Origin of the sequence: Streptomyces fractus, assembly GCF_049844455.1 — a bacterium.
GTDB lineage: Bacteria > Actinomycetota > Actinomycetes > Streptomycetales > Streptomycetaceae > Streptomyces > Streptomyces fractus.
In genome coordinates this window covers 3,595,470-3,819,449 of the sequence record NZ_JBMYHI010000002.1, presented here as the reverse complement: position 1 = coordinate 3,819,449, position 223,980 = coordinate 3,595,470, and the positions used below count along the sequence as shown (strand labels likewise).

Genomic DNA, 223,980 nt, shown 5'->3' with positions numbered 1-223,980 from the left:
TGGCAGGCGCTGGCCCGGCTGCCCGAACTCCAGCGCACCATGCTGGTCCTGCGGTACTACGAGGGCCGCACGGACCCGGAGATCGCGGAGATCCTCGACATCAGCGTGGGAACGGTGAAGTCCAGCATCTGGCGCTCGCTGCGGCGACTGCGCGAGGACGAGGTGCTGAGCTTCGGCCGTGACCAGGAGGAGTCCTTCGGCGAGCTCGTCGCCTGAAGGCCGAGGGGGGAACGGGGCCTGTTCGGGGGAGCGGGTCTCGGCACGGGGGAGCAGTAGGGGGGTACGGGGGAAGCGAGCGGGACCGGAAGGCCGGGGGGTCTTTCTGGTCCCGTTCCGCGTATCAAGCCCCTGCGGCGTTTGAGCAGCGGGGTCCGGGGCGGAGCCCCGAGACGTCGACACCGTTGCGGGCCGAAGCTACGCGGCGCGTGCCTTTACGCAACGCCCCGCCGCGGCAGCGGCCACGCGGCCAAGCGCCTGCTCCTTGCCGCACGCGTGCGCGCCGAGGGCCACCTGCCGGGCCACGATGGACCGCTCCGTCCGCATCAGCCGCCAGCCGCGCCGCAGCAGGAACGGCACCGACTTGCGGCCCTCCTTGAGGTCGCGAAGGAGCCGGCGGCGGAACGTCGTCGAGGGGCGGCCGCGCAGGCACAGCGCGTCGGCGAGCACCCCCACCTCCCGGCAGCGCTCCACGATGTCCGCCGCGAAGATGCCCTCCGCGATGAACAGCGGCGTGCGCTCGATGTCCAGCGTCTCCTCGCCCACCCGCGAGCTGGAGGAGATGTCGTAGACGGGAACGCTCGTGCGGCCCTTCGCGCACAGCGCCACGATCGCGGCGACCGCGACGTCGGCGTCCCAGGACAGCGGTGAGTCCCAGTCGATGTCCGAAGTGCCCTGCACCAGCGGCAGCGTGGGGTCCCCGGCCTCTTTGTAGAAGTCGTCGAGGCACAGGACGGGCAGCCCGGAGCGGGCCGCGAAGGACGACTTGCCGGAGCCCGAGGGGCCGCAGAGCAGGACGACCCGCGTCGGTATCGGAGGATGCGAACTCACGAGACACCAGTGTGAGGCATGGCGACCGCGCCGCCTCCCCGCGTGGTGCCGTTGTGGCACGCACCACGCCAACTACCCTGTGTACCCACATGATTACGCAGACGAAAGGTTTCGGGCGGAACACCATGGCACGACACGCAGACCACAAGTCCTCCGTGCGGCGCACCCTGATGCGCGTCGGACTCACCGTGACCGCGGCAGGCGCGGTCGTCGTCGCGGGTGGTGCCGCCGCGAGCGCGGCGCCGATCCCGCTGCCGCAGACGGCGACCGGCGACTCCAACGTCGACGCGGCGGCCGGTGGCGTCTCGACGGCGCTCGACTCGGCCACGTCGCACGGCCTCGGCACGCTGAAGAAGCTGCCCCTGGACCCGCTGGCCGGGACCGGCGTCGACCCGCTGGACAACTCGATCGGTACGCAGGTCGCCGACTTCATGCCGGTCAGCACGGCCGCGGTCACCGGTCCGGTGACGTCGGGGGCGTCGCTGGAGGAACTGCCCGTGGTGGGGCCCGCGACGAGCGTGCTGCCGGGCTGACCGCCACGGCCGCCCGGGACGCTCCCTCCCGGAGCGTGACAGCGGCCCCGGCTCCTCCTGGACGGCGGAGGAGCCGGGGCCGCTGCCTGCCCGGGCGGTGACGTTCCTAGTACGAGGACCCGGACGCGCCCAGCGAACCCGTCGGGTGCCAGACCGTCTTGGTCTCCAGGAAGTACGTCAGGCGGTCCGTGCCCGGGTCCGCCGTGAAGTCCTCCACAGGCTGTGGACGACGTACGCGCTTCAGGTTGTCGGCGGCGGCGATCTCGAGCTGCTTCGCCAACTCGGCGTCGGCGCCCGTCAGATCGATGCCGTTCACGTCCTGGTGCGCGGCGAGCGACGGCGCGATCTCCGCCGCCTTGCCGGACAGGACGTTCACGACGCCGCCGGGCACGTCCGAGGTCGCGAGCACCTCGCCCAGCGAGAGCGCCGGGAGCGGCGACTTCTCGCCGGCGATCACGACGACCGTGTTGCCGCTCGCGATGACCGGGGCGATCACCGAGACCAGGCCGAGGAACGACGAGTCCTGCGGCGCGACGACCGCGACGACGCCGGTCGGCTCGGGCGTGGAGAGATTGAAGAACGGCCCGGCCACGGGGTTCGCGCCGCCGACGACCTGGCCGATCTTGTCGGTCCAGCCCGCGTACCAGACCCAGCGGTCGATCGCGGCGTCCACCACGGCGGCCGCCTTCGACTTGCCGATGCCCTCCGCCTCGGAGACCTCGCGCACGAACTGCTCGCGCCGGCCCTCCAGCATCTCGGCGACGCGGTACAGAACCTGGCCGCGGTTGTACGCCGTCGCGCTCTGCCAGCCGCCGAAGGCCTTGCGGGCGGCGACCACGGCGTCACGGGCGTCCTTGCGGGAGGACAGCGGTGCGTTGGCCAGCCACTCGCCGCTCTTGCCATCGGTCACTTCGTACACCCGGCCGCTCTCGGAACGCGGGAACTTCCCGCCCACGTACAGCTTGTAGGTCTTGAAGACGGTCAGTCGCTCAGACATCGAGATAGGCCTCCAGACCGTGACGGCCACCCTCGCGGCCGAAGCCCGACTCCTTGTAGCCGCCGAAGGGCGAGGTCGGGTCGAACTTGTTGAACGTGTTGGCCCAGACGACCCCGGCGCGGAGCTTGTTCGCGACCGCCAGGATGCGCGAGCCCTTCTCCGTCCAGATGCCCGCCGACAGGCCGTACTGCGAGTTGTTGGCCTTGGCGACGGCCTCGTCCGGCGTACGGAAGGTGAGCACGGACAGGACCGGGCCGAAGATCTCGTCGCGGGCGACGGTGTGCGCCTGCGTGACGTTCGTGAAGAGCGTCGGCGCGAACCAGTAGCCGGAGGACGGGAGTTCACAGGGAGCCGACCAGCGCTCGGCGCCCTCGGCCTCGCCCCGCTCGGTGAGCGCGGTGATCCGGGCCAGCTGTTCGGCGGAGTTGATGGCGCCGATGTCGGTGTTCTTGTCCAGCGGGTCGCCGAGGCGGAGGGTCGTCAGGCGCCGCTTCAGAGAGTCGAGCAACTCGTCCTGGATCGACTCCTGGACGAGGAGGCGGCTGCCCGCGCAGCAGACCTGGCCCTGGTTGAAGAAGATGCCGGTGACGACGCCCTCGACGGCCTGGTCGATCGGGGCGTCGTCGAAGACGATGTTCGCGCCCTTGCCGCCGAGTTCGAGCGTCAGCTTCTTGTCCGTGCCGGCGACGGTGCGGGCGATCTCCTTGCCGACGGCCGTCGAGCCGGTGAAGGCGACCTTGTTCACGTCGGGGTGGGCGACGAGCGCCGCGCCCGAATCGCCGTACCCGGGAAGGATGTTGACGACGCCCTTCGGCAGGCCCGCCTGGCGGCAGATGTCCGCGAAGAAGAGCGCGGACAGCGGGGTGGTCTCGGCGGGCTTCAGCACGACGGTGTTGCCCGTCGCGAGCGCCGGGGCGATCTTCCACGCCAGCATCAGGAGCGGGAAGTTCCAGGGGATGACCTGGCCGGCGACGCCCAGCGGCTTCGGCGCGGGACCGAATCCGGCATGGTCGAGCTTGTCCGCCCAGCCCGCGTAGTAGAAGAAGTGCGCGGCCACGAGGGGGAGGTCGGCGTCCCTCGTCTCCTTGATCGGCTTGCCGTTGTCGAGCGTCTCCAGGACCGCGAGTTCGCGGCTGCGCTCCTGGATGATGCGGGCGATACGGAAGAGGTACTTGCCGCGCTCGGCGCCCGGCAGCGCGGACCACTTCTCGAACGCCTTGCGGGCGGCCTTCACGGCGCGCTCGACATCGGCCTCACCGGCCTGCGCGACCTCGGAGAGGACCTCCTCGGTCGACGGCGAGACGGTCTTGAAGACCTTGCCGTCGGCGGCCTCGGTGAACTCGCCGTCGATGAACAGCCCGTAGGAGGGCGCGATGTCGACGACGGACCGCGACTCGGGCGCGGGCGCGTACTCGAACACAGATGTCTGCTTTTCCGTAGTCATGGTGTCTCAGTCCACCGTCACGTAGTCGGGACCGGAGTAGCGGCCTGTCGCCAGCTTCTGACGCTGCATCAGCAGGTCGTTCAGGAGGCTGGAGGCGCCGAAGCGGAACCAGTGGTTGTCGAGCCAGTCCTCGCCCGCGGTCTCGTTCACGATGACCAGGAACTTGACGGCGTCCTTGGAGGTGCGGATGCCGCCCGCGGGCTTCACGCCGACCTGTACCCCGGTGGCGGCGCGGAAGTCGCGTACGGCTTCGAGCATGAGGAGGGTGTTGGCCGGCGTCGCGTTGACCCCCACCTTGCCCGTGGAGGTCTTGATGAAGTCGGCCCCGGCCAGCATGCCGATCCAGCTCGCGCGCCGGATGTTGTCGTACGTCGAGAGCTCACCGGTCTCGAAGATGACCTTGAGCCGGGCGGCGCCGGAGGCCTCCTTCACCGCGCGGATCTCGTCGTGGACCTTCATGTAGTCGCCCGCGAGGAAGGCGCCGCGATCGATGACCATGTCGATCTCGTCGGCCCCCGCGGCCACGGCCTCCCGTACGTCCCCGAGCTTGACCTCGAGGGCGGCGCGGCCCGCCGGGAAGGCGGTCGCGACGGACGCGACCTTGACGTCCGTGCCGGCGACGGCGGCCTTCGCGGTGGCCACCATGTCGGGATAGACGCAGAGCGCCGCCGTGCGCGGGGTGCCGCGGTCGGTCGGGTCCGGGTTGATCGCCTTCGCGCCGAGGGCCCGGACCTTGCCCGGGGTGTCGGCGCCTTCCAGGGTCGTCAGGTCGATCATCGAGATGGCCAGGTCGATGGCGTACGCCTTCGCCGTGGTCTTGATGGAACGGGTCCCGAGCGAAGCGGCGCGCGCCTCCAGGCCGACCGCGTCGACGCCGGGCAACCCGTGCAGGAAGCGGCGCAGCGTGCTGTCGGACGCGGTGACGTCGCTGAGAGCGGGTGCGGGTGCAGAACTGGGCATGGTCACGAGGGGAGCATATCTACGCGCGTAGCGGCTTGTACAGGTCGGGGTTTACGGTTCGGGGCGACGTGGTTGCGGTCGCGGGGCTCTGCCCCGGGCCCCGCTGCTCAATCGCCGCAGGGGCTTATATGGCCCAGCTGCTTGATACGGGTCTTGACGGGTCGGGCACAATCGAGCCATGACGAGCAGCCAGACCACGCCTCCGCAGGTACGGGACCGCATCTATCGGTCACCCGCCGGTATCGCCGGCGGTGTCGTGCTGATTCTGATCGGGGCCTGGCTGGGGATCGACGCGGTGGTCAACGGGATCGGGGGCACGCCCTGGACGGCGCTCGCCGCGCTCCTGTTCGTGGTGCCGCTCGTCGTCGCGTTCACCATCAGGCCGGCCGTCTTCGCGAACGCGGAGCAGCTGCGCGTGCGCAACCCGTTCCGTGACATCACGCTGCCGTGGGCCGCGGTCGCGGGCCTCAAGTCCGGGTACTCGAACGAGATCGTCGACCAGGCCGGCACCAAGTACCAGCTCTGGTCCATCCCGGTGTCGCTGCGCGGCCGGCGCAAGGCGCAGCGCCAGCAGATGCGCGCCACCACCAAGGGCGGTCGCACGGCCACCGGGGCCAGCGGTCTGCCGGTGACGGAGCAGCGGGCGACCGGCGACCAGGCGATGGACGAACTGCGCGAACTGCACGAGGCACACGCCGCGGCCGAGACCACTCAGGGCACGGTCAAGGTCCGCTGGGCGTACGAGATCATCGCCCCGGCGCTGGCGGGCGCGGTACTCCTCGCGGTCCTCATGACGCTGGGCTAGCGCGGCAGGTATATATCGAGCCCCTGCAGGGGGTCCCCCCGGACGGAGTCTGGGGGAGATTGAGCAGCGGGATCCGGGGCGGAGCCCCGAGTCCGCAACGCCGGGGCGGCGTCAGATACCCGCCGCAACCGCCAGATCCCGCTTGATCGCCGCGAGGCGCTCCGCCGCGGTGACCCGGGCCGCGGGCAGGGCGAACCGCTCCGCCACCGGCACCACGACCTCCAGGTAACACTTCAACTTCGGCTCCGTCCCCGACGGCCGCACCACGACCCGCGCCCCATCGAGGACGTACCGCAGCCCGTCCGTGGGCGGCAGCCCGCCCGCCCCCTCGGAGAGGTCGTCGGCGCGGCTGACCGCGAGCCCCGCCAGCTCGACCGGCGGAGCCTCCCGCAGCCGGCGCATCGCGTCCGCGATGACCGACAGGTCCTCGACCCGCACGCTCAACTGGTCCGTGGCGTGCAGCCCGTGCGCGAGCGCCAGGTCGTCGAGCGCGTCGAGGAGCGTGCGGCCCTGCTCCTTCAGCTCGCTCGCCAGCTCGGTCACGAGCAGCGCGGCCGTGATGCCGTCCTTGTCGCGTACGCCCTCGGGGTCGACGCAGTAGCCGAGCGCCTCCTCGTAGCCGTAACGCAGGCCCTCGACGCGGGCGATCCACTTGAAGCCGGTCAGCGTCTCCTCGTAGGGGAGCCCCGCAGCCTCGGCGATCCGGCCGAGCAGCGAGGACGACACGATCGACTCGGCGAGGACCGTGGCGTCGCCGCTCACGCCCCGCTTCACCAGGTGCGCCGCGAGGAGCGCGCCCACCTCGTCGCCGCGCAGCATCCGCCACTCGCCGCCCTCGGGCACGGCGACGGCGCAGCGGTCCGCGTCCGGGTCGTTGGCGATGATCAGGTCGGGGGTCGCGGACTGCGCGCGGGCCGTCGCGAAGGACAGGTCCATCGCCCCCGGCTCCTCCGGGTTCGGGAACGTGACCGTGGGGAAGTCCGGGTCGGGCTCGGCCTGTTCGGGCACGAGCACCGGCTCGGGGAAGCCCGCGCGGGCGAAGGCGGCGAGGAGCGTGTCCTTGCCGACGCCGTGCATCGCCGTGTAGACGGCGCGGGCGCCGCGGGGCGACCCGGGCGCGAGGACCGCGTCCGTACGCGCCAGGTACGCCTCCAGGACGTCCTCACCGAGCGTCTCCCAGCCCGACTCCGCACGCGGCACGTCGTCCAGCGACGCCACCGCGTCGATCTCGGCCGCGATCTCCGCGTCGGCCGGCGGCACGATCTGCGAGCCGTCGCCGAGATACACCTTGTAGCCGTTGTCCCGCGGCGGGTTGTGCGAGGCCGTGACCTCGACGCCCGCGACCGCGCCCAGGTGCCGTATGGCGAAGGCGAGCACGGGGGTGGGCAGCGGGCGGGGGAGTACCGCGGCGCGCAGCCCGGCGCCCACCATGACCGCCGCCGTGTCGCGCGCGAAGTCCGCCGACTTGTGCCGCGCGTCGTAGCCGATGACGACCACTCCGTCCGTCTGCCCCTTGGCCTTCAGGTACGCCGCCAGGCCCGCGGCCGCGCGGATGACCACCGCGCGGTTCATCCGCATCGGGCCCGCGCCCAGCTCACCGCGCAGCCCGGCCGTGCCGAACTGGAGCCTCCCGGCGAAACGCTCGCCGATCGACTCCAGATCCCCGGCCTCGATGAGCTTGGCCAGCTCCTCGCGGGTCTCCGCGTCGGGGTCCTCCGCCAGCCAGGTCTTCGCCCGGTCGAGCAGTTCGCTGCCAGATACGGTCACGGTTCGCATTCCTTACGGGGAGTTCTTGGCCTACCGCAACCCCGTTGCGGACCCGCGCCTGGAAGGGCGGGGCCCAGGGGCTTGCATGGATCAGATCTTCGCGAGGACCTTGGTCAGCAGGTCGCCCATGGCGGAGGCCGAGTCGCGGCCCGCCTGGAGGACCTCTTCGTGGTTGAGCGGCTCGCCGGACAGGCCCGCCGCCAGGTTCGTCACCAGGGAGATGCCGAGCACCTCGGCGCCCGCCTCACGGGCCGCGATGGCCTCCAGGGTGGTGGACATGCCGACCAGGTCGGCGCCGAGGACGCCGGCCATCCGGACCTCGGCGGGGGTCTCGTAGTGCGGGCCCGTGAACTGGGCGTACACGCCCTCTTCCAGGCTCGGGTCGATCTCCTTGCACAGCGCGCGCAGGCGCGGCGAGTACAGGTCGGTGAGGTCGACGAAGTTCGCGCCGACGATCGGCGAGGCCGCCGTCAGGTTGATGTGGTCGGAGATGAGCACCGGCTGGCCGGGGCGCATGCCCTGGCGCAGACCGCCACAGCCGTTGGTGAGCACGACGGTCTTGCAGCCCGCCGCGGCGGCCGTGCGCACACCGTGCGCGACGGCGGCGACGCCGCGGCCCTCGTAGAAGTGCGTGCGGCCCAGGTAGACCAGGGCGCGCTTCCCGCCGACCTGGTACGAGCGGACCGTGCCGCCGTGGCCCGCCACCGCGGCGCCGGTGAAGCCGGGCAGCTCGGTGAAGGGGAACTCGGCGGCGGGCTCGCCCAGCGCCTCGGCGGCGGGCGCCCAGCCGGAGCCCATCACGAGGGCGACGTCGTGGGTCTCGGCGCCCGTCAGCTCGCGCAGGCGCGCGGCGGCGGCGTCGGCGGCGGCGTAGGGATCGCCCTTGAGGTTGTCCGGAGTAAGAGAAGCGTTCACGCCGACGAGGGTAGCCTGTCGCTGCCTACGCGCGTAGATGTCGGAGGTCACGTCCTTGTGATCGTTGCTTTGTCGTTTCCGACGAACGGGGCGGACGCGAAGCGTTTCGGCGCGCCGTCCTCAGCAGGGCCGCTTGCGCAGCTCCATCGCGTAGTCGTGCGGCGCGCCCGCCGACTCGGCCGCGTCGGCGATCTCGCCCAGGTACCGCGCCGAGGGGAGGCCGCCCTCGTAACCGTTCAGTACATAGAGCCACGCGGGCTCCTCGCCCTCCAGGGTGTCCACGCGCACCCGCATCCGCCGGTAGATGTCGAGGCCGACACCCTCCCAGCGGTCCATCGACTCCTCGTCCATCGGGGCGATGTCGTACAGCGCGACGAAGACCTGTGAACGCGGCGCCTCGACGATGGTGGCGAGTGCGCCCTCCCAGCCCATGTGCTCGCCCCCGAACGTGAGCCGCCAGCCGTTCAGCCAGCCGGTCGCGCGCAACGGCGAGTGCGGAGCGCGGCGCGTCATGAGCCGCGCGTCGAGATTGCCGGCGTACGCGGCGTAGAGCGACATGGGACCGAGCGTACGTCAGACGGACCACGTGTCCCGCGAGTAACCGCAGCACCCCTCTTAAGAGGGGATACGCGTTCTTCAGGGCCGGACGGGGGCCCCGGCTCGGTGCGGGCTTGAAGGGTGCGGGACAATGGGGCATGTGACTCGGATCGTGATCATCGGTGGCGGACCTGGCGGATACGAGGCGGCGTTGGTGGCCGCGTCTCTCGGCGCGGAGGTGACCGTCGTCGATTGCGACGGCCTCGGCGGGGCGTCGGTGCTGACCGACTGCGTGCCGTCGAAGACCTTGATCGCCACGGCCGAGGTGATGACCACCTTCGACTCTTCTTATGAAGAGCTCGGCATCATCGTCGAGGACGACACCCCCGATCCGGACAGCCCGGCCCGCGTCGTCGGCGTGGACCTCGGCAAGGTCAACCGCCGTGTGAAGCGCCTCGCGCTCGCCCAGTCCCACGACATCACCGCTTCCGTCACGCGTGCGGGCGCGCGCGTGCTGCGCGGCAAGGGCCGCCTCGACGGCCAGCAGGCGCTCGACGGCTCCCGCAAGGTGATCGTCACCGCGGCCGACGGCAGCGAGGAGACCCTCGTCGCCGACGCCGTGCTCCTGTGCACCGGCGGCCACCCGCGCGAGCTGGCCGACGCCCAGCCCGACGGCGAGCGGATTCTCAACTGGACGCAGGTGTACGACCTGGACGAGCTCCCCGAGGAGCTCATCGTGGTCGGTTCCGGTGTCACCGGCGCCGAGTTCGCGGGTGCCTACAAGGCGCTCGGCTCCAAGGTCACCCTCGTCTCCTCCCGCGACCGCGTGCTGCCCGGCGAGGACCCGGACGCCGCCGCCGTCCTGGAGGACGTGTTCCGGCGCCGCGGCATGAACGTCATGGCGCGCTCCCGCGCCGCCTCCGCCAAGCGCGTCGGCGACCGCGTCGAGGTCACGCTCTCCGACGGCCGGGTCATCTCCGGTACGCACTGCCTGATGGCGGTCGGCGCCGTCCCCAACAGCGAGGGGCTCGGCCTGGAGGAAGCGGGCGTCAGGGTCAAGGAGTCGGGCCACATCTGGACCGACAAGGTCAGCCGCACCACCGCTCCCGGCGTCTACGCGGCCGGTGACGTGACCGGGGTCTTCGCCCTCGCGTCGGTCGCCGCCATGCAGGGCCGCATCGCGATGTACCACTTCCTGGGCGACGCGGTCACTCCGCTGAACCTCAAGACGGTCTCGTCGAACGTCTTCACCGACCCTGAGATCGCGACCGTCGGCTACACGCAGGCCGATGTCGACTCGGGCAAGATCGACGCCCGCGCCGTCAAGCTGCCGCTGCTGCGCAACCCGCGCGCGAAGATGCAGGGCATCCGGGACGGCTTCGTCAAGATCTTCTGTCGTCCGGGCACGGGCATCGTGGTCGGCGGAGTGGTCGTCGCGCCGCGCGCTTCGGAACTGATCCACCCCATCTCGATCGCGGTCGACAACAATCTGACGGTCGAGCAGATCGCGAACACGTTCACCGTGTACCCCTCGCTGTCGGGTTCGATCGCCGAAGTGGCGCGGCAGCTGCACACGCGGAAGACCGCAGAAGAGGGCTGACGGTGGTCAACGGGCCGCAGGTCACGGTGAGTTGCGGCCCATGCGGGGGGCATAGGCGCGATGTATAGGCACCCCGTCACGCCTATACCACTTCCACCCTTCTTGTGCGAACAGAATCTGTAAATCGGCGCAAACTGCTGAAAGCAGACGGTCGTTGGGGTTACTGTCAGTTTCGTGTTCGCTGCAGAACGTCGTCAATTGATCCTCGAAATGGTGCGAGCCAACGGAGCGGTTTCGCTCCGTGAGCTCGCCCGCGTCGTCCAGACCTCTGAAGTGACCGTACGGCGGGACGTGCGCGCACTGGAGGCAGAAGGACTCCTCGACCGCCGGCACGGCGGTGCGGTATTGCCGGGCGGATTCACGCGGGAATCCGGCTTTCCGCAGAAATCACATCTCGCGACCGCAGAGAAGACGGCCATCGCCGATCTCGCCGCGGGTCTCGTCGAAGAGGGCGAGGCCATCGTGGTGGGCGCGGGGACGACCACGCAGGAGCTGGCCCGCCGGCTCGCGCGTGTGCCGGGCCTGACCGTGGTCACCAACTCCCTCCTGGTGGCACAGGCACTCGCCCATGCCAACAGGGTCGAGGTCGTCATGACCGGTGGCACGCTGCGGGGTTCCAACTACGCGCTGGTGGGCAGCGGGGCGGAGCAGTCCCTCCAGGGGCTGAGAGTGTCGCGCGCCTTCCTGTCCGGCAGTGGTCTGACCGCCGAGCGCGGGCTCTCCACGTCCAACATGCTGTCGGCGTCCGTGGACCGGGCGCTCGTGCAGGCCGCGTCCGAGGTCGTCGTGCTCGCGGATCACTCCAAGCTCGGTACGGACACCATGTTCCAGACCGTGCCGACCGATGTGATCACGCGTCTCGTGACCGACGAGCCGCCGGCGCACGACGACCGGGCGGCGACGGAGCTTCAGGCGCTGGCCGATCAGGGCGTGCAGGTCGCTGTCGCGGGGGCCGGGGCGGAGGACCCTACCGGGGGCGGTGAGGCCGTCCCGGCGCGTCAGCAGCGTCGGGATGTGCCCTTGCCGGGGCAGCGGCGTGGTCAACTCCCGGGCGGCCATTCGCTGCGTGCCGCTTCCCTGGATGCCCCGCCCGAGCGGTCGGCCCGGGTGGCCGATTTGCGGCGCCGGTGACGTTTCGCCCATCCGGCGTCGCGCTTCTGGCGCGCTGCCCCAGACCCCGCTGCTCAATCGCCGCAGGGGCTTGATCGTTAAGCCCCTGCGGCGATTGAGCAGCGGGGTCCGGGGCGGAGCCCCGAGGCCGCAACGCCGGTACCGGTCAACAGGCGATCCCGCGCAACGTCAACCGCAGCAGGCGGTCCGCCAACCCCGGGTCCGACGGAGTCTCCTCCGCCGCGAGGGCGATCGCGTTCGTGAGCTGCAGGAGGTCCGCGATGGAGACGTCCTCCCGCACCGCCCCCGCCCGCTGCGCCCGCGAGAGCAACGCCTGGCCCGCCTCCCGCATCGGATCACTGCACCGGGCCAGCGCCGAACTCGCGTCCTGCGACGCCGACATGAGGGCGCGGGACAGCCCCCGGTACTCGCTCGCGTGCGTGATGATCTCGCGCAGCCAGGTCACGAGCGCCGTACACGGCTGCGGAGCGTCGAGCAGCGCCCGGGAGCGGGCGAGCAGATCGCTCACGGCCTCCTCGAAGACCGCGCTCATCAGCGCGTGCCGGTTGGGGAAGTGCCGGTACAGCGTGCCGATGCCGACCCCGGCCGCGCGGGCCACCTCCTCGAGGGACGCGCCCGTGCCGTGCTCGGCGAACGCGAGCCGGGCCTGCGCGAGCAGCCGCTCGTAATTGCGGCGTGCGTCCGCGCGCATACGGCGCGAGCGGTCGTGCTCGGCTGTCGTCATCGGGTCTCCCTGGGCGTGCGCGTGTCTGGTGCGCAGGACTTCAAGGATGCCCGATCGCGGGACCGCGCCGGTGCGGAGGGATCGCTACCGCAGTAGCGTCGACGCGGAGGGCGCATACGCGGGAAGCCCTGGAGCGCGGCATGGACATCAGTGACGCGGGCCGGCGAGGAGTGCGGCAGCTCGTCGGGGAACTCGAAGAGGCCGTGGACGTCGACGAGTTGCGCTCCCGCGCGGTCAGCGGCCTCGCCCGGCTCATCCCGGCCGACGGCGCGCAGTGGTACCACTTCGGCGCGCACGACGGCAGCGTGCGGGCGCTCGCGCTGCCCGCAGAGTCCTTCCACAGCGACCCCGCCGTCATCTACGACCATCCCGTGGACCACCCGCTGACCGGCGCCATGCTGGTGTCCGGGACGGGCGGCGCCTGGCGGGTCAGCGACGCCGCGGCGGACCGCGACTGGCGGCGCACCCACTGCTACAACCTCGACTTCCGCCCCTTCGGGATGCACCGCCACCTCGTCGCCAGCGACCGGGACGAGGCGGGCGTCACGGGGTACGCGCTGCTGCGCGGCGGCAGCGACTTCACCGAGGAGCAGCGGGACCTGCTCGGCTACGCCCAGCCCCACCTCGCGGCAGCCGAACGCCTGTTGGCCGAGCGGCAGCGGATGTACGCGCTGCTCGCCGCCGCGCTCGCGTCCGCCGGGCAGCCGGGGCGTGGCGTCGCCGCCGTGGCCGTGGACGGGGTGGTGCGGGCGCTCGACGCCGTCGCGGCGGAGCTGCTGCCGCGCCTGGACGGCGATCCGCGGATCGGCCTCGGGGCGCCGCCCGGCGCCGGCCGCGCCTTCCGGGCGCACGACATCGACGTACGAGCGGTGGAGTGCGCCGTGCCGGACGTGCCGCGGCTCCTGCTGCTGCGGGACGTCGCGCCGGGCCGCGCCGCCGCCCGCGCCCTCGGCCTGACCGAGCGCGAGCACCGCACCCTGGAGCACATCGACGCCGGCCGTACCCCGGTCGAGGCGGCGCGCGCGATGGGCATCTCGCTGACGACCGTACGAGGTTATGTGGCGTCCCTGCACCGCAAGTTGAACGCCGGCCACACGGCGGCGCTGCTGCGCGCGGGACGCGATGCGGGGCTGTTGGGGGAGTGAGGGGCGCCCCTCAGAATTGACGGATGGCCCGCCCGGGGGGATCCCGCTTGACTGGTGGAGTCCAGTGGCATCCACGGGCATCAGGGGGAACGCCATGACCGCCACACCGTCGTCCGCGCACATACCGGCAGCCGCTCCCGGGGTCGCCGTCGAACGGATCCGCCCGCTGCGGGCCGTCATGGCCGCGGTGCTCGTCCTCGGGCCGCTGTGCTTCATCGTCGCCTCACTCCTGGCTCCGTACGACATGACCGAGGACAAGGTGGCGAACATCGTCGCCGACATCGCCGCCAACGAGGGCCGGGAGAAGGCCGCCGCCTGGGTGTGGCTGGCCCTGGGGATCGGGATGGTCGCCGCGAGCCTGCTGGCCGCCGTGTACGTCATGGCGCGCTCCCCGAAGCTGGGGCTCGCCGGGCTGCTGCTGTTCGGCGGCGGAGCCGTGGCCGCCAACATAGCGCCGTCGTACGACTTCGTGACGCTGGCGGGCCTGGACAAGGGCGTCGGCCAGGTGGACATCGTGAAGATTCTCAAGGGCGGCGACAGCCTGGCCATGCCGGCGGTCGCCGGGGTCTGGTTCATCGCCGGCATCGTCTTCGGCGCGATCGTCCTCGGCATCGGCCTGCTGCGCAGCCACGCGGTGCCGGCCTGGGTGGCATGGGCGCTCATGGCCTCGATGCCGTTGAACGTCGTCGGCTGGATGACGGGCGTCTCGGCCCTCGCGTTCGCGGGGTTCGCGCTGCTGGCCATCGCCTTCGGAATGGTGGGCCTGGACATCGCCCGGCACGGTACGGGCTGGGTGCGCGCCAATCCGTGACCGCGCCGATCCGTGACCGTGACGGCCGACCACGAACGGCCGAGGGCCCGCCGACCAATGGTCGGCGGGCCCTCGGCGTATGACGAGTACTGCGTCAGTCCTTGATCTCGCAGATCGCGGCGCCCGAGGTGAGGGAGGCGCCGATCTCGGCGGACAGGCCCTTGATGGTGCCCGACTTGTGGGCGTTCAGGGGCTGTTCCATCTTCATGGCCTCCAGGACGACGATCAGGTCGCCCTCCTTGACCTCCTGGCCCTCCTCGACCGCGACCTTGACGATCGTGCCCTGCATCGGGGAGGCGAGGGTGTCGCCGGAAGCGGCGGAGCCGGACTTCTTGGCGGCGCGCCGCTTGGGCTTGGCGCCGGCGTTGAGTCCGGTGCGGGCCAGGGACATGCCCATGCCCGCGGGCAGGGAGACCTCCAGGCGCTTGCCGCCGACCTCGACGACGACCGTCTCGCGGCCCGCCTCGTCCTCGTCCTCACCGGCCGCCGGGGCGGCGAACGGCGGGATGTCGTTGACGAACTCGGTCTCGATCCACCGGGTGAAGACGGTGAACGGGTCCTCGCTGCCGGTCAGTTCGGGGGCGAACGCCGGGTCGGTGACCACCTTGCGGTGGAAGGGGATGGCGGTGGCCATGCCCTCGACCTCGAACTCGGCGAGCGCGCGCGAGGCCCGCTGGAGGGCCTCCTTGCGGGTGCGCCCCGTGACGATCAGCTTGGCGAGCAGGGAGTCCCAGGCCGGGCCGATCACGCTGCCGGACTCGACGCCCGCGTCCAGGCGGACACCCGGGCCCGCGGGGCCATCGAACTTGGTGACGGTGCCCGGGGCGGGCAGGAAGCCGCGGCCCGGGTCCTCGCCGTTGATGCGGAACTCGAAGGAGTGGCCGCGCAGTTCGGGGTCGCCGTAGCCGAGCTCCTCGCCGTCGGCGATGCGGAACATCTCGCGGACGAGGTCGATGCCGGCGACCTCCTCGGTGACCGGGTGCTCGACCTGGAGACGGGTGTTGACCTCCAGGAAGGAGATCGTGCCGTCGGCGCCGACGAGGAACTCGACGGTGCCCGCGCCGACGTAGCCGGCCTCCTTGAGGATCGCCTTCGACGACGCGTACAGCTGCTCCAGCTGGGCCTCGGAGAGGAACGGCGCGGGGGCCTCCTCGACGAGCTTCTGGTGGCGGCGCTGCAGCGAGCAGTCACGGGTGGACACGACCACGACGTTGCCGTGCTGGTCGGCCAGGCACTGGGTCTCCACGTGCCGCGGCTTGTCCAGGTAGCGCTCCACGAAGCACTCGCCGCGGCCGAAGGCGGCCACCGCCTCGCGCACCGCGGAGTCGTACAGCTCGGGGACCTCGTCGAGGGTGCGGGCGACCTTCAGGCCGCGACCGCCGCCGCCGAAGGCGGCCTTGATCGCGATCGGCAGGCCGTGCTCCTCGGCGAACGCGACGACCTCGTCGGCGCCCTCCACCGGGTCCGGCGTGCCCGCGACCAGCGGGGCGCCCGCGCGCTGCGCGATGTGCCGGGCCGCGACCTTGTCTCCGAGGTCGCGGATGGCGTGCGGGGGCGGGCCGATCCAGATCAGCCCGGCGTCGAGGACGGCCTGGGCGAACTCGGCGTTCTCCGACAGGAATCCGTAGCCGGGGTGGATGGCGTCCGCGCCGGAGTCCTTCGCGGCCTGGAGCACCTTGGCGATGTCCAGGTAGCTGGTGGCCGGGGTGTCCCCGCCAAGGGCGAAGGCCTCGTCGGCCGCACGGACGTGCAGAGCGTCCCGGTCCGGCTCGGCGTAGACGGCGACGCTCGCGATCCCCGTGTCCCGGCATGCCCGGGCCACGCGGACAGCGATTTCGCCACGGTTGGCGATGAGCACCTTGCGCACGATGGCTCCCTCCTTGCTGTGTCTTCCCGGGGGCATCCCCCGGACCCCCGGCCGTGGTCGCCCGAGCCGGGGCGGTCGGCGGGTCACCGTGAAGCTTGACTCACTGAAACAAGCTGAGTTTAGGGACTGCCGACACGGACCCACGAGCCGTCCCCGGGCGTGAGCTTGCCCACACGGAGTGTCACCCGGGGGTCGGCCGGACCATGAAATCCCTTGTCGCGCCTGGATACGCGCGATTCCTCACCGCAACCCTAGCCCGCCTCTGTGGCCAAGGTCTCTGTGAGACCGTGCTGCGGCCCGTCGGCATTCTTTGTGGAGTCCCTACGAATGGCCCAACGATTCTTTGCCTTCTGCAGAACCCTTGTACCGGGGTTTACCCGTTAGTAGCGTTCGGGATGTCTTGACCGTACTAGCGGTAACAGTCAGCGGAAGTGGGTGGGACCGGTGGCACGCAGGCCGGTGGCGTGGGTGGCCGCGATCGTGATGGTCGCGGAGGCGTTGGGGATTGCCTTTCTGAACTGGTTCCTCGGCCTGATGGTCGACAACCAGGAGATGTCCCTGGCCGGTCTGGCCCCGCGGGCGATGTCGGTGGGCGCGTGGGTCGCGGGTGGCCTGTTCGGGCTGTATCTGGTGCTGTGCGGGATCGTGCTCGCGCGCACCGCGATCGCCGATCGGGCGCCGGGCACGGTCGGGCGGATCCTGCTGATCAGCGCGGCCGTGGTGCACGGCCTGCTGGGCGCGTTCTCGATCAGCCTGGTGGGCTGGTTCAGCTTCGTGTTCATGATGATCGTGCTCGCCCTGCTCGTGCTGACGCTGGTGGCGTACGACCGGCACGAGCAGGGGGAGCGGGGGACGCAGGGGGACACCCCCGCGCAGAACGGTCCCGCTACTCCGCCGGCGCCCACAACTCCGTGATGCCGACGCCCAGTTCGGCCAGCAGGCGGCGGACCAGGGGCAGCGACAGGCCGATCACGTTGCCGTGGTCGCCTTCGATGCCGTCGATGAACGGCGCCGAGCGGCCGTCCAGGGTGAACGCGCCCGCCACGTAGAGGGGTTCGCCCGTCGCGACGTACGCGGCGATCTCCGCGTCGCTCGGCTCGCCGAACCGGACGACGGTGGAGGCGGTCGCCGAGACGTACCGGCCGGACTCCGTGTCGTACACGCAGTGGCCGGTCTGCAGTGTGCCCGCGCGGCCGCGCATCGACTTCCAGCGGGCGGTGGCCTCCTCGGCGTCGGCCGGCTTGCCGAGCGCCTCGCCGTCGAGGTCGAGCACGGAGTCGCAGCCGATGACGACGGCGCCGTGCGCCTCGGGCCGCGCCGCGACCACCGACGCCTTGGCCTCGGCGAGGGCGAGGGCGAGTTCAGCGGGTGTCGGGGCCGTCACGGCGTCCTCGTCGACCCCGCTGACGATCACCTCGGGAGCGAACCCGGCCTGCCGCAGCAGGCCGAGGCGGGCGGGGGACTGGGAGGCCAGGATCAGCCGGCGTGGAGCAGTCATGCGGCTCAGGTTATCGACGTGGAGCCACAGGGCACTTACGACCTGGGGAGCAACATGGCTCGGCGTCGCGACGCCCGGCACGGCCGCTCGCGGCGTTGCCGACATGTCCGAGTAGCTCCTCCCCCAAGCTCTTAAGGAGCAGGGGGACCCCCTCGAGGACATCCCGGCGCCTTGCGATCGACCGCACCGGACGCCGCTCCTTGTCCCGAGCCCTGTTGCTCCCCAGGTCGTTACGCGATCCCCAGCATCAGGAACGCGACGACCATGGCCAGTGCCACCACGAAGCCCGCGCGCCGCAGCATCGCCTGCGTTTCGCGGAGCTCCTCGGGGGGCTCGTCATCGGGGTCGGACCACAGCACATACAGCATGGTGCTGCTCGCGCGAGCGGGGCGCCTGAGTACGCGTACTCAACCGCCCCGCCGCGAACGACTCATTCCCGGCTCTCTACGTCAACTACGCGGGCCAGTAGGTACGGGACCAGCTCGACGCACCCGGGGCCGGCAGCCGGTGCCGGGCGATGCGGGACGGGTCGGACCACGCGCCCGCCGCGCCCCGGTCCGCCGCCGGGGCGTCCGGGACCGCCGCGGCGCGCGCCTGGACCACCGCCAGTGCGGCGGCCAGCTCCTCGGGGGTCGGATTGCCCCGTACGACCTTGATCATCACAGCGGCGCTCCTTACAGCGGGATGTTGCCGTGCTTCTTCGGGGGCAGTGATTCCCGCTTCGTACGCAGCTGACGCAGGCCGCGCACGACGTGCGAGCGGGTGTCGGAGGGCATGACCACCGCGTCGATGTAACCGCGCTCGGCAGCCGTGTAGGGGTTGAGGAGGGTGTCCTCGTAGTCCTGGATGAGCTGGGCGCGGGTCTCCTCGACGTTCCCCGCTGCCTCGGCCGCGGCGATCGTCTTGCGGTGCAGGATGTTGACCGCGCCCTGCGCGCCCATGACGGCGATCTGCGCGGTCGGCCAGGCCAGGTTGAGGTCGGCGCCCAGGTGCTTGGAGCCCATGACGTCGTAGGCGCCGCCGAAGGCCTTGCGCGTGATGATCGTGATGAGCGGGACGGTCGCCTCGGCGTACGCGTAGATCAGCTTGGCGCCGCGCCGGATGATGCCCTCGTGCTCCTGCTCGACGCCCGGCAGGAAGCCCGGCACGTCGACGAAGGTCAGGACGGGGACGTTGAAGGCGTCACAGGTCCTGACGAACCGCGCGGCCTTTTCGCTCGCGTGGATGTCGAGACAGCCGGCGAACTGCATCGGCTGGTTGGCGACGATGCCGACCGGGCTGCCCTCGACGCGGCCGAAGCCGGTGATGATGTTCGGCGCGAACAGCGACTGAGTCTCGAAGAAGTCGGCGTCGTCCACGACGTGTTCGACCACCGTGCGCATGTCGTACGGCTGGTTCGCGCTGTCCGGGATGAGGGTGTCGAGCTCGCGGTCCTCGTCGGTGAGCGCGAGGTCGGCCTCCTCGGGGAAGGACGGCGGCTCGCTCAGGTTGTTCGACGGCAGGTACGACAGCAGCGACTTGACGTACTCGATCGCGTCCTTCTCGTCGCCCGCCATGTGATGCGCGACACCGGAGCGCGAGTTGTGGGCGCGGGCGCCGCCCAGCTCCTCGAAGCCGACGTCCTCACCGGTGACCGTCTTGATGACGTCGGGTCCCGTGATGAACATGTGCGAGGTCTGGTCGACCATGACCGTGAAGTCGGTGATGGCGGGGGAGTACACGGCGCCACCGGCGCACGGTCCGACGACCAGGCTGATCTGGGGGATGACACCCGACGCGTGCGTGTTGCGGCGGAAGATCTCGCCGTACATGCCGAGGGCCATGACGCCCTCCTGGATGCGGGCGCCACCGGAGTCGTTGATGCCGACGACCGGGCAGCCGGTCTTCAGCGCGAAGTCCATCACCTTCATGATCTTCTGGCCGAAGACCTCGCCGAGGGCTCCGCCGAAGACCGTGAAGTCCTGCGAGAACACCGCGACCGGGCGGCCGTCCACGGTGCCGTATCCGGTCACGACGCCGTCGCCGTACGGCTTGTTGGCATCGAGTCCGAAGTCCGTGGAGCGGTGCCGGGCGAACTCGTCCAGCTCCACGAAGGAGTCCTCGTCGAGCAGCAGCTCGATCCGCTCACGTGCGGTCAACTTGCCTTTGGCGTGCTGCTTTTCGACCGCGCGGGCGGAACCCGCGTGGGTCGCCTCGCCGATCCGGCGCCGCAGATCCTCGATCTTGCCTGCGGTCGTGTGGATGTCGGTCTGCGCTGTCGGCTGTTCCAACTCGGACATCGGGATGCGGCTCCCTGCCTGCTTCGACGCTGCTCACGGGGACGGTTCGGGGAAGTTCAAAAAAGGGGAGTGGGGCTACTGATTCGTAGCGTAGTGGCCTGAATACCGTTCAGCAGTGCGGTCTTTGCCACACCTAGGCTGGGTTGCATGACGCCGCGAGATGGTTCAGACGTACCCGCCAACCCCTGGTCCGACCTGGACAGGCCGCCCCTGGCCGAGTCCGGCCTGCGCCGGTCCCTCGTGCGGGAAGGGGGGCTGTGGTCGTCCGTGGAGGTGGTGCCCCGCACGGGGTCCACCAACACGGACCTGGTGACCCGGGCCTCGGCGGGGCCCGTGGCCGAGGGCACCGTGCTCGTCGCCGAGGAGCAGAGCGCGGCGCGCGGGCGGCTCGACCGGAGCTGGTCGGCGCCGCCGCGCTCGGGCCTGTTCTTCTCCGTGCTGCTCAAGCCGGGCGAGCACGAGGTGCCGGTGGCACGCTGGGGGTGGCTGCCGCTGCTCACCGGGGTCGCGGTGGCCACGGCGCTCTCCTCGGCGGCCGGCGTCGACACCGCCCTGAAGTGGCCGAACGACGTGCTCCTCACGGTCGACGGCGACGAGCGCAAGGCCGGCGGCATCCTCCTGGAGCGGGCCGGCGCGGACGGCGTCGTGATCGGCGTCGGCCTGAACGTGTCGCTGCGCGCCGACGAGTTGCCCGTCCCCACGGCGGGTTCGCTCACGCTCGCCGGGGCGAAGGTCTCCGACCGGGAGTCGGTGCTGCGGTCCGTGCTGCGTTCCCTGGAGCGGTGGTACGTCGAGTGGTGCGCGGCCGAGGGCGACCCCGGCCTCTCCCGGCTCCAGGAGGCGTACGCGGCCGGCTGCGCCACGCTCGGCCGCCAGGTCCGGGCGATCCTGCCGGGTGACCGGGAACTGGTGGGCGAAGCGGTCGCCGTGGACGGCGACGGCCGCCTCGTGATCGCCACGGAGGCCGGAACCCGGGAGGCGGTCGGCGCGGGCGACATCGTTCACCTGCGGCCCGCCTGAGACAGGTCCTGGATCACGACACCACCCGGAAGCGAACGGAGTGACGTGGGGCACAGGGGCTGCCGTAGAGTTGAGGCCGGTCGATACCTGACCGCGGCAGATCGGAAGGGCAGCAGGCGTGACCGTCGACGACTCGGGCTCCGGCACGGGCTCTCCCACCGACCCCGAGAAGCCGGAAGGTGCGGAACCGGAAGACGCAGAGACCGAGGATCCCCTCGCTCTGCGGCTCGAAGGGCTCATCCTCGGGGCCGAGCGCAGATACACCCCTTTCCAGGCGGCGCGCAGCGCGGGCGTCTCCATGGAGCTGGCCTCCCGGTTCTGGCGGGCCATGGGCTTCGCCGACATCGGGCAGGCGAAAGCACTGACCGAGGCGGACGTGCTGGCACTGCGGCGCCTCGCCGGCCTCGTGGAGGCGGGGCTGCTCAGTGAGGCCATGGCCGTACAGGTCGCCCGGTCCACCGGACAGACCACCGCGCGCCTCGCCGAATGGCAGATCGACTCGTTCCTGGAGGGCCTCACCGAGCCCCCGGAACCCGGCATGACCCGCACCGAGGTCACGTACCCGCTGATGGAGCTGCTCCTGCCCGAGCTGGAGGAGTTCCTGGTCTACGTGTGGCGCAGGCAGCTCGCCGCGGCGACCGGGCGCGTCGTGCAGGCCGGTGACGACGAGGAGATGGTCGACCGGCGGCTCGCCGTCGGCTTCGCGGACCTCGTCGGGTTCACGCGGCTCACCCGGCGCATGGAGGAGGAGGAACTCGGCGAGCTCGTCGAGGCCTTCGAGACCACCGCTGCGGATCTCGTCGCGGCGCACGGCGGCCGGCTCATCAAGACCCTCGGCGACGAGGTCCTGTACGCGGCCGACGACGCGGGCATCGCCTCCGAGATCGCGCTGCGCCTCATCGAGACGATGAGCAACGACGAGACGATGCCGGAACTGCGCGTCGGCCTCGCCTTCGGCACGGTCACCACGCGGATGGGCGATGTCTTCGGCTCGACCGTGAACCTCGCGAGCCGCCTCACGTCGATAGCGCCACGGGACAACGTGCTGGTGGACGGCGCCTTCGCCCAGGAACTGATCAGGATCGGGGAGACGCCCACCTCCGAGGCGGAGGCCGCGGCCGAGGCGCAGAAGGCGAAGGAGGACGGCGAGGAGCCGCCCACCTACCGGTTCGCGCTCCAGCCGATGTGGCAGCGGCCCGTGCGCGGCCTCGGCGTCGTGGAGCCCTGGACGCTGACCAGGCGCACCTGACAACCTTGGCGGTTAACTGGCGTTAACCGAAGGGGTCTGTCATGGGTGACGAGCGGCGGTTCGGGGAGTTCGTGGCGGTGCGGCGCCATGAGGGCGGGACGGTCGCCGAGCTGGTGCTCGACCGGCCGAAGGCCATGAACGCCGTGTCGAGCGACATGGCCCGCTCGATCACCGGCGCCTGCGAGGCCCTCGCGGGCGACCGGGACGTCCGGGTCGTCGTCCTGACCTCCAGCGCCGAGCGCGCCTTCTGCGTCGGCGCCGACCTCAAGGAACGGGGCTCCTTCTCCGACGCGGACCTGCTGCGCCAGCGGCCCGTGACCCGCGCCGCGTACACGGGCGTCCTGGAACTGCCGATGCCGACGATCGCGGCCGTGCACGGCTTCGCGCTCGGCGGCGGCTTCGAGCTGGCGCTCGCCTGCGACCTGATCGTGGCCGACGGGACGGCCGTCGTGGGTCTTCCCGAGGTGTCCGTCGGCGTGCTCCCGGGCGGCGGCGGTACGCAGCTGCTGCCGCGCCGCGTCGGCGCCGCGCGGGCCGCCGAGCTGATCTTCACCGCGCGCCGGGTGCGGGCGGCCGAGGCCGGGGAGCTCGGGCTCGTGGACCAGGTCGTGGAGGCGGGCGCGGACCGCGAGGAGGCGCTCGCGCTCGCCGCGCGGATCGCCGCGAACTCGCCGGTCGGCCTGCGCGCCGCGAAGAAGGCGCTGCGCCTCGGGCACGGCCTCGACATGCGGGCGGGCCTCGAGGTGGAGGACGCGGCATGGCGGTCCGTGGCGTTCTCCGGGGACCGGGCCGAGGGGGTGGCCGCCTTCAACGAGAAGCGCGCCCCGCAGTGGCCGGGCGAGTGAGCCGATTGAGCCCCGCCGGCGATCCGGCGCATCACGTTCCGTGACCGCGACGCGCCGCAAAGCCCCTAATGGGCCGCACTGAATTCACCGAAATGCCGGAATCATCCCTACTCTGGAGTGATGGGTGACGACGTTCGGCTACGCGCCGTGGTGACGCTCGCGCAGGGCATGGCCGCTGCGCGGAGCCCGCGCGGCTCCTGGCGCGCGGCCGCGCTCGGCGCCTGCCGCGCGCTGTCCGGGAGCTTCGCCGCGCTCTCCGTGTGGGAGCGCGAGCGCGGCCGGCTGCGCGTGCTCGTCAACGTGGGGGAGCTGGCCGAGGGCGAGGAGGAGTTCCCCGACGGCGAGGGTTACCCGGTGCACCGGTTCCCCGAGATCACCGAGTTCCTGCACGAACGGTGGGCGAAGGGCGGTGAGCCGGACGCGTGGGTCGAGACGGCCGAGGGCCCCGTGGATCGCGCCGGCTACTGCCACCAGCGGGTCGCCGCGCTGCGCCGCCGGGGCCGCGGCTGCTGCGTCGTCGCGCCGATCGTGCTGCACGGGCGGGCGTGGGGCGAGCTGTACGTGGCGCGGCCGACCGGGGCCGAGGTGTTCGACCGCTCCGACGCCGACTTCGCCACGGTCCTCGCGGCGGTCGTCGCGGCCGGCATCGCGCAGACCGAACGCCTGGAGGAGGCGCGCCGGCTCGCCTTCACCGACGCCCTGACCGGCCTCGCCAACCGGCGCGCGGTCGACATACGCCTCGACGAGGCCGTGGAGCGCCACCGGGCCGACGGCTCCGTGGTCAGCCTCGTCGTCTGCGACCTCAACGGTCTGAAGCGGGTCAACGACACCTTCGGGCATGCGGCGGGCGACCGGCTCCTCGAACGGTTCGGCTCGGTGCTCTCGCTGTGCGGGGCGATGCTGCCGGGGGCGCTCTCGGCGCGGCTCGGCGGCGACGAGTTCTCGCTCGTGGCCGTGGGGCCCTCGGCCGACGAGGTGGTCCGGGTGGGCGACGAGATCTGCTCCCGGGCCGCCGAGTTGGACCACGGCGACGGTGTCGCGTGCGGCATCGCGTCGACCGGGGACCCGATCGGCGAGGTGGACAACGCGCGGCGCCTCTTCCGCCTCGCGGACGCCGCGCAGTACAAGGCGAAGGCCCTGCGTGCGGCGAAACCCGTGGTGGCCGGCCGCGACGGCGGCCTCGCCGACCCGGTGGTCCGCCTCGCGGACTCCCCGCCACCTGCCGCGGGCGAGGGGGAGCGGCGCCGGATCAGGGGCCTGGAGCCCGACAAGAGGACCGAACGCAAGTAGCGCCCGGGCCGCGGCAGTTGCGGTGGCGGCTACGCCTCGTACGCCCTGCCCCTGCGCACCGAGTACGTCACGAAGCCGACGCCCAGGCCGAGGAAGGCCGAGCCGCCGATCACGTACGGCGTCGTGTCCACCTGTCCCGTATCGGCCAGCCGGAGTTGACGGTCGGACTGCTCGGTGACCGTCGTGGCGGTGCGCTGCTGGTCGGCACGGGCGATGTGCTCCGGGTTCGCCGTCGCTGTGGGAACGAACCACAGCGCGCCGAGGAGCGCCGCGGCGGCGGTGGCGGTGAACAGTGATCGACGTGCGGCAGACACGGAAGCGATCCCCCTTGTGGCGCTGGCGAATTGGCCGTGTGGGCTCATGTTAGTGACAGAGGTGGGTCACAGGAAAGTCACGGGGCGGATGGGTCGTACGCTCCGGCCATGAGTACTGATGACACGTCACGCTTTGTTCGGCTCAAGGTGGAATTGGTCCTGGAGGTCGCCGACGCGGAGGCGCTGACCGGGGCCGCGCTGCAGCGCGTCGCGGAGGACGAGGAGACCGGGCCCGAGGAGCGCGCGCAGGCGGTGAGCGCCGTCGAGGAGGACGAGGCGGAGGCGGTCGCGTATCTCGTGGATCCGTTCGATCTGGTCGCCGATGTCCCGGGGGCCGAACTCGTGCAGGCCTCCTGGTCCAGCGAGCAGGTCGACTACGACCCCGACTCGCCGGATTGGGACCTCGGCGAGGATGATGATGAGGAGGGGGACGCGGAAGACGGCGTGTAGCGGTCCTTGAAACGGGAACCCTGGGCGGCAACCGCTGCCCGGGGTTTTGTCGTCCCTGGTGAGGGGCCCGACGTGGCCTTGACCACACCGGCGGTTCTTCGGGAACGGGACGAACCGGTCAAGGCGTTCACTGGGTACGAGGGGACTGTTGTGTCCTCTTGGGTCCCCTGTCGGCCGGGCTCGGGGCGGCCGACAGCGGGGGAATGCGGCGAAGTCGGGAAATTCGGCGACTATGGAGATGCGTGTGATAACGGACGGTAAGCGGCGCAAGGGTCTGATGGCCGCGTCCGCTCTGCTCGGCGGTGTGCTCGTGCTGACGGCCTGTGGCGGCGGCGACGAGGGCGGCGGCTCGGGCAAGAAGGAGTCGCAGGCGCAGGCCGACGAGGCCGCGGCGAAGAAGACCTCCGAGGCCGACATCAAGATCGCGCCGAAGGACGGCTCCGACAACGCGAGCATCAACAGCGCCGCGAAGGTCACCGTGAGCAAGGGCACGCTCACCGACGTCACCATGACCACGGCCGACGGCACGAAGGTCGACGGCCAGATCTCCGCCGACAAGAAGAGCTGGAAGCCCACGAACCAGCTGGAGCGGGCGACGAAGTACAAGATCGCCGCCGAGGCGAAGGACTCCGACGGCCGCGCGGCCCACGAGAACTCGCAGTTCACGACGGTGTCCCCGGCCAACAGCTTCATCGGCAACTTCACGCCGGAGGACGGCTCGACCGTCGGCGTCGGCATGCCCGTGTCGATCAACTTCGACAAGGCCATCAGCAACAAGGCCGACGTCCAGGACCACATCACCGTGACGTCCAGCAGCGGGCAGGAGGTCGTCGGGCACTGGTTCAACGACACCCGGCTCGACTTCCGCCCCCAGGACTACTGGAAGGGCGGCTCCACGGTCACCATGAAGCTCGACCTGGACGGGGTCGAGGGTGCGAACGGCGTGACCGGTGTGCAGCAGAAGACCGTTTCGTTCAAGATCGGGCGCAATCAGGTCTCGACGGTCGACGCGAAGACCAAGATGATGACGGTCACGCGGGACGGGAAGACGATCAAGACGATCCCGATCTCCGCCGGTTCGCCCGAGCACAAGACGTACCAGGGCCAGATGGTGATCTCCGAGAAGTTCAAGGAGACCCGGATGAACGGCTCGACGGTCGGCTTCACCAACGACGACGGCAAGGGCGAGTACGACATCAAGGACGTGCCGCACGCGATGCGTCTGTCGAACTCCGGCACGTTCATCCACGGCAACTACTGGGGCGCCAAGTCGATCTTCGGTGGGGCGAACACCAGCCACGGCTGTGTCGGGCTTCAGGACGCCAAGGGCGCCAATGACAGCAGCACGCCGGGCGCCTGGTTCTACAACAACTCGATGGTCGGCGACGTCGTCGTCGTGAAGAACACCGGCGACAAGACGGTCCAGCCGGACAACGGGCTCAACGGCTGGAACCTGAGCTGGTCGCAGTGGAAGGCCGGCTCCGCCGGGTGACGACGGGCCGGGTCATACCCGGCAGGGGTCTCATGTCCTTCTCATGACGGCCTCACGCAACACTTACAACGCCGCCATAGTTTCGCCGCAGCGGGAGCCGGAGCGTCATCGGACGCCCTGGCTCCCGCTGATTCCTTATCAAGCGCCCCCTTCGCGGTGGGCCGTCATCGGCGAGGCTTCGATGTTCTTCACCTATCTCCGGCGTGAGCTGCGCCGTCGCAGAAAGGCGGCGCTCGTCGTCGCCTCCGGGCTCGCGCTCGGGATCGCGCTCGTCATCGTCGTCGGCTCGGTGTCCTCCGGGATGAACACGGCGCAGGACAAGGTCCTCCAGTCGCTGTACGGCCTGGGCACGGACATGACCGTCACCAAGGCCGCGAGCGCGCCGAAGGAGGGTGACAGCACGGGCCGGCCGAGGTTCAACTTCGACGCCAAGGACGGTGACTCCGGTGACAAGGAGCAGTCCAGCGACCGTGTGATGGTGCAGGGCTTCCAGACCCTCGCCGACTCCACGGTCTCGAAGGTCGCAGGCCAGAAGGGTGTCGCCGACACGGTCGGCGGGCTCAGCCTGCGGGTGATGAAGGTCAGCGGCCAGTTCACGCGCGGTCAGTTCAAGCAGGACCAGAGCAACGGCGGTACGCGGGGCGGTCCCGGCGGCCGTGAGGGCGGTCAGCCGCAGGGCCGCGTGCAGGGCGGCGGCGCCAACTTCGACGTCAACTCCTTCTCCGTCTACGGCACCGACGTCACGCGGCAGAAGCTCGGCCCGCTGACCTCCTCGAAGATCACCAAGGGGCGGAGCTTCAAGACCTCCGAGACGAACGCGAAGGTCGCCGTCGTCGACTCCTCGTACGCGAAGGAGAAGCAGCTCGCCGTCGGCGACAAGGTCACGGTCAAGGGCGTCAAGTACCAGGTCATCGGCGTCGCGACCGCCGACAGCGGGGACGCGGCCGCCAACCTCTACCTGCCGCTGAAGCAGGCCCAGACGCTCGCGGACGCCAAGGCCGAGGTGACGACGGTCTACGTCAAGGCGACGGACTCGCAGCAGATCGACGCGGTGAAGTCGACGATCCAGAAGAACATCGCCGGCACCACCGTCACCACCTCCGCCGACCTCGCCGACACCGTCTCGGGCTCCCTGTCGACCGCCTCGAACCTGGCCTCCAACGTCGGCAAGTGGCTGTCGATCGCGGTGCTCGTCGCCGCCTTCCTGGTCGCGGGGCTGCTCACGTCCTCGGCCGTGTCCCGGCGGGTACGGGAGTTCGGCACGCTCAAGGCGCTCGGCTGGACGTCGGGCCGGGTGACGCGGCAGGTCGTCGGTGAGGCGGTCGTCAACGGGCTGATCGGCGGCGTCCTCGGCATCGCCGTCGGACTCGCGGGCGCCTACGCCGTGACCGCGATCAGCCCCACCCTGTCCGCGCAGCTCGGCGGCGCGACCCGGGCGGGCGGCGGCCCCGGGGGCGGAATGGGCGGCGGCATGGGCGGCGGAATGGGCGGCGGAATGATGCGCCAGGCGGCCGGTGGCGGCGGAAAGACCCTCGACGTCGCGCTCAGCGCGCCCGTCTCCGCCACCACCATCGCCCTCGCGGTCGGCCTCGCCGTCGCGGGCGGGCTGATCGCCGGCGCGTTCGGCGGCTGGCGGGCCTCGCGGCTGCGCCCGGCCGACGCGCTGCGTCGCGTCGAGTAGTACCCGCGGTCACGCCAATCACCTTACGTAGTACAGGAGTTGCACCATGTATCAGCTCACCGGCGTCACCAAGAGGTACCGGCGCGGCAAGGACACCGTCGACGCGCTCGCGGGCGTCGACCTGGACATCGGCGACGGCGACCGGCTCGTCATCCAGGGCCCCACGGGCGGCGGCAAGTCGACCCTGCTCCAGATGCTCGGCGGGCTCGACCGGCCCACGGCGGGCAGCGTCGTGCTCGACGGGGTCGACCTGGCGACGCTGCCGGAGGCCCGGCTCACCAAGGTCCGCGCCGAGTCCATCGGCTTCGTCTTCCAGTCCTTCAACCTCGTCCCGACGCTCAGCGCGCTGGAGAACGTCGAGACGGCCCTCGTGCCGCTGCGCCTCAAGAGCGCCGAGCGGCGGGAGCGGGCCGCGGAATCGCTGCGGTCCGTCGGGCTCGGGGAGCGGCTGCGGCATCTGCCGGCGGAGCTGTCCGGCGGCCAGCAGCAGCGCGTCGCCATCGCGCGGGCCCTGGTGAAGAACCCGAAGGTGCTGCTCGCCGACGAGCCCACGGGCAACCTCGACGAGTCGATGCGCGACGAGATCATGGACGTACTGGAGGAGCGCTGGAAGGAGCACGGGCTGACCTTCGTCATGGTCACCCACGACTCGGCGATCGCCCGGAAGGCGCCGCGCCTCGCGACGATCGACAAGGGACGGATCACGATCACGGAGAACGCCTCGGCGGCGTGACCGGGCGCCCACAGGTGTCGTCGAGGTGAACACGTTCCGGGCAAAGGGTTGTGCTCGAAACGGAAGGTGTGCCGTTTGTCACGTGCCACACCGGTCCCAGATGTTTGTCAATGCCCCAATTCCCCTACGGTCACATCAATACACTCGCCTCCCATGTGTGAGTGGAACGTGGAGAACGGGCACCGAATGTGGTCGCTTCGCCGGGGCCGGGCCCGCGACCGGGGCCGGTCGGGCGGCGACGCCGGCGCCGACGCCTGATGGGGGCACGGCACAAACAGGCGCGGGACCCGCGGGCGCACTGGCTGCTGCTCGCCCTCACCCTGCCGGTGCTGCTCGGCGCCCTCCTCTTCCAGGGCTGGACCCAGAACGAGGTGGACGGCGCCAGGACGAAGCCTGCCTGCACGCAGCCCGTGCCGGCGGCGGCCTCCGGCGCGGGCCCGGTCCTGTCCATCGACGGCGGCCGGGTGCACAGCGCCTCGATGCGGCCCGGCACCGTCGCGCTCACCTATGACGGCGGCCCCTACCCGAAGGCGACGCCGAAGCTGCTCGCGCTGCTCAAGAAGCACCACGCGCACGCCACGTTCTTCCTCAACGGCGCCAAGGCCGCGCAGTACCCGAAGCTGGTCGAGCGGATCAGGGCCGAGGGGCACGACATCGGCTCCAACACCTACACGGGCGCCGACCTCGGCAGCTCGTCCACGGTGCGCAAGAAGCTCGAACTCGGGCTCACCCAGAGCGCGTTCGCGGGCAGCGGCGGCTTCCGCACCACGCTCCTGCGGATGCCGATGACCACCACCGTCGCCACGATGTGCGGCGGCGAGTGGCCCGCCGCGCAGGCCGCGTCCGCCGAGGGCTACACCCTGGTCGCGGCCGACGACTCCGGGCAGCGGGCGCGGGACGGCCTGGTGCGCCAGCTCAGCCAGACCTCGCTCGGCTACCGCGAGACGCAGAAGCTCCTCGCGAACCCGCAGGCCGAGAACTTCGCCACCATCACGGAGGGCGCACAGACGAACCGGCAGGCGACGACCGAGGTGGCCGCGCCCGTGCGCTGGCTCGGGCAGGGCCTGATCTGGTTCCAGACCCTCGGCCGCAGCTTCGTCTCGGCCATCTCGTGGGTGCTCATCGCGGCAGCCGCCCTCGGTGTGCTGCGCCTGTTCGTGCTCGTCCTGTTCGCACGCGCGCACGTCAGGCGCCTGGAGCGGTTCCGCCCCGGCTCGCCCTGGCTGCGCGAGATCCGCGATCCGGTGACCGTGCTCGTACCCGCGTACAACGAGGAGGCGGGCATCGGCGCGACGCTGCGCTCGCTGCTCGCGTCCACCCACCAGCCGATGCAGATCATCGTCATCGACGACGGGTCGAGCGACCGCACGGTGCGGATCGCGGCCGAGTACGCGGCCCGCGACGCGCGCGTGCAGGTGCTGTGCCAGCCCAACTCGGGCAAGGCGGCGGCCCTCAACCACGGTCTGAGGTACACCCGTTGCCCGTACGTCGTGATGATCGACTCGGACACCGTCTTCGAGGCCGACGCGATCCAGCGCCTGATCCAACCGCTGGCGCACCCGGCCGTCGGCGCGGTCAGCGGCAACACCAAGGTCGGCAACCGCAAGCGCCTCCTTGGCCGTTGGCAGCACCTGGAGTACGTCTTCGGGTTCAACCTGGACCGCCGGATGTTCGAGGTCCTGGAGTGCATGACGACCGTGCCCGGCGCGATCGGCGCCTTCCGGCTCGACGCGCTGATGGGCGTCGGCGGCCTGAGCGAGGACACCCTCGCCGAGGACACCGACCTCACCATGGCGCTGTGGCGGGCCGGCTGGCGGGTCGTGTACGAGGAGACGGCCGTCGCCTGGACCGAAGTGCCCACCTCCCTGCGGCAGTTGTGGCGCCAGCGCTACCGCTGGTGCTACGGCACCCTTCAGGCGATGTGGAAGCACCGGGGCGCCGTCCTGGAGGTCGGGCCCGCGGGCCGCTTCGGGCGGCGCGGCCTCTCCTACCTGTTCCTCTTCCAGGTCGTGCTGCCGCTCCTGGCCCCGATGATCGACGTCTTCATGTTCTACAGCGCCGTGTTCGCCGGTGACACGGTCACGTCCGTGGTGGCCTGGGTGGGCTTCCTCGCCCTCCAGATGGCCGTCGCCGCGTACGCCCTGAAGCTCGACGGAGAGCGCAGGCGCACGCTCTGGTCGTTGCCGCTCCAGCTGTTCGTGTACCGGCAGTTGATGTATCTCGTGGTCATCCAGTCCGTGGTGGCCTTCGTGGGCGGCAGCCGGTTGAAGTGGCAGCGCATGCACCGTTCCGGAACGGCCGCCGCGGCGGCCCAGCACATCGTCAGGACGGCCGACGAGCCGGACCTGCCGGTCGCGAGGTGACGATCCTGAACCCCAGCGCGTACGACACGTACGAATACGACACGTACGAAGTCGATCACCATCCGTTCGACCCGGTGCCGGCCAACAGGCCAGGCGGGCGGGCCGGCGGCGGGTACAAGCGCAGTGAGCGCGAGCCCAAACGCAAGCGGAAGCGCGGCAAGTTCGGGCTCGCGGTGCGCGGCCTGTGCCTGCTCGTGCTGCTCGCGGTGCTGGCGGGCGCGGGGACGTACGTGTGGGCGGGCACCCGGCTCGACGGGGAGGTCGACCTGGCCTCGCTGCCGACGCGGGCCGCGCCGGGCAAGGGCACCAACTACCTGATCGTGGGCTCCGACAGCCGCGAGGGCCTCAGCGAGAAGCAGGCGAAGAACCTGCACACCGGCTCCGAGCTCGGCTCCGAGGGGCGCCGCACCGACTCGATGATGGTGCTGCACACGGGCGCGCACGGCACCACGCTCACCAGCCTGCCGCGCGACTCCTGGGTCACCATCCCGCCGTACGTGGACCCGAAGACCGGTATCCACCACAAGCCGGCGAAGAACAAGCTCAACGCGGCGTTCTCGCTCGGCGGCCCCGAACTCCTGGTCCGCGCGGTCGAGTCGAACACCGGGCTGCGGATCAACCACTACACGGAGATCGGATTCGCCGGGTTCGTCGGCATCGTCGACGCGGTCGGGGGCGTGCCGATGTGCGTCGACCGGCACATCGTCGACGACAAGTCGGGACTCGACCTGACCAAGGGCTGCCACAACCTGACCGGCCGCGAGGCGCTCGGCTTCGTCCGCCAGCGCCACCAGGAGAAGGAGGGCGACCTCGGCCGCTCCCGCAACCAGCAGAAGTTCCTCTCGGCGCTCGCCAAGAAGGCCTCGTCGCCCCGGGTGCTGATGAACCCGTCCACCGTGTACGGCACGGCGGGAGCGGGCCTGGACACGCTCATCGTCGACAAGTCGACCGGGGTCCCGCAGCTGACCCGCCTGTTCAAGGCGATGCAGGGCGTGTCGTCGGGCCAGGGCAGGCAACTGGGCGTCCCCGTGGGCACGTTGGGCTTCGCCACCTCCAAGGGCAGCGCGGTCCTCTGGGACAAGCAGAAGGCGAACCTGCTCTTCTCCGAGCTGCGTGAGGACCGGCCGGTCACCCTCCCGGGCTGAGCCGGCCGCTCCGGTTGCGCTCGTCGCTGACAGCGTGGCCGGGGCGGCCCGCCGGTGCTTGTGTGGAGGCATGACGACTCAGACGGTCGAGTACATCCGGTACCACATCCCCGAGGACCGATCGGCGGAGTTCCTGGCGGCCTACACGCGCGCGGCCCGACAGCTCGCCGCGTCACCGCACTGCGTCTCGTACGAACTCACCCGCTGCGAAGAGGACTTCGAGCACTACGTCCTGCGCATCGTGTGGACGTCGACCGAGGACCACCTGAAGGGCTTCCGCGCCTCCGAGCTCTTCCCGGAGTTCCTGACCGAGATCCGCCCCTACGTCGGGTACATCGACGAGATGCGCCACTACACGCCGACCACGGTGCGCGGCACGGGCTCGTCGGACCCCACGCTCTACGCCTGGGCGGGCGGCGCCGAGGCGTTCGGCCGTCTGACGTCGGTGTTCTACGAGAAGGTGCTGAAGGACGACCTCCTCGGCCCGCTCTTCGCCGACCTGCCGGCGGAGCACGCGGAACACGTCGCCCTGTGGCTCGGCGAGGTCTTCGGCGGTCCCTCGGCCTACTCCGAACAGTACGGCGGCCACAGCCACATGGTCGCGATGCACGTCGGCAAGGGCGTCACCGAGCCGCAGCGCCGCCGCTGGGTCAACCTCATCCAGGACGCGGCCGACGAGGCCGGCCTGCCGACGGACGCGGAGTTCCGCTCCGCGTTCCTCGCGTACATCGAGTGGGGCACCCGCCTCGCCGTCCACTTCTCGGGCCCGGACGCGCAGCGCCCGGCGGAACAGCAGGTCCCGCACTGGACGTGGGGCGCGGCCCCGCCGTACCGATCAGACTCCGCCGGCGTTTGAGGCGTGGGTCCGGGGCGGAGCCCCGAGATGTCTACAGCTTCGCCCGCAACGAGTCGTCCACACCCCAACTCGCCAGCAACCGCAGCCCTTCCGCCGACGCGGTCCCAGGCTCCGCGTGGTACACGGACAAGAACTGACCGTCGTCGTCCGGCAGGTGCAGCGTCTCGTACGCGAGCGTCAGCTCACCCACGAGCGGGTGCCGCATCCGCTTCACGCCGTGGCCCTTCTCCTTCACGTCGTGCGTGGCCCACAGGCGCCTGAACTCCTCGCTCTTGACGGAGAGTTCACCGACCAGGGCCGAAAGTTCCGGGTCCTCCGGGTTGCGGCCCGCGTACAGCCGCAGGTAGCTGACCATGTCGGTCGCCTTGGAGTCCCAGTCGACGAACAGCTCCCGGTAGTCCGGGTTCAGGAACGTGAGCCGCGCCCAGTTCCGCTCCGCGCGCGGCAGCCGCCCCCAGTCGCCGAACAGGGCCGCCGCCATCCGGTTCCAGGCGAGGATGTCGGAGCGCGCCCCGCCGATGTAGGCGGGCACGCCCTCCAGCGAGTCGAGGAGGTGCCGCAGCGCGGGCCGCACGTGCTGCTGCCGCTTCGGCGCGGGAGCCTTGCGGCGCTGCCGCGTCGGCCTGGCGAGGTGGACGAGGTGCGCGTGCTCCGTGTCGCTGAGCCGCAGGGCGCGCGCGATCGCGTCGAGCACCTCCGCCGACACATTGCGCCCGTTGCCCTGCTCCAGGCGCGTGTAGTAGGCGACCGAGACCCCGGCGAGCTGCGCCAGCTCCTCGCGCCGCAGCCCCGGCACCCGCCGGCGCCGCCCCATCGAGGCGAGCCCCACGTCCTCGGGCTTGAGCCGGGCCCGCCGGGTGCGCAGGAACTCGCTCAGCTCGGCGCGCCGGTCCAGGTGCTCCGGCTCCGGCCGGTCCGCCGCCGCTTCCCCGGTCGCATCGTTCTCGTCCATGCTCTCCAGTATTCCCGGTCGTACGACCGGGAGCCTGACCCCGCCAGTAGTAGGACCACTGAACGTACGCAAAGCGGTGACCTGCGTATTCTTTGGTGATCCGGGCGGGCCGGTAGCAGGCTTGGGGCCATGACCACGACTGTTGCCGCATACGCCGCGCCCAGCGCCAAGGCTCCGCTGGAGCGCACCACCATCGAACGCCGCACCGTCGGCGAGCACGACGTGCTGATCGACATCAAGTTCGCCGGGATCTGTCACTCCGACATCCACCAGGCCCGTGAGGGCTGGGGCGAGGCCATCTTCCCGATGGTTCCGGGCCACGAGATCGCCGGTGTCGTGGAGGCCGTCGGCGCGGGCGTCACCAAGTTCAAGGTCGGCGACCGCGTCGGCGTCGGCTGCATGGTCGACTCCTGCGGCGAGTGCGAGCCCTGCAAGTCCGGGTTCGAGCAGCACTGCGTCAAGGGGAACGTCCAGACGTACAACGCCGTCGGCAAGGACGGCGAGCCCACCTACGGCGGTTACTCGCAGAAGGTCGTCGTCACCGAGGGCTTCGTCGTCACCATCCCCGAGGGCCTCGCGCTCGACGTGGCCGCGCCGCTGCTCTGCGCCGGCATCACCACGTACTCCCCGCTGAAGCACTGGGGCGCGGGCCCCGGCAAGAAGGTCGCGGTCGTCGGCCTCGGCGGCCTCGGTCACATGGGCGTCAAGATCGCGCACGCGCTCGGCGCGGAGGTCACGGTCCTCTCGCAGTCGCTGCGCAAGAAGGACGACGGCCTGAAGCTGGGCGCCGACCACTACTACGCCACCAGCGACCCGGCCACCTTCCAGGAGCTGGCCGGCACCTTCGACGTGATCCTCTCCACGGTGTCGGCGCAGGTGGACTTCGGCGCGTACCTGAGCCTGCTCAAGACGGGCGGCGCGCTGGTCAACGTCGGCGCCCCCGAGGAGCCGATCTCCCTCAACCTGTTCTCGCTCATCGGCGGCAACAAGGTGCTCGCCGGCTCCATGATCGGCGGCATCGCCGAGACCCAGGAGATGCTCGACTTCTGCGCCGAGCACAACCTGGGCGCCGAGATCGAACTGATCGAGGCCAGCCAGGTCAACGAGGCCTACGAGCGCGTCCTGGGCTCCGACGTGCGCTACCGCTTCGTGATCGACGCGGCGACGATCTGAGCGTCGCCCGCACCCCTTCCATGACTTGATGAGAGGTCATGGCCGCCCTCCCCGGGCCCCGGCAGGATCGCCCCCGTACCCACCAGATCCTGCCGGACCCGAGGGAGGGCTCTTCCATGAACGCCTACGGCCGAGGTGCTCAGGGAATCCGTCGCGCCCGCACTCCCTCAAGTGTCGGCGTGACCTTCCGGAGCAGGCCGTCCGGACCGAACACGGCCCGGTCGATGGTGGTCTCGCGGTGCGTGCCGTCGCCGCCGGGGATCGCGAAGCGGTGGTAGCAGATGTACCAGTCGTCGGTGCCGGGGACCTGGAGCAGCGAGTTGTGCCCGGTGCCGAGGATGCCCTGGGCCGGGTCCTTCTCCAGGATCACGCCGCGGTAGGTGAACGGCCCGTACGGGGAGTCGGACGTGGCGTATCCGACGCGGTAGTTCTCGCTGCCGGTGTCGTCGATCGAGTACGTCAGGTGGTAGATGTCCCCGCGCCGGGCCATGAAGAGACCTTCGCGGAAGTCCTGAAGTCCCGTGATCCGACGCACCTTTGAGGCGTCGTACGACGTCATGTCCTCGCCCAGTGGTACCACCCACGCCGAGCCGTTGCCCCAGTACAGATACGCCTGGCCGTCGCGGTCCGTGAACACGGCCGGGTCGATGGCCTGACCGCTGCCGTCCGGGTTGGCGGGGATCAGGGCCTTGCCGCTGTCGGTGAACGGCCCGGTGGGGGAGTCGGCCGTCGCCACGCCGATCTTCGCCTCGGCGCAGTAGTAGAAGAAGTACCGGCCGTCCCGCTCGGCGATGGTGGGCGCCCAGGCGCGGGCGTCCGCCCAGCTCACGTCCTTGCCGAGGTCGAGGATCCGGCCGCGGTCGGTCCAGTCGACGAGGTTCTTCGACGACCACACGTTGAACGTGGTGCCGCCCCAGCCGGGGAACCCGTCGGTCGTGCCGTAGATGTAATAAGTGCCGCCGAACGCGACGATGTTGGGGTCGGCGTGCAGCCCCGGCAGGACCGGCGTGCGCATCTCGACCGCCGACACCTTCCACCGGCGACGCTCGCCCCGCGCCGAGGTCACGGTGTACGTCACCGGCTCGCGCAGATCCGTCCGCCTGCCGCTCGCGGGGCTGATCCGGGCGCCGGGCGCGAGGGCGAACTCGGGCCGCAGCCGCCGCAGGTCGGTGCCGGGCTTCACGGGCAGCACGACGGTCGAGCCGTCCGCCTCGATGACGGCGGGCACCTTCAGCTCGTCGAGGTCCACGCCGCGCACCAGGGTCGCGTTGGCGGGCAGCGCGGCGATCTCGTCGGCCGACAGCGCCCGGTTGTACAGCCGGACGTCCCGCAGCCGCCCCTTCAGGGTGTGGTCCGAGGTGTACTGGGATCTGCCGAGGTAGTTCGCGGTGGTGCGGCCGCCGCCGATGTCCGAGGGCAGGAGCGTGAGCGCCGTATCGCGCGCGACGACCTCTCCGTCGACGTACAGCAGCGCGGTGTTCCCTTCGATGGTGTACGTCACCTGCTCCCAACGCCCGCGCGCAAGGCCCCTGTTGGCCTTGGCCTCCTGCTCCTTGCTCCAGTTGCCGTCGGACAGGGCGGCCCGCAGCCCGCTGTCGGCGGAGCCACCGGTCGCGAAGAGATAGCCGTCGCCCTTGCCGTCCGCGCCGGTGTTCCCGAACCCGTACAGGAAGTACGGCGTCTGCTGGTCGTCGTCCACCCACACATCTGCGGCGACGGTCACTGCGTCCACCCCGGCCAGCAGATCGTCCGGGAGCTTCACGTGCCCGCTCGCGCCGCCGAGCACCAGCGCGCCGTCCGCCCAGCTCGCGTCGCCCGCGACGGTGCCGTGGTAGCCGTGCCCGGAGGCGTCCCGCGCGTCACGGGCGAGCGGCCAGCGGGCCACGAGCCCGTCCTTGTCCGCGAGCACGGGCGCGACACCCCACTTGGCCTGGATCCGGTCGTACTCGGCCTTCGTGACCGGGAGTACGGTGCCGTGCCGGGGCGCGGACGGCAGCCGGTACTCGGCGGCCTTGGTCCACTTGCCGCCCGCGAGGTCGGCCGACTCGAAGGGCATGTAGCCGGTGGCGGTGTAGTCGTCGATGAACAGGTACCACTTGTCCTCGGTGTTGGACCTGAAGACCAGCGGCCCCTCGCCCTGCGCCATGGAGCCCATGCCGATGCCCTCGGCGACGGTCGCCCACGACGGGGAGAGCAGGTCCCGCGACTTCTCCTGGAGGATGAACTTCCCGTACGGCGACTGCGACGCGCTCCGCTCGTCCTTCGTGAACCGGTAGTACGTCCCGTCGTGGGCGATGACGGTCGAGTCGATGACCGAATACCCAGGGTCGTTCCACACCTTGGCCTCGCTGAACGTCACGAAGTCCTCGGTCGTCGCGTACAGCATCCGGTTGTACGTGTCCGCGGTGTGGCCGGGATCGTCCTCGGCGTACAGCTTCGACGCCCAGAACACGACGTACGCGCCGAGCTCGGTGCTCCAGTACGCCTCGGGCGCCCAGGTGTTGCCCGCGGTCTCCGGGGACACCTGGACCGACCTCGGCCCGCTCCACTCCACCAGGTCCGCCGACTCCCACACGATGATCGACCGGCTGCCGTGCCGCTGGACCTCGTCCCAGCCCTTGCCCTGGTAGATCCGCAGGTCGGTGGCGATGAGGAAGAACCTGTCGCCCTCGGGGGAGCGGATGACGAAGGGGTCGCGCACGCCCTTGTCGCCGACGGCGGAGGTGAGCACGGGCTTGCCGCCGTTCAACTCCCGCCAGTGCAAGGGGTCGTTGCCCCGGCTGAGCGCGAGGTGGATCTGCTCACCGTCCGCGGTGCCCTCACCGGTGAAGTAGACGAACAGATAGCCCTCGTACGCCGGGGCGGCGGCGCCCTGGGCCCGGGCGGGTGCGGCGAGCGCGCCGGCCGCGAGCGTGAGCGCCCCGGCGGTGAGCAGGCCCCGCCGCGACAGGTGGGCGGCGGGCAGGCGGGATATGTCGTTACGCGGCATGCGGTCCTGTCCTCGGGGTGACGGGGGCGTGCTGGCCGGTGCGCACAGGGGTGTCGGCGGTGGCCAGTGAAGAAGCCCCCGCCCGCCCGGTCAAGATCCCGGACGAGGATTGGTCCGAGAAACCGAAGGACGGTCGGCATGCCGAACGAGGAAGCGGGTGGAAGGGGTGAAAGCGGACTAGGGGTGGAGGGCGGTCACAGGCCGGACGGTTGGCCGGACAGCCAGTCCGCGTGACGCTCGCGGAAGCGGTCCCGCTCGGCGGGCGAGTCGAGGATGACGTCGGCGCCGCCGTCGTACGGGTGGTGAATGCGGCGAAGTCCCGTATCGGTGAGGAACACGTCGACGAGCACCTCGTCCGCGACGGCGCGCAGCAACTCGTCCACGCAGCCGGTCCGCCATGGGCGCCGGTCGGCGTAGAGGTGCGTGTAGGTGTGGAACTCCGGGTCGGGATCGTCCTCGTCCGCCTCGGTCCACCACAGGACGCCGTCCGGGTGCAGGGCCTCGCGCGGTGATCGCCATCCCGGCGGGCCGGTGCGCGTGGGGGACCAGTCCTGGGTGACGACGAAGACCTCCTCGCCGCGGAACAGTTCGTCGAGCACGGTGTTGCAGCGGCCCAGCGCGACCGCGTACTCGCCCTCGTTCCCGGGGTACCGCTTCGATGCGGGCAGGCTGTGAAAGCGCACCCACCGGTCCGCGTACGCCGTGCGGAACCGGTGGGCGATCGGCGGGCACGGGCCGCGTCGCTCGCGCCACAGCGCGGCCAGGGACGGGTCAGTGTCCGGCACGGGACGCCACCAGATGTTCCACCAGCCGCTCCTGCCCGGGATACACCCGCTCCGCCGGAACCAGCCGGGCCGCGGACTCCTCGTCGCCGGCCGCCACCAGCGCCCGCACCTCACGCGCCAGCGGCGTCACGTCCTTGATCGACACCGTCCACTCGTCCGCGTACTGCCGCACCGCCTCCCCGGACAGGCCGAGCTGCAACGACCGGTGCGGCAGCGGTCGCATCCGCAGATCGCGCTCGGGGTCCCACTGCACGCGGGCGGGCGACCGCCTCAACTCCCGCTTCCAGGAGGCCTGATCGGTGTGCACGCCCCGCGTGTAGCTCGACAGGCACGCGTGCCGCACCGCCCACTCGAAGCCGCCCCGGTCGATCTCGACGGCGAGCACGACGTCCTGCCCGGGCTTCGTGGCCCAGCCGCAGCGGTACATCATCCACAGGAACGAGGGCTTGATCCACGTCATGCGATCCCGCTTCCACAGCGACGGGAAGCGTCCCTCGCGCGCGGCGGGCAGGCCGATCTCCGCCGGGTACGCCTGGTACACGGTGACGGTGGACTCGGTGTGGCTCGCTCGGATCTCGTGCTGCGCGGGCGGCGTGGTCATGGAGGCAGAGTGGCCGAGAAGGAGGGGAGGGAGCCACCGGTTTTACCGCCCCATCGGGGGAGGATGCACCGCTTCCACGCCCAGTCGCCTGGTCGCCCGGTCGCCCGGTCGCCCAGGCGCCCAGGCGCTCAGTGCCGCAACGTCGCCGGGCTTCCGCCGTTCGCCTCGTAACCGGCGACGGCGAGCGCCCGGTACACCGCGTACGAGGCCGCCGGGTCGTGCTCGGCGGTCCACGGGATCGCGCCCACGTGCCCGTCGACATGCACCAGCTGCTGCATCGCCTCGGACCAGCGCTCGCTGCGCACCAGGAAGAACACCAGCAGGTGCCGTACGTGCGCGAGCATCGGGTCGTCGGGACGCGCTGCGTGCACCGCGAACAGCGCCCCGTGCAGCGCCTTCGTGACGACCTCGCTCTCGTAGAAGCCACGCACCAGGTTCACGTCGGGCACGTGCTCGTACAGCGCGAACAGCGGCAGCGCCGCCAGCAGCGAACCGCGCGGCGCACGCGCGGCGGCGGCCTCCGCGAACGAGAACGCCTGCTCGCGCGAGCCGTGCCACTTCTCCGTCCAGTAGCGAAGACCGGCCAGATGCGCGCCCATGTGCCCCGGCGCGGTGTCGAGGATCTTCAGCCACAGTTGCTCGAACTCGGCCTGGGAGTAGCCCAGTCCGCGCGCGACCGCGAGATGCGTGATGTGCGGGACGGGGTCGCCGGGGGCCAGCAGCGCCGCCTGCTCGCAGGCATCGCGCGCCTCTTCGAGGACGATCCGCTGCTCATCGGGGGTGCCGCCGCCGCGCCACGCCTGCTGCACCAGGAACTCGGCGAAGACTTGCGCCCCGCCCGCGTCCTTCGGCGCCTGCGACCGCCACGCGTGCAGCCACCCGGCACCGAGCCGCGGCGTCTGCTGGGCCTCGAGGGCGGCGGCCCCGGCGATCGCCTGCACGCGCTCCCACCGGGTCTCGGTCTCCTTGCCGGTCCCGGCGAGCAGCTGGGAGGCCGCCGTGAAGTCCTGGTTCCGCTGCACGACCGCCATCACGTCGAGCAGGTCCTCGTCGGGACCCGGCAGCCGCACGTCCAGGTCCTCCTGCATCATGAACCCGTAGTCCGCCGGGTCCGCGGCGTCCGGTGAGCCCGGTGCGACCTGCCGAATCCCGCCGCGGCGGCGCAGCAACTGCGACACCACGAGCCCGATCATGACCGCGGCCATCAGACCCCAGAGAATTCCCATATCAACAACGCTAACGTGCCGGTCCGACACGTGGTTCCCGACCGCGTTCCGACCGCGATGGCGACAAGCGGCGGCGACAGGCGATGGCGACAAAAGGGCGCTGCGCCCCACCTCCACGCGCCCGAGCGCCTACGCTCGGCCCCCATGAGCGACACGCACAGCCACAGCGGCCACGCCCCGCGCGGCTTCGAGACCACCGCCATCCACGCCGGCAACACGGCAGACCCCGTGACCGGCGCCGTCGTCCCGCCGATCTACCAGGTCTCCACGTACAAGCAGGACGGCGTGGGCGGCCTGCGCGGCGGCTACGAGTACAGCCGCAGCGCCAACCCGACCCGTACCGCCCTGGAGGAGAACCTCGCCGCGCTGGAAGGCGGCCGGCGCGGGCTCGCATTCGCCTCCGGGCTCGCCGCCGAGGACTGCCTGCTGCGTACGCTGCTCAGCCCCGGCGACCACGTGGTCATCCCGAACGACGCCTACGGCGGCACGTTCCGGCTGTTCGCGAAGGTCGTCTCGCGTTGGGGCGTCGAGTGGTCGGTGGCGGACACCAGCGACGTCGAGTCGGTGCGCGCCGCGATCACCCCGTTGACGAAGGCCGTGTGGGTGGAGACGCCGTCCAACCCGCTCCTCGGCATCACCGACATCGCCGCCGTCGCCCAGGTCGCCCGCGAGGCCGGGGCCCGGCTCGTCGTCGACAACACCTTCGCGAGCCCCTACCTCCAGCAGCCGCTCGCGCTCGGCGCCGACGTCGTCGTGCACTCGATGACCAAGTACATGGGCGGCCACTCCGACGTCGTGGGCGGCGCCCTCGTCGTGGGCGACGACGCCCTCGCCGACGAGCTCACGTTCCACCAGAACGCCATGGGCGCCATCGCCGGCCCGTTCGACTCCTGGCTGGTGCTGCGCGGCATCAAGACGCTGCCCGTCCGCATGGACCGGCACAGCGAGAACGCGACCCGCGTCGCCGACATGCTGTCCCGCCACCCGCGCGTGACGAAGGTGCTCTACCCGGGCCTGCCCGAGCACCCCGGCCACGAGATCGCCGCGAAGCAGATGAAGGCGTTCGGCGGCATGGTGTCCTTCCAGGTCGAGGGCGGCGAGGAGGCGGCCGTCGAGGTCTGCGACCGGGCGCGCCTGTTCACGCTGGGCGAGTCCCTCGGCGGCGTCGAGTCCCTCGTCGAGCACCCCGGCCGGATGACGCACGCCTCCGTCGCGGGCTCCGCCCTTGAGGTCCCCGCCGACCTCGTACGCCTCTCCGTGGGCATCGAGTCGGTCGACGACCTGCTCGCGGACCTCCAGCAGGCGCTCGACGAGAAGTAACGCTCCCTGTACGGGAGTTCACCAGCCGGTCAGTTGTGGAGTCGTCGTCGAGGGCGGCTCCACCCACGGCCGCTCGACCATCGCCCACACGACGAACGTGACGACGGCGACGACCAGCACGAACCACAGGAACCGCGACACCGCCCGGCGCCGCTTGCGCGCGCGTCCGCCCTTGCGCATCGCGTCCGCACACAGCTCCGCCGGCACCACCGGCGCGGGCCCGCCGTCGAGCACGGCACGCACGGCCGCCTCATTGCGCTCCTGGAGACTCATGCCGGCGCCGCTCCCCGCAGCTCGGCGGGCGCGGGGCCGCGCGGCGGGTGCAGGACGAGGGCCATCGCCCGCGCGTGCACGGCACGGACGCGCTCCACCGGCAGCCCGAGCAGCGACGCGGTCTGCTCCTCGCCGACCCCTTCGAAGAGCCGCAGCACGAGGACGAGCCGCTCCTGGGGGCTGAGCCATCCCAACGCGCCGCCACGCGCGCGATGTTGCCGCCACGTGCCGCGCGCGAACCGGGTGGCCAGCTCCTTGCGCGTGCAGTCGTAGGGATCCTCGCCCCGAAGACGGTCCCAGGAGGCGTACGTCCGGCCGAGGGCGGCCGTGAGCAGCTTCCGCGCGCGCGGGTTGTCGTCCGCCGGTTCCCCCGTCAGCAGCGTCGCGGCACGCAACAGCCGCCCGGCCGCGCCCGCGACGAACGCCTCGAACTCACGGGCTCGGCGGGCGTCTCGCAACGCCTGCCGTTCGCGCACCCTTCATATGAGGCCGACCACGGCTCCCTGGTCAAGAGGCGGGAGCCGCTCACGCCGTACCGGTGTGCCCGGGAACCGTCAGGAGTCGGCCGGCGGCGTCGGCTGCCCGTGGCGCGCGGACAGCGCGGTATTGAAGCGCGCGAGGAGCGCGCAGAACTGCTCGCGCTCCTGCGGCTCCCACTCCTGCGTCAACTGCGCCATCAATTCCTGCCTGGATGTGCGTACCTCGTCGAGCCGCGCCGCACCGCGCGGCGACAACTGCAACACCACCGCACGTCCGTCCTCCGGGTGAGAGGTGCGCTTGACGAGACCCGTGTCGACGAGCGGGGCGACCTGCCGGGTCACCGTCGAGGAGTCGATCCCCATGCTCGACGCGAGGGCCTTGACGCCCATCGGGCCTTCCTTGTCGAGGCGGTTGAGCAGCAGGTAGGCCGCTCGGTCCATCGAGTTGCGCACCTGCCCGACCCCGCCGAGCCGGGTCTGTTCGGCGCGGCGGGCGAAGACCGCCACCTCGTGCTGGAGCGTTTCGAGGAGGCCGGGGTCACCAGCGGTCGTCATGTCCATCGTTTCCTGTGGTGTGGGCATGGCCGGGGGCTCACTTCATGCGTGGGTGTGGATTGCACTGGATTGGCCCACAGGGTACGCGGCGAAAGCGCTGGCCGTACCGGCCGTGCGCAATCCGGTCTCGCAGCGTGAGCATCCCGAGAGGCGTGCGCCGTGAGCTGCAAGACTTTCGTCATGAGCAACAGCGCGTCTGACTACTTGCCGACCTCGCCCTCCTCGACGGCCGCGGTGACCCTCGACGACGTCCGCGGCGCACAGAAGATGCTCTCCGGGGTGGCGCGGGTGACGTCGATGGCGCACAGCCACCACCTCTCCCAGCTGGCCGGGACCCCGGTCCACCTCAAGTGCGAGAACCTCCAGCGCACCGGATCCTTCAAGCTGCGCGGCGCCTACGTGCGGATCGCGGGCCTGCTGCCCGAGGAGCGGGCCGCCGGGGTCGTGGCCGCGAGCGCAGGCAACCACGCGCAGGGAGTGGCCCTCGCCTCCTCGCTCCTCGGCGTGCGCTCCACGGTGTTCATGCCGGTCGGCGCGCCCCTGCCGAAGGTCGCCGCGACCCGCGAGTACGGCGCCGAGGTCCGCCTGCACGGCCAGGTCGTCGACGAGACCCTCGCGGCGGCGCAGGAGTACGCCGAGAAGACGGGGGCGGTGTTCATCCACCCCTTCGACCACCCGGACGTCGTCGCGGGCCAGGGCACGCTCGGCCTGGAGATCCTGGAGCAGTGCCCGGAGGTGCGGACCATCCTGGTCGGCGTGGGCGGCGGAGGACTCGCGGCCGGCATCGCGGTCGCGGTGAAGGCGCTGCGGCCCGACGTGAAGGTCATCGGCGTCCAGGCGGCGGGCGCGGCCGCGTACCCGCCCTCGCTCGCCGCAGGGCACCCGATCGCGATCCAGGCGCCGTCCACGATGGCCGACGGCATCAAGGTGGGCCGACCCGGCGACGTCCCGTTCGCGCTCGTCTCCGACCTCGTCGACGACGTCCGTACGGTCTCGGAGGACGCGCTCTCCAGCGCCCTGCTGCTCTGCCTGGAGCGCGCCAAGCTGGTCGTCGAGCCCGCGGGGGCGAGCCCCGTCGCGGCGCTCCTGAGCGAGCCCGGAGCCTTCGAGGGCCCGGTCGTCGCGCTGCTGTCCGGCGGCAACATCGACCCGCTCCTCATGCAGCGCGTCCTCACCCACGGGCTGGCCGCGGCGGGCCGCTACCTGTCGCTGCGGCTGCGCCTGACCGACCGCCCCGGCGCCCTGGCCACGCTCCTCCAGGTGTTGTCGGTGGCCGACGCCAACGTCACCGATGTGAGCCACGTACGGACCGATCCGCGGCTCGGGCTCACGGAGGCGGAGGTGGAGCTGCACCTGGAGACGAAGGGGCCCGCGCACTGCACCGAGGTCGGCGCGGCGCTGCGGGAGGCGGGCTACACCGTCATCGAGTAATACCGTCGCGGTACGCGATGTATCGCGTTAGTGTTTCCCGTGCGGCGCGCTTCACTCGTTCGGCAGGCAACCTGAACCCGGCAAATTTACACTTTCCTCACATAGTCGGTCAGCGGTAGCCACCACACACTGGGGGGACCACATGCCAGGCGCCATCTACGCCGAAGGTCTGGTGAAGACCTTCGGCGACGTAAGGGCCTTGGACGGCGTCGATCTGGACGTACCCGAGGGCTCGGTCCTCGGCCTGCTCGGGCCGAACGGGGCGGGGAAGACGACAGCCGTGCGCTGCCTGACCACCCTGCTCACGCCGGACAGCGGCAAGGCGGTCGTCGCGGGCATCGACGTCGCGAAGCACCCGAACGAAGTGCGCCGCTCCATCGGCCTGTCCGGCCAGTTCGCGGCGGTCGACGAGTACCTGACCGGGCGCGAGAACCTCCAAATGGTCGGGCAGCTCTACCAGTTGTCGAAGAGGGACGCCAAGAAGCGGGCCGTCGAGCTCCTCGAGCGCTTCAACCTCGCGGACGCGGCGGACCGCCCCTCCAAGACGTACTCGGGAGGCATGCGCCGCCGCCTCGACCTGGCGGCCGCCCTCGTCGTGTCCCCGCCCGTCATGTTCATGGACGAACCGACGACCGGCCTCGACCCGCACAACCGGCAGCAGCTGTGGGAGGTGATCCAGGAACTGGTCGCCGGCGGTACGACGCTGCTGCTCACCACCCAGTACCTCGAAGAGGCCGACCACCTGGCGCACGACATCTGCGTCGTGGACCACGGCCGCGTCATCGCCCGCGGCACCGCCGACCAGCTCAAGGCGCAGACCGGCGGCGAGCGCGTCGAGGTCGTCGTGCACGAGCGCGAGCACATCGAGACCGCGCGCGAGATCCTCGCGGGGTTCGGCAAGGGCGAGGCCAAGGTCGACCAGCACACCCGCAGGCTGACCGTCCCCGTCACCGGCGGCGCGAAGCTCCTCGCGGAGGTCATCCGCGACCTGGACGCCCGCGGCATCGAGATCGACGACATCGGCCTGCGCCGCCCGACCCTGGACGACGTGTTCATCTCACTGACCGGGCATGTCGCCGAGGAACCCGCGCCCGACGCGGACGAGCCGGTCGAGGGCCCGAAGGGGGCGAGGAAATGAGCGCCTGGAGCGACTCCCTGGTCGTCGGCAAGCGGAACCTCATTCGCATGACCAGGATTCCCGAGATGATCCTTTTCGGGATCATCCAGCCAGTGATGTTCGTGGTCCTGTTCACGTACGTCTTCGGCGGCTCGATCGCCATCCCCGGCGCCGGGGTCAGCGCCGACGCCTACAAGGAATTCCTGATGGCCGGCATCTTCGCCCAGACCGTCACCTTCGCCACGGCGGGCGCCGGCGCGGGCATCGCGGACGACATGCACAAGGGCCTCATCGACCGGTTCCGTTCGCTGCCCATGGCGCGCGGCGCCGTGCTCACCGGCCGCACCCTCGCCGACCTGGTGCAGACGGCGGTGACGCTGGCCGTGCTCGCGGTGGTGGCGCTGCTCGTCGGCTGGCGGACGCACGAGAACCTCGGCAAGGTCCTGGCGGGCTTCGCCCTGCTCCTGCTGCTCGGGTACGCGTTCACCTGGATCGGCGCGCTGATCGGCCTGTCGGTGCGCACCCCGGAGGCGGCGACCTCGGGCGGCCTGATCTGGCTCTTCCCGCTGACGTTCATCTCGAACGCGTTCGTTCCGGTCAACGGCATGCCGAAGGTCCTCCAGTACATCGCGGAGTGGAACCCCTTCAGTGCCACGGTGGCGGCGGCCCGCGACCTGTTCGGGAACACGATCGACGGCGTGCCGAAATCGGTGACCGGCGCCTGGCCGATGGAGCACCCGGTCTGGGCCTCCGTGATCTGGTCCGTCCTGATCATCCTGGTCTTCCGCACCCTCGCGGTCCGCAAGTACCGCAAGGCGGCCTGACGCGTGAGTGGGGCCCCGCGGCGTGCACGCCGCGGGGCCCCACTCATGTACAGCTGTGGCGCGTCAGCCGTTGAAGGGCTCCGCCTTGAGGATCTTGACCGAGGCCTTCTTGCCGTTCGGCAGTTCGTACTCGGCGTCCTCGCCCACCTTGTGGCCGTTGACCCCCGTACCGAGCGGGGACTGGGGCGAGTACGTCTCGAAGTCGCTGCTCGCGTACTCGCGCGAGGCGAGCAGGAACTCCAGGGTGTCGTCCTCATCGCCGTCGAAGGCGATCGTGACGACCATGCCGGGCGCGACCACGCCGGTCGCGGCCGGGGCCTCGCCGACCTTGGCCTTCTCCAGGAGCTGCGTCAGCTGGCGGATGCGGAGCTCCTGCTTGCCCTGCTCCTCCTTGGCCGCGTGGTAGCCGCCGTTCTCCCGCAGGTCGCCCTCTTCGCGCGCCGCAGCAATCTTCTGCGTGATCTCCTCGCGCGCGGGACCAGACAGGTACGCCAGCTCGTCCTTGAGCTTGGTGTACGCCTCCTGCGTCAGCCAGGTGACGTCTTCGCTGGTCTGGGTCACAGGTCGCTCCTCGTAGGTACTGGGTATACAAAGCATCGCCCTACTCAGAAGGATGTTCCCTACTGAGTGGGCGAAACCACGAGCCTAACAATTCAGGCGTGAAAGGGGGAGGACAAAAGGCATCAGTGTTGCGTCGGCGCAGGTCAGAGCCCGCCGTTTCACCGTCCCGTATCGACAATCAGGCGGCGATCAGTCGGCGTGGCAGCCCAGGAGCTCCGCGGTCGTGCCGTGGCCCGCCGTCTTCAGCGTGACGACCTTGTCGATCCGATCGGTCTTCTGGTCGAAGCGGAAGTCGGCGCGTCCCACCTCGGCGCCCGCGGCGTCCTGCGAGCGGATCGTGCAGTAGCCGGTGGCGTCGGTGTCCTTGCGGATCTCCATGTGGACCTGGACGTCGTGCTTGCTCGTGTCGAAGGCGATGACCTCGCCGCTGAACTTGCTGCCGCCGACGACGTAGTACCAGCCGAACCAGATCATCAGGGCCGCGAACAGGGCGCCGAGGACGATCCCGGCGATCTTCAGCTTGCGGTCGGCGCGGCCGTCGGCGGAGCGCGAGGATCCGTATCGGCCCTCGGGCAGCTGTTGCACGGCGCTCATCCGCCAGTTCCTCTCGCGTCGCCCGACATGTTCGCCATGTTCCAGGGCACCGGAATTTTCCGCCCCCCGGTTCCGTCACTATAGAAGCCGCCCACGACGCACCAGGAACCCGGGCGCCCCATATCTCACCGAGGAACTTCTCTTGACTGAGCAGCTGCGACTCATGGCCGTTCACGCCCACCCCGACGACGAGTCGTCGAAGGGCGCGGCCACGATGGCCAAGTACGTGTCCGAGGGGGTGGACGTGCACGTCGTGACCTGCACGGGCGGCGAACGCGGCTCCATCCTCAACCCGAAGCTCCAGGGCGACAAGTACGTCGAGGAGAACATCCGGGAGGTCCGCCGCAAGGAGATGGACGAGGCGCGCGAGATCCTCGGCGTCAAGCAGGACTGGCTGGGATTCGTCGATTCGGGGCTGCCCGAGGGCGACCCGCTGCCGCCGCTCCCGGAGGGCTGCTTCGCCCTGGAGGACGTCGACCACGCGGCCGGCGCCCTGGTCAAGCAGATCCGCGCCTTCCGCCCGCAGGTCATCACGACGTACGACGAGAACGGCGGCTACCCGCACCCCGACCACATCATGACCCACAAGATCACGATGGTGGCGTTCGACGGTGCGGCCGACGCCGAGAAGTACCCCGAGGACGAGTTCGGCCCCGTCTACCAGCCGAAGAAGCTCTACTACAACCAGGGCTTCAACCGGCCGCGCACCGAGGCGCTGCACAACGCGCTCCTGGAGCGCGGCATGGAGTCCCCGTACGGGGACTGGCTCAAGCGCTGGGACGACATGGCGCGCGCCGAGCGCACGCTGACCACGCACATTCCGTGCGCCGACTTCTTCGGGATCCGCGACAAGGCGCTGATCGCGCACGCCACGCAGATCGACCCCGACGGCGGCTGGTTCCGCGTGCCGATGGACATCCAGCAGGAGGTCTGGCCGACCGAGGAGTACGAGCTCGCGAAGTCGCTCGTCGATACCTCCCTCCCCGAGGACGACCTCTTCGCGGGCATCCGACACAATGCCTGATGTGAACGCGAATCTGGCATTGACCCATCTCGTCCCCCTCGCCGCCAAGGAGGTCGACGAGAACAAGGTGACTCCGGGTGTGCTCGGCTTCATCGTCTTCGCCGTGATGGCCGTCGCGGTCTGGGGCCTGATGAAGTCGATGAACAAGCACATGGGCAAGGTCGACTTCAAGGAGAAGTCCGACGAGCCCGCCGGTGCGACGAGCGGCAAGGACGCCGGGCGGACGTCCGCCTGAACCCGCCGTCGGCCCCGCGCACGCGAGCGCGCGGGGCCGTTGCGCTGCCCACCGCGCGCCCCCGCCTGTCATGTTCAGGGCGGACTGCCGGACGGGCGCCCGGCCAGGCCTAGGTCCTGTCTTCAAACTCCCGTCTGCGTCGCGGCGCCTGGCACGCACCCTCGCGGCGTTGCCGAAGAGCCCGAGTAGCTCCGCTACTAGGACTCTCCGGCGCCTTGCGATCGCACGCACCAGGCGCCGCGACACCGCCCTGCGGGCGACGACGGGAGTTTGAAGACACTCCCTAGGTCCGCTGGGCCTCCTTGGCCACGCCCATCACGTCCCGCGCGTGCCGGTTCGGCACCATGCCGAGGCGCCAGGCCTGCCAGCCGGCGTCCAGATCCACGCCCCGCTCCAGGAGCAGCTGGTACGCCTCCACGTAGTCGTCGAGCTTGCCGTCGCGGGCCGGATGCGTGGCGCGGGCGAGCTGGGACAGCTCCTCCTGGGCCACCGCCGTGCCCACCTCCGAGCCGCCGGGGGAGGCGTACGGGAGCAGGGTGCAGCGCAGGAACGTCGCCCAGTCCTCGCCCCTCTGGTCCTCGTACCCGGCGAAGATGGCCGCCGCCTCCTCGCACAGCTCCATCGCCTGCGCCAGCCGCGCGTTGCCCGCGTCGACCACCGCGAGCTCCAGGCACGTCCACCCCTCGCCGTGCGGCACGCCGATGCGCTGGAAGTCGGCGCGGGCGTCGACCAGGAGCTGCCGGGCGAAGCCGGAGTTGCGCAGCGAACCCGTCTGCGCGGCCCGCTCGTCGCGGGTGACGCGCGCCGAGTGGTGGCGGGCGCAGGCCAGCCCGTACACGTCGCGCATCCGGGAGAACATCGTGCGCGAGCGCTCCAGCTCCCGCACCGCCTTGTCGAGGTCGCCGGTCTCCTCCAGGGCCTGACCCAGGTAGTAGTACGTCCACGCCTCGCCGCGCGCGTCCTCGTTCTCACGGTGCCGGGACGCCGCCTGGCGCAGCCCGTCGACCGCCGCGGACGCCTCGCCGTCCATGAGCCGGGCGCGGGCCAGCTCGGTCAGCGCCCAGGCCTGGCCGCGGCCGTCGCGGGTCTGCCCGTACAGGTCGAGCGCGGCCCGCAGCTCCTCCTCCGCGCGCGGCACGTTGCCCATCCGCAGGCACAGCTGGCCGAGCTGGAAGTGCGCCCATGCCTCGCCGTGCAGCGACTCGTTCTCGCGGTGCAGGGCGAACGCGTCGGTGAGCAGGGCCAGCGACATGCGTACGTTCGCGCGGTCGCGCTCGACCGCCGCGAGCGCGTGCAGCGTCCAGCCGCGGTCGCCCTTCGTCTCCGGCGTCGTCTGAAGGTCGAGCGCCTCCCGCAACTTGGCCGCCGCCTCGGTGAGTTGGCCCTGGTGGTGCAGGGTGATGCCGAGCGAGCACAGCGCGCGGCCCTCGCCCGCCCTGTGGTGCGCCTCGCGGTAGAGGTCGACCACCGAGGACAGCGTCGTACGCGCCTTGTCGAGCTCGCCGAGCTGACGGGCCGCGATACCCGTGCGCCACTGGACCGAGCGCATGAGCAGGCCCTGGTCGATGGACTGCGTCAGCTCCTGGATCTCACCGAGCCGGTAGAGGTCGCCGCGCAGCAGGCAGTAGTCGCACAGCGCGCCGAGCAGGCCGAGCACGGCGTCCTGGTTGACGCCCTCCGCGTGCCGCAGCGCCGCCGTGATGAAGCTCGACTCGTCGTCCAGCCAGCGCAGCGCCGCGTCCAGGGACGTGAAGCCGTGCGGCCCGGTCTGGCCCGCGCGCGTCGACATGTTGCCGTCGACCAGGCGGATCACCGAGTCGGCCAGGTCCGCGTAGTTCTGGATCAGGCGCTCCTGCGCGGCCGTGCGCTCCGCGGGCTCCTCCTCGTCGGCGAGGCGGGCCTGGGCGAAGGCGCGGACGACGTCGTGCAACCGGTAGCGGCTGCCGCGCACGTGGTCGACGAGCCCGGCCCCGGCGAGCGCCGTCAGATACCGCTTCGCCTCCGCCGTGTTGGTGGCGAGCAGCGCCGCCGCGGCGGCCGACCCGAGCGAGGCCCGCCCGGCCAGCGCGAGCCGCCGCAGCAGCCGCCTGCCCTGTTCGGACTGGTCGGTGTAACGCAGCCACAGCACCCGCTCGACCGGGTCCACGGGACCGTACGCGGCGAGGTCGGCGGCGAGCTGACGCGTCGTACGCGGGCCGATCGCGGACCCCGCGACACGCAGCGCGAGCGGCAGGTCACCGCACAACTCCCTTACGGCATCCGTGGATTCGGCGTCGTAGGGGCCGCTCGGATCCTCCGCGGCCTCCCGCAACAGCTCCTCCGCGCCCGCCGCGTCCAGCGCCCGCACCGGCAGGTGGTGCACCCAGGCGGGCGTGTCGTCGCCGAGCTCCAGGGGCTCGCGCGAGGTGACGATCACGAGGCTGTCGGAGCGCTCCGGGACGAGCGTACGGACCTGCTCGGCGCCCGCCGCGTCGTCGAGCACGATCGTCACGGGCAGCCCGGTCAGATGCTGGTGGTACAGCTCGCTGAGCCGCTTGACCTGCTGCTCCTGCGACGACCGCTCACGGAAGAGCAACTGCTCGCGCGGCGCCCCGAGCCGGTTCAGCAGGTGCAGCAGGGCGTCCCGCGTGGGCAGCGGCGGCGCGTCCGGGCGGTCGCCGCGCAGATCCACCACGCACGCCCCGCGGAACTGGTCCCGCAGCTCGTGCGCCGCGCGCACCGCGAGCGTCGTGCGCCCCGCGCCCGGATCCCCGTGCAGCACCACCACGGTCGGCCGGGTCTCGGTGCTGGCCCGCGCCGCGTGCACCCACTGCGCGATCTGCGACATGGCGGCCCGCCGCCCCGCGAACGGCCCCTCGGGCTCCGGCAGTTGACCGAACGACTGCTCAAGCACGCTCCTGCGCCGCGCCGCCGCACTCTTGTCGGTCCGCCGCAACTGCGGCGTCGGTTTGTTCGAACCCCCCGCCCCCGTCGACGCCGCGAGCACCCGCTGCTGATCGAGGAACGGCCTTATACCCCGCACTTCCAGCGCCGTCAGCCACTGCAACCGCAGCTGCTCGGGCCCGCCCGGCTGATTGCGCGCCCCGGCGCTCCGGCTCGCGGCCGGCACGTGCAAAGCGGTCACCTTCGCGACGGTCGCCGCGGACCCCAGCACGGCGACGGCGACACCCGCCCCCACGGCCGTCCCGGCCCCCGACCCCAGCACCAGATCCGCCACACACGCGGTGACGGCCCCAACCCCCGCCACCATCAACGGCGTTGACCCACCCTCCTTGGCGAACCGCTGCCCGAACGACATCCGCCCCGCGTCCGCCTCGTCGAGGGCCCGGGTGAACGCGTCGTACTCCTCGGCCGCGCTGCGCCCCATCGCGTCGAGCGCGCCCTTCGCCCGCGACAGCAGCACGCCCCCGTCCGCACGTCCGCCCGACCGCCTGACCTCTTCCTCCACGGCCCGAGCCAACAGCCGTTCGGCTTCCGCCCGATGGCTGTCCCGCATCTTCGGTCCCCCTCCGGTGGCGACAGTACGGGTCAAGTGTGCTGCGTATGGGGTGTCGGCGCGAGGGTCCAGGCGATCAGAGACGCGACGTGGATCGCCATGAGCGAGGATGGGAGACATGCCGAACCGACTGGCCCATGAGACGTCCCCCTACCTCCTCCAGCACGCCGACAACCCGGTGGACTGGTGGCCCTGGTCGACCGAGGCCTTCGCGGAGGCGCGGCGGCGCGGGGTGCCGGTGCTGCTCAGCGTCGGGTATTCGAGCTGTCACTGGTGTCATGTGATGGCCCACGAGTCCTTCGAGGACGAGGCCACCGCCGCCGTCCTGAACGACAACTTCGTCAACATCAAGGTCGACCGCGAAGAACGCCCCGACGTCGATGCCGTCTACATGGAGGCCGTGCAGGCCGCCACCGGCCAGGGTGGCTGGCCCATGACCGTGTTTCTGACGCCGGACGCCGAGCCGTTCTACTTCGGTACGTACTTCCCGCCGGAGCCGCGGCACGGGATGCCCTCGTTCACCCAGGTCCTGCACGGCGTACGGGACGCCTGGACCGAGCGGAACGGCGAGGTCACCGAGGTCGCCGGGAAGATCACCGCCGATCTGGCCGGGCGCGAACTGCCGTACGGGAACGCGGAGTTGCCGGGCGAGAACGAGTTGTCGCAGGCGCTGCTCGGGCTCACGCGCGAGTACGACGCGACGTACGGCGGTTTCGGCGGCGCGCCCAAGTTCCCGCCGTCCATGGTGATCGAGTTCCTGCTGCGGCACCACGCGCGCACCGGCGCCGAGGGTGCGTTGCAGATGGCTACGGACACCTGCGAGCGGATGGCGCGCGGCGGGATCTACGACCAGCTCGGGGGCGGGTTCGCGCGGTACTCCGTGGACCGGGAGTTCACTGTTCCGCACTTCGAGAAGATGTTGTACGACAACGCGCTGCTCTGCCGCGCCTACGCCCACCTGTGGCGCTCCACGGGCAGTGAGCTGGCCAAGCGCGTCGCCCTGGAGACCGCCGACTTCATGGTGCGGGAGCTGCGGACGAACGAGGGCGGGTTCGCGTCCGCGCTCGACGCCGACAGTGAGGACCCGGTGATCGGGAAGCACGTCGAGGGCGCGTACTACGTGTGGACGCCGGGGCAGCTCGCCGAGGTGCTCGGGGAGGCGGACGCGGAGGCCGCCGCCCGCTACTTCGGCGTCACGGACGAGGGCACCTTCGAGGAGGGCGCCTCCGTGCTCCAGCTCCCGCAGGAGGACGGGGTGTTCGACGCAGGGCAGGTCGAGCGGATCCGGGAGCGGCTGCGCGAGGCCAGGTCCCGGCGGCCCGCTCCCGGGCGGGACGACAAGGTCGTCGCCGCGTGGAACGGGCTCGCGATCGCCGCGCTGGCGGAGACCGGCGCGTACTTCGGCCGGCAGGACCTCGTGGACGCCGCCGTGTGCGCGGGCGACCTGCTCGTACGCCTGCACATGGATCCGCTGGCCCGGCTCGCGCGGACCAGCAAGGACGGGCGCGTCGGGGCGAACGCGGGCGTCCTTGAGGACTACGCCGATGTCGCGGAGGGCTTCCTCGCGCTCGCGTCCGTGACCGGTGAGGGCGTGTGGCTGGAGTTCGCCGGGTTCCTGCTCGACCACGTCCTCGACCGGTTCACGGATCCGGAGAGCGGCGCGCTGTACGACACCGCCGCCGACGCGGAGAAGCTCATCCGCCGGCCCCAGGACCCGACCGACAACGCGACGCCCTCGGGGTGGACCGCCGCGGCGGGCGCCCTCCTCTCGTACGCGGCGCACACCGGCTCGGAGCCGCACCGCACCGCCGCCGAGCGCGCCCTCGGCGTCGTCAGGGCGCTGGGCCCGCGGGCGCCGCGGTTCATCGGGAACGGGCTCGCGGTCGCCGAGGCGCTGCTCGACGGGCCGCGCGAGATCGCCGTGGTGGGGGAGGTCGGCGGGCGGATGCATCATGCGGCGCTGACCGGGGCCGCTCCCGGGGCCGTCGTCGCCGCGGGACCCGAGGGCAGTGACGAGCTTCCGCTGCTGGCCGACCGGCCGCTCGTCGACGGGAGCGAGACGGCCTACGTGTGCCGGCACTTCGTGTGCGACGCGCCGGTGACCGATGTCGACGGGCTGCTGCGGATGCTGGGGTAGCGCGGGCCCCTCAGAGGCCGTGCTGCACCGTGTCGAGGGCGCGCAGCACCGGCTCGGTCATGTCGCCCTCGTAGCCGTGCTCGGCCCAGTGCCTGACCGCCTCCAGCAGCGCGGCGATCAGGGACATCGCGTACACCCGGACCTCCAGCTCGCCCGCGTCGCGGCCGGTTCGCTCCGCCAGCACCCGGCACAGCAGCCGGCCCGTCTCCGACATCGACTCCATGAGACGGGAGCGCACCGCGGGCACCTCCGTCTGAAGGCGCAGGCGCAACATGGTCACTTCGGGGTCCTCGGACTCCGCCGCGAGACGCAGGCTTTTGGTGATGACGTAGCGCAGCGAGTCCACGAGGGACTCGTCGGCGGGGCGGGCGAGCAGCTCCCGTTCGAGGATCGGGTCGAACTCGTCCGTGAGGACGATGTCCTCCTTGGTCGGGAAGTACCGGAAGACCGTGGACGGAGACACCTCGGCGGCCTCGGCGATCTGCTCGACCGTCGTCGCGTCGTATCCCTGTTCCTTGATCAGACGGTAGGTCGCCTGCCGGATCGCCTGCCGGGTCTTGATCTTCTTCCGTTCGCGGAGCCCGGTCCTGGGCTCCGCGAACGGGGTCTGCGCTGAGGCGGTCATGCCCGTCATTGTCGTCCAGCGGCGCCCGGCACGGCCACTTCCCCGTCCGCGGGCCGCGGCTCGCCGGGGGGCAGGAAGAACGCGGCGAGCGCCGCGGCCGCGAGGGCGACGGCGCCGGTGACCACGAGGGCGAGGTTCATGCCGTGTACGTACGCGGCGTTGGCCGAGGCCGCGAGGGCCGGGTCTCCGACGGCGCCCGCGACCACGTGGGCGCCCATGACGGAGTCGCGGGCGGTGCCGGCCGCCGCGTCCGGCAGACCTGTCGTCGCGAGGCGTGCCGTGTACGCGCCCGCGACGAGCGCACCCAGCAGGGCGACGCCGAGCGCGCTGCCGGTCTGCCGCACCGTGCTCAGGAGCCCGGAGCCGCGGCCCGCCTCGTGCGGAGGCAGGGCGGAGATCGCGCCGGTCATCGCGGGGATCATGGAGAAGGCGAGGCCGACGCCCGCGATGGACAGCCACAGGGCCGTGAAGCCGTAGCCGGACGTGGGCGTCGTTCGTGCGCCGAGGAACGCGGCGAAGGCGAGCACCGCCAGGGCGCCCCCGACCGTCAGGCGTGCCCCGGCCCGTGCGATCAGCGGCCCCGCGAGCCGTGCGGCGAGCAGCATGCCGCCGATCACCGGCAGGATGCGCAGGCCGGTGCCGAGCGAGTCGGTGCCGAGCACGGCCTGCAGATACGGCGGCAGCAGGAACAGCAGTCCGGCGAAGACGAAGTTGCCGAGCGTCGCGGTGGCGGTGTGGGTGAGAAAGGCGCGGTGGGTGAGCAGCGCGAGGTCGAGCATCGGCCGGCTGCCGCGCCGGTCGCGCAGGACCAAGGTGCCGAGCAGCACGACCGCCGCCGCGAATCCACTGATGACGAGCGGGTCGGTCCAGCCCCTGCCGGGGCCCTCGATGATCGCGTAGATGAGGGTGCCGAGGCCGAGCGCCGACAGGGCGGTGGAGACGACGTCGACCTTGGGCGCGGCCGGGTCCTTGCTCTCGGGGAGCAGGAACAGGCAGGCGGTGATGCCGATCGCGACCATCGGTACGTTCAGTACGAACACCGAGCCCCACCAGAAGTGGTCGAGCAGCCAGCCGCCGATGATCGGGCCGAGGGGCATGCCGAGCGCGGACGCCGCCGAGATCGCGCCGATGGCCTTCGTCTGCTCCTCGCGCGGGAAGAGCGAGGGGATCACGGACATCGCGAGCGGCATCACGAACGCGCCGCCGACGCCCATGAGGGCGCGGGCCACGATGACCTGCTCGACGTCGCCCGCGACCGCGCCGACCAGCGACGCGGCGAGGAAGACGCCCAGTCCGGCGATGAGCATCCGGCGCCGCCCGAACCGGTCGCCGAGCAGTCCGGCGGGCAGCAGCAGTGCGGCGAACACCACGATGTACGCGTCCGCCATCCACTGCTGCTCGCCGGTGGTGGCGCCGAGCTGTTCGGCGATCGTCGGCAGCGCGACGTTCAGGATCGTCAGGTCGAAGCCGAGCACCAGCATGCTCGCGACCAGGGCCCCGAGGGCCCACCAGCGCCTCGGATCGGGGCGCGTCTTCAACTGCTCCGTGACAGTGACCATAATTTGAGAGTAACTCTCAAATTCGAGTGACTGTCAACGGAGGGCCTCCCGGAAACGCGAAATGGCCGCGGCAAGCGAGCCGCGGCCATAGGGAGAAGAGGGCGTGTCAGCCGTGCTGGTACGCGACCAGCGAGATGCCGACGTAGTGCACGATGAACGCGGCGAGCGTGAGCGAGTGGAAGACCTCGTGGAAGCCGAACCAGCGCGGGGAGGGGTTCGGGCGCTTGATGCCGTAGATGACGCCGCCCGCGCTGTAGAGCAGCCCGCCGACGATCACGAGGACGAGCACCGCGATGCCGCCCGTGCGCATGAAGTCCGGCAGGAAGAAGACGGCGGCCCAGCCCATCGCGATGTAGCACGGCGTGTAGAGCCAGCGCGGGGCGCCGACCCAGAACACGCGGAAGATGATGCCCGCCGCGGCGGCCCCCCAGATGCCCCACAGCAGCCACTGCCCCTTGGTGCCGGGCAGCAGCAGCATCGTCAGCGGCGTGTACGTGCCGGCGATGATCAGGAAGATGTTCGCGTGGTCGAGGCGGCGCAAGATTCCGCCCGCGCGCGGCCCCCAGTTCCCCCGGTGGTAGAGGGCGCTGACGCCGAACAGCAGGCAGGCGGTCAGCACGAAGATGCCGCACGCGACCCGGCCGCGCGTCGAGTCCGCGAGTGCCGTGAGGAAGATGCCCGAGATCAGCACGGCGGGGAACATGCCCGCGTGCAGCCAGCCGCGCAGTCTTGGCTTCAGCACGGAGGGCTGGGCTGCTGGGACTTCGGGCTCCTCGGTGGCGACGCTCATCCCCGCATGGTACCTACGCGACCGTAGGTAACGGACAGGGTCAGTGGCCGGGCTCACAGTGAAGTGGCCATGCTCACCTCGCTCACCTGTGAGGCCCCCTGGACAGATGGGCGTTTCGGTCGGATGATCAAATGAGTGCGGTCGGCACCGGATGAGCGCCCACTGAGCTCCAGTGGATTGGGAGGCGCAGCGTCCGGGTCGCAGCCCCCACGGGGCAATCAACCTCAAAACCCTCATTTAGGAGCGATCGTGGCGCGCGACATCGCGGCTCCCTCCCTGGACACCCTCCCGACGAACCACCAGGAACTGATCTCGTGGGTCAACGAGATCGCCGAACTGACGCAGCCGGACAGTGTGGTCTGGTGTGACGGCTCCGAGGCCGAGTACGAGCGCCTCGCGGAGGAGCTCGTCGTGAAGGGGACGTTCAAGAAGCTCGACCCCATCAAGCGCCCCAACTCGTACTACGCCGCTTCCGACCCGTCCGATGTCGCGCGGGTCGAGGACCGTACGTTCATCTGCTCCGAGAAGGAGGAGGACGCCGGTCCGACGAACCACTGGAAGGCGCCCGCCGAGATGCGGGAGATCTTCCGGGGGAACGAGGGGAACGGGGGGATCTTCCGCGGCTCGATGCGCGGCCGGACCATGTACGTCGTCCCGTTCTGCATGGGCCCGCTCGGCTCGCCGCTCTCCGCGATCGGCGTCGAGATCACCGACTCGGCCTACGTGGCCGTGTCCATGCGCACGATGACCCGGATGGGGCAGCCGGTCCTCGAGGAATTGGGTGAGGACGGCTTCTTCGTGAAGGCCGTGCACACGCTGGGCGCCCCGCTGGGCCCCGACGAGGCGGACGTGCCGTGGCCGTGCAACTCCACGAAGTACATCTCGCACTTCCCCGAGGACCGCGAGATCTGGTCGTACGGCTCCGGCTACGGCGGCAACGCCCTGCTCGGCAAGAAGTGCTACGCGCTGCGCATCGCGTCCGTCATGGCGCGCGACGAGGGCTGGCTCGCCGAGCACATGCTGATCCTCAAGCTGACGCCCCCGCAGGGTGAGTCGAAGTACGTCGCCGCCGCCTTCCCGAGCGCCTGTGGCAAGACGAACCTCGCGATGCTGGAGCCCACGATCTCCGGCTGGACCGTCGAGACGATCGGTGACGACATCGCGTGGATGCGGTTCGGCGAGGACGGCCGGCTGTACGCGATCAACCCGGAGGCCGGATTCTTCGGCGTCGCGCCCGGCACCGGTGAGCACACCAACGCCAACGCGATGAAGACCCTGTGGGGCAACTCGGTCTTCACGAACGTCGCGCTCACCGACGACAACGACGTGTGGTGGGAGGGGATGACCGAGGAGACCCCGGCGCACCTCACGGACTGGAAGGGGAACTCCTGGACGCCCGAGTCCGCCCGCGAAGCAAATGGATACCGTCCGGCCGCGCACCCCAACGCGCGCTTCACCACTCCCGCCTCGCAGTGCCCGATCATCGCGCCCGAGTGGGAGGACCCGAGGGGCGTGCCGATCTCGGCGATCCTGTTCGGCGGGCGTCGCGCCTCGGCCGTGCCGCTGGTCACGGAGTCCTTCGACTGGAACCACGGTGTGTTCCTCGGCGCGAACGTGGCGTCGGAGAAGACGGCTGCCGCCGAGGGCAAGGTCGGCGAGCTGCGCCGCGACCCGTTCGCCATGCTGCCGTTCTGCGGCTACAACATGGGCGACTACATGGCGCACTGGGTGAAGGTCGCCGAAGGCAAGGACGCGGCCAAGCTGCCGAAGATCTACTACGTCAACTGGTTCCGGAAGAACGCGGACGGCAAGTTCGTGTGGCCCGGCTTCGGTGAGAACTCGCGTGTCCTGAAGTGGATCGTGGACCGTCTCGACGGCCGCGCCGAGGGTGTCGAGACGCCGATCGGCATCCTGCCGACCAAGGAGTCCCTGGACACGAAGGGCCTCGACCTGGCCGACGCCGACCTGGACTTCCTGCTGACGGTGGACAAGGAGGCGTGGCGTGATGAGGCGTCGCTCGTCCCCGCGCACCTCAACACGTTCGGCGACCACACGCCGACGGAGCTGTGGGACGAGTACCGCAAGCTGGTGGACCGCCTCGGCTGACGCCGGAGACCGGACATGGGTGGGCCCCCGCACGCGCCGCGTGCGGGGGCCCACCCATGTCTTTGCCTAGGCGGCGACGAGCGCGTGGGCCTCCATGCGCTGCGCGGCCAGGATCGCGGCGGCGGTGTCGGCCCGGGAGGCCGCGACCACCAGGGCGCGGCCCGCGAGGGCGTGCGCCCGCTGGTGCAGCGCGCCGATGCCGGGTTCGTGGATGGCCGCGGCCACCGACGCGCGGACCGGCATCAGGCCTCCGCGCAACCGTGCCACCTGGGTGGCCAGTGCCTCGGCCGCCTCGTCCAGGTCGGCGCTCGGCGTGAGGTGGCGCAGCTCGTCCGTCACGGCGAGGAGCGCGGCCAGGTGCCCGGCGAGCTGGATGTCCAGCTCCTCCTCGCGGGAGCGGTGCGGGAATTCGCCGCTGTCGGCCGCCGTCGAGTGGACCGACTTGGTGCGGATCGGCTCGTACATGGGAGGCCTCCAGGGCATGCGTGGCAGCTTGGCCTCCATCGTACCTTAGATCTTGTCTAAGTTAGAACTTGTCCAAAGTAGGAGTGTCACGGCTGGCTGTAGCCGTCCAGGAAGTTCCCGATCCGGGTCACCGCCTCCGTCAGCTGCCGGGTGTCGGGCAGCGTGACGACGCGGAAGTGGTCGGGCTCCGGCCAGTTGAAGCCGGTGCCGTGCACGACCATGATCTTCTCGGCCCGCAGCAGGTCGAGCACCATCTGCCGGTCGTCCTTGACCTTGAAGACCTTGGGGTCGAGGCGCGGGAAGAGGTACAGGGCCCCCTTGGGCTTCACGCACGTCACGCCCGGGATCTGGGTGAGCAGCTCGTACGCGACGTCCCGCTGCTCCTTCAGCCGCCCGCCCGGCAGCACCAGGTCGTTGACCGTCTGGCGTCCGCTGAGTGCCGCGACGACGCCGTGCTGGCCCGGCATGTTCGCGCACAGGCGCATGTTCGCCAGGATCGTCAGGCCCTCGATGTACGACTCCGCGTGCGCGCGCGGGCCGGAGATCGCCATCCAGCCGACGCGGTAGCCGGCCACGCGGTACGCCTTCGACATGCCGTTGAAGGTGAGCGTCATCAGGTCCGGCGCGATGGCGGCGGTCGGGGTGTGCGTGGCGTCGTCGTAGAGGATCTTGTCGTAGATCTCGTCGGAGCAGACGAGGAGGTTGTGGCGGCGGGCGATGTCGGTGATGCCGCGCAGCATCTCGTCGCTGTAGACGGCGCCGGTGGGGTTGTTGGGGTTGATGATGACGATCGCCTTGGTGCGGTCGGTCACCTTGCGCTCGATGTCGGCGAGGTCCGGCATCCAGTCCGCCTGCTCGTCGCAGCGGTAGTGGACGGCGGTGCCGCCGGAGAGCGAGACCGCGGCCGTCCACAGGGGGTAGTCGGGGGCGGGGACGAGCACCTCGTCGCCGTCGTCGAGCAGTCCCTGCATCGCCATCACGATCAGCTCGGAGACGCCGTTGCCGATGAAGACGTGCTCGACGTCGGTCTCCACGCCGAGGGTCTGGTAGTGCATCATCACCGCGCGGCGGGCGGCGAGGAGGCCCTTGGCGTCGCCGTAGCCGTGGGCGTCGCCGAGGTTGCGGAGCATGTCCTCGAGGATCTCCGGCGGGCACTCGAAGCCGAACGCCGCCGGGTTGCCCGTGTTGAGCTTCAGGATGCGGTGCCCTGCCGCCTCCAGCCGCATCGCTTCCTCGAGAACCGGGCCCCGGATCTCGTAGCAGACGTTGGAGAGCTTGGTCGACTGGATGAGCTGCATCCCCAAACTTTACGGCCGCGTTTCGGGATGCCGCGCACCCTTTGTCGGCCGGTGGGGCGGCGCGGGCGGCCCCGGTTTCGGATGCGGTGGCACGCGGTGCCGGATGCCTCCGGAACGGCGGGTTCCGGGGTGGGCGGGGCTTGGATGGGGCGGGTCGCGGGGGCGGGTGAGATGGGCCACGCCAGGCCGACGGGTGCGCTGCTCGACGTGTCTAATCGCGCGTGTGTTCGAAACATTCGCTACGGTGGAGGCATGCTTCAGGGATCGCTGTTCGATCAGGCCGAGGACATCGCGCTCGGCGGGCTCGGTGCGGTGCGGCGCACCGTGCTCGGTGACGGGGCCTGGATCGACGTCCTGCCGGGCTGGCTGAGCGGGGCCGACGAGCTGTACGAACACCTCGCCGCGCGCGTGCCGTGGAAGGCCGAGCGGCGGCAGATGTGCGAGCGAATGGTCGACGTGCCGCGACTGCTCAAGTTCTACGGGGCGGGGGAGCGGCTGCCGCACCCCGTGCTCGACGCGGCGCGGGACGCGCTGTCGGCGTACTACGCGCGGGAGTTGGGCGAGCCGTTCAGCACGGCGGGCCTCTGCTACTACCGGGACGGGCGGGACAGCGTCGCCTGGCACGGCGACCGGATCGGGCGCGGTGCCCGCGAGGACACGATGGTCGCCATCCTGTCGGTGGGCACGCCGCGGGACCTGACGCTGCGGCCCGTCGGCGGCGGCCCTGTCGTACGCCGTTCACTCGGACACGGCGACCTCATCGTCATGGGCGGCTCCTGCCAGCGGACCTGGGAGCACGCGATCCCCAAGTCCGCCCGCGCGGCCGGCGGCCGGATCAGCGTCCAGTTCCGGCCGCACGGGGTGCGCTGATCAGACGGTCCTGCGCACCGAACGGCCCGCGAGGACGTCCGTGCGCTTGCCGTCCTCGATCACGAACCGGCCGTCGACGAGGACGTGCGGGATGCCGACCGGCAGCGTGCGCGGCGCCTCGAACGACGAGCCCGCCGCGACCGTCTCAGGGTCGAACAGGACCAGGTCGGCGCGGTGGCCCTCGCGGACCAGGCCGCGGTCCGGCAGCCGCAGGCGGGCGGCCGGACGCGAGGTCAGGTGGGCGACCGTCTCCTCGAGGGACATGACGCCGAGGTCGCGCGCGTAGTGGCCGAGGTAGTGCGGGAACGTGCCGTACGCGCGCGGGTGCGGCTTGTAGCCCTGGAGGATGCCGTCGCTGCCGCCCGTGTGCACGGAGTGCTGCATGATCGCGCGGACGTTGTCCTCGTGGCCGACGTGCTGAAGGATCGTCGAGCCGAGCTTGTCGTTGATCAGCAGGCGGCGGGCGGTGACCCACGGTGCCTCGCCGCGCTCGGCGGCGGCCTGTGCGACGGTCTTGCCGACGCAGGACGCGAGGCCCGGGTCGGAGACGCCCGAGATCTCGATCTTGTCCCACTCGATCGGCACGCCGTGACAGCCGTCCGCGCCGATCTCCTCGACGTGGTGCCGGATCCGCTCGGCCGTCTCGTCGTCCTGGAGGCGGGCGAGGGTCGCGTCGGGGCCGCCCTCGTTGGCCCAGCTCGGCAGCATCGCGACGAGCGTCGTCGCGCCCGGCGTGTACGGGTACGTGTCCAGGCTGATGTCGGCGCCGTCCGCGATGGCCTCGTCGAGGAGGGCCAGCAGGTCGACGCCCTTGCCCTTGTTCACGCCGAAGTTCATGGTGGCGTGCGCGAGGTGCAGGGCGCAGCCCGCGGTGCGCGTCAGCTCCACCATCTCCCGGTACGCGTCGAGGGCGCCGGCGCCGTAACTGCGGTGGTGCGGGCAGTAGTAGCCGTCGTACGAGGCCACCACCCGGCACAGCTCGGTGAGTTCGGCGTCCTTCGCGTACATGCCCGGGGTGTAGGTCAGTCCGGACGACATGCCGACGGCGCCCTGCTCCATGCCCTCGGCGACGAGCTGCTTCATGCGCTCCAGCTCGGCCGGCGTCGCGTCCCGGTCGTCCCAACCGACGGCGTACATCCGGACGGTGCCCTGCGGGATGAGGTACGCGGCGTTCACCGCGATGCCCTGCCGGTCGATGCGGTCCAGGTACTCGCCGACCGTGCGCCAGTCGAAGTCGATGTCGCTTCCGTCGCCGTTCCAGCCGGTGATGGCCTGGCGGACCTGGGCGAGGGTGCGGTCGTCGACGGGGGCGTAGGACAGGCCGTCCTGGCCCAGCACTTCGAGGGTGACGCCCTGGGCGGCCTTCGCGCTGTGGTCGGGGTCGCGGAGCACGGCGAGGTCGCTGTGCGCGTGCATGTCGATGAAACCGGGGGAGAGGGCGAGGCCCTCGGCCTCGACGGTTCGCTGCGCGGTGGGGCGCGGGCCGTCTCCCTCGCGGCGGATCTCGGCGATCCGGCCGTCCTGTACGGCGACGTCGGCTCGGTAGGACGCGCCGCCGCTGCCGTCAATGACACGCGCGTCGCGGATGACCAGGTCCATGGGGGGTGCCTCTCGTTTTTCAAGCCCCTGCGGCACCTTGCCTCAGGCGGGGGGTGGGCATTTCAAGCCCCTGCGGCGATTGAGCAGCGGGGTCCGGGGCGGAGCCCCGTGGCGTGGGCGGCGGCGGGGCCGGGGCCGTCGTTTCGGCGCGCGGCGCCGGGGTGCCGCCTTGCCCACCCTGCCGCCCAAGGCGGCAGATTGCCCAAGTCGGCGCAGCCGGCCCCGTATCGGACTGCCTAGAAGTACGTGCGGATGTAGTCGACGACCGTGCCGTCCGCTTCCACCAGAGGAATCAGCTGCCACTTGTCGAACGACGTGCAGGGGTGGGACAGGCCCATGCCGAGCCAGTCGCCCACCTCGACATCCGCCCCCGGCTCCGTGCGAACCCACCCGTGCTGGTCCGAGAGGCCCGTGACCGCGACACCCGTGGCCTCCCGCACCTCGCCCGTCCGCGCGTCCCGGACGACCTGCGCCTCGGGCAGGTCGATGTCGTACGCGGCGTCCCGCTTACCGGCGTTGGTGAACGCCTGCTCGTCGTTCGGCCGGGAGACGAACTGCGCCCACAGCCGGAACGCCGGGTGCAGCGCGCCCTCCTCCGGGACCCGGTTGAACGGGGTCAGGTGCCGGTAGTGCCCGTCGTCGTGCGAGACGTACGCGCCCGAGCGCAGCAACTTGAGGACAGGGGCGCCCAGTTCAGGGATCTCGGCGAACACGTCCGCCACCGCGTCGAACCACGCGGAGCCGCCCGCGCTCACCACGATCTCGTCGAGGCCCGCGAACCGTCCCGCCTTGTCGAAGTCCGCGAGCAGCGCGACGAGGCGGCGCAGCCACGCGCGGACCCGCTCGCCGTCCGCGTCCGGCACCTCGCCCTCGTAGCCCGCGACGCCGACCAGCCGCAGCTTGTCCGAGGAGGACACCGCGTCGGCGATCGCCGCGCAGTCCGCCTCGGTACGCGCCCCGGTGCGCGCGCCGTCGCCCGCGCCCAGCTCCACCACCACGTCGACCGGGCGGCCCGCGCCGGCCCCGGCGAGCGCGGCCTGCATCAGTTCCACGCCGCGCACGGAGTCGACGTAGCAGACGAAGCGAAAGGAGGGGTCGGCGTCCAGCTCATTCGACAGCCACTTCAGGGCCGCCGCGTCGACCAGTTCGTTCGCCAGGAAGATCCGGTCGATGCCGAACTCCCGCGCCACACGCACCTGGTGGGGCACGGCGAGGGTGATGCCCCACGCGCCGCGCTGGAGCTGCCGGTGGAAGAGCTGCGGGGCCATCGACGTCTTGCCGTGCGGGGCGAAGGCGAGGCCGTGGCGGGCGGAGTACGCCTCCATGAGCGCCAGGTTGTGCTCCAGGCGCTCGGCGGAGAGGGCGAGGACGGGGGTGGTGAAGCCGTCCGTGAAGAGGTTCAGGCGGCGGGCGGCCAGCTCGCCGACCGTCGCGCCGTCCGCCTCGGGAGGCAGGCCCTTGAAGCGGAAGTCCACCCGCTCCGTCGCCAGTTCCTCAAGTCGAGCGGTGCGGCGCTCGGCGGCGGACCCGGCGTTCTCGGCGGGCTCGGCGTTCTGGGCGGTCACGGCGCCTCCTCCAGGCAGCCCGTTGCACCATTTGCAACGGTCATTGCGTATGTCGCTTCATGCTGTCTAACATCCGAGCCAACGTCGGGTCAACGGAGCCCGAAGTCCCCTGCCGCGAGGAGTGCGACCCATCGTGACCGCCACCGGACCCGCAGTACCGACCAGCGCATCCGCCGCCGTCGCCCCCGACGTCGTCGCGCTCGGCGAGTCCATGGTCACGTTCCGGCCCACCGTGCCCGGGCGGCTCGCCGACGTGCCCTCGTTCGATCGCGGGATCGGCGGCGCCGAGTCCAACGTGGCGTGCGTGCTCGCCGCCGCCGGGCACCGCTCCGCCTGGGTCAGCCGCGTCGGCGCCGACGGGTTCGGCGACCACCTCGTGGAGGCCATCGGCGCGTACGGCGTCGACACCTCCGCCGTACGGCGCGATCTGCACCGGCCCACCGGCATCTACTTCCGCACGGCGGGCGACCGGGCCACCGCCGCCCACGAGGTCGCCTACTACCGCGCCGGATCCGCCGCCTCCGCGATGTCCACCGCCAACCTGGACCTGGACGCGCTGCGCTCCGGCCGGATCCTGCACCTGTCCGGGATCACCGCCGCGCTCTCCGCCGGCTGCCTCGACCTGCTGCGCGAGCTGACCGCCCCGCGCGCCGGCCGCCCCCTCGTCTCCTTCGACGTCAACTACCGGCCCGGCCTGTGGTCCGGCTCCGCAGAGGGCCCCGAGGTGCTCCTGGAACTCGCGCGCGGCGCCGACATCGTGTTCGTCGGCGACGACGAGGCGGAGGACGCCTGGGGCATCACCGGCGGACCCGACGCCATCCGCGACGCGCTGCCCGAGCCCGCGCTGCTCGTCGTCAAGCGCGGCGCCGACGGCGCGATCGCGTACGACGCCGATGGACGCCACGAGGAGCCCTCCCCGCGCGTGGACGTCGTCGCCGCCGTGGGCGCCGGCGATGCCTTCGCCGCCGGATTCCTCTCCGCGACCCTGCGCGAACTGCCGGTCGCCGAACGCCTCCGGCACGGCCACCTCTGGGCCGCCGTCGCCCTCACCGAGCCCGGCGACCTCGCCGCGCCCCCGAGCCGCGCCCGGGCGGACCGCCTGGTCGGCCTCGACGCCGCGCGGTGGGGGACACTGCACGTCGGCCCCGGTTGGGCGGCAGCCGATGCCGCCGACGGACCGGCCGCAGAGGAGGTACGTACGCCATGAGCCAGACCGTCGACCGCGCGCTCAGCATCCTGCCGCTGCTCGCCGAGGGACCCGCCGACCTGGGCCAGGTCGCCGACCGCCTCGGCGTGCACAAGTCCACGGCGCTGCGCCTGCTGCGCACCCTGCACGAGCACGGCCTGGTCTACCGCCAGACCGACCAGCGCTACCGCCTCGGCGCCCGGCTCTTCGCGCTCGCCCAGGAAGCCGTCGAGAACCTCGACGTCCGCGAGATCGCCCACCCGCACCTCGTCGAGCTCAACGAGAAGGTCGGGCACACCGTCCACCTCGCCGTGTACGCGGAGAACGAGGTCCTCTACATCGACAAGGTCGAGAGCCGCTACCCGGTGCGCATGTACTCGCGCGTCGGCAAGCCGGTCGCCATCACCGTGGCCGCCGTCGCCAAGCTGCTGCTCGCCGACCTGTCCGAGGCCGAGCGCCGAGCCCTCGCGGAAAAGCTCGACTACCCCATGTACACGTCCCGTTCCACCCCCAACGCCGCAGCGTTCCTGCGGGAGTTGGAGAAGGTGCGCGAACAGGGCTGGGCCACCGACCTCGGTGGCCACGAGGAGTCCATCAACTGCGTCGGCGCCCCCATCCGCGGCGCGGACGGCCGGGTCGTCGCCGCCATGTCGGTCTCCGCGCCGAACGTCGTCGTCACCGCCGAGGAACTCCTCACACTGCTCCCGCTGGTGCGCCGCACGGCGGAAGCCATCAGCCGGGACTACTCCGGTACCCCTCCCAAGTAACACCCTCCCGAGTAACACCCCTCCGAAGGAAGCAAGTTCATGACCGAGAAGACCGCTCTCACGCCCGCCACCCACACCACCCCGCCGGCGAAGTTCTCCCACGGCGTCAAGAAGGGCAACATCCTTCAGGTCGCGGGTCAGGTCGGCTTCCTGCCGGCCGAGGAGGGCAAGGCCCCGACCCCCGCGGGCCCGACCCTCAAGGAGCAGACCCTCCAGACCTTCGCCAACGTCAAGGCGATCCTCGAAGAGGGCGGCGCGAGCTGGGACGACGTCATGATGATGCGCGTCTACCTCACGGACGTCGACCACTTCGCCGAGATGAACGCCATCTACAACGAGTACTTCGAGGGCGAGGGTCTCAAGGAGGCCCCGGCCGCCCGCACGACCGTCTACGTCGGTCTGCCCAAGGGCCTGCTCATCGAGATCGACGCGCTCGCCGTCCTCAGCTGAGCCCTCTCCCCGCATGACCGGTGCGGCGTCCCCGACAGGGACGCCGCACCGCGATCCCTCCTGCTCGGAAACGCCGGAAGCACCCCACGCCCCCCCCATGTACTTACGAGGTCAACGATGTCCCCGTACGCCCCCCTCGCGTCCGCCGCCGCGGACCAGCCGGAGCACACCGGCGGTCTGCTCCTCCTGATACCCGGCACGGCCGGCCTGCTCACCGTTGCCGTACTCGGCATCGTTCTGCTGCTCTTCCTGATCATCAAGGCCAGGCTCCAGCCCTTCGTGGCCCTTCTGACGGTCTCCATCGCCGTCGGCCTCGCGGCCGGCCTCTCCGTCACCGAACTCTTCGGCACCGTCCAGAAGTCCACCGCCACCTCCGTCATCGAGAACGGGATGGGCGGCACCCTCGGACACATCGCGATCATCATCGGCCTGGGCACGATGCTCGGCGCGATCCTGGAGGTCTCCGGCGGCGCCGAAGTCCTCGCGTCCCGCCTGATCCACCTCTTCGGCGAGAAGCGCGCCCCCATCGCGATGGGCCTCACCGGCCTCATCTTCGGCATCCCCGTCTTCTTCGACGTCGGCATCTTCGTGCTCGCGCCGATCGTCTACGCGGCCGCCAAGCGCGGCGGCAAGTCGATCCTGCTGTACTGCCTGCCGCTGCTCGCCGGCCTGTCGATGACCCACGCGTTCCTGCCCCCGCACCCGGGGCCTGTCGCCGCGGCCGGACTGCTCCACGTCGACCTCGGCTGGGTCATCCTCATGGGCATCGTCTGCGGCATCCCCGCCGTGCTCGCCGCGTGGGCCTGGGCCGCCTGGATCGGCAAGAAGATCTTCGTGCCCGTGCCGCAGGACATGGTCGAGGCCGCCGACGAGGCGAAGGCCGCGCTCGCCGAGGAGCAGCGCAAGGACGGCATCACGCCCCGCGAGGACCCGGTCCCGCTCGGCATCGTCTTCACGATCATCGCCATCCCGCTGGTGCTGATCCTCGCCGCGACCTTCTCCTCGATCGCGATGGACCCCTCCACGGCCCGCTCCGTCATCGAGTTCTTCGGCAACCCGTTCGTGGCGCTCACCATCGCGCTGTTCGCCTCGTACTACCTGCTCGGCCTGCGCCGCGGCTGGTCCCGCAAGTCCCTGGAGACGGTGTCCACCGCGTCCCTGAAGCCGGTCGCCAACATCCTGCTCGTCGTCGGCGCGGGCGGGGTCTTCGGCGCCGTCCTCCAGGCGAGCGGCATCGCGCAGGCGCTGTCCGACACGTTCAGCAGCATCGGCCTGCCGATCATGGTCCTCGCGTACCTGATCTCGCTGGTGCTGCGCGTCGCGCAGGGTTCGGCGACGGTCGCCATCGTCACCACGGCCGGCATCGTGGGCCCGCTGCTGCAGGCGGGCGACTACTCGCAGCCGTACACGGCCCTCGTCATCATGGCGATCTCGGCGGGCTCCATCTTCGCCTCGCACGTCAACGACGGCGGCTTCTGGATGGTCTCCAAGTACTTCGGCATCTCCGAGCGCGACACCCTGCGCTCGTGGACGGTCCTGGAGTCGGTCCTCTCGATCGCCGGCTTCGCGGTTGCCCTGGTGCTCAGCTTCTTCGTCTGACCCTGCGCACCGCCCCTCGCCGGGGTGCCCGCACGATGCGTGCGGGCACCCCGGCGAGGTCGTTTTCGCAGGCCCGGGCTTTGTCGTGGTTTTGCCTCCCGTCTTCTCCGCCATGACCGACGCGTTGTTACGGTCGTGCCGAACCAGGGCTCAAGAGGGGGGAGTTGAGCATGGCGGCCGGTTTCTCCGTCGACCTTGACGCGCTGCGTGGTGCGGCATCCGGAATCACCACCACGCTGGACGCGATGGCCACCAAGAAGGTCAGCGACATCGACGCTCCGGCGGACGCTTTCGGCCACGACGAACTGGCCGCTGCGGTCGACGACTTCTGCGATCGCTGGAACATCGGTGTCACGCACCTTGCCAACGACGGCGCGGAAGTGGCCGACCGGCTGAACCACTGCGTCAAGAGCTACGAAGCGGCCGAGCGGTACATACAGATATCCATGCAGGGCATTCTGCGCTCGTCGACCGGTTCCGATCCCGGGGCGTCCTGATGGCCGAACTCGGAGAGACGTCCGACCCCCGTGAGCTGGTCCCCGGTGACCCCGAAGGGGTGCTCTCGACCGCGCAGTCCATGCTCGCGTACGGCGATACGCTCGTCGAGGCCGGCGAGGGCCTGGCGAAGGTCGACACCGAGGAGGGCTGGCGCGGCCCGGCCGGGGACGCCTTCCGCGGCCGCTTCCACGGCGAGCCCAAGAAATGGGTCGAGGCGGGCGGCGACTTCCACGCAGCCGCGCACGCCCTCTACGACTACGGTCACACGCTCAGCGCGAGCCAGCGGCGCGCCGCCGACGCCATCTCGCAGTACGCGCGGGGCGAGGCGGCGACGAAGGTCGCCCAGCAGACCCACGACCGGAAGGTCGACGACGCCCGCGGCAAGGGCGACAACACCGACATCCCCTTCCACGACCCGGGCGAGGCGGACCGGGCCGCGGCCCGCGGGCAGTTGGACACCGCGCGCGGCAACGTGCGGAGCGCGGGCCACACCGCCGCCGCCTCGGTGAAGAAGGCGACGCAGGACGCCCCGGACCGCCCGGGGTTCTGGTCCAAGGTGGGTGACGCCCTCGGAGATGTGGGGGACACCCTCGCCGACGCGGGCAAGACAGCCGTCAACGACCTCGCCTCCTTCGGCAACGCCATGGTCCAGCACCCGGGGGACAGCATGGCGCTGCTCGGCGGTGCCCTGCTGACCGGGGTGAGCGCCGGCGGCGAGGGCCTCGGCGTCGCCCTGGACGCCACGGGCGTAGGGGCCGTCGCCGGAGTGCCGCTGAACGCGGTCTCCGCCGCCGGCATGGCCGCGGGCATCGGAATCGCGGGCGCGGGGGCGGCCGACCTCGCCCAGCACGCGGGCAGCGACTCGAAGGCGGAGCCGCTGCGGATGAACAGCGAGGGTTCGGGCGGCAGCGGCGGCTCGGCACAGCAGCCGGCGTCCGAGCTGATCAAGAACGGGCAGAAGTACGAGGGCACCGGCGCCCGGACCGGGCGCGGGGGCCTCAAGCTCCCCAAGGAGAACGGCCCCAGCGACGGGACCCTGTACAAGACCGATCCGCAGACGGGCAAGGTGACCGGCTACTCCACCTATGATTCCGAAGGCCGCGCACTCAAGCGCGTGGACCTGGAGGGTGCCTCGCACAACGGCGTGGACACACCGCACGTCGTAGAAATGAAGCACAACACCAACCCGGCGACCGGACAGGTCCGGGTGAGCGAGTCGAAGAACGTGCGCAGCGCGTTCCCCTGGGAGATCCCGTGAGCAGCAGCAATCCGTCGTGGACCGAGCGTCGGCTGCCGGCCTTCTTCAAGCAGTGGCGCACCGAGTGGCAGGACGAGGAGCTCGGTCCGGACAACTACCTCGACTTCGAGGGCGGCCTGAGGTTCGTGCTGGCCGCGGCCTGGCTGTTCTGTCCCGAGACGGTCGAGTACCGCGGGTGCGTGTTCCTGAAGGACCGGTTCTTTCAGGACACGGTCGACGACTGGTTCGCCAAGCTGGGAGACGACCGCGCGAGCATCGAGCGCGTCGTCAACGGGGTCAGGCTGTGGGACATGTTCATGAACACCGAGCTGACCGATGACGACCAGCTCGGCGAAGAGCTGCCCCAGCTCGCCCAGGCGCTCGGCGAGTGCTGGCAGTCGATCCTGGTGCGGCGCTACCCCGATCGGGAGATCACCGTCGGCGTCAGCGACGAGGAGGACGGCTCCTACGGGCCGACGGTCACGTTCTGGACCGCGGCCGGGTAGCGCACAGCGGCGTACGCCATACTTCCGCCCGTGGAGCAGCGTATGGAGAACGAGAAGGTCACGCCCGTCACCGGTGCCGGCTTCGACCCGGCGCACATCCCCGGCCTCACGCCCCCCGCTCGGGAGCAGGAGGCCGAGGAGGCCACCGAACCGGCGGAGGAGGTGACGCCGGAGCCGGAGGCGGCGGCGGACGAGGAGCCCACGCGGGAGGAGCCCCGGGAGGACTCCCCCGAGGAGGAGCCCGACGCCGAAGGGCCCGTCCTCGAGGCCAAGGACCGTCGCGGCTCCATCACCGTCGACGCGAAGGGCGTCCGGTTCACGCTGGACGACCAGGAGGCCGACTTCACCTGGGACGAGATCAGCGCGGTCGAGTTCGGCACCGCGCGCAAGCGCCTCACGGTGACGGTCCACATGCCCAACAGCCGCTGGTTCCCGAACGACGTCGAGGCCCCCGACAAGGCCCGCCTCGCCGAGTGGACGGACCAGCTGGACAAGGCGCTGGACACGTACTTCGAGGAATGAGTTCCTGACGGCCCTCTTGCCAGCGGCGCCGCTTTGCGCACCCTTGGTGTTCATGGCGGACACCACGGGCACCCCAGGAACCGGCAGCACCACCTCCTCCGAACCGCATCCCCGCAAGTCCAGCTGGAAGTACATCGGCCCCGGCATCGTCGTCGCCGCGACGGGCGTCGGGGCGGGCGATCTCGTCGCCACCCTCATCGCGGGCAGCAATTTCGGCTACACCCTGCTGTGGGCCGCCGTCCTCGGCTGCCTCGTCAAGATCAGCCTCGCGGAGGCGGCGGGCCGATGGCACCTGGCCACGGGCCGCACCCTGTTCGACGGCTGGGCGAGCCTCGGCAAGTGGACCACGTACTTCTTCGTGATCTACGCGGTGATCTGGGGCTTCGTGTACGGCGCGGCCGCGATGTCGTCGAGCGGACTGCCCCTGCAGGCGCTGTTCCCGGGCGTGTTCCCGGCGGACTGGTCGATCAAGCCGTGGGCGATCCTCAGCGGCGTCGTCGGCCTGGCCTTCGTCTGGTTCAACAAGTACGCCGTCTTCGAGAAGGTCATGACGGTGCTCGTCGGCGTCATGTTCGTCGTCACCGTCTATCTGGCGATCCGCGTCACCCCGAACCTCGGCGACGCCTTCGCGGGCCTGCTCCCCGTGCTGCCCGACGAGAAGGACTCGATCCTCAACACGCTCGGCCTGATCGGCGGCGTCGGCGGCACCATCACCCTTGCCGCGTACGGGTATTGGGTCAACGCGAAGGGCTGGACGAACACCTCGTGGATGAAGGTGATGCGGCTCGACAACCGGGTCGCGTACATCACCACCGGCATCTTCGTCGTGGCGATGCTGTTCGTCGGCGCGGAACTCCTGCACGCGTCGCACACGGCGATCGCCGACGGCGACAAGGGCCTCGTCGACCTCTCCAAGATCCTGGAGGACCAGTACGGCACGGCGACGGCGAAGATGTTCCTCATCGGCTTCTTCGCGACGTCCTTCACCTCACTGATCGGCGTCTGGCACGGCGTGAGCCTGATGTTCGCCGACTTCGTCGAGCGCTACCGCCTCTCGCGCGTCGTGACCGGCGAGGAAGTGGCGCGCGGCGACCGCGAGAAGGGCTGGCCGTTCCGCGCGTTCCTGCTGTGGATGACGTTCCCGCCGATCATCCTGCTCTTCCAGGGCCAGCCCTTCCGCCTGGTCATCATCTACGGAGTCCTCGGCGCGGCCTTCATGCCGTTCCTGGCGCTGACCCTGGTCTGGCTCCTGAACTCCTCACGCACCCCGGCCAGTTGGCGCAACGGCTGGCTGAGCAACGGCATGCTGACCATCGCGGGCCTGCTGTTCGTCGTCCTGTGCGTGAAGCAGATCTGGGACGTGCCGTGGGGGGACTTCTTCTGACGCGCCCGTGCCTAGGTCCTGTCTTCAAACTCCCGTCGTCGCCCGCAGGGCGGCGTCGCGGCGTCTGGTGCGTGCGATCGCAAGGCGCCGGGAAGCCCTAGTAGCGGAGCTACTCGGGCTTTTCGGCAACGCCGCGAGCGTGCGTGCCAGGCGTCGCGACGCAGACGGGAGTTTGAAGACAGGGCCTAGGGGACCTCCTGGATTTTGGCGGCGACGATCTCGCCGTCCTGCACGGTGTACGTACCCGCGTATGTGCGCACCGTCCCGTCCGTCTGGGACGCCGAGATCCGCGCGTCGACCTGGCCGGATCCCTGGTCGGCGACCTCGACGCTGATGTGGTCCGTCGTGTCGAACCCCGCCGACCAGTCGTCGAAGGAACCGGAATCCAGGTTCGAGCCGCCCAGGTCCCAGGCAGCCCTGAAATCACGGGCGTTGATGTAGTCGTAGTACGTCGTGACGACGGTCTCGTCCTCTGCCGCCTCCGTCTCCGTCTCCTCCGGCTCCTCCGTGTCATCGGGCTCGGAGGAGTACGAAGGGAGCTCGGTGGCCTGGTCATACGTGTCGGCGTCCGGTTCGGTCGTGTCGGTCGTCGTCGCCGGGGTCAGGGGGGCCGCCTGCGGCGCGCTTCCCTGTGAGTCGTCGGGGCTGTTGGCGACGCTCACCCCGACCGCCACACCGGCGACGACGATCACGGCGACCAGAGCCGCGGGCAGCCAGCGCGGCAGCCTCGTCGAGCCCACGCGCACGTATTCCGGGGTGTCGGTCGGCGCGGCCGGCCGCGGACCTTCCGGTGCTCCGCCCTCGTGCGGCGCCCCGCAGCCGGGGCAGAGCGGCCGCTCCGGTTCCTGGACGCGTACGCCGCAGTGGATGCAGTAGCGCATGCCCGTCGCCTACAGACCCCGTACGGCTTCTTCGATGGTCACCGTCAGGGAGGCCAGCGCGGCGAATCCCGGAACGGCGTCCACCAGGCCCCGTACCATCCGCCGCAGCACGCCCAGACGGGGCTCGGGAGCGGCCAGCTCGTCACGCGCGCTCTGCGCGAACTCCGCCAGATCGGCGCGCTCGGGGTGGTCCGACGCGTTCAGTTCACCGATCAGGCGGGCCAGCAGATCGCTGATCTGCGCGGGGGTCAACGGCTCCGCGCCGTCGGACCCGTCCGTGGGGCCGACCGTGCGGAAGTCGACGCGCGCGTTGCTGCCGCTGGCCACGACCGTGTGTGTGACCTTCGCGTTCCCCGTGGCGATCACGCCGTCGTTGCTGCGTCCGTCCATGTCCGTACCTGTCCCTCTGTCGGGTCTTTGCGGGTGGTCAGTCCGTGTTGGGCCGCGGGATCTTGCCGAGGATGGCCGAGATCCGGGACCGGTCGCCCGAGGCGACGGAGCTGGACTCCACGCTGGCCCCCGCGGTGGCGATGATGCCGTTGTTGATGATCAGTTCCTGGCGGCGCTTGAGGTCCCCCGGATCGATGTCGTGGGCCTCCGCGAACTCCACCAGCGCGTCGAGGACCCGCCGTTCGACGGCTTTGAGGACCATCCCGGAGTCGGTCCGCTGGAAGTGACGGCGGTGCTCTTCGGCCGAGGCGAGCCTGCGTACGCCCTGGCGCGCGCCGTAGTCGAACATCTTCAGCTGCACGATCTGCCGCCGCTGCCTGCGCCGCCTGCGGTTGATACGGAAGTCGGGGGAGAAGCCGGTGACGGACCGGAACGGGGCGGCGAGCAGCACGAACGGCGTGCTGAACGCGGTCTGCCCCAGCAACTCGAGGAACTCGCGCGGCGACGGGCTCGGCATGAGGGAGTCGATGGCCCGGTAGCGGTCCCGCAGCGGGCACAGGACCGTGGGCACCGCTTCCACGAACAGGGTGGAGTCGGAGCGGACGAACCGCAGGAACACCGAGGTCACCAACTCCCCGCCCCAGCCGGTGGAATGGATCGCCAGATACGGCCGCGCCGCGTCCTCCGGCACCCGCTTCAGGGCGTTCACCCGGTCGTCGCCGAGCTCGGCGACGGGCCGCCCCAGCGGATCGGGCAGGAACCGTTCGTCGAACCGCACCGCCGAGCCGTCGACGAAGACCCGCTCCTCGATCTCCAGGCAGGGCAGCGAGAGCGATCCGACCCGGGCGGCCACATGCGCGTAGAGGTCCGGCACGTCGAACTCCGCCGGGGTGACGCCTTCGCCCCCGGAGCGCGTCACGTCGAACAACAGCGACCAGGAGTCGAGTTCCGTGCCGTACGCGGCGAACGGGGAGAATCCGCTGTACGCCGTGACGTTCCCGTCGGCGTACCCCTTGATCTCCTGGAGTCGCCGCCCGGCGTCGTCGTTGGGCGGCGCGGGCGCCTTTCCCGGGTCGAACCGGTCGGGGCGCAGCCGCTGAAGACGCTCGCCGTACGTGGTGGACAGGGTGAACACCAGGACGGTCAGCCAGGCGAGGAAGAGCAGGAGCAGGAAGAAGACGTTCGCGAGGTTGCCCGTCAGCACCATGCCGATCAGCGCCAGGAGTTCGACGGCCAGCAGCAGATCCCGGGCGTGCCGCCGGGCGTTGGCCTCGTAGGCGTACCGCAGCACCACGGGAACGTCGCAACCGGGAGCGGGCGCCACGCCCAGGTGCGGCTCGGCAGCGACGTCCTTGATCAGTGAATCGGCGTAGTCCCGGTCGAGGAAGACCGCGGCGCACATGTACCGCGTCAGATCGGTGCCCCTGCCCCAAGAGGGAACCGTGGGTACTCGCGCTCGGCCGCGGCTCGGCAGGGCGCCCCCGCACTCTCCGCAGAACGCGGCGCCCTGAACGGTTGTCGCGGAGCACTCCGCACATGTGTCGACAGCACCGACCGCCTGGCTCATCTCATCGCACCCCCGTATGTGAGTGGGCCACACAGTCAAGTGCACCACTCGCGCAAGGGGCTGGAGGGGAACGGGCGAGCTCCCGCACAACACCTTCACCTCAACTCCCGTGTGAGCCACGGCTGTTGAGTTCACGGGGCAGTGTCGCCGGGGGTGCGGCGGCACTGCCCCGTGAGCCGAGGGCTACAGGCCGTGCACGTGCGGTCCGACGGTCGAGGACCACGCGTTGCCGGAACTGGCGTCCCAGTTGGTGGACCAGGTCATCGCGCCGCGTAGGGCGGGGTAGGTCTTCGACGGTTTGAACGAGCCGCAGTCGGTGCCCTTGGTGAGGCAGTCGAGGGCGGCGTTCACGACCGAGGGGGCGACGTAGCCGCTGCCCGCCGCGCTCGACGAGGCCGGTGTGCCGATGCCGACCTGCGAGGGGTCGAGGCCGCCCTCCAGCTGGATGCAGGCGAGTGCCGTCAGGAAGTCGACGGTGCCCTGGCTGTAGACCTTGCCGTCGCAGCCCAGCATCGAACCGCTGTTGTAGTACTGCATGTTGACGACGGTGAGGATGTCCTTGACCGCGAGCGCCGTCTTGAAGTACTCGGCCGAGGTCGACTGCATGTCGATGGTCTGCGGCGCCATGGTGAGCACGAAGCCGCTGCCGGCCTTCGCGGCGAGTGACTTCAACGCCTGTGACATGTAGGTGGAGTTGAGGCCGTTCTCCAGGTCGATGTCGACCCCGTCGAAGCCGTACTCCTGCATGAGCGCGTACACCGAATCGGCGAAGTTGGTGGCGGAGGCCGCGTCGTTGACCTGAATGGTGCCCTTCTCGCCGCCGATCGAGATGATCACGGACTTGCCCGCCGCCTGCTTGGCCTTGATGTCGGCCTTGAAGGCGTCCTCCGTGTAGCCGCCGAGGCCGGCCGAGTCGAGCGTGAAGTCGACGGCGCCGGGCGTCGTGGTGGCGTCGGCGAAGGCGACGGCAACGATGTCGTACGCGTCCGGGACGTCGGCGAGCTTCTGCACGGTCGCGCCGTTGTTGAAGTTCTGCCAGTAGCCGGTGACGGCGTGCGCCGGGACGGCGGCCGTGGAGTTCGTGGTCGTACTTGCCGTACTCGCCGCATTCGCCGTACTTGTCGTGGCGAGGCCGCCCACGGCGAGCGCCGCCGCCGTGAACGCGCCAAGAAGCACGCCGAGCCGCGACCGTCTGCGATAGGAATGCGCCATTTCTTCCTCCAAGTGGGGGGAGCGCTCCCGGCACCGAAGTGGGGGAGATGTGGGGGGAGTTGGGGAAGCAGCTGCTGGCCGTACAAACTGGTCCAGACCAATGTGCTTGTCAAGGGGCGGCGACGGCGCTTCTTCGCCAACCCGCCGCCAACCCGCGCCCATCGCCCCGTGAACAGTGCGAAGTGGGGTGTTGCGGGGCGGCTGCGTGGATATGGTGCTGAGGCAGCGGCACCGCGAGGTGCTGCTGGAGGGACACAGAGCGACGACCGGGGGGTTCACGCGTGCCGACTGCCATAGCCGTGACCGACCCCGACCTGGTCCTCGCCTCACCGGACCGGCACACGCCGACCGCCACCGTGCTGCCCGTGGGCGAACCCCAGGAGAAGTATCCGCTCGACCGCGCTCTGACCGACGTACACACACTGATCGAACAGCACGGGTATGTGATCGTGCTCTGCCCGGAATCGGCGCCGGACGCGACCGTGCACCGGCTGCATTCGATACGTTCCATGCTGGAAACCGACCGGATCGCGATCCTGCGCCCCGCGCTCCCGCCCCTGGGGCTCGCCGTACTGGCGCTGCAATTGCGCCAGTTGTCGATCTGCGACTTCAGCCCGGGCGTCCTCGCGTCGGCGGCCAGGCTGCTTGCGCATTACGTGTACGCGGGCGCGGTGGTGGGATCCGTGGCGAAACTGGACCGGGTCCCGGTCTCCCTGAAGGCGCACGCGAAATCCTGGTCGCCGAACGCCCAGTTCGCGGTAGTCGCCTCCCCGCAGCCCCAACTCCTGCGCCTGACCGGCTCGGAGACACCGACGGGCCCCGCCTTCGGTACGCGCATGGTCTACGCCGTCGGTCAGCACACCCCGGACTGGCTCACCGGCGTCCTCGCCCCCGCCTGGCGGGTGCAGGGGGTGTCGCGGACGCGGCTGCCGGCCGACTCGCCCCGCTGGTGGGCGACGGGCAAGCCGGGCAGCCCCGGCCGCATCGTCGAATTCGCGGCAGCCATCCCCGACATCTCCGTGCTCTACCAACTGGTCTCGTCCGTCCGCCGCGAGCAGTGCCACTGGTGCGGCCTCGAACTCATCGGCGACCGCTGCGGGTTCTGCTCCGCGCCGCTGGCCGGGGACGCGCCACCCGATGGCGCGGGCGCGACGGCGCACTCGGCGCTCGCGCCGGCGGCGGGCTCGACCCGAACGGCGCTCCCACGCGCGCCCCACCACTGACCCCTATCGCCGCCCTCACCGTCCCTGCCGGCCCCGAGCAACGAGGTTGTCCCGTCCATGAACTCACGTCAGCGTCGCGGCGTCATACTCCTGGTCGTCTCGGCCCTGTGCGCCATCGGCGCGTTCGCCGGTGTGCTGGCCGTGATCCGTGACGTGGACTCGAAGGTGGCGCCGGAGACGGACGCGTACGAGCTCAAGCAGGACGTGTCCCCGTACAAGCAGCTCACGGCGGACCAGTTCGAGAAGGTGCGGATGCCGAAGCGGTGGTTGTCGGAGACGGCGGTCACCGACCTCGGCGACATCCGCGGCAAGATCGCCGTCACGCAGCTCAAGAAGGGCTCCCTGCTCCAGTCCGACATGATCGTCGACCGCCCGAAGCTGGAGGCGGGTCAGCAGGAGATCGCCATCATGATCGACGCGGAGACCGGCGTCGCCGGGAAGATCAACCCCGGCTCGAAGGTCAACATCTACGCCACGTTCAAGGCCGAGAACGACAAGCAGCACGACCAGTCCAAGGTCATCGTGGAGAACGCCGGGGTCATCGACGTCGGCAAGCTGACCCCGATCGACCAGCAGGGCGCCGCGGACAACGAGAACTCCGTCCGCCGCCAGGGCGAAGCGGTCCCGATCACCTTCGCCCTCGGCCCCGCGGACGCCCAACGAGTGGCCTACGCGGAGTCCTTCGCGACCCACGTACGCCTGGCCCTGGTGGCCCCCGGCGCCACCGAGAAGATCACCCCGGAGGACCGCTCGTACACGCTGGAGGCCGACAAATGACCCCACCCCAAGCCCTGGGTCCGGCACGGCCCCATCGAGCGCCGGCGCCGGTTCGGCCAATTCATGTGCTCGCGTCGGTCCGGCCAATTCCTGCCCTCGCGCCGGTCCGGGCAAATCAAGCCCGTGCGCGGCTTCGGGCAATTCAAGCGCCGGTAAATCAAGCCCCTGCGGCGATTGAGCAGCGGGGTCCGGGGCGGAGCCCCGCGTCCGTAACGCCGGTTCGGGTATTTCAAGCCCCGCCGGCGATTGAGGCGCGGGGCTCGGGGCAGCGCCCCGCAACCGTAACGCCGGTCCGGCACCCGGGCCCGGGGCCCCGCCCCGCACCCGCACCCCCGGTTCCGCGAAACGGAGCGTCCCGCCGATGACCACCCGCATACTCCCGGCCATCGCCGACCCGGAAACCGCCAGAGGCCTCGTCACGCTCCTCTCCCAACTCCCCGACGCCGAACCCGCCCCACCCGTCCCCGACGCCACCTCCCTCCTCGACACCCTCGCCGCCCTCGCCGCCGAGTCCCTCGACGAGCTCCCCGAAGTCGTCCTGGTCCACGAACGCATCGGCCCCGTCCCCGCCCTCGACCTCATCCGCGACCTCGTCCTCCGCTTCCCCGCGGTCGGCGTCGTCCTGCTCACCGCGGACACCGGCCCCGCCCTCCTCACCGCCGCGATGGACAGCGGAGCGCGCGGCATCGTCGCGTTCCCCCTCGGCTACGACGCCCTCGCGGAACGCGTACACGCCGCGGCCGCCTGGTCGGCCGGCATGCGCCGCCACCTGGCCGGCGGCACGGGAACCGAACTCGTCCCCGCGGGCGGCGGCGGCCGCGTCGTCGCCGTGGCGGGCGCGAAGGGCGGAGTGGGAACGACGGTCACCGCCGTCCAACTGGCCCTCGCCGCACGGGCGTCCGGCCGCACGACCGCCCTCCTGGACCTCGACCTCCAGTCCGGCGACGTGGCCTCCTACCTCGACGTCCAGTTCCGCCGCTCCGTCGCCGACCTCGCGGCGATCCGCGACATCACGCCCCGCGTCCTCCAGGACGCCGCCTTCGCCCACGAGTCCGGCGTCGACCTCCTCCTCGCCCCCGCCGACGGCGAACGCGGCGAGGACGTCACGGACCGCGTGGCCCGCCAGGTGATCCACGCCCTGCGCGCCCGCTACGACGTGGTGATCATCGACTGCGGTACGCAGATGGGCGCGGCGAACACGACCGCCATCGAACTCGCCGACCAGGCCGCCCTGTTGGTCACCCCGGACGTCGTGGCGGTACGCGCGGCGAAACGCATGGTCCGCCTCTGGGACCGCCTCCAGATCCGCAAGGCGGAGGAGACCCTCACGGTCGTGAACCGCCACGCCCGCGCGGCGGAGATCCAACCGCCCCTGGTGGAACGGGTAACGGGCACGAAGACGACCCGCACCTCCATCCCCGCCGCGTACAAGGAACTCCAGGCGGCGGTCGACGCGGGCCGCATGCAGGACCTCGACAACCGTTCCTCGGTCAAACAGGCGCTGTGGGCGCTGGCGGCGGAACTGGACCTCGTGGCCACCCCCGCACCCCCGGCATCGGGCCGCCGCGCCCGCCGCCGCGGCTCCGACAAGGGCGCGGTGACCCTCGAATTCGCGGCGATGTTCCCGCTGGTCCTGGTCGTCCTCGCCCTGATGTGGCAGTGCGTCCTGTACGGCTACACGTACTCCCTGGCGGGCAACGCGGCGGACGAGGCGGCACGCGCGGCGACATCGGCGTATGCCTCCGGCGCGGACGGCCAGGGCGCGTGCGACGCGGCGGGCCGCAAGAACCTGCCGGGGGCCTGGCAATCGGCCACGATCAGCTGCCCGGACACCGGCGGCGTGGTCACCAGGGCCACGGTCAAGGTCGACGTCCCCCTCTTCTTCCCGGGCGTGAACCCCGGTTGGTCGGTCACGGGCGAGGCGGGCGCGGCAACGGAGGCGGACCGGTGACACATCAAGCCCCGCACTTGGACGAGAGCCCGCGGGGTCCGGGGCAGTGCCCCGAGACGTCAACCCCGCCGCGCCGAAAGGTATCCGGCGACCGCGGAGTCTCCATGCTGGAGTTCGCCGGCTTCCTCCCCTTCCTCCTGGTCATCGGCATGGCCGCGATCCAGTTGGGCCTCGTCGGCTACGCCGCGAACCAGGCAGGCTCCGCCGCCCGCGCAGCGGCCCGCGCCGAATCCCTCACCCCCGGCACCGCCCAGACGGCAGCCGCCGCCTCCACCAGCTCCTGGCTGCGACCGATGGCGGAGCCCAACGGCACCGACGACACGGTGACGTACACCGTGACCGTGCACGTACCACCGGTCATCCCGCTCTTCGACGGCTGGAACGTCCACCGCACCGCGACCATGCCGAACGACCGTGAGAACGAGGGGAGTTGACCTGACGCATGAGCCTTCGCTCACGAGTGATCGCCACCCGCGACCCGGCAGACGGCGGCCCCGGAACCGCTACACCCGCCGACCGCGACGAGGGCCTGGTCGCCGTCTACCGCACCAAGCTCCTCGAAGAGATCGACCTCGCGGAGATGTCGTCCCTCCAGGCCGCCGAACGCCGCGTCCGCCTGGAGCGCGTACTCGGCCACATCATCAGCCGCGAGGGCCCGGTCCTCTCCTCGACGGAGCGCACCCAGCTGATCCGCCGCGTCGTGGACGAGGCCCTCGGCCTCGGCATCCTCGAACCCCTCCTCGCGGACGCCTCGATCACCGAGATCATGGTGAACGGACCGGACTCGATCTTCGTGGAACGCGCGGGCCGGGTGGAACAACTCCCGCTCCGCTTCGCGTCGGCCGAGCAGCTCATGCAGACGATCGAACGCATCGTCTCCACGGTGAACCGCCGCGTCGACGAGTCCAACCCGATGGTCGACGCCCGCCTCCCCACCGGCGAACGCGTCAACGTGATCATCCCGCCGCTCTCGCTCACCGGCGCCACACTCACGATCCGCCGCTTCCCGCGCGCGTACAGCCTGAACGAACTCCTGGAACTCGGCTCGCTCGACGAACACATGCTGATGTTCCTCGCGGCCTGCGTCCGAGCCCGCTTCAACATCATCGTGAGCGGCGGCACGGGCTCCGGGAAGACCACCCTCCTGAACGCCCTCTCGGCGCTCATCCCGCCCCACGAACGCATCATCACGATCGAGGACTCGGCGGAACTCCAGCTCCAGCAGGACCACGTGATCCGCCTGGAGTCCCGCCCCTCGAACGTGGAGGGCAAGGGCCAGATCACCATCCGCGACCTGGTCCGCAACAGCCTGCGCATGCGCCCCGACCGCATCATCGTCGGCGAGGTCCGCGGCGGCGAGACCCTCGACATGCTCCAGGCCATGTCGACCGGCCACGACGGCTCGCTCGCCACGGTCCACGCGAACACGGCGGAGGACGCCCTCACCCGCCTCCAGACCCTCGGCTCCATGTCGGAGGTCGACGTCCCCTTCGAGGCGCTGCGCGACCAGATCAACTCGGCGGTCGACGTCCTCATCCAGCTCACGCGCGCCGCCGACGGCTCCCGCCGCGTCACCGAGATCGCCCTCCTCATCTCCCACGGCCGCGAACAGTTCAAGATCGCCACCGCGACCCGCTTCGTCGCGCAGCCCTACGTCTCCGGGGCCACGGACGACGAGATCCGCCGGGTCCGCGGCTACTACGAGCACCTCCCGCTGCCCCGCGTCCTCGCCGACCGGCTGTACGTGGCGGGGGAGGCGGTGCCACCGGCGTTCGGCGTCGTGGAATCGGTGGACGTACGCAACACGAGGGAGGCGACAGGATGACGACACCGGTCCTGCTGACCCTGGGCGCCACCGTCCTCGCCTGTGTCGTCGCGATCGCGGGCATCCACACCCTGGCCTCGGGGCGGGCCCGGCGCCAGGACCTGGTCGAGCGCCTGGACACGTACCCGGCAGGCGGCGGCCCGGCCGCCGTCGGCGCGGGCGGCCGCGCCCGCCGCTTCACCGCCATCGACCGCCGCCTGCGCCGCACCCGCCTCGGCCGCTCGGTGCACCTGCGCCTGTCGGCGACGGGCCTGGACGTGACGGCGGGCGAGTTCTCGGTCTACGTGGCCGTGGTCGCGGTGGGCCTGTGGCTGCTCGCGGCGTCGACACTGGCACCGTTCTTCGGCCCGATAGCGGCACTGGTGACCATCTACAGCGCGCTCATCTTCCTCAACTGGCAACGCCAGAAGCGCATCGAGGCGTTCATCAACCAACTCCCGGACGTCGCCCGCCTCCTGGCGAACGCGACGGCCGCCGGCCTTGCCCTGCGCACCTCGCTCGCGATGGCGGCGGAGGAGCTCGAAGCTCCCGCGGGCGAGGAACTCTCGCGCGTGGCCGACCAGTTGGCGCTCGGCCGCTCGGTGGACGACGCCCTGGACGAACTGGCGACCCGCCTGCCCTCGCGCGAACTCGTCGTCCTCGTGACGACCCTCGTCCTGTCCAACAAGGCGGGCGGCACGGTCGTCTCCTCGCTGCGCAACCTCACAAAAACCCTGGAGGACAGGAAGGAGACCCGCCGCGAGATCCGCACGATGCTCTCCGAGGTGAACGCGACGGCCTTCACGGTCCCGCTCCTCGGCCTCGGCTCCCTCCTCCTGATCAACTCGTCGAACGACGGGGCGCTGGCGCGGGTGACGGAGTCGGGAGTGGGCCGCACCCTGATCCTGATCTCGCTGGCCCTCTACGGCATCGGCTTCTTCGTGATCCGCCGCCTCGGACGGATCGAGGTGTGAGCGAACGATGTCCACAACGATGATCGGCGTACTGCTCGCGGCCCTCGCGGGGGTGGCGACCCTGGGCATCTTCCTGGGCGTGCGCATGTACCGGGCGGACGCCAAGGTCCCCAGCGACCTGGCCCTCGCCCTGGAGGTGGGCGCCAGCCGGGTCTCCACCACCGGCTCCGCGGTCGACCGCCTCGGCATGCGGTTCGCGCCGCTGGTGCTGCGCCTGATGGGCCCGCGCCGCGTGGACGCGAAGCGCCGGAAGATCGACATGGCGGGCAACCCCGGCGGCCTGACGATCGACCGCTACGCCGCGCGGCGTGCGGTGTACGGGGCGTTCGGCCTGGTCATGGGCCTGGTCTTCCTCTCCGCCGACAGCCCGCTGTTCGGGCTCCTGACCCTCGCGTTCGGCGCGTTGGCGGCGGACGCGCTCATCTGGCAGGCGGTACGGGAACGCAAGGAAGTCATCGACCGCACGCTCCCGGATTTCCTGGACGTCCTCGCGGTGGTGGTCTCGGCGGGCCTCGGTTTCCGCCAGGCGCTTGACCGGGTCTCGGAGAAGTACGAGGGGCCGTGGGCCGACGAACTCCGCATCACCCTGCGCCAGATGGACATGGGCGTCCCCCGCCGCCAGGCCTTCGACGAACTCCGCCGCCGTAACGCCTCCGAGCAGGTGGCCCAGTTCGTCTCTGCGCTGCAACAGGGCGAGGAACTGGGCTCCCCGATCGCGGACACGCTCATCCAACTCGCCACGGACATGCGCCGCACGGACGCCCAGAACTCCCGCCGCAGGGCGGCGAAGACGATTCCCAAGGCGACGATGGTGACGCTGGTGTTCATGTTGCCGGCGACGATGATCCTGATCGCTACCGGAATGTTCCTGGGGTCGGGCACCAACTTCGGTTCGATCTTGGGGCGCTGATGCACCATGACGAGTCCGGCAACAAGGCGACAACTTCCGGCCAAGAACGTCCTCTTAATTTGCGAAAGCGGGTGCGGAGGGTCGCAGTTCACGTACGTTGCGTGTGTTGATTTGGTTGCCTCGATGGAGGCGACGGAAGGGGGATCCCGTGATCAGGGACAAACTGCTCGGGGCGTGGTTGATGTGGACCAATGCGTTGGGAGAGCGGGTTCGCGGAGACCGGCGGGATTCCGGGGCCGGGTTTGTGGAGTATGCGGGGCTGATGATTCTGATCGCGGGGATTTTCGTCGCGATCGATCAGTTGGGATTGGACGGAAAGATCGGCACGGCCATTGGCACCGCGGTGGGCCGCGTTACGGGTGGCGGCTGAGTATCCGTCTGCCGCGAGGCGATCGTGGTTCGACGTTGCCGATCTACATCTGGCTCACCGGCATTCTGCTGTTCGCCGCGTTCGCCTTTTTCGCTTTCGCTCAGGCGGCATCCGCCCGCAACGGTGCTCAGTCCGCCGCTGACGCCGCTGCGTTGGCAGCAGCGCAGTCCGCCCGTGACGAGCTGATGCTCGGGCTGGGCGACGCGCTCGAAGGCGGCGACAACTGGCTGGACTGGCTGGACGGGATGGACCCCAAGGACGACGGTGCGCCCGGGGCCGCGGCGGGCCGTCTGGCAGCGGCCAACGACGCCAAAGTGGTGGACGGGCCGGCCTTCATAAAGGTCAACAACCATCCGGGCTACCAGGTCGGCGTGGAGACCCTCCACACGGTGGGCGACACGATCATCCCCGGCACGGAGAACAAGACGGCGAAGGCGCACGCCACGGCGGTGATCCAGCCACGCTGCGACGTCCCCGTGGACGCGGACCCGAAGAAGCCCCTGAAGCTCACCTGCGACGGCAAGCCGCTGAAATTCGACCCGGAGGACTTCAACCTGGACGACCTGCCGGACGCGTCCGACCTGTTCGCCGTCCGCCTTGCCGACTGACGAGAGAGGGAAGCCGCAGCGATGAACCTTCGGCGTACGACGACCACCCGCCGGGCACTGGCTGCGGCAACGATCGCGGCCGGCCTGGTCCTGTCCGTGGCGGGCTGCGGCGGTGGCGGTGACGAGAACGAGGGGGACGCCGCGAAGTCCTCGGCGCCCGCGCAGCAGGGTAGCGACAGCAAGTCGAAGCCCTCGGCGCCCGCGACGGACAAGACGCTGGTCGAGGTGAAGGGCAACGGCATCACGCTCGCGGTCACGTCGGCGACGCGTGACCAAGGTGGCTTCCTCAACGTCACGGGAACGGTGACCAACGGGACCTCGGCGTTGTGGCTCGGTACGGATTGGAAGAGCGACGAGACCGAACTCCAGGGCAACGGTGGCTCCATCGCAGGGGCGAGCCTGGTGGACCAAGAAGGCAAGAAGAAATACCTGGTCCTCCGCGACACCCAGGGCCGATGCCTGTGCACGAAATTCGAGGGCGGTATCGACCAGGGCAAGAGCGCCGACTGGTTCGCCCAATTCCCCGCCCCGCCGGAGGGCACGAAGTCGGTCCAGCTCCAAGTGCCCACCATGCCCCCGGCCCAACTCAACCTCACCGAGGGCGAGTAACCATGCCCCGACGTCACCGGACCGCCACCGTCCTCACCGCCGCGACCGCCCTCCTGCTCACCACCGGCGTCGCGGTCGCCGACGACGAGCCCACAGGTGCCCCGCCCGGCAGCACCAGCAGCTCACCGCCGCCCTCGGTGGACGCCAACAGCCCGGGGCTGAAGCTCGCCGACGGTGCGACGCTCGCGCCCGCCAAGGTGCTGGACATCAAGTCGGTCGTGGAGGACCTCTCCGGTGAGGAACGCCGTACGGACACCAATGAGAACGTGACGTTCGCGCTCCAGGCCGAGGTCCTCTTCCCCAAGGACAGCTCGAAGCTGAACCCCGACGGGAACGCCCGGATCCAGGCCATCGCCGACGAGATCGAGAACCAGAAGGCAAGCTCCGTACGCGTCTTCGGGTTCACCGACAACCTCGGCTCGTACGCCCACGGGCTCAAGCTGTCGAAGAATCGCGCGGAAGCCGTCCACGAGGCGCTCACCGCGGCGCTGGGCGCGCAGGGCGCGGACATCACGTTTCAAGTCAGGGGCTACAGCGAGGACTACCCGATCGCGGACAACGACTCGGAACAGGGCCGCAAGAAGAACCGCAGGGTGGAAGTCTCTCTCCCGAAGTCGGACTGAGAACTCAGCGGGCCAGTTTCACGAGCAGCGTCGCCACATCCGCGAGGAACTGTAGCCACGGCCGGACCCGCTCGGCTCGCCGCCCGACGCGCCTGCCCCAGCCGCGGCCCCGCCGCTCGCGTCGCTGCTCGCCCCGGTCCCGCACTCGCTGCAAGGACCTGATCCGCGTCGTCCCCATACGCTTACGTCGCCTCATGACGCGAGGCTAGTGAACGCGAACTCCCGCCTACAGTGCGGAGTTTGGTCAAACCGGCGGCCGGGTTCTTGTGGGTAACCGTCACCGACTCAGCTCTTGTCCGACTCTTCGCCTCCGGCCTCCGGGTAGGCGATGAACGTCCCCTTGGAAGGCAGCGTGACTACGAGACCGCGTTCGCGCAGTTCCTTCACGGCTCGGCGGATGGAGAGGTAGGCGACGCCGTACTGCTCCGCGAGGTCGCGTTCAGCAGGGAGGCGTGACCCCGGGCGCAGTGTCCCGTCGGCGATCTGCCCGGCGATGTAGTCGGCCACCTGCATGTAGACGTAGGCGATCTTGTCCGGGTCGACCGGATGCCGGTTCCGTCCTGACTCTTCTGCCATTCGAACAATGTACGACGGTCGTGAGCTGCCCTTACGTATGGAGTGCAACTAACCGCTATGCATGGCTACGTTCCGGCACTATGGTGAACGCAGAAGACCCCGGCGACGGGTGGAGCCGTCCCGGGGCATGGTCAACGCCTCGTAGGAGCGTCAACATGCTGGATCGTACTCTCCGAGCCCTCTGCTGGGCCTTACGCCTCTGTATGCCCGCCCCAACCGGCCGCCACCGTCAGTTGGTTGCGGTGACCCACGCCCCCGTACTGCCGGGCGGCCCGCCGCCCCGCTTCACGGAACGGCTCGATGGAGCGGCCAGCGCCATCGTGCGGCCGTACGTCTACTTGGCCACCGTCGGGATCGACGTGGGGCCGCGTCCCGAACTCATCCACGGGGGTGCCCGGTGACGAACGACCCACCCCGCCCGCCGCGCCGCATGTGTGCCCGCTGCCAACGCACCACCGACGAACCGGTCCTGGTCCACGAAGTGCACGCCCCGACGGGCCCCGGCTTCAACGTGTATGCGTGCCCGGAGTGCGCCCCGAGCTACCCGCCCATGGTCGACCCGCTGGACATCCTCGACAGGGCTCATCGGGTCGGTCGGGCCCGCCGTGACACGGATCAGTCGATTGCCACCGGCAGCCGCTCCACCCCGTAGACGATCGACAGCTTGCGGAACTCCAGTTCCGAGGGCTCCACCGCGAGCCGCAACTCCGGGAAGCGCCGCACCAGTTGGGGGAAGGCCGCGCGCAGTTCCATCTTGCCGAGTTCCGCGCCGATGCAGCGGTGGATGCCGTAGCCGAACGCCAGGTGGGACGAGGTCGGCGGGCGCGCGGGGAGGAAGGCGTCCATGTCGTCACCTTCCCCGCCCAGGCGGGGATCGCGGTCCGCCGCGCTCAGCGAGACGATGACTATGTCGCCGGCGGCGAGCTGAACCCCGCCGATCTCGATGTCCTCGCGCGCGAAACGCGGGAAGGCGGTCTGGACGACCGTGAGGTGGCGCAGGAGTTCGTCGACGAAGGGGGCCGCGACCGTCGCCGGGTCCTCCGCGTCGCGCAGCGCCGTGAAGTGCTCGCGGTCCTTGAGCATGATCATGGTGCCGAGGGCGATCATGCTCGCCGTCGTCTCCAGGCCGCCGGTCAGGACGCCGTCCGCGAGGCCCGTGAGCTCCTCGTCGGTGATGTTGTCGCCGTGCTCGCGCACCAGCATGCCGAGCAGGCCCTCGCCGGGGTTGCGGCGCTGCTCCGCGACGACGCCGCGGAGGTAGTCGAGCGACTGGGAGACCGCGCCGAACGAGGCCCCCGCACCGCCCAGTACGTCGAAACGGGCGACCGAGAACTGCTGGAACGCGTCGCGCTCCTCGTACGGGACGCCGAGGAGTTCGCAGATGACGAGCGCGGGGACCGGCATCGCGAAGTGCTCGACGAAGTCGGCCGCGCCGTCGGGCGACTCGCGGGCCGCCTTCTCCAGCTGCGCCAGCTGCTCCTCGATGATCGCGTGGATGCGCGGCGTGAGCCGGGACAGCCGGCGCATCGTGAACTCGGGCGTCAGGAGGCGGCGCAGCCGCGTGTGGTCCGGCGGGTCACAGAAACCGAGGCCGCCGGGGTGCTGCTCCGCCTCGGCGCCGCCCACCCCCACCAGGTTGCGGAAGTCGTTGCTGAACGCCTTCGCGTTGCCGAGGACCTCCTTCGCCTCGTCGTAGCCGGACACCAGCCACACCGTCATGCCGGGCATCGGCAGTTTGCTGACGGGTTCGCGGTCGCGCAGCGCACCGATCTCGGGGACCGGGTCCACGCCCTCGCGGCGCAGCGGCAGCAGCACGGCGTCGGGAAGTCTCGACAGTACGGACAGGTCGAGACTTCCTCCCTTTCTGCGAAGCCGGGAGAAGTAGAGGCGGGTCAGCCAGGTCGCTATCGCGGAACGTACGGACATGTGCTCGCATTTCTGCGGTGAGGCGGTAGGACGGACGGGCCTGATGGAGGTGTGGGGGGCTGGGCAATGCCGGTGGGGAACGCCAAGGGTACGTGCGATCCCCCTGTTTTACGGAAGAGGGGCAACCCCCGGACCGCCCCGGGGGCTACCCCTAGTACAGGCGAAGTACGGGCGAAACCGAGATGAATCCGACCCCATGTGACTGCGATCATGCGCAGCATGACCACTTCCGACAACCTTCGTCCCACTCACGCGGACCGCCCCTACGACGAGCTCGTCGCCGAGGCCGTCGCCGCACCCACCGAGGGCTGGGATTTCTCCTGGTTCGACGGACGGGCCACCGAGGAGCGTCCCTCGTGGGGGTATGCCCGTCTCATGGGGGAGCGGCTCGCGGGCGTGGAATCCGCCCTCGATCTGCACACCGGTGGCGGCGAGGTGCTGAACCTGGCGCCGAAGCTGCCGCCCCTGATGGCCGCGACCGAGGGCTGGCCCCCGAACGTCGAGAAGGCCACCCGCCTGTTGAGCCCCCGCGGCGTGGTCGTCGTCGCCTCGCCCGACGACGCTCCGCTGCCCTTCGCCGACGCGGCCTTCGAGCTGGTCACCTCCCGCCACCCGGTGAAGGCGCACTTCGCCGAGATCGCCCGCGTGCTGCGTCCCGGTGGCACGTATTTCGCCCAACACGTGGGCCCCAGCAGCGTGTTCGAGGTCGTCGAGTACTTCCTGGGGCCGCAGCCGGAAGCGACCCGGCGCGGGCGCGACCCGCACGACGAGGCGCAGCGGGCGCGGGAAGCCGGACTGGAGATCGTCGATCTGCGCGCCGAGCGGCTGCGCATCGAGTTTCACGACATCGGGGCCGTTGTCCACTTTCTTCGCAAGGTCGTGTGGATGGTGCCGGGCTTCACCGTTGACGCGTACGATCCCCAACTCCGAAGCCTGCATGAGCAGATCAAGCGGGAAGGCCCGTTCGTGGCCCACAGCACCCGGCATCTCATCGAGGCCCGCAAGCCGTAGCCGGCGGCCCGGCCGCCCGGGCCGTCCCCGTAACTCTGGCCCCTACAGGCGTCTCGCGTAAGGTCCCGCCCCATGAGCCACACGCAATTCAGCCAAGCTTTCCTTTACGAGACCGAGCGGCACGCGGCGTGGGGCGGCGCTCAGCTCGAAGCTCTCATGGCGTTCCTGCCCGACGGGTCGTGGACGGCCGATCTGCCGACGTGCCGCTACCGGCAGGGCAACGTGGACCTGCGCGTCGGGGTCCTCGGCACCTATGACGCCGCCCAGCGGTCGTGGATGTGGGGCTGGGCCAACCCCGAACTGCGCGGGACGCCCGTCGCGGCGCTCTCCGAGCAGGTGGGGCGTTTCGGCCAGAGCCAGGGGATAGCCGAGTTCACGACCCAGGTGCTCGACCTGTCCGGCTTCCCCGAGCCCCGGCGGGCCGCCGAGACCCTCGCCTTCGCGGGGATGGGCGTGACGGGCGCCCCCGGCTACATCAGCGTGCCCGCGAACCCCGAGACCCAGGTCTACTTCCTGCCGGAGGACCCGCAGGTGCCGCGCGCCGCCCTCGACCCGGTCACGCTGCCGCGCACGCTCGTGCAGGCCGAGGGTCTGCTCGGCGTCGACGCCCGGCGCCTGGTCGCGGGCTTCTTCGATCACCACGGGGTGGCGTACCGGGACAACGGCGGGCAGATAGCCGCGGAGCTGCCCGGTTCCGTCCCCGCCGAGATCGGCTTCGACGAGGCGGGCCGCATCGCCGGCATCCGCCTCGCGTTGCACTGAAGTCGGCGCGACCGCGGGAAGCTATGCCTCGTCGCGCAGTCCGAGGCGCAGGTGCTCCACATGGAAAAGCGCCTGGTCGAGCAGCTGCGCGACGTGGTCGTCATACAGCGCGTAGACGATCGAGCGCCCCTTGCGCTCGCCGCTGACCAGGCCCAGATTGCGCAGCAGTCGCAGCTGGTGCGAGCACGCGGACTGTTCGAGGCCCGCCGCCTCCGCGAGGTCGCCGACCGCGCACGGCCCCTCCTGAAGCCGGGCCAGGATGCGCAGCCGCGACGGGGTCGCCAGGGCCTGGAGCGTCGCCGCGACCTCGGCGGCACCTACGGCGTCGAGCCGCTCGCGGGTGCTGCTCTTGTGATCGATTCCATGGCCCATGGGCTCATCGTATCCACGTGACGACCGACTGCCATGGCATGCATGAAGAGGTCTTCATGTGTTCCTGTATCGTGAGACCCATGCCCGCACCCGTGTCCGCCTCCGTGCCGCCCGAGGCCGCCGCACCCGCCCCCGCCGCGCCGCGCGCCGCCCGCGGCGCCCGTACGCCGCTGCTGGCCCTCCCCGAGGCGCGCTGGGCGGCGGCCGCCACCGCCGCCTTCCTCCTCGCCCTCCCGCTCCAACTCCTGGGCACCACCGCCTGGTTGTGGGGCCCGCTGTACGCCGTCGCATACGTGGCCGGGGGCTGGGAGCCCGGGCTCGAAGGCCTCAGGGCGCTGCGCGAGAAGACCCTCGACGTCGACCTCCTGATGGTCGTGGCCGCGCTCGGCGCCGCCGCGATCGGGCAGGTCATGGACGGCGCCCTGCTCGTCGTGATCTTCGCTACGTCCGGTGCCCTGGAGGCGCTCGCCACCGCCCGCACCGAGGACAGCGTGCGCGGACTGCTCGACCTGGCCCCCGCGACCGCCACCCGCCTCACCTCCGGCGGCGCGGAGGAGACCGTCCCGACCTCCGAACTCGCCATCGACGACGTCCTGTTGATCCGCCCCGGCGAACGCGTCGGCGCCGACGCCCGCGTCGTCGACGGCGCGAGCGACGTCGACCAGGCCACCATCACCGGCGAACCCCTCCCCGTGCCCAAGGCCGTCGGCGACGAGGTGTTCGCCGGAACACTCAACGGCACCGGGTCGCTGCGCGTCCGCGTCGCGCGCGACCCCTCCGACACGGTCATCGCCCGCATCGTCGCCCTGGTCGAGGAGGCCACCCGCACCAAGGCGCCGACCCAGCTGTTCATCGAACGCGTCGAGCAGCGCTACGCGCTCGGCATGGTCGCCGCGACCCTCGCCGTCTTCCTGGTCCCGCTCGCCCTCGGCGACGCGCTCACGGACGCGCTGCTGCGGGCCATGACGTTCATGATCGTGGCCTCGCCGTGCGCGGTGGTGCTCGCGACGATGCCGCCGTTGCTGTCGGCGATCGCGAACGCGGGCCGCCACGGCGTGCTCATCAAGTCGGCGGTGGTGATGGAGCGCGTCGGCCGCACCGACACGGTCGCCTTCGACAAGACCGGAACCCTGACGGAAGGCGTCCCCCAGGTCACGGAGGTCCGCCCCGAACCCCCGTACACCGAGGCCGAGTTGCTGACCCTGGCGGCCTCGGTGGAGCAGCGCAGCGAACACCCGGTGGGCCGGGCGATCGTCACGGCGGCCCACGGCAGGGGTCTGGCGCTCCACCCCGTGGAGGCTTTCGAGTCGGTACCGGGCAAGGGCGTCTCGGCCAGGGTGTCCCGGGCCGCGGCGCACACAGGCGCCCCCACCGAAGTCGCCGCGGGCTCCCCGGCCCGCATGGGCGTGCCACCCACGACCACCCCCGGCACCGAGGTCGCCGTCATGGTGGACGGCAAGCTCGCCGGCCGCGTCACCCTGACCGACACCCTCCGCCCCACCGCCCCGGAGGCGGTCCGCGCGCTGGCCGCCCGCACGGGCACCGCGCCGATCCTCCTCACCGGCGACCACGACCACGCCGCATCCGCCGTGGCGCAACAGGTCGGCATCGCCCCGGGCGACGTACGGGCCGGCCTGCTGCCCGACGAGAAGGCGCACGCCGTACGCGAGCTGGCGGACGCGGGCCGCACCGTCCTCCTGGTCGGCGACGGAGTCAACGACGCACCCGCGCTCGCCGCGGCGCACACCGGTGTCGCCATGGGCCGCGGCGGCTCCGACCTGGCGCTCGAAACCGCGGACGCGGTCCTCGTACGGGACGAGCTGGGCGCACTGGAGCGCACGGTGGCGCTGTCCAGGCGTGCGCGCCGCCTCGTCGTCCAGAACCTCGTCATCGCGGGTGTGTTCATCGCCGGACTCGTGATCTGGGACCTGGCGGGGCACCTGCCGCTGCCGCTCGGCGTCGCGGGGCACGAGGGCTCCACCGTCCTGGTCGGCCTCAACGGCCTTCGCCTGCTGCGCGAACGCGCCTGGACGCGCTGAGAGCCTGTGAACAAACCCCCGCCTGCGCTGCGGCGTCCGGCACGCACGCTCGCGGCGTTGCCGAAACATCCGAGTAGCTCCGCTACTAGGACGCTCCGGCGCCTTGCGATCGCACGCACCGGACGCCGCAACGCCCGCCCTTCGGGCGGACGGCGGGGGTTTGTTCACAGGCTCTGAGCGACCGATCCGGATCGTTATCGATACGCGATCGAATGCCGCTTAAGAATCACGTAAGTTCAGACCAACGGCAATTCGCGTGAGCAAAGCTGCGCGTCGGTACCGCGCAGTGGAGGGGGCTGCGCGGTACCCCGGCCGCAATCGCGCCATTCATCCCTGGCGGAATCCTTGGCGGGCCCGCAGGGCCGCCCGCGTGTCAACCTCGCGTGTGACACGGGAGAGGGACGCCACGCCGGGGGCGCCGACCCCCGAATCCGGGCCGCGAACCCCGTCGAACCTGCTGCGGGACGGCCTGTGGGGCGGCTTGAAAGCCCCCTCCGGGCGTCGCCGTACGACTTCGGAGCGTAGTTGTGCACGCCGATGCGAGCGGCGGCACTTACGAAGGGTTATGGTGGAAACCCCCCCTCGGGCCGGTCCGTATCCCCCCCACGGACCGGCCCGTTTTCTGTCCCGGACTTCTCCGGGTGAACCCGCGCTCCCGGTCAGGGAGTTCAGCGCCGGCCGTTCCAGATGTTCGTGCCCGCCGTGGAGACGGCGAACGAGTCGATTTCGGTCAGCTCCTCGTCGGTCAGCTTCGGGCCTTCGAGCGCCGCCAGGTTCTCCTCCAGCTGCTTGGTGCTGGAGGCCCCGATCAGCGCCGACGTCATCCGCTCGTCCCGCAGCACCCAGCTCAGTGCCATCTGCGCGAGGGACTGGCCGCGGCGCTGCGCGATGTCGTTCAGCCCGTTCAGCCGGCGGACGACCTCGTCGCTCAGCAGGTTCGGGTCGAGCGACTTGCCCTGCGTCGCGCGCGAACCCTCCGGGATCTCCTTCAGGTACTTGCCGGTCAGCAGGCCCTGCGCGAGCGGCGCGAAGGAGATGCAGCCCATCCCGGCCGCCTCCAGCGTGTCCAGCAGATTGTCGTCCTCGGTCCAGCGGTTGAGCATCGAGTACGAGGGCTGGTGGATGATCGCCGGGACGCCCATCTCCCGCAGCAGGCGCGCCGCTTCGGCCGTCTGCTCGCTGCTGTACGAGGACACACCCACGTACAGTGCCTTGCCCTGGCGCACCGCCGAGGCGAGCGCGCCCATCGTCTCCTCGAGCGGAGTGTCCGGGTCGAAGCGGTGCGAGTAGAAGATGTCGACGTAGTCGAGGCCCATCCGCTTCAGGGACGCGTCGAGCGACGACATGAGGTACTTGCGGCTGCCCCACTCCCCGTACGGGCCGGGGTGCATGCGATAGCCCGCCTTGGTGGAGATGACCAGTTCGTCGCGGTACGGGGCGAAGTCCTGGGCGAAGATCTTGCCGAAGTTCAGCTCCGCGCTGCCGGGCGGCGGCCCGTAGTTGTTCGCGAGGTCGAAGTGTGTGACGCCCAGGTCGAAGGCGCGGCGCAGGATCGAGCGCTGGGAAGCGAGTGTGCGGTCGTCCCCGAAGTTGTGCCAGAGTCCGAGGGAGACGGCGGGGAGCTTCAGGCCGCTGCGGCCCGTGCGCCGGTACTCCATGGAACCGTACCGGCCCGCCGAGGCGACATAAGGAGAGGTGTCGTTCATGGCTACGAAGCTACGTCAGGTCCCTGACACCCCATAGCCGACACCTGAGTACGCCCGAGTAGGCTTCCGCCTTCGGGGACTTCCATCTGTACGGAGGGCAAAAAGACCGTGAACCTGCGCGACAGGCTGCGCGGCCTGCTGGTCAGGCTGTACGCACGCCGGGTGGAAGGCCACCTGGACCACGACCAGGCGCCCAAGCACATCGGGGTCATCATGGATGGCAACCGACGCTGGGCCAAGGCCGCCGGATCCACCACCGCCCAGGGCCACCAGGCAGGCGCGGACAAGATCGAGGAGTTCCTCGGCTGGTGCAGCGAGACGGACGTCGAGGTCGTCACGCTCTGGCTGCTCTCGACGGACAACTTCGACCGCGCCCAGGAGGAGCTGGTCCCGCTCCTCGGCATCATCGAAGGCGTCGTCCGCACGCTCGCCGAGGACGGCCGCTGGCGCGTGCAGCACGTCGGCAACACCGACATCCTCCCCTCCGGCATGCAAGCCGTGCTCAAGGAGGCCGAGGAGTCCACCGCGGGTCGCGACGGAATAGTGGTCAATGTCGCGATCGGCTACGGCGGCCGCCAGGAGATCGCCGACGCCGTCCGCTCCATGCTGCTCGACGCCTCGGACAAGGGGCACTCGCTCGAGGACGTCGCCGAGACCGTCACCGTCGACGCCATCGGCAAGCACCTTTACACCAAGGAGCAGCCCGACCCGGATCTGGTCATCCGCACCAGCGGCGAGCAGCGCCTGTCCGGTTTCATGCTCTGGCAGACGGCGCACTCCGAGTACTACTTCTGTGATGTTTTCTGGCCGGCCTTCCGGAAGGTCGACTTCCTGCGCGCGATGCGCGACTACGCGCTGCGTCACCGCCGTTTCGGCGGCTGACTCCCGGTCACCGGGAGACGTACGTCATCAGGAGTTAACGCACGCGCCGTCATGTGCTTTTGCATGGCGGCGCTTGTTCGAGGGAATAAGCCTTCCAAGTCGGTGTCCGAGCCAAGGACACCGCATCTCAGCGGACGGCACGGGGCCGTCCGCCCGGGAGGCCCTTTGCACCAGGACGACCGTACGCAGGTTGGTACGGAAGACGACTTGGGGGGCCGGTTCTCGGCCCGCGCATCGCGGCCCATGAACCGGCCCCGAAAACTCCGTCGCTCCCCGACCTCTTCCGAGGGGGTACGTCCTTCCGTGGTGACCAGCAACAAGCGCCTTCCCAAGCCCGACCGGCGCACTTATGTTCTCGACACCAGCGTCCTGCTGGCCGATCCGAACTCCATGACGCGGTTCGACGAACACGAAGTCGTCCTTCCTGTCGTCGTGATCACGGAATTGGAGGCCAAGCGGAATCATCCGGAGCTGGGTTATTTCGCCAGGCAGGCACTGCGCCTGCTCGACGACTACCGGATCCGCCACGGACGCCTGGACGCGCCGATCCCGACCGGCGAACTGGGCGGCACCCTGCGCGTCGAGCTCAACCACTCCGACCCGAGCGTGCTGCCCTCGGGCTACCGCCTGGGGGACAACGACAGCCGGATCCTGGCGGTCGCCCGCAATCTGCAGGCCGAGGGGTACGACGTCACCGTCGTGTCGAAGGACCTGCCGCTGCGGATCAAGGCCTCGTCCGTGGGCCTCCTCGCCGAGGAGTACCGCGCCGAGCTCGCCATCACGGACTCCGGCTGGACCGGCATGTCCGAACTGACGCTGCCCGCCGAGCAGGTCGACCTCCTCTTCGAAGAGGACACCCTCTACGTCCCCGAGGCCGCCGACCTCCCCGTGCACACGGGCCTGACGATCCAGTCCGAGCGCGGAAAGGCGCTCGGCCGCGTCACGCCCGAGGGCAACGTCCGCCTGGTGCGCGGCGATCGGGAGGCCTTCGGCCTCAAGGGGCGCAGCGCCGAGCAGCGGATCGCCCTCGATCTCCTGCTCGATCCGGACGTCGGGATCATCTCGATGGGCGGCCGGGCCGGCACCGGCAAGTCCGCGCTCGCGCTGTGCGCGGGCCTGGAGGCCGTCCTGGAGCGGCGCCAGCACCAGAAGGTGATGGTCTTCCGGCCGCTCTACGCGGTCGGCGGGCAGGAACTCGGCTATCTGCCGGGCAGCGAGGCCGAGAAGATGGGGCCGTGGGCGCAGGCGGTCTTCGACACGCTGTCCGCCGTCACCTCGCGCGAGGTGATCGAAGAGGTCACCGCCCGGGGCATGCTGGAGGTCCTGCCGCTCACCCACATCAGGGGCCGCTCGCTGCACGACGCGTTCGTGATCGTGGACGAGGCGCAATCCCTGGAGCGGAACGTCCTTCTGACGGTCCTTTCACGCATCGGGGCGAATTCGCGTGTCGTCCTCACCCATGACGTCGCGCAGCGCGACAACCTCCGCGTCGGCCGGTACGACGGCGTGGTCGCGGTCGTCGAGAAGCTGAAGGGACATCCGCTCTTCGCGCACGTCACGCTCACCCGATCGGAAAGGTCGCAGATCGCGGCCCTGGTGACCGAAATGCTGGAGGACGGTCAGATCTAGCCCGTACAGGGCCTGTTCGTCCCTTTTGGCGCCGTTCGGCAAGGCCCGAGAGCCTAGCCGGGCGGCGCCACGGCGTGTGCTCGTTTCCGAAAAACCCGGGGAGCAAACGGGGTGTGACCTTTCACACGCGGTGGGGAATTGCCTTGCCATGCCCCGATGCGGCAGAGTCACGGTCCTGTCAGGCCCCGCATACGACACTTGCGTGCCCCCAGCGGTACGAAACCACAGCAGCACCCGCTGCATCTGAACTACATAGAGGCCGTCGTATGCCGCCCGAGCACCATGCGGCGCTCCCGTCACGGGAGTTGTCCACCGGGCCCGTGTCTCCCGTGACCCCGCAGTTGGGAGACCAGTGTCAGGGGCACGATTGCGTCCGCGACGGTCACGCTCAAGCGGGCGATGCTGGAAGGAAACCGTGTGAGCCGGATTTCGGTCCGGGGATTCGCAGTGGCCTCGGCCACCGCGGTCACCACAGTCGGCGCCGTCGTGGGTGTTGCCTCGGGCAGCACCGGTCAGCCCTCCGCTCCGGAGGCTGAGGCAACGGCGAGCGACTCGACCCTCCTCGCTGATATCCCTGCTGGTCAGCAGGCGCAGGTGCAGACCTCGTCGCTGAAGCAGCAGGCGCAGACCCAGGCCATCGCGGCCGACACGGCTGCGCAGAAGTCCGCCGAGGAGTCCGCCCGGAAGCAGGCAGCAGAGGACGCGGTCGCCAAGCAGCAGGCCGCACAGGACGCCAAGGAAGCAAAGGAGAAGGCCGAGAAGGAGGCCAAGGAGCGGGAGGCAGCCAAGAAGGCCGCCGCCAGCCGCTCGGCCACCCGCGACGCCTCCGACTTCGCCAGCCAGGCTTCGTACAGCGTCGCCCAGGTGCAGTCGATGGCCCGTCAGATGGTGTCGTCGGGTCAGTTCCAGTGCTTCAGCAACATCGTGGACCACGAGTCCAGCTGGAACTACAAGGCCACCAACGCCTCGTCCGGTGCCTACGGTCTCTTCCAGGCTCTGCCCGGATCCAAGATGTCGTCGGCGGGCGCGGACTGGCAGACGAACCCGGCCACGCAGATAAAGTGGGGCCTCGGTTACATGAACGACCGCTATGGCAGCCCCTGCGAGGCCTGGTCGTTCTGGCAGGCCAACAACTGGTACTGAGCGACCGGCAGTTCGCAACCTCACGGAGCCCCTCACCGTCCTCACGGTGAGGGGCTTCGGCGTGCTCGCACGGTACGGTCGGTGCCACAGGCTCAAAGAGGACGGATGATGTCGCGAGTTCCAGGGTGGCTCGGCCGGGTCGGCGCGGGAATCAGCAAGATGGGCGAGCGCCTGGACGAGCGCCGCGCGGAGGCCGAGCGGGCCGAGGAGGACGAACTGCCGGCCCCGCCGACAGCCGCCCCGGCCAGGGCTCCTGACCCGGAGCCGGGTGCGCCGGGCCCGGACGAACCACCGCCCGAGCACGACACCGGCTCGGGCACGGGCCGGGTGCCCGCCCCGCCCGCGTACGCGCCGACCGTGTCACCGCGGCCCGAGCCGGTCGTCGCCGTGCCGTGGGGACTTCGGGTGGCGGCGGAGGCGGGCTGGCGGTTCCTGGTGCTCGCCGGGACGCTCTGGGTCCTGATGAGGGTCATCAGTTCGGTGCAGCTGGTGATCTTCGCGTTCATCGCGGCGCTGCTCATCACCGCGCTGCTCCAGCCGACGGTGGCGCGCCTCATGCGGCGCGGGGTGCCGCGCGGCCTCGCCACGGCACTGACCGCGATCCTCGGCTTCGTCATCATGGGGCTCGTCGGCTGGTTCGTGGTCTGGCAGGTCCAGGAGAACATCGACCAGCTGTCCGAACAGGTCCAGGACGGCATCGACGATCTGCGCCGCTGGCTGCTCAACAGCCCCTTCCACGTGACCGACGGCCAGATCAACGACATCGCGAAGTCGCTGCGCGACGCGGTCGGCGCGAACACGGACGAGATCACGTCCGCCGGCCTGGAGGGCGTCACCGTCATCGTCGAGGCGCTGACGGGCGTCCTCCTCACGATGTTCTCGACGCTGTTCCTGCTCTACGACGGCCGGCGCATCTGGGAGTGGACCCTGGGGCTCGTCCCGGCGCAGGCGCGTCCCGGCATCGCGGGCGCGGGACCGAGGGCCTGGCGCACGCTCACGGCGTACGTCCGCGGGACGGTGATAGTGGCGTTGATCGACGCCATCTTCATCGGCCTCGGCATCTTCTTCCTGGGCGTCCCGATGGCGGTGCCGCTGGCCGTCTTCATCTTCCTGTTCGCGTTCGTCCCGCTGGTGGGCGCGGTCGTCTCCGGCGCGCTCGCGGTGGTCGTCGCGCTGGTGACACAGGGCGTGTTCGTCGCGGTGATGACGCTGGGCGTGGTGCTCGCGGTGCAGCAGATCGAGGGCCACATCCTGCAGCCGTTCATCCTTGGCCGCGCGGTGCGGGTGCATCCACTGGCCGTGGTTCTGGCGGTCGCCGCGGGGGGCATGGTGTCCGGGATCGGCGGAGCGGTGGTGGCGGTGCCACTGGTGGCGGTCACCAACACGGTCGTCGGTTACCTGCGGGCGTGGTCCCGGGAGGCGCATCTCGGCCATGCGCCGGAGCCACATGGCGCGACGGCGGTCGACATCGCGCCCAAGTCGCCCCAATAAAGCCCCTGCGGCGATTGAGCAGGCGGTGCCGTGGCTGAGGCCTCGGGGCTCCGCCCCGGACCCCGCTGCTCAATCGCCGCAGGGGCTTAATACAACTGGTTACGCCAGCGCGTCTTCCGCGTCGAGGGTGACGCCCACCGCCTGGATCACGGAGGCGATCTTGAAGGCCTCCTGCACGACCTCGCGGTCGACACCGGCCTTGCGCAGCACCTGCTCGTGCGAGTCGAGGCACATCCCGCAGCCGTTGATCGCGGAGACCGCGAAGGACCACAGCTCGAAGTCGACCTTGTCGACGCCCGGGTTGCCGATGACGTTCATCCGCAGACCCGCGCGCATCGTCCCGTACTCGTTGTCCGAGAGCAGGTGACGCGTGCGGTAGAAGACGTTGTTCATCGACATGATGGCGGCAGCCGACTTCGCGGCGGTGTACGCCTCCGCCGACAGGTTCGCCTTCGCCTCGGGCTCCAGCTCGCGCAGCACGCGCGGGGACCGGGAGGCGATGGCGGTCGCCAGAACGGTGCCCCACAGCTGCTGGGCCGGGAGGTCCGAGTTGCCGATGACCGAACCCAGGTTGAGCTTCAGGTCCTTGGCGTAGTCCGGAACGGCGGACTTCAGTTCATCGAGGGCCATGCTCACTCACCGGCCAGCAGCGCGACCGGGTCCAGGGTGTCCTCGCCCTGGGTCCAGTTGCAGGGGCAGAGCTCGTCCGTCTGGAGGGCGTCGAGGACCCGGAGGACCTCCTTGGGGTTACGGCCGACGGAGCCGGCGGTCACCATCGTGAACTGGATCTCGTTGTTCTGGTCGACGATGAAGACGGCGCGCTGCGCGAAGCCGTCCTCGCCCTCGATGCCGAGGTCACGCATGAGCTCGTGCTTCGAGTCGGCCATCATCGGGAAGGGCAGGTCCGTCAGGTCCGGGTGGTCCTTGCGCCAGGCGTGGTGCACGAACTCGGAGTCGCCGGAGAAGCCGAGGATCTGGGCGTCACGGTCGGCGAACTCCTCGTTCAGCTTGCCGAACGCGGCGATCTCGGTGGGGCACACGAAGGTGAAGTCCTTGGGCCACGCGAAGACGATCTTCCACTTGCCCTCGTAGGTCTTGTGGTTGATCTGCTCGAACTCAGAGCCCTTCTCCAGCGAGACACAGGCAGTCAGGTCGAACTCGGGGAACTTGTCACCGACAGTGAGCACACGAACTCCTTGCAGTAGGAAGCGCCCCTTTTGGGGGTCTTTCCATGGGTTGGACTGCTCAAGATCGTGGCACAGGGTGCATTGATTATGGAAATAGCTAGACTCGGTCATGTTGATCGGAGGTGGCTATCAGTGGGTACCCAGAACGGAAAGCCCGTGGGGGTCCGGCGCAGGCAGCCGAGCCTGGCGCAGCTGCGGGCGTTCGCCGCGGTCGCGGAGCATCTGCACTTCCGGGACGCGGCGGCGGCGATAGGGATGAGTCAGCCCGCGCTGTCGGGCGCGGTCTCGGCGCTCGAGGATGTGCTGGGCGTGACCCTTGTCGAGCGTACGACGAGAAAAGTACTGCTCTCGCCGGCCGGGGAGCGGATCGCGGTGCGGGCGCGGGCCGTGCTCGACGAGGTCGGCGCGCTCGTCGAGGAGGCCGAGGCGGTGCGGGCGCCGTTCACCGGGGTGCTGCGGCTCGGGGTGATCCCCACGGTGGCGCCGTATCTGCTGCCGACCGTGCTGCGGCTCGTCCACGAGAGGTACCCGGATCTGGACCTCCAGGTGCACGAGGAGCAGACGTCGTCGCTCATCGAGGGGCTCGGGGCGGGGCGGCTCGATCTGCTGCTGCTCGCCGTGCCGCTCGGGGTGCCGGGAGTGACCGAACTCCCGCTGTTCGACGAGGACTTCGTGCTCGTCACGCCGCTCGACCACTGGCTCGGCGGGCGGGAGGGGATCCCGCGCGAAGCGCTGCGGGAGCTGAACCTGCTGCTCCTGGACGAGGGGCACTGCCTGCGCGACCAGGCCCTCGACATCTGCCGGGAGGCGGGCCGCGACGACGCACCCGTCGCCACGACCGCCGCCGGGCTCTCCACGCTGGTCCAACTCGTCGCGGGCGGCCTCGGGGTGACGCTGCTGCCGCGCACCGCCGTGTCCGTCGAGACCAGCCGGTCGAGCCAGCTGCTCACCGGGTACTTCGCGGAGCCCGCACCCACGCGCCGCGTGGCCTTCGCCATGCGTACGGGGGCGGCGCGCGCCGCGGAGTACCGGGAGTTGGCGTCGGCGCTGCGGGAGTCGCTGCGGACCCTGCCGGTTCGCGTCGCGCCCGACGGCGCGTGACGCCACGGGGTGCCCGGTCTTTACGACGGGTCGCCGGACGGCGGCCGGCCCCGCCCCGGCATGGGACCCGCTGAACCCGGCAGGCGCCCCGCCTCCTTGAGGGCCCGGCGCAGCAGGAACTCGATCTGCGCGTTGGTGGAACGCAGTTCGTCGGAGGCCCACCGGGCCAGCGCGTCGTGCACGGCCGGATCGAGCCGCAGCAGAACCTGTTTGCGGGGCGCTCGGGGGCTCACTGGTAGAGCGTTCCCGTGTTGAGGACGGGCTGCGCGGCGCGGTCCCCGCACAGGACGACGAGCAGGTTGGAGACCATGGTCGCCTTGCGCTCCTCGTCCAGCTCCACGAAGTCCTGCTCGGCGATCCGGGCGAGCGCGGCCTCGACCATGCCCACCGCCCCGTCGACGATCTGGCGACGGGCCGCCACGACCGCGCCCGCCTGCTGGCGCTGGAGCATCGCGGAGGCGATCTCGGGGGCGTACGCGAGGTGCGTGAAGCGGGACTCGATGATCTGGACGCCGGCCGCCTCCACGCGCGCGTGAAGTTCGAGTGCCAGCTTCTCCGTGATCTCCTCGGCGTTGCCGCGCAGCGACAGGCCGGCCTCGTCGTGGGCGTCGTAGGGGTACTCGATGGCGATGTGCCGGACGGCCGCCTCGGTCTGCGTCGAGACGAACTCCAGGAAGTCGTCGACCTCGAAGGACGCCTGGGCCGTGTCCTCGACCTTCCAGACGACGACCGCGGCGAGCTCGATCGGGTTGCCGTACGCGTCGTTGACCTTCAGGACCGCCGTCTCGTGGTTGCGCACACGGGTCGAGATCTTGGTGCGCGAGGTGAGCGGGTTGACCCACCGCAGGCCGTCCGTGCGGATCGTGCCCCGGTAGCGGCCGAAGAGCTGGACGACGCGGGCCTCGCCGGGCGCCACCATGTTCAGGCCCGCCATGGCGAAGACCGAGGCGATCGCGACCACGATGCCGACCGCGATGAGCGCCCCCTTGGCGCCCCCCGAGTCGGTGGAGCCGGCGATCGCGATCAGGGCCGCGCCGATGATCAGGCCGATGAGGCCGAGCAGCAGGGCGAGTCCGCCGCCGATGCTGTGGGCCGTGGACTCGCGTACGTGCGCCTTCGGCATCTGTACGTCTGGAGTGTTCGGTGTGGCGTCCGTCTCGGACATGTCCGTCCCCGTATCTCTGAGCTGGTCGTTCGTGGCCTCGCTGCCGCGAACGCGTTCTAGCAAAGTGATATCACTTTATCGCGTCCGGCAACCATCCGCACGTCTCACTCGTCGGTTCCCATGGGGCAGGTGCTGATTGTCACGTCCGATATGGCCGAATCAACGGAGATTCGACATAAGTGACGGGTTAGGTTCTTGAGCCGATTCAGCACGATCGTGAGAACTGGAAGAAGCGGAGCGACAAGGTCATGGGCCGAGCGGATGCGAGGAAGGCGCGCAAGCGCGCGGCGCGGCCGTCGGGCATACGCCGCTTCTTCACCTGGAAGAAGCTCCTGGGCACGTTCTTCGGGCTCGTGCTCCTGTGCATGGGCGCGTTCATCGTGCTGTATCTGGTGATCGACGTACCCGAGGGCAATCCCGACGCCCAGGTCCAGAGCAACGTCTACAAGTACAGCGACGGCTCGACGATGGCCCGCACCGGCAAGGTGAACCGGGAGCTCGTCGACCTGGCCGAGGTGCCCAAGCCCGTCCAGCACACGTTCGTCGCCGCCGAGAACAAGACGTTCTACACGGACAAGGGCGTCGACCTGAAGGGCACCGCCCGCGGCATGCTCAACACCGTCATGGGCAAGGGCAAGCAGGGCGGTTCGACGATCACCCAGCAGTACGTGAAGAACTACTACCTGACGCAGGAACAGACCGTCTCCCGCAAGCTCAAGGAACTGGTCATCTCGCTGAAGGTGGACCAGAAGCAGTCCAAGGACGACATCCTCGCCGGGTACATCAACACCAGCTACTACGGCCGCGGTGCCTGGGGCATCCAGGCCGCCGCCCAGGCGTACTACGGCGAGGACGCCAAGGATCTGACCGTGCCGCAGGGCGCGTACCTCGCAGCGCTGCTCCAGGCCCCGAACCAGTACGACTGGGCGATCGCCTCCGACACCGGCAAGCGGCTCGCGCAGGCGCGCTGGAACTACGTGCTCGACAACATGGTCGACATGCACTGGCTGAGCGCGAGCGACCGGCAGGGCATGACGTTCGACAAGCCGATCCCGCCGAAGGCGGCCTCCGGGCTCAAGGGCCAGGAGGGGTACCTCTACAGCGCCGCGCGCGACGAGGTGATCAAGGAACTGAACCTCACCGCGGCGCAGTTCGACGCGGGCGGCTACACGGTCACCCTCAACATCGACCGCAAGAAGCAGAAGCAGCTGGAGAAGTCGGTCAAGCAGCAGCTGGACGACAACCTCGACCGCAAGGACAAGAAGGCCGACGCGCGCGTGCAGGCCGGCGCCGTCTCCGTCGACCCGAAGACCGGCAAGGTCCTCGCGCTGTACGGCGGCGAGGGGCTCAGCGAGCACTACGTCAACAACGCGACCCGCACCGACTACCAGCCCGCCTCCACCTTCAAGCCGGTGATCCTCGCGGCCGCCCTGGAGGACAAGGCGACGACGCAGTCCGGCCAGAACATCACCGCCGACACGATCTACGACGGCACCAGCAGGCGCCCGGTCGTCGACAACGGCGAGAAGGTCGGCTTCGCCCCGCCCAACGAGGACAAGAAGAGCTACGGCCCGGTCACCGTCCAGACCGCCATGAACAAGTCCATCAACTCCGTCTTCGCGCAGCTCGGCGTCGACGTCGGCATGGACCGGGTCATGGCGACGGCGAAGAAGCTCGGCATGGACTCGGGCGACCTCAAGCCGTTCCCCGCGCAGACCCTCGGCACCATGGGCGCGAGCCCGATGGAGATGGCCGGCGTCTACGCGACCCTCGACAACCACGGCAAGAAGGTCACCCCGCAGATCGTGAAGTCGGTGTCCAAGCAGGGCGAGAAGGTGCCGCTGGAGGACCCCGTCGGCGATCAGGTGATCAGCCGCGGCGCCGCCGACTCGGTGACCTCGGTCCTGACCGGCGTGGTCGACGACGGTACGGCGAAGAGCTCGGTGCGCGACAACCCGTCCCGCGAGGGCCAGCAGGTCGCCGGCAAGACCGGTACCTCCGACGACAACAAGTCGGCCTGGTTCACCGGGTACACGCCGGACCTGGTCACCTCGGTGGGCCTGTTCGGTGAAGGCGCGCTGAAGTCGTCCGAGGCGGGCGCGCACGTGTCCATGGAGGGCGCGGGCGGCCTGCCGCGTGTCGACGGCGGCAGCTTCCCCGCCCGGATCTGGGCGCAGTACACCTTCAACTCGTCCAGTGCGAACGGGAAGTTCGACCTGGACACCGACATGGGCAAGGCCGTCCAGCCCACGACGACCGCCCCGGCCACCCCGACCGAGGAGCCGTCGACCGATCCGACGCCGACCAAGTCGGAGTCGACCGAGCCGACGCCCACCCGGTCGACGCCGAGCGAGACGCCGACCAGCGAGACGCCGACCGACGAGCCGACGCAGACGCTCCCGGTCCCGACCGAGACGACGTCCCCGAGCTGGCCGGACGATCCGGTCGAGCCCGAGAACGGCGGCGGGAACAACAAGAACTGACGCGCTACGCGCCGGTGCCGAGCCAGGTGCGGGCCGCTCCCAGCAGGGCCCGCACCCCCAGCTCGATCGTCGGGTCCTGCAACGGCGCGTACTGCGGCGAGTGGTTCACCGGGATCTCGGCGGGCAGACCGCGCGAGGCGAGCGTGCCCGCGTCGAGCCCCGCGAAGGCGGCCGGGTCGGCCCCGCCGAAGTGCCAGAACACCGAGGGCACACCGAGTTCCTTGCCGAACAGGCCGAAGTCCTCGCTGCCGTTGATCGGCTGCGGAAGCACGAGCACGCCGTGCTCGCCGAGCGCCCCGCGCAGCCCGTCGATCGTCGTCGCGGTGGCGTCGTCGGTGTTCTCCGTGACGGGGAAGGAGCCGAGCGAGGTGAACTCCGGCTCCTTCGGCGAACCCGAGGCCGCCGCCTCCGCGGCGACGATCCTGCGCACCGAGGCGAGCACCCGCTCGCGCACCACGGGGTCGACCGAGCGGATGTTGAGCTTGAGTTCGGCCTCGTCCGCGATGATGTTCTCCTTCGTGCCGGCGTGGATCGAGCCCACCGTCACGACGGCGGCCTGCGAGGCGCCGACCTCGCGCGAGACCACGGTCTGCAGGCGCATCACGACGGCCGCCGCGAGGACCACCGGGTCGACGGTCGACTCGGGCGTCGAGCCGTGCCCGCCGCGCCCGAAGAGGCGTACGCGGTAGCTGTCGGAGGCCGCCATGACCGGTCCGGGCCTGGTCACCGCGACGCCCGTGGGGAACGGGCCGACGTGCTGCCCGAGGCACACGTCCGGCTTCGGGAACCGCTCCGCGAATCCGTCGTCGAGCATGTCCCTGGCCCCCTGGCCGATCTCCTCCGCGGGCTGGAACACGGCGACGACGGTGCCGCTCCACGTGTCCCGCTCCGCCGCGAGCAGCGCCGTCACGCCCAGCAGACACGTGACGTGCATGTCGTGGCCGCAGGCGTGCATGACCGGTACGTCGTTGCCGTCGCGGTCGGTGCCGCGCGCCACGGACGCGTAGGGCAGACCGGTCGCCTCCAGGACGGGCAGGCCGTCCATGTCGGCGCGCAGCAGCACGGTCGGGCCCTCGCCGCTGCGGAGGACTCCGACGACGCCCGTGCCGCCGACGCCCTCGGTCACCTCCCAGCCGCCCTGTTCGCGCAGCCGGGCCGCGACGATCCCGGCGGTGCGGGTCTCCTGGAGGGAGAGTTCGGGGTGGGCGTGCAGGTCCCGGTAGAGGGCGCGCAGGGACGGCAGCAGGCTGTCGAGGGTGGTGGCGGTGGCGGTCGTGGTGGTCATCGGGGCTCGCTTTCTACGTCTGCCTTTACGGATACGGGGGTGGGCCCGGCGTCGTCGGGCAGCCGCAGCGCCCGGCGGAAGGCGGGCGTGGTCTGCGGGGTGACGCAGGCGAGGACCGCGGCGAGCACCGCGCCGACGACGAGGAAGCCGAACGCGGCGCCGAATCCGGCCGAGTCCGCGAGCATCCCCATCGCGGTCGGCGCGACGACACCGCCGGCCTGCCCGCCGAAGGTGATCAACCCGGCGGCCGCACCGGCCAGTTCGGGCGGCAGGCTGCGCAGCGGCACCGCGAAGACCGGCATATAGCTCAGGGAGGCGGCCGCGATCGCCACCGTCATCCAGCCGATGAACGCGAAGGTGCTCGATGCCGTCGCCATCAGCAGCAGCGCGATGGAGGAGACCGCCATGGCGGGCACCACGATCTTGCGCTGGTTGCCTTCGAAGCGGTCCGTGAACCGGCCGCCGACGATGATGGCGACGGCCGCCGCGGCCGCGGGCAGGATCGACAGCGCGCCCGCCGAGGTCAGCGCGAGCCCGCGCTCCTCGTTGAGGTACGAGGGCACCCAGGTGTTCAGGCCCCACACGATGATGTCGTAGCCGAAGAACATCCCGGCGAACGCCCACATGGTCCCGGAGCGGATCACGGTGCGGGCGGAGCCGGTGGGCCGTGCGTCGCCCTCCGTCCGCTCCCGCTCCGGCAGCCACAGGCGCACGGCCGCGTACACGAAGACGCCGACTCCGGCGACGGTGAAGAACGCCGAGCGCCAGCCGAAGTGGGCGATGAGCGGCGCGGCGATCAGCGGGGCGATGACCGCGGCGACGGCGTTCGACGACTGCACGACGCCATTGGCGCTCATCCGCTGGCCCGGCGTGGTCCGCTCGCTCACGGCCTTCATCGAGGCGCCGGGGAAGATGCCCTCGGCGACACCGAACAGGAAGCGCACCACCAGCAGGATCGCGAAGGAGCCCGCGAGCCCGGTGAGCGCCGTGAACGCGGACCAGACGAGCAGCGCCCAGCAGGTGACCCGCTTGGCGCCGTACCGGTCGGCGAGCATGCCGCCCGGGATCTGGCAGACGGCATACGCCACGAAGAACACGGAGACGGCCAGGCCCTGCTGGGCGCGGCTGAGGTCGAATTCGTGGCCGATCGAGGGCAGCGCCAGATTGATGACCAGACGGTCGATGTAGTCGATCAGCCAGGCGGCGAAGAGCAGCGTGACCGTGATCTTGGCGCCCTTGTCGAGACGCTCACGTGCGGGGCCTTGCGAGGGTGGGACCACAGGCACTCCTTCTAGAGTGGGCGTGCTGGTGTGGGGGACGGCTCGGAAGTGGGGACAGAATCCGGCCGCCGTGCGAGAAGGGGCCTCAAATGCTGGAAAACGGCGGCGTGCACGGCCTGGCGCCCGAATCCGCCGCCTTCGAGGAGGCCGACCTCGCCCTGATCGACGCCCTCCAGACCGACCCGCGCGCCCCGTGGAGCCGGGTCGGCCCGGCCGTCGGCATCGACGCGACGACCGCGGCCCGCCGCTGGGCACGCCTGGAACGGGCGGGGCTGGCCTGGGTGACGGCCTACGCGGGGCCGACGACGGCCACGGTCGCCTACATGGAAGTGACGTGCACACCGGGCGAGTTGGAGGAACTGACCGCCCGGCTCGTCCGGCTGCCGTGGGTGTTCAGCGCGGAGCACGTGGTCGGCGATTACGACCTGCTGCTCTCGGTCGCGGCGCCCGACCTGCCCGCGCTCGGGCGCCGGGTCAGCGACGACCTGGGCCGGCTGCCGGGCGTGCGCGGCACCCGGACCCGGCTGAGCATGCGGCTCTACCAGGAGGGCAGCGGCTGGAAGGTGCGCGCCCTCGACCGGGCGGGGCGCGCGCGGCTCAGCACGGCGGGACCCGGGCCGGCCGCGCCGTCGCGCGCGTTCCGGCCCCGCGACGAGGTCGACCTGGCGCTCCTGCGCGAGCTGGGCGCGAACGGCCGTGCCGGGTACGCCGAGTTGGCGGCGGCCGTCGGCGTCGGCGAGTCGACCGTGCGGCGCCGGCTCGCGCGCGAACTGCGCGACCGGGAGGTCCTGCTGCGCTGCGATCTGGCCCAGCAGCTGGCGGGCTGGCCGGCCCTCGCCACATACCGGGCGACCGTCCCGCACGGCGAACTCGACCGCACGGGCGCGGCCCTCGCCCGCCTCCCGCAGATGCGCCTGTGCACGTCGGTCACCGGCTCCTGCAACCTGCTCTTCCAGGTCTGGCTCCGCGACCTCGGCGGCATGGCCACCCTGGAGGCCGCCTTGGACGACCGCTTCCCCGCCCTGCGCGTCGAGGACCGCACGGTGACGCTGCGCACGGTGAAGCGGATGGGGCGGGTGCTCGACGACCGGGGGCGGGCGACGGGGTATGTGCCGGTGGGCTTCTAGTCGCCTGGTCGCCTAGCCGCCGCCGTGCGCGCCGTCCGAAGGGTGCGCCGCGCGCCACGCCGTCATCGACGCGTCCCAGCCGTCCCCGGACAGCGCCGTCAGCGACGCCGGGAAGAGGCCGTCCTCCTCCTTCGCGATGTGCCGGTGCAGTTCGTCCGTCTCGTCCTTGAGGCGCTGTACGTCGCCGGGGTCCGTGAGGTCGAGGGTGGGCAGCAGCGCGCCGAGTTCGCGGTGCTCGGCGACCAGGGCGTCGATGTAGTCGGCGTACTCCGGGTCGTCCCGCATCACCGCGAACAGGCCGTCCTCCTCGCCCTTCCAGTGCGAGGCGAGCTCCCGCGTCATCGTGTCGACGAGCGTCCGCGCGGCCGTCACATCGCCGCGCTCCAGCGCCCGCAGCGCGTCGCCCGCGGCGTCGGTGACCCGCTCGTGCTCGGCGATGAACTCCTTGATCAGCGGGATCTCACGGCATCCGCAGTAGTGGCACATGGCCACATATTTACGGCACCTGCAGCTCGAACCAGACGACCTTGCCCGTGGACAGGCGCGTCGCACCCCACCGGCGGGCGAGGCGGTTCACCAGGTAGAGCCCGCGACCGCCCTCGTCCGTCGCCCGCGCCTGCCGAAGGCGCGGCAACTGCGGTACGTCGTCGCCCACTTCGCAGCGCAGCACGTCGGTCCGCAGCAGGCGCAGCGTCACCGGACGGGTGGCGTAGCGCACCGCGTTCGTCACGACCTCGCTGACCAGTAGCTCGACCGAGTCCGTGAGCTCCTCGAGACCCCAGCGGTCCAGCGCGCTGCGAGCCAGCCTGCGGGCCCGGCCCGGCGCCGCGTCCTCCGGCTCCAGGGTCCAGTACGCGACGTCGCTCGGCGCGATCCCGTCGAACCGGGCGGCGAGCAGCGCGATGTCGTCGTCCCGGTCGCCCGGGCCGAGCATGTCGAGGACCTCGTCGCACAGCGCCTCAAGGGGCGGCGGATGGTCGGGACCGGTCAACTGCGCGGTCGCGGCGAGCCGTTCACGCAGCTGCTCTATGCCCGTCCATACGTCGCGGAGGCGGGACTCGACGAGCCCGTCCGTGTAGAGGAGCAGCGTCGCGCCCGCCGGGGCGTCCAGCTCGACCGCCTCGAAGTCGACCCCGCCGACGCCGATCGGCGCGCCCGGCGGCACCCGCAGCACCTCGGAGCGGCCGCCCAGGTGCAGCAGGACGGGCGGCGGATGCCCGGCGTTGGCGATGGTGATGCGGTGCGCGACCGGGTCGTACACGGCGTACAGGCAGGTGGCCATGCGGTCCGTGCCGAGCCGCTGGGCCTGCTCGTCGAGGTGGTGCAGGACCTCCTGCGGGGGCAGGTCGAGCCCGGCGAGGGTCTGCGCGGTGGTGCGCAGCTGGCCCATGATGGCGGCCGACGTCATCGAGTGCCCCATCACGTCGCCCACGACCAGCGCGACGCGGCTGCCCGGCAGGGGGATCGCGTCGTACCAGTCGCCGCCGACCCGCGCCGTCTCCGCCGCCGGCAGATAGCGCGAGGCGAGTCGCACCCCGGTGGGGTTGGGCAGGGTCTCCGGCAGCATCGTGCGCTGCAACTCGTCCGCGATGTACGCCTCGCGCCCGTAAAGCACCGCCTTGTCGATGCCGAGCGCGCTGTGCGTCGCCAACTGCCCCGCCACCAGCAGGTCGTCGGCGTCGAACGCGAGCCGGTCGGGGCGGCGCAGGAACACCGCGGCGCCGATCACCCGGCGCCGGCCGCGCAGCGGGGCCAGGATCGCGCGCTGCCCGCCGGGCAACGGCCGGTCCGAGCCGAGGAGTTCGGGCAGCGCGGCGAGCGCCGCGGGCGCGTCGGCGAACACGGGGCGCACGCCGCGCAGCACCTCGGCGAGCGCGCCACCGGAGCGCACCTCGCACAAGTCGGCGCAGCCCGCCGTCAGTTCGAGCTGCGGGGTGAGGGGGATCGCGAGTCCCGCGCCGTCGGTGTCCGAGTCCGAGGCCGTGTCGGTGGCGTCCGGGATCCGGTCGGTGCGGCGCAGGCGCAGCACCATGGGCCCGGTCGGCCGCTCGTCGCCCACCGGCAGCGGCTCGCGCAGATACACGAGGATCGCGTCGGAGAACGTGGGCACGGTCGCCCGGCACAGGCCCATCACGATCTCGTCGAGGTCCAGGCCGCGGGCGATCCGCCGGGTCGCGGCGCCGACGAAGCGGAGCCGGTCGCCGTCGCGCCGCATCGCCGTCGGCTGTCCGCCGGGGCGCGGCTGCCCGGTGCGGCGGTCCGCCCCGTCCGGCGGCCCGGGGCGCACCGGCTCGGGCGACGGCGCGGCGGGCTGCGCGTGCTCGGCGTCCGCGGCGGAACCGCCGGCGCGCCGCGGCTGTTCCGGCAGGCCGCCGGAGGCCTCGCCGGAAGCCGGGGCGGAGGTCTCAGGGGTGTGCCGAAGGGCCCCGCGGGGATCGGCGGGGCGGGCCGCCGTGCCGTGGTGGCGGCCTTCGTGGGAGGTGGGGTACTCCGTCACGCGTGTCGATTCCGTCCGTCCGGGGCTGCGCGCCGCGTCACTGGCCAGTGCGCCGGCAGTTGGGGAACAGCTGGGGCCAGGGCCTGTCGGGGGTGGCGCCGCTGCCGGTGACCTGCGGCGTGTCCCGTAGGGGACCGGATACCCGGAACCCGCGCTCCGGGAACGGAATCCGCACGGGCGACCACGCCGGGGACCTGCGGGCAGCGCCGCTCGCGGTCCCGGCTGCCGTCTTGTCCCGGCCCGCCCACTGCGTCGTCTCGCCCACGTTCACGGTCCAGCCGCCCCTCGATGACCTCGTTGACATCGTGTCAGACCAGTTGTGCGTGCCAAGAGTTGTCCGTAGAACCCGCACATTCGGACGGGTGCTGTCTTGCGGAGGACGATCCTACGGTTACCCCATGGGGGCGCATCAAGGGTCTCATGAGGACACGTGCGCGGGCGTACGGTCCCAGTCGGCGGGAAGGGCGGGAACCGGCCACGCCGGGTCCGGGCGCCAGTGCTGCCAGCCCTCCGAGAACGGCCGCCGCCAGTTCTCGATCTCCTCGACCGCCCGGCGCCCCGCGGACCGCACCTCGGACGCCTGTGCGGGGCTCATCAGGCCCACGGCCTGCGCCTGCGCGAACTCGTCCTCGTCGTGCCAGCGCCAGCTGCCGTCCGGATACACCGACAGGTCGAGGAAGTGGTCCTCCGAGTCGACGCCCGCGGCCCAACGGGCGCGCGGCGCCTCCAGGTTCACGTACCAATTGCGGAACCTCCAGCCCGGCTCCCAGAACAGCCACACCGACCAGGGGTCGCCGGGGCGCGCGAGCTTCAGCACGCCCGTGCCGAACCAGCGGTCGCGCTGCAGGGTGCGGGGCTTGGTGTAGCGGGTGGCGAGCGGCTCGCGGTGCACGGGCGTGCCGTCGGCGAGCACGGGCTTCACGCACTCGGTGCCGGGTGCCATCCACACGGCGAGCAGCTCGTCGGTGTCCTGGACGACGGTGACCGGACGGCAGATGTGGAAGCCGTCGCCCCCGTTGGCGCGGTAGCGCCACAGGATCGGCTCACCGGGCGCCCAGCGCCCTCCACTCTCGGTCATCCGGTACTCGTCTGTCATGCACAGATATTAGGTGCCAACGGCATACGACGCTGCGGTGCGCATCACGAATACGCCATCCGGCCACGCGGGGACACGGATCCGGTCACGCGCGCTCACGGGTGGGTCATCCGCAGGACGTCGAGCGCCTCGTCGAGCTGCTCCTCGGTGAGGTCGCCGCGCTCCACGTAGCCGCCCTCGATGACGACCTCCCGGACGGTCTTCCGCTCGGCGAGGGACTTCTTGGCGACCTTGGCGGCCTCCTCGTAGCCGATGTACTTGTTGAGCGGCGTGACGACCGAGGGGGACGACTCGGCGTACTCGCGGGCCCGTTCGCGGTTGGCGGTGATGCCGTCGACGGTGCGGTCGGCGAGCAGCCGGGACACGTTGGCGAGCAGCCGGATCGACTCCAGCACGTTCTTGGCGATGACCGGGAGCATCACGTTCAGCTCGAAGTTGCCGGCGGCGCCGGCCGCGGCGACCGTCGCGTCGTTGCCGGTCACCTGGGCGGCGACCATCAGGGTCGCCTCGGGAATGACCGGATTCACCTTGCCCGGCATGATCGACGAACCGGGTTGCAGATCCGGGAGGTTGATCTCCGCGAGCCCGGTGCGCGGCCCGGAGGCGGCCCACCGCAGATCGTTGGCGATCTTCGTCAGGCCGACGCCGATCGTCCGCAGTTGACCGCTCGTCTCCACGATCCCGTCACGCGCGCCCTGCGCCTCGAAGTGGTCGCGGGCCTCGGTCAGCGGCAGCCCCGTCGCGCGCGCGACCTCGGCGATGACGGCGGCGGAGAAGCCGGGCGGGGTGTTGATGCCCGTACCGACCGCCGTGCCGCCCAGGGGGAGTTCGGCGAGGCGGGGGAGCGAGGCGGTCAGCCGCTCGACGCCGTAGCGGACCTGCGCCGCGTAGCCGCCGAACTCCTGGCCGAGGGTCACCGGCGTCGCGTCCATCAGGTGCGTACGCCCCGACTTCACGACGTCCGCGAATTCCCGGGCCTTGCGCTCGAGGGACGCGGCCAGGTGTTCGAGGGCCGGGATCAGGTCGTGGGTGACGGCGGCGGTGGCGGCGATGTGGATGGAGGAGGGGAAGACGTCGTTGGACGACTGCGAGGCGTTCACGTGGTCGTTCGGGTGCACGTCGCGGCCCAGGCGCTCGGTCGCGAGCGTGGCCAGCACTTCGTTGGTGTTCATGTTCGACGACGTGCCGGAGCCGGTCTGGAACACGTCGATCGGGAACTCGTCGTCCCAGCGGCCCTCCGCCACCTCGGCGGCCGCCGCGGCGATGGCCTCGGCGATGTCCTTGTCGACGACCCCCAGCTCCGCGTTCACCCTCGCCGCCGCGCCCTTGATGCGGGCGAGGGCCTCGATGTGGGCGCGCTCGATGCGCTGACCGGAGATGGGGAAGTTCTCCACGGCGCGCTGGGTCTGGGCCCGCCACTTCGCGGCGGCGGGGACGCGGACCTCGCCCATGGAGTCGTGCTCGATGCGGTGTTCGCCGGCGTTGTCGCTCATGCCTCGTACAGCGCATACGAAGGTGGGGTTGTTCCGGAACACCGGAACAACCCCACCAAAGAGTGGTGCCTACGCCTGGCCGGGGCCGCGCACCGGGATGTGCGTGAAGGTCGGCTCGGGTGCCGGGTTCTGGAAGAAGTCGTTGCCCTTGTCGTCGACGACGATGAACGCCGGGAAGTCCTCGACCTCGATCTTCCAGACGGCCTCCATGCCGAGCTCCTCGTACTCGACGACCTCGACCTTCTTGATGCAGTCCTGCGCGAGGCGCGCGGCGGGGCCGCCGATGGAGCCGAGGTAGAAGCCGCCGTGCGCGTCGCACGCGTCGGTGACCTGCTTGGAGCGGTTGCCCTTGGCGAGCATGACCTTGGAGCCGCCGGCGGCCTGGAACTGCTCCACGTAGGAGTCCATGCGGCCGGCCGTGGTCGGGCCGAAGGAGCCGGACGCGTAGCCCTCGGGGGTCTTCGCCGGGCCCGCGTAGTACACGGGGTGGTCCTTCAGGTACTGCGGCATCTCCTCGCCGGCGTCGAGCCGCTCCTTGATCTTGGCGTGCGCGATGTCGCGCGCGACGACGAGCGGTCCGGTCAGGGAGAGGCGGGTCTTCACCGGGTGCTTGGCGAGCTCGGCGAGGATCGCGTCCATCGGCTGGTTGAGGTCGACCTTCACCACGTCGGACTCGTCGAGGTGCTCGTCCGTGGTCTCCGGGAGGAAGCGCGCCGGGTCCGTCTCCAGCTGCTCAAGGAAGACGCCCTCGGCGGTGACCTTCGCGACGGCCTGGCGGTCGGCGGAGCAGGACACGGCGATGGCGACGGGGCAGGAGGCGCCGTGCCGCGGCAGGCGGACCACGCGCACGTCGTGGCAGAAGTACTTGCCGCCGAACTGCGCGCCGATGCCGATCTTCTGCGTCAGCTCGAAGACCTTGTCCTCGAGCTCCTTGTCGCGGAAGCCGTGCCCGAGCTCCGAGCCCTCGGCCGGGATCTCGTCCAGGTAGTGCGCGGAGGCGTACTTGGCGGTCTTCAGGGCGTACTCGGCGGAGGTGCCGCCGACGACGATCGCGAGGTGGTACGGCGGGCAGGCGGCCGTCCCCAGGGACCGGATCTTCTCCTCCAGGAACTTCATCATGGAGGACTCGTTCAGGACGGCCTTCGTCTCCTGGTACAGGAACGACTTGTTGGCCGAGCCGCCGCCCTTCGCCATGAAGAGGAACTTGTAGGCGTCGCCGTCCGTCGCGTAGAGCTCGATCTGCGCGGGGAGGTTGGAGCCGGTGTTCTTCTCCTCCCACATGTTCAGCGGGGCCATCTGCGAGTAGCGCAGGTTCAGGTTCTGGTAGGCGTCGTAGATGCCCTTGCTCAGCGCCTTCTCGTCCTCACCTTCGGTGAGGACGTTCTGCCCGCGCTTGCCCATGACGATGGCGGTGCCGGTGTCCTGGCACATGGGGAGCACGCCGGCGGCCGCGATGTTGGCGTTCTTCAGCAGGTCGAGCGCGACGAACTTGTCGTTGCCGGACGCCTCGGGGTCGTCGACGATGCGGCGCAGCTGCGCGAGGTGGGTCGGGCGCAGGTAGTGCTGGATGTCGTGGATGGCCTCTTCGGCGAGCTTGCGCAGCGCCTCCGGCTCGACCTTCAGGAACGTACGGCCGTCCGGCCCCTCAGCGGTGGAGACACCCTCCGAGGTCACCAACCGGTACGTGGTGGGGTCCTCACCTTGGGGAAGCAGATCGGTGTACGCGAACTCAGGCATCTCGCCCATTCCTCACTCGACAGACATCAGCTGGCATCCGTTGGCAGCGCCAACCAGCGTAGAACCTGGTCGAGCGGTCGAGGCTGTGAGGTAAGGCTCAGTTGTGCGGCGGGGTGCGCGGAGCGGTGTCGCATGGAGGGGGTGTCGCGATCTATCGCGTTTCGGTAGTCTGCTGTCGTGGACCTTCAAAAGCGCCCTTCGCAGCCCGCGCCCAGCGCTCCCGTGGCGGAGCCGACCGACCTGCGCGCGTCCGACGCCGACCGCGACCGGATCGCGGACATCCTGCGCGAGGCACTCGCGGAAGGCCGGCTCGACGCGGAGGAGCACGCCGAGCGGATCGACGGGGTCTACCGCGCCAAGACGGTCGGTGAACTGGAGCCGCTGGTGCGCGACTTGCCGGGCGCCCACGCGCCGCGCCGCCCCGCGCCCGAGCCGGGTCCCGCCCCGAGCCGTCCGGTGCCCGGCTCCGTCCCTGCGGTGCCCGACGAGAACCTGGTGGCGGTCCTCAGCTCCACGACGCGCAAGGGCCGTTGGCGGGTGGGCCGCCGCACGCACGCGTACGCGATCTTCGGCAATGTGGAGATCGACCTCAGCGAGGCGATCTTCGAGTACCCGCAGGTGTACATCAAGGCGGTCTCCGTGTTCGGCAACGTCGAGATCCGCGTCCCCGAGGACATCTCGCTGCGCGGCAGCGGCGCGGGCGTCCTCGGCAACTTCGAGGTGGACACGCTGGACGCGCGCGAGCCCGAGGCGCCCGTCGTGTACGTGGACGGGGTGGCGGTCCTCGGGAACATCGAGGCGAAGCCGAAGCGCGGCAAGCTCATCCAGAACCTGGAGAAGCACCTGCGCAAGCACCTCGGCTGACGGCCCGGCCCCGGTGGCTTTTGAGCGGTGAACTCCTGTATGTGCTCGGGAACTTCCGTGCTTCGGAACTCAGTGCATAGGAGCCGACACAGCGGGTAGAGCTTGCTGCATCGTCGCCCGCTCGCGATAGCCGTCGTCAGCCGTCGTCAGGAGTAGACCGTGCTGCACCCGCCGCATCAGTCCCTGCAGGTCGCCGCCGTACCGCAGCAGCGCGAGCCAGTCAGGGGCAGGGATCAGGACGCTCCATGGCACACGGAGGCCGTGTGCAGGCGCGATGAGGCGGGACTCTTCTTCGCCCCCTCCAAGGAACCGACCGCCGCGCGTCTGGCGCGCGAGGAGGCGGCCAAGCGGGTCTGTGCCCGCTGCCCCGTCATGGTCGAGTGCCGGGAGCACGCGCTGCTCCAGCCGGAGCCGTACGGCGTGTGGGGCGGCCTCACGGCGGCGGAACGCCGCGTGGTGCTGGCGAGGCGGCGCCGCCGCGAGGTGGAACTGAAGAAGGCGCCACGAACGGCCCTGGCCGGTTAATTCAAGCCCCGCCGGCGATTGAGGCGCGGGGTCCGGGGCGGAGCCCCGAGACGTCAACCCCGGACCCGCGCGACCTACTTGGCCCGGTCGAAGTCGATCGCGCTGTAGGCCCGCAGCTTGCTCAACCTGTGCGTCGAGTCGATCTGCCGGATCGTCCCGGACTTCGACCGCATCACGAGGGACGACGTGTGCGCCCGCTCGGAGTCGTACCGCACCCCGCGCAGCAGCTCACCGTCGGTGATCCCGGTCGCGACGAAGAAGATGTTCTCGCCCGACACCAGGTCGTCCGTGGACAGCACTCGGTCCAGGTCGTGCCCCGCGTCGATCGCCCGCTGCCGCTCCTCGTCGTCCTTGGGCCACAACTTGCCCTGGATCACGCCGCCTAGGCACTTGATCGCGCAGGCCGAGATGATGCCCTCGGGCGTACCGCCGATGCCGAGCAGCAGGTCGACGCCGCTGCCCTCGCGCACGGCGAGGATCGAACCGGCGACGTCGCCGTCCGAGATCAGCTTGATGCGGGCGCCGGTCTCCCGGACCTCCTTGATGATCCCCTCGTGCCGCGGCCGGTCGAGGATGACCACGGTGATGTCCTCGGGCGCGCGCTTCTTCGCCTTGGCGACGCGGCGGATGTTCACCGACACCGGGGCGTTGATGTCCACGTAGTCGGCGGCCTCGGGCCCGGTGACCAGCTTGTCCATGTAGAACACGGCGGACGGGTCGAACATCGTGCCGCGGTCGGCGGCGGCGAGCACGGCGATCGCGTTCGGCATGCCCTTCGCGCAGAGCGAGGTGCCGTCGATCGGGTCGACGGCGATGTCGCACTCGGCGCCCGTCCCGTCGCCGATGCGCTCCCCGTTGAAGAGCATCGGGGCCTCGTCCTTCTCGCCCTCGCCGATGACGACCACGCCGTTCATCGAGACGGTGGAGACGAGGGCGCGCATGGCGCGCACGGCCGCGCCGTCCGCGCCGTTCTTGTCGCCGCGGCCCACCCAGCGCCCCGCGGCCATGGCCGCGGCTTCGGTGACCCGGACGAGTTCCAGGGCGAGGTTGCGGTCGGGGGCCTCGGAGGGGACCTCGAGTTCGGACGGAAGCTGGTGATGCTCGGTCATCGAGACGCACCTTTCTGTTCCGGGATTCACCGGATTGTTCGGCTTCACCGGGATACGACGACGGCCGGACGAGGGGTTGGTATAGGGAGGACTCTATCGTCAGTCCGACAATCTGAGCAGACCGCCCCACGGATGAGCGGGCCGGTCGACGGCGGACCGCGCGAATCCGGACCTCCCGGCAGAGATCATCCGGCGACCTGCGACGATGGGGCGCGTGGCAGCAAGAAACGGTAAGAAAACGGTCGGCAGCCTGGTCCTCTCGCTCGGCGTCTGTGTCGTCGCGGCCGGCGTGATCTACCTCTTCGTCCCGCACGACGATTCCGGGGAGCCGCAGGTCAAGCGCGTCGACTACAAGGTCGAGCTGTCGACGGCCCGCCGTGCGGCGCCGTACCCGGTGGCCGCGCCCACGGGCCTCTCGCACGACTGGAAGCCGACGTCCGTGCGCTACCAGGGCACCGCGAACGACGCGTGGCACCTCGGGTTCCTCGACCCGGACGGGCAGTACGTCGCCGTCGAGCAGGCGTCCGGGCCGTCGAAGGGGTTCATCAACGAGGCGAGCCAGGGCGCCTCCGCGACCGGCCGGACGCAGCGGATCGGCGGCGAGACCTGGGAGCGCTACAAGGGCGAGAAGTACGACGCCCTGGTGCTGAAGCAGAAGGGCTCCACCACGATGGTCACCGGCACGGCCGGCTTCGACCAGCTGGCGAAGATGGCCGGGGCGCTGGACATGAAGCGCGAGAAGGTGTGACCGCTCCGGTCACCACTAGGACGCTCCGTTCACCACGCACGAGGAAGGGCCCCGGCCGAAGCCGGGGCCCTTCCTCGTAGGCGTACGTACGCGCGGGACTCAGACGGTCGTGATGACCTGGTCCTGCTCCAGGCGCGGGGAGCGCGGACTGCATTCTCCCGGGGGATAACCCCCGGACCCCCAGCCGGACAGGCGGGGGGTCCGGTCGGTGTGGGGTGGACTCAGATGGTGGTGATGACCTGGTCCTGCTCCAGGCGCGGGGAGCGCGGGAACCAGGCGTCCTCGCCCGGCTTGCCGATGTTGATGACCATCAGCGGGGCGTGGTCGTCGTCCAGGAACTCCTTCTGGATGCCGGCGAAGTCGATGCCGGTCATCGGGCCGGCGGACAGGCCCGCGGCGCGGATGCCGATGATGAAGTAGGCGGCCTGCAGCGTCGCGTTCAGCGTGCCGGCCTGCTCGCGGACCGGGCGCTCGGAGAAGAACATGTCCTTGATCGCCGGGGCGTGCGGGAAGAGCTGCGGCAGCTCCTCGTGGAACTCGTGGTCCGCGGAGAGGATCGCGACCAGCGGGGCGGCGGCGGTCTTCGGCTGGTTGCCCTCGGCCATGTGCTTGACGAGGCGCTCGCGGGCCTCGGGGGAGCGGACCAGGGTGATGCGCAGCGGCGACTGGTTGAAGGCGGTCGGGCCGTACTTGACCAGGTCGTAGATCGCGGCGACCTGCTCGTCGGTCACCGGCTCGTCCGAGAACGTGTTCGCGGTACGGGCTTCGCGGAACAGGAGGTCCTGCGCGGCGGGGTCAAGAACGAGAGACATGGATCAACCTTCTCGGTGCGACGGTCACGGCTGCGGCGATCCGTTCTGTCCGGATCGGCCCACATGAAAGACCGTACGCCGATGAGGTTCAACCTTCAACCAAACTCTTCGTGACGCTGTTCACAAGAAGGTCACCGGCGGGCCGCGGGGCGGCCAGAGGCGGCGTCACTCCTCGTCGGCGTCCTCGGTCTCCCCGGCTCCCTCCTCGCCCTCTTCCGTGAGCGCCGCGTCCAGGCGGGCACGCGCGCCGTCCAGCCAGCGGCGGCACACCTTCGCCAGCTCCTCGCCGCGCTCCCACAGCGCGAGGGACTCCTCAAGAGACGTGCCGCCGGCCTCCAACCGCCGTACGACATCGATCAGTTCGTCCCGCGCCTGCTCATAGCCGAGCGCCTCGTCGGCCGCCTTGGTCGTCATGCTGTCGTCCGTCCTCACGCTTCGTCCGCCGCCGCGGCGGCGTCTGTTGTTACTCGTACGGTGAATTCGCCCTCGGCGACGCGGGCCCGCAGCTCCTCGTCCCCCGCCACCTCGTCCGGCGCGCGCACCACGTGCCCGTCCGCCTTCTGGAGCACCGCGTAGCCCCGCTTCAGGGTGGCCGCGGGGGAGAGCGCCACCACGCGCGCGTGCGTGTGCGTCAGCTCCGACTCGGCGCGGTCGAGGAGGTGGCCGAGGGTGCGGCGGGAGCGCTCGGTCAGCGCCGCGATCTGTTCCTCGCGCTCGTCGACCATGCGGTGCGGGTCCTCTATCGAGGGCCGGGCGAGCGCCGCGGCCAGGCCCCGCTCCTCCCGCTCGATGAGCCCCTCGACGCTGCGCCGGGCCCGGTCCCGCAGGAAGCGCACCCGCTCGTACTCCTCGCCTACGTCCGGCACGACCTTCTTCGCCGCGTCCGTCGGCGTCGAGGCCCGCAGGTCGGCCACGTAGTCGAGCAGGGGGTTGTCCGGTTCGTGGCCGATCGCGGAGACGACGGGCGTCCGGCACGAGGACACCGCGCGCACCAGCTGCTCGTCGGAGAACGGGAGCAGGTCCTCCACGCTGCCGCCGCCGCGCGCCACGATGATCACGTCGACGTCGCCGATCGCGTCCAGTTCCTTGACGGCCTGCACCACTTGCGGCACCGCGTGCACGCCCTGCACCGGTACGTTGCGCACCTCGAAGCGGACGGCGGGCCAGCGGTGCCGCGCGTTCTCCAGCACGTCCCGCTCCGCGGCCGATGCGCGGCCGCAGACCAGGCCGATGAGCTGCGGCAGGAACGGCAGCGGTTTCTTGCGGTCGTCCGCGAAGAGGCCCTCCGCGCCCAGCGCCTTCTTCAACTGCTCCAGGCGCGCCAGCAGTTCACCGACGCCGACCGGGCGGATCTCCGCGGCCCGCAGCGAGAGCTGGCCGCGCGGCGCGTACCACTCCGGCTTCGCGTGCACGACGACGCGGGAGCCCTCGCGCACCACGTCCGCCACCGCGTCGAACACCTGCCGGTAGCAGGTCACCGACACCGAGATCTCGTGCGACGGGTCGCGCAGCGTCAGGAACACGACGCCCGCGCCCGGTCTGCGGGACAGCTGCGTGATCTGTCCCTCGACCCACACGGCGCCGAGCCGGTCGATCCATCCCCCGATGAGCCGCGACACCTGCCCGACGGGCAGCGGGGCGTCCGCGGACGTGTTGACAGCCATGCCGTGAGCGTAGTCGCAGGCACCGACATCGCAGGTGGACGTCCCCATCCTCCGTACGGCGGGCAGCCGGGCGTGGCTCTGCGGCCGTCCCGGGGCGTGCTCCTAGCGTCCGGTCATGCGAAAAATGACAAATGCCGCAAAAGTGATCCCGTTCGCGGGGTGCCTGGCGTGCGCGGTGGCGGTCGGTGCGCTCGCGGGTACGCCGTCCGGCGCCGCCGCACCCACCCGCGACACGGTCTCGCTCGGCAACCCCGTGGCGGGCAACAACGGATTCGGCGTCGTCACGGAGGGCGACGCCGTCCTCGGCAGCACCGAGTCCGAGGGCCCCGTCGCCATCGGCGGCGACCTCACCTTCGGCTCCGGCTACAACGTCGCCCTGAACCACCTCGGCAACTACGTCGCCCCCGGTGACAGCAACCCCACCGCGCTGCTCGTGGGCGGCGGGATCAACCACGACGACAGCGCGCCCGACGGCGTCCTCAAGGTCCTGCGCGACGGCTACGTCAAGATCGGCAACCTCAGCAACAGCAGCGTCCTGAACCAGGACGACAACGGGGCCTCCGTCCATACGCACATCACCCGCAAGGGCGCCGACTACAACTCGGCCTCCCGGCTGGAACTGACCACCACGCAGCCCATCTCCTCCGTCGGGCAGCGGCCCATGGACTTCGCCTCGCTGTTCACGGCCTACCGGGAGCGCGCCGAGGCCATGGCCGGCTGCGCGAACACGGTGAAGCTGCGCGACGGCGACGGCAACGCCCTGGACGGTCCTTCGCAGATCCCCGCCGACGGCCGGGTCCGCGTCTCCCTCACTCCGGGCAGGACCAACGTCCTGCATCTCACCGGCGAGCAGCTCAACAACATCGGCGAGATCACCTTCGACGACCAGCCGAGCGCGGACACCCCGTTCCTCGTCGTCGTGGACACCACGGACACCGGCTCGCGGTTCACCTGGCACACCCCGAACCTCGCGGGCGTCTCCGGCACGCAGGCCCCCTACATGCTGTGGAACTTCCCCGACGCCACGGACATCACGGTGGCCGACGGCGACACGGTCGAGGGCACGGTCTTCGCGCCGAACGCGAAGATCACCGACCTCGATCCGTCGAACATGGAGGGCGACGTGATCGCGAAGGAGCTGGTGGCGGGGCCGCTCGACCCGGTCACCAAACAGACCGTCAACGCGGGGGAGATCCACTACTTCCCGTTCGACGCGCAGCTGTCGTGCGAGGGCCGGTCGACGGACGAGACGCCGTCACCGTCCGACAGCCCGAGCGGATCGCCCTCGGAGCACGAGGTGCCGCTGCCGTCGCCGTCGCCTTCGGACAGCGACTCGCCGTCACCCTCGGACAGCCCGAGCCCGACTCCGTCCTCCCCGCCCTCGGCGGAGAGCCCCGTGCCGTCGCCGTCCGGCACCCCGCCGACGACGCCCACGACGTCCTCCTCGACTCCCGCGCCCGCAGGCGGCTCCCCGCTCGCCCACACCGGCTCCGACCGGCGTCAGGCCGCCGCCCTGGGCGGGATCGCGCTCGCCTTGGTGGCAGCCGGCACCGGTGCCGTCCTGCTCGGCCGCAGGCGCGGACGCGGCCGCCACTGACCCGCGTACGAGGCCGGGGCCTCAGTCGGCCGTGCCGCCGCTCGCCGGTGGCACGGCCGGCTCAGGCCGCACCCGCTGCACCGCGAGCACCACGAGCCCGATGGCCAGCCAGATCGCGCCGACCACCTGCGCCGTCGAGGACGCCTCCACGATCACCGCGACGGTGATCGCCGCGCCGACGACCGGAATCAGGACGTGGCGCCACCAGCTCACCTCGCCACCACGGCGGCGTACCGCGAAATACCCCACCACGCTCGCGTGCAGCAACGTGAAGGCCGTCAGGGCGCCGATGTCGACGACCGAGACCAGGTGGTCCATTCCGTCGTCCCGGCTGGCCGCCCACACGGCCGCGACGAGCGTGATCACCGCGGCGAGCAGCAGCGCCACCCGCGGCACCCCGGAGTACGTCCGCGACAGGGCCTTCGGCAGGCGCCGGTCGCGGGCCATCGCGAAGAGCAGCCGCCCGGCCGCCGCCTGCCCGGCGAGCGCCGCGAACGCCGCGCCGATCGCCTTGCTCACCGCCACCAGGTCGTGCAGCCACGACCCCACGGACGCGTCCACGGCGTCGTAGAAGGCGCTGCCCTGCTTTCCGGGGTCGGTGGCGAGCTGCGCCGACGTGGTGGGTTCGAGCAGTGCGACCAGATAGGTCTGCACGACGAACAGCACGCCGGTGAAGACGAGGCAGAACAGCACCGCCCGCGCGACCTTCGCCGAGCCCCCGGTGACCTCCTCCGCGAACGACGCGATGGCGTCGAAGCCCAGGTACGAGAGGACCGCCACGGACACCGCGCCGATCACCGCCGACAGCGCGAACGCGCCCTGCGTGCCGTCGCCGGTCAGCGGGGACAGCCAGTCGCGCTGCGGCCCGTCCGTGGCCAGGACCACGATCGCCGAGACGACGAAGACCAGCAGGACCACGACCTCCAGCGCCAGGACGGCGAACCCGACCCGCGCCGCGGCCCGCACACCCCACAGGTTGAGCAGCGTCGTGATCACCACCGCGAGCGCCGTCCACACCCACTGGGAGACCGAGGGGACGAGCGAGTTCATCGCGATGCCGGCGAAGAGATACGCGACCGCCGGGATCAGCACGTAGTCGAGCATCGCCATCCAGCCCGCGATGAACCCGGGCCCCTTTCCGAGACCCGCGCGCGCGTAGGCGAACACGGAGCCCGCCTGTGGGGCCACCTGCACCATCTGTGCGTAGCTGAACGCGGTGAACGCCATCGCGATCGTCGCGACGATGTAGACGAGGGCGACCGCGCCATGAGATTTCGCGTCCAGGGTGCCGAAGACGCCGACGGGCGCCATGGGGGCGATGAAGAGGAGCCCGTAGACGACGAGGTCCCGGAAACCGAGACTGCGCCGCAGCGCCGTCTCTTCCTGCGTGACGTGGGGGGTGTCGCCGGACATCGTGCCTCCGTTACTTGCTTTGACCCCAGTCTCCCCACCGGGACGATCTTTGGCTCCCCGGGGTCGCCCTTACGATGGGGGCATGACTGCTACGCCTGGCTCCCGCCGCGTCCTGCTCGCCGCCCCCCGGGGCTACTGCGCCGGTGTGGACCGTGCCGTGATCGCCGTCGAGAAGGCCCTCGAGCAGTACGGGGCGCCCGTCTATGTCCGCCACGAGATCGTGCACAACAAGTACGTCGTGCAGACCCTGGAGCGGAAGGGAGCCATCTTCGTCGAGCAGACGGCGGAGGTTCCCGAGGGCTCCATCGTGATGTTCTCGGCGCACGGTGTCGCACCGACCGTCCACGAAGAGGCCGAGCGCGGCAAGCTCGCCACCATCGACGCCACCTGCCCCCTGGTGACCAAGGTCCACAAGGAGGCGATCCGCTACGCCAACGACGACTTCGACATCCTCCTGATCGGACACGAGGGCCACGAAGAGGTCATCGGCACGTCCGGCGAGGCCCCCGACCACATCACCCTCGTCGACGGGCCCGAGGACGTCGACAAGGTCGAGGTCCGCGACCCCGAGAAGGTCGTCTGGCTCTCCCAGACCACCCTCTCCGTCGACGAGACCATGGAGACCGTCGACGCCCTCAAGGGCAAGTTCCCGCAGCTCATCTCGCCGCCCAGCGACGACATCTGCTACGCGACCCAGAACCGCCAGCTCGCCGTGAAGCAGATGGGCGCCGAGTCCGACCTCGTCATCGTCGTCGGCTCGCGCAACTCGTCGAACTCCGTGCGCCTCGTCGAGGTCGCCAAGCAGGCGGGTGCCAAGGAGGCGTACCTCGTGGACTACGCCTCCGAGATCGACGAGTCCTGGCTGGACGGCGTCACGACCGTCGGCGTCACCTCCGGTGCCTCCGTCCCGGACGTCCTCGTCGAGGAGGTCCTGGAGTACCTGTCGCAGCGCGACTTCGCGGACGTGGAGATCGTGAAGGCGGCCGAGGAGTCGATCACGTTCTCGCTGCCCAAGGAGCTCCGTCGCGACCTGCGCGCGGAGGCCCAGTCCCTCGTCGGTGGCGCGGAGGGTTCCGCTTCCAAGGAGTGACTGTCGGTCTCCCGTCGTAACGTGGAGTCATGCAGATCTTCGGTGTGGACATCGGCGGATCCGGGATCAAGGGCGCCCCGGTCGACCTGGAGCGCGGCGATCTCGCCCAGGAGCGCCACAAGGTGCTGACCCCGCACCCGGCCACGCCCGAGGGCGTGGCCGACGGGGTCAAGGAAGTCATCGACCACTTCGCCGATGTGCGGCCCGACCGGGTCGGCATCACGTTCCCGGGCGTCGTCACCGGCGGCGCCACGGTGCGCACGGCGGCCAATGTCGACAAGAGCTGGATCGACGTGGACGCGCGGGCCCTGCTGAGCAAGAAGCTCGGCGGGCTCCCGGTCACGGTGCTCAACGACGCGGACGCCGCGGGCGTCGCCGAGATGAACTTCGGCGCGGGCCGCGGCCGCAAGGGCACCGTGCTGCTGCTCACCTTCGGTACGGGCATCGGCAGCGCCCTGTTCAGCGAGGGCGTCCTCGTGCCGAACACGGAACTCGGCCACCTGGAGCTGAACGGGCACGACGCGGAGAAGCACGCCTCCACGAAGGCCCGCGAGGACCACGACCTCAGCTGGGAGCACTGGGCGCACCGCGTGCAGAAGTACCTGGCGCACGTGGAGATGCTCTGCTCGCCCGAGCTGTTCATCATCGGCGGCGGCGTCAGCCGCAAGGCACACAAGTTCCTGCCGCTGATCGAGGGCATCAAGGCCGAGATCGTCCCGGCCGAGTTGCAGAACAACGCGGGGATCGTGGGAGCGGCGATGTCGGCATCGCGCGCGTAGTGCTCGTTTCGTGCGGGTCGGCTACGCGGTACGGCGCCGCGGTCCCGGCGCCTGGGACGAGGACTGTGACGAGGACTGCGCCGAGGCCCGGCCCGCGGGGGACTGGCGGGCGGCGGCCCGGCGCACCGCGGCCCGCCGGGCCATGAGCCGCACCTTTCGCACGGTCACGAGCACGCCGGTGATGAGCGTCCCGCCGTACAGCCAGATCGCGTTCATGGCGAGCGTCGTCGCGAGCCCCATGACCTGCGGCCCGAAGCCGCCCGTGCCCTCGGAGATCGGCACGATGCCGACGGCGAACGCGATCGGGACCACGACCGGCGCCGTCACCAGGTCCGCGCCGCGCACCCACAGCGCCGTGAGCCCGCTGACGAGCAGGAACAGCACGCCGTAGACGGCCGGGGAGCCCGCGAACAGGAGCCGGTCGAGGAACCCGGAGACCAGCATCGCGGCGACGCAGAACAGCCCGCTGCCCCGCCCCGTGAGCCGCGGTTTCGGGAAGCGGAGGGGGCGGCGCCCGGCAGCCGGCCGGCTCCCGCGGACGGCGCGGTACACGGTGGCGGACTCACCGGACGGCGCGGCGCCGTCCTGCCTGTCCTTGCCGCCCTGCGCCTGCGGCGGAAGCGGGGGCGTGCGGCGGGGCCTGGCCTGCGGGGGACGCGTCCTGGGTTGCTCCACAAGCCCAACATAGATGCGCTTATGTGCCCAATAGGCCAAGGGACACGCACTTTGGCGGAGCTTGACCGCGCTTGGCCGAAGACGGCCGGGTCGGGCGAGGCCGTAGACTGGTGGATCGCCCAGCCCCACACCCACCCCACCACGTACGGGAAGTCGCAACGTGTCGCTCACGATCGGAATCGTCGGTCTGCCGAATGTCGGCAAGTCGACCCTGTTCAACGCCCTGACCAAGAACGACGTGCTCGCGGCCAACTACCCGTTCGCCACGATCGAGCCCAACGTGGGCGTGGTCGGCGTCCCGGACACGCGTCTCACCAAACTGGCCGAGATCTTCAACTCCCAGAAGGTCCTGCCGGCCACGGTCGACTTCGTCGACATCGCGGGCATCGTGCGCGGCGCCTCCGAGGGTGAGGGCCTGGGCAACAAGTTCCTGGCGAACATCCGCGAGTCCGACGCGATCTGCCAGGTCATCCGCGCGTTCCAGGACGAGAACGTCGTGCACGTCGACGGCAAGGTCGCGCCCAAGAGCGACATCGAGACGATCAACACCGAGCTGATCCTCGCCGACCTCCAGACCATCGAGAAGGTCCTCCCGCGCCTCCAGAAGGAGTCGCGCATCAAGAAGGACATCGGCCCGAAGGTCAAGGCGGTCGAGGCGGCCAAGGAGATCCTGGAGAAGGGCGAGACGCTCTCCTCCGCGGGCATCCTCCAGGGCTCCGACGCCGAGGAGCTCCTCCACGACCTGCACCTCCTCACGACGAAGCCCTTCCTCTACGTCTTCAACGTCGACGAGGACGAGCTCACGGACGAGGCCTTCAAGGAGGAGCAGCGCGCCCTCGTCGCCCCCGCCGAGGCGATCTTCCTCAACGCCAAGCTGGAGGCGGACCTCGCCGAGCTCGACGAGGAGGAGGCCCTCGAACTCCTCCAGTCCGTCGGCCAGGACGAGCCGGGTCTCGCGACCCTCGCCCGCGTCGGCTTCGACACCCTCGGCCTCCAGACCTACCTGACGGCAGGCCCCAAGGAGTCCCGCGCCTGGACGATCAAGAAGGGCGCGACGGCCCCCGAGGCGGCCGGTGTCATCCACACCGACTTCCAGAAGGGCTTCATCAAGGCCGAGATCATCTCCTTCGCCGACCTGGTCGAGACGGGCTCGGTCGCCGACGCCCGCGCGGCCGGCAAGGCGCGCATGGAGGGCAAGGACTACGTGATGCAGGACGGCGACGTGGTGGAGTTCCGCTTCAACGTGTAGTGGGTAACGTGTCATCGCGTCGCTGATCTGGCGAATATGCAGATCAGACGGGGTCCGATCCTTCGGGGTCGGGCCCTTCGCGGGTTCAGTGGCAACCGGCGAGTCAGTGGCAACCGGCGAGGGGGAAGTAATCTCCTTGTTACCAACATCGTCGTTAGGGTCATGCGAACGGCGGCTCCGCCCCGAACGCGCCCCCTGGGCCCCGGCGTCGACCTGGACCATCAACCACCGGCAGGGGCCCGGACCTCGCCGTCTTCCGCAGCGCCCTGGAGGACGCGGACGTAGCGGCCGTACTCGAACTGTGGCGGGACCCGAACTCGCCCTGGTCTCCGGGGTGTCCGCACTCGGCGCGGATTGCGTGCTGCCCGCCCCGGCCGGCACCTACACCCTGGAGGCCCGCCGCCGCGGCCGCGCCGCCGCGAGGCCCGCCGCGCCCACCAGGAGCAGCACCACGATCGTGCCCAGGGTGAACGTCTCGAACGTGGTGCGGGAGACGCCCCACGTGTCGGCGAAGTCGTAGTCGATGCCGAAGGCGGATTCCAGGACGCCGGGGAAGAGGGCGGCCCAGGAGCCGACGAGGATCCACGCGTAGACGAGGGCCGCGCAGGCCATGAAGCCCCGGTTGCCGAAGGGGACTTGGTAGGGGCGGGGGACCTCCGGGCGGCGCAGGCGCAGGACCACCAGGGCGGGGACGACCAGGAGGTAGGAGAGGAGCAGTGTCGTCACCGCCACCGTCAGGACCACGCCGAAGATCGCGCCCGTGTCGCCCTTCACCAGTTGCATCGCGGCGAGCATGAACACCGTGGCCACCGCGCCGGAGAGCAGGTTCGTGCGGACCGGGGTGCCGAGCTTCGGGTGGAAGGCGCCGAGCGCGCGGCTGAAGAAGCCGCCGTCCGCCGCGGCCATCGCCTGCATGCGGTCGCTGACGATCATCCACGCGCTGCCCTGCGTGAGGAGGGCGAAGACGAACATGACCGCCGTGGTGGTCAGGAGGGGGCCCGCCGCCGGGCCGTAGACGTCGAAGACCAGGCGGACGCCCTCCATGAAGCCGCCGATGCCGGTGACCTTGGAGGCGGGGACCACGGCCAGGAGGGCCAGGACCGGGAGCAGGTAGCAGGCCGCCGCGATCGTCGCCGAGCGGCCCAGCGCCGCGGGGACGTCGTGCTGCGGGTCGTGCATCTCCTCGCCCGCCGCGTTCGGCGCCTCGAACCCCACGTAGGCGAAGAGCAGGATGGGGACGAGGGCGAGGAAGCCGGCTGTCGTGGGGGCGAAGTGGGCCGAGCTCAGGCCCTGGAAGCCGTGTTCCGCTCCGTAGAGGATCGCGGTCAGTGTGAAGAGGGCCAGCGAGAGGACCTTCACCACCGCGCCCGCCGTCGTGATCCATTTGCCGCGGCTGAGCGAGACGATCGCCGTGAGGATCGCGATCCACACGAAGAGCAGCTTGAACGTGTAGTCGAGATACGTGCCCGAACCCAGGTGGAAGACGAAGCCGTCCCAGGTCTCGGCGGCCAGGAAGACCAGCGAACCGCCCAGCCAGATCGGGTTGGTGACCCAGTAGAAGAGCGTGGTGAGGGCCGCTGCCGGGCGGCCCAGGGCCAGTTTCACCCAGACGTACGGGCCGCCCTCCTGCGGGAACGCGGCGCCCGTCTCCGCGAACAGCAGGGCGTAGGGGAGCAGGAAGAACAGGGCGATGGCCGCCGTCCAGGTGGCCGCCTCGCCGCCGCCGGTGGCGATCTGGCCGATGGTGTCGAAGGAGATCACCGCGGCCACGGCCATGGCCGTGATGTCGAAGCGCTTCAGGCTGCGCTTCAGGTTCGAGTCCGGGTCCGGTCCGGTGTCGTGCGGCGTCTGTGGTTCTGCGGAGGGGAGGTTCGTCGACACGGGCAGTTCCTAGGGGGTCAGGGGGTCGGGGACTGCGAGGGCCTGAACAGGTGCGGGACAAGCGGGATGCGGGGCCCGGCGGTGCGTACCGCCGGGCCCCGTGGTGTCACGCCTCCCGGATCTCGCCGGAGGCGTCCGTGCGCTCCAGTACGCCGCGCAGGGCCGACGCCACCTCCTTGGTCTCGGCCTCCGTCATGATCAGCGGCGGGGACAGGACCAGGCTGTGCGCGGAGTCGCGGACGATGACGCCGGTCTCGCGGCGGATCACGTCGTGCGGCATCCGGTCGGGGTTCAAGGGGAGCGGGGCGCGCGTGGCGCGGTCCGCGACCAGCTCCACCGCGAGCATCATGCCCACCGAGCGGATCTCGCCGACGATGGGCAAGTCACCCAGCTGCGACTGGAGTTCGCCGTGCAGCGTGGCGCCGATCGTCTTCGCCCGCCCCAACAGGCCCTCCTTCTCGATGACATCGAGGTTGGCGAGGGCGACGGCGGTCGCGACCGGGTGGCCGTTGTACGTGTAGCCCATCGGGAAGCCGTGGTCCCGGAGCAGCACCTCCGCGACTTGGTCGGCGACCATCAGCGCGCCCAGCGGTACGTAGCCGGAGGTGATGCCCTTGGCGGTGACGATGATGTCCGGGGTGACGCCGAAGTGCTGGGCGGCGAACCACTCGCCCACGCGGCCGTACGCGGTGACGACCTCGTCGAAGATGAGCAGGATGCCGTGCCGGTCCAGCACCTCGCGCACGCGCGGCCAGTAGTCGGCCGGCGGGACGAGCATGCCGCCGACGCCCATGATGGGCTCGCCGATCATCGCCGCGATGTTGTCCGCGCCGATCTCCGCGATGCGCTCCTCCAGTTCGCGGATGAGGAAGTCCGTCGGGTCCTGGCCCGCGTACAGCTCCGTGCGGTACGGCCACGGCGGCGTCAGGTGCGAGACGTGCGGCATCATCGGGGCGAAGCCCTCGTGGTACAGCGGGAATCCGGTGGCCGAGCCGCCGCCGTAGCCGATGCCGTGGTACGCCTTGTCGCGCGCCAGGATCCAGGTGCGGTCGGTGTCGCCGCGGCGGTGGTGGTAGTAGCGGGCCATCTTGATGGCCGCCTCGTTGCCCTCCGAGCCGCCGGACGTGAAGTACACGTGGTTCAGCGGGTCCGGTGCCAACTCGGCGAGGCGCGTGGCGAGTTCGATGGCGCGGTCGTTGGAGAACTCCCAGAAGCTGGTGAAGTACTCCAGCTTCTTCATCTGCTCGTGGGCGACGTCCGCCAGGTCCTCGCGGCCGTGGCCGACCTGGGCGAGCCACAGGCCGCCGGTGGCGTCGAGGTAGTCGCGGCCCTCGGAGTCGGTGAGGCGGCAGCCGTTGCCCGACGTCATGATCACCCGCTCCTCGGTGGTGCCGGGGAGGTAGGGGTGGATGATGTGGGCGCGGTCGGCCGCCAGGAGTTCCTGGTGCTGCATGGGGGTGTCCCTTCGTGCGTACGGTGTTCAGGCTGCGGGTGCCGTGAGGGTGAGGGCGGCGAGTGCCAGGGCCTTCGCCGTGTCGAGAAGGTCGTCGATCTCGATGTACTCGTCGATGGTGTGGAGGGTCGGGGAGCCGTCGGGCCGGGTCGCGGTCGGGCCGAGGCAGACGGCGGGGGTGTCGGCGAGGCGGGTCAGGGTGGCCGCGTCGGTCCAGGACGGCTCGCCGAGGATGCGGGGTGTACGGCCGAGGGAGCCCGACGCGGACTCAAGTGCCGTCACCACGGCGTGGGTTCGGGGCACTTCGGCGGGTGGCAGTTCGGTGTCCCAGGTGAGACGGGGCGGGTGTGCGGTGAGCCAGCCGTCGGCCGCGCAGGCCTCCCGTACGGCGTCCTCGATCTCGGCGCGCACCTTGCTCGCCCAGCCGTCGGCGTCGGCCTGCGCCGGGAGGTAGGTGACGTCGAGGCCGACCTCGCACGAGGCGGGGTAGGTCACCCACCATTCGCCGCCCTTGATGGTGGTCGGCACGATCGACGGGGGCGGCAGGAGCGGATGGACGTGGGCCGGGTCGCCGGCCCAGCGTTCGCGCAGGGACTGGAGTGCGGTCAGGGCCGGGAGAGTCTTCTCGATGGCGTTGACCGCGCCGCCCGTCCTCCAGTCACCGGGCGGGTACTCGGCGTGCCCGGGGCGCCCGTCGACGGTCAACGTGCCGCCCAGGATGCCGCGTTGGGCGGTGACGACGTCGAGGTCGGTGGGCTCGGGGACGATCGCCGCGTCCGCCTTCACCCCGTACGCGAGTGAGGCGAGGGTCCCGGCGCCGTTCCACTCCTCGTCGGTGACGGTGTTGAGCAGCAGGTCCCCGGGGAGCCGGACACCGAGGGCGGCGAGGGTCTCCGCGGCGATCACCATGGCGGCGATGCCTCCCTTCATGTCGCAGGTGCCACGCCCGTAGAGGCGCCCTTCGCGGACCTCGGCGCGGAACGGATCGCTGGTCCACTCCCCACGAGGCTCCGCCGAGACGACGTCGATGTGGCCGTTGAACAGGAGGGTGCGGCCGCCGCCGGTGCCGGGGAAGCGGGCGACCAGCTGCGGGCGGCCGTCGAAGCCGAGGCCTTCCGGTGTCTGCGGGGAGCGGGGCAGGTCGGAGGGCTTGGGGGTCACCACGTCGACCGTCGCGCCCGCCGCGCGGAGCCGGCCGGCGAGGTGGTCCTGGAGGTCGTGCTCGGCGCGGTGCCGCTCGTCGGCGGAGCCGCGCACGGTGGTGTCGAAGGCGACCAGCTCCGACGTGAGCGCCACCAACTCCTCGCGCTTGCCGTCGAGTTCGGCGAGGACGCGGGTGCGTACAGACTCGCTCATCCGTACGTCACCCACGTCGTCTTCAGGCCCGTGTACTTGTCGAAGGCGTGGAGGGAGAGGTCCCTGCCGTAGCCGGACTGCTTGAAGCCGCCGAAGGGGGTCATCGGCGACAGTGCGTCCACGGTGTTCACCGAGACCGTGCCCGCCTGGAGGGCGTCCGCCGTGCGGTGGGCGCGGGCCAGGTCGCGCGTCCAGACCGAGGCCGCGAGCCCGTACGGGGAGTCGTTCGCGAGCCGGACCGCTTCCGCCTCCGTGTCGAAGGCGTGCACCGTGAGGACCGGGCCGAAGAGTTCCTCGCGGGCCAGTGGCGCGTCCGGGGCGAGGCCCGTGACGACCGTCGGGAGGACGTAGGCGCCGGGGCGGTCCGGGCGGGCGCCGCCGCACACCACGGTGCCGCCGGACTCGGCGACCGCCTTGGTCACGCGGACGGCCTGCGCCTCGTCGACGAGCGGGCCGAGCGTGGTGGCGGGGTCGAGCGGGTCGCCGGGCGCGAACGCGGCGGCACAGGCGGCGACGCGCGCCGTGAACTCCTCCGCGACCGAACTCTCCACGAGGAGGCGGGTGTTTGCCGAGCAGACCTGACCGGAGTTGTAGGCGAAGCCCGCCGCGGCGGCTTCGGCGGCCGCGTCCAGGTCGGCGTCGGCGAACACCACGTTCGGGCTCTTGCCGCCCGCCTCCGGCCACACCTGCTTGAGGTTGGACTCGGCGGCGTAGGTGAGGAAGCGGCGGGCCGTGGCCGTGGAGCCGGTGAAGGCGATCGTGTCCACGTCCCCGTGGCGGCCGAGGGCCTCGCCCGCGCGCTCGCCGAGGCCGGGGACGACGTTGAGGACACCGGCCGGGAGCCCGGCCTCCACCGCGAGTTCGGCGAGCAGCAGCGCGGACAGCGGGGACTGCTCGGCGGGCTTGAGGACGACGCTGTTGCCTGCGGCGAGGGCGGGCGCGAGCTTCCAACTCGCCATGTCCAACGGGAAATTCCACGGCACGACCGCACCGACCACGCCGAGAGGCACGCGCCGTACGAGGGCCAGGTTGCCGGGCGGCGCCGGGGCCACCTCGTCGTACAGCTTGTCGGCGGCCTCCGCGTACCAGGCGAAGACACCGGCCGCGCCGGGCACGTCGGTGCCGTAGGTCTCGGCGATCGGCTTGCCCATGTCGAGGGTGTCGAGGAGCGCCAGCTCGCGGCCGTGTTCCTCGATGAGTCCGGTGAGCTTCAGCAGCACGCGCTTGCGGGTCCCGGCGTCCGCGCGCGACCAGTCACCGGCCTCGAAGCTGCGGCGGGCGGCCCGTACGGCGGCGTCGACGTCCGGGGTGTCGCAGGAGGCGACCTCGGCGACGGTGCGGCCGGTGGCCGGGTCGACGGTCGCGAAGGTCGCGCCGGATGCCGCGTCGCGCCAGTCGCCGTCGATGAACGCACGGGTACGGAAGGTGAGTTGACCGGCGAGGCTCGCCCAGTCCTGGTGCGTGTACGTCATGCTGCGGGCACTCCTGTGCTGGTCGGTGCGGGGTCGGGTGCGGGGGAACGGCGGCGTGCGCCACGGGCCGCGAGCAGCCAGTAGAGGGGGACCGTGACGACCAGGCCCGCGATCCAGCCGAGGTCGGTGTCCCCGAGGGCGTGGGCCAGCGGGCCCGTGTAGAGGGACTGCGCCATGAACGGGATCTCGACGAGGATGCCGATCGCGTAGACGGCGAGCGCCGTGACGTTCCAGCGTCCGTAGCCGCCGCCGTCGCGGGCGAAGAACGACGGCACGTCGTACTCACCGTGCCGGATCAGGTAGAAGTCGACCAGGTTGATCGCCGTCCACGGGATCAGGACGTACTGGAGTACGTAGATCAGGTTCAGGTAGTTGTTCATGAAGCTGTCGGCGAGGGCCAGGGCGAGGGCGACCGAGAGGGCCGTCAGGACCGTGCCGATCACCGCACGGCCCGTGGCGCGGGGCAGCCAGCGGTGGGCGAAGGTCTGCACGGCGGTCACGGCGCAGAGCACCGCCCCGTACAGGTTCATGGAGTTGGTCAGCATCGTGACCAACGCGAAGCTCCAGAGCGTGAGTTGACCGAGCACGGACCCGAGGAGGTGGTTGAGCGCCGCTATCGGGTCGCCGTTCCCCGCGATGCCGATCGCCGCGCCGACGACCATCGGGATGACGCTGCCGAGGACGCAGCCCGCGTACGTGCACCAGAGCGTGGAGCGGACACCGGCGCGGTCGGCCGGCATGTAGCGGGAGTAGTCCGAGACGTACGGCGCGTACGCGATCTGCCAGAGCGCGCCGACGGACACCATCCCGAGGAACCCGGCGAGGCTGAACCCGCCGGTGGTCAGGAAGTCGGAGGGGAGGCCGCCCGTGAACAGGTAGACCGCGCCGATGACCTGGATCGCGCCGAACGCCCAGGTCGTCCACGAGCCGATGCGGTGCATCAGGCGATAGCCGACGATGGCGACCACGAGGCTGATCACCGCGCACAGCAGCACGCCGGTGCTCTCGCCGACAGGGGTGACCTGGCCCAGCGACTGCGCGCCCACGACCAGGTTCGACGCGAAGAAGCCCTGGTACATGACGATCACGACGAGCACGACCGCGAGGGCGCCGACGCTGCCGAACTGGCCCCGGCTCTGGATCATCTGCGGCACCCCGAGCTGCGGCCCCTGCGCCGAGTGCAGCGCCATCAGGAAGCCGCCGCCGAGGTGCCCGACGAGCAGGGCGGCCAGGCTCCAGTAGAAGGAGAGGCCGAACGCGGTGGGTGCCAGGGCGCCGGTGACGACCGTGAGCGGGCCGAGGTTGGCGCTGAACCAGATGGTGAACAGGTCCCGGGTGCGGCCGTGCCGCTCGTCCGCGGGCACCACGTCGATGGTGCGGCGCTCGATGCGTTCGACGTGCTCGACGTGCTCGGGCTCCATGACGCCTCCACGAGTTCTTTGAGCCGAGATTCAAACAATCCGTGAGAGGCCAGTCAATGGGTTCAGAAGGATCTGCTTGATTTTCTTGAACCGCGTAACAGAGAATTAACCCCATGGGAAAACCGGGGAGACCGAAGAACCAGACGGCGCGGCGTCTCGCACTCGTGGACGCGGCCGGGCGTGCCATTACGGAGCGCGGCCTCGACGGGCTGCGCATCAAGGACATCGCGGCGGAGGCCGGCATGTCCGCGGGCTCGGTCCTCTACTACTACCCGGAGCTGGACGAGCTGGTCCTTGAGGTGCACCGGGGCGCGGTCGAGCGCTTCCTGGCGGCGCGGCACGAGGTCACCGACGAGGTGGCCGACCCGGTGGCCCGGCTGCGCGCGCTGATCGGCTCCGGGTTGCCCGCCGACCCCGGCGACGCGACGCACGGGCTGCTCTTCGAGCTGCACCGGCGGGCCGACCGCAGCCCCGGACACGCCGAGTTGATGGCGTCACTGTTCGCCAGCGAGGTCGGCCTGTACGCCACCGCGCTCGAAGTCGGCGCCGCCACAGGGGTGTTCACGCTGACGGCTCCCGTCGGCGACCTCGCCCGGAATCTGGTCGCCCTGGAGGATGGCTACGGCCTGCACATCGTCAGCCGCAACGCGGCGCTGACCCGGACCGAGGCCCAGCGCCTCATCCGGAGCCACGCGCGCGTGGTCACGGGCTGCGCCGACCTGTAGGGCCTACGGCCGGTCGGCCGTCTCCCGCAGTACGTCCATCACCGCGCGGGCCCGCGCGCTCTGCGTCATGCCGCCGAGCGAGGCGATCCTGACCTCCAACGGGCGCCCGGCGTCCCGGAGTTCGAGCTCCGCGATCTCACCCCCGCCGTACGTCAGGCCGGTCGCGGGGCGCTGGTTGAGCACGGAGTAGCCGAGGCCCCGGGCCACCATGGAGCGCACCGTCTCGTAGCTGCGGGTGCGGTAGCGGACGTCGGGGGCGGTGCCGGTGGCGGCGACGAGGGAGCGGAAGTAGTCGCGGCTGTGCGGCAGGTCGAGGAGGACGAGGGGCTCCGCGGACAGCTCGGCGAGGGACACGCTGCCCTGGCCGGCGAGCGGATGGTCGGCCGCGACGATGACGTAGGCGGGGGCGTGGGCGATCGTCTCGCTGCGCAGCTCCGGCTCGGTGGACAGGCCGAGGTCGTAGGTGAGGGCGAAGTCGATGCGGCCGGACGTCAGTGCCTCGACGAGCTCGTCCGCCTCGGCCTCCACCACGTCGATCTCGATGCCGGGGTGGCGGCGCGTGCACTCGCTGAACAGCCGCGGCAGGTAGTACGGCGCCAGCGTCACGAAGCAGCCGACCGACACGGGTCCCGACAGCTCCGCGCCGTCCCCGCGCGCCTCCCGTTCCACCTCGCGCGCGCGGGCGAGCAGGTCACGGGCCTGCGCCCGCAGCCGCTCCCCTGCGGGGGTCAGGGTCAGGCCCCGGCCCCTGCGGCGGATGAACAGCTGCACCTGGAGGTCGCGCTCCAGGTGGTGGATGGCGGCGGACACGGCGGACTGCGCGATGTGCAGCTCCGCCGACGCCTCCGTCATCGAGCCGCGCTCGGCGGCGACCAGGAAGTAGCGCAGCTGGACGAGCGTGAAGCCGAGCGGTGACGTCATGCGAGCGACCCTAAGCCGACGGCACGTGCTTCCCCGCCGACACGTCCTCCGCGTGCAGCAGCGCCGAGCCCGCCGTCTCCTTCAGGGACAGTGCCGCGACGAGACCGCCCACGGCGAACACCATCAGGTACGGGCCGGGCACCAGCGTGCTGCCGGTCGCCGAGATGAGCAGCGTCATCAGGTACGGCACGGTGCCCGCGAACAGCGCCGCCGTCACGTTGTAGGAGATGGAGAGCCCGCTCTGCCGGGTGCGCGTGGGGAAGACCTCCGCCGACCACACCGCGTACGTGCCGAGGATCGCCGCGAGGATCGCGCCGAGCGCGAGGCCGCCGATCCAGGTCCCGGCCATCCCGGTCCGCATCAGCCAGAACGCCGGGGTGGAGACGACGAGCAGGGCCCCCGTCGCCCCGATGAACACCGGCTTGCGCCCCACCCGGTCGGACAGCGCGCCGAACAGCGGCACGAGCACGAGGCCGAGCAGGGAGATGACGGTGGAGAGGAGGGCGGCGCTGTCGGCGGAGTGGCCGAGGTGGTCCGTCTCGTACGTGACCAGGTAGGTGAGGACCGCGTAGAACGGCACGTGCATGGCCGCCATCAGGCCCGCCGCCTGGAGCAGTTGGCGCTTGTGGGTGCGGAGCAGTTCGCGGGCGGGGCTGCGCGGGACCGTGTCGTTCGCTTCGAGCGCCCGGTACTCCGGGGTGTCCTCGATCTTGTTGCGGATGATCACGCCGATGATGCCGAGCGGCGCCGCGATCAGGAACGGGATCCGCCAGCCCCACGCGGTGAGTTGCGCGTCGTCGAGCCCCGAGGACAGCAGCAGGAAGACGAACGAGCCGGCCAGGAAGCCGAGCAGCGAGCCGACCTCCAGCCAGCTCACGCCGAAACCGCGGCGGCGGCGCGGCGCGCTCTCGGCGAGGAAGCTGGCCGCGCTGCCGAACTCGCCGCCCGCGGCGAAGCCCTGGATGAGGCGGAGCACCACCAGGAGGATCGGCGCCGCGATGCCCATCGAGTCGTAGCCGGGGAGCAGTCCGATCGCGAGCGTCGCGCCGGACATCATGAAGATGACCAGGGACAGCGTGCGCTTGCGACCGATCTTGTCGCCGAGCGGCCCGAAGACCAGGGCGCCGATCGGCCGGACGCCGAAGGACACCGCGAAGACGCCGAACACGGCGAGCAGCCCGGTCGTGCTGTCGTCGGAGGGGAAGAACACCGTCGCGACGGTGCCCGCGAGATACGCGTACGCCGCCCAGTCGAACCAGTGCACGAAGACGCCGACGGCCCCGGCCGCGACGCTCCTGCGCAGCGTCGCGGGGTCGGCGGGCGCGTCGGTCGCGGACTGCTCGGTCACGGTCATGTCGTCGCCTCCTCGGACGGTCCGGCCCGGTCCACGCCCGTCCACGCCAGCGCGACCGCCGCGTCGAGCAGCGCCCGCTCGGCGGTGGCGCCCACGCAGTACGCGGCGAACTCGTGCTGGTGGTTGGTGGCGGGCAGGGAGCCGATGCCGATGTAGGGGTGGATGGCGGGCACCACCTGCGACACGTTGCCCATGTCGGTGGAGGCGCGGTTCATGCGCGCGGCCTGGCCGGGCGGCGCGAACTCCCGCCCGAGAGCCAGCGCGTTGGCGCGGTAGTGCGCGAGCGCGCTCTCGTCGGCGCGGAACTCCGCGTACGGCTTGCTCTCCGGCTCGACGGCCAGGTCGCAGCCGGTCGCGAGGGCGCCCGCCTCGAAGGCCCGCATGACACGCGGCTCCAACTCGGCCAGTTCCGCGAGGGTTTCGGCCCGCACGTACCAGCGGCCCGAGGCGCGCTCCGGAATGGCGTTGGGGGCGTCACCGGCGTGCGTCACGACGCCGTGCACGCGCGCGGAGGCCGGGAGTTGCTGGCGCAGCAGGCCGATGGCGACCTGCGCCACGGTGAAGGCGTCGGCCGCGTTGATGCCGGCCTCCGGGTAGGCGGCGGCGTGCGCGGACTTCCCGGTGTACGAGACCTTGGAGTGGCTGACCGCGAACGGCTGCGCCTCGGCGACGTCGACCGGCGCCGGGTGCGCCATCATCGCGAGGTCGACCCCGGCGAAGGCGCCCCGGTCGAGCAGCTCGATCTTGCCGCCGCCGCCCTCCTCGGCGGGGGTGCCGTAAACCTCGACGGTGAGTCCCAGGTCGTCGGCGACGGCGGCGAGTCCGAGGGCGGCGCCGACGGACGAGGCCGCGATGAGGTTGTGTCCGCAGGCGTGCCCGAGGCCGGGCAGCGCGTCGTACTCGGCGCACAGAGCGATGCGCCGCGGCCCGCTGCCGAAGGAGGCGTGGAACGCGGTGTCCAGGCCCAGGTACTTCGACGTGACGTCGAACCCGGCCCGGTCCAGCAGCCCCGGCACGGCGGCGGCCGCCCGGTGCTCCTCCCAGGCGGTCTCCGGGTCGGCGTGCAACTGCTCGGACAGCGCGATCAGTTGCACGGCGTGCCGGTCGACGGCCTGCCGGGCCGCCGCCTTCAGCGGGCCGCCCATCACTCGTCCCCCGGAACGCCGTACGAGGGCGAGCTCGCCGGGTCGAGGCCGCGCGTCACGTAGTCGTCGCGCTGCGGCAGCCAGACGTCGAGGAGTTCGCCGAGCCGGTCGATCGGGTCGTCCGCCCAGTCGATCCGCAGGTCGGTGACTCGCCAGCCGACGTCGGCGACGACCGCGAGGCCCGCCGAGTGCACGGGACCCTCCTCGCCGCCCGCCGCGACGGCGGCCTTCATAGCGGTGATCAGCCGCTCCTCCAGCTCCCCGGAGGCGCCGGCGTACGCGTCGAGGAGCACGCCGGGGATGTGCTTCCCGGAGAGCATGTTCCCGGCCGCAACCGCGCCGTCGGCGGTGGCGGAGGCGTAGGTGCCGAGGGTGTGCGGGCCGCTGTACGCGAAGCCGGGGCCCGACCGCCCGAGAACCGTCAACTGCCGGTAGGCGATGGTCTTTTCGTTGCGCGCCGCGCCCGTGACCTCGGCCAGCGCGCGCTCCGCGTCACCGTGTCCTTCGAGGGCGTCGAGCAGGCTCGTGCCGAGCGTCGGGTCGGTGATGTTCTGCGAGCTCGCCGCGCCGACGCCGGGCCGCAGATGGGCGATGCGGGCGGCGACCGCGGGGCTCGACGAGCTGCCCGCGATGCCGAACCGCTCACCGTCGCGTACCACCAGGGAGAACGTCATGCCCGGGCCTCCTTCGACGACTGGGGGATCACCGCGATCGCGTCGATCTCGCACAGCCACTCCGGGCGGGCGAGCGCCGAGACGACGATGCCGGTGGAGATGGGGTGGACGCCCTTCGTCCAGCGGCCGACGGTGCGGTACACGGCCTCCCGGTAGCGCGGGTCGACCAGGTAGATCGTGAGCTTGACCAGGTGTTCCATCCGGCTGCCCGACTCCTCGAGCAGCATCTTGATGTTCGCCATGGCCTGCTCGGCCTGCGCCTGCGCGTCACCGACGCCGACGTTCTCGCTGGTGTCGAGGTCCTGGCCGATCTGGCCGCGGACGTACACCGTGTCCCCGGCGACGACGGCCTGGCAGAGGTCGTTGTCGAGGTTCTGCTCGGGATAGGTGTCGCGGGTGTTGAACGGCCGGATCCGGGTGTGCCCGCCGGCCACGATCGGGGCGTTGGCCATGCTTCTCAGCTCCTCAGTTACTGCCGTACGCGAGGTATCCGCGCCGGGTCGTGATGTGGTCGGCGACGTACTTGGCGTCGTGCCAGACACCCCAGATGAAGCTCGACCCGCGCCGGGACAGCCACGGCAGGCCGAGGAAGTAGACGCCGGGCTCGGTGGAGACCCCGCGGCGCTGGTCGGGGCGCCCGTCCTCGTCGTACGCGTCGACGTCGAGCCAGCTGTAGTCCGCGGCGAAGCCCGTGGCCCAGACGATCGAGGTGACGCCGGCCCCGGCCAGGTCGAGCGCGAGCCGGGGGTCGGTCACGCACTCCGGGTCGGGGCCGAGGACGTGCGCCTCGGGCTCCTCGGGGAGGTCGAGGCCGTTGCGTTCGGTGTACGCGTCGGCGGCCCGCAGCAGCTCCAGGTACTTCTCGTCGCCGAGCGCGATGTTCTCGGCGAGGTCGGGCGCGAAGCTCAGCACCCCGTCCTCGTACGCGGAGGTCATGCCGAGGAGTTCGATGCCGGTGCCCGCCAGCTCGCGGAAGTCCACGGAGTGGCCGCCGCGCGCCCCGCTGACCGCGATGGTCACGTGGGCGGCGCCCTGCGGCGGCGTCGTCAGGTCCCACAGGCCGAGCACGCCGAGCCACCAGCAGAAGTCACGCCCGCGGTACTGCCGCGGCGGGCGGTCGTGCGGCCCCACGGACAGGAACACGCGGCGGCCCGAGCGGCGCAGCTCGTCGGCGATCTGCACGCCCGACGAACCCGCACCCACCACCAGGACCGCGCCCTCGGGCAGTTGCCCCGGGTTGCGGTACTCGCTGGAGTGGAGCTGCGTGCGGACCGCGCCCTCGGGGACGATGGGCGGGATCACGGGCCGCTGGAAGGGGCCGGTCGCGGCCACCACGAACCCCGCGTCGATGGTGCCCTCGGACGTCTCGACGCGGAAGCCGTGCCGCCCCTCGTGCTTGCGCACCTTGGACACCTCGACGCCGCAGCGGACGGGGGCGTCGATCTTCTCGGCGTACCGCTCGAAGTACTCGGCGACCTGCTCCTTCGTCGCGAAGGCGTCGGGGCCGACGTCGGGGAACTCCAGGTTCGGGAACCGGTCGTGCCAGGCGGGCCCGTTCGCGACGAGCGAGTCCCAGCGCTGGGTGCGCCACCGCTCGGCGATCCGGTCCCGTTCGAGGACGATGTGCGGTATGCCCTGCGCGCCCAGGTGCTCGCTCATGGCGATGCCGGCCTGGCCCGCGCCGACGACGACAACGTCCGTTTCTTCACTGGGGTTTGCCGCGCGAGGCTCTGGCTCGGTGCCCGGATCGGCCGGCATTTCGGCTGGGGGTCCGGGGGTTACCCCCCGGGAGGATGCAGTACTGGGCACTTGAGCCTCCACTCGGGTCGTGCGGTGGGAGCCATCCTTCGCCGCACCCTCAACGCTGTCCAACAGATGTTTCCGGGGTGAGTGATCTGTTTTTCAGATGTGGGTCGGGCGTCCCTGCCGGACACCGCCTAGGGTCGTGCCGTGACCAGCGAGCCGAAGCCGACCCAGCCCCCCGCTCCCCTCGACGGCCTCGACCGCCGGATCGTCGCCGCCCTGCAGATCGACGGCCGGGCCTCCTGGCGGCGGATCGCCGATGTGCTGGGGGAGCCGGAGCGGAAGGTGGCGCGGCGCGGGCACCGGCTCGTGGAGAGCGGGGACGTCGCGGTGCGCGGGCTCGTCGTGCGCGGCGAGACCGTGATCCTGCGGATGAACTGTCGGCCGGGATCCGTGCGGGAAGCCGCCCTCGCCACGGCCCGGCGGCCCGATGTCGTCTTCTCGTACGTGCTCGCGGGCGTCGCCGACTGCGTGGCCGAACTCCAGTGTCCGCCCGCCCAGTTGGGCCGCCTGATGCTGGACGAGGTGCCCGCCCTTCCGGGGCTCGTGCAGCAGCAGGTCTCGCCGGTCCTTCGCTACTTCCGCACCGTGCACGAGTGGTCGCCGGGCATCCTCGACGACGCCGAGGTCGAGGCGCTCGGGGGCGGCGAGCGGCAGGACGACCGGGTGGGCCTCGACGACGTCGAGCTCGCGCCCGACGAGGAGGCGATCCTGCGCGCCCTCGCCGCGGACGGGCGGTGCACGAACGATGAACTGGCCGCCGTCGCCGGGGTCTCGGTCGCCACGGCCAGGCGCCGCGTCGACGCGCTGAGCCGCGCCGGGCTCGTCAGCATCCGCGCGGTCGTGGAGCCCGCGCTGCTCGGGCTGCCCGTGCAGGCGCTGCTGTGGATCAGGACCCGGCCCGGCGAGGTCGAGGAGGTGGGGCGGCTGCTCGTCGATTCGCCGCTGGTGCGGTACGCGGCCGTGGTCATGGGGGAGCACCAACTGCTCGTCGACGTGACCCAGCCGTCGAAGGCCGCGCTGCACGCCTTCCTGACGGAATCCGCGTGGGTGCGCAGGGCCGAGTCCGTGCAGTCCCACCTCGTGGTCGAGGCGTGGAAGCGCAGCGGAGTGACTGTAAACGCCAAGTGGGTGCGGAGTTCGTCTGAAAAGTTCATCCAGCGCGAACCATTGACTTAAAAGGTCAGGCCGCCGCAGTGTGAGGGCGCACACAGTCGCCTCCTGCCCGAGGACGGTCATGCCCGTACGCCCCACCGATTCCGACGCCCTCTGCGGGCTCGACGCCGTCGAGCTCGCCGGACGGATCCGCCGCCGCGAACTGTCGGCGCGCGAGGTCGTCGCCGCCCACCTCGACCGCATCGAGCGCGTGAACCCCGCGCTCAACGCCATCGTCACGCTCGACGCGGAAGGCGCGCTCGAAAAGGCCGGGCAGGCGGACGAACTGGCGGCGTCGGGAACCGAGTTGGGGCCGCTGCACGGGCTGCCCATCGCCTTCAAGGATACCCACCTCACCCGCGGCATGCGCACGACGCACGGCTCGCCGCTCTTCGCCGACCACGTCCCCGACGAGGACGAACTCCTCGTCGAGCGGGTCCAGAACGCCGGCGCGATCCGGATCGGAAAGACCAACGTCCCCGAGTTCGCGGCCGGTTCGCACACGTTCAACCCCGTCTTCGGCGCGACCCGGAACCCGTACGACCGGACGCGCTCCGCCGGAGGCAGCAGTGGCGGCGCCGCCGCCGCGCTCGCCGCCCGGCTCACCCCGATCGCCGACGGCAGCGACATGGGCGGCTCGCTGCGCAACCCGGCCTCGTTCTGCAACGTCGTCGGCCTGCGCACCACCCCGGGGCGCGTGCCCTCGCTGCCCTCGGGTGACCTGTGGGAGACGCTCGGCGTCGCCGGGCCGATGGGCCGCACCGTCGCCGACGTCGCGCTGCTCCTGTCGGCCATGGCGGGCCCGGACCCGCGCTGCCCGCAGTCCCTGGAGACCCCCGGCTCCGCCTTCCGCGCCCCGCTGGTGGGCGACCCCGGCGGACTGAAGGGGCTGCGTGTCGCGTACGCCCCCGACCTCGGCGGCCGCGTCCCCGTCGACCCCGAGGTCCGCGAACTCGTCGCCCGGCAGGTCAAGGTGTTCGAGGCGGCGGGCGCGCACGTCGTCGAGGACTGCCCCGACCTGGACGGCGCGGAGGACGTCTTCCGCACGCTGCGCGCACAGGCCTTCCGCACCGGCCTCGGCCCGCTCCTGGAGACCTCCCGCGAGCAGCTCAAGCCCAGCCTGATCTGGAACATCGAGGAGGGCCTGAAGCTCACCTCCGCCGACCTGGCCCGCGCCCGCACCGAGCACACCCGCATCCACCTCGCGGCCGCCGGCTTCTTCGAGCGCTACGACGTGCTGATCGCCCCGGTCAGCCAAGTCCTGCCGTTCGACGTCGACATGGAGTACCCGACCGTCATCGACGGTCAGCCGCAGCACACCTACCTCGACTGGATGCGCTCCGCGTATCTGCTCACCGTCCTGGGCGCACCCGCCCTCTCCGTCCCCGCCGGCTTCACGGACACGGGACTCCCGGTCGGCCTTCAGATCGTGGGCCCGCCGCGCGCCGAACGCGCCGTCCTCGAAGCCGGCGCCGCCTACGAGGCCGCCACGGGACACGGACGCCGGGTGCCCACTCTTTCGTAGTGCTCAACTCCCGGGTACGGGAGCTGACTTGAGACCACCGCTGGAGCCCCGATGAGATCTCCGCACGCGCTCTGGGCCGCAGTGCCCGTCCTGGCCTTCCTCAGCACTCCGTTCCTCCCGTTCGTCAACGGGCCGCACCTCTGGTTCGGCCTCCCGTCCGTCCTGGTGTGGTGCCTGCTCTGGACCGTGGGCACCACGGTGTCGCTCGTGCTCGTCGACCGCGGTACGCGGTCCCGCGGCGGTTACGAGGACGAGAACGAGGAGGTCGCGGCGTGAACAGCACCATGGTCATCACGGTCCTCGGCATCGTCGCCATCGCGGTCGTCGGCGTCTCGGGCCGCCGCGCGCCCAGCAAGGAGCTGGGCGAGTGGACGGTCGCCAAGCGCGGCTTCTCCACCTTCACCACCTGGTTCCTCCAGGCGGGGGAGGCCTTCACCACCTTCAGTTTCCTGGGCCTCGCCGGCATCGCCTTCGGCGGCGGCGTCGCCGCGTCCTTCGCGGTCTGCTACCTCGCCATCAACTTCGTCCTCCAGTACTTCACCGCTCCCCGGATGCGCCAACTCGGCCAGCGGGGAGGGTACTTGACGCAGGCCGACTTCTTCGTCGACCGCTACCGCAGCCCGCTGCTCGGCAAGGTCGTCGCCGTCGTCGGCGCCGTGTTCCTGCTGCCGTATCTCCAGCTCCAGATCACCGGGCTCGGCATGATCGTGCAGCTCGCGACCGGCAGTCACACCGGCGGCAACCTGAGCATGGTCCTCGCCACCGTCCTGACCGTCGCCTTCGTCCTGTGGTCGGGCATCCGCGGCATCGCGCGGGTCGCGTACCTCAAGGACGCGCTGATGATCATCGGGCTCGTGGTGCTGGTCGCGGGCGTCGCCCTGTCGGTGCACGGCGGCATCGGCGGCCTGTTCGACACGATCCGCGACAGCCACCCGCAGCTGCTCACCCTCGACCAGGAGGGCTACGACGGCACGTTCTTCGTCACCGCCGTCATCATCTCCGGCATCGGCGGCGGCCTCGGCACCATGGCCCACCTGTGGCCGCCGGTGCTCGCCGCCCGCAGCGGCCGCGTGCTGCGCTCCAACTCGATCTGGCTGCCCCTCTACCAGATCGCCCTCGGCATCCCGATCGTCATCGGCTTCGCGGGCGTCCTGCTCGCGAAGAAGGGCACCGAGCCCAACGGGGTCGCCCTCACCCTCGCCGGACAGACCCTGCCCGGCTGGCTCGTCGGAGTCGTGGCGGTCGCCGCGGCCTCCGCCGCGATGGTGCCGTCCGCGGCCATCGTCGTCGGCATCTCCAGCCTGCTCTCCCGCAACCTGCTGAGCGTCCGCAACGAACGCGCCCAACTGCGCACCAACCACCTGTGCGTGGTGGCCGCGGCGGGCCTCGCCCTCGTCCTCGGCCTCACCCGCCCCGGCCTCCTCTCCGACCTGCTGCTGCTCACGTACGGCGGCCTGACCCAGCTCGCCCCGGCGATCGTGATGGGGCTGGCGAAGAAGGTCAGGCTCGGGGCCGTGCCCGCGCTCATCGGCATCCTGACCGGCGTCGCGGTGCTCGCCTGGCTGACCTTCGGCTCCGTCGACGTCGGGACCGTGGACACCGGCCTGATCGCGCTGGCCGTCAACCTCGTCGTCACGACCGGTGCCCAGCTCGTCCTACGCTCCCGGCCTCAGGAAACCGTCAACTCGCCGACGGACTCGGCCGATTCACCGGTCTCGGTGAGCCGCACGTAACGCCCGACCGTCACGCTGTCGAACGGCTTCCAGTGCTCGCCGTCGGGCGAGGTGTCGACCCGGTACTCCTTGGCCCCGCTCACCTCGACCTTGTTGACCGGACGCACGCCGCCCAGGTCCACGGTGAGCGAGGCGCCCGGTCCGACCGGGCGCCAGGTCGTGGCCGGGTTGCCGTCGACGGCCGCGCCCGCGTACTGGCCCGGGTCCTCCGACGTCGCCGTCGCGGGCTCGCAGCGGGCCACGTCGGTGGTCGGCGCGCGGTCGGGGCGGCGGGTCGGCAGGGTGAGGCCCGCGCCGGTCACCGTCCTCCGCCCGCCCGGCGTGTCGACGGCGAAGGGCGCGCCGCCGGTGAGCTTGACGGTGGTGTTCTCCGGCCCGATCCCGACGTCGTACGTCCGCCCCCGCCATTGAAGTCCCTTGACCTTCACGCCGGTCGAGAGCTGCGGCGGCAGCATCGGGTCGAGCCGCACGGCGTCGCCGTCCTCGAACCGCATGCCGGTCAGCCCGTGCGTGAAGACCTGCAAGAAGCCGCCCTTGCCGGTCAGGAAGTCCTGCGCGGGCGTGCCCGCGAGCGCGTCCCCCGCGCCCGCCTTCTCGCCCCGCGACTCCGAGAACGTACCGAACGGGCCCCGGAAGAACGGCCGCGAGGCCCGCTCCAGGAAGGTGTACGTCGAGCAGCCCGGCTCGCCGATCCTCGCGGCGGCGACCGCGTGCACCGAGTCCGTCATCGCCGGGCCGTCGCGGTCGGTGTGCGCCGCGTAGTAGTCGAGGGTCGCGGCCGCGGCGCCCTTCGGCATCGGCTTCCAGTCCAGCGGATACAGCAGCAGCACGGCGTCCGCCTGCTTGATGTCGGCGCCCTTGTCGATGTCGTAACCGTCGTACTGGAGAAAGACCTTGCGCTTGGCGTCGTACGGGATCCGGAGCCGGTCGGCGATCCGCTTCCAGTCCGCCGGGGCCCGCTCGCCGAGCAGCGCGGCGGCCTTCGCGGCGTCCCGCAGCGAGGTCGCGGCGACGGCGTTCGTATAGACCCCGTCGTCGACACCGTTGCTGTACTCGTCGGGCCCCGCGACGTCCTTGATGGAGTACGTGCCGTCCTTCTCGTTGGGCGTGACGCGTGAACTCCAGTACGTGGCAAGGCCCTTGAGCAGCGGCCAGCCGCGTTCGCGCAGCCACGCGCGGTCGCCGGTCGCCTGGTAGTACTGCCAGGCCGCGAGCGCGATGTCGCCCTGGAGGTGGTTCTGGGTGACGCAGTGCGGAGGGTTCCAGCTCTGGCACTCCTTCCACAGCGAACCCGAACTCGCGCTCGTCCAGGGGTACATGAGCCCCTTCTGCGAGGTCCTCAGCGCGTTGTCGGCGGCGGCGCCACGCGTCCGGTACCGGTATTCGAGCACCGGCTTCGCCAGCTCGGGACGGGTCGCGAGCAGCGACGGATACATCCACGTCTCGGCGTCCCAGAAGACCATGCCCGCGTAGTTGTCGCTGCTCAGGCCGGTGGGACCGATGCTGTTACGGGCGCCGGGGCGCAGCGAGGAGAGCAGTCCGTACTGTGCGGCGCGCAGCCGCGACTGGAGCTCGGGACGGCCCGGCGTCTCGATGTCCGAGGCCCACAGCTTCCGCCAGGCGGCGTTGTGCCGCAGGACGAGCGCGTCCCACCCCGCGGCAGCGGCGCGCTTCGAGGCCCGTACGGCATCGGCCCGCGGATCGCTCGACGTGAGCGCGGTGTCCACGCCCACGTACTTCGTGACGTCGTACGCGACACCGTCCGTGGCCCGGAAGTCCGCGGACTGGCCGGTGCCGAGGGCGCCCTTCGCGGCGCGGGCGGTGTGGGTGCGGCCGGGGGAGCGGAGGGTGGAGGCGACGGTGCCGGCGGTCCCTGAGCCGTCCGTGCGGAAGCCGACGGCGGCGGTGCGCTTGCCCGCCGGGCCGCTGCCGGTGCCGGTGATCCGGCGGGCGCCGCGCTCGTCGATCCGGTCGGTCACGGTGACATCGCCCGACCAGTGGGGTGTCACGCGCAGCCGCACGGCGCCGACATGCGGATCCGCCCGGTCGGCGAGCACCTCGTACGCGAGATCGGTGCGCTTGCCGTCCTTGTGCACCCACGTCACCTCGGTACGGACGACGCCGCAGCGCATGTCGACACTCTGCCGGTAGCCCGTGGTGCGGCTGCCCGGCCCGTACGTCTCGCCGCGCGCCCGCACGTCGAGGGTGGTCCAGGTGGGGAGCGCGGCGACGGCTTCCCGGTGGGCGGTGCTCCTGGGCCCGCGTCCGTAGAGCCCGGAGACGAACGCGCCGTCGTACGGGGGCGTGTAGAGCGGCCACCCGGTCTTGGCGTCCTTCTCCCCGGTCCGCGCGTAGCCGGAGCCGACGGGCGGGACGCGCACACCGAGATACCCGTTGCCCGCGTAGGCGTGGTACGGGCTCGCGGCATCGGCGGTCCGGGTACTCAGCGCCCAACCGGGCCCGCCGCAGCCGGGGTCGGCGGCCGGCGCGGCGTGCGCGGGCGGGACGAGGGTGGCGCCGACGGTGAGGGCGGCGATGGCGATGAGACGCGCTGACTTCATGGGGAGAGAGTGGTCCGCGCCCCGAGCATGTCCCTGCACGCGCGCCGACAAGTCGCCCATTCAAGCCCCAACTAAAGCCCCTGCGGCGATTGAGCAGCGGGGTCCGGGGCAGAGCCCCGAGACGTGAGCGACGACCACCGCAACAGAACGCCCCCGGTTCCCTAACCTCACCCCATGAGCCTCACCACCTACTGCCCCGCCGACGGCACCCGCGTCCCCGCCGACTCCCTCGCCTGGCGCTGCCCCACCTGCCACGGCCCCCTCGACCTCGACTATTCACCCACCCCGAGCCCGCTCAAGTCCCTCACGGGCCGCGTCAGTTCGATGTGGCGCTACGCGGAGTGCCTCCCCCTGCCACGACCGGACTGCACCCTCGGCGAAGGGCGGACGCCCCTCGTACCGCTCACCGCCCACGTGGACGCCAAGCTGGACTTCCTGATGCCCACGCTCTCCTTCAAGGACCGCGGCGCGGTGATGCTCGCCGCGCTCGCCACCCGCCTCGGCCCCGAACGCGTCATCGCCGACAGCAGCGGCAACGCAGGAACCGCCATCGCCGCCTACTGCGCCCGCGCCCGGCTCGCCTGCACCGTCTACGTCCCCGAAGGCACGTCCGCCAAGAAGCTGGAACAGATCCAGGCCCACGGCGCCCGCCTGGAAGTCGTCGAGGGGGACCGCGAGGCCACGGCCCGCGCGGCGCGCACGGCCGCCGACGAGGACGGGGTGTTCTACGCCAGCCACGTCTACAACCCGTACTTCCTGCACGGCACCAAGACGTACGTCCACGAGCTGTGGGAGGACATGGGCGGGCGCCTCCCCGAGGCCCTGGTCCTCCCCGTCGGCAACGGAACGCTGCTGCTCGGCGCCGCCCTCGCCGTCGCCGAACTGCACCATGCCGGGCTGATCGACCGCCGCCCCGCCCTGCACGCCGTGCAGTCGGCCGCGGTCGCCCCGCTGGCGCGGGCGTGGCAGGCCGGGTCGGACGAGATCGTGGTCGACGCGGCTCCGGCGCCCACCGCCGCCGAGGGCATCGCCATCGCCGACCCGCCGCGCGCCCGCCAGATCTTGCGCGCCGTACGCGAATCGGGCGGCGCCTTCCACACGGTGACGGAGGACCAGATCCGGCACGCCCAGCTCGACCTCGCCTCCCGCGGCCTGTACGTCGAGTCGACCGGGGCGGTGTGCTGGGCCGCGACCCGTGAGGGCGGGAGCCTCGGCAGCCGGAGCGCGGTGGTCCCGCTGTGCGGCGCGGGGCTCAAGACGGGGCTCGTCCCCGACCCCGGAAACGTATGAATGCTCGAACCGTGGTCCGATGTGTGAATGACGCACTACCTGGGCAAAGTCGCTGCGTAAAGGCCTCTGACGTCGTCCGACGCCGGAAGTCATCACATCGAGTGATTCTTTGGCCTTTGCTTGCACGCCTCAACCCACGGTTGCCACGCTGTTGCTGTCTGTCAATCTGATGGGGATCTGAGGGGACAACCAGTGACATTCGGTGAGCAGCCGGCGTATCTCCGCGTTGCGGGTGATCTCCGCAAGAAGATCGTCAGCGGGTCGCTGCCGCCGCACACCCGCCTTCCCTCACAGGCCAGGATCCGTGAGGAGTACGGGGTTTCGGACACGGTGGCCCTGGAGGCCCGCAAGGTCCTGATGGCGGAAGGGCTCGTCGAGGGCCGGTCCGGCTCGGGGACCTATGTGCGCGAGCTGCCCGTGCCGCGCCGCGTCGCCCGCTCCGGGTACCGGCCGAGCAGCGGTTCCACACCGTTCCGCCAGGAGCAGGCCGACCCGGAGGCGCGGGGGACCTGGGAGTCGCGCAGCGAGCAGATCGAGGCGGTCGCCTCCGTCGCCGAGCGGCTCTCGATCCGCGCGGGCGACCGCGTGATGCGCACCAAGTACGTGTACCGGGACGCGGGCGAGGCGATGATGCTCGCGACCTCGTGGGAGCCCCTCGCCGTGACGGGGCGCACGCCGGTGATGCTCCCGGAGGAGGGCCCGCTCGGCGGCTGCGGCGTGGCCGAGCGCATGGCCGCGATCGACGTGATTGTGGACAACGTGACGGAGGAAGTGGCCGCCCGCCCCGGCCTCGCCGAGGAGTTGAGCGCGCTCGGCGGCGTGCCGGGGCACGTCGTGATCGTCATCCACCGGACCTTCTTCGCCTCGGGCCGGCCCGTCGAGACGGCCGACGTCGTCGTCCCCGCGGACCGCTACCGCATCGCATACCACCTGCCGGTGAAGTAGGCCCTGGGGCGCCCGATGTCCGGGGCGCCCCGTCCGGGTGGCGTGATCGGGAGTTAACCGTGGCCCAACTCCCGTAACAGGCAGGCAATCGAGCGCTGCCTCGGATTGTCATGTACGGCTCCTACCTTCCTGCTCCGTAGGCATTTGGTATACCGCCGACGGAGGAACGGGTAGCCGCCATGACCGAAACCGCCGTACCCCACGCAGACCCGGCGTCCGGGCCGCCCGCAGGAGGGCCCGACGGGCGGGCCCCGAAGCGCAGTTACGCCAAGCTCGCCGCCGACGAGTCCCGCGAGGACTACTCGCTGCGGTACGCCCCGCACTCCTACCGGCGGTGGTCCGAGACCACGGTCGCCTCCACGGCGCTCGGCGGCATCGCCTACCTCGCGGACTTCGCGATCGGCGCGTCCATCGTCTTCACGTACGGATTCACCAGCGGACTCGCCTCGATCCTGTGCGCGGCGACGATCATCTTCACCACCGGCATCCCGATCGCCCGCGCCTGCGCCAAGTACGGCCTGGACATGGACCTGATCACCCGGGGCGCCGGCTTCGGCTACTTCGGCTCGACGCTCACGTCCCTCATCTACGCCTCGTTCACCTTCATCTTCTTCGCGCTCGAAGGCTCGATCATGGCGCAGGCGATGCACGAGGTCTTCGGACTGCCGCTGCCCATCGGGTACTTGCTCACCACGCTGATCGTCATCCCGATCGTGTTCCGCGGGATGGGCGCGCTCGCCAAGGTGCAGGCGTGGACGCAGCCGATCTGGCTGATCGGCCTGGTCCTGCCCTTCGTGATCCTGCTCTTCAACTCGTCGGGATCCTTCGGCGACTTCACCAGCTTCGGCGGCACCCAGGGCGCGGGCAGTGGCTTCTCCTGGCTCGGCTTCGGGCTCGGCACCGGTGTCGCGCTCTCGCTCATCGCGCAGATCGGCGAGCAGGCCGACTATCTCCGGTTCATGCCGGCCAAGACGGAAGCGAACAAGAAGCGATGGAATCTGGCCGTTCTCGCGGCCGGCCCCGGCTGGGTGATCATCGGCGCCGCCAAGCAGATCGGTGGCGCGCTCCTCGCCTTCGTGGCCCTCGAGGCCGTCGGCAAGACGCACGCGCTCGAACCCATCGCCCCGCAGGTCGAGGCGCTCAAGCCGTGGCTCGGCTCGGTCGCGCTGCCTGTCGCCGCGCTCTTCGTCGTGGTGTCACAGATCAAGATCAACGTCACCAACGCGTACAGCGGTTCGCTGTCCTGGTCGAACTTCTTCTCCCGCGTGACGCACCGGCACCCCGGCCGCGTCTGGTACATCTTCCTCAACCTCTCCATCGCGCTGACGCTGATGGAAATGAACATGTTCGCGGCCCTGAACAAGCTGCTCGGCTTCTACTCGAACGTGGGCATCGCCTGGATCGCGGCCGTCGCCGCCGACCTCGTCATCAACAAGCGGGTGGGCTGGAGCCCCAAGTACATCGAGTTCAAGCGGGCGTACCTGTACGCGGTGAACCCGGCCGGTTTCGGCGCCATGGTGGTCGCATCGGTCGTCTCGATCCTGGCGTTCTTCGGGCTCTTCGGTGAGTACGCCGAGGCCTTCTCCACCTTCATCGCCGCGGGCCTCGCGCTGGTCCTGTGCCCGCTCATCGCCTGGGCCACGAAGGGCAAGTACTACCTGGCGCGGCCGAACCCGGTGAACGGTCCGGACGTCGAGCTCGCGGCGGGCACCGACATCACGGCCACCCACACCTGCACCGTCTGCGAGACGGCGTACGAACTCCCGGACATCGCCGACTGCCCGGCGCACTCCGGCCCGATCTGCTCGCTCTGCTGTTCCCTCGACGCCGACTGCGGCGACGCCTGCACCAAGAAGCCGACGGGCGAACCGGTGCTGATGCCGATGCCGACGGTGCGTACGCACTGAGTCCTTACCGGCGATGACGGAGGGGGCGCACCCACGCGGGTGCGCCCCCTCCGTCTGCCGTCCGGATACTCGCCCGATGGCTTGTTGCGTATCTCTTTGTGCCAATCCGTATCCGGTGCGTGAAGGTCAGGCGTAGGCTCGGGCATATGCGGTTTGCGGTTTCCTCGGGGTTGGGAGGCAGGGCGCGATGCGAGTCGAGGCCGGGGCGGCCAGGGAGGGGCGGAGCGCGATGAGCGACAGCACGACCACACTTCCGTGGCTGGTCATCCGCGAGGACGACAACGGGAACCGCTACCGGGTGGGCCGTTACGCCACGAAGGCCGAGGCCCAGCGCATGGCCGACAGCCTCGACGACCGCAGGGGCCACGAGCCGACGTACTGGGTGGAGCGCCTGGGGCAGGGGCGGAACAACACGGCGCTCTGACGGAAGTCTAGGGCGTGTTTCGAAAGTCCCGTCTGCCTCGCGGGGCCTGGCACGCACGCTCGCGGCGTTGCCGAAATGCCCTAGTAGCTCCGCTACGAGACCATTCCGGCGCCTTGCGATCGCACGCACCAGGCCCCGCGAGGCCCGCCCTCCGGGCGGACGACGCTACTTTCGAAACACGCCCTAGGCTCCGGCGCATGCCCCCTGAGTCACCATCACCGACCGTCGTGGTCGCCGCGGCCCTGTACGACGCCGATGAGCGGCTGCTCGCCGCGCGGCGCAGCGCACCCCCCGAACTCGCGGGCCGCTGGGAGCTGCCCGGCGGCAAGGTCGAACCCGGCGAGACGCCGGAGCGGGCGCTCGTCCGCGAACTGCGCGAGGAACTCGGCATCGAGGCCGAACCGCTCGCCAGGGTGCCGGGTGAATGGCCCCTGAAAGCCGGATACGTCCTGCGGGTCTGGCGCTGCCGCCTGCTCTCCGGCACCCCGCGCCCCCTCCAGGACCACGACGGGCTGCGCTGGCTGACGGAGGACGAGGTGTGGTCCGTGGACTGGCTCGACCAGGACGTCCCCGCCGTGAAAGAGGTCCTGCGGGATCCCGCCTGACGGGGCTCGTGCCGGCTCCCCACGCGCCTCGCCTACGCCGTCCGTGCCACGGCGCACCCCACTTCGCGATAGCGCGCCACCTGGTCCGGGTATATCCCGATTAACCCTCTGAAACCGGACAGGGTCCTTCGCGGGCCAGGGATGTGATCCGCGTGCTCCACACCGAAGGCGACTGCGTCGAGTGGGCCTTTCCCGCCGACCCGTCCGCCGTCCGCAGAGCGCGCGCCGAGGTGCGTACACAACTCGTCGCATGGGAGCTCGAAGAGCTCGCCGATATCGCCGCGCTGCTGGTCAGCGAGCTGGTGACCAATTCCCTGCGCTACGCGTCCGGGCCCATCGGCGTACGGCTCGCCCTCCCGCCCGCCCCCTCCGGAGTCCTCCTGGTGGAGGTCTCCGACCCGCTGCCCGACCCGCCCTGCGCCCGCGCCGCGGCCCCCGACGAGGAGGGCGGGCGCGGGCTGCAACTGGTGGCGGAGGTGTCGCGGCGCTGGGGCACACGGCCGGGCGGGGAGCGCTCGGGCGGGCAGACGGGGAAGACGGTCTGGTTCGAGCTGGCGCTGCCGGGTTAAGAGTCGGCCGAGTGGGACAGACGCGGGGGTGAGGGACGGGTGTGAGATGCCGTGTGTGGGCGCACCCGCACCCTGGGTACGGAAACAGACGGTCCCGACAGGCCAAAAAGCGTCGGGACCATGGTGTGATCGTGAACACCGTGTTGCGCGGCTCCGTAGTGCTGGATACTGCGTGCAGCCGCCTCGGTGACCGGTGCCGGACGCGGTGAGCTGGAGGGGACGGTTCGCGTGAGCGAGATACCAGCGAAGGGCAGGGTGTCCGAGGGCCCCTCGGGCGCGGCCTCGGCGCCGCGCGCGGAGCGGGTGCCTCCGGGCGGTGACGCTCCCGATGCCGCGGGCACGGAGCGGGCGGAATCGATCCCGGAAGCGGAATCGGGCGCGCCCTCGGCCCTTCCCGAGGAATCCTTCGGCCGGACCGACCTCTGGCAGGCGAGCCCACCGGGTTCGATCTACGACTACATCAAGGTCGCCTCCTTCTCGATCGGCCCCGACGGCGCCATCGACCAGTGGAGCCGCCGGGCCGCCCAGCTCTTCGGGCTCCCGCCCGAGGACGCCGTGGGCAAGGACCCCATCGAGGCCTTCGTCCCCACGGACCTGCGCGAGCGCGGCCACCGCAAGATGGCGGAGATCCTGGACGGGCAGGAATGGACGGGCGTCGTCCCGTTCCGGGTGCCGGCGCCCGACCCCTCGGAGGCGACGGAACGCTCAGGGGCGAAGGAAGCGGAACCGCGAGCGGAGGCGCCGCTCGCGGCCGGCGGCGGGCCGACCGGGCTCGCCGAGATCTACGTGATGCCGACGACTACGGAGTCCGGCGAGCGCGCCGCGGTGTGCATCGTCGTCGACGTGCGGACCCTGCGCCACATCGAGACCGACCTCGCCGCCTCGCAGGCGATTTTCGGCCAATCTCCCTTCGGTTTCCTCCTGTTCGGCACCGACCTCAAGGTCCAGCGCACCAACCGCACCCTCACCTCGGTCTTCGGCGGACACGTCGACGACCACCGGGGCCGCACCGTCCACGACTATCTGCCACGGCACGAGGCGGACCGCGTGCAGGGCGCGCTGCGCCGGGTCCTGGAGACCGGTGACGCGGTCACCGACATGCAACTGGTCGGCCCCGCCCCGGAGTCCACCGAGCGGCGCCACTGGTCCATCAACCTCTACCGCGTGCACAGCGGTTCGGGCCGCCCCATCGGCGTCGCGGGCCTCGCCACCGACGTCACCCGCAGGCACGCCGCCGCCCGCGAGGCCGCGCACGCCCGGCGCAACCTGGCGCTCCTGAACGAGGCGGGCTCCCGTATCGGCAACTCGCTGGACCTGGAGACGACCGCCCGCGAACTCCTCGACGTCGTCGTCCCCGGCTTCTGCGACCTCGCGTCCGTCGACCTGTACCAAGGGCTGCTCGCGGGGGACGAGGCCCCGCCGGGCCTCGCCGACGGCAGCGCCGAGCTGCGCAGGGTGGCCGCCGCGAGCGCCGTCGCCGACGTGCCGTTCCTCGACCTGGGCGGCGAGGCCCCCGTCAGCGTAGGGGCGGTGCACCGCTTCGCGTTCAACTCGCCCTGCGCGCACGCCCTGCGCACCGCGCGTCCGCAGGCGCTGCCCACCGAGCAGCGCGGCCTCGTGCAGTCCACGCTCGCCGTGCCGATGGTCGCGCACGACACGGTCGTCGGGCTCGTGCAGTTCTCCCGGACCAAGGGCAGCGAGCCGTTCACCGAGCGGGACCGGGCGCTCGCCATGGAGCTGGCCTCGCGCGCCGCGGTCTGTATCGACAACGCGCGCCTGTACCGCCGCGAGCACGAGCGCGCGCTGATCCTGCAACGCTCCCTGCTGCCGCCGGACGACCCGGAGGCGGCCGGCCTCGACATCGCCTGCCGCTACCGGCCCGGCAACGCCGCGACCGAGGTCGGCGGCGACTGGTTCGACGTCATCGAACTCCCCGGACACCGCACCGCGTTGGTCGTCGGCGACGTCATGGGCCGCGGCCTGCGCGCCGCCGTCGCCATGGGCGAACTGCGCACCGCGGTGCGCACGTTGGCCCTGCTCGACCTCGAACCCGCCGAAGTACTCAGCGCGTTGGACGAGATCGCCCGCGGACTCGGCACCCCCGGCGGCGTCCAGCAGGGCACCCGCCCCGCCCGCTCCGCGCGCTCCTTCGGCGGCGAGGACCTCTCCGAGGTGTACCTCGCCACCTGTGTCTACGCGGTGTACGACGCGGTCACCCGGCGCTGCACGTTCGCCAACGCGGGCCATCTGCCGCCGGTCCTCGTCGAACCCGGCGAGAGCGCGCTCATGCTCGACGTGCCGCCCGGGATGCCGCTCGGCGTCGGCGGCGAACCGTTCGAGGAGGTGGAGGTGGAGCTGGCGGAGGGCTCGCTGCTCGCCCTCTACACGGACGGCCTGGTGGAGTCCCGCGACCATCCGCTCGACGAGGGCCTCTCGGCCTTCCGCAACGCGCTCGACGACCCGCCCGCCCGTCTCCCGACCGCCACCCCTCAACGACCGGGCTCCGCCCGGGCACCCTCTGATGCCCTGGAGGACGTCTGCGACCACGTCCTCAACACCCTCGACACCCATCACGGCGAGGACGACATCGCGCTCCTCATGGCCCGCGTGGAGGGGCTGCCGAGCGAGAACGTCGGGGACTGGACCCTGCCGCGCGAGCCGAAGTCGGTGGGCAGGGCCCGCGAGTACGCGCGCGAGCAGCTGTCGAGCTGGGGCATGGACAGCCTCGTCGACACGTCGGAGCTGCTGGTCAGCGAGCTGGTCACCAACGCGCTGCGGTACGGCGAGGGGGACATCAGGCTCCGCCTGCTCCTCGACCGGACGCTGGTGTGCGAGGTGTGGGACGCGGGTCTCGTGCAGCCGCGCCGCCGCAGGGCGCGGGACACGGACGAGGGCGGCCGCGGGCTTCAGCTCGTCGGACTGCTGAGCGCGGCGTGGGGCTCGCGCCGTACGCCGCGCGGGAAGACGGTCTGGTTCGAGCTGCCGCTGCCGGACGGGGAGACGGGCCTCGCGGATCCGACGGAGGCGCTGCTCAGCCTGTTCTGACCGCCGTTCCCCGTGACCGCTGGTGGTGACGCCGGACACATCACTCCACCCCCCTTTGCATGGTCATGCATCATCATGCATACTCTTCCTATGTCCAAGGTCCTCACATCCCTCCCGGCCGGCGAGCGCGTCGGCATCGCCTTCTCGGGCGGCCTCGACACGTCGGTCGCCGTCGCGTGGATGCGTGACAAGGGCGCCGTCCCGTGCACGTACACCGCCGACATCGGCCAGTACGACGAGCCCGACATCGACGGCGTGCCCAGCCGAGCGAAGGCGTACGGCGCCGAGATCGCGCGCGCCGTCGACTGCAAGGCCGCCCTTGTGGAGGAGGGCCTTGCCGCGCTGACCTGCGGCGCGTTCCACATCCGCTCCGGCGGTCGCGCGTACTTCAACACGACGCCGCTCGGCCGTGCGGTCACCGGCACGCTCCTGGTGCGGGCGATGCTGGAGGACAACGTCCAGATCTGGGGCGACGGCTCGACCTACAAGGGCAACGACATCGAGCGGTTCTACCGCTACGGTCTGCTCGCCAACCCGAATCTGCGGATCTACAAGCCGTGGCTCGACGCGGACTTCGTGACCGAGCTCGGCGGCCGGCAGGAGATGTCGGAGTGGCTGGTCGAGCACGGCCTGCCCTACCGGGACTCGGCGGAGAAGGCGTACTCCACGGACGCCAACATCTGGGGCGCCACGCACGAGGCCAAGACGCTCGAGCACCTGAACGTCTCGCTGGAGACGGTCGAGCCGATCATGGGCGTCAAGTTCTGGGACCCGTCGGTGGAGATCCCCACCGAGGACGTCACGATCGGCTTCGAGAAGGGCCGCCCGGTCACGATCAACGGCAAGGAGTTCGCCTCCGCCGTCGACCTGGTGATGGAGGCCAACGCGATCGGCGGCCGCCACGGCCTGGGCATGTCCGACCAGATCGAGAACCGGATCATCGAGGCCAAGAGCCGCGGCATCTACGAGGCGCCGGGCATGGCCCTCCTGTTCGCCGCGTACGAGCGCCTGGTCAACGCGATCCACAACGAGGACACGGTCGCCCAGTACCACGCGGAGGGCCGGCGCCTCGGCCGCCTCATGTACGAGGGCCGGTGGCTGGACCCGCAGGCGCTGATGATCCGGGAGTCGCTCCAGCGCTGGGTCGGCGCCGCGATCACCGGTGAGGTCACCCTGCGGCTGCGGCGCGGCGAGGACTACTCGATCCTCGACACGACGGGCCCGGCGTTCTCGTACCACCCGGACAAGCTCTCCATGGAGCGCACCGAGGACTCGGCGTTCGGCCCGGTCGACCGGATCGGCCAGCTGACCATGCGCAACCTCGACATCGCCGACTCGCGCGGCAAGCTCGAGCAGTACGCGACCCTCGGCCTCCTCGGCGAGGGCAGCCCGGTCGCCGGCGCGGCCCAGGCGGCCGTGACCGGCCTGATCGGCACCATGCCGCAAGGCGGCGCCCAGGCCATCGCCTCCCGCGGCGAAACCTCCGCGGAGGACGAGGCGCTGGACCGCGCGGCCATGGAATCCGGCACGGACTGACTCCGTCGAACCCGGCCACAGATTGGGGCGCCCCGCATACGGAGCGCCCCATTCTGCTTACCCGACGGCCCCGCGAGCGCGGCGCCCACCCCAGCCTCACGCCGCGCGCGCAAATCAAGCCCCACGGCGGGTGGGCAATTCAAGCCCCGCCGGCGCTTGAGGCGCGGGGTCCGGGGCGGAGCCCCGTGGCGTGTGCGCGCGGCACCGGGCGCCGCCTTGCCCACCCTGCCGCCCAAGGCGGCAGATTGCCCAAGGCGACGGGTGGGCAAATCAAGCCCCTGCGGCGATTGAGCAGCGGGGTCCGGGGCAGCGCCCCGTGGCCGCAACGACAGTCGCCGCCGCAACCTACGGCCCGCCCTCCAGCGCCCGCACCAGTTCCACCGCCGCGCCGAGCCGCCGCTTCTCGCGCGCGTCCAGCGTCGGATTCCCCGCGCGCCGCGCGTGCACCTCACCGAGGAAGTCCTCACCGAGCCGCGGATGCGGAGCCGCGAGCAACACCCCGAGCGCCTCCCGCGCGGCCCCCGCCTCCACCCGCCCCGGATCCACCGCGACCTCCGCCAGGATCATCGCCGACATCGCCCAGTCGAGTCCGGCCGCGCCCACCTCCGCGTTGGCCCAGTCGATTACGACCGGGCCCCGCCGGGTGCGGAGCACGTTGTCCGGGTGCAGGTCGAGGTGGAGGATCCGTCCGCCGGGCCGTGCCGGGACGGTGTGCAACTGCCGGAGAAGGGCGGCCAGTTCACGGCCCGCCTCCGCCGGCCCCAGCTCGCCCCGCACCATCGCGTCCAGTTGCGTAGGCCCCTCGAACCGCTCCAGTACCAGCTCGCCGGGCGCGAGCCCCGCGTCCGCCCGCACACGGGGCGCGGGAAAGCCGTGCGCGCGCACGTACTCCATGACCTCGCCCTCGCCGCGCGCGTCGAGCCCGTCGCGGTAGCGGCGCAGCACCCACTGGCCGTCGAGGGCGTAGACGTCCGCGGTGCGACCGCGGCCGATCAGCTCTTGCCGCGTCGTCGGATCTTGTTCCCCAGCCACACCACCGGATCGTACTTGCGGTCAACTGCCCTTTCCTTCAAGGGGATCAGGGCATTGTCCGTGATGTGGATGCCCTCGGGGCAGACCTCCGTGCAGCACTTGGTGATGTTGCAGTAGCCGAGCCCGTGCTCGTCCTGGGCCGCCCGCTTGCGATCAAGACCCTCGTCCCCCGCCGCGTCCAGCGGATGCATGTCCAGTTCCGCGACCCGCATCAGGAACCGCGGCCCCGCGAAGGACGTCTTGTTGTCCTCGTGGTCACGGACGACGTGACAGGTGTCCTGGCACAGGAAGCACTCGATGCACTTGCGGAACTCCTGCGAGCGGTCGACGTCCTCCTGCATCATCCGGTACTCACCGGGACCGACCCCCGCGGGCGGCACGAAGGCCGGCACCTCGCGGGCCTTCTGGTAATTGAAGCCGACGTCCGTCACCAGATCCCGTACGACGGGGAACGCCCGCAGCGGCGTGACCGTGATCGTGTCGGACCGTTCGAAGACCGACATGCGCGTCATGCACATGAGCCTCGGCCGCCCATTGATCTCCGCCGAGCACGAACCGCACTTGCCCGCCTTGCAGTTCCAGCGGACCGCCAGGTCAGGAGCCTGCGTCGCCTGGAGCCGGTGGATGATGTCGAGGACGACCTCGCCGTCGTTCACCTCGACCTTGAAGTCCTCCAGGTCGCCCCCGCCGACGTCGCCCCGCCACACCCGGAAGGCCGCCTCGTAGCTGCTCACTCGAAAAGCTCCTCTTCGGCCAGGTACTTCACCAGCTCCTCCTTCTCGAACAGGGCGAGCAGGTCGGGGCGGATGGGTTCGGTGGTCTCGCGGCTGAGCGTGATCTGGCCACGCACCGAGTCCGTGGCCGCCAACCCGCCCGTCGGATCACGGAGTTGGCACAGGAGATTCGCGCGCCGCCACTCCCGGTTCATCCCCGGATGGTCCTCGCGGGTGTGCCCGCCGCGCGACTCCGTCCGCTCCAGCGCGGCCCGCGCGACGCACTCGCTGACCAGCAGCATGTTCCGCAGATCGAGCGCCAGGTGCCAGCCCGGATTGAACTGCCGGTGCCCCTCGACCCCGGCCCGCCGCGCCCGCACCCGCAGATCCGCCAGCTTGCGCAGCGCCTGCTCCATCTCGCCCTCACGCCGGATGATGCCGACGAGGTCGTTCATCGTCTGCTGGAGCTCCTGGTGCAGGGTGTACGGATTCTCGGGCGTGACGCCCTCCTCCTGACCCTCCGCCGAGAAGGGGCGCAGCGCCTCGGCCGCCGCCGTGTCGATCTGCTCGTCGGCCACGGCCGGCGGAGCCGTGCGGCGCGACACGGCGTACGTCGCCGCGTGCAGGCCCGCCCGCCTGCCGAACACCAGCAGGTCGGAGAGCGAGTTGCCGCCGAGCCGGTTCGAGCCGTGCATGCCGCCGGCCACCTCACCGGCCGCGTACAGGCCCGGCACTCCGCGCGCCGCCGCCGTGTCCGACTCGACCGCGATGCCGCCCATCACGTAGTGACAGGTCGGCCCGACCTCCATCGCCTCCGCCGTGATGTCGACGTCCGCCAGCTCCTTGAACTGGTGGTACATGGACGGCAGTCGACGCCGGATGACGTCCGCCGGCATACGCGTCGACACGTCCAGGAAGACGCCGCCGTGCGGAGAGCCGCGGCCCGCCTTCACCTCCGCGTTGATGGCCCGCGCCACCTCGTCGCGCGGCAGCAGTTCGGGCGGGCGCCGGTTGTGGTCCGGGTCCTCGTACCAGCGGTCGCCCTCCTCCTCCGACTGCGCGTACTTCTCCTTGAAGACGTCGGGGACGTAGTCGAACATGAACCGCTTGCCCTCGGAGTTGCGCAGCACCCCGCCGTCGCCCCGCACCGACTCCGTGACCAGGATCCCCTTCACCGAGGGCGGCCAGACCATGCCCGTCGGGTGGAACTGCACGAACTCCATGTTCAGCAGCGGCGCGCCCGCGAGCAGCGCCAAGGCATGTCCGTCACCCGTGTACTCCCACGAATTCGACGTCACCTTGAAGGACTTGCCGATGCCGCCGGTCGCCAGGACCACGCTCGGCGCCTCGATGACGAAGAAGCGGCCGCTCTCGCGCTCGTAGCAGAAGGTGCCGGAGACCTGGCCCTCCTCGTCCTTGAGGACGCGGGTGACCGTGCACTCCTGGAAGACCTTCAGGCCGGACTCGTAGTCGCCGGTCTCCTTGAAGTCCTGCTGCTGGAGCTGGACGATCTTCTGCTGGAGCGTGCGGATCAGTTCGAGGCCCGTACGGTCGCCGACGTGCGCGAGCCGCGGGTACTCGTGCCCGCCGAAGTTGCGCTGCGAGATCCGCCCGTCGCCGGTGCGGTCGAACAGGGCGCCCCAGGTCTCCAACTCCCATACGCGGTCGGGGGCTTCCTGCGCGTGCAGCTCCGCCATCCGCCACTGGTTGAGGAATTTGCCGCCGCGCATCGTGTCGCGGAAGTGGACCTGCCAGCTGTCCCCGGAGTTCACATTGCCCATGGAGGCAGCGATGCCGCCCTCGGCCATCACGGTGTGCGCCTTGCCGAACAGTGACTTGCAGATCACCGCCGTACGGGCGCCCTGCTCCCGCGCCTCGATCGCGGCCCGCAGCCCTGCGCCACCGGCGCCCACCACGACAACATCCCACTGCTGCCGCTCAACCGCACTCATCACAAGCCCCAACCATTAGAAGAACCGCGGATCGTCGAAGACACCGGACGCGACCAGATACACATAGAAGTCGGCGAGCGCGACGCTCACCAACGAAGCCCAGGCGAGCAGCATGTGACGGGCATTCAGTTTTCCTACCCAGCCCCAGAGCCGATAGCGCACCGGGTGTTTCGAGAAGTGCTTGAGGCGTCCGCCCACGATGTGCCGGCACGAGTGGCAGGAGATCGTGTAGGTCCAGATCAGCGCGATGTTGACGAGGAAGACCAGGCTGCCGAGGCCCATGTGGCCCCACTCGTAGTTCTCGTCGCGGAACGACAGCACCGTGTCGTACGTCAGGATGCAGGCGACGAGGACGGCCGCGTAGAAGAAGTAGCGGTGGATGTTCTGAAGGATCAGCGGGAATCGCGTCTCGCCGCTGTACTTCTTGTGCGGCTCCGCCACCGCGCAGGCCGGCGGCGACGCCCAGAAGCCGCGGTAGTAGGCCTTGCGGTAGTAGTAGCAGGTCAGCCGGAAGCCGAGCGGGAAGATCAGGATCAGCAGCGCGGGGGAGAGGCCCCACCAGCCGCCGAAGATCTCCCAGTTGGGGCCGTGCCGCATCGGCTCGCAGTTGTCCGCGAGGCAGGGCGAGTAGAACGGCGAGACGTACGGGGCCGCGTAGTAGTCGGCGTTCGCGAAGGCCCGCCACGTCGAGTAGACGATGAAGGCGAGCAGTCCGCCCGCGGTCGCGGCCGGGGCCAGCCACCAGCGGTCCGTACGCAGATGGGGCGCGGTGATCGCGGCACGGGTCCGGCCTCGGACGCCGGTGCCGCCTTCGGTATGGGGGTCTTCGGTACTGGTGGGTTCCGTGCCGGTGGCCAACGAAGCCTCCGCTCGCAGGGACGGGGGATGGGGGTGTGCGAAGAGGGCGGGTGTACGGGGTGGGGGGTCAGGGCGCGTGCCGGTCCCGCGCGCCGAGTCCCTCGTCGTCCGAGTCGGTCCACAGGGACCTGTCGTACGGGGCGTCGGGGATCGTCACGAGGTCGGGGCGGTGCGGCGTGTCCGGGCCCGCGGCCGACTCGCGCAGCAGGGCGACGCTCTCGCGCAGATGCGCCGTGTCGGCGCGCACCCGGCGCAGATCCGGGCCCCCGGCGACGCCCTCGAGCTGGGGCTGGAGGCGCCCCACGGCGCGCGCGAGATCGTCGACGCAGCGCTGAACCGCCGTCAAGTCGTCGTACAGGGACATGACTTGGCCTCACTTCCGCTGGTGCGGCGGAGTTGCTCATGCGCCTGCGAGTGTCGCGCGTCACATTGCCGTTTGTGAAGGGATCCGTGCGGATTGCCGGTGTACGCCGTGGTGCGCGCCCGCGAATTCGCGCCGCCGGTGCGGGCCCGCGGGGCGCCCCGTTGGGCCGCACGAGTGGCTTCGGGGCGCCCTGCGGGCGTGTCGGACGGCGCCCCTGTCCCCATCCACTTCAGTTGGCCGATAGATGTGATCAGCTCCATATACCGCCAAACGAGACAAAAACGGCCAGCCCCGGAGGTACCCGTGATGCCCCACGTCCCAAGGCGCCCAGGAGCCGCCGCACGCTCGGCCGCGTTCCTCGTGAGCGGCGCGCTCGCCGTCACCGCGCTCGCCGGGTGCGGCTCCGACGACAAGGCGGGCCGGCCCGCCGCCGGACCCGACGTCGCCTCGGCCGCCCGTACGCAGGTCAAGGACGGCGGCACGCTGCGATGGGCGATCGACGACGTGCCCCAGACCCTCAACTCCTTCCAGGCCGACGCGGACGCGGCCACGAACCGGGTCACCGGGGCCGTGCTGCCCTCGATGTTCCGGCTCGACGCGCAGGGGCGCCCGCAGCCCGACCCCGACTACCTGGAGAAGGCCGAGGTCATCAAGACCGAGCCCAAGCAGGTCGTGCTGTACAAGCTGAACCAGCAGGCGGTGTGGAGCGACGGCCGGGAGATCGGCGCCGCGGACTTCGCCGCGCAGTGGCGCGCCCTGTCGGGGAAGAACAGCGCGTACTGGACCGCCCACAACGCCGGGTACAACCGCATCGAGAACGTCGAGCGCGGCAAGAACGACCTGGAGGTGCGGGTCACGTTCGCCAAGCCGTACGCGGACTGGCGCTCGCTGTTCTCGCCGCTGTACCCCAAGGACGTCATGGGCACCCCGGACGCCTTCAACGAGGGCGCGCGCGGCAAGCTCAAGGTGACCGCGGGCCCCTTCGCGCTCGACAAGCTCGACCGGGGCGGCAAGCAGGTCACGCTGGAGCGCAACCCCCGCTGGTGGGGCCGCCCCGCCAAGCTCGAGAAGCTGGAACTCACGGCCGTACCGCGTGACAAGCGGGCCGCCGCGCTGGCCGCGGGCAAGTTGGACCTCGCCGACGTCGACCCCGAGGCCGCCGAGCGCATCGCGTACGCCGCCCGCGACAAGGGCGCGTCGGGTCCGCTCGCGCACGGTCCCGGCGCCGGCGTCACCTCAGGTGAGGCGCTGCGCTCGTGGGCGCGGGCGCACAACGAGGACTGGGAGGTCGCCGAGGCGGAGCTGGAGGCCCGCGCGAAGACCCGCAAGGCCGTCAAGAAGTACGCGAAGGAGCAGGCGGGCCTGGGCGGTTTCGTCGTCCGCAAGTCGCTCGAACCCGCCTACACGCAGCTCGCCCTGAACGGTTCGAGCGGTCCGCTCGCCGACGAGCGGGTGCGCCAGGCCGTGGCCCGCGCCCTCGACCGCTCCAAGCTCGCCCAGAGCGTGCTCAAGCCGCTCGGCCTTCCGGCCGCGACCGTCGGCAGCCACCTCGCCCTCTCCGGGCAGGCCGCCTACGCCGACAACAGCGACGCGCTCGGTAAGCAGGACGCCGACAAGGCGCAGGCGCTGCTCGCGGAGGCGGGCTGGGTGCGCGGCGGCCCGGTCGAGGAGAAGAAGGAGAAGCCCAGGACGGCGGGCAGCAAGGCGGAGGGCGCGGCGGCCGAGTCCGACGACGGCACGTACATCATGGGCGAGGACGACCAGAAGCCGGCGGACGACCGGAAGGCGGACGACGGCGGTGGGTCCGGCGACGACGCCAAGCCCGGCGACGCCGCGCCCCCGCTGTTCGGCCCCGGCGCCCTCGCCGCCGCACAGCACTCCGCGCTGCTGCACCAGGCCGACGCCGCGAAGGTGCGCTCCGCCGAGCGGGAGGGGAAGCACGCGGGCGACGCCAAGCAGGGCGCGGCCCCCGGCGCGTACGCCCCGAAGGGGACCCCCGCCCCGCAGCAGGCCGCCGCCAAGGATTCCGGCGAGGCGGGCGGCAAGGAGGGCGCCAAGGCCGGCGCCGCCTCGGGGCAGCTCGCCAAGGACGGCAAGCCGCTGACCCTGAACTTCGTGCTGCCCTCCGGCCCCGACGCCGAGCAGTTGCAGTCCGTCGCGGACCGGATCTCGACCATGCTGCAGAAGATCGGCGTCCGCACGGACATCACGAAGGTCGACGACGCGACGTACTTCAAGGACCACATCGCGGCGGGCGATTACGACCTGGCGCTCTACTCGTGGCCCGCCTCCGCCTACCCGGCCACCGACGCCCGCCCGATCTACGCCAAGCCGGTCCCGGCCGCCGACGGCGAGCTCACGGTCGAGCAGAACTACACCCGGGTCGGCACCGACCACATCGACCAGCTCTTCGACCAGGCCGTGGGGGAGCTCGACCAGGACAAGGAGCGCTCGCTCGTCCGGCAGGCCGACGAGCGCATCTGGGCCGCCGCAGGATCGATTCCGCTCTATCAGCGGCCCGAACTGGTGGCGGCGAAGTCGAACCTGGTGAACGCCGGGGCGTTCGGCTTCCAGGAGCCCTCCTACGAGGACATCGGCTTCCTGAAGCCGGGGGCGAAGGCCACCGGCTCACCCACAGCGGAAGCCGGCTGACCTGCGGTTTCTCCGGACGGGCCGGCGTTTTCGCGGCGGCCCGTCCGGCCCGGCTGAGCCGGCGGCCGCGAGGCCACGTACCATGGGGTGAGGCCGTGGCGTGTCCAGCCCGGCAGGGCGTGCGTACCAAAGAAGTACGCGCAGCCGACCTTCACTCCGGGAGTACGCCGCAATATGGCCACGCGCCACGACATCCGTAACGTCGCCATCGTCGCCCACGTCGACCACGGCAAGACGACCATCGTCGACGCCATGCTCAAGCAGGCCGGCTCCTTCGCCGCCCACGCAGCAGAGTCGCTCGACGACCGCATGATGGACTCGAACGATCTGGAGCGTGAGAAGGGCATCACGATCCTCGCCAAGAACACGGCGGTGAAGTATCACCCCAAGGATGGCGGCGAGGTCATCACGATCAACATCATCGACACCCCCGGCCACGCCGACTTCGGTGGTGAGGTCGAGCGCGGTCTGTCGATGGTGGACGCGGTCGTGCTGCTCGTGGACGCCTCCGAGGGCCCGCTCCCGCAGACCCGCTTCGTGCTGCGCAAGGCGCTCCAGCAGCGGCTGCCCGTCATCCTGTGCATCAACAAGACGGACCGCCCCGACTCGCGCATCGACGAGGTCGTGAACGAGGCGTACGACCTCTTCCTCGACCTGGACGCCGACGAGGACCAGATCGAGTTCCCGATCGTCTACGCCTGTGGCCGTGACGGCATCGCCTCGCTGACCAAGCCGGAGGACGGCACGGTCCCGGCGGACTCCACCAACCTGGAGCCGTTCTTCTCCACGATCCTGGAGCACGTCCCGGCCCCGACGTACGAGGAGGACGCGCCGCTCCAGGCCCACGTCACCAACCTCGACGCCGACAACTTCCTCGGCCGTATCGCGCTGCTCCGCGTCGAGCAGGGCGAGCTGCGCAAGGGCCAGACCGTGGCCTGGATCAAGCGCGACGGCACGATCTCGAACGTCCGGATCACCGAGCTCCTGATGACCGAGGCGCTCACCCGCAAGCCCGCCGAGAAGGCGGGACCGGGTGACATCTGCGCGGTCGCCGGTATCCCCGACATCATGATCGGCGAGACGCTCGCCGACCCGGAGAACCCGATCGCGCTGCCGCTGATCACGGTGGACCAGCCGGCGATCTCCATGACCATCGGTACGAACACCTCGCCGCTGGTCGGCCGCGGTGGTGGCGGCAAGGGCGCCGACGCCAAGACGAGCGTGAAGGACCGCAAGGTCACCGCCCGTCAGGTCAAGGACCGCCTGGACCGCGAGCTGATCGGTAACGTCTCGCTGCGCGTCCTCGACACCGAGCGCCCCGACACCTGGGAGGTGCAGGGCCGCGGTGAGCTGGCGCTGGCCATCCTCGTCGAGCAGATGCGCCGTGAGGGCTTCGAGCTGACGATCGGCAAGCCGCAGGTCGTCACCAAGGAGGTCGACGGCAAGACGCACGAGCCCGTCGAGCGCCTCACGGTGGACGTCCCCGAGGAGCACATGGGCGCGGTCACGCAGCTCATGGGCGTCCGCAAGGGCCGCATGGACAACATGTCGAACCACGGCTCCGGCTGGGTCCGCATGGAGTTCGTCGTCCCGTCCCGTGGCCTCATCGGCTTCCGCACGGAGTTCCTGACGAACACCCGCGGCACGGGCATCGCCCACTCCATCCACGAGGGCCACGAGCCGTGGTTCGGCACGCTGACGACCCGTAACAACGGTTCGCTGGTCGCCGACCGCGCCGGCTCGGTCACCCCCTTCGCGATGATCAACCTCCAGGAGCGCGGTGTGCTGTTCACCGAGCCCGGCACCGAGGTGTACGAGGGCATGATCGTCGGTGAGAACTCGCGCGCCGACGACATGGACGTGAACATCACCAAGGAGAAGAAGCTCACCAACATGCGCGCCGCGTCCGCGGACTCCACGGAGAACGTGGTCCCGGCCCGCAAGCTTTCCCTGGAGCAGTCCCTGGAGTTCTGCCGCGACGACGAGTGCGTCGAGGTGACCCCGGAGGCCGTCCGCATCCGCAAGGTCGTCCTGGACCAGAAGGAGCGCGGCCGCAGCGCTTCACGCGCGAAGCACAACTGACCTATCGGTCAGTAAGGCCTGTTGGGCCCGGTGTCCCCTTTGGGGGATTCCGGGCCCTTTGTCGTTGCGTGATCACGATGCATTTCCCGACCTTCTCCGCAACTCGGTTTCACCCCAAGGGCGTTCGATAGTCGGTACGGGATGACCGTTAGGTATGTAACGCGTCCGTTTCGCGGCCATCTATCTCGGATCGATTTGTCCAGATTTTGGAAGATGTACACAACAGATGTGATCGAACCGAGACCAGAAGGGTGTGGTCGGCGGGTGGCCCATGACTAATAGTTGTCCGCGTAGAGCTCGGGTCAATGGGTCACGCGCAGTGGGAAGCGCCGACTCACGAGCACACTGGGGCACTTGAGACGTTTTGCCGTCAGGGGTGGCGGCAGCGGCCGAGGGGTGCCCGTTTCTGCAGTGAACAAGTGGACTCATGAGGAGGAACCCATGCGTGGTGCCAAGAGCGCCAAGTGGGTGGCGATAGCCGGCGTGTTGGCGCTGGGCGGCACAGCTTGTGGCGGTGGTAGCGACAGTGGTGACGACGCCGGCAAGAAGGTCGATCCCAAGGGGATCGTGAGCTACGCGAATGGTGAGCCGCAGAACTCGTTGATGCCGGCGAACACCATGGAGGCGTACGGCAGCGTCGTCATCGACTCCCTCTTCACGGGTCTGGTCGGGTACGACAAGTCGGGCGACATCACGTACGAGAACGCCGAGTCGGTCACGCCGAACAGCGACAACAGCGAGTGGACCGTCAAGCTGAAGCCGGGGTGGACGTTCCACAACGGCGAGAAGGTCACCGCCAAGTCGTACGTCGACACCTGGAACTGGGACGCGAACCCGGCCAACGGCCAGCAGAACAGCGCCTGGTACCGGGACATCGAGGGGTACGACAAGGTCCACCCCGAGAAGGGCAAGGGCACGGGCACGTCGATGTCCGGCCTGAAGGTGGTCGACGACAACACCTTCACCATCAAGCTGTCGAACCCGATCCCGTACTTCGCGTACAAGCTCGCCTACTCCTCCTTCTACCCGCTTCCCTCGGGGGCGCTGAAGGACCCGAAGAAGTTCGGCGAGAACCCGGTGGGCAACGGCCCGTACAAGTTCAAGAGCTGGGAGCACAAGAAGTCGATCCAGGTCAGCGCCTGGTCCGGCTACAAGGGCACCACCAAGCCGAAGAACGGCGGCATCAACTTCAAGGCGTACACGTCGCCGCAGGCCGCGTACAACGACCTGCGCTCCGACAACGTCGACTCGATGCCGCTGGTGCCGGACAGCGAACTCGCCAACTACAAGCAGGACTTCGGCAAGCGCGCGATCGACTCCGACTTCTCGGCGCTGAACACGATCAACCCTGCCTTCTACACGAAGCAGTGGAAGAACATCGACATCAAGGTCGTCCAGGGCCTGTCGATGGCGATCGACCGTCCGACCATCGCCAAGACCACGTTCTTCGGCAACCGTGAGCCGGCCACCGGCTGGGTCGCCAAGGGTGTGAAGGGCTACCAGAAGGACGCCTGCGGCGAGTACTGCAAGTACAACCCCACCAAGGCGAAGCAGCTCATCAAGGAAGGCGGCGGCGTTCCTGGCAACAAGATCTCGATCCAGTACAACGCCGACCAGCCGCACAAGGGCTGGGTCACCGCGGTCTGCAACAGCATCACCAAGGCGACCGGCGTGAAGTGCGTCGGCGACCCGGTGACGGACTTCCAGGCGGACACCGAGATCCGTGACCAGAAGAAGGTCAAGTCGATCTACCGCTCCGGCTGGGTGCTCGACTACCCCTTCAACGGCAACTTCCTCGCCGACCTGTACGGCACCGGCGTCGACGGTAACAAGGGCGACTTCTCCGACCCGAAGTTCGACAAGCTGGTCAAGAAGGCCGACCAGGCCAAGACGGTCGACGAGTCCGCGAAGCTGTACCAGGCTGCCGAGAAGGAACTGCAGAACACGATGCCCGGCATCCCCACGTTCTACAACAAGATCAACTCGGCCTACTCGAACAACGTGAAGAAGGTCGAGTTCGACCAGGCCGGCGACCCGATCCTCTGGAACGTCGAGGTCTACAAGAAGTAAGTCGCTACGGAGCCATCCGTCCCGCAGCGGCGTCCGGCGATCCCGGGCGCCGCTGCGGGCGGCTCCGACTTGGACGGAGGCACCTATGGGGCGCTACGTCGCGAAGCGACTGCTCCAGATGATCCCGGTGTTCATCGGGACAACCCTGTTGATCTTTCTCATGGTCAATGTGCTCCCAGGCGATCCCGTACGGGCGCTGTGGGGAGACAAGCCGCCGGACCCCGCGCAGGTGGCCCAGATCCGGCACGACCGGGGGCTCGACCTGCCGTTGTGGCAGCAGTACATCCACTACATGTGGAACCTGCTGCACGGGGACTTCGGCAACACCATCGCGGGTAACAGGCCCGTGCTCGACCAGATCAAGCAGGCTTTCCCGGTCTCGATGCGCCTCGCCGCCATGGCGTGGACCTTCGAACTCGTCGTGGGAATCACGCTCGGGGTCATCGCGGGTGTCAGGCGCGGCAAGGTGATCGACACCTCCGTGACCCTGTTCACCCTGCTGGTCATCTCCATCCCCATCTTCGTGATCGGCCTGGGGTTCCAGCTGTACTTCGGAAACAGTCTGGGCTGGATCACGCCCACGGTCCAGGACTCCACGGATCTGGGGCAGTTGGTGGTGCCCGCGTTTGTGCTCGGCATGGTCGGCCTCGCCTATGTGGCCCGCCTGACCCGTACCTCCATCGCGGAGAACCGGTCCGCCGACTACATGCGCACCGCGGTCGCCAAGGGGCTGCCGAGGAGGCGCATCGTCACGGTGCACCTGCTGCGCAACTCCCTCATCCCGGTGGTCACTTACCTCGGAACCGATATCGGCACCCTGATGGGCGGCGCGGTCATCACCGAGGGCATCTTCAACGTCACCGGCGTCGGCAACCTGCTCTTCCAGGCACTCGCCCGCCGTGAGGGAGCGGTCATCGTCGGCATCGTGACCGTCCTGGTGCTCGTGTACCTCCTCGCCAGCCTGCTCGTCGACCTGCTCTACGCGGTCCTGGACCCGAGGATCCGTTATGCCTGACCTCACCAAGACCGCCGCGGACGAGGCAGCCACCGTGGTGGCCGGCACTCCCGTCGCAGCGGAGGCCGGTCCCACCCCCGAGAGGGCGCGCAGTCTCGGCGCCGACGCGTGGCGGGATCTGCGCCGCAATCCACTGTTCGTGGTGTCGGCGCTGCTGATCGTGCTGCTCCTGCTGGTGTCGGCCTTTCCCGGCCTCTTCACCGGCGCCAGCCCCACCCTGGGCGATCTGAGCAAGCACTACCTGACCAAGCCGAACCTCGGCCACGCCTTCCAGGACGACTGGTTCGGGTACGACGGTCAGGGCCGCAGCCTCTACGCGCGTGTGGTGTACGGAGCCCGCAACTCCATCATCGTCGGCATCGGCGTGACGCTCCTCGTCACCGTCTTCGGCGGGCTGATGGGCATGCTCGCCGGCTACTTCGGCGGCTTCTGGGACACGCTCATCTCCCGGCTCACGGACGTGTTCTTCGGTATCCCGTTCATGCTCGGCGCGATGGTCGTGCTCAACGCCTTCACCAACCGCACGGTCTGGGTGGTGATGGGGGCCCTGGCGTTCCTGGGCTGGACGCAGATCGCCCGTGTCATGCGCGGCGCGGTCATCACGACCAAGCACGCCGACTACGTGATGGCGGCCCGCGCGCTCGGCGCGGGGACCAAGCGCATCCTGTTCAAGCACATCCTGCCGAACGCGATCGCCCCGGTGATCGTCGTCGCGACCATCTCGCTGGGGACGTACATCGTCGCGGAATCGACGCTGTCCTACCTGGGGCTCGGGCTCGGCGACAACGCGGTCTCCTGGGGCGGCGACATCTCCGACGGCACGCAGTTCATCCGCAACTTCCCGCATGTGCTGCTGTTCCCGGCCGGCGCTCTGAGCCTCACCGTTCTGGCGTTCATCATGATGGGTGACGCCGTGCGCGAAGCCCTCGACCCGAAGCTGCGCTGAGGGAGGCGTACGTGACCATCATGGACCAACCCGTGAACGTCCCCGTTCCCCGCTCGGGCGAGGACGGCGACGGCAAGCTGCTCGAAGTGCGCGACCTGCACGTCGAGTTCCACACCCGCGACGGCGTGGTCAAGGCCGTGAACGGCGTCGACTACAGCGTCGACTCCGGCGAGACGCTCGCCGTGCTCGGCGAGTCCGGCTCCGGAAAGTCCGTGACGGCGCAGGCCGTCATGGGCATCCTCGACATGCCCCCGGGCAAGATCCCGCAGGGGCAGATCCTCTTCCGCGGCCAGGACATGCTGTCGATGTCCAACGAGGAGCGCCGCAAGATCCGTGGCCGGCGGATCGCGATGATCTTCCAGGACGCGCTGTCGTCCCTCAACCCCGTCCTTTCGGTGGGGTACCAGCTCGGCGAGATGTTCCGGGTGCACGAGGGAGCCAGCCGCAAGGAGGCCAAGGCCAAGGCCATCGAGCTGATGGACAAGGTCAAGATCCCGGCCGCCAGTGCCCGGGTCAACGACTACCCGCACCAGTTCTCGGGCGGCATGCGCCAGCGCATCATGATCGCCATGGCGCTGGCCCTGGAGCCCGACCTGATCATCGCGGACGAGCCGACGACGGCCCTGGACGTGACCGTGCAGGCCCAGGTGATGGACCTTCTCGCCGAACTTCAGCGGGAATACCACATGGGCCTCATCCTGATCACCCACGACCTCGGCGTCGTCGCCGACGTCGCGGACAAGATCGCGGTCATGTACGCGGGCCGGATCGTGGAGACGGCGCCGGTGCACGAGCTGTACAAGCGGCCCGCGCACCCGTACACGCGGGGACTTCTCCACTCGATCCCGCGCCTGGACCAGAAGGGACAGGAGCTGTACGCGATCAAGGGGCTGCCGCCCAACCTGCTGAAGATCCCGAGCGGTTGCGCCTTCAACCCGCGCTGTCCGAAGGCCGAGGACATCTGCCGCACGGATGTCCCGTCGCTGGCCCGGGTGACCGAGCAGGACGGCACCGAACTGGTGGGCCGCGGCAGTGCGTGCCACTTCTGGAGGGAGACGATCCATGGCTGAGAACCCGAAGGACGAGGCCGCGGACGCCACTCCGAACGTGGCGGAGGTGGAGGTCGTCGACGCTCCTACGGAGGACGCGGCGGTCGATGCCATCGAGGCCCATGTCGACCGCGGGGAGCCGATTCTCCAGGTGCGCAACCTGGTGAAGTACTTTCCCCTGACCCAGGGCATTCTGCTCAAGCGGCAGGTCGGCGCCGTCAAGGCCGTCGACGGGATCTCCTTCGACCTCTACAAGGGCGAGACCCTGGGTATCGTCGGCGAGTCCGGCTGTGGCAAGTCCACGGTCGCGAAGCTCCTGATGAACCTGGAGCGGGCGACCGCGGGGGAGATCTTCTACAAGGGCCAGGACATCACCAAGCTGTCCGGCCGCGCCCTGAAGGCCGTGCGCCGCAACATCCAGATGGTGTTCCAGGACCCGTACACCTCGCTCAACCCCCGTATGACGGTGGGCGACATCATCGGTGAGACGTACGAGATCCATCCCGAGGTGGCCCCGAAGGGCGACCGGCGCCGCAAGGTGCAGGACCTCCTCGATGTCGTCGGGCTCAACCCCGAGTACATCAACCGCTATCCGCACCAGTTCTCCGGCGGCCAGCGGCAACGCATCGGCATCGCGCGGGGCCTGGCGCTCAACCCCGAGGTCATCATCTGCGACGAGCCGGTCTCGGCGCTCGACGTCTCGGTGCAGGCCCAGGTCATCAACCTGATGGAGAAGCTGCAGGACGAGTTCAACCTGTCCTACCTCTTCATCGCCCACGACCTGTCGATCGTCCGGCACATCTCCGACCGCGTCGGCGTCATGTACCTCGGCAAGATGGCGGAGATCGGCTCGGACGCCCAGATCTACGATCACCCGACGCACCCGTACACGCAGGCGCTGCTCTCCGCGGTCCCGGTCCCGGACCCCGAGGCCCGTGAGGGCCGCGAGCGCATCCTGCTGTCCGGCGACGTCCCCTCGCCGGCCAACCCGCCCTCCGGCTGCAGCTTCCGCACCCGCTGCTGGAAGGCGCAGGACAAGTGCGCGCAGGAGACCCCGCTGCTCGCGATCCCCGAGCGCTTCAAGGCCTCGGACACCCTGGCCGCCCACGAGTCGGCGTGCCACTTCGCAGAGGAGAAGGACGTGGTGCACGCGGCGTAGGCCCGCCGCCGCCCACGGAGCCGGCCGCACCCCCCGCCTTCGAGCGGGGGACGGCCGGCTCCGTCGTTTCCAGGAGCTCGGATACCTCGCCGAGTAGCGCTGGGAGAACGGGTGCAGCATGCGGCTCGGGCCGACGTATCTCGTCATCGAGCAGTCCCCGGCGCTGAGTTCGGCCCGGCACGACCGGCTGGCGCCGGGCCTGAATCATCTGGCGTTCCATGTCCGGGACGCCGATGAGGTGGACCGGCTCGTGGAGCGGGCCGCCGGGCGCGGGGGGGGGGGGGGGGGGCGTTCTGTTCGGTGGGTTGCCAAATAGATTCTGCAAAAACTCTTTTGTAGAAACGGGGGGCGGCTTAGGGTCACGTCATGGCCGACGACGACCGCAAGCGCGTACTCGATCCCGAGCAGGACGCGGCAGCGCTGAAGGCGCTGGCTCACCCCCTGCGTATCCAACTGCTCGGGCTGTTGCGCCTGGATGGCCCTGCCACCGCTACCGAGCTCGCGGTCAGGGCGGGGGAGTCGTCGGCCTCCACCAGCTACCACCTGAGGGTCCTCGCGAAGTACGGGTTCGTGGCCGAGGCCGAGCACCGGGACGGGCGCGAGCGGCGCTGGCGCTCCGTGCACGCCGTCACCTCGTGGAGCAACGAGGCCATGCACGCCTCGCCCGGCGCCCGCCACTTCGTCAGTGAGATGCGGGGCCGCCAGGTCGAGCACCTGGGCCGTTCCCTCGCCCGCCACGAGGCGGATCTCGCCGAGGGACGCCTCGGCCCCGAGTGGGTGGAACCCTCCGGCATCAGCGACACCATGTCCCGGCTCACCGCCCGGTCGCTGACCGAGCTGATGGCGACGATCGACGCGAAACTCGACGAGCTGACCCGACGTGATGCCGAGGACCCGGACGCCGAGCAGGTCGTGGTGGTCGTGGCGGGCCTGCCGGTCGCCCCTCGCGCGGCAGAGACCGCCCCGGACGCCCGATGAACCCCCGGATACCCGACCCGCGCTCCGCTCGGCGCCGCTACGCCACCGTCAGCGCCCTGTTCTGGCTCCCGGTCGGCATGTCCATCGCGCCCAAGGTGCTGCTGCTGACCGAGCGTGGCTTCGCGATCGGCGCCATCACCGGCTTCGTCGCCGCGCACTCGCTCACGGCCGCCGCACTCGAACTGCCCACCGGGGGACTCTCCGACGTCCTCGGGCGCCGCCCGATCCTCGTCGCGGCCGGCGTGCTCGACCTGCTCGCCCTCGCCCTGATCGGCCTCGGCGCCACGGCGCTGCCGGTAGCGCTCGGATCCGTACTGCTCGGTGCGGGCCGCGCGCTGTCCACGGGCCCCGCAGAGGCCTGGTACGTCGACACGGTGCAGGCCGTGGAGGGGCCGGGCGCCGACCTGCGTACCGGCCTCGCCCGCGGCTCGGCCGCCTCCTCCGCCGCGCTCGCCGCGGGCACCCTGATCGGTGGCGCTCTGCCGTGGCTCCTCGGCCTCGGCCCCGACCCCGGCGCGTGGCTCGCCGGGGCGACGTCCGGTTACGTGGTGCCGCTGGCCGTGCCGATGCTGCTGGGGGTGATGGTCGAAGTCGGCTTCGTCGCCTACGTGTTGCTCGCGCTGCCCGAGCCGCCGCACGACCCCGCCACCCTCTCCGGCGTGCTCCGCGGTATCCCGGCCACCGTCCGCGACGGACTGCGCCCGGCGGGCCGTGACGCGGTGGTGCGCCGCGTACTGCTCAGCGCGGCCGCGGCGGGCGCCGCCCTCGCCACCCTCGAACTGCTCACGCCGGGCCGGACGGCCGCGCTGACCGGGGCGTCGGAGTCCGGCGCCCTCGTGTTCGCGGGGCTCGCCTGCGCCGGATACGTCTGCTCCGGTGTGGGCAGCCACCTCGCCCCGCTGACGGCACGCCGCGCGGGCGGCGGGGAGCGGGCGGTCCTGGTGGGCCTGGGCGCGGGCGCCCTCGGCCTGCTGCTGCTCGCCGCCACCGCGGCATTCACCGGCCCGGCCGTCACCCTCCTCGCGATCGCGGGGTACGGGCTGGTCTACCTGGGCCTCGGTGCGGCGGGCCCGAACGAGAACGAACTGCTGCACCACCGGGTGGAGCGGGAGGGCCGGGCGACGGCCCTGTCGGTGCAGTCCCTGGCGCTGCAACTGGCGGTCGCGGTGGCGGGGTTGGCGATCGGCGCGTTGCCCGCGGGACCGCTGCCGTGGCTGGTCGGCGGGGCCGCCATGGCGGCGGGGGCGCTGCTGTGGGTACGGCGGACCGGTCAGCGCCCGTCGCCGTCACCCGCCTTCCCGTACCGGCGGAAGCCGACGGTCTCCACGGACCAGGGACCTAAGGGGACCGTGTCACCGTAGACGGACGGCACGAAGGCCCGCACCGAAAGATTCGGCGCGGGCCTTCTCCCCGGAGAACCGGGAGCGTCCATGGCTCGGGTCAATGGGCCGACGTTCCGGTTCCGAAGTACGGAGCCGGGGCGGGAGTTGGGGTGGTGCCACGGCCCCGTACCGGGGGGTCTGGGAGGAACTAGAGCGCCTTGCGGGCCGCCGGGACGGTCGCCGTGGCCGGCTCCTCGGGATGGTGGCAGGCGGTGAGGTGGCCCTCGCGGTTGCCCTCGATGCGGACCAGCGGCGGCGCCTGACTCGCGCAGATCTCCGTCGCCTTCCAGCAGCGGGTGCGGAAGCGGCAGCCGGAGGGCGGGTCGATCGGCGAGGGCACGTCACCGGTGAGGCGGATGCGCTCCACGACCGGGGCGTCGTCGGCGCTCGGCTCCGGGACCGCGGAGAGCAGCGCCTTCGTGTACGGGTGGCGGGGCCCGCCGTACAGGTCCGCGCGGTCCGCGATCTCCACGATGCGGCCGAGGTACATCACGGCCACGCGCTGCGAGAAGTGCCGTACCACGGCCAGGTCGTGGGCGATGAAGACGAAGGCGATGTCCAGCTCGCGCTGCAGTTTCTGGAGGAGGTTGACCACCTGTGCCTGGATCGAGACGTCGAGGGCCGAGACCGGTTCGTCCGCCACGATCAGCTTCGGTTCGAGCGCCAACGCCCGGGCCACACCGATGCGTTGCCGCTGGCCGCCGGAGAACTCGTGCGGGAAGCGGTTGTAGTGCTCGGGGTTGAGGCCGACCGTCTCCAGGAGCTCGCGTACCCGCTTCTCCCGGCCGCCCGCGGGGTCGATGCCGTTGATCTCCATCGGCGCCGAGATGATCGTGCCGACGGTGTGCCGCGGGTTCAGGGACGCGTACGGGTCCTGGAAGATCATCTGGATCTCCGAGCGGACCGGCGCGAGCCGCTTGCGGTCCGCGTGCGTGATGTCCTGGCCTCGGTAGGTGATCTTCCCGGCGGTCGGTTCGAGGAGCCGCGTGATCAGGCGCCCCGTCGTCGACTTGCCGCAGCCCGACTCGCCGACCAGGCCGAGGCTCTCGCCCTGTGCGACCTGGAAGTCGAGGCCGTCCACGGCCTGCACGGCGCCGATGGTGCGGCGGATCGGGAAACCGCCCTTGATGGGGAAGTGCTTGGTGAGGCCGGAGACGTCCAGCAGGGGGGTGGTGTCGCTCATCGTGAATCCCTGAAATCCCTCTGTGTGTCCGTCAGTTGGTCCGGGCAGCGGCGCCGGCCACGGTCAGCTCGGCGAAGAACTCCGCACGCTGCTCCGCCGTGAGGTGACAGGCGGGCGCTCGCTCCCCGGTCGCGTCGAGCCGCGGCTCCTCGGTGACGCAGCGCCCGCCGCCCACCTGCTCGACGAAGGTGCACCGGGGGTGGAAGCGGCAGCCGGTCGGCGGGTTGAGCAGGCTCGGCGGGGTGCCGGGGATGGGCGACAGGGGGACGTCGACCGGCGCGGTCAGGCTCGGCATGGATCCCAACAGGCCCCAGGTGTACGGGTGCTGTGGCTTTCGCAGCACCTCGGCCTTGGTCCCGCGCTCCACGCACCGGCCGCCGTACATCACCAGCACGTCGTCCGCGATGTCGGCGATGACGCCGAGGTCGTGCGTGATGAAGACGATCGACGTACCGAACTCCTGCTGCAGGTCCTTGAGCAGGTCGATGATCTGGGCCTGCACCGTCACGTCGAGCGCCGTCGTCGGCTCGTCCGCGATCAGCAGCGCCGGGTCGCAGACCAGCGCCATCGCGATCATCGCGCGCTGCCGCATGCCGCCGGAGAACTGGTGCGGGTAGTCGTCCACGCGCAGGTCCGGCTGCGGGATGCCGACCTTCGTGAGCATCTCGACCGCGCGGTCCCGCGACTCCTTCTTCGAGGCCCCGGTGTGCTTGCGGTACGTCTCCGCGATCTGCCGGCCGATGGTGTGGTACGGAGACAGGGAGGCCAGCGCGTCCTGGAAGATCATGGCCATCTTGTTGCCGCGCAGCTTCTCCAGCTCCCGCTCGGAGGCGGTGAGGAGCTCCTGCCCGTCGAGGACGATCTCGCCGTCCAGGTGGGCGCGGTCCCGGTCGTGCAGGCCCAGGATCGCCATGTTGGTCACGGACTTGCCGGAGCCGGACTCGCCGACGATGCCGAGCGTGCGGCCGCGTTCGAGGTCGAAGCTGAGCCCGTCGACGGCCTTGACGACGCCGTCCTCCGTGGAGAAGTGGACGTGCAGGTCGTTGACGGCGAGGAAGGGTGCGCTCATGGGTGTTGCTCCTAGGCCAGCCGCACGCGCGGGTCGATGAGGGCGTAGACGGCGTCGACCACGATGTTGAAGACGACGATGGCCGCGGCGGCCACGAGGACGACACCGAGCAGCGTCGGCAGGTCGTTGGTGTTGACCGCTTTCACGGACAGCAGGCCGATGCCCTGCAGGCTGAACGTGGACTCGGTGATGATCGCGCCGCCGAGCAGCAGGCCCAGGTCCATGCCGAAGATGGTGACGATCGGCGCCATCGCCCCGCGCCAGGCGAACCGGAAGAAGACCGTGCGCCGCGAGAGGCCCTTGGCGCGGGCCGTGCGCACATAGTCCTCGGTCAGCTTCTCGACCATCTGGGAGCGGGTCATACGCGTGTAGTTGGCGGTCCAGATCAGCGACAGCACGATCCAGGGCAGCAGCAGCCCCTTGGCCCACGCGGCCGGGTTCTGCGTGAACGGCGTGTACGAGGCACGGTCCATCAGGTGCCACTGGTCGACGAAGTAGTACGTGGCGATGATGCCGACGACGTAGATCTGCACCGAGGAGGCGACGAGCGAGGCGGAGCTGGCGACCTTGTCGAGCGCCTTGCCCTGCTTGGCGGCGGCCAGCATGCCGGTACCGACACCGAAGACCACGAAGACCACGGCGGAGCCGATGGACAGCGAAATGGTCGTTGGGAAGCGGTCGAGGATCGTGCCGAGCACCGGCTCGCGGTTCTGGAACGAGAAGCCGAGGCACGGCGCGGGGCAGTGGCCGAACGAGGAGTAGTCGCGCCCCACGAACACGCCCTGGAGCCAGTGCCAGTACTGCACCGGCACCGGGTCGGCGATCCCCAGGTTCTTCTTCACCAGCGCCAGCGTCTCGGGCGTGCAGACCTTGCCGCAGGCGATGCGGGCGGGGTCGCGCGGGGCGGCGTAGAACAGGACGAACACGAAGGCGCTGATGATCAGCAGGATCACCAGGGCGCCGAAGGCGCGTCGAAGGATGAAGCGGAGCATGGCAGTTGGGTTTCCTGACGGATGCCGACAGGCCTCGGTGCGGCCTGGATGAGGAAGGGCGGCGGGGGTGCCCTGGGGGGCAAAGCACCCCCGCCGGGAGAGGTGCTCGTCAGGCCTTCACAAAGGTCTTGTAGAGCAGCGTGGCGGAGAAGTTCGGGTCGAACATCGCGCCGCCGACCTTGGAGCCGCTGATGTACCAGCGGCGCTGGAAGGTCTCGGGGATGATCGGCGCGAGCTCCTTCATGATCCGCTTGTCCAGTGCGGCCCAGGCCTCTCCGGCCTTCTTCTGGTCGGTGATGGCCTCGTTCTTCTTGATGCCCTCGTCGATCCAGTCGGCCTTGACCTGCGAGACGTTGTTCATGCCGTTGCCGATGGAGGCGCTGTCGAACAGCGGCTGCACCATCGTGAAGGCGGTCGGCCAGTCGGGCGACCAGCCGAACCACATCACGTCGTAGTCGTTGTCGACCTGCTGGACCTGGTCGTAGTACGTCGTGGAGTCGATCGGCTTCATGACGGGCTTGAAGCCGGCCTCCTTCAGGGCGTTCTCGATGACGACCTTGGTCTTGTCGTAGACCGGGTCCTGCTCGTAGGCGTAGACGATCTTCGTGCCGAGCTTGCCGGCCTTCTTCAGCATCTCCTTGGCGCGCTTCGGGTCGCCCGCGGGCTTCTTGAGCTTGCCGTAGAGGTCGTACTTCTCGTACCCGATGATGTCGGGGCTGAGGATGCTGGTCGCGTAGTCGCCGGCCGAGGCGCCGCCGTAGATCTTGCGGATCTGCTCCAGCGGCCAGGCGACGTTGAGGGCCTGGCGCACGGCGACGTCGGTGACGCGCTTGCAGTTGATGGCGTAGTAGTAGCTGCCGGTCAGCAGGCCGTTGAAGGTGCGCTGCTTCAGGTCCGGCGTGCTGAGCACCTTCTGCATGCGCTCGGCCGGGATGCCCTTGTAGATCGACACGGCGTACTGGTCGTGGCCCTGGTCCGCGATGAGGCGGTCCGTGGAGTCGAGGCCCTCGACGCCGAAGGTGAACTCGAAGCCGTCCGGGTAGGCGTTGCGGATCGAGTCCGTCGCCGGGTCCCAGTGCTTGTTGCGCACGATGGTCATCGACTTGTCGGTGATGTGCGCCTTGATCTTGTACGGGCCGCTGGAGACCGGGTTCTTGTCGTACTTCTCCTTGGTGTCCAGCTTCGCCGGCGTCGCGGCGTAGGAGTGCATCGCCAGCGTGAAGTTGAAGTCCGGACGCGCTTCCTTGAGGTGGAAGGTGATCGTCTTCTTCTTCTTGTCCGTGACGATCGCGTCGAGGTGCTTGCCCTTGTACGGGCCCTCGTAGTGGTCACGCCACTTGGCGTCGTCGCCGGTCAGCGCGATCTGCGCGTAGGTGGCGCCCTCGGTGATGAAGGGGGCCCAGGCGCGCTCGAAGCCGTGCCGCACGTCCTCGACGGTCAGCTCGCTGCCGTCGTCCCACTTGAGGCCGTCCTTGAGCGTGAACGTCCACGTCTTGTTGCCGTCGGAGGCGGTGCCCGTGTCGGTGGCGAGGTCGCCGACGAGCTTCTGGTGACCGGCCGCGTCGACCTTGTAGCCCGTCAGGCACCGCGCGTAGAGCAGCGCGACCGTGGAGTTGAACGCGTAGTAGATGCGCTGCGGGTCCAGGTGCGAGAAGTCGTCGGGCGAGTAGCCGTAGATCGTGCCGCCCTTGCGCGCGCCCTTGACCTCGGGCGCCGGGCCCTTGGAGTCCGCGGCGGTGCCGATCTGGACCGTGGCGCCCGTGTACTTGGTGGCGCCGCCATCGGCGCCGCTCTTGCCGCCACCGCCGGCGTTGCCGCTGCTGCATGCCGTCAGGAGCGAGCCCGCGCCGATGGCGACGGACGTACCGATGACGAAGTTTCTCCGCGAAAGGGACATGGCTTCCTGCCCTGGTGCTGGTTGGGGAGTGAGCTTGCCGGTCGGGCCCCGTCGCCCGGACCCGCATGAGGGGGGTCTGAGTGAGGAGGCCTCAGCGCTTGGTCTTCGGGTCCATCGCGTCCCGGACCGAGTCGCCGAGCAGGTTGAACGCGAGGACGAAGATGACCATCGACAGGCCCGGAACGAGCATGAAGGTGATGTCCGCCTGGTAGGTCTTGGCGGCGTTCTGGAGCATCACGCCCCAGTCCGGTGTGGGGTTGGTGAGGCCGACGCCCAGGAAGGCGAGACCGGCCTCGGTCGTGACGTACATGGGGAGCGCGAGCGTCGCCTGGATCAGGATCGGCGTCCACAGGTTGGGCAGGAGCTCCTTGAAGATGATCCGTGCGGGCGAGGCGCCGGTGACCTTCGCCGCCTCCACGAACTCCCGCTCGCGGAGGGCGAACACCTCGCCTCTGAGTAGACGCGCGACCGACGACCAGCCGAAGGCGGTCATCACCAGGATCAGACTGGTGACGGTCAGCCACACCGGGGTGTTGTCCTCCGGCGACACGAAGATCGAGATGACGACCGGCCAGAAGGCGATGAAGAACAGGGTCTGCGGGAAGGCGAGCAGGATGTCGATGACCCAACCGACGAAGTAGTCGGTCTTGCCGCCGAGGTAGCCGGCGCTCACGCCGATGACGATGCCGAGCACGGTGGTCAGGATCGTCGCGATGCCCGCGATGAACAGCGAGTTGCGGATGCCGTACAGCAGGAACGTGAAGATGTCGCGGCCGAGTTGGGGCTCGATACCGAGCCAGAACTGGCTGCTGATCCCGCCGTTTGCCTTGACCGGGTACCCGAAGTCGTTGAGCAGGCCGCCCTGGTTCATTCCGTACGTGGTGTACGGGTCCTTGCCGTAGAGCTTGGCTATCAGGGGGGCCAGGATCGCGATCAGGACGAAGAAGGCGACCACGTAGGCCGACACCACGCCGGTACGGTCCCGCTTGAAGCGCCGCCAGGCGAGCTTGCCGGGGGAGAGGCTCTCGTCGCCACGGGCGGGGGACGGTATCGCGGTCTCTGGTGCGTCGTCGTCCGGCATCACCTCAAGGGAGGCGGTGGCGGGCGGGGTTGGGGTCGTCATGTTGCTCCAGGCCCTGAGGGTCCACATGGGCACGGGGCGACCCGTGCGCTCAGCGGGACCTTTTCAAGGCCCGGATGTACGGTCAACGAATTCTTGAGGTCTTGGACCCGACTTTGAATCCTTGGCCCCTGCTTTGCTCCGAGTAGGCGTGACAGTGGCCCAGGCTTGATGAAGTCGAGGGACGCAAATGGTGCCCTATGGGGGCCACTTGGGGCGACAGGTTCGTTATACGGACGTGTGTGTCTCGCTATACGTACACGCCGGCCCGCTCACGCGGCCCCGGTGAGGTGGTGTCGGCGGCCTGACAATCCTGGCCACCTGGGCCCCGCCCCCACCCTCAGATGGGTGACATAACAGGCGTATCGGCCGCCCCCCAGGTCCAATGGGCGCAAGGCTCGTCCCCGTACCGCCCTCTGGAGGACCCTGATGCGCCTCGGCCTGCGTACCGGCGCCCTGGCCGCCGCCCTGGTGCTGGCCGTGCCATGGCTCGCGTCCTGCGGGGCCACGGCCACCGAGTCGGGGATCGTGCGGGCGAAGTGGGGCGACCCGCAGAACCCGCTGGAACCGGCGAACACCAATGAGGTCAACGGCGGCAAGGTCCTCGACATGATCTTCCGGGGGCTCAAGCTCTACGACCCCGAGACCGCGAAGCCCGAGTACGCCGTCGCCAAGTCGATCACCAGCGACGACGCGCAGAACTTCAAGGTCACGCTGAAGGACGGCTGGAAGTTCGCGGACGGCACGAAGGTCACCTCGCAGTCCTTCGCCGACGCCTGGAACTACGCCGCCTATCTGCCGAACGCACAGATCGGCGCCGACTTCTTCCGCTACATCGACGGGTACGACAAGGTCCACCCCGACAGCGGGAAGCCCACCGCGAAGAAGCTCTCGGGGCTCAAGGTCGTCGACGACACGCACTTCACGGTCAAGCTGAACCAGAAGTTCTCGCTCTTCCCCGACATGCTCGGCTACGCCGCCTTCTCCCCGCTGCCGAAGAAGTTCTTCACCGACCACGACGCCTGGCTGGAGAAGCCCTTCGGCAACGGCCCGTACGCGGTGACGGACTACGAGCGCGGCGGCCGGATGAAGCTCCGCCTCAACGAGCAGTACAACGGCGCCAAGCCCCGCAACAAGGGCGTCGACCTGCTCGTCTACACCGACGACAACACCGCGTACACCGACGTCGTGGCCGGTCAGCTCGACGTGACCGACGCCGTGCCGGCCGAGCAGCTCAGCAACCTCCACAAGGACATCGACAACCGGTACATCAACACCCCCGCCGGCATCATCCAGACGCTGATGTTCCCCATGTACGACAAGAGGTGGGACACCGCCGACGCCCTCAAGGTCCGCCGGGGCATCTCGCTCGCCATCAACCGCGAGCAGATCACCGACAAGATCTTCCAGAAGACCCGCATCCCCGCCCAGGACTGGACGTCCCCCGTGCTCCGCAAGGAGGGCGGCTACAACCCCGACATCTGCGGCGACCGCTGCACGTACGACCCCAAGAAGGCCAAGCAGCTGATCGACGAGGGCGGCGGCTTCCCCGGCGGCAGGCTCGTCCTCAGCTACAACGCCGACACCGGCAACCACAAGCAGTGGATCGACGCCATCTGCAACAGCATCAACCGGGTCATGGGCAACTCGAAGTCCTGCGTCGGCAACCCCGTGGGCACCTTCGCCGACTTCCGTACGCAGATCCAGAGCGGGAAGTTCAGTGGCCCGTTCAGGAGCGGGTGGCAGATGGACTACCCGTTGATCCAGAACTTCCTGCAGCCCGTCTACACCACGGGCGCCCCCAGCAACGACGGCAAGTGGAGCGACAAGGCGTTCGACGCGCTGATCAACAAGGCGAACGCGGACCCCGACCCGGAGAACGCGATCAAGGACTTCCAGAACTCCGAGAAGATCCTCGCCGAGCAGCTCCCCGCCATCCCGCTCTGGTACCAGAACGGCACCGCCGTCTACGGCACCCGCGTGCACGACGTGAAGCTCAACCCCTTCAGCGTGCCGGTCTTCGAGGAGATGACCGTCGATGACTGAGATCCGCGACCGCTCGGGTTACGTGAGGGAGGTGCCGTGGGGCGTTATGTGATCCGACGGCTGCTGCAGATGATCCCGGTGTTCATCGGCACCACGCTGCTGATCTTCCTCATGGTCAACGTCATGGGCGACCCGACCGCGGCGCTCTGCGGCGACAAGGCCTGCGACCCGGCCACCCAGGCGGCGCTGCGCGAGCAGTTCCACCTCGACAAGCCGCTGGTGCAGCAGTACCTGATCTACCTCGGCAACATCTTCCAGGGGGACTTCGGCACCGCCTTCAACGGCGACTCCGTGGCCGACCTGATGCTGCGCGCCTACCCCGTCACCATCAAGCTGACGTTCGTGGCGATCGTCTTCGAGATCGTCATCGGCATCGGCCTCGGCGTCATCACGGGGCTCCGGCGCGGCAAGCCCATCGACACGGGTGTGCTCGTGCTGACGCTCGTCGTGATCTCCGTGCCGACGTTCGTGACCGGGCTCGTCGCCCAGCTCCTGTTCGGCATGCAGTGGGGGATCGTCAAGCCCTCGGTGGCGTACGAGGCGCCGCTCGCCGAACTGATCCTGCCGGGGCTCGTCCTCGCCTCGGTCTCCCTCGCGTACGTGACCCGGCTGACCCGCACCTCCGTCGCCGAGAACGCCCGCTCCGACTACGTTCGCACCGCCGTCGCCAAGGGCCTGCCGCGGCGCCGCATCATCTGGCGGCACCTGCTGCGCAACTCGCTGATCCCGGTGGTCACCTTCATCGGTACGGACATCGGCGCGCTGATGGGCGGCGCCATCGTCACCGAGCGGATCTTCAACATCCGCGGCGTCGGCTACCAGCTCTACCAGGGCATCCTGCACCAGTCCTCGCCGACCGTGGTCGGCTTCGTGACCGTCCTGGTGATCGTCTTCCTGCTCGCCAACCTCATCGTCGACCTGCTCTACGCCGTCCTTGACCCGAGGATCCGCTATGCCTGAGCCCGTCACTCCGGTCACCGTCGAGGCCCAGCTGACGCCGGGCGCGCCCGAGGGCGGCGGCGCCGAGGGGCCCGCACGCTCCCTGTGGTCGGACGCCTGGCGCTCGCTGCGCCGCAATCCGGTCTTCATCGTCTCGGCGCTGATCATCCTGTTCCTGGTGATCGTCGCGATCTGGCCGCAGCTGCTCGCGGGCGGCGACCCCAACGACTGCGACCTCGCGCACGGTCAGGACACCGCCAGCTCCGGGCACCCCTTCGGCTACGACGCGCAAGGCTGCGACGTCTACACGCGCACCGTGTACGGGGCCCGGGCCTCGATCACCGTCGGCGTGTGCGCGACCGCCGGGGTCGCGATCCTCGGCGGGATCCTGGGCGCGCTCGCCGGGTTCTTCGGGCGGTGGGCGGACGCCCTGCTGTCCCGCGTCGCCGACATCTTCTTCGGCATCCCGGTCATCCTCGGCGGCCTCGTCCTGCTGTCGGTCGTGACGTCGACGACGGTGTGGCCGGTGGTCGGCTTCATCGTGCTGCTCGGCTGGCCGCAGATCTCCCGCATCGCGCGCGGCTCCGTCATCACCGTCAAGGAGAACGACTACGTGCACGCCGCGCGCACGCTCGGCGCCTCCAACTCCCGGATCCTGCTGCGGCACATCCTGCCGAACGCCGTCGCCCCGGTGATCGTCGTCGCGACCATCGCGCTCGGCACGTACATCGCCCTGGAGGCGACGCTCTCGTTCCTCGGCGTCGGCCTCAAGCCGCCCGCGGTCTCCTGGGGCATCGACATCTCGAATGCCGCCCCGTACATCCGCAACGCCCCGCACATGCTGCTGTACCCGGCGGGCGCGCTGGCCCTCACGGTGCTCGCGTTCATCATGCTCGGCGACGCGGTGCGCGACGCCCTCGACCCCAAGCTGAGGTAGTCGCACATGGCTTTGTTGGAAGTACGCGACCTGCACGTCGAGTTCCGTACGCGCGACGGCGTCGCCAAGGCGGTCAACGGCGTCAACTACACCGTCGACGAGGGCGAGACGCTCGCCGTGCTCGGTGAGTCGGGATCCGGCAAGTCCGTCACCGCGCAGGCCGTGATGGGCATCCTCGACATGCCGCCGGGCCGGATCGCCAGTGGCGAGATCCTCTTCAAGGGCAAGGACCTGCTGAACCTCAAGGAAGAGGAGCGGCGGAAGATCCGCGGCGCCGAGATGGCGATGATCTTCCAGGACGCGCTGTCCTCGCTGAACCCCGTCCTCACGGTGGGGGAGCAGCTCGGCGAGATGTTCGTCGTCCACAAGGGGATGTCGAAGAAGGACGCGCGGGCCAGGGCCGTCGAGCTGATGGACCGGGTCAGGATCCCCGCCGCGAAGGAGCGGGTGAGCCAGTACCCGCACCAGTTCTCCGGCGGTATGCGCCAGCGCATCATGATCGCGATGGCGCTCGCGCTCGAACCCTCGCTGATCATCGCCGACGAGCCGACCACCGCCCTCGACGTCACGGTGCAGGCCCAGGTGATGGACCTCCTCGCCGAGCTGCAGCGCGAGCTCAACATGGGGCTCATCCTCATCACCCACGACCTCGGGGTGGTCGCCGACGTCGCCGACAAGATCGCCGTGATGTACGCGGGCCGGATCGTCGAGCAGGCGCCGGTGCACGAGATCTACAAGGCGCCCGCCCACCCGTACACCAAGGGCCTGCTCGAATCGATCCCGCGCCTCGACCAGAAGGGGCAGGAGCTCTTCGCCATCAAGGGGCTCCCGCCGAACCTCATGCACATCCCGCCCGGCTGCGCCTTCAACCCGCGCTGCCCGATGGCCCAGGACGTGTGCCGCACGGACGTCCCGCCGCTCGCCCGCGTCTCCGACGACCGGCGCAGCGCCTGCCACTTCTGGAAGGAGACGCTCGATGCCGCAACACGGTAAGCACGTGAGCAAGGACGACCTGAAGCGCGAGGGCAGGATCGCCGAGCACCTCCTCCACAAGGCGCAGGCCGAGAACGACTACGCGGCGCACAGCTCGCCCTCCGGGCACGAACCCCTGCTCCAGGTACGCGGGTTGACCAAGCACTACCCGCTCACCCAGGGCGTCCTCGTCAAGAAGCAGATCGGCTCGGTGAAGGCCGTCGACGGCGTGGACTTCGACCTCGGGCAGGGCGAGACGCTCGGCATCGTGGGCGAGTCCGGCTGCGGCAAGTCGACCGTCGCGAAGATGCTGGTGAACCTGGAGCGGCCCACGGCCGGCGTCATCAAGTACAAGGGCGAGGACATCACCACGCTGTCGGGTCGCGCCCTCAAGGCCGTCCGCCGCAACATCCAGATGGTGTTCCAGGACCCGTACACGTCCCTGAACCCCCGGATGACCGTCGGCGACATCATCGGGGAGCCGTACGAGATCCATCCCGAGGTGGCCCCGAAGGGCGACCGCAGGAAGAAGGTCCAGGACCTCCTCGATGTCGTCGGGCTCAACCCCGAGTACATCAACCGGTACCCGCACCAGTTCTCCGGCGGCCAGCGCCAGCGCATCGGCATCGCGCGCGGGCTCGCGCTGCGCCCCGAGATCATCGTCGCGGACGAGCCGGTGTCCGCGCTCGACGTGTCGGTGCAGGCCCAGGTGATCAACCTCCTGGACCGGCTCCAGAACGAGTTCGACCTCAGTTACGTCTTCATCGCGCACGACCTGTCGATCGTGCGGCACATCTCCGACCGGGTCGGCGTGATGTACCTGGGCCGCATCGCCGAGATCGGCTCGGACGCCGAGATCTACGACCACCCGACGCACCCCTACACGCAGGCGCTGCTCTCGGCGGTGCCGGTGCCCGACCCGGAGGCGCGCGAGGGCCGCGAGCGCATCCTGCTCTCCGGCGACGTCCCCTCGCCCGCCAACCCGCCCTCCGGCTGCCGCTTCCGTACGCGCTGCTGGAAGGCGCAGCAACGCTGTGCGGACGAGGAGCCGGTGTTGGCCGTGCCCGAGGTCTTCCGCGGCGGCGACACCCCGGCCAGCCACCCGTCGGCCTGCCACTTCGCGGAGGAGAAGCAGGTCGTGCCGACGGACTAGCTCGTGTGATGCCTTTACACGCAGGCAACCCGGCCGACCCGACGCCGATATGCGCGCGCGCCAGAGTGTCTCGCGTACGGCCGTGCGGGTGCCGTAAGCCGGGCCGGAGCGATCATGTCGCTCCGGCCCGGTTGCCGTTCGGCAGGCCCTACAGCCCCAACGACCGCTTCAGGAAGTCGACTTGGAGCAGCAGCAGATTCTCGGCGACCTGTTCCTGGGGCGTCATGTGGGTCACGCCGGACAGCGGGAGCACCTCGTGCGGGCGGCCGTCGGCCAGCAGCGCGGAGGACAGCCGCAGGGCGTGCGCCACGACCACGTTGTCGTCCGCGAGGCCGTGCACGATGAGCATCGGGCGGTGCTGCTCGGCGGCGCCCGTGAGCCCGTCGTCGGTCACCAGGGAGCTCTTCGCGTACGTCTGAGGGGAGGCGCCCGGGTCGCCCAGGTAGCGCTCCGTGTAGTGCGTGTCGTACAGCCGCCAGTCCGTGACCGGGGCGCCCGCGATGCCCGCGTGGAAGACGTCGGGGCGGCGCAGCACGGCGAGCGCCGACAGGTAGCCGCCGTAACTCCAGCCGCGCATCGCGACCTTGGACAGGTCGAGCGGGAACCGGCCGGCGAGCGCGTGCAGCGCGGTGACCTGGTCGTCGAGGGTGAGCGTGAAGTCGCCGTGGACCGACTTCTCGCGGCCGGGCGAGATGCCGGGCGTGCCCCGGCCGTCCGCGACGATCACCGCGAAGCCCTGGTCGGCGAACCACTGCGAGGTCAGATGCGGGTTGTGGGACGCCACGACGCGCTGCCCGTGCGGGCCGCCATAGGGGTCCATGAGGACCGGGAGCGGACCGTCCCCCTCCTCGTAAGAGGAGGGCAGAAGAACGGCGCACGGGATGCCCTCGGCCTCCGTGAGCGTCACGCGCGGGGTGAGCAGCGGGCGTTCGGCGTGCGAGGCGATGTCGACCGTCTTCTCGGCGGACTTGCCGTCGCGCTTCACGCGCGCGTGCGCGCCGGGTACGTTCGGCGTCGCCGAGACGAGGACGGTGACGTCCCCGGCGCGGACCGCGGAGTGCACGCCGGGCTCCGTGGTGACGCGCTGCACCCCGAGCTCATTGACCCGGTAGACGTGCACCTCGCCGGTCTCCGGGGACTCGGCGTCGACCCCGGCCGAGGCGGAGACGAGGACGTCGCTCTCGCCGACGTCGAGCACCGCGCGCACGTGCAACTGGGGGCCGGTCAGCGGCCGCTCGCCCACCGCGAGGACCCGCGCGCCGCCCTCGTCGGCGATCCGCACGAGCTGCCCGCTGGGCGACCAGCAGGGCACGCCGGGCAGCAGCTCCAGCCACGCGTCGTCCTCGTCGGCGTGCACCATCCGCGTCGAGCCGTCGTCCGTGTTGACCGCGAGGTAGAGCGCGCTGCGCTGGTCGCGGGCCTGGACCAGGAGCAGCGGGGCGCCGTCCGCCGACCAGTGCACGCGGGCCAGGTACGGGTACGCCTTGCGGTCCCAGGTCACCTCGGTGCGGTCGCCTTCGAGGTCGTACGCGAAGAGCCGCACGTCGGCGTTGGGCGTGCCCGCGCGGGGGTAGGCGACGCGGGCCGGCTCCCGGTCCGGGTGCGCGGGGTCGGCGATCCACCAGCGGCGCACGTCCGCGTCGTCGGCGCGGGCCACGAGCAGGCGGTCCGAATCGGGCGACCACCAGTGGCCGCGGTACCGGGACATCTCCTCGGCCGCGGCGAACTCCGCGAGCCCGTACGTCACGGTCCCCCGCTCATGCGGCTCCGGCTCCGCGAGCGCCCGGTCGTCCCCGCCCTCCGCGCCGACGACACGCAGCGCGCCTCGGGAGACGTACGCGACGTGCCGCCCGTCGGGCGAGGGCCGCGGGTCCAACACGGGCCCCGGAACCCGCAGTTCCCGAGCGGTGCCCACCCGCAGCTCGGCCGTGAACAGGCGCCCCGACAGGGCGAACGCGGCCAACTCGGCGGCGGCGTCCGTGGCGTAGCCCACGATGCCCGCGCCGCCCTCACGGCTGCGCTCGCGCCGGGCCCGCTCCTCGGCCGACAGGTTCTCCACCGCCCCGCCGAGCAGGGCCACCGGATCGGCGGCCACCCGTTCCTGACCACTCGCCACGTCAAGCACCCACAGCGCGTTCGCCCGATCGGTACCCGAGGAGGAACGCAGAAACACGACACGCTCGCCGTCCGGCGCCACCGTGAAGGCGCGCGGCGCCCCCAACGTGAAGCGCTGGGTACGCGCGTGCTGACGGGGGAAGGTCTCGATGGTCATCCAGGCAGCCTAGGAGAGATGTGGTCTGCGCGCCCCCGTGCGCTCCCGGCCGCATCGGGTGCTCCCCGATCGCGACTCGTGCGCGGGCACGGATAGTTATGATCGTTAGCACTGTGTGGGTACGAGTCCGTCGGCGACCGGATCACTTTGGAGGAGGACCGCTGTGGCACTCTCGATCTCGGCCGTGGTGCTGTTCGCGATCATCGTCTTCATCCTGATCAAGAAGTCGGGCCTGAAAGCGGGGCACGCGGTGGTGTGCGTGCTCCTGGGTTTCTACCTGGCGAGTTCGTCCGTCGCTCCCACGATCAAGGAGCTGACGACGAACGTGGCGGACATGGTCGGCGGCATCAAGTTCTAGCGCGCCCACTGGCCGCGCCCGGTGTCGGTGCGGCGTTCTAGGCTGTGGGCATGACGGAAATGCCAGGTAGGCGCCTGCTCCTCGTGCATGCGCACCCCGACGACGAGTCGATCAACAATGGCGCCACCATGGCCAAGTACGCCGCCGAGGGCGCCCAGGTCACGCTGGTGACCTGCACGCTCGGCGAAGAGGGCGAGGTCATTCCGGGCGAACTGGCCCATCTCGCCCCGGATCGGGAGGATCTCCTCGGCCCGCACCGGATCGGCGAGTTGGCCGCCGCCATGAAGGAGCTCGGCGTCACCGACCACCGCTTCCTGGGCGGTCCCGGACGCTTCCGCGACTCCGGAATGATGGGCGCCCCGCAGAACGGGCGGGAGGGCGCCTTCTGGGCCGCCGATCTCGACGAGGCCGCGGCCCACCTCGTCTCCGTGATCCGCGAGACCCGCCCGCAGGTCCTGATCACGTACGACCCCGACGGGGGCTACGGGCACCCCGATCACATCCAGGCCCACCGCGTCGCGATGCGCGCCGCCGACCTGGCCGCCGAGACCGCCTTCCGCCGCGACCTCGGGGAGCCGCACGCGATCGCCAAGATCTACTGGAACCGCGCGCCGCGCACGGTCGTCGAGGAGCGGTTCCGATGGCTCGCGGGCGTGCTCGACGCCACCCCCTTCGACGTCGCGGCCGTGGTGGACGACGTACCGGGCGTCGTCGACGACGAGCGGATCACCGCGGCGATCGACGGCCGGCCGTACATCGAGCGGAAGGCGGCCGCGATGCGCGCGCACGCCACCCAGGTCGACGTGCCGGACGCACAAGGCGTGTTCGCGCTCTCCAACAAACTCGCGCAGCCGCTGTTCGACATCGAGTACTACGAGTTGGTGCGGGGCGAGCCCGGATCGCCGTACGAGAAGGACCTGTTCGAGGGTCTTGAGGGAGTGACCGAGCGATGAGCGGCGACAAGAGCGGGCGGGCCGCGGCGTCCAGCGGCAGGGCCGTCCCCGGCGGACCGGCGGCGCGGAACGTCGACCTGCCCTTCGGCTTCGGCGGATTCAGCGCGGGGCGGACGGCCGCCCTGCTTGTCCTTTTCGTCCTCGGTGTGGTCGTCGCGGCCGGCGGCGCGCTCGTCCAAGGGGGCTGGTTCCCGGGCGGGTTGCTGCTCGCGCTCGTCGGCGCGGCCGGCCTGTTCCACGGAGGGGCGCGGGTGACGGGCGGTCGCGCGGGGGCGGTCGCGCCCGCGGCGGGCTGGGTGCTCACGGTGATCCTGCTCACCGCGAGCCGTCCCGAGGGCGACTTTCTGTTCGGCGCGGGAGCCGGCTCGTACCTCTTCCTCCTCGGAGGGATGGCTGTCGCTGTGATGTGCGCCACCTTCTGGCTGCCCGGGCAACCACCCGCGCCCACCGCCCGACTTGGGAAGTGACGTAGCACTTTGGGTCGTCGTGCGGCGCGTACGGTTCCGGATTGGTCATCCGTCGCACGGTGACTTCCGGCGGCGGCCAGTATGGTGGTGCGCGCCGCCGAGCAGCCCGCGAGAGGTCGAGACGGGCGGCGGAGCCAACCGGGAGAACCTGCCTTGAGTCGTGAAACTGACAGTTCGTCCTCCGGGCCCCAGGGGCGCGGCGCTGCCGCCTACCCGTCGGGGACGCCTCCGTACGGATCGCCCGCGCAGGGCGCGGCGTCCGGTGACGCCGGTCCGACGCCGCCGGGCGACCAGGACGCCCCGGAGTCACCCAAGACCGAGACGACGCTGACGACCCGGATCCGGATCAACATCCCCGGCTCCCGGCCGATCCCGCCTGTCGTCATGCGGACGCCGATGAGCGATGTCGACGCCAATCCGGAGAACGGCGGCGGCAAGCGAGCCGACGCCGGTCCCTCCGCCTCCGCGCCGGACGCGACGCAGGGTGGCCGTCCCGCGTCGCCCGCCTCGTACGGCGGCCCGGCGGACGCGGGCTCCGCGCCCGCCGCCCCAGAGGCGTCCGCGCCCAGCGCCCCCGCGCCGCAGCGCGGGGAGAAGACGAGCGACTGGTTCGCGCCGCGCAAGCCGCGCGGCGGTGCGGCCGGTCCGGCGACCGGCGCGGTTCCGACGGTGGGCGCGGGTGGCCCTGCCACCGGCGCGGGCGGCTCCGCCATGGGTTCCTCCACGCCGCCGGCCCCGGGCCCCAACAGCGGTGGCCCGTCCGGCACTTCGGGCGGCCCGATGGGCGGCCCGATGGGTGGTCCCACCGGCGGCCCCGCGGGCGGCCCGTCCGGCGGGCCCTCAGGCGGCTCCGCCGGAGGCTCCTCCGGCGGGTCCTCCGGAGGGTTCGACGTGTCCGGTGCCGTGGCGGCAGGCCCCCTCGGTACGGGCGGCGCCTCGGGCCCCCGCGACGACCTGCCGTTCTTCTCCGCCAACCAGGCCCCCGGCGCGCCCGACCGCGGCGAAGGACCCACCGGACCAGGACCCGTGGGCCCCACCACCGGCCCGGCCGCCGGCGACGGCCCCATGGTCCCGCCGAACGCCCCCAACCCGCCCGTCCCGGGCGCAGGCCAGTCGCCGCCCCGGATGAGCGACGACACCGCGATCCTCACGCCGCAGAAGCCGGCCCCGGAGCCGCCCGGTGGCGGCAACTCCAGTGGCAACGTCTCGGGTGACACGCTCACCAGCGGCATGCGGGTCGTCCCCTCGGCCGGCGGCGGCCCCAAGTCCCCCGGCGCCTCCGACCCGTTCCAGCAGGGCGGCCAGGACAGCCCCGCGGTGCACGCCCCGCCGAAGCTGCCCGACCCGGTGCCGACCACTCCCGCGCCCAAGAAGAAGGGCCGCAACAAGCTGGTGCTGCTCGGCGTGGGCGTCGTCGGCGTGGCCGGAGTCGCGTACGGCGCCGGCCTGTTGATGAACCACTCCGACATCCCGAAGGGCACCACCGTCGCCGGCGTCGACATCGGCGGCGGCACCCGCGACGAGGCGACCACCAAGCTGGAGAACGCCCTCGGCAAGCGCACGGATCAGGCGCTGAAGCTGCGGATCGGAGGCAAGACCGTGGCGATGCGGCCGGCCCAGGCCGGTCTCTCCTTCGACACCGCGTCGACCGTGTCCGCCGCCGCGGGCAGCGACTACAACCCGGTCTCGGTGATCGGCTCGCTGTTCGGCAACGAGCGGGTCGTGGCCCCCGTCATGCCCGTCGACGAGGAGAAGCTGGCCGCGTCCCTGCAGCGGGCCGCGGGCGGCGCCGCCGCGTCCGGCGAGGGCACGATCAAGTTCGAGCCGGGCAAGGCCGTTCCCGTCTACGGCAAGACCGGCAAGGGGCTCGACATCGCCCAGTCGGCCGCCGCGGTCAAGGACGCGTACCACGCGCAGGTCGAGACCGGCGCCTCCGGAGCGGTCCCGCTGGCGACGTCGACGCAGAAGCCGACGATCTCGGACGCCGAGGTCGACCGGAAGATGCAGCAGTTCGCGGAGCCCGCGATGTCCGGACTGATCACGGTCAAGGCGGGCGGCGCCTCGATCCAGTTCGGCCCCGACAAGTCGCTGCCGAAGATCCTCAGCGTCCAGCCGGTCAACGGGAAGCTGGTCGAGAAGTACAACCTCCCGGAGCTCAAGAAGCTGTACGGCACGACCTTCGACGGCGTCCTGGTCACCCGCGGCACCGGCAAGAAGACGCCGGTCCAGCCCACGGACGTGGCCGCCGCCATCGGCAAGGCGCTGCTCGGCAAGACCTCCGCCGAGCGCACCGCGGAGATCCAGACGAACGCCTCGTAGCTCCGCGGGCGCACCCGCGTCACGAGTCCCGCATGACATCCGTCATGCGGGACTCACGCTTCACGACACTGCCGCGCACCCCTGTCGACCGGCGACGCTGTATGCCATGACGACACACGCAGCGGTCACCTTCAGCGGGGTGACGAAGACGTACGGCGCCGTGCGGGCGGTCGACGGCCTCAGCCTCGAACTGCACGCCGGCGAGACGGTCGCCCTGCTCGGCCCGAACGGCGCGGGCAAGTCCACCACCCTCGACCTGCTCCTCGGCCTGCGCCCCGCCGACACCGGCGAGGTCCGCGTATTCGGCGCGAGCCCGCGCGAGGCGATCACGGCGGGCCGGGTCGGCGCCATGCTGCAGAGCGGCGGCCTGATGGACGAGGTGACCGTGCGTGAGCTCGTCCAGCTCGGCTGCGCCCTGCACCCGAAGCCGTACCCGGCCGATGAGGTCCTGGCCCGCGCGGGACTCACGCAGATCGCCGACCGCAAGGTCAACAAGCTCTCGGGCGGCCAGGAGCAGCGCGTCCGCTTCGCCCTCGCCACGGCCGGCGACAGCGACCTCATCGTCCTCGACGAACCGACGACCGGCATGGACGTGAGCGCCCGGCAGGCGTTCTGGGCGACCATGCGCGAGCAGGCCGAGCAAGGCCGCACGGTGCTGTTCGCCACGCACTACCTGGAGGAGGCGGACGCGATCGCCGACCGCGTCCTCGTGCTGCACCGCGGCCGCCTCCTCGCCGACGGCACGGCCGCCGAGATCAAGGCGAAGGCCGGCGCCCGCAGGGTCTCCTTCGACCTGGAAGGCGAGATCGACGAGCCCGCCATCGAGGCACTCCCGTTCCTGACCGCCGTGTCCGTCAGCGGCCAGACGGTACGCATCCAGTCCACCGACGCCGACGCGACCGTGCACGCGCTCTACGGGCTCGGCGTCTACCCCCGCAATCTCGAGGTCGCCGGACTGGGCCTGGAACAGGCCTTCGTGGCGATCACCACGGCAGAAGAAGCGGCAGAAGAAGCGGCGGAAGCAGCGGCTCAGGAGGCCAAGGTCCGATGAACAGCCTGATCAAGCTCGAACTCACCCGCGCCCTGCGCAACCGGAAGTTCCTGTTCTTCTCCGTGATCTACCCGTCCGTACTGTTCCTGCTGATCGCGGGCAAGGCCGACACCTCGACCATGGTCGACGGCACGGGCCTGAACCTGCCCGCGTTCATGATGGTCTCGATGGCCTCCTTCGGCGCGCTCACCGCCGTCCTCATGGGCAACAGCGAGCGCATCGCGAAGGAGCGGGAGAACGGCTGGGTACGGCAGTTGAGGCTCACCACGCTGCCCGGCCGCGGCTATGTCCTCGCGAAGACCGCGAGCGCCGCCGTCGTCTCGCTCCCGTCCATCGTGGTCGTCTTCGTCGTGGCCTCGGCCTTCAAGGACGTACGGTTCGACGCCTGGCAGTGGCTCGCGCTCACCGGCTCGATCTGGGCCGGCAGCCTCGTCTTCGCCGCGCTCGGCGTGGCCATCGGCTACCTCGCCTCCGGCGACGCCGTCCGGCCGATCACGATGATCACGTACTTCGGCCTGTCGATCCTGGGCGGCCTGTGGATGCCGACCACGACGTTTCCGCAGTGGTTGCAGGACATCGCCAAGTGGCTGCCCACGCACGCGTACGCTGCCCTTGGCCAGGCCATCGAGCTGGGCAACGCCCCGCACACCAAGGACATCGCGCTGCTCGTCGTGTACTTCCTGGCCTTCGCGGGCGGCGCGGCCTGGCTGTACCGGAAGGACACGTTGAAGGCGTGAGCACGGAACTGGACGGGCGGGGCGAGGACACGCTGCCGAAGATCGGCCGGCCGCCGGAGAACCGCCGCGAGACCCTCTTGAAGCTCCTCTGGATCGGGATGTGGCTGGCCTTCCTCGGCAGCCCGGTCGCCGACCTGGCGCGGGGCGACTACAGCCCGACGGGCACGGTCCTCGGCACGCTCGGCCTGGTCGCCTTCATCGGCTGCTACATGGTCCTCGTCATGCGCCGAATGGCCAGGCCGGCGGGACGTCTCGCGGTGTACGCCTCCCTGGCCGTGCTGCCGGTGCTCGCCGTCGTCCTCTCCCTGACCCTCGGGGCCGACTGGCTCGTCCTGTTCGTGTACATCTCGGTGGCCTGCGGGGCGGTCCTGCCGCTGCGCTGGACCCGGCTCGCGATCCTCGCGTCGACGGCCGTCATGGTCGGCGCGGGACTGCTCCTCGACACGGAGCCGCAGTACTGGCTCCTGGTGCCCGCCCTGCTCTCGGGCTTCTCCATGATCGGCGTACGCGAACTGGTCCGTACGACCAGGGAGCTGCGGGAGGCCCGCGCCCAGGTCGCCCAGCTCGCCACCAACGAGGAGCGCCTGCGCCTCGCCCGCGACCTGCACGACCTGCTCGGCCACTCCCTCTCGCTCATCACGCTCAAGAGCGAACTGGCCGGACGGATGCTGCCCGACCACCCCGACAAGGCGGCCGACCAGGTCGCCGACATCGAGAAGGTCAGCCGGCAGGCCCTGGTCGACGTACGGGAGGCCGTCAGCGGCTACCGGCGAGCCCGGCTCGCCACCGAACTCGCGGGCGCCGGGGCCGCGCTGACCGCGGCGGGCGTCACCGCGGACGTGCCCTCCGAGGCGCCGGAACTGCCCGAGAAGCAGGAGTCGGCGCTCGCCTGGACGCTGCGCGAGGCCGTCACCAACGTCGTACGGCACAGTGGCGCGCGGCGCTGCGTCGTCGACGTCACCCGCCGCGAGACCCTCGAAGGGCCCCGCGTCGAACTGACCGTCGAGGACGACGGCTCGGGCCCCTCAGGAGCGCCCCCGGGCAACGGCCTCACCGGCCTCGCCGAACGCCTCGCGGCGGCCGGCGGCACCCTGGAGACGGGCGCGGCACGCGGCGGAGGCTTCCGCCTGGTGGCCCGCGTCCCGGCGGTGTTCGTAGGATCCGCCACATGAGCCCGATCAAGGTGTTGCTGGCCGAGGATCAGTCGATGGTGCGCGAGGCGCTGGCCGCGCTGCTCGGGCTCGAGCCGGACATCGAGGTCGTCGCGCAGGTGGCGCGCGGTGACGAGGTGGTGGCGGCCGCCCGCGCGCACGCCGTGGACGTGGCGCTCCTCGACATCGAGATGCCCGGCTGCACCGGCATCGAGGCGGCGGCAGCGCTCCGCGAGGCGCTCCCGGAGCTGAAGGTCGTCGTGCTCACCACCTTCGGCAGGCCCGGCTATCTGCGCAGCGCCATGGAGGCGGGCGCGGCCGCGTTCCTGGTCAAGGACGCCCCCGCGGCGCAGCTCGCCGAGGCCGTGCGCACGGTGCTCGCGGGCGAACGCGTCATCGACCCCTCGCTTGCGGCGGCGGCCCTCGCGGAAGGCGCGAACCCGCTCACCGACCGCGAGCGCGAGGTGCTGCGGGCGGCGGCGGACGGCCGCACCAACGCGGAACTCGCGGTCGCCCTGCACCTGTCGCAGGGCACGGTCCGCAACTACCTGTCGGTGGCGATCCAGAAGCTGGCGGTGCGCAACAGGGCGGAGGCGGTGACCGTCGCGCGGGAGAAGGGCTGGCTGTAGGCCTTTTCCCGGGCCCGGCGGCTCAGTTCAGCATCGCGCGGGCCGCCCGCGCCTGCTCCCGCACCGACTCCGCCGCGCTCTCGTCGACGGCCCCGACCACGTCCGCGTACGCCTCCAGCTCCATCGCCCCGTTCACGAAGTCCCCGCGGCGTACGAGGAGCTGGGCCCGCTCGTAGCGCAGCCGCGCCGGGTGCGCGGGCAGCAGCAGCGACAGCTCCACGGCCCACAGCGACACGTCGGAGCGCTCGGGCCGCGTCGCCGCCCACGCCCGGATGTTGTTGAGGATCCGCAGCACCACGTCCAGCGGATCGGCGGGCCGCAGCATCGACGGATCCAGCGGTCCGCCCGTCGCCCCCGCCACGAGCGTCTGCGCGTCGGCCCCCGTCAGCACCCGCCCGCCGTCGAACGGGTCGGCCAGCACCTGCTCGTCGGCGGGACCGAAGCCGACCACGAAGTGCCCCGGCAGGGCCACCCCGCACACCGGCGCCCCGGCCCGCCTCGCCACCTCGATCCACACGACCGACAACAGGATCGGCAGCCCTCTGCGGCGCCGCACGACCTCGTGCAGGAGGGAGGACTCCAGGCGCTGGTAGTCGTTCGGCGTGCCGTGGAAACCGGTGCGCGCGCCGAGCAGTTCGGCGCACGCGGCGGCCCAGCCGTGCGGCGAACCGGGCCGGTACGGCAGCCGCCCGGAGAGCTCGTCCAGCTCTATCTGCACGGCGTCCATACCGGCCTCGTCGAGCGAGGTGTCGCCCTGCGCTGCGAGCAGCAGACACAGCTGCGCCAGATCGGGCCGCTCGGACCGCGCCTCTTCGGCGAACCGCCGCCGCAGCTCCGTGGAACGGGGGGAAAGGTGGGGGGACATACGTGCCTCGTGCCCTCTCAGGCCGATCGATACGGCATCAATCGCCACGGCGTCAGCCGACGTTCGGATCCGGAGCACGATAGTGGTGCTGTGTCTCCCGGGGGCGACCCCCGGACCCCCGGCCGCGAAACCGCGTCACTCGCCGCGCCGTTCCGGAGCACGATAGTGGTGGTACGCGTGGTGTGTGGCGAAACCCAGGCGGTCGTAGAGGGCGCGCGCCCCCTCGTTCTCGGCCTCGACCTGGAGCCAGGCCGCCGACGCGCCCTCGTCGAGCGCCTGGCGGGCCAGCGCCGTCATCACGTCAGTGGCGAGCCCCCGCCGCCGGTACGCAGGGGCGACCTCGACGGCGGCGAACCCGGCCCACCGCCCGTCGACCACGCACCGCCCGATCGCGGCGGGCACATCACCGTCGCCCGGCACGGTCGCGAACCATACCGAGGGACCGGCGCACAGCACCTTCAGCGCTACCTCGCTCGCCCCTTTGCGCTGGTAGCGCGCGAGCCACGCCCGGTCCGGCTCGCGGCTCAGCAGCACCTGAGGCGCGTCCGGCGCGTCCCCGATGGGCGCGAGCGCGGCGATCCGCAGCTCGGCGCTCACCTCGCGCGCCCACCCGCGCTCCTCAAGAGCGGCGCACAGCACCTCCTGCGCCCCCTCGGCCCCGGTCGCCGTCTGCGCGTACGCCGGAAGGCCACGGGCCGCGTACCACTCCTGTACGTGGCTCAGCGCGTCGTCGAGCGGACGCCCGGGGTCACCCAGGGGGAGTACCGAGTTGGCCCGCCGGGTGAAGCCCTCGGCCGCCCTCAACTCCCACTCGCCGAGCCGCTCGCTCTCGATCGGCCGCCAGGCTCGCGAGGCGACGCGCGCGAGCTCCGGATACGTGGCCGAAGGACCGCGGCGACGGGCCGGCGCGGCCGGCACGACCTTCCCCGCGACCAGCGCGGACTCCTCGATCCGCACACCTTCACCGTTTCTCCGTGTGACGAGGAGCACACCGTCGTTCCACGATGTGAGAACACCGACCGTGTCGGTGAATTTTCGACCCGCGGAATCTTCCCCGCTCACCCGTCGCACAGAGACGCGTTTCCCCACGTCAGCGGCGGTAATACGGACTTCGAGCCGTCCGCCCGCAGTGAATTCCACAGCTCGGTCCACCCCTCCTGTTCGGATCATGCCCAGGAACGGAGATACTAGATGCGGGCATCGACGACGCCGCGCTCCCGCGCGCCAGGCGGCGGAGCCTGCGGAGGCCCGCCAGCGCCCTATCGAGGAGGAACGACAGCGTGACCTACGTCATCGCGCAGCCTTGTGTCGACGTCAAGGACAAGGCGTGCATCGAGGAGTGCCCGGTCGACTGCATCTACGAGGGCAAGCGGTCCTTGTACATCCACCCGGATGAATGCGTCGACTGTGGCGCCTGTGAGCCGGTCTGCCCGGTCGAGGCGATCTTCTACGAGGACGACACTCCTGAGGAGTGGAAGGACTACTACAAGGCGAACGTCGAGTTCTTCGACGATCTCGGTTCGCCCGGTGGTGCCTCGAAGATGGGCCTGATCGACAAGGACTACCCCTTCATCGCCGCGCTGCCGCCGCAGAACCAGTAATTTCTGAGTTCAGCGGTACGCACAGGCGCTGCCCCGGTCCCGTACGGCTCTGACTGCCGTACGGGACCGAGGCATTTGTTCACCACCCCGTAAGAGAGCGAGCCACCCAGGTGTCCACCGTCCCGGCCCCCATCGATCGCCTCCCCACGTTCCCCTGGGACAAGCTGGAGCCGTACAAGAAGACGGCCGCGGCGCACCCGGACGGCATCGTCGATCTCTCCGTCGGCACGCCCGTCGACCCGGTGCCCGAGCTGATCCAGAAGGCGCTGGTCGACGCCGCGGACTCGCCGGGCTACCCGACGGTCTGGGGCACCCCCGAGCTGCGTGACGCGCTCGTCGGCTGGTGTGAGCGCCGCCTCGGCGCCCGTGGCTTCGACCACACGAACGTCCTGCCGGTCGTCGGCTCCAAGGAACTGGTCGCCTGGCTCCCCACCCAGCTGGGCCTCGGCCCCGGCGACAAGGTCGCCTACCCTCGCCTCGCGTACCCGACGTACGAGGTGGGCGCCCGCCTCGCCCGCGCGGACTACGTCGTCTACGACGACCCGACCGAGCTGGACCCGACCGGCCTGAAGCTCCTGTGGCTCAACTCCCCGTCGAATCCGACGGGCCGGGTGCTCGCCAAGGACGAGCTGAAGCGCATCGTGGACTGGGCGCGCTCGCACGGCATCCTGGTCTTCTCCGACGAGTGCTACCTGGAGCTGGGCTGGGAGGCCGACCCGGTCTCGGTGCTGCACCCGGACGTCAACGGCGGCTCGCACGAGGGTCTCGTCGCGGTCCACTCGCTCTCGAAGCGCTCGAACCTGGCGGGTTACCGCGCGGCGTTCATCGCGGGCGACGCCTCGGTCCTCGGCCCGCTCCTCCAGATCCGCAAGCACGGCGGCATGATGACCTCCGCGCCGACGCAGGCGGCCGTCGTCGCGGCGCTCGGCGACGACGAGCACGTGCGGGTGCAGCGGGAGCGCTACGCGGCCCGCCGCGAGGTGCTGCGCTCGGCCCTGCTGGCCCACGGCTTCCGCATCGAGCACAGCGAGGCGAGCCTGTACCTCTGGGCGACCCGCGACGAGTCCTGCTGGGACACGGTGTCCGCCCTGGCCGACCTCGGCATCCTGGTGGCCCCCGGCGACTTCTACGGCGAGGCCGGCGCCACCTTCGTACGCGTGGCCCTGACGGCCTCGGACGAGCGTGTGGCGGCGGCGGTGAACCGGCTGGCCTGACGGGGGCGTCGGCCCGACACGGCACAGGAACGGGGTGCCGGGAGCAGAACGCTCCCGGCACCCCGTTCCGTTGAACCCGGAGATCAGCCGATCGGCAGATCGCCCAGCGCGCCGGTCGGCAGGTTGCCGCCACCCACCGGCAGGCCGCCGTCGGTCGCGGCCCCGGCCGTCTCGCCGAGCACGTCACCCGCGCTGCCTGCCGCCCCGCCCGCGGCCTTCTGCGCGGCGGGCGCGACGGTCTTCGCACCGGAGCCCACGACCTTGCCCGCCGCCGGCACGGCCTTCTGGACGGCCTTGCCGCCGGTGGCACCGGCGAGACCGGTGGCCTTCTGCGCCGCGCCGTCGACGGTGCTGCCCACGTTCGCACCGTCCAGGGCGGTCACACCGCCCAGGTCGGTCGTGGCCGGGAGGTCGACGGCACTCGCGGAGCCGGCCGCACCGACCACGGGCGCCGCTCCTGCCGCTACGAGCAGCGCGGCACGGGCGATCCGGCGGGTCAGGGGGAGGGACATGATGCTCCTTAGACGGGAGAGAACGTTTGATGTCCGGCTGCCGTGCGGCGATCGGACGCCGTGACAACCGCCCCAGGCCCCCGGAAGGTTGCGGGTCGGAAACGTAAAGGGTTCGCAATGCGTCGCATTATCAGTTGTGGGCAGAAACGGGCAAAGTGTACGCATCGCCGACCGCTGCAGAACCCTTACAGCGCCCTGCCCGCAAGGGTCTTGGGGGTGAGGCCCCCTCTCACTCGAAGGTGCCCTGTCGGCGTCCACCCGGCATGATCCGCATTACCCGTTCGAGTGAGGGTCCGGACTACTGCCCAGTGACGATTCGGACCTCGTCGACCGACATCGAGGCCGCCTTGCGCCATTTGTGCCCGGACTCGCCGGCGGTCCACTCGCGGCCCGCGTAGGAGACCCGCTCGATGCGCAGCGCCGAGGAGTTGGCCACCGCCCACTGCGCCAGCTCCCAGCCGCGCTGCCGCTCCCCGCCCTCGGCCGAGTCGACGGTGGCGGGCACGGGGACGCGTACGGAGCCCTTGCCCGGCCCCTTCGCGGGCGCCACGTCCCGCCCGAAGTCGCGGGTGAGCGCGGCCCGCACGCGCGCGGGGTCGCCGGACCGCGCGCCGTCGGCACCGGCCGCCCGGCCGTCGCAGGTGAGCGACGCGGCGGCGCGACCGGTCAGTGAGGCGGCCAGCAAGGTGGCATCCGGCTCGTGCTTCGCGTACGCCTGCGGGTAACCGCTGAGCTGCACGCGCTGCGCGGCGGCGGTCAGCGGGAGCCGCGAGTAGCCGGGGATCTTCGCCAGGTGCGCGTAGAAGCGCTCGGACGCGTACGCCGGATCCATGATCTGTTCCGCGGTGCCCCAGCCCTTCGTGGGGCGCTGCTGGAACAGGCCGAGCGAGTCCCGGTCGCCGTGGCCGATGTTGCGCAGCCCCGACTCCTGAAGCGCCGTCGCCAGGGCGATCGTGATGGCGCGCTCGGGCATGCCGCGCGAGGTGCCGACGGCGGCGATCGTCGCCGCGTTCACCGCCTGCTCGGAGGTGAACTCGTACGTCGCCCCGGCGCCCTCCTGGGTGTTCGCCGAGATGACCGTGCATCTCGGCTTGGAGCGGCCCCCGGTGGCGTACTGCACGGCCACGTACGTGGCCACGGCGAGCAGCACGACGAGGGCCGCGCCGATCCGGAGGAGGCGGCCGCGCCGGACGAGAGTGGGGGGCTCAGGCACGCGTCCAAGGTACTGGAGTCCACTGACAGGCCCCCCGCCCCATGGGTATTAGGCTCGACGGCATGGACCGCACCCCCCTTGACCTCACTCAGGACGCCGCGCGCCTCACCGCGCAGTTGGTCGACTTCGCCTCGCCCAGCGGCAGCGAGAAGGAGCTCGCCGACGCGATCGAGGGGGCCCTGCGGGAGCTGCCGCACCTCACGGTCGACCGGTACGGCAACAACATCGTGGCCCGCACGGACCTGGGGCACGACGAGCGGATCATCCTCGCGGGACACATCGACACGGTCCCGATCGCCGACAACGTGCCCTCGCGGCTCGACGAGAACGGCGTCCTGTGGGGCTGCGGCACCAGCGACATGAAGGCGGGCGTCGCGGTCCAGCTGCGGATCGCGCAGACGGTCCGAGAGCCCAACCGCGACCTCACGTTCGTCTTCTACGACAACGAAGAGGTCGCCGCACACCTCAACGGGCTCGGGCATGTGGCCGACGCCCACCCCGACTGGCTGGAGGGCGATTTCGCGATCCTCCTGGAGGGGACGAACGGCGATGTCGAGGGCGGCTGCCAGGGCACCCTGCGCGTCATCCTGAAGACCAAGGGCGAGCGTGCCCACTCCGCGCGCGCGTGGATGGGCAGCAACGCGATCCACGCCGCGTCCCCCATCCTGGAGCGCCTCGCCGCCTACGAGCCGCGCAAGCCGGTCGTCGACGGCCTGGAGTTCCACGAGGGCCTCAACGCGGTCCGCATCGAGGGCGGCGTCGCCACCAACGTCATCCCGGACGAGTGCGCGGTCACGGTCAACTTCCGTTACGCGCCCGACCGGTCGATGGAGGAGGCCGAGCGGTTCGTCCGCGACTTCTTCGCCGGCTGCCCCATCGAGGAGTTCGTCGTCGACGACCACACGGGCGGCGCACGGCCCGGACTCAACCACCCCGCTGCCGCCGCCTTCGTGGCCGCCGTGGGCGGCGAGGTGCGCCCCAAGTTCGGCTGGACGGACGTCTCCCGGTTCAGCGCGCTCGGCGTGCCCGCGGTCAATTACGGCCCCGGCAACCCGATCTTCGCGCACAAGATCGACGAGCGGGTCGACACCTCGCTCATCCTGGAGGGCGAGAAGCGCCTGGCCGCCTGGCTCACGGCCTCCTGACCCCCGGCTTCCTGATACTCGGCTTCCCGATACGCCGAGGTCCCGCGCCTGTAACCCGCGTAGACCTACCCTTGCTCTACGTAAGTGCGTGATACCTGCGCAGGAAGGGAGCAGACGATGAGCAACCCGGAGGGCAAGCGACGTCCTGTGGAGCAGCGGACGGGGCCGGTGGTCCGGCGCCGCGACCAGATGCAGCCAGGGACGAGCGACCAGCGTCTGCTCGACACCGAGGGCCCCTCGGGGTGGGTGCACACCGACCCGTGGCGGGTCCTGCGCATCCAGTCGGAGTTCATCGAGGGCTTCGGCACGCTCGCCGAACTGCCGCCCGCGATCAGCGTGTTCGGCTCGGCGCGCACCCCGGAGGACTCCCCGGAGTACGCGGCGGGCGTCGCGATCGGCAAGGCGCTGGTGGAGGCCGGGTTCGCGGTGATCACTGGTGGCGGCCCCGGCGCCATGCAGGCGGCCAACCAGGGCGCCGTGGAGGCCAAGGGCACCTCGGTCGGCCTCGGCATCGAGCTGCCCTTCGAGCAGGGCCTCAACCCGTACGTCGACCTGGGCCTGAACTTCCGCTACTTCTTCGTACGGAAGACGATGTTCGTGAAGTACGCCCAGGGGTTCGTGGTGCTGCCCGGCGGCCTCGGCACCCTGGACGAGCTGTTCGAGGCGCTCACCCTCGTGCAGACCACGAAGGTGACGCGCTTCCCGATCGTCCTCTTCGGCTCGCAGTATTGGAGCGGCCTGGTCGACTGGCTGAAGAACACGGTGATCGCCCAGGGCAAGGCATCGGAGGCCGACCTGATGCTGTTCCACATCACGGACGACGTGGAGGAGGCGATCACGCTGGTCACCAAGGAGACCGGTAAGTAGGCCCCTGAAGACGGCTGTTACGCGAGTCCCCGGCGGGCGACCGCCGGGGGCCGGTGTCCCGCGATGGACGCCACCATGTCCAACACCTGCCGCGTCTCGGCGACTTCGTGCACGCGGTAGACCTGCGCCCCGAGCCACGCCGACACCGCCGTGGTCGCGAGCGTCCCGATGACCCGCTCCTTGACCGGCTTGTCGAGGGTCTCGCCGACGAAGTCCTTGTTGGACAGCGAGACGAGCACCGGCCACCCGGTGTCGACCATCTCCGGGAGCCGCCGCGTCGCCTCCAGGGAGTGCCGCGTGTTCTTCCCGAAGTCGTGCCCGGGGTCGATCAGCACCGACTCGCGCGGCACCCCGAGGGCGACGGCCCGCTCCGCGTAGCCGACCGTCACGTCCAGGATGTCCGCCATCACGTCCTCGTACGTCACCCGGTGCGGGCGCGTGCGGGGCTCGGCGCCACCCGCATGCGTGCACACGAGGCCCACCTGGTGGCGCGCAGCGACCTCCGCGAGCTTCGGGTCGACACCGCCCCACGCGTCGTTGAGGAGATCCGCGCCCACCTCGCACACGGCGTCGCCGACCTCGTGCCGCCAGGTGTCGACGCTGATGATCACGTCGGGGAAGCGGCGCCGCACCTCGGCGACGAAGCCGACGGTCCGCCGCGCCTCCTCCTCGGCGGTGACCTCCTCGCCGGGACCGGCCTTCACGCCGCCGATGTCCACGATCATGGCGCCCTCGGACACCGCCTGCTCGACGCGGGCGAGCGCGGGCTCGTCCCGGAACGTGGCGCCCTGGTCGTAGAAGGAGTCCGGGGTCCGGTTCACGATTGCCATGATCACCGGCTCGTGCTCACCGAATTCGTGCTGGCCCAGCCTGAGCATCCCCTGTGACTCCCCTTCTCGTTCCTGGTTGAACGTCGTCTGCGACCTTAACTGTCAGTGCGGCATGGCACGATCGAGGCCTGACGGTTGAGGGCCGCCCGGCCCGGTCGAACGCAGGGGACGGCAGACATGGTCATGTTCTTGTTTCTGGTCGCCGCGCTGGTCGTGGTGATCGCGGCGGTGACGTTCGCGGTCATCGGCGGCGGCGACAGCGGCGCGCTGCGCGACGAGCCGTCCCAGTTCTACGCGGACCCGCTGCCACCCGACCGCCCGCTGGCCCCGGCCGACGTGGAGGCGCTCCGGCTGCCCACGGCGGTGCGCGGCTACCGCATGGCGGAGGTGGACGACGCGCTGAACCGCCTCGGGGCCGAACTCGCCGAGCGGGACGCGCGGATCTCGGAACTGGAGGCCGCCCTCACCTCGGCCCACACCCGGTCCGGCCCGCAGCCGCCCGAGCCGGGACCGGACACGGGATACGCGCCACCTGGTGAGTACGGATTCGGATACGGGACGGGGGAGGGATTCCGGTGAGTGAACCGACAGAGGGCGTCGGGGGCGCCGTCCCCGGGCCCGACGGAAAGCCGCGCTGCCCCTGGGGCCTTTCGACCGAGGACTACATCGCGTACCACGACGAGGAGTGGGGCCGCCCGGTCCACGGCGACGACGCGCTGTTCGAGCGCCTCTCCCTGGAGGCGTTCCAGTCGGGCCTGTCCTGGATCACGATCCTCAGGCGCCGAGAGGGCTTCCGCGCCGCGTTCTCCGGCTTCAAGATCGCCGACGTGGCGGCCTTCACGGACGCCGACCGCGAGCGCCTGCTCGCCGACGCCGGCATCATCCGCAACCGGGCCAAGATCGACGCCACGCTGGCCAACGCGCGCGTGCTCGTGGACTGGGCGCCCGGCGACCTGGACAAGCTGATCTGGTCGTACGCGCCGGACGCCGGCACGCGCCCGGCCCCGAAGGCACTCGGCGACGTGGCGGCGATCACCGACGAGTCGAAGGCCCTCTCCAAGGAGCTGAAGAAGCGAGGCCTGCGCTTCGTCGGCCCGACGACGGCCTACGCGCTGATGCAGGCCTGCGGGCTGGTCAACGACCACCTGGCGGACTGCGTGTTCCGCGCGCGTACGAAGGTGTGAGTCCGGTGTGAACCGGCTCAGCGGCCGAGGTACTTCGGCCGCTCCTTCGCGAGGAAGGCCTGCACCGCGATGGTGTGGTCCTCGGAGGCACCGGCCCGCGCCTGCAGCTCGTCCTCCTTGTCGAGGGCCTCGTCGAGGGAGTGGTCCCCGGCGAAGGCGAGGGACTCCTTCAGGGCCGCGTAGGCGACGGTCGGGCCCTCGGCGAGCGTGCGCGCCACCTTCCTGGCCTCTTCGGCGAGCTCGGCGGCGGGCACGAGCCGGTTCGCGATCCCCAGCTCGTATGCCTCCTGCGCCTTCAGGGAGCGCGGGAAGAGCAGCAGGTCGGCCGCGCGGCCGGGGCCGATCAGGCGCGGCAGCGTCCAGGAGACCCCGGAGTCGGCGGTGAGCGCCACGCCCGCGAACGAGGTGTTGAACGACGCGCTGTCCGCCACGATCCGGTAGTCGGCACAGAGCGCGAAACCGAATCCCGCGCCGGCCGCCACGCCGTTCACCGCGGCCACCACGGGCTTCGGCATCTGGGTCAGGGCCCGCACGATCGGGTTGTAGTGCTCGCGCACCGTGTTCATGGTGCGGCCCTCGCCGGACTCCCGGTCCGCCAGCAGCGAGCCGACGTGCTCCTTGAGGTCCTGGCCCACGCAAAACGCCCGGTCGCCGGCCGCTGTCAGCAGCACCGCCCGCACCGCCTCGTCGGCGGCGGCCGCCTGCACCGCGTCGCGGAAGGCGACCTTGGCCTCGGTGTTCATCGCGTTCATCGCCTCGGGGCGGTTCAGCGTGATCGTCGCGAGCCCGTCGCTCACCTCGTAGAGCACGGTGTCGGCCATGGGACTCCTCCTATGCGGTCGCTCAGTCGTCCGTGCTCAGCATGACGTAGATCACGACCCATGGAACGCCCTCGGCATGTGACCTGCGTCTAACAAATTCGCGTCGGTAGAACGCCGAAGATGGCGCAGTATCGCAGTCGGATCCCCGAATTGAGTGGTTTTGGTCAAGGGCGTTGCGCAAGCGATGCCGACCGATGTTGGTCATCGGGTCCCGCGATGCGGGATAATGGCCTGGAAGCAATGTGTTCGATGCCGGTGACGTGTGCCCATCCATAGGGCCGTCGGCTGACGATGAGCTGGTTTCAGGAAGGGGAACGAGCATGGCGGCCATGAAGCCGCGGACGGGTGACGGCCCGCTCGAGGTGACCAAGGAGGGGCGGGGCATCGTCATGCGCGTTCCGCTCGAAGGCGGCGGTCGGCTCGTGGTCGAGCTGACGCCGGACGAGGCGAGCGCCCTCGGTGACGAACTGAAGAAGGTAGTGGGCTGACACCTTCTGCGCCCGCGTCCGCTCTCCGCCGAGGCGGGGTCGGACCGGTCGTCGGCTGACGCGCGAGCGACCATACCTTTTCGACTGCCCCGGCACACATTTGATGCCGGGGCAGTCGTATGTGTAGAGGGAGATGGCGGGCGGGGCCCCACCGGGCCGCCCGCCTCAGCGCTTGACGGCGCAGAGCAGCCCGTCGCCGACCGGCAGCACCGACGCCACCAGCTCGGGGCTCTCCCGCACGGCCCGCAGCAACTCGCGCTGGCGCACCACTTCCACCGGCTGCGGCCCCGAGTCGACGGTCCGCCCCTCGGCGAAGACTCCCTGGAAGACGACCAGGCCACCGGGCCGGAGCAGGCGCAACGATTCAGCGAAGTAATCGAGGCACTCCAGCCGGTCGCCATCGCAGAAGACCAGGTCGTACCCGCTGTCGGCGAGCCTCGGCAGCACCTCCAGGGCGCGGCCGGGGATGAACCGGGCCCGGTTGCTGGCGAAGCCGGCCGCACGGAACGCCTGGCGCGCGAACTGCTGACGCTCCGGCTCGGGGTCGACCGTGGTGAGGACGCCGTCGGGTCGCATCCCGTGCAGCAAATGGACCCCGGACACGCCCGTGCCCGTACCGATCTCGGCGACGGCTTTGGCCCCTACCGTGGCAGCGAGCATCCCGAGCGCCGCGCCCGCGCCGGGGGACACCGGGTACACCCCTGCCTCGCGGGCCCGGTCACGGGCCCAGCGAGTCGCGTCGTCCTCGGCGACAAAGGCGTCGGCGAACGCCCAACTCGTCTGCCGGTTGCCGGTAATGGCCCTCTCCCGTCCCCGTGGATGCCTGCGCGTGACTTTATCCGTTGGTGGCGGGAACTCGCAGATGGGACCGCGCGTTTGAACAGGCAGGGGGAAAGAGCAGGCTGGACAAGGGGAACAGCGGGGGAGAGCGCGATGGCGGCAGCCGTGCGGGCGGCGGTCGAGAAGCGACCGGCAAATCTGAGTAAAAACACTTATCCGGAGCTAACGGACGGAGTGGTTATGGTAGGTGCTCCACTGGACACCACCAGAGCCGATAGGGGAGGTGCGGCTGCGCCTGTGGATCGGGGAGGAGTGCTTCGGCGTCTTCTCAGGTCGTCGGGTGAGCCGAAATCCGTGACCAACACCGCTGACCGAATCCGCACCGTTGACTCCGCGCAGACCGCGACCTTTGCCGCCGATGCGGAATCGCAGGCGTGGACTCCCCCCTCGTGGGAGGAGATCGTCAGCACGCACAGTGGCCGCGTCTACCGTCTCGCCTACCGCCTGACGGGGAACCAGCACGACGCGGAGGACCTCACGCAAGAGGTCTTCGTCCGCGTCTTCCGTTCGCTGTCGACGTACACGCCCGGCACCTTCGAGGGCTGGCTCCACCGCATCACCACGAACCTGTTCCTCGACATGGTCCGTCGCAAGCAGCGCATCCGCTTCGACGCACTGGGTGACGACGCCGCCGAGCGGCTGCCCAGCAGAGAGCCGTCGCCGCAGCAGGTGTTCAACGACGCGCACTTCGACGCCGACGTCCAGCAGGCGCTGGACACCCTCGCGCCCGAGTTCCGCGCCGCCGTCGTCCTGTGCGACATCGAGGGCCTCTCCTACGAGGAGATCGCCGCGACCCTCGGCGTGAAGCTGGGCACGGTCCGCAGCCGTATCCACCGCGGCCGCTCGCAGCTGCGCAAGGCGCTGCAGCACCGCTCGCCCGAGGCCCGCAAGGAGCGCCGCACGCTCGCGACAGCCGGTGGGACGGGCGCCTTCCCCATCCTTGGAGGAGGGGGCGCGCCCGCGTGAGTGGATCACGTCTCAATCCTGCCGAACGCCAACAGACCGCGGCCGACGAACACCTGGGGGACAGGCTGGCTGCCCTGGTCGACGGCGAGTTGGACCACGACGCCCGCGAGCGCGTCCTCGCGCACCTGGCCACGTGCGCCAGGTGCAAGGCCGAGGCCGACGCCCAGCGCCGCCTCAAGAGCGTCTTCGCTCAGGCGGCCCCGCCGCCGCCCTCCGAGAGCTTTCTCGCCCGCCTCCAGGGGCTGCCCGCGGGAGGTGACGCCGACGATGGCACACCACCGTTCGGGGGAGGCGGATTCGGCAGTGGCCGACCCCTCGGCGGGGTCCGGGGCTTCGGCCAGGGAGTCTTCGACGTAGACCCGGAGCCCTTCGGCTACGCGCCCTCCGGGGCGCACGCCGCCGTCCTCCCCAGTGACCAGCGCGGTTTCCGCATCCACGAGGTGTCCCGTCCCGACCGGCACGAGAGCGACCGTGGCTCGCGTTCCCGCCGCTTCGCGTTCGCCGCGGCCGGTGCGGTGTCGCTGGCCGCGATCGCGCTCGGCGGGGTCACGACCGCGGCCCCGATCGACAGCGCCGACGCGCGCGGTGGCGGCTCCGGCAGCAATGTCACGCCGATGCGCAGTCAGTCGGCCGGCGCCGCCGCGGCGTCGGACACGCAGCGCCGCAGGTCGAACTCCTCGCTGCTCGGCCAGCGCGGGGGTGCCCTCGCGGCGCCCGTCTCGCCGACCGAGGCGGGTGCGCCGCTGCTGCCCGGCGGGGGCCACGCGGAGAGCGCGGACTATCCGTTCTCGACGCCGCTGCTGGCCGGTGCGGCCCGCATGTCGCCTCTCATACGCCCCGCCGCCCCAGCGGTCTCGGTCGCGGCGCGGCCCGCCGCCCCGTCCTCGGCCTCGTCCGACGTCTCCTCCTTCGGGTCGACGGAGCCCGGCATCGCCGCCGCCTCGGCGTCGTCGCCGACCGCGTCGTCCCGTCCTTCGTCGCTGCGCTGACACCCTCTGCGCCCGCGCCGTCGAACCTGGTTGAATCCAGGTGAGGCGGTGCGTCGGGTGCTGATCCGGGTCGCGCGCGTGGGAGCCGGCGGCGTCGTGCCGTGGGCCGGGCTTGGGGAGAGCGGCGGGACATGGACGAGGTCAAGCACTTCTCCTCCGGTGGTGAGGCGGGGGACGTAGGCCCGGCCGAGGGCTCCGCCCCGGACCCTGCTGCTCAATCGCCGCAGGGGCTTGATTTCGCCTGCTCGCCGCAGAGTCTCGGTGAAGAGGGCCCGAGTGACCCTTCGGCTTCCCGGCGTCGGCGGAGGCGTCGGCTCGTGGTCGGGGCCGTGGCCATCGCCCTGGTCGCAGGAGGCATCGGTGGGGCGATCGGGTCGTACATGGAGCGGACCGGCATCGGGGCGCGCATCCAACTGCCGCAGGCCGACGCCGAGTCCAAGCACCGGGACCCCGACAGCGTGGCCGGTATCGCGGCGCGCACCCTGCCGGGCGTCGTCACCATCCACACCTCGGGATCCTCGGAGGAGGGCACCGGCACCGGCTTCGTACTCGACGGCCAGGGGCACATCCTCACGAACAACCACGTCGTGTCGTCGGGCGACTCCCACGGTGAGATATCGGTCACGTTCTCCAGTGGTGAGAGCGCCCGGGCCGAGCTGGTCGGGCACGACAGTGGCTACGACCTCGCCGTGATCAAGGTGTCCGGGGTGGGCGGGCTCAAGGCGCTGCCGCTCGGCAACTCCAAGAACGTGCAGGTGGGCGACCCCGTCGTGGCCGTCGGAGCCCCCTTCGACCTGGCGAACACGGTCACCTCCGGCATCATCAGCGCCAAGGGCCGCCCCATCACGGCGGGCGGCGAGAAGGGCGACGGGAGCGACGTCAGCTACGTGGACGCGTTGCAGACCGACGCACCCATCAACCCCGGCAACTCCGGTGGCCCGCTGGTCGACTCGAAGGCCCGCGTCATCGGCATCAACAGCGCGATCCGGTCGGCCGACACCGGCGGTTCGGAGCTGCCCGAGGGGCAGTCGGGCTCCATCGGCCTCGGCTTCGCGATCCCCGTCAACCAGGCGAAACGCGTGGCGGAGGAGCTGATCAACTCCGGGCGGGCGACGCATCCGGTGATCGGGGTCACCCTCGACATGGACTTCAAGGGCGACGGTGCCCGCGTCGGCACCAAGGGCAACAGCGGCGGCTCAGCCGTCAGTCCGGGCGGCCCGGGCGCCAGGGCGGGGATCGAGCAGGGCGATGTGATCACCGAGGTGGACGGCGTCCGCGTGCACTCCGGCGAGGAGCTGATCGTCAAGATCCGCACCCACCGACCCAAGGACAAACTGGTCCTCACGGTCGAACGGGGAGGAAAGGAGCGGGAGATGTCGCTCGTTCTCGGTTCCGCCGACGGGGGCTGACCGATTCCTGACCCGCTCCTGACCGACTCCTGACCGGTCCTGGTTCGGGATGCGCGATCCTGGAGGTACCCCGGTGGCTACCGAATGGACAGGTGGGCCGGGTACCGTGGACCGGGTCCGCTGCCGGACCCTGCCAAAGACCTGCTGCTGTTGATCGACCGCGGGCCGAGGACACGCTAGGAGCGCAAGGTGTTCAACGATATTGGCCCGCTGGAGGTCGTGACGATCGTCGTGCTGGCCGTTCTCGTGTTCGGCCCCGACAAGCTTCCCAAGGTCATTCAGGACGTTTCCCGCACCATTCGCAAGATCCGGGAATTCTCGGACAGTGCGAAGCAGGACATTCGCGACGAACTGGGCCCGGAGTTCAAGGACTTCGAGTTCGAGGACCTGAACCCCAAGACATTCATCCGCAAGCAGTTGGACAGTGACGAGCTGGGGCTCAAGGAGATTCGCAACGGCTTCGACCTGAAGAAGGAGATGGCCGAGGTCTCCGACGCGGTGCACACCGTCGGTGAGCTGGAGGACTCCGGCTCGTCGAGCCGCTCGGGCGGCGGTGGCCGCGTCGACATGCAGAAGCGGCCCGAGGCGGTCGACATGCAGAAGCGTCCCGAGAAGTCCGAGAAGCCGGCCGCCATCGAGCCGCCGCCCTTCGACGCGGACGCGACCTGAACCATCCCGAACCACCCCGAACACGGCTGAACCACGCCTGACGAATCGTGGCCCCGCGCAACCGGTGTGGCATCCTGCCTTGTTGTTGCTCGGACTCGACGTGAGAACGCCCGAGGGGGGTGGGCCGCGCCGGTCCGTAACTGAGCGAGGAGGCGGCCGGGTACATGGAGACGACGAGTCGGGTAGGCGCGCAGGCGCCGGCCGAGGGGGCCGGCGAGGCTCTCACGGCCCGGCGCACGGTCGACGGCTACCTGCTGGCGCCCTTCCCGTGGTACGGCCTCGACGAGGCCTTCACGGGACCGCGCTGGCTGATGCAGGTCGGCACCACGGCGGACGGGTCCGTCGAGCACGGTTCGATCGGGCACGGTGACGAGCCCTCCGTACGCAGCGAGCTCACCGAAGACACCGAGCGGTTCGCGGTCGTGGTGACCGTCGCCGCGAATCCGGTACGGCGCACCGCCGACGGCACCGGCGTCCTGGAGGCCACGTCCGTCTCCTCGGCGGCCTGGCTCGCCGGCGTCGGACTGCTCTCGTACACCTGGCCGGTGCAGATGGACCACACGCTGCGCGACGACTGGCTGGAGCAGCAGACCGAGACGGCATGGGTGCTCGCCGACGACCTCGCGTCCGAGGACTGGGCGACGCTGACGCTGCCGGTGGACGGGGTGCCGACCCCGTTCCACTACCGGGAGTCCGAGTACGGCTGGGTGCTCGCCGGCTCCACGCAGGCCGGGGTGCACCTGGGCGCGTACGGGCGCGGTATGAGTGCGTACGGGCTCGGGTTCTCCGTCGTGAAGGACGTCGCGGCGCTGGAGCCGGAACCGGAAGCATGACGTAGAACGGCGGGCCGCCCGGAATGGGCGGCCCGCCGTTCTCTCACAGCTCGCGAGTTCTCACGGCTCGCGTTCTCTCACGGCTCGTCAGGATCAGAGCCAGAAACCAGAGCTCAGAACTTGTTGCGCGGCGTGATCCCCAGCGACATCCCCGACAGGCCGCGCTGGCGCCCGCTGAGCTTGTCCGCGATGCCGCGCAGCGCCGAGCCCGCGGGGGAGTCCGGGTCGGTGAGCACGACCGGCTTGCCCTCGTCGCCGCCCTCGCGCAGGCGTACGTCGATGGGGATGGACCCGAGGACGGGAACGTCCGTACCCGTGGTCCTGGTCAGCCCCTCGGCGACCAGCTTCCCGCCGCCCGTGCCGAACACGTCGACCATCTCGCCGCAGTGCGGGCAGGGCAGCCCGGACATGTTCTCGACGACGCCGACGATCTTCTGGTGGGTCTGCACGGCGATCGAGCCGGCCCGCTCGGCGACCTCGGCGGCGGCCTGCTGCGGCGTGGTGACGACCAGGATCTCGGCGTTCGGGACCAACTGGGCGATCGAGATGGCGATGTCGCCGGTGCCCGGCGGCAGGTCGAGCAGGAGCACGTCCAGGTCGCCCCAGAACACGTCCGCGAGGAACTGCTGGAGCGCGCGGTGCAGCATCGGCCCGCGCCACACGACCGGCGCGTTGCCCGGCGTGAACATGCCGATCGAGATGACCTTCACGCCGTTCGCCGACGGCGGCATGATCATGTCCTCGACCTGGGTGGGCTTGCCGTCGGCGCCCAGCATGCGCGGGACGCTGTGCCCGTAGATGTCCGCGTCGACGACTCCGACCTTCAGGCCGTCGGCGGCGAGCGCGGCCGCCAGGTTCACGGTCACCGAGGACTTGCCGACGCCGCCCTTGCCGGAGGCCACCGCGTACACGCGGGTCAGCGAGCCCGGCTTGGCGAACGGGACCTCGCGCTCGGCGGTGCCGCCGCGCAGCGCGGTCGCCAGCTCCTTGCGCTGCTCGTCGCTCATCACGTCGAGGGTGACCTGCACATCGGTCACGCCGTCGACGCGCGCGACCGCGTCCCGCACGTTGTTCTCGATCGTCGAGCGCATCGGGCAGCCAGAGACGGTCAGATACACGGTGACCGCGACGACTCCGTCCGCACCGATGTCCACCGATTTGACCATCCCCAACTCGGTGATGGGCCGGTTGATCTCGGGGTCGTTCACTGTCGCGAGTGCCTCGCGCACCGCGTCTTCCGTAGCCATGCACCCGAGTCTACGGCGGGGTAACCCACCCCCGGAAAGCCCCGTCAGCGGTCGTCTACGTCACGTCCCCGCTCGCGCTCCCCGGGGAATACACCGGATCCCGGAGCGGACCGCCGCTGCTCCTCCAGTTCCTTGATGAGGTCCTGCAGCTCGGAGCGGATCCAGTCGCGCGTCGCGACCTCGCCGAGCCCGATCCGCAGGGCCGCCATCTCGCGGCTCAGATACTCGGTGTCGGCGATGGAGCGCTCGTTCTGCTTGCGGTCCTGTTCGAGATTGACCCGGTCGCGGTCGTCCTGCCGGTTCTGCGCGAGCAGGATCAGCGGGGCGGCGTACGAGGCCTGAAGCGACAGCATCAGCGTCAGGAAGATGAACGGGTACTCGTCGAAGCGCAGATCGGGGGGCGCGACGATGTTCCACACCACCCACACGATGATGATCACCGTCATCCAGACGATGAACCGGCCCGTCCCCAAGAAGCGTGCAATCCGCTCCGAGAGCCTGCCGAAGGCCTCGGGGTCGTAATCGGGGATCAGCTTCCGCTTCGGCGCGCGCGGCTGGTCGAGCCGGATGCGCGGCCTGCGCGGTGCGTCGCGCTCGCGTTCCTCAGTTGGCACGGTTCACCTCCCCGACCTGCCCGGAGAGGTGGAACTCCTGCTCGCGCCAGTCCTCGGGCAGCATGTGGTCCAGTACGTCGTCCACGGTCACGGCGCCGAGCAGCGAGCCGCCGTCGTCGACGACGGGCGCGGCCACCATGTCGTACGTCGCGAAGAACGCGGCGATCTCCGGCAGTCCGGCCTCCGGGGTCAGGGCCTGCAGATCCTCGTCGAGGATCGAGCTGACCATCGTGTACGGCGGGTCGCGGAGCAGCCGCTGGAAGTGGATCGTGCCCAGGTACTTGCCGGTCGGCGTCTCGTCCGGCGGCCGGCACACGTACACCTGCGCCGCGAGCGCGGGGGACAGGTCGGGGTTGCGGATGCGGGCGAGGGCGTCCGCGACCGTCGAGTCGGGGCGCAGCACGATCGGCTCGGTCGTCATCAGGCCGCCCGCGGTCCGGTCCTCGTACGCCATCAGGCGCCGTACGTCCGCCGCCTCGCTGGGCTTCATCAGGTCGAGGAGGCGTTCCTTGTCGTCCTCGGGGAGTTCGCCGAGGAGGTCGGCCGCGTCGTCCGGGTCCATCTCCTCCAGGACGTCGGCGGCGCGCTCCTCCTTCAGCTTGCCGAGCACCTCGATCTGGTCGTCCTCGGGAAGCTCCTCCAGGACGTCGGCCAGGCGTTCGTTGCTGAGCGCCGCGGCGACCTCCGCGCGGCGCTTGGGGGAGAGGTGGTGCAGCACGTTGGCGAGGTCGGCGGGGCGCAGTTGCTCGAACGTGGCGAGGAGGCTCTCGGCGCCCTGCCCGTGCTCCTCCAGGTTGAAGCCGTCGACGCCCGACCAGTCGACGGTGATCGCCTCGCCCTTGGCGCGCCGGAACGCGCCGCGCTTCGGGGAGTTCTTCCGTACGAAGACCCGGTCGATCTCCCAGTCGCGGCGCGCGGGCAGCTGCTGGATGGCGACGTCGAGGACGGTGACCTCCTCACCGGTCTCCACGAGCCGGACGCGCCGGTCGAGCATCTCGCCGAGGACCAGGCGTTCGGTGGGCCGCTGTTCGAAGCGCCGGACGTTGAGCACGCCCGTGGTGATGACCTGGCCCGACTCGATCCCGGTGACACGGGTCATCGGCAGGAAGATGCGCCGCCGGGTCGACAGCTCGACGACGAGCCCGAGCAGCCTTGGCGGTCTGCGGCTCGCGCGCAACATCGCCACCAGGTCGCGCACACGGCCCACCTGATCGCCGTTCGGATCGAAGACGGCGATGCCGGAGAGGTGCGACACGAAGATCCGGGGAGCGCCTCCAGCCATACCTTCGCGCGCCTCCTTCCGTGTTTCATTCGCTTTCGTCCGGATATGCGGGCAATTTCTCGCCCAGGCTAGCCGCTCCCCGTTCCCCGCGCCTTTGCGCGTCGGCCACCCGACCAGGGCGGGTAACCGCAGATCGCGGGGGTACGCTGCCGTACCTGTCCCAGCCCAAGCCGCCGTACGAGAGGTAGTCCGCCCGTGACCCTGCGCCCCCTCACCCGTCGTACCCGCAGGACACTCATGGTGGGCGTGATGTGCGCGGGGCTCGCGGTGGGCCTCGCCGCATGCGGTGAGGACGATCCGGACGCGGGGACGAACGGGGTCGGCAAGCTGACCCCGGCCAAGATCCAGTCCCGTACGGTCCGGGAGGCCCGCGGCGCCGACGCGGTGCGGGTCGCCGGCGCGGTGGTCGTCAACAAGAAGACGTACAAGCTGGACATGAGGCTGAAGGCCGACGGCGGCACTGGGTCGGTGAGCACCGGCGGCGGCACGTTCCGGCTGCTGCGGGTCGGCGACCACCTGTACCTCAAGGCGGGCGCCGGTTTCTGGACGCATTCCGAGGACGGCAAGGGCGGGCACGGTTCGGGCAACGCCGCGGAGAAGCTCGACGGCAAGTACGTGCGGGTGCCGAAGGGCGATCCGGCCTACCAGCGACTGAGCACGTTCACCGACAAGGGCGTGCTGCTCGACGGCCTGCTCGCCCTGCACGGCACGCTGGCGAAGGGCGAGCGCGGCTCGGCGGGCGGTGTCCGCACGGTCGAGCTGACCGGCGACAAGGGCGCGGGCGGCACGCTCGACGTGTCCCTGGAGGGCGGCGCGTACCCGATGCGCCTGGAGCGGGCCGGGGGCGCGGGCACCATCCAACTCAGCGACTGGGGCAAGAACTTCACGCTCCGCGAACCCGGCTCCACGGAAACGGTCGACTACGGCCAGGCCCTGCCGGGGTGACCAAATCAACGACGCTTTCGCCGCGCCAGAAGCTTCGGCAAGCCTGCCGGAACCGGATTCCGCGTCGTGGCCGGTGACCCCACCGGGGCCGCCGCCAGCGACCCCTCGGGCACCGGCTCCGTAGGACCACCGACCGGCTCGAGCCGCAGCACCCGACACTCCCGGGCCCACCGCTCCAGCATGGTCTCCGCGTCGGGCGCGTTGAGCCGCTTCCCCTTCAGCTCGCCCACCACCGCCTCGTACGCCTCCGTACCAGCCGTCTGCTCGACCACTGTCGCCCGCCAGCCGACGAGCCGTCCGCCCTTGTCCTTGCTGCGCACGGTGACGACGGCCGAGCCGCCGTCGACGAGGTCGGGCAGCGGCTGCTCGCCGGGCCCGTCACCGACGAGGCACGCCGCGCCCTCGTGCCACACGTGCCACAGGGCCCGCTCCACGCCCCGCTCCCCGCGCACCCAGATCAGCCCGGACTTCTTCGTGGCCTCCTCGACGAGGGCGGCGTCGAGCAGTTCAGCAGTCGTCATACGGCAAGCGTAGCCAGCGCCACTGACAGCACGGGGGAGTACCTAGAGCCACCCGTTGCGCTTCAGCGTCCGGTGGATCGCGAAACAGGCGGCGACGGTGACGCCGAGCACCAGGGGGTAGCCGAACCGCCAGTGCAGCTCCGGCATGTGCTTGAAGTTCATGCCGTACACACCACAGACCATGGTCGGTACGGCGATGATCGCGGCCCACGAGGTGATC

The 223,980-nt window shown here is 70.7% G+C and carries 208 protein-coding genes (2 of these 208 running past the window's edge); 115 read left to right on the top strand and 93 right to left on the bottom strand.

Annotation, left to right across the window (positions count from 1 at the left end; genetic code table 11):
• A protein-coding gene (locus tag ACP4E5_RS19005) for a SigE family RNA polymerase sigma factor (protein WP_425830269.1) crosses the window boundary here: on the top strand, positions 1 to 216 show its 3' portion. It extends 552 nt beyond the left edge of the window; the window shows 216 of its 768 coding nt (coding positions 553-768); the start codon falls outside the window, past its left edge; it ends in the stop codon at positions 214 to 216.
• 198 nt (positions 217 to 414) lie between these two features.
• Here the strand turns inward: ACP4E5_RS19005 and ACP4E5_RS19000 are convergent, their stop codons facing one another.
• A complete protein-coding gene (locus tag ACP4E5_RS19000; protein ID WP_425830267.1) occupies positions 415 to 1,047 on the bottom strand; it encodes a uridine kinase family protein in 633 nt (210 codons plus the stop codon).
• A gap of 125 nt (positions 1,048 to 1,172) precedes the next feature.
• On the opposite strand from ACP4E5_RS19000, the gene ACP4E5_RS18995 reads away from it, so the two are divergent.
• Positions 1,173 to 1,580, top strand: coding sequence for a hypothetical protein (locus ACP4E5_RS18995; RefSeq protein ID WP_425830265.1), 408 nt, complete (start codon positions 1,173 to 1,175; stop codon positions 1,578 to 1,580).
• 106 nt (positions 1,581 to 1,686) lie between these two features.
• On the opposite strand, the gene ACP4E5_RS18990 is transcribed toward ACP4E5_RS18995, so the two are convergent.
• The 3 genes from ACP4E5_RS18990 to deoC are packed head-to-tail and all read right to left on the bottom strand — an operon-like array spanning position 1,687 to position 4,981.
• The gene (locus tag ACP4E5_RS18990; RefSeq protein WP_425830263.1) at positions 1,687 to 2,577 is read right to left on the bottom strand and encodes an aldehyde dehydrogenase family protein; all 891 of its coding nucleotides are present in this window, start codon (positions 2,575 to 2,577) and stop codon (positions 1,687 to 1,689) included.
• Positions 2,570 to 4,021, bottom strand: a complete 1,452-nt coding sequence (locus ACP4E5_RS18985; RefSeq protein WP_425830261.1) for an aldehyde dehydrogenase family protein — start codon at positions 4,019 to 4,021, stop codon at positions 2,570 to 2,572. Before ACP4E5_RS18985 ends, ACP4E5_RS18990 begins: the two co-directional genes overlap by 8 nt.
• 6 nt (positions 4,022 to 4,027) lie before the next feature.
• Positions 4,028 to 4,981, bottom strand: a complete 954-nt coding sequence (gene deoC / locus ACP4E5_RS18980; RefSeq protein ID WP_425830259.1) for a deoxyribose-phosphate aldolase — start codon at positions 4,979 to 4,981, stop codon at positions 4,028 to 4,030.
• A 178-nt stretch (positions 4,982 to 5,159) separates the two neighbouring features.
• Between deoC and ACP4E5_RS18975 the strand changes: the two genes are divergently transcribed.
• Positions 5,160 to 5,786 carry a PH domain-containing protein gene (locus ACP4E5_RS18975; protein WP_425830257.1) on the top strand — a complete coding sequence of 209 codons (627 nt, stop codon included), beginning with the start codon at positions 5,160 to 5,162 and terminating at the stop codon, positions 5,784 to 5,786.
• Between the two features lie 111 nt (positions 5,787 to 5,897).
• On the opposite strand, the gene ACP4E5_RS18970 is transcribed toward ACP4E5_RS18975, so the two are convergent.
• The 3 genes from ACP4E5_RS18970 to ACP4E5_RS18960 all read right to left on the bottom strand — a co-directional run bounded on the left by ACP4E5_RS18970 (position 5,898) and on the right by ACP4E5_RS18960 (position 9,026).
• A complete protein-coding gene (locus ACP4E5_RS18970; protein WP_425830255.1) occupies positions 5,898 to 7,562 on the bottom strand; it encodes a phospho-sugar mutase in 1,665 nt (554 codons plus the stop codon).
• An 81-nt stretch (positions 7,563 to 7,643) separates the two neighbouring features.
• Positions 7,644 to 8,468, bottom strand: a complete 825-nt coding sequence (locus ACP4E5_RS18965) for a purine-nucleoside phosphorylase (RefSeq protein ID WP_425830253.1) — start codon at positions 8,466 to 8,468, stop codon at positions 7,644 to 7,646.
• A 120-nt stretch (positions 8,469 to 8,588) separates the two neighbouring features.
• On the bottom strand, positions 8,589 to 9,026 hold the full coding sequence (locus ACP4E5_RS18960) for a gamma-glutamylcyclotransferase family protein (protein ID WP_385764484.1): 438 nt from the start codon (positions 9,024 to 9,026) through the stop codon (positions 8,589 to 8,591).
• A 130-nt stretch (positions 9,027 to 9,156) separates the two neighbouring features.
• On the opposite strand from ACP4E5_RS18960, the gene ACP4E5_RS18955 reads away from it, so the two are divergent.
• Positions 9,157 to 10,605: an NAD(P)H-quinone dehydrogenase gene (locus tag ACP4E5_RS18955; RefSeq protein WP_425830251.1), complete on the top strand. Its 1,449-nt coding sequence runs from the start codon at positions 9,157 to 9,159 to the stop codon at positions 10,603 to 10,605.
• A 174-nt stretch (positions 10,606 to 10,779) separates the two neighbouring features.
• Entirely contained in the window at positions 10,780 to 11,736 is a 957-nt protein-coding gene (locus ACP4E5_RS18950) for a DeoR/GlpR family DNA-binding transcription regulator (RefSeq protein ID WP_425830249.1), read from the top strand.
• A 145-nt stretch (positions 11,737 to 11,881) separates the two neighbouring features.
• On the opposite strand, the gene ACP4E5_RS18945 is transcribed toward ACP4E5_RS18950, so the two are convergent.
• On the bottom strand, positions 11,882 to 12,427 hold the full coding sequence (locus ACP4E5_RS18945; RefSeq protein WP_483030481.1) for a TetR/AcrR family transcriptional regulator: 546 nt from the start codon (positions 12,425 to 12,427) through the stop codon (positions 11,882 to 11,884).
• A 173-nt stretch (positions 12,428 to 12,600) separates the two neighbouring features.
• Between ACP4E5_RS18945 and ACP4E5_RS18940 the strand changes: the two genes are divergently transcribed.
• On the top strand, positions 12,601 to 13,605 hold the full coding sequence (locus ACP4E5_RS18940) for a response regulator transcription factor (RefSeq protein ID WP_425830245.1): 1,005 nt from the start codon (positions 12,601 to 12,603) through the stop codon (positions 13,603 to 13,605).
• 94 nt (positions 13,606 to 13,699) lie between these two features.
• Positions 13,700 to 14,416: a hypothetical protein gene (locus ACP4E5_RS18935; protein WP_425830243.1), complete on the top strand. Its 717-nt coding sequence runs from the start codon at positions 13,700 to 13,702 to the stop codon at positions 14,414 to 14,416.
• Between the two features lie 94 nt (positions 14,417 to 14,510).
• Here ACP4E5_RS18935 and ACP4E5_RS18930 read toward each other — a convergent pair whose 3' ends face one another.
• Positions 14,511 to 16,283: an acetyl/propionyl/methylcrotonyl-CoA carboxylase subunit alpha gene (locus ACP4E5_RS18930; protein ID WP_425830241.1), complete on the bottom strand. Its 1,773-nt coding sequence runs from the start codon at positions 16,281 to 16,283 to the stop codon at positions 14,511 to 14,513.
• A 444-nt stretch (positions 16,284 to 16,727) separates the two neighbouring features.
• Between ACP4E5_RS18930 and ACP4E5_RS18925 the strand changes: the two genes are divergently transcribed.
• A complete protein-coding gene (locus ACP4E5_RS18925) occupies positions 16,728 to 17,198 on the top strand; it encodes a hypothetical protein (RefSeq protein ID WP_425830239.1) in 471 nt (156 codons plus the stop codon).
• Here ACP4E5_RS18925 and ACP4E5_RS18920 read toward each other — a convergent pair.
• From ACP4E5_RS18920 to ACP4E5_RS18905, 4 genes are all read right to left on the bottom strand, one after another.
• Entirely contained in the window at positions 17,170 to 17,781 is a 612-nt protein-coding gene (locus ACP4E5_RS18920) for a Maf family protein (protein WP_425830237.1), read from the bottom strand. The two genes, ACP4E5_RS18925 and ACP4E5_RS18920, sit on opposite strands and share 29 nt — an antisense overlap.
• 230 nt (positions 17,782 to 18,011) lie before the next feature.
• Complete coding sequence (mmpB, locus tag ACP4E5_RS18915; protein ID WP_425841461.1) at positions 18,012 to 18,140, bottom strand: morphogenic membrane protein MmpB; 129 nt, start codon at positions 18,138 to 18,140, stop codon at positions 18,012 to 18,014.
• Positions 18,141 to 18,234: 94 nt separating this feature from the next.
• Complete coding sequence (locus tag ACP4E5_RS18910) at positions 18,235 to 18,444, bottom strand: acyl-CoA carboxylase epsilon subunit (RefSeq protein ID WP_425830235.1); 210 nt, start codon at positions 18,442 to 18,444, stop codon at positions 18,235 to 18,237.
• Between the two features lie 11 nt (positions 18,445 to 18,455).
• On the bottom strand, positions 18,456 to 20,060 hold the full coding sequence (locus tag ACP4E5_RS18905; protein WP_425830233.1) for an acyl-CoA carboxylase subunit beta: 1,605 nt from the start codon (positions 20,058 to 20,060) through the stop codon (positions 18,456 to 18,458).
• Between the two features lie 147 nt (positions 20,061 to 20,207).
• Between ACP4E5_RS18905 and ACP4E5_RS18900 the strand changes: the two genes are divergently transcribed.
• From ACP4E5_RS18900 to ACP4E5_RS18885, 4 genes are all read left to right on the top strand, one after another.
• A complete protein-coding gene (locus tag ACP4E5_RS18900; RefSeq protein ID WP_425830231.1) occupies positions 20,208 to 21,080 on the top strand; it encodes a biotin--[acetyl-CoA-carboxylase] ligase in 873 nt (290 codons plus the stop codon).
• 118 nt (positions 21,081 to 21,198) lie between these two features.
• Complete coding sequence (locus ACP4E5_RS18895; RefSeq protein WP_425830229.1) at positions 21,199 to 22,329, top strand: adenylate/guanylate cyclase domain-containing protein; 1,131 nt, start codon at positions 21,199 to 21,201, stop codon at positions 22,327 to 22,329.
• Positions 22,330 to 22,370: 41 nt separating this feature from the next.
• Complete coding sequence (locus tag ACP4E5_RS18890) at positions 22,371 to 23,174, top strand: enoyl-CoA hydratase/isomerase family protein (RefSeq protein WP_425830227.1); 804 nt, start codon at positions 22,371 to 22,373, stop codon at positions 23,172 to 23,174.
• Positions 23,175 to 23,294: 120 nt separating this feature from the next.
• Positions 23,295 to 24,464: a GGDEF domain-containing protein gene (locus ACP4E5_RS18885; protein WP_425830225.1), complete on the top strand. Its 1,170-nt coding sequence runs from the start codon at positions 23,295 to 23,297 to the stop codon at positions 24,462 to 24,464.
• A gap of 29 nt (positions 24,465 to 24,493) precedes the next feature.
• Here the strand turns inward: ACP4E5_RS18885 and ACP4E5_RS18880 are convergent, their stop codons facing one another.
• Positions 24,494 to 24,826 (bottom strand): hypothetical protein, encoded by a 333-nt coding sequence (locus tag ACP4E5_RS18880; protein WP_425830223.1) that lies wholly within the window; start codon positions 24,824 to 24,826, stop codon positions 24,494 to 24,496.
• Positions 24,827 to 24,886: 60 nt separating this feature from the next.
• Between ACP4E5_RS18880 and ACP4E5_RS18875 the strand changes: the two genes are divergently transcribed.
• The 7 genes from ACP4E5_RS18875 (at position 24,887) to ACP4E5_RS18845 (ending at position 33,498) form a co-directional block, all read left to right on the top strand.
• Positions 24,887 to 25,228, top strand: coding sequence for a hypothetical protein (locus tag ACP4E5_RS18875; RefSeq protein ID WP_403856020.1), 342 nt, complete (start codon positions 24,887 to 24,889; stop codon positions 25,226 to 25,228).
• Positions 25,229 to 25,460: 232 nt separating this feature from the next.
• A complete protein-coding gene (locus tag ACP4E5_RS18870; protein WP_425830221.1) occupies positions 25,461 to 26,720 on the top strand; it encodes a L,D-transpeptidase in 1,260 nt (419 codons plus the stop codon).
• 181 nt (positions 26,721 to 26,901) lie between these two features.
• Positions 26,902 to 28,401, top strand: coding sequence for an ABC transporter permease (locus ACP4E5_RS18865; protein WP_425830219.1), 1,500 nt, complete (start codon positions 26,902 to 26,904; stop codon positions 28,399 to 28,401).
• A gap of 46 nt (positions 28,402 to 28,447) precedes the next feature.
• A complete protein-coding gene (locus tag ACP4E5_RS18860) occupies positions 28,448 to 29,134 on the top strand; it encodes an ABC transporter ATP-binding protein (RefSeq protein ID WP_425830217.1) in 687 nt (228 codons plus the stop codon).
• Between the two features lie 257 nt (positions 29,135 to 29,391).
• On the top strand, positions 29,392 to 31,497 hold the full coding sequence (locus ACP4E5_RS18855; protein WP_425830215.1) for a bifunctional polysaccharide deacetylase/glycosyltransferase family 2 protein: 2,106 nt from the start codon (positions 29,392 to 29,394) through the stop codon (positions 31,495 to 31,497).
• Positions 31,494 to 32,642 (top strand): LCP family protein, encoded by a 1,149-nt coding sequence (locus ACP4E5_RS18850; RefSeq protein WP_425830213.1) that lies wholly within the window; start codon positions 31,494 to 31,496, stop codon positions 32,640 to 32,642. Before ACP4E5_RS18855 ends, ACP4E5_RS18850 begins: the two co-directional genes overlap by 4 nt.
• A gap of 70 nt (positions 32,643 to 32,712) precedes the next feature.
• A complete protein-coding gene (locus tag ACP4E5_RS18845) occupies positions 32,713 to 33,498 on the top strand; it encodes a group II truncated hemoglobin (protein ID WP_425830211.1) in 786 nt (261 codons plus the stop codon).
• Between the two features lie 31 nt (positions 33,499 to 33,529).
• On the opposite strand, the gene ACP4E5_RS18840 is transcribed toward ACP4E5_RS18845, so the two are convergent.
• Positions 33,530 to 34,450 carry an MmyB family transcriptional regulator gene (locus ACP4E5_RS18840; RefSeq protein ID WP_425830209.1) on the bottom strand — a complete coding sequence of 307 codons (921 nt, stop codon included), beginning with the start codon at positions 34,448 to 34,450 and terminating at the stop codon, positions 33,530 to 33,532.
• Positions 34,451 to 34,579: 129 nt separating this feature from the next.
• Here ACP4E5_RS18840 and ACP4E5_RS18835 point away from each other — a divergent pair, with 129 nt between their 5' ends.
• The gene (locus ACP4E5_RS18835) at positions 34,580 to 35,623 is read left to right on the top strand and encodes an NAD(P)-dependent alcohol dehydrogenase (RefSeq protein ID WP_425830207.1); all 1,044 of its coding nucleotides are present in this window, start codon (positions 34,580 to 34,582) and stop codon (positions 35,621 to 35,623) included.
• A gap of 139 nt (positions 35,624 to 35,762) precedes the next feature.
• On the opposite strand, the gene ACP4E5_RS18830 is transcribed toward ACP4E5_RS18835, so the two are convergent.
• The 4 genes from ACP4E5_RS18830 to ACP4E5_RS18815 all read right to left on the bottom strand — a co-directional run bounded on the left by ACP4E5_RS18830 (position 35,763) and on the right by ACP4E5_RS18815 (position 41,224).
• Positions 35,763 to 38,612, bottom strand: a complete 2,850-nt coding sequence (locus ACP4E5_RS18830) for a family 43 glycosylhydrolase (protein ID WP_425830205.1) — start codon at positions 38,610 to 38,612, stop codon at positions 35,763 to 35,765.
• 194 nt (positions 38,613 to 38,806) lie between these two features.
• A complete protein-coding gene (locus ACP4E5_RS18825; protein ID WP_425830203.1) occupies positions 38,807 to 39,397 on the bottom strand; it encodes a DUF3885 domain-containing protein in 591 nt (196 codons plus the stop codon).
• A complete protein-coding gene (locus tag ACP4E5_RS18820; RefSeq protein WP_425830201.1) occupies positions 39,384 to 39,998 on the bottom strand; it encodes a DUF4291 domain-containing protein in 615 nt (204 codons plus the stop codon). Before ACP4E5_RS18820 ends, ACP4E5_RS18825 begins: the two co-directional genes overlap by 14 nt.
• 128 nt (positions 39,999 to 40,126) lie before the next feature.
• Positions 40,127 to 41,224, bottom strand: coding sequence for a hypothetical protein (locus tag ACP4E5_RS18815; RefSeq protein ID WP_425830199.1), 1,098 nt, complete (start codon positions 41,222 to 41,224; stop codon positions 40,127 to 40,129).
• 144 nt (positions 41,225 to 41,368) lie between these two features.
• Here ACP4E5_RS18815 and ACP4E5_RS18810 point away from each other — a divergent pair, with 144 nt between their 5' ends.
• Positions 41,369 to 42,544 (top strand): cystathionine gamma-synthase, encoded by a 1,176-nt coding sequence (locus tag ACP4E5_RS18810; RefSeq protein WP_425830197.1) that lies wholly within the window; start codon positions 41,369 to 41,371, stop codon positions 42,542 to 42,544.
• Between the two features lie 18 nt (positions 42,545 to 42,562).
• On the opposite strand, the gene ACP4E5_RS18805 is transcribed toward ACP4E5_RS18810, so the two are convergent.
• The 3 genes from ACP4E5_RS18805 to ACP4E5_RS18795 all read right to left on the bottom strand — a co-directional run bounded on the left by ACP4E5_RS18805 (position 42,563) and on the right by ACP4E5_RS18795 (position 43,857).
• Entirely contained in the window at positions 42,563 to 42,817 is a 255-nt protein-coding gene (locus ACP4E5_RS18805) for a hypothetical protein (RefSeq protein WP_425830195.1), read from the bottom strand.
• Positions 42,814 to 43,293: a sigma factor-like helix-turn-helix DNA-binding protein gene (locus ACP4E5_RS18800; protein ID WP_425830194.1), complete on the bottom strand. Its 480-nt coding sequence runs from the start codon at positions 43,291 to 43,293 to the stop codon at positions 42,814 to 42,816. Before ACP4E5_RS18800 ends, ACP4E5_RS18805 begins: the two co-directional genes overlap by 4 nt.
• 78 nt (positions 43,294 to 43,371) lie before the next feature.
• Positions 43,372 to 43,857, bottom strand: coding sequence for a MarR family winged helix-turn-helix transcriptional regulator (locus ACP4E5_RS18795; RefSeq protein ID WP_425841458.1), 486 nt, complete (start codon positions 43,855 to 43,857; stop codon positions 43,372 to 43,374).
• Positions 43,858 to 44,031: 174 nt separating this feature from the next.
• Here ACP4E5_RS18795 and ilvA point away from each other — a divergent pair, with 174 nt between their 5' ends.
• The 3 genes from ilvA to ACP4E5_RS18780 all read left to right on the top strand — a co-directional run bounded on the left by ilvA (position 44,032) and on the right by ACP4E5_RS18780 (position 47,223).
• Positions 44,032 to 45,282: a threonine ammonia-lyase gene (gene ilvA, locus ACP4E5_RS18790; RefSeq protein WP_425830192.1), complete on the top strand. Its 1,251-nt coding sequence runs from the start codon at positions 44,032 to 44,034 to the stop codon at positions 45,280 to 45,282.
• A gap of 142 nt (positions 45,283 to 45,424) precedes the next feature.
• Complete coding sequence (locus tag ACP4E5_RS18785; RefSeq protein ID WP_425830190.1) at positions 45,425 to 46,420, top strand: ATP-binding cassette domain-containing protein; 996 nt, start codon at positions 45,425 to 45,427, stop codon at positions 46,418 to 46,420.
• Positions 46,417 to 47,223: an ABC transporter permease gene (locus ACP4E5_RS18780; RefSeq protein WP_425830188.1), complete on the top strand. Its 807-nt coding sequence runs from the start codon at positions 46,417 to 46,419 to the stop codon at positions 47,221 to 47,223. Before ACP4E5_RS18785 ends, ACP4E5_RS18780 begins: the two co-directional genes overlap by 4 nt.
• A 63-nt stretch (positions 47,224 to 47,286) precedes the next feature.
• Here the strand turns inward: ACP4E5_RS18780 and greA are convergent, their stop codons facing one another.
• Together greA and ACP4E5_RS18770 are read right to left on the bottom strand one after the other, a co-directional pair.
• Positions 47,287 to 47,784: a transcription elongation factor GreA gene (greA, locus tag ACP4E5_RS18775; protein ID WP_425830186.1), complete on the bottom strand. Its 498-nt coding sequence runs from the start codon at positions 47,782 to 47,784 to the stop codon at positions 47,287 to 47,289.
• Positions 47,785 to 47,973: 189 nt separating this feature from the next.
• A complete protein-coding gene (locus ACP4E5_RS18770) occupies positions 47,974 to 48,378 on the bottom strand; it encodes a DUF4307 domain-containing protein (RefSeq protein WP_425830184.1) in 405 nt (134 codons plus the stop codon).
• A gap of 142 nt (positions 48,379 to 48,520) precedes the next feature.
• Between ACP4E5_RS18770 and mca the strand changes: the two genes are divergently transcribed.
• Together mca and ACP4E5_RS18760 are read left to right on the top strand one after the other, a co-directional pair.
• Complete coding sequence (gene mca, locus ACP4E5_RS18765) at positions 48,521 to 49,402, top strand: mycothiol conjugate amidase Mca (protein WP_425830182.1); 882 nt, start codon at positions 48,521 to 48,523, stop codon at positions 49,400 to 49,402.
• On the top strand, positions 49,395 to 49,637 hold the full coding sequence (locus tag ACP4E5_RS18760) for a hypothetical protein (RefSeq protein ID WP_425830180.1): 243 nt from the start codon (positions 49,395 to 49,397) through the stop codon (positions 49,635 to 49,637). The genes mca and ACP4E5_RS18760 overlap by 8 nt, the downstream gene beginning before the upstream one ends.
• 283 nt (positions 49,638 to 49,920) lie before the next feature.
• On the opposite strand, the gene ACP4E5_RS18755 is transcribed toward ACP4E5_RS18760, so the two are convergent.
• On the bottom strand, positions 49,921 to 53,133 hold the full coding sequence (locus ACP4E5_RS18755) for a tetratricopeptide repeat protein (RefSeq protein WP_425830178.1): 3,213 nt from the start codon (positions 53,131 to 53,133) through the stop codon (positions 49,921 to 49,923).
• A gap of 118 nt (positions 53,134 to 53,251) precedes the next feature.
• Here ACP4E5_RS18755 and ACP4E5_RS18750 point away from each other — a divergent pair, with 118 nt between their 5' ends.
• A complete protein-coding gene (locus ACP4E5_RS18750) occupies positions 53,252 to 55,270 on the top strand; it encodes a thioredoxin domain-containing protein (protein ID WP_425830176.1) in 2,019 nt (672 codons plus the stop codon).
• Positions 55,271 to 55,280: 10 nt separating this feature from the next.
• Here ACP4E5_RS18750 and ACP4E5_RS18745 read toward each other — a convergent pair whose 3' ends face one another.
• From ACP4E5_RS18745 to trhA, 3 genes are all read right to left on the bottom strand, one after another.
• A complete protein-coding gene (locus ACP4E5_RS18745) occupies positions 55,281 to 55,895 on the bottom strand; it encodes a TetR/AcrR family transcriptional regulator (RefSeq protein ID WP_483030245.1) in 615 nt (204 codons plus the stop codon).
• A 5-nt stretch (positions 55,896 to 55,900) separates the two neighbouring features.
• On the bottom strand, positions 55,901 to 57,454 hold the full coding sequence (locus ACP4E5_RS18740; protein WP_425830172.1) for a DHA2 family efflux MFS transporter permease subunit: 1,554 nt from the start codon (positions 57,452 to 57,454) through the stop codon (positions 55,901 to 55,903).
• A 106-nt stretch (positions 57,455 to 57,560) separates the two neighbouring features.
• The gene (gene trhA / locus ACP4E5_RS18735; protein WP_425830170.1) at positions 57,561 to 58,244 is read right to left on the bottom strand and encodes a PAQR family membrane homeostasis protein TrhA; all 684 of its coding nucleotides are present in this window, start codon (positions 58,242 to 58,244) and stop codon (positions 57,561 to 57,563) included.
• Between the two features lie 249 nt (positions 58,245 to 58,493).
• Here trhA and ACP4E5_RS18730 point away from each other — a divergent pair, with 249 nt between their 5' ends.
• Positions 58,494 to 60,350 (top strand): phosphoenolpyruvate carboxykinase (GTP), encoded by a 1,857-nt coding sequence (locus tag ACP4E5_RS18730; protein ID WP_425830168.1) that lies wholly within the window; start codon positions 58,494 to 58,496, stop codon positions 60,348 to 60,350.
• Between the two features lie 66 nt (positions 60,351 to 60,416).
• Here ACP4E5_RS18730 and ACP4E5_RS18725 read toward each other — a convergent pair whose 3' ends face one another.
• Entirely contained in the window at positions 60,417 to 60,815 is a 399-nt protein-coding gene (locus ACP4E5_RS18725; RefSeq protein ID WP_425841455.1) for an SCO4983 family protein, read from the bottom strand.
• Positions 60,816 to 60,901: 86 nt separating this feature from the next.
• Positions 60,902 to 62,113 (bottom strand): pyridoxal phosphate-dependent aminotransferase, encoded by a 1,212-nt coding sequence (locus ACP4E5_RS18720; protein WP_266713527.1) that lies wholly within the window; start codon positions 62,111 to 62,113, stop codon positions 60,902 to 60,904.
• A 252-nt stretch (positions 62,114 to 62,365) separates the two neighbouring features.
• Here ACP4E5_RS18720 and ACP4E5_RS18715 point away from each other — a divergent pair, with 252 nt between their 5' ends.
• Entirely contained in the window at positions 62,366 to 62,983 is a 618-nt protein-coding gene (locus ACP4E5_RS18715; protein WP_425830166.1) for an alpha-ketoglutarate-dependent dioxygenase AlkB, read from the top strand.
• Here the strand turns inward: ACP4E5_RS18715 and ACP4E5_RS18710 are convergent, their stop codons facing one another.
• Both ACP4E5_RS18710 and ACP4E5_RS18705 read right to left on the bottom strand, forming a co-directional pair.
• The gene (locus tag ACP4E5_RS18710) at positions 62,984 to 64,582 is read right to left on the bottom strand and encodes an N-acyl-D-amino-acid deacylase family protein (protein WP_425830164.1); all 1,599 of its coding nucleotides are present in this window, start codon (positions 64,580 to 64,582) and stop codon (positions 62,984 to 62,986) included.
• A gap of 236 nt (positions 64,583 to 64,818) precedes the next feature.
• Positions 64,819 to 66,147 carry an amino acid deaminase gene (locus ACP4E5_RS18705; RefSeq protein ID WP_425830162.1) on the bottom strand — a complete coding sequence of 443 codons (1,329 nt, stop codon included), beginning with the start codon at positions 66,145 to 66,147 and terminating at the stop codon, positions 64,819 to 64,821.
• Between the two features lie 130 nt (positions 66,148 to 66,277).
• On the opposite strand from ACP4E5_RS18705, the gene ACP4E5_RS18700 reads away from it, so the two are divergent.
• From ACP4E5_RS18700 to ACP4E5_RS18660, 9 genes are all read left to right on the top strand, one after another.
• Entirely contained in the window at positions 66,278 to 67,354 is a 1,077-nt protein-coding gene (locus ACP4E5_RS18700; RefSeq protein WP_425841453.1) for a sugar kinase, read from the top strand.
• Positions 67,351 to 68,100 carry an IclR family transcriptional regulator gene (locus ACP4E5_RS18695; RefSeq protein ID WP_425830160.1) on the top strand — a complete coding sequence of 250 codons (750 nt, stop codon included), beginning with the start codon at positions 67,351 to 67,353 and terminating at the stop codon, positions 68,098 to 68,100. The genes ACP4E5_RS18700 and ACP4E5_RS18695 overlap by 4 nt, the downstream gene beginning before the upstream one ends.
• Before the next feature lie 39 nt (positions 68,101 to 68,139).
• Complete coding sequence (locus ACP4E5_RS18690; protein ID WP_425830158.1) at positions 68,140 to 68,550, top strand: RidA family protein; 411 nt, start codon at positions 68,140 to 68,142, stop codon at positions 68,548 to 68,550.
• Between the two features lie 117 nt (positions 68,551 to 68,667).
• Positions 68,668 to 70,149, top strand: coding sequence for a GntP family permease (locus ACP4E5_RS18685; protein WP_425830156.1), 1,482 nt, complete (start codon positions 68,668 to 68,670; stop codon positions 70,147 to 70,149).
• Between the two features lie 170 nt (positions 70,150 to 70,319).
• The gene (locus tag ACP4E5_RS18680; RefSeq protein WP_425830154.1) at positions 70,320 to 70,646 is read left to right on the top strand and encodes a hypothetical protein; all 327 of its coding nucleotides are present in this window, start codon (positions 70,320 to 70,322) and stop codon (positions 70,644 to 70,646) included.
• Positions 70,646 to 71,905 carry a putative T7SS-secreted protein gene (locus ACP4E5_RS18675; protein WP_425830152.1) on the top strand — a complete coding sequence of 420 codons (1,260 nt, stop codon included), beginning with the start codon at positions 70,646 to 70,648 and terminating at the stop codon, positions 71,903 to 71,905. Before ACP4E5_RS18680 ends, ACP4E5_RS18675 begins: the two co-directional genes overlap by 1 nt.
• Entirely contained in the window at positions 71,902 to 72,390 is a 489-nt protein-coding gene (locus ACP4E5_RS18670; RefSeq protein ID WP_425830150.1) for a hypothetical protein, read from the top strand. The genes ACP4E5_RS18675 and ACP4E5_RS18670 overlap by 4 nt, the downstream gene beginning before the upstream one ends.
• Positions 72,391 to 72,420: 30 nt before the next feature.
• A complete protein-coding gene (locus ACP4E5_RS18665; RefSeq protein WP_425830148.1) occupies positions 72,421 to 72,912 on the top strand; it encodes a hypothetical protein in 492 nt (163 codons plus the stop codon).
• Between the two features lie 52 nt (positions 72,913 to 72,964).
• Positions 72,965 to 74,296 carry an Nramp family divalent metal transporter gene (locus ACP4E5_RS18660; RefSeq protein ID WP_425830146.1) on the top strand — a complete coding sequence of 444 codons (1,332 nt, stop codon included), beginning with the start codon at positions 72,965 to 72,967 and terminating at the stop codon, positions 74,294 to 74,296.
• A 185-nt stretch (positions 74,297 to 74,481) separates the two neighbouring features.
• Here the strand turns inward: ACP4E5_RS18660 and ACP4E5_RS18655 are convergent, their stop codons facing one another.
• From ACP4E5_RS18655 to ACP4E5_RS18640, 4 genes are all read right to left on the bottom strand, one after another.
• The gene (locus ACP4E5_RS18655; protein ID WP_425830144.1) at positions 74,482 to 75,177 is read right to left on the bottom strand and encodes a hypothetical protein; all 696 of its coding nucleotides are present in this window, start codon (positions 75,175 to 75,177) and stop codon (positions 74,482 to 74,484) included.
• A 9-nt stretch (positions 75,178 to 75,186) separates the two neighbouring features.
• Positions 75,187 to 75,567: a hypothetical protein gene (locus ACP4E5_RS18650; RefSeq protein ID WP_425830142.1), complete on the bottom strand. Its 381-nt coding sequence runs from the start codon at positions 75,565 to 75,567 to the stop codon at positions 75,187 to 75,189.
• Between the two features lie 37 nt (positions 75,568 to 75,604).
• Positions 75,605 to 76,969, bottom strand: a complete 1,365-nt coding sequence (locus ACP4E5_RS18645; protein WP_425830140.1) for a zinc ribbon domain-containing protein — start codon at positions 76,967 to 76,969, stop codon at positions 75,605 to 75,607.
• 348 nt (positions 76,970 to 77,317) lie between these two features.
• Positions 77,318 to 78,346: a chitinase gene (locus ACP4E5_RS18640; protein ID WP_425830138.1), complete on the bottom strand. Its 1,029-nt coding sequence runs from the start codon at positions 78,344 to 78,346 to the stop codon at positions 77,318 to 77,320.
• A gap of 281 nt (positions 78,347 to 78,627) precedes the next feature.
• Here ACP4E5_RS18640 and ACP4E5_RS18635 point away from each other — a divergent pair, with 281 nt between their 5' ends.
• The 11 genes from ACP4E5_RS18635 (at position 78,628) to ACP4E5_RS18585 (ending at position 88,195) form a co-directional block, all read left to right on the top strand.
• The gene (locus ACP4E5_RS18635) at positions 78,628 to 79,569 is read left to right on the top strand and encodes a hypothetical protein (protein ID WP_425830136.1); all 942 of its coding nucleotides are present in this window, start codon (positions 78,628 to 78,630) and stop codon (positions 79,567 to 79,569) included.
• Between the two features lie 57 nt (positions 79,570 to 79,626).
• Positions 79,627 to 80,346, top strand: a complete 720-nt coding sequence (gene cpaB, locus ACP4E5_RS18630; RefSeq protein ID WP_425830134.1) for a Flp pilus assembly protein CpaB — start codon at positions 79,627 to 79,629, stop codon at positions 80,344 to 80,346.
• 361 nt (positions 80,347 to 80,707) lie between these two features.
• Positions 80,708 to 82,297 (top strand): CpaE/TadZ family protein, encoded by a 1,590-nt coding sequence (locus ACP4E5_RS18625; RefSeq protein WP_425830132.1) that lies wholly within the window; start codon positions 80,708 to 80,710, stop codon positions 82,295 to 82,297.
• Positions 82,298 to 82,401: 104 nt separating this feature from the next.
• Positions 82,402 to 82,731, top strand: a complete 330-nt coding sequence (locus ACP4E5_RS18620) for a TadE/TadG family type IV pilus assembly protein (protein WP_425830130.1) — start codon at positions 82,402 to 82,404, stop codon at positions 82,729 to 82,731.
• An 8-nt stretch (positions 82,732 to 82,739) separates the two neighbouring features.
• On the top strand, positions 82,740 to 84,122 hold the full coding sequence (locus ACP4E5_RS18615) for a TadA family conjugal transfer-associated ATPase (RefSeq protein WP_425830128.1): 1,383 nt from the start codon (positions 82,740 to 82,742) through the stop codon (positions 84,120 to 84,122).
• Positions 84,119 to 85,075 carry a type II secretion system F family protein gene (locus ACP4E5_RS18610; RefSeq protein WP_425830126.1) on the top strand — a complete coding sequence of 319 codons (957 nt, stop codon included), beginning with the start codon at positions 84,119 to 84,121 and terminating at the stop codon, positions 85,073 to 85,075. Before ACP4E5_RS18615 ends, ACP4E5_RS18610 begins: the two co-directional genes overlap by 4 nt.
• A gap of 7 nt (positions 85,076 to 85,082) precedes the next feature.
• On the top strand, positions 85,083 to 85,985 hold the full coding sequence (locus ACP4E5_RS18605) for a DUF5936 domain-containing protein (RefSeq protein ID WP_425830124.1): 903 nt from the start codon (positions 85,083 to 85,085) through the stop codon (positions 85,983 to 85,985).
• A gap of 181 nt (positions 85,986 to 86,166) precedes the next feature.
• Positions 86,167 to 86,355 carry a hypothetical protein gene (locus ACP4E5_RS18600; protein WP_425841450.1) on the top strand — a complete coding sequence of 63 codons (189 nt, stop codon included), beginning with the start codon at positions 86,167 to 86,169 and terminating at the stop codon, positions 86,353 to 86,355.
• Positions 86,356 to 86,390: 35 nt separating this feature from the next.
• Positions 86,391 to 86,963 (top strand): pilus assembly protein TadG-related protein, encoded by a 573-nt coding sequence (locus tag ACP4E5_RS18595; protein ID WP_425830122.1) that lies wholly within the window; start codon positions 86,391 to 86,393, stop codon positions 86,961 to 86,963.
• A gap of 21 nt (positions 86,964 to 86,984) precedes the next feature.
• Positions 86,985 to 87,572: a hypothetical protein gene (locus ACP4E5_RS18590; protein WP_425830120.1), complete on the top strand. Its 588-nt coding sequence runs from the start codon at positions 86,985 to 86,987 to the stop codon at positions 87,570 to 87,572.
• Between the two features lie 2 nt (positions 87,573 to 87,574).
• Positions 87,575 to 88,195, top strand: coding sequence for an OmpA family protein (locus tag ACP4E5_RS18585; RefSeq protein ID WP_425830118.1), 621 nt, complete (start codon positions 87,575 to 87,577; stop codon positions 88,193 to 88,195).
• Between the two features lie 4 nt (positions 88,196 to 88,199).
• Here the strand turns inward: ACP4E5_RS18585 and ACP4E5_RS18580 are convergent, their stop codons facing one another.
• Positions 88,200 to 88,391: a hypothetical protein gene (locus ACP4E5_RS18580; protein ID WP_425830116.1), complete on the bottom strand. Its 192-nt coding sequence runs from the start codon at positions 88,389 to 88,391 to the stop codon at positions 88,200 to 88,202.
• Positions 88,392 to 88,480: 89 nt separating this feature from the next.
• Positions 88,481 to 88,771 carry a winged helix-turn-helix domain-containing protein gene (locus tag ACP4E5_RS18575; RefSeq protein WP_425830114.1) on the bottom strand — a complete coding sequence of 97 codons (291 nt, stop codon included), beginning with the start codon at positions 88,769 to 88,771 and terminating at the stop codon, positions 88,481 to 88,483.
• 242 nt (positions 88,772 to 89,013) lie between these two features.
• Here ACP4E5_RS18575 and ACP4E5_RS18570 point away from each other — a divergent pair, with 242 nt between their 5' ends.
• Positions 89,014 to 89,172 (top strand): hypothetical protein, encoded by a 159-nt coding sequence (locus ACP4E5_RS18570; RefSeq protein ID WP_425830112.1) that lies wholly within the window; start codon positions 89,014 to 89,016, stop codon positions 89,170 to 89,172.
• A gap of 214 nt (positions 89,173 to 89,386) precedes the next feature.
• On the opposite strand, the gene ACP4E5_RS18565 is transcribed toward ACP4E5_RS18570, so the two are convergent.
• Entirely contained in the window at positions 89,387 to 90,697 is a 1,311-nt protein-coding gene (locus ACP4E5_RS18565; RefSeq protein WP_425830110.1) for a cytochrome P450, read from the bottom strand.
• Positions 90,698 to 90,916: 219 nt separating this feature from the next.
• On the opposite strand from ACP4E5_RS18565, the gene ACP4E5_RS18560 reads away from it, so the two are divergent.
• A complete protein-coding gene (locus ACP4E5_RS18560; RefSeq protein ID WP_425830108.1) occupies positions 90,917 to 91,708 on the top strand; it encodes a class I SAM-dependent methyltransferase in 792 nt (263 codons plus the stop codon).
• A gap of 72 nt (positions 91,709 to 91,780) precedes the next feature.
• Complete coding sequence (locus tag ACP4E5_RS18555) at positions 91,781 to 92,470, top strand: DUF6882 domain-containing protein (RefSeq protein ID WP_425830106.1); 690 nt, start codon at positions 91,781 to 91,783, stop codon at positions 92,468 to 92,470.
• A 21-nt stretch (positions 92,471 to 92,491) separates the two neighbouring features.
• Here the strand turns inward: ACP4E5_RS18555 and ACP4E5_RS18550 are convergent, their stop codons facing one another.
• Positions 92,492 to 92,842, bottom strand: a complete 351-nt coding sequence (locus ACP4E5_RS18550) for an ArsR/SmtB family transcription factor (RefSeq protein ID WP_425830104.1) — start codon at positions 92,840 to 92,842, stop codon at positions 92,492 to 92,494.
• A gap of 80 nt (positions 92,843 to 92,922) precedes the next feature.
• Here ACP4E5_RS18550 and ACP4E5_RS18545 point away from each other — a divergent pair, with 80 nt between their 5' ends.
• Positions 92,923 to 94,881: a heavy metal translocating P-type ATPase gene (locus tag ACP4E5_RS18545; protein WP_425830102.1), complete on the top strand. Its 1,959-nt coding sequence runs from the start codon at positions 92,923 to 92,925 to the stop codon at positions 94,879 to 94,881.
• Positions 94,882 to 95,549: 668 nt separating this feature from the next.
• Here the strand turns inward: ACP4E5_RS18545 and mgrA are convergent.
• Complete coding sequence (mgrA, locus tag ACP4E5_RS18540; RefSeq protein WP_425830100.1) at positions 95,550 to 96,587, bottom strand: L-glyceraldehyde 3-phosphate reductase; 1,038 nt, start codon at positions 96,585 to 96,587, stop codon at positions 95,550 to 95,552.
• Between the two features lie 108 nt (positions 96,588 to 96,695).
• On the opposite strand from mgrA, the gene ACP4E5_RS18535 reads away from it, so the two are divergent.
• The 4 genes from ACP4E5_RS18535 (at position 96,696) to ACP4E5_RS18520 (ending at position 101,732) form a co-directional block, all read left to right on the top strand.
• Entirely contained in the window at positions 96,696 to 97,469 is a 774-nt protein-coding gene (locus ACP4E5_RS18535; RefSeq protein WP_425830098.1) for an isoprenyl transferase, read from the top strand.
• A 303-nt stretch (positions 97,470 to 97,772) separates the two neighbouring features.
• Positions 97,773 to 99,098 carry an RNA 5'-3' helicase PhoH2 gene (gene phoH2, locus ACP4E5_RS18530; RefSeq protein WP_425830096.1) on the top strand — a complete coding sequence of 442 codons (1,326 nt, stop codon included), beginning with the start codon at positions 97,773 to 97,775 and terminating at the stop codon, positions 99,096 to 99,098.
• Between the two features lie 417 nt (positions 99,099 to 99,515).
• Positions 99,516 to 100,241 (top strand): aggregation-promoting factor C-terminal-like domain-containing protein, encoded by a 726-nt coding sequence (locus ACP4E5_RS18525; protein ID WP_483030244.1) that lies wholly within the window; start codon positions 99,516 to 99,518, stop codon positions 100,239 to 100,241.
• A gap of 108 nt (positions 100,242 to 100,349) precedes the next feature.
• On the top strand, positions 100,350 to 101,732 hold the full coding sequence (locus ACP4E5_RS18520) for an AI-2E family transporter (RefSeq protein WP_425830092.1): 1,383 nt from the start codon (positions 100,350 to 100,352) through the stop codon (positions 101,730 to 101,732).
• Positions 101,733 to 101,831: 99 nt separating this feature from the next.
• On the opposite strand, the gene ACP4E5_RS18515 is transcribed toward ACP4E5_RS18520, so the two are convergent.
• Together ACP4E5_RS18515 and ACP4E5_RS18510 are read right to left on the bottom strand one after the other, a co-directional pair.
• The gene (locus ACP4E5_RS18515) at positions 101,832 to 102,362 is read right to left on the bottom strand and encodes an alkyl hydroperoxide reductase (protein WP_425830090.1); all 531 of its coding nucleotides are present in this window, start codon (positions 102,360 to 102,362) and stop codon (positions 101,832 to 101,834) included.
• A gap of 2 nt (positions 102,363 to 102,364) precedes the next feature.
• Entirely contained in the window at positions 102,365 to 102,919 is a 555-nt protein-coding gene (locus ACP4E5_RS18510; protein WP_425830088.1) for a peroxiredoxin, read from the bottom strand.
• 156 nt (positions 102,920 to 103,075) lie between these two features.
• On the opposite strand from ACP4E5_RS18510, the gene ACP4E5_RS18505 reads away from it, so the two are divergent.
• On the top strand, positions 103,076 to 104,020 hold the full coding sequence (locus tag ACP4E5_RS18505) for a LysR substrate-binding domain-containing protein (protein WP_425841447.1): 945 nt from the start codon (positions 103,076 to 103,078) through the stop codon (positions 104,018 to 104,020).
• 20 nt (positions 104,021 to 104,040) lie between these two features.
• On the opposite strand, the gene ACP4E5_RS18500 is transcribed toward ACP4E5_RS18505, so the two are convergent.
• The gene (locus tag ACP4E5_RS18500) at positions 104,041 to 104,304 is read right to left on the bottom strand and encodes a type II toxin-antitoxin system antitoxin (RefSeq protein ID WP_425830086.1); all 264 of its coding nucleotides are present in this window, start codon (positions 104,302 to 104,304) and stop codon (positions 104,041 to 104,043) included.
• Positions 104,250 to 105,185, bottom strand: a complete 936-nt coding sequence (locus ACP4E5_RS18495; RefSeq protein ID WP_425830084.1) for an SPFH domain-containing protein — start codon at positions 105,183 to 105,185, stop codon at positions 104,250 to 104,252. Before ACP4E5_RS18495 ends, ACP4E5_RS18500 begins: the two co-directional genes overlap by 55 nt.
• 248 nt (positions 105,186 to 105,433) lie before the next feature.
• Between ACP4E5_RS18495 and ACP4E5_RS18490 the strand changes: the two genes are divergently transcribed.
• Complete coding sequence (locus ACP4E5_RS18490; protein WP_425830082.1) at positions 105,434 to 107,668, top strand: transglycosylase domain-containing protein; 2,235 nt, start codon at positions 105,434 to 105,436, stop codon at positions 107,666 to 107,668.
• A gap of 4 nt (positions 107,669 to 107,672) precedes the next feature.
• Here ACP4E5_RS18490 and ACP4E5_RS18485 read toward each other — a convergent pair whose 3' ends face one another.
• Positions 107,673 to 108,953, bottom strand: a complete 1,281-nt coding sequence (locus ACP4E5_RS18485) for an amidohydrolase (RefSeq protein ID WP_425830080.1) — start codon at positions 108,951 to 108,953, stop codon at positions 107,673 to 107,675.
• Positions 108,950 to 110,233, bottom strand: coding sequence for an MFS transporter (locus ACP4E5_RS18480; RefSeq protein ID WP_425830078.1), 1,284 nt, complete (start codon positions 110,231 to 110,233; stop codon positions 108,950 to 108,952). Before ACP4E5_RS18480 ends, ACP4E5_RS18485 begins: the two co-directional genes overlap by 4 nt.
• An 89-nt stretch (positions 110,234 to 110,322) precedes the next feature.
• Between ACP4E5_RS18480 and ACP4E5_RS18475 the strand changes: the two genes are divergently transcribed.
• The gene (locus tag ACP4E5_RS18475; protein ID WP_425830076.1) at positions 110,323 to 111,360 is read left to right on the top strand and encodes an Lrp/AsnC family transcriptional regulator; all 1,038 of its coding nucleotides are present in this window, start codon (positions 110,323 to 110,325) and stop codon (positions 111,358 to 111,360) included.
• A gap of 12 nt (positions 111,361 to 111,372) precedes the next feature.
• Here the strand turns inward: ACP4E5_RS18475 and ACP4E5_RS18470 are convergent, their stop codons facing one another.
• From ACP4E5_RS18470 to ACP4E5_RS18450, 5 genes are all read right to left on the bottom strand, one after another.
• Positions 111,373 to 111,846, bottom strand: coding sequence for a hemerythrin domain-containing protein (locus ACP4E5_RS18470; RefSeq protein ID WP_425830074.1), 474 nt, complete (start codon positions 111,844 to 111,846; stop codon positions 111,373 to 111,375).
• Positions 111,847 to 111,856: 10 nt separating this feature from the next.
• Positions 111,857 to 113,857 carry an ATP-binding SpoIIE family protein phosphatase gene (locus ACP4E5_RS18465; protein ID WP_425830072.1) on the bottom strand — a complete coding sequence of 667 codons (2,001 nt, stop codon included), beginning with the start codon at positions 113,855 to 113,857 and terminating at the stop codon, positions 111,857 to 111,859.
• Between the two features lie 418 nt (positions 113,858 to 114,275).
• A complete protein-coding gene (gene fomD, locus ACP4E5_RS18460) occupies positions 114,276 to 114,953 on the bottom strand; it encodes a cytidylyl-2-hydroxypropylphosphonate hydrolase (RefSeq protein ID WP_425830070.1) in 678 nt (225 codons plus the stop codon).
• A 95-nt stretch (positions 114,954 to 115,048) separates the two neighbouring features.
• Positions 115,049 to 116,446, bottom strand: a complete 1,398-nt coding sequence (locus tag ACP4E5_RS18455) for a class II fumarate hydratase (RefSeq protein ID WP_425830068.1) — start codon at positions 116,444 to 116,446, stop codon at positions 115,049 to 115,051.
• A gap of 69 nt (positions 116,447 to 116,515) precedes the next feature.
• A complete protein-coding gene (locus ACP4E5_RS18450; RefSeq protein WP_425830066.1) occupies positions 116,516 to 118,183 on the bottom strand; it encodes a fumarate hydratase in 1,668 nt (555 codons plus the stop codon).
• A gap of 177 nt (positions 118,184 to 118,360) precedes the next feature.
• Here ACP4E5_RS18450 and ACP4E5_RS18445 point away from each other — a divergent pair, with 177 nt between their 5' ends.
• Together ACP4E5_RS18445 and ACP4E5_RS18440 are read left to right on the top strand one after the other, a co-directional pair.
• Positions 118,361 to 119,047 carry a DUF1707 SHOCT-like domain-containing protein gene (locus ACP4E5_RS18445; RefSeq protein WP_425830064.1) on the top strand — a complete coding sequence of 229 codons (687 nt, stop codon included), beginning with the start codon at positions 118,361 to 118,363 and terminating at the stop codon, positions 119,045 to 119,047.
• Positions 119,048 to 119,206: 159 nt separating this feature from the next.
• The gene (locus ACP4E5_RS18440) at positions 119,207 to 119,572 is read left to right on the top strand and encodes a WhiB family transcriptional regulator (protein WP_425830062.1); all 366 of its coding nucleotides are present in this window, start codon (positions 119,207 to 119,209) and stop codon (positions 119,570 to 119,572) included.
• Positions 119,573 to 119,646: 74 nt separating this feature from the next.
• On the opposite strand, the gene glpX is transcribed toward ACP4E5_RS18440, so the two are convergent.
• Positions 119,647 to 120,681, bottom strand: coding sequence for a class II fructose-bisphosphatase (glpX, locus tag ACP4E5_RS18435; RefSeq protein ID WP_425830060.1), 1,035 nt, complete (start codon positions 120,679 to 120,681; stop codon positions 119,647 to 119,649).
• Between the two features lie 214 nt (positions 120,682 to 120,895).
• On the opposite strand from glpX, the gene ACP4E5_RS18430 reads away from it, so the two are divergent.
• Positions 120,896 to 121,429, top strand: a complete 534-nt coding sequence (locus ACP4E5_RS18430) for a DUF4245 domain-containing protein (RefSeq protein WP_425830058.1) — start codon at positions 120,896 to 120,898, stop codon at positions 121,427 to 121,429.
• Between the two features lie 221 nt (positions 121,430 to 121,650).
• Here ACP4E5_RS18430 and ACP4E5_RS18425 read toward each other — a convergent pair whose 3' ends face one another.
• The 3 genes from ACP4E5_RS18425 to xseA all read right to left on the bottom strand — a co-directional run bounded on the left by ACP4E5_RS18425 (position 121,651) and on the right by xseA (position 123,905).
• Positions 121,651 to 122,241 carry a malonic semialdehyde reductase gene (locus ACP4E5_RS18425; RefSeq protein ID WP_425830056.1) on the bottom strand — a complete coding sequence of 197 codons (591 nt, stop codon included), beginning with the start codon at positions 122,239 to 122,241 and terminating at the stop codon, positions 121,651 to 121,653.
• Positions 122,242 to 122,406: 165 nt separating this feature from the next.
• On the bottom strand, positions 122,407 to 122,655 hold the full coding sequence (locus ACP4E5_RS18420) for an exodeoxyribonuclease VII small subunit (protein ID WP_425830054.1): 249 nt from the start codon (positions 122,653 to 122,655) through the stop codon (positions 122,407 to 122,409).
• Between the two features lie 14 nt (positions 122,656 to 122,669).
• Positions 122,670 to 123,905, bottom strand: a complete 1,236-nt coding sequence (gene xseA / locus ACP4E5_RS18415; RefSeq protein ID WP_425830052.1) for an exodeoxyribonuclease VII large subunit — start codon at positions 123,903 to 123,905, stop codon at positions 122,670 to 122,672.
• A 115-nt stretch (positions 123,906 to 124,020) separates the two neighbouring features.
• Here xseA and ACP4E5_RS18410 point away from each other — a divergent pair, with 115 nt between their 5' ends.
• Positions 124,021 to 125,502, top strand: coding sequence for a collagen-binding domain-containing protein (locus ACP4E5_RS18410; protein ID WP_425830050.1), 1,482 nt, complete (start codon positions 124,021 to 124,023; stop codon positions 125,500 to 125,502).
• 21 nt (positions 125,503 to 125,523) lie between these two features.
• On the opposite strand, the gene ACP4E5_RS18405 is transcribed toward ACP4E5_RS18410, so the two are convergent.
• The gene (locus ACP4E5_RS18405) at positions 125,524 to 126,915 is read right to left on the bottom strand and encodes an APC family permease (RefSeq protein ID WP_425830048.1); all 1,392 of its coding nucleotides are present in this window, start codon (positions 126,913 to 126,915) and stop codon (positions 125,524 to 125,526) included.
• Between the two features lie 82 nt (positions 126,916 to 126,997).
• Between ACP4E5_RS18405 and ACP4E5_RS18400 the strand changes: the two genes are divergently transcribed.
• Both ACP4E5_RS18400 and ppgK read left to right on the top strand, forming a co-directional pair.
• Positions 126,998 to 128,005 (top strand): 4-hydroxy-3-methylbut-2-enyl diphosphate reductase, encoded by a 1,008-nt coding sequence (locus ACP4E5_RS18400; RefSeq protein ID WP_425830046.1) that lies wholly within the window; start codon positions 126,998 to 127,000, stop codon positions 128,003 to 128,005.
• Positions 128,006 to 128,034: 29 nt separating this feature from the next.
• Complete coding sequence (gene ppgK, locus ACP4E5_RS18395) at positions 128,035 to 128,784, top strand: polyphosphate--glucose phosphotransferase (protein WP_425830044.1); 750 nt, start codon at positions 128,035 to 128,037, stop codon at positions 128,782 to 128,784.
• A gap of 21 nt (positions 128,785 to 128,805) precedes the next feature.
• Here ppgK and ACP4E5_RS18390 read toward each other — a convergent pair whose 3' ends face one another.
• Entirely contained in the window at positions 128,806 to 129,459 is a 654-nt protein-coding gene (locus ACP4E5_RS18390; protein ID WP_425830042.1) for a DUF6542 domain-containing protein, read from the bottom strand.
• A gap of 160 nt (positions 129,460 to 129,619) precedes the next feature.
• On the opposite strand from ACP4E5_RS18390, the gene ychF reads away from it, so the two are divergent.
• Positions 129,620 to 130,708, top strand: coding sequence for a redox-regulated ATPase YchF (gene ychF / locus ACP4E5_RS18385; RefSeq protein ID WP_425830040.1), 1,089 nt, complete (start codon positions 129,620 to 129,622; stop codon positions 130,706 to 130,708).
• Between the two features lie 381 nt (positions 130,709 to 131,089).
• Here the strand turns inward: ychF and ACP4E5_RS18380 are convergent, their stop codons facing one another.
• The 5 genes from ACP4E5_RS18380 to ACP4E5_RS18360 form a co-directional block, all read right to left on the bottom strand.
• A complete protein-coding gene (locus tag ACP4E5_RS18380; RefSeq protein ID WP_425830038.1) occupies positions 131,090 to 132,589 on the bottom strand; it encodes an APC family permease in 1,500 nt (499 codons plus the stop codon).
• A 106-nt stretch (positions 132,590 to 132,695) separates the two neighbouring features.
• Positions 132,696 to 134,042: an aminotransferase family protein gene (locus ACP4E5_RS18375; protein ID WP_425830036.1), complete on the bottom strand. Its 1,347-nt coding sequence runs from the start codon at positions 134,040 to 134,042 to the stop codon at positions 132,696 to 132,698.
• A gap of 27 nt (positions 134,043 to 134,069) precedes the next feature.
• Positions 134,070 to 135,398: an ArgE/DapE family deacylase gene (locus tag ACP4E5_RS18370; protein ID WP_425830034.1), complete on the bottom strand. Its 1,329-nt coding sequence runs from the start codon at positions 135,396 to 135,398 to the stop codon at positions 134,070 to 134,072.
• Complete coding sequence (locus tag ACP4E5_RS18365; protein ID WP_425830032.1) at positions 135,395 to 136,870, bottom strand: aldehyde dehydrogenase family protein; 1,476 nt, start codon at positions 136,868 to 136,870, stop codon at positions 135,395 to 135,397. The genes ACP4E5_RS18370 and ACP4E5_RS18365 overlap by 4 nt, the downstream gene beginning before the upstream one ends.
• Entirely contained in the window at positions 136,867 to 138,291 is a 1,425-nt protein-coding gene (locus ACP4E5_RS18360; RefSeq protein WP_425830030.1) for a purine-cytosine permease family protein, read from the bottom strand. The genes ACP4E5_RS18365 and ACP4E5_RS18360 overlap by 4 nt, the downstream gene beginning before the upstream one ends.
• Before the next feature lie 113 nt (positions 138,292 to 138,404).
• On the opposite strand from ACP4E5_RS18360, the gene ACP4E5_RS18355 reads away from it, so the two are divergent.
• Complete coding sequence (locus ACP4E5_RS18355; protein WP_425830028.1) at positions 138,405 to 139,016, top strand: TetR/AcrR family transcriptional regulator; 612 nt, start codon at positions 138,405 to 138,407, stop codon at positions 139,014 to 139,016.
• Positions 139,017 to 139,019: 3 nt separating this feature from the next.
• Here ACP4E5_RS18355 and ACP4E5_RS18350 read toward each other — a convergent pair whose 3' ends face one another.
• From ACP4E5_RS18350 to ACP4E5_RS18325, 6 genes are read right to left on the bottom strand one after another with little or no spacing between them, the layout of a single operon-like run.
• Positions 139,020 to 139,937 (bottom strand): LysR substrate-binding domain-containing protein, encoded by a 918-nt coding sequence (locus ACP4E5_RS18350; protein WP_425830026.1) that lies wholly within the window; start codon positions 139,935 to 139,937, stop codon positions 139,020 to 139,022.
• Positions 139,938 to 139,947: 10 nt separating this feature from the next.
• Positions 139,948 to 141,291, bottom strand: coding sequence for an MFS transporter (locus ACP4E5_RS18345; RefSeq protein WP_425830024.1), 1,344 nt, complete (start codon positions 141,289 to 141,291; stop codon positions 139,948 to 139,950).
• Positions 141,288 to 142,436, bottom strand: a complete 1,149-nt coding sequence (locus tag ACP4E5_RS18340; RefSeq protein WP_425830022.1) for a M20 family metallopeptidase — start codon at positions 142,434 to 142,436, stop codon at positions 141,288 to 141,290. Before ACP4E5_RS18340 ends, ACP4E5_RS18345 begins: the two co-directional genes overlap by 4 nt.
• Positions 142,436 to 143,110 (bottom strand): DUF1028 domain-containing protein, encoded by a 675-nt coding sequence (locus ACP4E5_RS18335; RefSeq protein WP_425830020.1) that lies wholly within the window; start codon positions 143,108 to 143,110, stop codon positions 142,436 to 142,438. Before ACP4E5_RS18335 ends, ACP4E5_RS18340 begins: the two co-directional genes overlap by 1 nt.
• A complete protein-coding gene (locus ACP4E5_RS18330; protein WP_425830018.1) occupies positions 143,107 to 143,562 on the bottom strand; it encodes a RidA family protein in 456 nt (151 codons plus the stop codon). Before ACP4E5_RS18330 ends, ACP4E5_RS18335 begins: the two co-directional genes overlap by 4 nt.
• Before the next feature lie 13 nt (positions 143,563 to 143,575).
• Complete coding sequence (locus tag ACP4E5_RS18325) at positions 143,576 to 144,868, bottom strand: flavin-containing monooxygenase (RefSeq protein ID WP_425830016.1); 1,293 nt, start codon at positions 144,866 to 144,868, stop codon at positions 143,576 to 143,578.
• 192 nt (positions 144,869 to 145,060) lie between these two features.
• On the opposite strand from ACP4E5_RS18325, the gene ACP4E5_RS18320 reads away from it, so the two are divergent.
• From ACP4E5_RS18320 to ACP4E5_RS18305, 4 genes are read left to right on the top strand one after another with little or no spacing between them, the layout of a single operon-like run.
• Positions 145,061 to 146,092 carry an Lrp/AsnC family transcriptional regulator gene (locus ACP4E5_RS18320; RefSeq protein ID WP_425830014.1) on the top strand — a complete coding sequence of 344 codons (1,032 nt, stop codon included), beginning with the start codon at positions 145,061 to 145,063 and terminating at the stop codon, positions 146,090 to 146,092.
• Between the two features lie 58 nt (positions 146,093 to 146,150).
• The gene (locus tag ACP4E5_RS18315) at positions 146,151 to 147,593 is read left to right on the top strand and encodes an amidase (protein ID WP_425830012.1); all 1,443 of its coding nucleotides are present in this window, start codon (positions 146,151 to 146,153) and stop codon (positions 147,591 to 147,593) included.
• A gap of 51 nt (positions 147,594 to 147,644) precedes the next feature.
• Entirely contained in the window at positions 147,645 to 147,869 is a 225-nt protein-coding gene (locus ACP4E5_RS18310; protein ID WP_425830010.1) for a hypothetical protein, read from the top strand.
• The gene (locus ACP4E5_RS18305) at positions 147,866 to 149,326 is read left to right on the top strand and encodes a sodium:solute symporter family protein (protein WP_425830008.1); all 1,461 of its coding nucleotides are present in this window, start codon (positions 147,866 to 147,868) and stop codon (positions 149,324 to 149,326) included. Before ACP4E5_RS18310 ends, ACP4E5_RS18305 begins: the two co-directional genes overlap by 4 nt.
• Here ACP4E5_RS18305 and ACP4E5_RS18300 read toward each other — a convergent pair.
• Positions 149,263 to 151,887, bottom strand: coding sequence for a discoidin domain-containing protein (locus tag ACP4E5_RS18300; protein WP_425830006.1), 2,625 nt, complete (start codon positions 151,885 to 151,887; stop codon positions 149,263 to 149,265). The two genes, ACP4E5_RS18305 and ACP4E5_RS18300, sit on opposite strands and share 64 nt — an antisense overlap.
• Positions 151,888 to 152,061: 174 nt before the next feature.
• Between ACP4E5_RS18300 and ACP4E5_RS18295 the strand changes: the two genes are divergently transcribed.
• From ACP4E5_RS18295 to argG, 8 genes are all read left to right on the top strand, one after another.
• Positions 152,062 to 153,177, top strand: coding sequence for a threonine synthase (locus ACP4E5_RS18295; RefSeq protein ID WP_425830004.1), 1,116 nt, complete (start codon positions 152,062 to 152,064; stop codon positions 153,175 to 153,177).
• A 192-nt stretch (positions 153,178 to 153,369) separates the two neighbouring features.
• The gene (locus ACP4E5_RS18290; protein WP_425830002.1) at positions 153,370 to 154,122 is read left to right on the top strand and encodes a GntR family transcriptional regulator; all 753 of its coding nucleotides are present in this window, start codon (positions 153,370 to 153,372) and stop codon (positions 154,120 to 154,122) included.
• Between the two features lie 179 nt (positions 154,123 to 154,301).
• Complete coding sequence (locus ACP4E5_RS18285) at positions 154,302 to 156,029, top strand: purine-cytosine permease family protein (protein ID WP_425830000.1); 1,728 nt, start codon at positions 154,302 to 154,304, stop codon at positions 156,027 to 156,029.
• A gap of 229 nt (positions 156,030 to 156,258) precedes the next feature.
• Positions 156,259 to 156,453, top strand: a complete 195-nt coding sequence (locus tag ACP4E5_RS18280; protein WP_425829998.1) for an SPOR domain-containing protein — start codon at positions 156,259 to 156,261, stop codon at positions 156,451 to 156,453.
• Between the two features lie 197 nt (positions 156,454 to 156,650).
• On the top strand, positions 156,651 to 157,058 hold the full coding sequence (locus tag ACP4E5_RS18275) for a (deoxy)nucleoside triphosphate pyrophosphohydrolase (RefSeq protein WP_425829996.1): 408 nt from the start codon (positions 156,651 to 156,653) through the stop codon (positions 157,056 to 157,058).
• A 143-nt stretch (positions 157,059 to 157,201) separates the two neighbouring features.
• Positions 157,202 to 157,627 (top strand): ATP-binding protein, encoded by a 426-nt coding sequence (locus tag ACP4E5_RS18270; RefSeq protein WP_425829994.1) that lies wholly within the window; start codon positions 157,202 to 157,204, stop codon positions 157,625 to 157,627.
• Between the two features lie 228 nt (positions 157,628 to 157,855).
• Entirely contained in the window at positions 157,856 to 160,672 is a 2,817-nt protein-coding gene (locus ACP4E5_RS18265; RefSeq protein WP_425829992.1) for a SpoIIE family protein phosphatase, read from the top strand.
• A 90-nt stretch (positions 160,673 to 160,762) separates the two neighbouring features.
• Positions 160,763 to 162,208: an argininosuccinate synthase gene (gene argG, locus ACP4E5_RS18260; protein ID WP_425829990.1), complete on the top strand. Its 1,446-nt coding sequence runs from the start codon at positions 160,763 to 160,765 to the stop codon at positions 162,206 to 162,208.
• Between the two features lie 345 nt (positions 162,209 to 162,553).
• Here argG and ACP4E5_RS18255 read toward each other — a convergent pair whose 3' ends face one another.
• From ACP4E5_RS18255 to ACP4E5_RS18235, 5 genes are all read right to left on the bottom strand, one after another.
• Positions 162,554 to 163,240 (bottom strand): phosphotransferase, encoded by a 687-nt coding sequence (locus ACP4E5_RS18255; protein WP_425829988.1) that lies wholly within the window; start codon positions 163,238 to 163,240, stop codon positions 162,554 to 162,556.
• Positions 163,201 to 163,974 carry a succinate dehydrogenase/fumarate reductase iron-sulfur subunit gene (locus tag ACP4E5_RS18250; protein WP_425829986.1) on the bottom strand — a complete coding sequence of 258 codons (774 nt, stop codon included), beginning with the start codon at positions 163,972 to 163,974 and terminating at the stop codon, positions 163,201 to 163,203. The genes ACP4E5_RS18255 and ACP4E5_RS18250 overlap by 40 nt, the downstream gene beginning before the upstream one ends.
• Positions 163,971 to 165,905 carry a fumarate reductase/succinate dehydrogenase flavoprotein subunit gene (locus ACP4E5_RS18245; protein ID WP_425829984.1) on the bottom strand — a complete coding sequence of 645 codons (1,935 nt, stop codon included), beginning with the start codon at positions 165,903 to 165,905 and terminating at the stop codon, positions 163,971 to 163,973. Before ACP4E5_RS18245 ends, ACP4E5_RS18250 begins: the two co-directional genes overlap by 4 nt.
• Before the next feature lie 15 nt (positions 165,906 to 165,920).
• Positions 165,921 to 166,763: a hypothetical protein gene (locus tag ACP4E5_RS18240; RefSeq protein ID WP_425829982.1), complete on the bottom strand. Its 843-nt coding sequence runs from the start codon at positions 166,761 to 166,763 to the stop codon at positions 165,921 to 165,923.
• Positions 166,764 to 166,830: 67 nt separating this feature from the next.
• The gene (locus tag ACP4E5_RS18235; protein ID WP_425829980.1) at positions 166,831 to 167,127 is read right to left on the bottom strand and encodes a hypothetical protein; all 297 of its coding nucleotides are present in this window, start codon (positions 167,125 to 167,127) and stop codon (positions 166,831 to 166,833) included.
• Between the two features lie 306 nt (positions 167,128 to 167,433).
• On the opposite strand from ACP4E5_RS18235, the gene ACP4E5_RS18230 reads away from it, so the two are divergent.
• From ACP4E5_RS18230 to ACP4E5_RS18190, 9 genes are all read left to right on the top strand, one after another.
• Positions 167,434 to 169,779 carry an ABC transporter substrate-binding protein gene (locus ACP4E5_RS18230; protein ID WP_425829978.1) on the top strand — a complete coding sequence of 782 codons (2,346 nt, stop codon included), beginning with the start codon at positions 167,434 to 167,436 and terminating at the stop codon, positions 169,777 to 169,779.
• A 174-nt stretch (positions 169,780 to 169,953) separates the two neighbouring features.
• Positions 169,954 to 171,861, top strand: a complete 1,908-nt coding sequence (gene typA, locus ACP4E5_RS18225; protein ID WP_425829976.1) for a translational GTPase TypA — start codon at positions 169,954 to 169,956, stop codon at positions 171,859 to 171,861.
• A 441-nt stretch (positions 171,862 to 172,302) separates the two neighbouring features.
• Positions 172,303 to 173,931 (top strand): peptide ABC transporter substrate-binding protein, encoded by a 1,629-nt coding sequence (locus tag ACP4E5_RS18220; protein WP_425829974.1) that lies wholly within the window; start codon positions 172,303 to 172,305, stop codon positions 173,929 to 173,931.
• Between the two features lie 85 nt (positions 173,932 to 174,016).
• Positions 174,017 to 174,946, top strand: coding sequence for an ABC transporter permease (locus tag ACP4E5_RS18215; protein WP_425829972.1), 930 nt, complete (start codon positions 174,017 to 174,019; stop codon positions 174,944 to 174,946).
• A complete protein-coding gene (locus ACP4E5_RS18210; RefSeq protein WP_425829970.1) occupies positions 174,939 to 175,892 on the top strand; it encodes an ABC transporter permease in 954 nt (317 codons plus the stop codon). Before ACP4E5_RS18215 ends, ACP4E5_RS18210 begins: the two co-directional genes overlap by 8 nt.
• 20 nt (positions 175,893 to 175,912) lie before the next feature.
• On the top strand, positions 175,913 to 176,962 hold the full coding sequence (locus ACP4E5_RS18205) for an ABC transporter ATP-binding protein (protein ID WP_425841444.1): 1,050 nt from the start codon (positions 175,913 to 175,915) through the stop codon (positions 176,960 to 176,962).
• Complete coding sequence (locus tag ACP4E5_RS18200; protein ID WP_425829968.1) at positions 176,955 to 178,100, top strand: ABC transporter ATP-binding protein; 1,146 nt, start codon at positions 176,955 to 176,957, stop codon at positions 178,098 to 178,100. Before ACP4E5_RS18205 ends, ACP4E5_RS18200 begins: the two co-directional genes overlap by 8 nt.
• Before the next feature lie 366 nt (positions 178,101 to 178,466).
• Positions 178,467 to 179,078, top strand: a complete 612-nt coding sequence (locus ACP4E5_RS18195; protein ID WP_425829966.1) for an ArsR/SmtB family transcription factor — start codon at positions 178,467 to 178,469, stop codon at positions 179,076 to 179,078.
• Positions 179,075 to 180,439 carry an MFS transporter gene (locus ACP4E5_RS18190; protein WP_425829964.1) on the top strand — a complete coding sequence of 455 codons (1,365 nt, stop codon included), beginning with the start codon at positions 179,075 to 179,077 and terminating at the stop codon, positions 180,437 to 180,439. The genes ACP4E5_RS18195 and ACP4E5_RS18190 overlap by 4 nt, the downstream gene beginning before the upstream one ends.
• Before the next feature lie 169 nt (positions 180,440 to 180,608).
• On the opposite strand, the gene ACP4E5_RS18185 is transcribed toward ACP4E5_RS18190, so the two are convergent.
• From ACP4E5_RS18185 to ACP4E5_RS18165, 5 genes are all read right to left on the bottom strand, one after another.
• The gene (locus tag ACP4E5_RS18185) at positions 180,609 to 181,643 is read right to left on the bottom strand and encodes an ABC transporter ATP-binding protein (protein WP_425829962.1); all 1,035 of its coding nucleotides are present in this window, start codon (positions 181,641 to 181,643) and stop codon (positions 180,609 to 180,611) included.
• Positions 181,644 to 181,674: 31 nt separating this feature from the next.
• Complete coding sequence (locus ACP4E5_RS18180; RefSeq protein ID WP_425829960.1) at positions 181,675 to 182,712, bottom strand: ABC transporter ATP-binding protein; 1,038 nt, start codon at positions 182,710 to 182,712, stop codon at positions 181,675 to 181,677.
• 11 nt (positions 182,713 to 182,723) lie between these two features.
• Complete coding sequence (locus ACP4E5_RS18175; RefSeq protein WP_425829958.1) at positions 182,724 to 183,704, bottom strand: ABC transporter permease; 981 nt, start codon at positions 183,702 to 183,704, stop codon at positions 182,724 to 182,726.
• A gap of 109 nt (positions 183,705 to 183,813) precedes the next feature.
• A complete protein-coding gene (locus ACP4E5_RS18170; protein WP_425829956.1) occupies positions 183,814 to 185,601 on the bottom strand; it encodes an ABC transporter substrate-binding protein in 1,788 nt (595 codons plus the stop codon).
• Between the two features lie 91 nt (positions 185,602 to 185,692).
• Positions 185,693 to 186,724, bottom strand: coding sequence for an ABC transporter permease (locus tag ACP4E5_RS18165; RefSeq protein ID WP_425829954.1), 1,032 nt, complete (start codon positions 186,722 to 186,724; stop codon positions 185,693 to 185,695).
• Positions 186,725 to 187,150: 426 nt separating this feature from the next.
• Here ACP4E5_RS18165 and ACP4E5_RS18160 point away from each other — a divergent pair, with 426 nt between their 5' ends.
• Genes ACP4E5_RS18160 through ACP4E5_RS18140 form a run of 5 tightly spaced genes read left to right on the top strand, consistent with a single transcriptional unit; the run spans position 187,151 to position 192,768 of the window.
• Positions 187,151 to 188,767, top strand: a complete 1,617-nt coding sequence (locus ACP4E5_RS18160) for a peptide ABC transporter substrate-binding protein (protein WP_425829952.1) — start codon at positions 187,151 to 187,153, stop codon at positions 188,765 to 188,767.
• 36 nt (positions 188,768 to 188,803) lie between these two features.
• Positions 188,804 to 189,727: an ABC transporter permease gene (locus ACP4E5_RS18155; protein WP_425829950.1), complete on the top strand. Its 924-nt coding sequence runs from the start codon at positions 188,804 to 188,806 to the stop codon at positions 189,725 to 189,727.
• Complete coding sequence (locus ACP4E5_RS18150; RefSeq protein WP_425829948.1) at positions 189,720 to 190,643, top strand: ABC transporter permease; 924 nt, start codon at positions 189,720 to 189,722, stop codon at positions 190,641 to 190,643. The genes ACP4E5_RS18155 and ACP4E5_RS18150 overlap by 8 nt, the downstream gene beginning before the upstream one ends.
• Before the next feature lie 6 nt (positions 190,644 to 190,649).
• The gene (locus ACP4E5_RS18145; protein WP_425829946.1) at positions 190,650 to 191,636 is read left to right on the top strand and encodes an ABC transporter ATP-binding protein; all 987 of its coding nucleotides are present in this window, start codon (positions 190,650 to 190,652) and stop codon (positions 191,634 to 191,636) included.
• The gene (locus tag ACP4E5_RS18140; protein WP_425829944.1) at positions 191,620 to 192,768 is read left to right on the top strand and encodes an ABC transporter ATP-binding protein; all 1,149 of its coding nucleotides are present in this window, start codon (positions 191,620 to 191,622) and stop codon (positions 192,766 to 192,768) included. The genes ACP4E5_RS18145 and ACP4E5_RS18140 overlap by 17 nt, the downstream gene beginning before the upstream one ends.
• A 148-nt stretch (positions 192,769 to 192,916) precedes the next feature.
• Here the strand turns inward: ACP4E5_RS18140 and ACP4E5_RS18135 are convergent, their stop codons facing one another.
• Entirely contained in the window at positions 192,917 to 195,040 is a 2,124-nt protein-coding gene (locus ACP4E5_RS18135) for a S9 family peptidase (RefSeq protein ID WP_425829942.1), read from the bottom strand.
• A 163-nt stretch (positions 195,041 to 195,203) separates the two neighbouring features.
• Between ACP4E5_RS18135 and ACP4E5_RS18130 the strand changes: the two genes are divergently transcribed.
• The 8 genes from ACP4E5_RS18130 to ACP4E5_RS18095 all read left to right on the top strand — a co-directional run bounded on the left by ACP4E5_RS18130 (position 195,204) and on the right by ACP4E5_RS18095 (position 202,705).
• Positions 195,204 to 195,398 (top strand): hypothetical protein, encoded by a 195-nt coding sequence (locus ACP4E5_RS18130; protein WP_351333402.1) that lies wholly within the window; start codon positions 195,204 to 195,206, stop codon positions 195,396 to 195,398.
• A 50-nt stretch (positions 195,399 to 195,448) separates the two neighbouring features.
• On the top strand, positions 195,449 to 196,351 hold the full coding sequence (gene mshB, locus ACP4E5_RS18125; RefSeq protein ID WP_425829940.1) for an N-acetyl-1-D-myo-inositol-2-amino-2-deoxy-alpha-D-glucopyranoside deacetylase: 903 nt from the start codon (positions 195,449 to 195,451) through the stop codon (positions 196,349 to 196,351).
• On the top strand, positions 196,348 to 196,818 hold the full coding sequence (locus ACP4E5_RS18120) for a DUF6113 family protein (RefSeq protein ID WP_425829938.1): 471 nt from the start codon (positions 196,348 to 196,350) through the stop codon (positions 196,816 to 196,818). The genes mshB and ACP4E5_RS18120 overlap by 4 nt, the downstream gene beginning before the upstream one ends.
• Before the next feature lie 153 nt (positions 196,819 to 196,971).
• Positions 196,972 to 199,137 carry a hypothetical protein gene (locus ACP4E5_RS18115; protein ID WP_425829936.1) on the top strand — a complete coding sequence of 722 codons (2,166 nt, stop codon included), beginning with the start codon at positions 196,972 to 196,974 and terminating at the stop codon, positions 199,135 to 199,137.
• Positions 199,138 to 199,243: 106 nt separating this feature from the next.
• Complete coding sequence (locus tag ACP4E5_RS18110; RefSeq protein ID WP_425829934.1) at positions 199,244 to 200,188, top strand: ABC transporter ATP-binding protein; 945 nt, start codon at positions 199,244 to 199,246, stop codon at positions 200,186 to 200,188.
• Positions 200,185 to 200,925: an ABC transporter permease gene (locus ACP4E5_RS18105; RefSeq protein WP_425829932.1), complete on the top strand. Its 741-nt coding sequence runs from the start codon at positions 200,185 to 200,187 to the stop codon at positions 200,923 to 200,925. Before ACP4E5_RS18110 ends, ACP4E5_RS18105 begins: the two co-directional genes overlap by 4 nt.
• Positions 200,922 to 202,097, top strand: coding sequence for a sensor histidine kinase (locus ACP4E5_RS18100; protein ID WP_425829930.1), 1,176 nt, complete (start codon positions 200,922 to 200,924; stop codon positions 202,095 to 202,097). Before ACP4E5_RS18105 ends, ACP4E5_RS18100 begins: the two co-directional genes overlap by 4 nt.
• Complete coding sequence (locus ACP4E5_RS18095; RefSeq protein ID WP_425829928.1) at positions 202,094 to 202,705, top strand: response regulator transcription factor; 612 nt, start codon at positions 202,094 to 202,096, stop codon at positions 202,703 to 202,705. Before ACP4E5_RS18100 ends, ACP4E5_RS18095 begins: the two co-directional genes overlap by 4 nt.
• 22 nt (positions 202,706 to 202,727) lie before the next feature.
• Here ACP4E5_RS18095 and ACP4E5_RS18090 read toward each other — a convergent pair whose 3' ends face one another.
• Positions 202,728 to 203,570, bottom strand: a complete 843-nt coding sequence (locus tag ACP4E5_RS18090; protein WP_425829926.1) for a transglutaminase family protein — start codon at positions 203,568 to 203,570, stop codon at positions 202,728 to 202,730.
• Between the two features lie 135 nt (positions 203,571 to 203,705).
• Positions 203,706 to 204,710, bottom strand: a complete 1,005-nt coding sequence (locus ACP4E5_RS18085; protein WP_425829924.1) for a GNAT family N-acetyltransferase — start codon at positions 204,708 to 204,710, stop codon at positions 203,706 to 203,708.
• Positions 204,711 to 204,850: 140 nt separating this feature from the next.
• On the opposite strand from ACP4E5_RS18085, the gene fdxA reads away from it, so the two are divergent.
• Positions 204,851 to 205,171, top strand: a complete 321-nt coding sequence (gene fdxA, locus ACP4E5_RS18080) for a ferredoxin (RefSeq protein WP_266713752.1) — start codon at positions 204,851 to 204,853, stop codon at positions 205,169 to 205,171.
• Positions 205,172 to 205,281: 110 nt separating this feature from the next.
• Positions 205,282 to 206,385, top strand: coding sequence for a bifunctional succinyldiaminopimelate transaminase/glutamate-prephenate aminotransferase (locus tag ACP4E5_RS18075; RefSeq protein WP_425829922.1), 1,104 nt, complete (start codon positions 205,282 to 205,284; stop codon positions 206,383 to 206,385).
• An 83-nt stretch (positions 206,386 to 206,468) separates the two neighbouring features.
• Here the strand turns inward: ACP4E5_RS18075 and ACP4E5_RS18070 are convergent, their stop codons facing one another.
• Together ACP4E5_RS18070 and ACP4E5_RS18065 are read right to left on the bottom strand one after the other, a co-directional pair.
• Positions 206,469 to 206,897 (bottom strand): ATP-binding protein, encoded by a 429-nt coding sequence (locus ACP4E5_RS18070; RefSeq protein ID WP_425829920.1) that lies wholly within the window; start codon positions 206,895 to 206,897, stop codon positions 206,469 to 206,471.
• Between the two features lie 298 nt (positions 206,898 to 207,195).
• On the bottom strand, positions 207,196 to 208,110 hold the full coding sequence (locus tag ACP4E5_RS18065) for a VldE C-terminal domain-containing protein (RefSeq protein WP_425829918.1): 915 nt from the start codon (positions 208,108 to 208,110) through the stop codon (positions 207,196 to 207,198).
• 62 nt (positions 208,111 to 208,172) lie between these two features.
• Here ACP4E5_RS18065 and dapE point away from each other — a divergent pair, with 62 nt between their 5' ends.
• Together dapE and ACP4E5_RS18055 are read left to right on the top strand one after the other, a co-directional pair.
• A complete protein-coding gene (gene dapE, locus ACP4E5_RS18060) occupies positions 208,173 to 209,255 on the top strand; it encodes a succinyl-diaminopimelate desuccinylase (RefSeq protein WP_425829916.1) in 1,083 nt (360 codons plus the stop codon).
• Between the two features lie 117 nt (positions 209,256 to 209,372).
• Positions 209,373 to 210,122, top strand: coding sequence for an LOG family protein (locus ACP4E5_RS18055; RefSeq protein ID WP_425829914.1), 750 nt, complete (start codon positions 209,373 to 209,375; stop codon positions 210,120 to 210,122).
• A gap of 17 nt (positions 210,123 to 210,139) precedes the next feature.
• Here ACP4E5_RS18055 and folP read toward each other — a convergent pair whose 3' ends face one another.
• Positions 210,140 to 211,000: a dihydropteroate synthase gene (gene folP, locus ACP4E5_RS18050; RefSeq protein WP_425829912.1), complete on the bottom strand. Its 861-nt coding sequence runs from the start codon at positions 210,998 to 211,000 to the stop codon at positions 210,140 to 210,142.
• 129 nt (positions 211,001 to 211,129) lie between these two features.
• On the opposite strand from folP, the gene ACP4E5_RS18045 reads away from it, so the two are divergent.
• Together ACP4E5_RS18045 and ACP4E5_RS18040 are read left to right on the top strand one after the other, a co-directional pair.
• The gene (locus ACP4E5_RS18045) at positions 211,130 to 211,531 is read left to right on the top strand and encodes a DivIVA domain-containing protein (protein WP_425829910.1); all 402 of its coding nucleotides are present in this window, start codon (positions 211,130 to 211,132) and stop codon (positions 211,529 to 211,531) included.
• On the top strand, positions 211,528 to 212,136 hold the full coding sequence (locus ACP4E5_RS18040; protein ID WP_425829908.1) for a DNA-3-methyladenine glycosylase I: 609 nt from the start codon (positions 211,528 to 211,530) through the stop codon (positions 212,134 to 212,136). The genes ACP4E5_RS18045 and ACP4E5_RS18040 overlap by 4 nt, the downstream gene beginning before the upstream one ends.
• A 17-nt stretch (positions 212,137 to 212,153) precedes the next feature.
• Here the strand turns inward: ACP4E5_RS18040 and chcB are convergent, their stop codons facing one another.
• Positions 212,154 to 212,957 carry a 2-cyclohexenylcarbonyl CoA isomerase gene (chcB, locus tag ACP4E5_RS18035; RefSeq protein ID WP_425829906.1) on the bottom strand — a complete coding sequence of 268 codons (804 nt, stop codon included), beginning with the start codon at positions 212,955 to 212,957 and terminating at the stop codon, positions 212,154 to 212,156.
• 320 nt (positions 212,958 to 213,277) lie between these two features.
• Here chcB and ACP4E5_RS18030 point away from each other — a divergent pair, with 320 nt between their 5' ends.
• The gene (locus tag ACP4E5_RS18030) at positions 213,278 to 213,445 is read left to right on the top strand and encodes a DUF3117 domain-containing protein (RefSeq protein ID WP_266713770.1); all 168 of its coding nucleotides are present in this window, start codon (positions 213,278 to 213,280) and stop codon (positions 213,443 to 213,445) included.
• 165 nt (positions 213,446 to 213,610) lie between these two features.
• Here ACP4E5_RS18030 and ACP4E5_RS18025 read toward each other — a convergent pair whose 3' ends face one another.
• On the bottom strand, positions 213,611 to 214,309 hold the full coding sequence (locus ACP4E5_RS18025) for an O-methyltransferase (protein ID WP_425841441.1): 699 nt from the start codon (positions 214,307 to 214,309) through the stop codon (positions 213,611 to 213,613).
• A gap of 156 nt (positions 214,310 to 214,465) precedes the next feature.
• Between ACP4E5_RS18025 and sigE the strand changes: the two genes are divergently transcribed.
• The 5 genes from sigE (at position 214,466) to ACP4E5_RS18000 (ending at position 219,151) form a co-directional block, all read left to right on the top strand.
• The gene (gene sigE / locus ACP4E5_RS18020; RefSeq protein WP_425829904.1) at positions 214,466 to 215,251 is read left to right on the top strand and encodes an RNA polymerase sigma factor SigE; all 786 of its coding nucleotides are present in this window, start codon (positions 214,466 to 214,468) and stop codon (positions 215,249 to 215,251) included.
• Positions 215,248 to 216,240, top strand: coding sequence for an anti-sigma factor family protein (locus ACP4E5_RS18015; RefSeq protein WP_425829902.1), 993 nt, complete (start codon positions 215,248 to 215,250; stop codon positions 216,238 to 216,240). The genes sigE and ACP4E5_RS18015 overlap by 4 nt, the downstream gene beginning before the upstream one ends.
• Positions 216,241 to 216,371: 131 nt before the next feature.
• Positions 216,372 to 217,649 (top strand): S1C family serine protease, encoded by a 1,278-nt coding sequence (locus ACP4E5_RS18010; RefSeq protein WP_425829900.1) that lies wholly within the window; start codon positions 216,372 to 216,374, stop codon positions 217,647 to 217,649.
• Positions 217,650 to 217,838: 189 nt separating this feature from the next.
• Positions 217,839 to 218,318, top strand: coding sequence for a sec-independent translocase (locus ACP4E5_RS18005; RefSeq protein WP_425829898.1), 480 nt, complete (start codon positions 217,839 to 217,841; stop codon positions 218,316 to 218,318).
• Positions 218,319 to 218,482: 164 nt separating this feature from the next.
• The gene (locus ACP4E5_RS18000; RefSeq protein ID WP_425829897.1) at positions 218,483 to 219,151 is read left to right on the top strand and encodes a hypothetical protein; all 669 of its coding nucleotides are present in this window, start codon (positions 218,483 to 218,485) and stop codon (positions 219,149 to 219,151) included.
• A 113-nt stretch (positions 219,152 to 219,264) separates the two neighbouring features.
• Here the strand turns inward: ACP4E5_RS18000 and ACP4E5_RS17995 are convergent, their stop codons facing one another.
• From ACP4E5_RS17995 to ACP4E5_RS17985, 3 genes are read right to left on the bottom strand one after another with little or no spacing between them, the layout of a single operon-like run.
• Positions 219,265 to 220,398 carry an Mrp/NBP35 family ATP-binding protein gene (locus tag ACP4E5_RS17995; protein ID WP_425829895.1) on the bottom strand — a complete coding sequence of 378 codons (1,134 nt, stop codon included), beginning with the start codon at positions 220,396 to 220,398 and terminating at the stop codon, positions 219,265 to 219,267.
• Positions 220,399 to 220,442: 44 nt separating this feature from the next.
• Positions 220,443 to 221,012 (bottom strand): DUF1003 domain-containing protein, encoded by a 570-nt coding sequence (locus ACP4E5_RS17990; RefSeq protein ID WP_425829893.1) that lies wholly within the window; start codon positions 221,010 to 221,012, stop codon positions 220,443 to 220,445.
• Positions 221,002 to 222,294, bottom strand: coding sequence for a magnesium transporter MgtE N-terminal domain-containing protein (locus tag ACP4E5_RS17985; protein ID WP_425829891.1), 1,293 nt, complete (start codon positions 222,292 to 222,294; stop codon positions 221,002 to 221,004). Before ACP4E5_RS17985 ends, ACP4E5_RS17990 begins: the two co-directional genes overlap by 11 nt.
• Before the next feature lie 237 nt (positions 222,295 to 222,531).
• Between ACP4E5_RS17985 and ACP4E5_RS17980 the strand changes: the two genes are divergently transcribed.
• On the top strand, positions 222,532 to 223,239 hold the full coding sequence (locus tag ACP4E5_RS17980) for a hypothetical protein (RefSeq protein ID WP_425841438.1): 708 nt from the start codon (positions 222,532 to 222,534) through the stop codon (positions 223,237 to 223,239).
• 5 nt (positions 223,240 to 223,244) lie between these two features.
• On the opposite strand, the gene ACP4E5_RS17975 is transcribed toward ACP4E5_RS17980, so the two are convergent.
• Complete coding sequence (locus ACP4E5_RS17975) at positions 223,245 to 223,760, bottom strand: hypothetical protein (protein WP_425829889.1); 516 nt, start codon at positions 223,758 to 223,760, stop codon at positions 223,245 to 223,247.
• A 42-nt stretch (positions 223,761 to 223,802) separates the two neighbouring features.
• Positions 223,803 to 223,980 carry the 3' portion of a magnesium and cobalt transport protein CorA gene (locus ACP4E5_RS17970; protein WP_425829887.1) on the bottom strand. 962 nt of this gene lie beyond the right edge of the window, so 178 of the gene's 1,140 nt are visible here — the last part of the coding sequence; its start codon lies beyond the right edge, outside the window; it ends in the stop codon at positions 223,803 to 223,805.

What these genes read in the sequence shown, in the direction of transcription:
- ACP4E5_RS18995 (WP_425830265.1), top strand. Translation starts at nt 1,173, where the DNA reads ATGGCACGACACGCAGACCACAAGTCCTCCGTGCGGCGCACCCTGATG.
- ACP4E5_RS18990 (WP_425830263.1), bottom strand. Translation starts at nt 2,577, where the DNA reads ATGTCTGAGCGACTGACCGTCTTCAAGACCTACAAGCTGTACGTGGGC.
- ACP4E5_RS18985 (WP_425830261.1), bottom strand. Translation starts at nt 4,021, where the DNA reads ATGACTACGGAAAAGCAGACATCTGTGTTCGAGTACGCGCCCGCGCCC.
- deoC (WP_425830259.1), bottom strand. Translation starts at nt 4,981, where the DNA reads ATGCCCAGTTCTGCACCCGCACCCGCTCTCAGCGACGTCACCGCGTCC.
- ACP4E5_RS18975 (WP_425830257.1), top strand. Translation starts at nt 5,160, where the DNA reads ATGACGAGCAGCCAGACCACGCCTCCGCAGGTACGGGACCGCATCTAT.
- ACP4E5_RS18970 (WP_425830255.1), bottom strand. Translation starts at nt 7,562, where the DNA reads ATGCGAACCGTGACCGTATCTGGCAGCGAACTGCTCGACCGGGCGAAG.
- ACP4E5_RS18960 (WP_385764484.1), bottom strand. Translation starts at nt 9,026, where the DNA reads ATGTCGCTCTACGCCGCGTACGCCGGCAATCTCGACGCGCGGCTCATG.
- ACP4E5_RS18955 (WP_425830251.1), top strand. Translation starts at nt 9,157, where the DNA reads ATGGGGCATGTGACTCGGATCGTGATCATCGGTGGCGGACCTGGCGGA.
- ACP4E5_RS18945 (WP_483030481.1), bottom strand. Translation starts at nt 12,427, where the DNA reads ATGCGCGCGGACGCACGCCGCAATTACGAGCGGCTGCTCGCGCAGGCC.
- ACP4E5_RS18940 (WP_425830245.1), top strand. Translation starts at nt 12,601, where the DNA reads ATGGACATCAGTGACGCGGGCCGGCGAGGAGTGCGGCAGCTCGTCGGG.
- ACP4E5_RS18935 (WP_425830243.1), top strand. Translation starts at nt 13,700, where the DNA reads ATGACCGCCACACCGTCGTCCGCGCACATACCGGCAGCCGCTCCCGGG.
- ACP4E5_RS18920 (WP_425830237.1), bottom strand. Translation starts at nt 17,781, where the DNA reads ATGACTGCTCCACGCCGGCTGATCCTGGCCTCCCAGTCCCCCGCCCGC.
- ACP4E5_RS18905 (WP_425830233.1), bottom strand. Translation starts at nt 20,060, where the DNA reads ATGTCCGAGTTGGAACAGCCGACAGCGCAGACCGACATCCACACGACC.
- ACP4E5_RS18900 (WP_425830231.1), top strand. Translation starts at nt 20,208, where the DNA reads ATGACGCCGCGAGATGGTTCAGACGTACCCGCCAACCCCTGGTCCGAC.
- ACP4E5_RS18890 (WP_425830227.1), top strand. Translation starts at nt 22,371, where the DNA reads ATGGGTGACGAGCGGCGGTTCGGGGAGTTCGTGGCGGTGCGGCGCCAT.
- ACP4E5_RS18885 (WP_425830225.1), top strand. Translation starts at nt 23,295, where the DNA reads ATGGGTGACGACGTTCGGCTACGCGCCGTGGTGACGCTCGCGCAGGGC.
- ACP4E5_RS18880 (WP_425830223.1), bottom strand. Translation starts at nt 24,826, where the DNA reads ATGAGCCCACACGGCCAATTCGCCAGCGCCACAAGGGGGATCGCTTCC.
- ACP4E5_RS18875 (WP_403856020.1), top strand. Translation starts at nt 24,887, where the DNA reads ATGAGTACTGATGACACGTCACGCTTTGTTCGGCTCAAGGTGGAATTG.
- ACP4E5_RS18870 (WP_425830221.1), top strand. Translation starts at nt 25,461, where the DNA reads ATGGAGATGCGTGTGATAACGGACGGTAAGCGGCGCAAGGGTCTGATG.
- ACP4E5_RS18865 (WP_425830219.1), top strand. Translation starts at nt 26,902, where the DNA reads ATGTTCTTCACCTATCTCCGGCGTGAGCTGCGCCGTCGCAGAAAGGCG.
- ACP4E5_RS18860 (WP_425830217.1), top strand. Translation starts at nt 28,448, where the DNA reads ATGTATCAGCTCACCGGCGTCACCAAGAGGTACCGGCGCGGCAAGGAC.
- ACP4E5_RS18855 (WP_425830215.1), top strand. Translation starts at nt 29,392, where the DNA reads ATGGGGGCACGGCACAAACAGGCGCGGGACCCGCGGGCGCACTGGCTG.
- ACP4E5_RS18845 (WP_425830211.1), top strand. Translation starts at nt 32,713, where the DNA reads ATGACGACTCAGACGGTCGAGTACATCCGGTACCACATCCCCGAGGAC.
- ACP4E5_RS18840 (WP_425830209.1), bottom strand. Translation starts at nt 34,450, where the DNA reads ATGGACGAGAACGATGCGACCGGGGAAGCGGCGGCGGACCGGCCGGAG.
- ACP4E5_RS18835 (WP_425830207.1), top strand. Translation starts at nt 34,580, where the DNA reads ATGACCACGACTGTTGCCGCATACGCCGCGCCCAGCGCCAAGGCTCCG.
- ACP4E5_RS18830 (WP_425830205.1), bottom strand. Translation starts at nt 38,612, where the DNA reads ATGCCGCGTAACGACATATCCCGCCTGCCCGCCGCCCACCTGTCGCGG.
- ACP4E5_RS18820 (WP_425830201.1), bottom strand. Translation starts at nt 39,998, where the DNA reads ATGACCACGCCGCCCGCGCAGCACGAGATCCGAGCGAGCCACACCGAG.
- ACP4E5_RS18815 (WP_425830199.1), bottom strand. Translation starts at nt 41,224, where the DNA reads ATGGGAATTCTCTGGGGTCTGATGGCCGCGGTCATGATCGGGCTCGTG.
- ACP4E5_RS18810 (WP_425830197.1), top strand. Translation starts at nt 41,369, where the DNA reads ATGAGCGACACGCACAGCCACAGCGGCCACGCCCCGCGCGGCTTCGAG.
- ACP4E5_RS18805 (WP_425830195.1), bottom strand. Translation starts at nt 42,817, where the DNA reads ATGAGTCTCCAGGAGCGCAATGAGGCGGCCGTGCGTGCCGTGCTCGAC.
- ACP4E5_RS18795 (WP_425841458.1), bottom strand. Translation starts at nt 43,857, where the DNA reads ATGGACATGACGACCGCTGGTGACCCCGGCCTCCTCGAAACGCTCCAG.
- ilvA (WP_425830192.1), top strand. Translation starts at nt 44,032, where the DNA reads ATGAGCAACAGCGCGTCTGACTACTTGCCGACCTCGCCCTCCTCGACG.
- ACP4E5_RS18785 (WP_425830190.1), top strand. Translation starts at nt 45,425, where the DNA reads ATGCCAGGCGCCATCTACGCCGAAGGTCTGGTGAAGACCTTCGGCGAC.
- ACP4E5_RS18780 (WP_425830188.1), top strand. Translation starts at nt 46,417, where the DNA reads ATGAGCGCCTGGAGCGACTCCCTGGTCGTCGGCAAGCGGAACCTCATT.
- ACP4E5_RS18770 (WP_425830184.1), bottom strand. Translation starts at nt 48,378, where the DNA reads ATGAGCGCCGTGCAACAGCTGCCCGAGGGCCGATACGGATCCTCGCGC.
- ACP4E5_RS18760 (WP_425830180.1), top strand. Translation starts at nt 49,395, where the DNA reads ATGCCTGATGTGAACGCGAATCTGGCATTGACCCATCTCGTCCCCCTC.
- ACP4E5_RS18755 (WP_425830178.1), bottom strand. Translation starts at nt 53,133, where the DNA reads ATGCGGGACAGCCATCGGGCGGAAGCCGAACGGCTGTTGGCTCGGGCC.
- ACP4E5_RS18750 (WP_425830176.1), top strand. Translation starts at nt 53,252, where the DNA reads ATGCCGAACCGACTGGCCCATGAGACGTCCCCCTACCTCCTCCAGCAC.
- ACP4E5_RS18745 (WP_483030245.1), bottom strand. Translation starts at nt 55,895, where the DNA reads ATGACCGCCTCAGCGCAGACCCCGTTCGCGGAGCCCAGGACCGGGCTC.
- ACP4E5_RS18740 (WP_425830172.1), bottom strand. Translation starts at nt 57,454, where the DNA reads ATGGTCACTGTCACGGAGCAGTTGAAGACGCGCCCCGATCCGAGGCGC.
- trhA (WP_425830170.1), bottom strand. Translation starts at nt 58,244, where the DNA reads ATGAGCGTCGCCACCGAGGAGCCCGAAGTCCCAGCAGCCCAGCCCTCC.
- ACP4E5_RS18725 (WP_425841455.1), bottom strand. Translation starts at nt 60,815, where the DNA reads ATGTACGAGCCGATCCGCACCAAGTCGGTCCACTCGACGGCGGCCGAC.
- ACP4E5_RS18720 (WP_266713527.1), bottom strand. Translation starts at nt 62,113, where the DNA reads ATGCAGCTCATCCAGTCGACCAAGCTCTCCAACGTCTGCTACGAGATC.
- ACP4E5_RS18715 (WP_425830166.1), top strand. Translation starts at nt 62,366, where the DNA reads ATGCTTCAGGGATCGCTGTTCGATCAGGCCGAGGACATCGCGCTCGGC.
- ACP4E5_RS18710 (WP_425830164.1), bottom strand. Translation starts at nt 64,582, where the DNA reads ATGGACCTGGTCATCCGCGACGCGCGTGTCATTGACGGCAGCGGCGGC.
- ACP4E5_RS18695 (WP_425830160.1), top strand. Translation starts at nt 67,351, where the DNA reads ATGAGCCAGACCGTCGACCGCGCGCTCAGCATCCTGCCGCTGCTCGCC.
- ACP4E5_RS18690 (WP_425830158.1), top strand. Translation starts at nt 68,140, where the DNA reads ATGACCGAGAAGACCGCTCTCACGCCCGCCACCCACACCACCCCGCCG.
- ACP4E5_RS18685 (WP_425830156.1), top strand. Translation starts at nt 68,668, where the DNA reads ATGTCCCCGTACGCCCCCCTCGCGTCCGCCGCCGCGGACCAGCCGGAG.
- ACP4E5_RS18680 (WP_425830154.1), top strand. Translation starts at nt 70,320, where the DNA reads ATGGCGGCCGGTTTCTCCGTCGACCTTGACGCGCTGCGTGGTGCGGCA.
- ACP4E5_RS18675 (WP_425830152.1), top strand. Translation starts at nt 70,646, where the DNA reads ATGGCCGAACTCGGAGAGACGTCCGACCCCCGTGAGCTGGTCCCCGGT.
- ACP4E5_RS18660 (WP_425830146.1), top strand. Translation starts at nt 72,965, where the DNA reads ATGGCGGACACCACGGGCACCCCAGGAACCGGCAGCACCACCTCCTCC.
- ACP4E5_RS18655 (WP_425830144.1), bottom strand. Translation starts at nt 75,177, where the DNA reads ATGCGCTACTGCATCCACTGCGGCGTACGCGTCCAGGAACCGGAGCGG.
- ACP4E5_RS18650 (WP_425830142.1), bottom strand. Translation starts at nt 75,567, where the DNA reads ATGGACGGACGCAGCAACGACGGCGTGATCGCCACGGGGAACGCGAAG.
- ACP4E5_RS18645 (WP_425830140.1), bottom strand. Translation starts at nt 76,969, where the DNA reads ATGTGCGCCGCGGTCTTCCTCGACCGGGACTACGCCGATTCACTGATC.
- ACP4E5_RS18640 (WP_425830138.1), bottom strand. Translation starts at nt 78,346, where the DNA reads ATGGCGCATTCCTATCGCAGACGGTCGCGGCTCGGCGTGCTTCTTGGC.
- cpaB (WP_425830134.1), top strand. Translation starts at nt 79,627, where the DNA reads ATGAACTCACGTCAGCGTCGCGGCGTCATACTCCTGGTCGTCTCGGCC.
- ACP4E5_RS18625 (WP_425830132.1), top strand. Translation starts at nt 80,708, where the DNA reads ATGACCACCCGCATACTCCCGGCCATCGCCGACCCGGAAACCGCCAGA.
- ACP4E5_RS18620 (WP_425830130.1), top strand. Translation starts at nt 82,402, where the DNA reads ATGCTGGAGTTCGCCGGCTTCCTCCCCTTCCTCCTGGTCATCGGCATG.
- ACP4E5_RS18615 (WP_425830128.1), top strand. Translation starts at nt 82,740, where the DNA reads ATGAGCCTTCGCTCACGAGTGATCGCCACCCGCGACCCGGCAGACGGC.
- ACP4E5_RS18610 (WP_425830126.1), top strand. Translation starts at nt 84,119, where the DNA reads ATGACGACACCGGTCCTGCTGACCCTGGGCGCCACCGTCCTCGCCTGT.
- ACP4E5_RS18605 (WP_425830124.1), top strand. Translation starts at nt 85,083, where the DNA reads ATGTCCACAACGATGATCGGCGTACTGCTCGCGGCCCTCGCGGGGGTG.
- ACP4E5_RS18600 (WP_425841450.1), top strand. Translation starts at nt 86,167, where the DNA reads ATGTGGACCAATGCGTTGGGAGAGCGGGTTCGCGGAGACCGGCGGGAT.
- ACP4E5_RS18590 (WP_425830120.1), top strand. Translation starts at nt 86,985, where the DNA reads ATGAACCTTCGGCGTACGACGACCACCCGCCGGGCACTGGCTGCGGCA.
- ACP4E5_RS18585 (WP_425830118.1), top strand. Translation starts at nt 87,575, where the DNA reads ATGCCCCGACGTCACCGGACCGCCACCGTCCTCACCGCCGCGACCGCC.
- ACP4E5_RS18580 (WP_425830116.1), bottom strand. Translation starts at nt 88,391, where the DNA reads ATGAGGCGACGTAAGCGTATGGGGACGACGCGGATCAGGTCCTTGCAG.
- ACP4E5_RS18575 (WP_425830114.1), bottom strand. Translation starts at nt 88,771, where the DNA reads ATGGCAGAAGAGTCAGGACGGAACCGGCATCCGGTCGACCCGGACAAG.
- ACP4E5_RS18565 (WP_425830110.1), bottom strand. Translation starts at nt 90,697, where the DNA reads ATGTCCGTACGTTCCGCGATAGCGACCTGGCTGACCCGCCTCTACTTC.
- ACP4E5_RS18560 (WP_425830108.1), top strand. Translation starts at nt 90,917, where the DNA reads ATGACCACTTCCGACAACCTTCGTCCCACTCACGCGGACCGCCCCTAC.
- ACP4E5_RS18555 (WP_425830106.1), top strand. Translation starts at nt 91,781, where the DNA reads ATGAGCCACACGCAATTCAGCCAAGCTTTCCTTTACGAGACCGAGCGG.
- ACP4E5_RS18550 (WP_425830104.1), bottom strand. Translation starts at nt 92,842, where the DNA reads ATGGGCCATGGAATCGATCACAAGAGCAGCACCCGCGAGCGGCTCGAC.
- ACP4E5_RS18545 (WP_425830102.1), top strand. Translation starts at nt 92,923, where the DNA reads ATGCCCGCACCCGTGTCCGCCTCCGTGCCGCCCGAGGCCGCCGCACCC.
- mgrA (WP_425830100.1), bottom strand. Translation starts at nt 96,587, where the DNA reads ATGAACGACACCTCTCCTTATGTCGCCTCGGCGGGCCGGTACGGTTCC.
- ACP4E5_RS18520 (WP_425830092.1), top strand. Translation starts at nt 100,350, where the DNA reads ATGTCGCGAGTTCCAGGGTGGCTCGGCCGGGTCGGCGCGGGAATCAGC.
- ACP4E5_RS18515 (WP_425830090.1), bottom strand. Translation starts at nt 102,362, where the DNA reads ATGGCCCTCGATGAACTGAAGTCCGCCGTTCCGGACTACGCCAAGGAC.
- ACP4E5_RS18495 (WP_425830084.1), bottom strand. Translation starts at nt 105,185, where the DNA reads ATGTCCGAGACGGACGCCACACCGAACACTCCAGACGTACAGATGCCG.
- ACP4E5_RS18490 (WP_425830082.1), top strand. Translation starts at nt 105,434, where the DNA reads ATGGGCCGAGCGGATGCGAGGAAGGCGCGCAAGCGCGCGGCGCGGCCG.
- ACP4E5_RS18485 (WP_425830080.1), bottom strand. Translation starts at nt 108,953, where the DNA reads ATGACCACCACGACCGCCACCGCCACCACCCTCGACAGCCTGCTGCCG.
- ACP4E5_RS18475 (WP_425830076.1), top strand. Translation starts at nt 110,323, where the DNA reads ATGCTGGAAAACGGCGGCGTGCACGGCCTGGCGCCCGAATCCGCCGCC.
- ACP4E5_RS18470 (WP_425830074.1), bottom strand. Translation starts at nt 111,846, where the DNA reads ATGTGCCACTACTGCGGATGCCGTGAGATCCCGCTGATCAAGGAGTTC.
- fomD (WP_425830070.1), bottom strand. Translation starts at nt 114,953, where the DNA reads ATGACAGACGAGTACCGGATGACCGAGAGTGGAGGGCGCTGGGCGCCC.
- ACP4E5_RS18455 (WP_425830068.1), bottom strand. Translation starts at nt 116,446, where the DNA reads ATGAGCGACAACGCCGGCGAACACCGCATCGAGCACGACTCCATGGGC.
- ACP4E5_RS18450 (WP_425830066.1), bottom strand. Translation starts at nt 118,183, where the DNA reads ATGCCTGAGTTCGCGTACACCGATCTGCTTCCCCAAGGTGAGGACCCC.
- glpX (WP_425830060.1), bottom strand. Translation starts at nt 120,681, where the DNA reads ATGACCGAGCATCACCAGCTTCCGTCCGAACTCGAGGTCCCCTCCGAG.
- ACP4E5_RS18425 (WP_425830056.1), bottom strand. Translation starts at nt 122,241, where the DNA reads ATGTCTCTCGTTCTTGACCCCGCCGCGCAGGACCTCCTGTTCCGCGAA.
- ACP4E5_RS18420 (WP_425830054.1), bottom strand. Translation starts at nt 122,655, where the DNA reads ATGACGACCAAGGCGGCCGACGAGGCGCTCGGCTATGAGCAGGCGCGG.
- xseA (WP_425830052.1), bottom strand. Translation starts at nt 123,905, where the DNA reads ATGGCTGTCAACACGTCCGCGGACGCCCCGCTGCCCGTCGGGCAGGTG.
- ACP4E5_RS18410 (WP_425830050.1), top strand. Translation starts at nt 124,021, where the DNA reads ATGCGAAAAATGACAAATGCCGCAAAAGTGATCCCGTTCGCGGGGTGC.
- ACP4E5_RS18405 (WP_425830048.1), bottom strand. Translation starts at nt 126,915, where the DNA reads ATGTCCGGCGACACCCCCCACGTCACGCAGGAAGAGACGGCGCTGCGG.
- ACP4E5_RS18400 (WP_425830046.1), top strand. Translation starts at nt 126,998, where the DNA reads ATGACTGCTACGCCTGGCTCCCGCCGCGTCCTGCTCGCCGCCCCCCGG.
- ppgK (WP_425830044.1), top strand. Translation starts at nt 128,035, where the DNA reads ATGCAGATCTTCGGTGTGGACATCGGCGGATCCGGGATCAAGGGCGCC.
- ACP4E5_RS18375 (WP_425830036.1), bottom strand. Translation starts at nt 134,042, where the DNA reads ATGCAGCACCAGGAACTCCTGGCGGCCGACCGCGCCCACATCATCCAC.
- ACP4E5_RS18370 (WP_425830034.1), bottom strand. Translation starts at nt 135,398, where the DNA reads ATGAGCGAGTCTGTACGCACCCGCGTCCTCGCCGAACTCGACGGCAAG.
- ACP4E5_RS18365 (WP_425830032.1), bottom strand. Translation starts at nt 136,870, where the DNA reads ATGACGTACACGCACCAGGACTGGGCGAGCCTCGCCGGTCAACTCACC.
- ACP4E5_RS18360 (WP_425830030.1), bottom strand. Translation starts at nt 138,291, where the DNA reads ATGGAGCCCGAGCACGTCGAGCACGTCGAACGCATCGAGCGCCGCACC.
- ACP4E5_RS18355 (WP_425830028.1), top strand. Translation starts at nt 138,405, where the DNA reads ATGGGAAAACCGGGGAGACCGAAGAACCAGACGGCGCGGCGTCTCGCA.
- ACP4E5_RS18350 (WP_425830026.1), bottom strand. Translation starts at nt 139,937, where the DNA reads ATGACGTCACCGCTCGGCTTCACGCTCGTCCAGCTGCGCTACTTCCTG.
- ACP4E5_RS18345 (WP_425830024.1), bottom strand. Translation starts at nt 141,291, where the DNA reads ATGACCGTGACCGAGCAGTCCGCGACCGACGCGCCCGCCGACCCCGCG.
- ACP4E5_RS18340 (WP_425830022.1), bottom strand. Translation starts at nt 142,436, where the DNA reads ATGGGCGGCCCGCTGAAGGCGGCGGCCCGGCAGGCCGTCGACCGGCAC.
- ACP4E5_RS18335 (WP_425830020.1), bottom strand. Translation starts at nt 143,110, where the DNA reads ATGACGTTCTCCCTGGTGGTACGCGACGGTGAGCGGTTCGGCATCGCG.
- ACP4E5_RS18330 (WP_425830018.1), bottom strand. Translation starts at nt 143,562, where the DNA reads ATGGCCAACGCCCCGATCGTGGCCGGCGGGCACACCCGGATCCGGCCG.
- ACP4E5_RS18325 (WP_425830016.1), bottom strand. Translation starts at nt 144,868, where the DNA reads ATGCCGGCCGATCCGGGCACCGAGCCAGAGCCTCGCGCGGCAAACCCC.
- ACP4E5_RS18315 (WP_425830012.1), top strand. Translation starts at nt 146,151, where the DNA reads ATGCCCGTACGCCCCACCGATTCCGACGCCCTCTGCGGGCTCGACGCC.
- ACP4E5_RS18310 (WP_425830010.1), top strand. Translation starts at nt 147,645, where the DNA reads ATGAGATCTCCGCACGCGCTCTGGGCCGCAGTGCCCGTCCTGGCCTTC.
- ACP4E5_RS18300 (WP_425830006.1), bottom strand. Translation starts at nt 151,887, where the DNA reads ATGAAGTCAGCGCGTCTCATCGCCATCGCCGCCCTCACCGTCGGCGCC.
- ACP4E5_RS18295 (WP_425830004.1), top strand. Translation starts at nt 152,062, where the DNA reads ATGAGCCTCACCACCTACTGCCCCGCCGACGGCACCCGCGTCCCCGCC.
- ACP4E5_RS18285 (WP_425830000.1), top strand. Translation starts at nt 154,302, where the DNA reads ATGACCGAAACCGCCGTACCCCACGCAGACCCGGCGTCCGGGCCGCCC.
- ACP4E5_RS18280 (WP_425829998.1), top strand. Translation starts at nt 156,259, where the DNA reads ATGAGCGACAGCACGACCACACTTCCGTGGCTGGTCATCCGCGAGGAC.
- ACP4E5_RS18275 (WP_425829996.1), top strand. Translation starts at nt 156,651, where the DNA reads ATGCCCCCTGAGTCACCATCACCGACCGTCGTGGTCGCCGCGGCCCTG.
- argG (WP_425829990.1), top strand. Translation starts at nt 160,763, where the DNA reads ATGTCCAAGGTCCTCACATCCCTCCCGGCCGGCGAGCGCGTCGGCATC.
- ACP4E5_RS18245 (WP_425829984.1), bottom strand. Translation starts at nt 165,905, where the DNA reads ATGAGTGCGGTTGAGCGGCAGCAGTGGGATGTTGTCGTGGTGGGCGCC.
- ACP4E5_RS18235 (WP_425829980.1), bottom strand. Translation starts at nt 167,127, where the DNA reads ATGTCCCTGTACGACGACTTGACGGCGGTTCAGCGCTGCGTCGACGAT.
- ACP4E5_RS18230 (WP_425829978.1), top strand. Translation starts at nt 167,434, where the DNA reads ATGCCCCACGTCCCAAGGCGCCCAGGAGCCGCCGCACGCTCGGCCGCG.
- typA (WP_425829976.1), top strand. Translation starts at nt 169,954, where the DNA reads ATGGCCACGCGCCACGACATCCGTAACGTCGCCATCGTCGCCCACGTC.
- ACP4E5_RS18220 (WP_425829974.1), top strand. Translation starts at nt 172,303, where the DNA reads ATGCGTGGTGCCAAGAGCGCCAAGTGGGTGGCGATAGCCGGCGTGTTG.
- ACP4E5_RS18215 (WP_425829972.1), top strand. Translation starts at nt 174,017, where the DNA reads ATGGGGCGCTACGTCGCGAAGCGACTGCTCCAGATGATCCCGGTGTTC.
- ACP4E5_RS18210 (WP_425829970.1), top strand. Translation starts at nt 174,939, where the DNA reads ATGCCTGACCTCACCAAGACCGCCGCGGACGAGGCAGCCACCGTGGTG.
- ACP4E5_RS18205 (WP_425841444.1), top strand. Translation starts at nt 175,913, where the DNA reads ATGGACCAACCCGTGAACGTCCCCGTTCCCCGCTCGGGCGAGGACGGC.
- ACP4E5_RS18200 (WP_425829968.1), top strand. Translation starts at nt 176,955, where the DNA reads ATGGCTGAGAACCCGAAGGACGAGGCCGCGGACGCCACTCCGAACGTG.
- ACP4E5_RS18195 (WP_425829966.1), top strand. Translation starts at nt 178,467, where the DNA reads ATGGCCGACGACGACCGCAAGCGCGTACTCGATCCCGAGCAGGACGCG.
- ACP4E5_RS18190 (WP_425829964.1), top strand. Translation starts at nt 179,075, where the DNA reads ATGAACCCCCGGATACCCGACCCGCGCTCCGCTCGGCGCCGCTACGCC.
- ACP4E5_RS18185 (WP_425829962.1), bottom strand. Translation starts at nt 181,643, where the DNA reads ATGAGCGACACCACCCCCCTGCTGGACGTCTCCGGCCTCACCAAGCAC.
- ACP4E5_RS18180 (WP_425829960.1), bottom strand. Translation starts at nt 182,712, where the DNA reads ATGAGCGCACCCTTCCTCGCCGTCAACGACCTGCACGTCCACTTCTCC.
- ACP4E5_RS18175 (WP_425829958.1), bottom strand. Translation starts at nt 183,704, where the DNA reads ATGCTCCGCTTCATCCTTCGACGCGCCTTCGGCGCCCTGGTGATCCTG.
- ACP4E5_RS18170 (WP_425829956.1), bottom strand. Translation starts at nt 185,601, where the DNA reads ATGTCCCTTTCGCGGAGAAACTTCGTCATCGGTACGTCCGTCGCCATC.
- ACP4E5_RS18165 (WP_425829954.1), bottom strand. Translation starts at nt 186,724, where the DNA reads ATGACGACCCCAACCCCGCCCGCCACCGCCTCCCTTGAGGTGATGCCG.
- ACP4E5_RS18160 (WP_425829952.1), top strand. Translation starts at nt 187,151, where the DNA reads ATGCGCCTCGGCCTGCGTACCGGCGCCCTGGCCGCCGCCCTGGTGCTG.
- ACP4E5_RS18150 (WP_425829948.1), top strand. Translation starts at nt 189,720, where the DNA reads ATGCCTGAGCCCGTCACTCCGGTCACCGTCGAGGCCCAGCTGACGCCG.
- ACP4E5_RS18145 (WP_425829946.1), top strand. Translation starts at nt 190,650, where the DNA reads ATGGCTTTGTTGGAAGTACGCGACCTGCACGTCGAGTTCCGTACGCGC.
- ACP4E5_RS18140 (WP_425829944.1), top strand. Translation starts at nt 191,620, where the DNA reads ATGCCGCAACACGGTAAGCACGTGAGCAAGGACGACCTGAAGCGCGAG.
- ACP4E5_RS18135 (WP_425829942.1), bottom strand. Translation starts at nt 195,040, where the DNA reads ATGACCATCGAGACCTTCCCCCGTCAGCACGCGCGTACCCAGCGCTTC.
- mshB (WP_425829940.1), top strand. Translation starts at nt 195,449, where the DNA reads ATGACGGAAATGCCAGGTAGGCGCCTGCTCCTCGTGCATGCGCACCCC.
- ACP4E5_RS18120 (WP_425829938.1), top strand. Translation starts at nt 196,348, where the DNA reads ATGAGCGGCGACAAGAGCGGGCGGGCCGCGGCGTCCAGCGGCAGGGCC.
- ACP4E5_RS18110 (WP_425829934.1), top strand. Translation starts at nt 199,244, where the DNA reads ATGACGACACACGCAGCGGTCACCTTCAGCGGGGTGACGAAGACGTAC.
- ACP4E5_RS18105 (WP_425829932.1), top strand. Translation starts at nt 200,185, where the DNA reads ATGAACAGCCTGATCAAGCTCGAACTCACCCGCGCCCTGCGCAACCGG.
- ACP4E5_RS18095 (WP_425829928.1), top strand. Translation starts at nt 202,094, where the DNA reads ATGAGCCCGATCAAGGTGTTGCTGGCCGAGGATCAGTCGATGGTGCGC.
- ACP4E5_RS18090 (WP_425829926.1), bottom strand. Translation starts at nt 203,570, where the DNA reads ATGTCCCCCCACCTTTCCCCCCGTTCCACGGAGCTGCGGCGGCGGTTC.
- ACP4E5_RS18070 (WP_425829920.1), bottom strand. Translation starts at nt 206,897, where the DNA reads ATGTCCCTCCCCCTGACCCGCCGGATCGCCCGTGCCGCGCTGCTCGTA.
- dapE (WP_425829916.1), top strand. Translation starts at nt 208,173, where the DNA reads ATGGACCGCACCCCCCTTGACCTCACTCAGGACGCCGCGCGCCTCACC.
- ACP4E5_RS18055 (WP_425829914.1), top strand. Translation starts at nt 209,373, where the DNA reads ATGAGCAACCCGGAGGGCAAGCGACGTCCTGTGGAGCAGCGGACGGGG.
- folP (WP_425829912.1), bottom strand. Translation starts at nt 211,000, where the DNA reads ATGCTCAGGCTGGGCCAGCACGAATTCGGTGAGCACGAGCCGGTGATC.
- ACP4E5_RS18045 (WP_425829910.1), top strand. Translation starts at nt 211,130, where the DNA reads ATGGTCATGTTCTTGTTTCTGGTCGCCGCGCTGGTCGTGGTGATCGCG.
- chcB (WP_425829906.1), bottom strand. Translation starts at nt 212,957, where the DNA reads ATGGCCGACACCGTGCTCTACGAGGTGAGCGACGGGCTCGCGACGATC.
- ACP4E5_RS18030 (WP_266713770.1), top strand. Translation starts at nt 213,278, where the DNA reads ATGGCGGCCATGAAGCCGCGGACGGGTGACGGCCCGCTCGAGGTGACC.
- sigE (WP_425829904.1), top strand. Translation starts at nt 214,466, where the DNA reads ATGGTAGGTGCTCCACTGGACACCACCAGAGCCGATAGGGGAGGTGCG.
- ACP4E5_RS18010 (WP_425829900.1), top strand. Translation starts at nt 216,372, where the DNA reads ATGGACGAGGTCAAGCACTTCTCCTCCGGTGGTGAGGCGGGGGACGTA.
- ACP4E5_RS18000 (WP_425829897.1), top strand. Translation starts at nt 218,483, where the DNA reads ATGGAGACGACGAGTCGGGTAGGCGCGCAGGCGCCGGCCGAGGGGGCC.
- ACP4E5_RS17995 (WP_425829895.1), bottom strand. Translation starts at nt 220,398, where the DNA reads ATGGCTACGGAAGACGCGGTGCGCGAGGCACTCGCGACAGTGAACGAC.
- ACP4E5_RS17985 (WP_425829891.1), bottom strand. Translation starts at nt 222,294, where the DNA reads ATGGCTGGAGGCGCTCCCCGGATCTTCGTGTCGCACCTCTCCGGCATC.
- ACP4E5_RS17980 (WP_425841438.1), top strand. Translation starts at nt 222,532, where the DNA reads ATGGTGGGCGTGATGTGCGCGGGGCTCGCGGTGGGCCTCGCCGCATGC.
- ACP4E5_RS17975 (WP_425829889.1), bottom strand. Translation starts at nt 223,760, where the DNA reads ATGACGACTGCTGAACTGCTCGACGCCGCCCTCGTCGAGGAGGCCACG.